The organism is Enterobacter sp. ECC-219, assembly GCF_043966805.1.
In the GTDB taxonomy this organism is placed as follows: domain Bacteria; phylum Pseudomonadota; class Gammaproteobacteria; order Enterobacterales; family Enterobacteriaceae; genus Enterobacter; species Enterobacter cloacae_N.
Genome location: NZ_CP143680.1, coordinates 3,944,472 through 4,175,157, shown reverse-complemented (window position 1 = coordinate 4,175,157; position 230,686 = coordinate 3,944,472). Strand labels below are relative to the sequence as shown.

Genomic DNA, 230,686 nt, shown 5'->3' with positions numbered 1-230,686 from the left:
CAATGCGGCAGCTTTCGTCTCTAATGGTGCGTCGCGAGCCGGGCCTGCTCGCGCCCCTGCCTGAGCTGCTGCCCTGGTCGGAGACCCGGCTGCTGATTGTTGCCTTTAACCGCTATATCGACAGGTTGCGCGGCGTGCTTTCGCGGCAGGAACGCTTTAACGCGGATGCGTCGCACCAGCTCAAAACCCCGCTGGCGGTGCTTAAAACGCAGGTCTCCGTCGCCCTCACTCGCCAGGATCCCGCTCTGTGGCAGGAGAGCCTGCGGGCAATGAATGCCACCCTGGACGACACTATCGTGCTCACCGAGCGGCTGTTGCAGCTTTCAGCGGTGAAGGGCAAAGAGCAGGGGGATCGTCAGTTTACGCCCGTGGATCTGGTTCAGGTGGTGCAGAACTGCTGCTTCTCCCGGCTGGCGCAGGCGCGGAGCAAGGCGATCGATTTAGGGTATGACGGTGTACAGCAGCCGGTGATGATCGAAGGCGATGACGTTCTGCTGGGTGAGCTGTGCGCCAACCTGCTGGAGAACGCGATTAAATATACGCCTGCAGGCGGGACCGTGACCGTTTTCCTGCGCGTGGACGGCGGTGCCGTTGAGCTGAGCGTTGAGGACAGCGGACCCGGCATCGAAGAGGATCAGATCTACCAGGCGATGCTGCCGTTCCACCGGCTGGACAACGTCGGGGACGCCTCCGGTTCCGGGATTGGACTGGCGCTGGCGGGGGACATCGCCCGGCTTCACCGCAGTCATTTGCAGCTGACCCGCAGCGGAACGCTGGGCGGCCTGTGCGTCAAAATGCGCTTTCTGCTGCTTACGTAAAAAAGCCGCAGGTTTCAAATCGTTACAATCTTCCTGTCCGCCGCACGCAGAGTGCTTGATCCCCGGGAGACTCAGGTTAAAATCTCGCGGTTTTGGGACTTCTCTATAATAATTATGCGGGATCGCGACAATGAAAAAAGTGGCATTACTGGGCCTCGGCCTGATGGTTGTATCTGCGGCGGCTAACGCCATTAGTGTTAATGGTTCGGCGGGTCAGGACTATACCCACCTCGGTTTTGGCATGGGTACTGAAACCTCCGGTCTGGCGATGACCGGCGGCTGGACCCACAACGACGACGACGGCGATGCGGCCAGCCTCGGCCTCGGTCTGAACATTCCTCTTGGCCCATTCCTGGCCACCGTGGGGGGTAAAGGTATCTATACCAACCCGAACGACAGTGATGAAGGGTATGCGGCGGCTGTGGGCGGCGGCATGCAGTGGAAAATTGGCGACAGCTTTGGCCTGTTTGGTGAGTACTACTACTCTCCGGACTCTCTCTCCAGCGGCATCGACAGCTATGAAGAAGCCAACGCCGGCGCGCGCTGGACCATCATGCGTCCGATTACCCTCGAAGCGGGTTATCGTTATCTGAACCTGGCCGGTAAAGACGGTAACCGCGATAACGCGCTGGCTGATGGCCCGTATGTGGGCGTGAGCGCAGGCTTCTAATCGTTCCGGCGCGGCGTTCCGTCGCGCCAGTTTCTCTCATCTCCCTCCCACGTTTGCGCTATAGTGTTTTGACCAAATAAGCGGGAGAACACAATGATTAACGTGGAGATGTTATCCACCGGCGACGAAGTGCTGCATGGACAGATTATCGATACCAATGCTGCCTGGCTTGCCGATCTTTTCTTTGAGCAAGGATTACCGTTAACGCGCCGCAATACCGTGGGCGACAATCTTGAGTCGCTGGTCGCTATTCTGCGCGAGCGCAGCGAACAGTGCGACGTGCTGATCGTGAACGGCGGGCTTGGCCCCACCGGTGACGATCTCAGCGCGCTGGCCGCCGCGACCGCAAAAGGCGAAGGGCTGGTGCTGCACGAGGCGTGGCTTTCGCAGATGGAGCACTTCTTTTCCGAACGTGGCCGCGTCATGGCCCCCAGCAACCGCAAACAGGCTGAAATTCCCGCCAGCGCCGAGCTGGTTGATAACCCGGTCGGTACCGCATGCGGGTTCGCCATGCAGCTGAACCGCTGCCTGATGTTCTTCACGCCGGGCGTACCTTCCGAATTTAAGGTGATGGTCGAACAGCAGATCCTGCCGCGCCTTCGCGCTCGTTTTACCCTGCCAGAACCTCCGCTGTGCCTGCGCCTGACGACCTTTGGCCGCTCGGAAAGCGATCTGGCCCAGAGCCTCGATCTCCTCCCGCTGCCGCCGGGCGTGTCCATGGGCTATCGCTCCTCTATGCCGATCATTGAACTCAAATTAACAGGACCTGCTGCGCAGAAAGAGGCGATGCTGGCCCTGTGGCCCGAGGTGCAGCGCGTGGCGGGCGAAAGCCTGATTTTTGAAGGGACGGAAGGGTTACCCGTTCAGATTGCAAAACATCTCCAGACTCGCCAGCTCAGCGTGACCCTAAGCGAGCAGTTCACCGGTGGCCTGCTGGCGCTGCAGCTGTCGCGCGTCAACGCGCCGCTGCTCGCCAGCGAAGTGGTGCCGTTCCAGCAGGAGACCCTGGCGCAAACCGCCCGCTGGGCTTCCGAGAGAAGGGTGAAGCATTTTGCCGGTCTGGCGCTGTTTGTCGGCGGGCTGGATGAGGAATACCTCAACTTCGCGCTGGCGACGCCGGAAGGCACCTGGGCGCTGCGGGTGAAAATGAGCATCACCCGCCACAGCCTGGCGGTGCGTCAGGAGGTGTGCGCCATGATGGCGCTGAACATGCTGCGCCGCTGGCTCAACGGCAAAGAGGTTGCCAGCGAGCACGGCTGGATTAACGTTGTCGAGTCTTTGTTCGTTGAGTAACGCCTGTGCCGGGGCCTTTCGCCCCGGCTACGTTCAGCCCAGCGCTTTCGCCAGCAGGCTAATCGGATGTTCGCAGCGCTTGCTGGTGGACATCTCAATTTGCCATTTACAGGTTTCGCAGTCCGTCACCACGATATCCGCGCCGCTCTCTTCAATCTGGCGGAACAGCGGGGCGCCAATCGCCTGCGAGGTTTCGTAGTTTTCACGCTTAAAGCCGTAGGTTCCCGCGATGCCGCAGCAGCGCGAATCCAGCACCGTCAGCTCCAGGCCCGGAATAAGCCGCAGCAGCTCAAGCGTATAGAGCGACCAGCCCATTTTCTCCATATGACACGGCGTGTGATAGACCACTTTCAGTGGCAATGTCCCCAGCGGCAACGTCTGCCCGCCGTCCAGCTTGCGCCACAGGAAGCGCGTCGCCAGCTCGATGTGCTCGCGCAGTCCGGCGTTATCCACGTCCAGCAGGTGCGGATACTCATCGCGCAGGGTGAAGGTACAGGTGGACGAGGTCGCCAACACCGGCATGCCTTTGTCGACGATGGCTTCACGCAGGGAGGTGACATTGCTTTTGGCCTGCTTGCGCGCTTTATCGGTGAACCCGTTGGCAATCAGCGGGACGCCGCAGCACTTCTCCTTGCTGAGGAGCTGTACGCCGGTTCCCATGGCGTTAAGCACCTTCAGCAGGTCTTTACCCAGCTGCGGGTGGTTGTAATTCACATAGCAGCCGTGGAAAAAAGCCACCTGGTCGGCGTACTGCGCCTGTTCCGCCGCAACGGATTTGTACCAGCGGCGGAAGGTGCCGTGAGAATATTTCGGCAGGCTGCGGTGATGGTCAATCCTGAGCGTGGCATCCAGCAGCTGGCGCACCGGTTTGAGCGAGGTCGCGGCATTCACCAGCGGGGCAAAAGGCGTTGAGACGCTGCCCATCAGATCGGTATGGCTCAGAATGGCATCGCGAAGCGACGGCTTTTGCGTGCTGTAGCGCGCCCGGGCGCGCTGGATGATATCGCCGATTTTCACGTCCGACGGGCAGGCCACTTCGCAGCGTTTACAGTTGATGCAGTATTTCAGTGCCTCGTCGTACAGCTTGCCGTCCTTCAGGCGCAGGCGTTCACCGTCCGGCCCGGCCTGCTTTGGTCCAGGGTAGCGCGGATTCACGCCGCTGACCGGGCAGACGGTGGTACACACCGTGCATTTAATGCAGCTTTCAAAACGGGTGTCGTTCATTGTTCAGCCTCCACGCGCTGGCGAATCTGCCCGGCCACATACAGCGCCGTGACGGCGCAGACCCCGCCACCGCATCCCTGAGCGATGGGATCGTACCCGCCCAGCAGCGAGCCGATGGCAAAGAGATTGCTGACGGGCTTACCGGAAAGCTGCGGGTGCAGCCGGTTATCGACAATCACGCCAAACTGCTGCCAGGGCTGTGGCGTGAAGAAATCACTCTGATACCAGTCCGCGCGGGAGGCGATCTGCCGAACATCCAGCCCCATGATGGCTTCCCGGATGCCCTCCCGGCTGCTCAGCAGCCCGTTGCTGAAGAAGCTGCCGCTCGCCAGCACCGTATAGCGGGCACGAAGGGGGATATCATCGTGGTTGCGCGTCCAGATTTCGCTCACCGCACCGTCGGTCAGGGTGATTTTTTTCACCTCGTCACCCGCCATCCACACGCCGCCCTGCGCCACAAACTGGCGCTGAAGCTGGGTGTGCAGGCGAATGCCGGGTACGGAAGGGGGCAGCGTGGGCAGTAGGCCGAGCGTGCAGGGCAGACGGTCCGACAGCCAGCGCCACAGGCGGTTGTCGTTTAAACCAAAGCAGGCGGGCATTAACAGAGCATCGCAGGTTTCGCCGAGTGGTCTGAGCGCGTCATACAGCAGCGGCCATTTGTCCTCGTTATCCAGAAAACGGGCGATATTCACCGCGCGAAACTCGCTCGGGTTGTCGCGCAGGACATCAAGCTCGGGCAGCTCTATTTCTGCCGTGTCGGCGTTAACGCCCTGGCGACAGAGCGATGCCGCCGCGAGATGGGGCTGAAAATCCAGAAAGCCGCTAATACCCACCACCCGCACTCGTCCCGCGCTGACGGGGGCAACGGGAACCTCCTCCGGGCTGAGCCACGCGGAGCGCAGGGTGCCGAGCGGCGTAACGCGCAGATGGTTTTGCCTGGCGCTCCCCTTCAGACGCGCGCCGCTGTCCGCCAGCAGCGCTTCGGCTTCCAGCGCCAGGCGGTCAATATGCTGCGCGCCAATCAGGTGATAGGGGTGCTCCGGCGGCAGCTTATCGCGGTACGCTTCGTCCAGCAGATCCAGCGAGCCCGACGAGAAGTGCAGGGCGCTCTGGCCGCGGGTGATAATGGCGCAGCGCAGCCCCTGCTTCGTGAGTTTGATGCCGCAAAGCAAGCCTGCCAGCCCGCCGCCGACAATCACGGTATCAAATTTCATCGTGTTGCTCCTTCTCCAGGCCGCAAAGCCCCTGATAGACCCAGCGGGTAAATTCGCTTTCGCGCAGGGCATCCCCCCAGGCGACGGGCTGAATGCCTTTCCAGCGCTCGTTCAAAAACGCGCTGAGCTGATCGAGCGACTGGGTGGCGGTGGTGGTATGAAAACGCTGCAGCAGCCCGGCCGCACGGCAGGCGCACAGCTCGCCCTGGCAGGTGCCCATTCCGACGCGGGTGCGGCGGCGGAGATCGAGCAGGCTGTTGACCGTCAGGTTCTCTACCGCGTACTGCACTTCGCCTGCGGTAACGGCTTCGCACTCGCACACCAGGCTGCGGCTCAATCTTCCTTCACCGAGCCACTGTGGCGTTCTGTCGCCGTGGCGGTAGATGGCCGAACCGCGCAGCGGCGCCGGCAGGGAGATGATTTTTTGCAGCGTTTTTTCGGTAGACTGGCGCGATCCCGGTAGAGGCTGTTCTGCCGTGACGCACGGCTCGGTATTGCCGAGCTTGCGGCAGACGGCATCGGTCGCCCACTCCGCCATCAGACGGTAGGTCATGAGCTTGCCGCCGGTGATGGTGATAAACCCGTCCATGCCGTCGCGCTCGGCGTGATCGAGCAGCACGATGCCCCGGCTGACGTTCCGTCCGCTTGGATCGTTGTCGCTGGCGACAAGGGGACGCACGCCCGCGTAGGCGCGGAGAATACGCGTCTGCGCCATCACCGGGGCCAGTTTTTCTCCTTCGCGCAGCAGGATGTCGACCTCTTCGGCGGTCACGCGGTTGTAGTCAATCTCGCTGTAGTCCACGTGGGTGGAGGTCGTGCCGATTAACGAAATGGTGTCGCCCGGCACGAGGATATCGGCGTCAGACGGCTTGCGGCAGCGGTTGATCACGTGGTTATTGATGCGGTGGTCGAGGATCAGCAGCGAGCCTTTCGCCGGGAACATGCGCACCGACAGGTCGGCATACTCCGCAATGCGCTGGCCCCAGATCCCCGCCGCGTTGACCACCACGGCGGCATACAGCTCGCTGTGCTCGTTGTACTGCGTATCAAACACCCGCACGCCGCAGATGCGATGCCCCTCGCGAATAAGCCCGGTCACTTTATGTCCGGTCAGAATGTGCGCGCCATGCTCGCGGGCATCCAGCATGTTGGCGGCGGTCAGGCGGAACGGATCGACGGTGCCGTCAGGCACTTTCACCGCGCCGATAAGCGTCGGGTTCACCGATGGCTCCAGCCGCCGCGCCAGCGCCGGGTCGACGGCCTCGGCCTGAATGCCCGCTGCAGTGCAGGCGGTTATAAAGGTTGACTGAAAGGCGAGGTCATCTTCGGGAAGCGTAATAAAGAGGCCGTCGGTCGGCTCAATGCAGTGGCGGGCGATGCGCTTGAGGATCTGGTTTTCAGCGATACATTCGCGCGCGGATTCACCGTCGGTAACCGCATACCGCGCGCCGCTGTGGAGCAGGCCGTGGTTTCGTCCGGTTGCGCCCGTGGCAATATCGTGGCGCTCCAGTAGCGTGACGCTTAAGCCGCGAAGGGCGCAATCGCGTGCGATGCCGGCGCCGGTTGCGCCACCGCCAATGATAATCACATCGCTGTAGCGTGGATCGTGAATTGTCATTGCCTTTCCTCTATGTTCGTTTTTTAGCATTTAGCCACATAGATCGTGTGGTTTGTTTGATTTCGAACATAAACGCGCGAAATTCGAAACTGAAACGTGATTTCATGCGCTTTTTTGCGCATTCTGTCATATTTCTGTAACAATCTGTGCGTTGATTCACAGTAACAAACCGCATGTTTTTTTAACATCCCCGCCTCTGTAACCGGGCACGAGATGCCTGGTCATTTTTTGAAAGGCCACGGAGGCTGTTATGCTCAGTATCTTCAAACCTGCGCCACACCGGGCGCGTCTGCCAGAGGCAGAAATTGATCCGCTATACCGTCGTCTGCGTTGGCAAATTTTCCTGGGGATCTTCTTCGGGTACGCGGCGTACTACCTTGTACGTAAAAACTTTGCGCTCGCCATGCCGTATCTGGTGGAGCAGGGCTTTTCACGCGGCGATCTGGGATTCGCGCTGTCGGGGATCTCTATCGCCTACGGTTTTTCTAAATTCATCATGGGTTCCGTGTCGGATCGCTCGAATCCGCGCGTGTTCCTGCCCGCCGGTCTGATCCTGGCGGCAGCGGTCATGCTGTTCATGGGCTTTGTGCCGTGGGCGACGTCCAGCATTGCCATTATGTTTGTCCTGCTGTTCATCTGCGGCTGGTTCCAGGGGATGGGGTGGCCGCCGTGCGGGCGTACCATGGTCCACTGGTGGTCGCAGAAGGAGCGTGGCGGCATTGTATCGGTGTGGAACTGCGCGCATAACGTCGGGGGCGGGCTTCCACCTCTGCTGTTCCTGCTGGGGATGGCCTGGTTTAACGACTGGCACGCCGCGCTTTATATGCCTGCCTTTGGCGCCATTCTGGTGGCGATTATTGCCTTCGCCCTGATGCGCGATACGCCGCAGTCCTGCGGGCTGCCGCCGATTGAAGAGTACAAAAACGACTATCCGGACGATTACAGCGAGAAGCACGAAGAAGAGCTGACCGCAAAACAGATCTTCATGAAGTACGTGCTGCCTAACAAGCTGCTGTGGTACATCGCGGTAGCGAACGTGTTTGTTTACCTGCTGCGCTACGGCATTCTGGACTGGTCTCCGACCTACCTGAAAGAGGTGAAGCACTTCGCGCTGGATAAATCCTCCTGGGCCTACTTCCTGTATGAATATGCCGGGATCCCGGGCACGCTGATTTGCGGCTGGATGTCGGACAAAGTGTTTAAAGGCAACCGCGGCGCGACGGGCGTGTTCTTTATGACCCTCGTGACCATCGCCACCGTGGTGTACTGGCTTAACCCACCGGGTAATCCGGGCGTGGATATGGCCTGTATGATCGTTATCGGCTTCCTGATCTACGGTCCGGTGATGCTGATCGGCCTGCACGCGCTGGAGCTGGCGCCGAAAAAAGCGGCGGGCACGGCGGCAGGTTTTACCGGTCTGTTTGGTTACCTGGGCGGCTCGGTCGCGGCGAGCGCCATTGTGGGCTATACCGTTGACTTCTTCGGCTGGGACGGCGGCTTTATGGTGATGATCGGCGGTAGCGTGCTGGCGGTTCTGCTGCTGGTTATTGTGATGATCGGCGAGAAACGTCACCACGCGGAAGTGCTGGCGCGTCGTCAATAAGGAGCATTGCGATGAAATTAACTCAACTAGCAACCGGTCTGCTGCTGGCAGGCCTGATGACAGGCTCCGCGCTGGCGGCGGATAAAATCGTTATTGCTCACCGCGGTGCCAGCGGCTATCTGCCGGAGCATACGCTGCCGGCGAAAGCGATGGCCTATGCCCAGGGCGCGGATTACCTGGAGCAGGATCTGGTGATGACCAAGGACGACCAACTGGTCGTCCTGCATGACCACTATCTTGACCGCGTGACGGACGTGGCGGAGCGTTTCCCGGACCGCGCCCGCAAGGATGGCCGTTTCTACGCCATCGATTTCACCCTGGCGGAGATCCGCTCCCTGAAGTTTACCGAAGGCTTCGAGATTGAAAACGGCAAGAAGGTGCAGGTCTATCCGGGGCGTTTCCCGATGGGCAAATCCGACTTCCGAATCCATACCTTCCAGGAAGAGATTGAGTTTGTTCAGGGGCTGAACCACTCCACCGGTAAAAATATCGGCATCTACCCGGAAATCAAAGCGCCGTGGTTCCATCATCAGGAAGGAAAAGACATTGCCGCGAAGACGCTGGAGGTGCTGAAACAGTACGGCTACACCAGCAAGAAGGACAAAGTTTACCTGCAATGTTTTGACGCCGCCGAGCTGAAGCGCATCAAAACCGAGCTGGAGCCGAAGATGGGGATGGATCTCAATCTGGTACAGCTGATTGCCTATACCGACTGGAACGAAACTCAGGAGAAGCAGCCGGACGGGAAGTGGGTGAACTACAGCTACGACTGGATGTTCAAGCCGGGCGCAATGAAGCAGATTGCCCAGTACGCCGATGGCATCGGGCCGGATTACCACATGCTGGTGGCGGAAGGCTCAACGCCGGGCCACGTGAAGCTGACGGCGATGGTGAAAGAGGCGCACGCCAGCAAGATGCAGGTGCATCCGTACACGGTGCGTGCAGACCAACTGCCGCCGTACGCCACGGATGTGAATCAGCTCTATGAGGTGTTGTATAAGCAGGCGGACGTGGACGGACTGTTTACGGATTTCCCGGATAAAGCGGTTGAATTCATTCACCGGAAGTAGGTTTTGTAGGTCGGGTAAGGTGAAAGCCGCCACCCGACAATCAGGCTCTGCGGCCTGATGCTCTCACCCTAACCCTCTCCCACAGGGCTGAGGGATCCCCACAAAATAATGTTTGCATGGACGACCCCCTCTCCCTTGAGGGAGAGGGCTGGGGTGAGGGGGAACATACGGCTCCGGTGGTCATTCCGTTCACTTTATGTTCCTTGCTACTCTGTAAGGACATGACCGGTGAACGTGCCAGGGCGGCTCAATCGCCACCGCCCTGGCGACCCGGGCTCCCGGCGGTAAATCGCCGCTTCGCGGTACCCTCAGCTTATTCCTTCAGGCTATCGGGTCGGGCATGAGCCTGCATCCCTGCAGGCCACGCCCTCTCGGCGCATCCGTGCGCCTCGCCCCGGCCTTACGGAAACGCTTCGGCGATTTACAGCCGGACCAGGGCGTCGCTGAAAGCCTTTAGTCGTTCTGAAACAACGTTATTGCTTCTGCTTATAAATTACTGGGGATTTCTCAGCCCACAGGGAGAGGGGATAAGGACAACATCACATCTCGATCTCAATATCGCCTTTTGCCCGGCAGCAGCAGGGCAAAATTTCTCCTTCACTGATAAAGGCCAGCGGCTCGGTCAGCCAGTCTACCTGGCCTGCGACCAGACGGCAGCGGCAGGAACCGCAATAGCCTTCACGACACTGGTACTCTACCTCCACCTGATGCGCTTCAAGCGCCACCAGCAGGGAAGGATGCTCTTCCTGGCACAGCACTTCGGTGCCAGAAAGGCTCAGCGTTACGCGGCTCATCAGAGCTGGAAATCACTCAGGTCGTCGGTGTTGACTTCAGAATCAATCTGACCGACCAGATAAGAGCTCACTTCCACTTCCTGCGGCGCGACTTGCACGTTATCGGACACCAGCCAGGTGTTGATCCACGGGATAGGGTTAGAGCGCGTCTGGAACGGCAGATCCAGCCCAACCGCCTGCATGCGGATGTTGGTGATGTACTCAACGTACTGGCACAGGATGTCTTTGTTCAGGCCAATCATGGAGCCGTCGCGGAACAGGTAGTCTGCCCACTCTTTCTCCTGCTGGGCCGCCAGCACGAACAGGTCATAGCACTCCTGCTTGCACTCTTCGGCGATTTCCGCCATCTCCGGGTCGTCCGTACCGCTGCGCAGCAGGTTCAGCATGTGCTGGGTGCCGGTCAGGTGCAGGGCTTCATCACGGGCAATGAGACGGATGATTTTGGCGTTGCCTTCCATCAGCTTGCGCTCGGCAAAGGCGAAGGAGCAGGCGAAGCTCACGTAGAAGCGGATCGCTTCCAGCGCGTTGACGCTCATCAGGCACAGGTACAGCTGCTTTTTCAGCGCGCGCAGGTTCACGGTAATGGTTTTACCGTTCACGCTGTGGGTGCCTTCACCCAGCAGATGCCAGTAGCTGGTCATCTCGATCAGTTCGTCGTAGTAGTGGGCAATGCCTTCCGCGCGCTTCTGGATCTGCTCGTTGGTGACGATATCGTCAAACACCACCGCCGGATCGTTCACGATGTTGCGGATGATGTGGGTGTAAGAGCGGGAGTGGATCGTCTCGGAAAACGCCCAGGTTTCCACCCAGGTTTCCAGCTCGGGAATGGAGATCAGCGGCAGCAACGCCACGTTCGGGCTACGACCCTGAATGGAGTCCAGCAGTGTCTGGTACTTCAGGTTGCTGATGAAGATATGCTTTTCGTGATCCGGCAGCGACTGGTAATCAATACGGTCGCGGGAAACGTCCACTTCTTCCGGGCGCCAGAAGAAGGAGAGTTGCTTTTCAATCAGCTTTTCGAAGATGTCATATTTTTGCTGATCGTAGCGTGCCACGTTGACCGGCTGGCCGAAGAACATCGGCTCTTTGAGCTGGTCGTTTTTCGTCTGTGAAAAGGTGGTATATGCCATGAGTGTGTCCTGTCTTACGAAATAAAGGCGGGGATATCCCCGCCCTTCATTAGATCTTACATGCGCCGCTTTCGCAGCCATCGTCCTGAATTGACGGTACCAGGTCATCCTGGGCGTCTTCTGCACCGTCACGGGTGTTGTGATAGTACAGGGTTTTCACGCCGAATTTATAGGCGGTCAACAGGTCTTTCAACAGCTGCTGCATCGGCACCTTACCGGACGGGAAGCGCGTCGGGTCGTAGTTGGTGTTGGCAGAGATCGACTGGTCGATAAACTTCTGCATGATACCCACCAGCTGCAGGTAGCCGTCGTTGTTTGGCATCTCCCACAGCAGCTCGTAGTTGTTGCCCAGCGTTTCGTAATCCGGCACCACCTGACGCAGCACGCCGTCTTTCGACGCTTTAATGCTGACGTGGCCGCGCGGCGGCTCAATACCGTTGGTGGCGTTGGAGATCTGCGAAGAGGTCTCGGACGGCATCAGGGCAGAGAGCGTGGAGTTACGCAGGCCGTGCGTTTTGATGGATTCGCGCAGGCCTTCCCAGTCGAGGTGCAGCGGCTCGCTGACAATCGCATCCAGGTCTTTCTTGTAGGTGTCGATCGGCAGAATGCCTTTTGCGTAGGTGGTTTCGTTGAACCACGGGCACGCGCCTTGCTCTTTCGCCAGCTCGTTAGAGGCTTTCATCAGGTAGTACTGAATCGCTTCGAACGTCTGGTGCGTCAGGTTGTTGGCGCTGCCGTCGGAGTAACGCTTGCCGTTTTTCGCCAGCCAGTAGGCGAAGTTGATCACGCCGATACCCAGGGTACGACGACCCATCGCACCGCGTTTAGCGGCCGGGATTGGGTAATCCTGGTAGTCCAGCAGGGCATCCAGCGCGCGAACCGCCAGCACGGCCAGCTCTTCCAGCTCGTCCAGGCTCTTAATCGCACCCAGGTTGAACGCGGACAGCGTACACAGGGCGATTTCGCCATTTTCGTCGTTCACGTCTTCCAGCGGTTTGGTCGGCAGGGCGATCTCCAGGCACAGGTTAGACTGGCGCACTGGCGCTACCACCGGATCAAACGGGCTGTGGGTATTGCAGTGGTCGACGTTCTGGATGTAGATACGGCCGGTAGAGGCACGTTCCTGCATCATCAGGGAGAACAGGTCTACCGCCTTCAGGCGCTGTTTGCGGATGCTGTCGTCTTTTTCATATTTGGTGTACAGACGCTCGAACTCGTCCTGATCGGCGAAGAACGCGTCGTACAGGCCCGGGACGTCGGATGGGCTGAACAGGGTGATGTCTTCGCCTTTCAGCAGGCGGGTGTACATCAGCTTGTTGATCTGCACGCCATAGTCCATGTGGCGCACGCGGTTGCCTTCCACGCCGCGGTTGTTTTTCAGTACCAGCAGGCTTTCCACTTCCAGGTGCCACATTGGGTAGAACAGGGTTGCTGCTCCGCCGCGCACGCCGCCCTGAGAGCAGGATTTTACTGCCGTCTGGAAGTGCTTGTAGAACGGGATACAGCCGGTGTGGAACGCTTCACCGCCGCGAATCGGGCTGCCCAGCGCGCGGATGCGACCGGCGTTGATGCCGATACCGGCACGCTGGGAGACGTATTTCACGATGGCGCTGGAGGTGGCGTTGATGGAATCCAGGCTGTCACCACACTCGATCAGCACGCAGGAGCTGAACTGACGGGTAGGGGTGCGCACGCCAGACATGATTGGCGTTGGCAGAGAAATCTTGAACGTGGATACCGCATCGTAGAAACGCTTCACGTAGTCCAGACGGGTCTCACGCGGGTAGTTTGAGAACAGGCAGGCGGCTACCAGAATATAGAGGAACTGGGCGCTTTCGTAGATCTCGCCGGTCACACGGTTCTGAACCAGGTATTTGCCTTCGAGCTGCTTCACCGCCGCGTAGGAGAAGTTCATGTCGCGCCAGTGATCGATAAACCCGTTCATCTGCTCGAACTCTTCTTCCGTATAGTCTTCCAGCAGATGCGTGTCGTATTTGCCCAGCTCGACCATTTTCACCACGTGATCGTAAAGCTTCGGCGGCTCGAACTGGCCGTAAGCTTTTTTACGCAGGTGGAAAATCGCCAGACGTGCAGCGAGGTACTGATAATCCGGCGCTTCGCGGGAGATGAGGTCTGCCGCTGCTTTAATGATCGTTTCGTGGATATCAGACGTTTTAATGCCGTCGTAGAACTGAATGTGGGAACGCAGTTCAACCTGGGATATAGATACGTTGTTCAGTCCTTCTGCTGCCCAGTCGAGAACTCGATGGATTTTGTCCAGATTGATACGCTCGGTAGTACCGTCGCGCTTTGTCACCAGCAGACTCTGATTCATGTGGGTTTTACCTGTCCGTGAAATAAAAAATATCCCCCGCTTATCCACAGATCCGTCTTGTGACTAACTCTGTGGATAAATACTACATATAGGGGGTTTGCGATAAGAAAAACGCTATATGGTGAGTATTCTAGTATCGAATCTTTTCAGCACAAGGGTTGATTTTGACGTTAAATTGAGGTTGTGAAAGGGTAAAAAAGCGTAAGTCCTCGTACCGTAAGGCCTGGAAGACATGTCAATAATTAAGAAAAAAAATTCAAAATTTGATCGAGTGCTGATTTCTTCAACGGGAGGTCAGAATTGCGCAACATGATGTCGCGCAATCTTTATAAGAATAACGAATGACGTTAGTCGTTTTTGGCGGTTGTGTGCAACATATAGTTAACATCCACGCCCGGTGCGAGCTTGAATTTATCGGTCAGCGGATTGTAGTGCAGGCCGGTGATGTGCTGCTCTTTGAGCCACGTCTGGTCAACCCAGCTTAACAACTCGGCCGGCTTGATGAATTTCTTCACGTCGTGCGTGCCTTTCGGCACCATGCGCAGCACATACTCCGCGCCGACAACGGCCATCAGCCAGGCTTTGCCGTTGCGGTTGATGGTCGAGAAAAAGACCTGGCCGCCCGGTTTCACCAGTTTTGCACAGGCGTTTACCACGGACTGCGGATCCGGAACGTGCTCCAGCATCTCCATGCAGGTCACCACATCGTACTGGTGGGCATGTTTTGCCGCGTGCGCTTCCACAGTTTCCTGCACATATTCCACCTGTATACCGGACTCCAGCGCATGAAGACGGGCAACCTGCAGCGGCTCAAAGCCCATGTCCAGGCCGGTGACGGTGGCCCCTTCGCGCGCCATGCTCTCCGCCAGGATGCCGCCGCCGCAGCCGACGTCGAGCACTTTCTTACCGAACAGACCGCCGGAACGCTCCGCGATATAGCCCAGACGCAGCGGGTTAATGCGATGCAGCGGTTTGAACTCACCTTCGAGATCCCACCAGCGGGACGCCACCGCTTCAAATTTGGCAATCTCTTCGTGGTCAACGTTTTGTGCCACCGGGGATTTTTCGGCATTCATGGGCGCTTTTACTCCTTATTTAGCAAGACAAGGGAGTATATCAGGCAATCCCTGTGAATAAAGCGTATAGGTTTACCTGTATCACCGCGGCTGTGTTATAATTTGCGACCTTTGAATCCGGGATACAGTAGAGGGATAGCGGTTAGATGAGCGACCTTGCGAGAGAAATTACACCGGTTAACATCGAGGAAGAGCTGAAGAGCTCCTATCTGGACTATGCGATGTCGGTCATTGTTGGCCGTGCGCTGCCGGACGTCCGCGATGGCCTGAAGCCGGTACACCGTCGCGTACTATACGCCATGAACGTATTGGGCAATGACTGGAATAAAGCCTACAAAAAATCTGCCCGTGTCGTTGGTGACGTAATCGGTAAATACCATCCTCATGGTGATTCCGCGGTGTACGACACTATCGTCCGTATGGCGCAGCCATTCTCGCTGCGTTACATGCTGGTAGATGGTCAGGGTAACTTTGGTTCTATCGACGGCGACTCCGCCGCGGCAATGCGTTATACGGAAATCCGTCTGGCGAAGATTGCCCATGAGCTGATGGCCGACCTGGAAAAAGAGACGGTTGATTTTGTTGATAACTACGACGGCACGGAAAAAATTCCTGACGTTATGCCAACGAAGATCCCTAACCTGCTGGTGAACGGCTCGTCCGGTATCGCCGTCGGTATGGCAACCAACATTCCGCCACACAACATCACGGAAGTGATCAACGGCTGCCTGGCCTATATCGACGATGAAGACATCAGCATTGAAGGGCTGATGGAACACATCCCGGGCCCGGACTTCCCGACGGCGGCGATCATTAACGGTCGTCGCGGCATTGAAGAAGCGTACCGCACCGGCCGCGGCAAGATTTACATCCGTGCCCGCGCTGAAGTGGAAGCGGACGCGAAAACCGGCCGTGAAACCATCATTGTTCACGAGATCCCGTATCAGGTGAACAAAGCACGTCTGATTGAAAAAATCGCCGAGCTGGTAAAAGAGAAACGCGTTGAAGGCATCAGCGCGCTGCGTGACGAGTCTGACAAAGACGGTATGCGCATCGTGATTGAAATCAAGCGCGACGCGGTGGGTGAGGTTGTGCTGAATAACCTCTACTCCCAGACTCAGCTTCAGGTCTCCTTCGGTATTAACATGGTTGCGCTGCACCATGGTCAGCCGAAGATCATGAACCTGAAAGAGATCCTGAGCGCGTTCGTGCGTCACCGCCGCGAAGTGGTGACCCGTCGTACCATCTTCGAGCTGCGCAAAGCGCGCGACCGTGCACACATCCTTGAAGCGCTGGCGGTTGCGCTGGCCAACATCGACCCGATCATCGAACTGATCCGTCGTGCGCCAACCCCGGCTGAAGCGAAAGCGTCGCTGGTTGCGCGTCCGTGGGATTTGGGTAACGTGGCGGCGATGCTGGAACGTGCGGGCGATGACGCCGCGCGTCCTGAGTGGCTGGAGCCTGAATTCGGCGTGCGTGACGGTCAGTACTACCTGACTGAACAGCAGGCCCAGGCGATTCTGGATCTGCGCCTGCAGAAGCTGACCGGCCTTGAGCACGAAAAACTGCTCGACGAGTACAAAGAGCTGCTGGAGCAAATTGCTGAGCTGCTGCACATCCTGGGTAGCGCCGAGCGCCTGATGGAAGTGATCCGCGAAGAGCTGGAGCTGGTCCGCGATCAGTTCGGCGACGAGCGCCGCACCGAAATCACCGCTAACAGCTCTGATATCAACATTGAAGATCTGATCAACCGCGAAGACGTGGTGGTCACCCTGTCTCACCAGGGCTATGTGAAGTATCAGCCGCTGACCGACTACGAAGCACAGCGTCGTGGCGGTAAGGGCAAATCTGCTGCACGCATTAAAGAAGAAGACTTTATTGACCGCCTGCTGGTGGCCAACACCCACGACACGATCCTCTGCTTCTCCAGCCGCGGCCGTCTGTACTGGATGAAGGTCTATCAGCTGCCGGAAGCGAGCCGTGGCGCACGTGGTCGTCCAATCGTCAACCTGCTGCCGCTGGAAGCGAACGAACGTATCACCGCTATTCTGCCGGTACGCGAGTACGAAGAGGGCGTGAACGTCTTTATGGCGACCGCCAGCGGTACCGTGAAGAAAACCGCGCTGACCGAATTCAGCCGTCCACGTTCTGCCGGTATTATTGCGGTGAACCTGAACGAAGGCGACGAGCTGATCGGTGTGGATCTGACCTCCGGTTCTGATGAAGTGATGCTGTTCTCTGCGGCCGGTAAAGTGGTGCGCTTCAAAGAGAATGCCGTGCGCGCAATGGGTCGTACGGCGACTGGCGTGCGCGGTATTAAACTGGCGGGTGAAGATTCCGTTGTTTCCCTGATCGTTCCACGTGGCGAAGGCGCAATCCTGACCGTCACCCAGAACGGCTACGGTAAGCGTACGGCGGAAAGCGAATATCCGACCAAGTCACGCGGCACGCAGGGCGTTATTTCCATCAAGGTCACCGAACGCAACGGGTCCGTTGTAGGCGCGGTGCAGGTGGACGATGCCGACCAGATCATGATGATCACCGATGCCGGTACGCTGGTGCGTACCCGCGTGTCCGAGATCAGCGTGGTGGGCCGTAACACCCAGGGCGTTATCCTCATCCGTACGGCGGAAGATGAAAACGTAGTGGGTCTGCAGCGCGTTGCTGAGCCGGTGGACGACGAAGAGCTCGACTCTATTGACGGCAGCGTCGCGGAAGGTGATGACGAAATCGCACCGGAAGCGGAGACCGACGATGACGCAGCGGATGACGCTGACGAGTAACGTCTCATGACGCATAAAGGGCCGGATTCCGGCCCTTTTCTTTTGCAGTTGCAGATACGTGAACGTTGCGACAAGCCGCGTTTACCGCTACCTTAACCACATTCTTTTGACCCCGACGGCGGAGCCTCGCCCCTTTGAAATACCTCGTCTCCTTTCGTACCACGCTGAAAGTTTCTCGCTATCTGTTCCGGGCGCTGGCGCTCCTGCTTTGGCTGCTGGTGGTCTTGCTGTCGGTGTTTTACATCGTCAATGCGCTGCATCAGAAAGAAGCAGAGATTCGCCAGGAGTTTAATTTAAGCTCCGATCAAGCCCAGCGCTACATTCAGCGAACATCGGACGTGATGAAGGAGCTGAAGTATATTGCTGAAAATCGACTGACGGCGGAAAACGGTATCCTTGCCCTTCGCGGGCGCAATGACAAAACCGAAGTGCCGGACTTCCAGCCGCTGTTCCCGGACTCCGATTGCTCCACCATGAGCAATACCTGGCGCGGGTCGCTGGAATCCCTCGCCTGGTTTATGCGCTACTGGCGCGATAACTTCTCTGCCGCCTACGATCTCAACCGCGTATTCCTGATTGGCAGCGAAAATCTCTGCATGGCTGACTTTGGCCTGCGCGATGTGCCCGTCGAGCGCGATGATGCGCTGAAAAGCCTGCACGAGCGTATTGTCAAATATCGCAATGCCCCGCAGGACGAGCGCGGGAACAACATCTTCTGGATTAGCCAGGGGCCGCGTATGGGCGTGGGCTATTTCTACGCGCTGACGCCGGTTTATCTGGGCAATCGCCTGCAGGCGCTGCTGGGGATTGAGCAGACCATTCGCATGGAAAACTTCTTCACGCCGGGCAGCCTGCCGATGGGCGTGACTATTCTGGATGAAAATGGGCATCAGCTGATCTCACTCGCCGGGCCGGATAAAAGTTTGAACGTCGATCCGCACTGGATGCAGGGACGCTCATGGTTTGGCTACACCTCCGGCTTCCGCGAGCTGGTGCTGAAAAAAAGCCTGCCGCCATCTTCGCTGAGCATTGTCTACTCGCTGCCGGTGGATATGGTGCTCGAGCGGATACGTATTCTTATTATGAATGCGATTCTGCTGAACCTGCTGGTGGGGGGCGCGCTGTTCACGCTGGCGCGCATGTATGAGCGTAGAATCTTTATTCCCGCCGAAAGTGACGCACAGCGTCTGGAGGAGCACGAGCAGTTCAACCGCAAAATTGTCGCTTCGGCGCCGGTGGGGATCTGTATTCTGCGTACCCAGGACGGGACCAACATTCTGAGTAACGAGCTGGCGCACAACTACCTGAATATGCTGACGCACGAGGACCGGCAAAGGCTGACGCAGATCATCTGCGGGCAGCAGGTGAACTTTGTCGATGTGCTCACCAGCACCCACACCAACCTGCAGATAAGCTTTGTCCATTCCCGCTATCGCAATGAAAACGTAGCGATTTGCGTGCTGGTGGATGTCTCCGCGCGCGTGAAGATGGAAGAGTCGCTGCAGGAGATGGCGCAGGCCGCGGAGCAGGCCAGCCAGTCGAAATCCATGTTCCTGGCTACCGTAAGCCACGAGCTGCGTACGCCGCTGTACGGGATTATCGGTAACCTCGATCTGCTGCAGACGAAAGAGTTGCCGAAAGGCGTCGACCGGCTGGTAACGGCGATGAACAACTCCTCCAGCCTGCTGCTGAAGATCATCAGCGATATTCTCGACTTCTCTAAAATTGAGTCTGAGCAGCTGAAAATCGAGCCGCGCGAGTTTTCGCCGCGTGAGGTCATGAACCACATCAGCGCCAACTATCTGCCGCTGGTGGTGCGTAAACAGCTGGGGCTCTACTGCTTTATCGAACCGGATGTGCCGCTGACGCTGCACGGCGATCCGATGCGTCTGCAGCAGGTCATCTCTAACCTGCTCAGCAACGCCATCAAATTCACCGATATCGGCTGCATAGTGCTACACGTTTGCAGGGCAGGGGATTACCTGAGCATCCGCGTGCGCGACACGGGGGTGGGTATTCCGGCCAAGGAGGTGGTACGTCTGTTCGACCCGTTCTTCCAGGTCGGCACCGGCGTGCAGCGTAACTTCCAGGGCACCGGTCTGGGGCTGGCGATTTGCGAGAAGCTCGTCAGCATGATGGACGGTGACATTTCTGTGGATACTGAGCCCGGCATGGGCAGCCAGTTCACCATCCGCATTCCGCTCTATTCGGCGCAGTATCCGGCAAAAGCCGCAGTTGACGGGCTGAGCGACAAGCGCTGCTGGCTGGCGGTCAATAATGCCTCGCTGAATGACTATCTGACGGCGCTGCTCACCCATAGCGGCGTGAGGGTCTGCCGCTATGAAGGCCAGATGCCGGACGTGGACGATGTGCTCATCACCGACGAGATGCCTGAACAGCCGTGGCAGGGGAGAGGAACGGTGCTCTTCTGCCGCCGCCACATTGGCATACCGGTTGAACGGGCGCCGGGGGAATGGGTTCACAGCGTCGCAACGCCGCATGAGCTGTTGAGCCTGCTGGCCCGTATCTACAAAGTCGAGCTGGAAGAGAACGACGGTGCAGGCGCGCTGCCGTCACCGGAAGGTCTGGCGTCAGTGAATGACGATATGATGATTCTTGTGGTGGATGACCATCCGATTAACCGTCGTCTGCTGGCTGACCAGCTTGGATCGCTGGGCTACCAGTGTAAAACCGCCAATGACGGCGTGGATGCGCTGAATGTGCTGAGTAAAAATCATATTGATATCGTGCTGAGCGACGTCAACATGCCTAACATGGACGGCTACCGGCTGACGCAGCGCATCCGACAGCTTGGCCTGACGCTGCCGGTGGTGGGCGTAACGGCGAACGCGCTGGCGGAAGAGAAGCAGCGCTGTCTGGAGTCCGGCATGGACAGCTGCCTGTCGAAACCGGTCACGCTGGACGTGCTGAAGCAGACGTTGTCGATTTACGCGGATCGCGTGAGAAAAACCAGAATATAAAAAAGGCCCGCAAGGGCCTTTTACGTTTTTCACCCTCTCCCTGTGGGAGAGGGCATCAGGCCGCACACCCGTCAGGGATCAATCCTTATCCGATGCGCTCAGCGTAACGGAGGAGAGATAGTTCAGCAGGGCAATATCGTTGTCCACGCCCAGCTTCATCATTGCGGATTTCTTCTGGCTACTGATGGTTTTAATGCTGCGGTTCAGCTTCTTGGCAATCTCGGTCACCAGAAAACCTTCAGCGAACAGGCGCAGAACCTCACTCTCTTTCGGCGACAGGCGTTTGTCACCGTAGCCACCCGCGCTGATTTTTTCCAGCAGACGAGAGACGCTCTCAGGCGTGAACTTCTTGCCTTTCTGCAGCGCAGCGAGCGCTTTTGGCAGATCGGTTGGGGCGCCTTGTTTCAGCACAATCCCTTCGATGTCCAGATCCAGCACGGCGCTCAGGATCGCCGGGTTGTTGTTCATGGTCAGAACAATGATCGAGATGTCCGGGAAGTGACGTTTAATATATTTGATGAGCGTGATCCCATCTCCGTATTTGTCCCCAGGCATGGAGAGATCGGTAATGAGCACGTGTGCATCAAGCTTTGGGAGGTTATTGATCAGTGCTGTAGAGTCTTCAAATTCACCGACTACATTCACCCACTCGATCTGTTCAAGTGATTTGCGAATACCGAACAGTACAATCGGATGGTCATCGGCAATAATTACGTTCATATTGTTCATGTATAAGGCTACCTTGCTACAGCAAGCTTTTGACGTAGGCGTCAATGTCGCTGATGTATTTTTCAATGCCAGAGGCATCTTTCTCACGAATTAGATGTTCCAGCGTTTCACATAACTGCTTGCCGGGAACCAGATTAAGCATGGCAAACACCCCTTTAAGCCGGTGTGCTGTCTGTGCCAGCGCTGCAAAATCATTCGCAGCGGACTCAGTATACAACCGCTTCACATCATCTGGTACTGTATCAACAAAGAGGGAATAGTATCCGCTGGCGTGAAGCTCGGCATTTTCATTGCCGCCTAACGGGGATTCCGTTATCTCTTCCTGCGCCAGCTGCTCTTCTATTAGTTGTAGTACAGCTTCCTGCATCGCATTGCTTATATTAAAGTTGACGCGCAGCTGGCCAGGGCCGATTTTCCGCACGCCTGACTCATCATCGCTTAAAAGCAAGCCCGAGGCAGTAAGATTAGACGGATTATCAGTTAAAAACAGATCAAATTCTTGACTTGCCAGCCTTTCATCCGGCGTGATGCAGGCCGCGCCCCAGTTTTCGAGCTGACGAACCACAATATTGCGGATCTCGTTTGAGGTCACATCCACCATCACCACGACATCATCCAGCAGGCGTTCTTCATCTTCTTCCTGCGGATTGGCGGCCATTTTCACGTGCAGAGAGTAACGCGTACCCAGTGATTCACGGGCCTTGATATTCAGATGGCCGCCGAGCTTACGCGCCAGTTGATCGCACAGCCAGAAGGTCAGGGCGTTAGCCTTGCCGTAATGATCGCTTTGCGTGTCATTCAGGAACGGGAAGTGCAGATTATCAATTTCACTCGCCGTGACGCCTTCCCCGGTGTCCAGGATACGGAACGTCAGGCGATCTTCCGCCGACTCGTCGGTGCTCACTTCAAGGGTTATCTTGCCGATCTGCGTGGTGGTCACGGCGTACTGAATAATCATCAGCAGAATACGACGCAGCGCCTCGCGGTCGCCGTGACGTTCGTCATTGGCGGGTAAATGGTTGTTGATCAGTAGCTGCAGCCCTTTGCGCTTAATGACGGGCAGGACTTCCGGAACCACTTCATCGATCAAATCCTGAATGGAGAAGAGAGAAGGAGTACCTTTCCAGAAATCATTCTCCAGCATGTTCGCCAGCTGGATCTCATCCACCATACGGACCAGCGAGTCGGCCTGGCAGGCGAGCTGGTGGCTTTCAGACGTGTTTAACGCCGCCGCCTGGGTCGCCAGCGTTTTTAACGGCTGCTTGAAGGCATCGCCAATGTTCTGCATAAATGCTGCGCGCCCCTGCTGGTTCTTCTCATACAGCCTTTGCGCCTGCTTGAGCTTTTTATTCACCAGCACTTCGCGATCCTGGTCGCGGATGATGAAGATTTGCGTGCGCGGGGCTACCTGGCTGCGGAACTGACGGATCTCGTACAGTTCATTGTTAATGGTGGCCTGAATGACTCCCTGGTGCTGATCCGCCATGGTGGTGATGTTCTGCAGGTTAAGGTGCGGCAGCAGATGGTCGGCAATTTTATTGCTCATTACCGTGCGATTCGCTTCCTGATCGTGAACTAACACCCCAAGCGGCAGCACGGAAACAATCTCTTCATTGAGCGCGCGCAACACGCGCAGCTCATTGGTATTGCCCGCGGAGACCGCAGACGCGTCGCTCTGGCGCCCAGGCTGGAAGCGGAAGGTACTGTAGCCGAACAGCGCCAGCGCCAGCAGGCCGATATTCAGCAGCAGAGGTAGCAGAATATTTTGCAGGGTGTCGAGCAGCAGCGTGCCAAACGGTACCTGCCACACCAGACGCATGCCTGTTGAGTTCAGCGACGAGGCAATTTCAATTTTCGAGCCGTTAAAGGAGATTGTGACGCTCTCTGCGGCCTCTTTATCAGACGCCGCGCGCATGTTCTGGGTGCTGCTGTCGGGCTCCAGACGGAAGCTGTCGAGCGGCATATCCGGCGGGATCAAATCATTAATGGGTAAATCAAAGGCCACGACTGTCGCCAGATGTCCCGGCTGGTTAAAGGTGGTACGCAGGGTAAAATAGTGACCATTCTGCCATGCCAGCCGGCGCAGCGATGAGAAGCTCTCACGTTCATCAAGGGCGTTGGCCTGCTGCAGCATTTCTGCCCGGCGGGAGTCGACAATGCTGCCGACCGTCGTCTCTTTAAATCCGGAAGAGAGATCTTTCAACGGCAGCGTCGAGATCAGGATCATGCTGTTATCCTGACCGTTCAGATAGTACATCGACCACGGTACCGTTTCGGCGCCCCAGAGGGTATCCAGGTAGGTCGAAATACGCTGCGTCATCTCAAGGGTCGCGCTGTCGTGAGAGCCAAAGATAAGCGCTTCAGTCTTACGCTGCGGTTTTTCGAGGTAGTAGACGTCCTGCTTCAGCCGCGTTTCCTGAAGTCCATCCCCGGACGAACTGGCAGGCGCCGCGGCAATGTTGTCGTAAATCTGCCAGGTGGCGTAGCGCCAGGTATCAATGCGCTTGTGAACGGCATGAGTAATATCAACCACCTGATAGCTCTTATCCTTCAGCCAGGCGTTAACCGCGCTCTGCACCATCACGCCCATTGTGACTAACAGCACAACGATCAAAAGAAGAAAGAAACGGGTGATGCTCCCGGGAAGGAGGGAGAATTTGCTCGGGGCGGTAGTTTCAGTCTGACTCATTGATATCTTTAACCCGTGATGGTCGTGCTCTGTGGCGATAGGGCAGTATAAAGGGTAATAACTGAATTTCCAGCGCCACTGTCCTGGAACAGGCGACTTTTTCGATGGCCCGTACGGGAGATGAAGTGTGTGTTAAATGTGTACAAGCCGATGATGCGTGTACAAATAAAAAATGCTTTCGCGCATTAAATAGCACGAATTAACAAGAAATTAAGTTTTGTTCAAATTTTCGCATTCTGCGCGGAGGTGGGCGAGAATTTAGTTAATAGTCGTTACAATTTCGCGGCGGTAGCACAAAAAAAGAAAAGTTACGTAAAGAAGGGTAAAAAAAAACCGAATGCGAAGCATCCGGTTGAATTAGGGATAAACAGACATTCAAAGCTGAATGACGGTAATAAATAAAGTTAATGATGATAGCGAGAGTTATTTTAGAGATTGGAGTCGATCTTGTTTTGTCATTCAGTGCGGTAACGTTTTTTATTTTAACTTATTGATTTGGTTGGGTTGATTTTTCTTTTTGATTATAAGTGCTAAATTTCTAAGCTTTTTGTGCTTTGTAAAAGTTCCTTTTCATTTACATCTTGAAACATGTTGATAGATAAATGAAACATCTTCAAAGTTTTCGTATCATATTCGCATTGGATTATTCTGTAATTTTGCGGAGAATGAAATTGCCGACTGGTTAATGAGGGTTAACCAGTAAGCAGTGGCAATTATAAGGCATATAACAGAGGGTTAATAAAATGAAAGTTAAAGTACTGTCCCTCCTGGTACCAGCACTGCTGGTAGCAGGCGCAGCAAATGCGGCCGAAATTTATAACAAAGATGGCAACAAATTAGATCTGTACGGCAAAGTTGATGGTCTGCACTATTTCTCTGACGACAAGAGTGCTGACGGCGACCAGACCTACATGCGTCTTGGCTTCAAAGGTGAAACTCAGGTTAACGATCAGCTGACCGGTTACGGCCAGTGGGAATACCAGATCCAGGGTAACACGACGGAAAGTGACAACCAGTCCTGGACGCGTGTGGCGTTTGCCGGTCTGAAATTCGCTGAAGCGGGTTCTTTCGATTACGGTCGTAACTACGGCGTGATCTACGACGTAACTTCCTGGACTGACGTTCTGCCAGAATTTGGCGGCGATACCTACGGCTCAGACAACTTCCTGCAGTCTCGTGCTAACGGCGTGGCGACCTATCGTAACCAGGACTTCTTCGGTCTGGTTGACGGCCTGAACTTTGCGCTGCAGTACCAGGGTAAAAACGGCAGCGTAAGCGGTGAAAACGTCGGTGGACGCAGCCTGCTGAAACAGAACGGCGACGGCTACGGTGCTTCCGTAACCTATAACCTGGGCGAAGGCTTCAGCGTGGGTGGTGCGATGTCCTCCTCCAAACGTACCGCTGACCAGAACGCACCGGGCGTTTACGGTAACGGCGATCACGCAGAAGTCTATTCTGGCGGCCTGAAATACGATGCCAACAACATCTACCTGGCAGCGCAGTACTCTCAGACCTACAATGCAACCCGCTTCGGTACCTCTAACGGCGACAGCCCGACTACCGCTTACGGCTTTGCTAACAAAGCGCAGAACTTCGAAGTGGTTGCTCAGTACCAGTTCGACTTCGGCCTGCGTCCCTCCGTGGCTTACCTGCAGTCCAAAGGTAAAGACATCGAAGGTTACGGCGATCAGGATCTGCTGAAATATGTTGATGTAGGTGCGACTTACTACTTCAACAAAAACATGTCCACCTACGTGGATTACAAAATCAACCTGGTTGATGAAAATGAGTTCACCCGTCAGGCCGGCATCGGTACTGATGATATCGTCGCGCTGGGTCTGGTTTACCAGTTCTAATCGCGTCATCGTGTGACTTAAGGGGCCTGATGGCCCCTTTTTTGTGCTTTTTTTGGGCCTCACAATGCAACCGTTTTGGTGTACTCTTGCCGCCCTGGCATGAGGATAATAATGAATGGACATGACTTTTTTACGCGCCAGCTTTCTGGCTATGCTTTTTTTCCTGACCGCGTGTGATGAACCCGCGCCCGTGGCGAAAACCGATGCACCCGCCGCGACGGTGCTTGAAGGCAAAACGATGGGCACCTTCTGGCGCGTCAGCGTGATGGGCCTGGACAAAACGCGCGCTGATGAACTTCGCGGCAAAATCCAGTCTCAGCTGGATGCCGACGATCAGCTGCTCTCAACCTATAAAAATGACTCGGCGCTGATGCGCTTCAATCTCTCCACCAGTACCTCCCTGTGGCCGGTGAGCGAAGCGATGGCCGATATCGTCACTGAATCGATGCGCGTGGGATATAAAACCAACGGCGCGATGGACGTCACCGTCGGTCCCCTGGTGAATCTCTGGGGATTTGGTCCCAACAAACAGCCGGTGACCACGCCGGACAATGCGGCTATTGATGATGCCCGCGCCCGGACAGGGCTACAGCATCTGACGGTCATCAACCAGTACGGTCAGCAGTATCTGCAAAAGGATATTCCCGATCTGTTTGTCGATCTGTCGACGGTAGGGGAAGGCTACGCGGCGGATCACCTTGCCGCGCTGATGATGCAGGAAGGGATTTCGCGCTACCTGGTCTCCGTGGGCGGCGCGTTAGTTAGCCGGGGCATGAACGCCAGCGGTAAACCGTGGCGCGTAGCGATTCAAAAACCGACCGATCGGCAAAACGCCGTACAGGCCATTGTGGATATCAACGGACACGGCATCAGTACTTCAGGGAGCTACCGTAACTATTACGAACTCGACGGGAAGCGTATTTCGCACGTGATTGACCCTCAGACCGGACGTCCCATCACGCATAACCTGGTCTCGGTGACCGTGATTGCACCGACTGCGCTGGAAGCCGATGCCTGGGATACCGGCCTGATGGTTCTCGGCCCGGAAAAAGCTAAAGAGGTGGTTCGTCAGGAAGGGCTTGCAGTTTACATGATCACTAAAGAAGGCGACGGATTCAAAACCTGGAGCTCGCCGCAGTTCAACAGCTTCCTGGTGAGCGACAAAAATTAAAAAGCAAGGTTGCGGGTTTTTTATCACTGGCACTCGGGCACGCTAAAGGTATGCTTGTAAGAGGAGCTGATGATGAAAAGTCCAACCTACATGAACGATGAGGATCGCTGGCAGGCCGTTCTGGCTCGCGATCCGCGCGCTGACGATCGGTTTGTTTTTGCCGTGCAGACGACGGGGATTTTCTGCCGCCCGTCCTGCCGTGCCCGTCACGCGCTGCGTAAAAATGTCTGCTTTTATCCTGATGTCCAGCATGCCATTCAGGCAGGGTTTCGTCCGTGCAAGCGCTGTATGCCGGACAAACGCGATCCGCAGCAGCAGAAGCTGGCGAAAGTGGAGTATGCCTGTCGCCTTCTGGAGCAGGATCCCGCGCTGACGCTTGAAGGTCTGGCGCAGCAGGTCGCCATGAGTCCTTTCCATTTCCACCGGCTGTTTAAATCCATTACCGGGATGACGCCAAAAGCCTGGCAGCAGGCGGCGCGGGGGCAGCGTCTGCGCACGGCGCTTGCGCACGGAAACAAAATTACCGATGCCGTGCTGGCGGCAGGTTTTCCCGACAGCAGCAGCTATTACCGCAAAGCCAACGACGCGCTGGGAATGACGGCGAAACAGTACCGCAAAGGCGAGGTACCGGTGCAGTACGCCATCGACGACTGTTCATTAGGACGCTGTCTGGTCGCTGAAAGCGAGCGGGGGATTTGCGCGATACTGCTGGGCGACAGCGATACCGAATTAGCCCAAGAGCTGGCGACGCTGTTTCCAAACGCTGAGCCTGCTCCACGTGAAGATGCCTTCGCTCAGCGTCTCCGTCAGGTCATTGCCAGTATTGATAACCGCGCGGTGCCGCTGGCCCTGCCGCTGGATATACGCGGAACCGCGTTCCAGCAGCGGGTATGGCAGGCTCTGCGGGACATCCCCAGCGGGGAAACGGCCAGCTATCAGCAGGTGGCGCAGGCGATTGGCCAGCCCAATGCGGTGCGTGCCGTCGCCGGTGCCTGCGCGGCAAACAGGCTGGCGATTGTGATCCCCTGTCATCGCGTGGTTCGTAACGACGGCGCGCTGTCGGGCTATCGCTGGGGGGCGGCGCGAAAAGCGCTATTACTGAAACGTGAGGCAAAACGCCGGGAGGGATAATGCTCGATCTTTTTGCGGATGCTGAACCCTGGCTGGAGCCGCTTGCGCCGGGAGCGACGATCCTGCGCCGCTTCGCACTCTCCCGCGCACAGGCATTGCTTGCCGGCATAGAAGAGGTGACGGCCGTTTCACCGTTTCGCCATATGGTAACGCCGGGCGGCTACACCATGTCGGTGGCCATGGCCAACTGCGGGGAACTGGGGTGGGCGACGAACGCGCGGGGCTATCTCTATGCCCCCAACGATCCCGCCACCGGCCAGCCGTGGCCGCCGATGCCAGCAGTTTTTCAGACTCTCTGCCACGAAGCTGCCGTTGCAGCGGATTATCCTGACTTTCGGCCGGATGCCTGCCTGATTAACCGCTACGCCATCGGCGCGAAGCTCTCCCTGCATCAGGACAAAGATGAACCCGATCTGCGTGCGCCTATCGTCTCGGTATCGCTGGGGCTGCCCGCCGTCTTCCAGTTTGGCGGTCTACGCCGCAACGATCCGCTCAAGCGCATCATGCTGGAACATGGTGACGTGGTGGTATGGGGCAGGGAGTCGCGGCTGTACTATCACGGCATTCAGCCCCTGAAGCCCGGGGTTCATCCCCTTACTGGCGAGTACCGCTATAATCTGACTTTCCGTCAGGCGGGCTTTAGCAAACAAAAATAAGAATTATTCTTGATGTCCGCGCAGGGCAGTTTACACTGCTGGCTGATTTTTATTGTCCGGATTGCCTGCATGCAACTACTTCTTCTTGTCTGGCGTCAGTACCGCTGGCCCTTCATTGCCGTAATGGCGTTAAGCCTTGCCAGCGCCGCGCTGGGTATTGGCCTGATCGCGTTTATAAACGTGCGGCTGATCGAAATGGTTGATACCTCACTCTCGGTACTGCCAGAGTTTCTCGGCCTGCTGCTGCTGTTGATGGCGGTTACGCTTGGTTCTCAGCTGGCGCTGACCGCGCTTGGGCACCATTTCGTTTTCCGCCTGCGCAGCGAGTTCATCAAGCGGATCCTCGACACGCAGGTTGAGCGCGTGGAGCAGCTCGGTAGCGCCTCCCTGCTGGCAGGGCTGACCAGCGACGTGCGCGCCATTACCATCGCGTTTGTCCGCCTGCCGGAGCTGGTGCAGGGGATCATCCTGACCTTTGGCTCTGCCGCCTATCTCGCCTGGCTCTCTACTAAAATGCTGGCGGTGACCGCCCTGTGGATTGCCATCACCATCTGGGGCGGCTTTATGCTGGTGTCGCGCGTCTATAAGCACATGGCGGTCCTGCGCGAAACGGAAGATAAGCTCTATAACGATTATCAGACGGTGCTGGAAGGGCGCAAAGAGCTGACTCTCAACCGCGAGCGCGCCGAGCATATTTTCAATCAACTTTATATTCCGGACGCGCGCGAATACCGGCACCACATCATTCGCGCCGATACCTTCCACCTGAGCGCCGTGAACTGGTCCAACATTATGATGCTGGGTGCCATTGGCCTGGTGTTCTGGATGGCGAACAGCCTGGGCTGGGCGGATACCAACGTGGCGGCGACCTACTCGCTGACGCTGCTGTTTTTACGTACGCCGCTGCTCTCGGCCGTTGGCGCACTGCCTACGTTACTCAGCGCACAGGTGGCGTTTAATAAACTCAAAAAATTCGATCTCGCGCCGTTCAAAGCCGAATTCCCGCGCCCGCAGGCCTTCCCGAACTGGCAGACCCTGGAGTTGCGCGACGTGATGTTCCGCTATCAGGACAACGCCTTCTCCGTGGGGCCAGTCAACCTGACGATTCACCGCGGTGAACTGCTGTTCCTCATCGGCGGCAACGGCAGCGGAAAATCCACGCTGGCGATGTTGCTCACCGGACTTTACCAGCCGCAGTCGGGCGAAATCCTGCTGGACGGTAAGGCGCTGAGCGCGGAGAAGCCCGAGGATTACCGCAAGCTTTTCTCGGCGGTGTTCACCGATGTCTGGCTGTTTGACCAGCTGCTGGGGCCGGAAGGGCAGCAGGCCAATCCTGAGCTGGTGGAAAAATGGCTTGCGCAGCTGCAGATGGCGCACAAGCTGGAGCTTCAGGATGGAAAAATCCTCAACCTCAAGCTCTCCAAGGGGCAGAAGAAGCGCGTGGCGCTGCTGCTGGCGCTGGCGGAAGAGCGTGACATCATCCTGCTGGATGAGTGGGCGGCTGACCAGGATCCGCACTTCCGCCGCGAGTTTTATCAGGTGCTGCTGCCGCTGATGCAGGAGATGGGCAAGACCATTTTCGCCATCAGCCACGACGATCATTACTTCATTCATGCCGACCGTCTGCTGGAGATGCGCGACGGCAAGCTGAGCGAGCTGACCGGTGAAGAGCGCGATGCGGCCTCGCGTGACGCGGTGGCGCGTACGGCCTGATGCCCTCACCCTAACCCTCTCCCACAGGGAGAGGGGATAGATCGTGGCTGTAATGACGCTTTTTTCTCCACCTCGGCCCGTTGTTTATTCTTATTTACATATCCCCGCGCTATGCTTAACCCCAACTCATTTAATGGATTTATGATTGATGTCGGTATTAAAGAAAAACAGCGCCAGGCAGCGTGACCAGGAGCGTGCGCGACTCATCTGGCTTCTCACGACCGATAAAGCGGTCACTTCTACGCTATTAGGCAAACTGACCCTGGCTGAGCAATATGATGTCGGCACCCTGGCCGACGATATTGCTGAGGTAGGTGCGCTGGTTGCTCATTTACCGCCGCCGGATCTGGCGGATACCCTGGAAGCGCTTCCTTCGGAAGAGCGTCACGCCCTCTGGCGCCTGGTGCAGGATCACGAGCGCGGCCAGGTCCTGCTTGAAGCCTCGGAAAACGTCTGGGACGACCTGATCGACGAGATGAGCGACCGGGACATCCTCGACGCCCTGCAAACCCTGGATATCGACGAGCAGATTTACCTTGTACAGCACCTGCCGCGTAACCTGACCGGTCGCCTGCTGGCGTCTCTGCCCGCCGATGAACGCGCGCGCGTGCGCCAGGTGATGCACTACGAGAAAAACAGCGTTGGCGCGATTATGGAGTTTGGCGTTATCACGGTACGTCCGGACGTCACGCTGGGTACCGTGCAGCGCTACCTGCGCCGCCTGGGCAGGATGCCGGATAACACCGATAAACTGTTTGTTACCTCGCGGGACAAAACCCTGCTCGGCGAGCTGGAGCTGAAAACCATCCTGCTCAACAGCACCCAGCGGAAGGTGAGCGAGGTGATGGAAAACGAGCCGATGGTCTTCTCCCCGGAAGACGACGCGGAAAAAGCGGCGCGTACCTTTGAACGTGATGACCTTGTGAGTGCGGCGGTCGTAGACTCCGTCGGCAAGCTGATGGGGCGTCTGACCATTGATGAGATCGTTGATGTGGTCTACGAAGAAACCGACAACGACCTGCGCGCGCTCGGGGGGATCAGCGCCGAAGATGACGTCCATGCCTCCGTCGGCAAGGCGGTAAAAACCCGCTGGGCGTGGCTGGCTATTAACCTGTGTACCGCCTTTATCGCCTCCCGCGTGATTGACGGCTTTGAACACACCATTTCGCAGCTGGTGGCGCTGGCCTCGCTGATGCCGATTGTGGCCGGGATTGGCGGCAACACCGGAAACCAGACCATCACCATGATCGTCCGCGCGCTGGCGCTGGAAAATATTCAGCCCGGTAATTTTGCCTTTCTGATCTTCAGAGAGATGGGCGTGGCGCTGATCAACGGCCTGGTGTGGGGCGGCATTATGGGCGGCATCACATGGTGGCTGTATGACGATATGGCCTTAGGCGGGGTGATGATGCTGGCGATGGTGCTGAATTTACTGGTGGCATCGATGATGGGCGTCATTATCCCGCTGACGATGACCAAACTGGGGCGCGACCCCGCGGTGGGGTCGAGCGTGATGATCACCGCCATCACCGATACTGGCGGTTTCTTTATTTTTCTTGGGCTGGCAACGGTTTTTCTGCTTTAACCCGACGCTTAATCCGGGCGGGGATCAGTGCCATGACGATAATCCCGCCCAGTACGCCAATCGCCAGGTTGCCAGTTGAAACCGTTGCGGCAACGGTCACCAGCATCACCACCGTTTCGGCAATCGGGGCATTTTTTATCGTGGCGGGCTGAAGGCTGTGCCAGCTGAAGGTTTTGACGGCGACGATCGCCATAATCCCCGCCAGCACCGCCATCGGGATTTTCGCCATGACTTCACTGAGTGCCGTCACCAGGATCAGCAGCACGATGCCCGCCGCAAGGGTTGAAATACGGCTTCGCCCTTTCCCCATCTCCACGTTAACGATGGTTTGTCCGATCATCGCGCAGCCCGCAATGCCGCCGTAAAAACCGGCCAGAATATTGCCGACGCCCAGCCCGATGCTCTCGCGGCGTTTGCTCGATGGCGTTACGGTCAGTTCATCCACCAGCTTTGCCGTCAGCAGGGATTCCAGCAGGCCGACGAAGGCAATACTCAAGGCGCACGGCCAGATGATGCTCAGCGTCTGTACGTTAAGCGGTACCAGCAGCTCGGTAAACCCCGGCAAACCACCGCTCATGGAGCCTTCATCGCCCACGGTCGGCAGGACCTGGCCGGTTGAAACGGTGAACAAGGTTAACAGCACGATCGCAATCAGCGGGGAAGGGATGCTTTTGATATAGCGCGGCACCCACAGCACGATCAGCAGCGTCAGCACGAACAGGCCCACAATCAGCGGGCTTCGGCTCCAGAAATGCGGCACCTGAGCGAAGAAGATAAGAATCCCCAGGGCGTTAACAAACCCCGTCATGACCGACTGGGGAATAAAGCGCATGAGTCTTGCCATGCCCAGCACGCCGAACAGAATTTGTATCACGCCAGCCATCAGCACTGCGGGAAGAATGTACTGTACGCCGTGCTGATGCACCATTGGGCCAATGACCAGCGCTACGGAACCGGCGGCTGCCGTGACCATCGCCGGACGACCTCCCAACACGGAGAGAACAAGGCACAGCACTACGGAGGCGATCAGGCTGACTTTTGGGTCAACGCCTGCGACTACGGAAAAAGAGATCACTTCCGGGATCAGGGCCAGGGCGGTAATAACGCCCGCCAGCGTTTCACGCGTCAGCTGCTTAGGGGAACGCAGTACGTTGGCTACGCGGTCTTCGGGGGATACAGCAGAATGGGGTAAGGACATAACAGTTCGCTGGTTAGGGCAGGCTTCCGTGCGCGCGATCACAAAGTGCAGCATAGTAGCCATAAATTCCCCCTATTGCCAGCTGCGCCCCGCAATCCCCTACAAACAATCCATCATTAAATTTCACAATTACAATAATTTCGTAACCTTTAAACAATATTTAAAAGTTGTTACCGTGCCCACGCAGCTTTTTTCACCTGCACTTTCCACGCATCAAGCACTTTTACACTAAGGCATAAATTATGAAAAAAATGACTGCCATGCTCTTTTCTCTGGCCGTTGGGCTCAGCGCCGTCTCGATGGCAGCGAAAGCAGACGCACCAAAAGAGCAGGAAACGGACGTCCTTTTAATTGGTGGCGGTATCATGAGCGCCACGCTGGGAACCTATCTGCAGGAACTGCAGCCGGACTGGTCCATGACCATGGTCGAGCGTCTCGATGGCGTGGCGCAGGAGAGTTCGAACGGTTGGAATAACGCCGGTACCGGGCATTCGGCACTCATGGAACTGAACTATACGCCGCAGAAAAAGGACGGTTCCATTAGTATCGAGAAGGCGGTAGAGATCAACGAAGCATTCCAGATCTCGCGTCAGTTCTGGTCTCACCAGGTCAACAGCGGCGTGATGCACGACCCGCACTCCTTCATCAACACCGTACCGCACATGAGCTTTGTGTGGGGCGAGCAGAACGTGAATTTCCTGCGCGCACGTTACGCTGCGCTGCAGCAGAGCACCCTGTTCCGCGGGATGAAATACTCCGAAGACCACGCGCAGATCAAAGAATGGGCCCCGCTGGTGATGGAAGGTCGCGATCCAAACCAAAAAGTGGCGGCGACCCGTACCGAAATCGGGACCGACGTGAACTACGGTGAAATTACCCGTCAGCTGGTGGCATCCCTGAAGAAAAAAGAGAACTTCAACCTGCAGCTCAGCACCGAAGTGCGCGGCTTTAAGCGCAATGCGGACAACAGCTGGAGCGTGACGGTTGCCGATCTGAAAAACAATGAAGCCGAGCACGTCATTAAGGCCAAATTTGTCTTCATCGGTGCGGGCGGCGCAGCGCTGAAGCTGCTGCAGGAGTCCGGTATTCCTGAAGCTGACGACTATGCGGGCTTCCCGGTCGGCGGCCAGTTCCTGGTATCCGAGAACCCGGAAGTGGTGAATCGTCATCTGGCAAAAGTGTACGGTCAGGCTTCCGTAGGGGCGCCACCGATGTCCGTACCGCACATTGACACCCGTATGCTGGACGGTAAACGCGTGGTGCTGTTCGGACCGTTCGCGACCTTCTCCACCAAGTTCCTGAAAAACGGCTCCCTGTGGGATCTGCTGAGCGCAACCACCACCTCTAACGTCAAGCCGATGATGGACGTGGGTCTGGATAACTTCGACCTGGTAAAATATCTGATCAGCCAGGTGATGCTCTCTGACGACGAACGCTTCGAGGCGCTGAAAGAGTACTATCCGCAGGCGAAGAAAGAAGACTGGCGTCTGTGGCAGGCGGGTCAGCGTGTTCAGATCATCAAGCGCGATCCGAAAGAGGGCGGCGTACTGCGTCTGGGTACCGAAGTGGTGAGCGATAAGGATGGCACGATTGCCGCGTTGCTGGGCGCGTCACCGGGTGCGTCTACCGCTGCGCCAATCATGCTGCACCTGATGGAAAAAGTGTTTAAAGACAAAGTTGCCAGCCCGGAATGGCAGGCGAAGCTGAAAACCATTATTCCATCGTACGGCACGAAGCTGAACGGTAACGTGGATGCGACGGAGCAGGAGCTGGAATATACCAGCCGCGTATTGCAGTTGCAGTACGTGAAGCCGCAGGCTGCGGATGCTGCGCCAAAAGCGGAGCTGAAGCCTCAGGCGGAAAACAAACCGGTTGCGGATATCGCGCTGTAAGGTAAAAGCAAAACGGTAACATTCGTTACCGTTTTTTGTGTTTTCTCCCTCTCCCGGTGGGAGAGGGGTCGGGTAAGGCGAAGCCGCCACCCGACTTATATTCAACGTACTACGGCTTGACCGACAGTCTCATCTGCCTTCCAGACGCGATATTTCACTTCCACGTTTTCAGGCGTATACACCACGATCGGCAACTTGCTGTTGTAGCGCAGCAGGCTGTTGTCGCCCAGATAGGCCGTCACAAATTTCTTCTCTTTCTTGCCGTCAGGGCAGGCCATCATGGTGGAAACCGGAGAGGTGACTTTATCAAAGACGTAATAGTCGTAACCCCAGCCTTCCAGGGTTTTGCTTTCCAGCTGACCGCCAAGACGGTGCTGATTGCAGTCTACTTCCAGCGTCTTGCCAATTAACAGTTCCACTTTGTAATTCGCTTCGTCCTGCTGAACCGGCAGCTGAATCACCTGACGCTTCATGCCTTTTTCCGCTTGCGGATAGGGGGCAACTTTTTCCAGCGGCTGCGCTTTTTGGGCGTCGCTGGCGAAAGCGCTGGTGCTGACGCACGCGGCGGCGAGAAGCGCGATGGCAAATTTAGGTGCGTTTTTCATTGTCATTCCTTTATGTCAAAACGGTCCTGCACAGACTAACATAATGCGTATGAATGATTAGTGTGATTTACTTACATTTTCATTATATGCAGCGTAATAAACCTGGTGTTATCCATTTTGGCAGGTGTTTGTACTGGTGTGGAGTGTGGCGGGCGTTCGTGTTATTTTAGACCCTCTATTATGTTATTCATCTGTGAAAGGGAAGAGAGATGGTTTGTGCAAAACTGAAAACACCTGAAGGCCGCAAGTTCCTCCTGGCGCTGCTGGTCGTGTTTATGATTGCTGCCGCGTGCGTCGGGCGGGCCACCATTGTTGGCGTCATCGAACAGTACAACATTCCTCTCTCCGCCTGGACTACCAGCATGTATGTGCTGCAGTCGGCGATGATCTTCGTTTACAGCCTTGTCTTCACCGTTCTGCTGGCCATCCCGCTGGGCATTTTCTTCCTGGGCGGACGTGATAAGCACTAAGCATTTATCTGCTATAAGAAGCCAGCCTGCGGGCTGGCTTTTTTTATGCCTGATAATTTTTATTCTCTTTTCCAGGATATTCTGTTCCGCATAAGCTTGTTCGCCATAAAGCAGGAGAGGCTCAATGTTATCCCGGTTTGCAACGCTCAGCCGGATCCCGAAAGGCGTCTGGGTTGTGGGTGGGGTCAGTATGTTGATGGATATCTCCTCTGAGATCATTCACAGCCTGCTCCCGTTGTTTATGGTCACAACGCTGGGTGCCAGCGTGCTTTTTATTGGTTTGATTGAAGGCCTGGCTGAAGCCACCGCGCTGTTTATCAAAGTTTTTTCCGGGGCAATCAGTGACTACCTGGGCAAGCGTAAAGGGCTGGCGGTACTGGGATACGGTCTTGGCGCGGTGAGTAAGCCATTGTTCGCTATAGCCTCTTCCTCCGGCATGATTCTTGGGGCACGCTTGATTGACCGGGTAGGGAAGGGGATCCGGGGGGCGCCGCGTGATGCGCTGGTCGCTGACGTTACGCCGCCGGAACTCCGTGGTGCGGCCTTTGGTCTGCGTCAGTCGATGGACACTATCGGCGCATTTCTCGGGCCGCTGCTGGCCGTCGGCTTAATGCTGCTGTGGAATGATGATTTTCGCACTATTTTTTGGGTGGCGGTGATCCCCGGCGTCCTCGCCGTTGCACTGCTTTTTTTCGGTCTGCATGAGCCGAAAACCCCTGTCGAACATAAGCGAACAAATCCCATCAAAAAAGAGAACCTCAGACGCCTCGGGAAAGGCTGCTGGTGGGTTATTGGCCTGGGTGCCATCTTCACGCTCGCGCGTTTCAGTGAAGCATTTCTCGTGCTTCGCGCACAGCAGTCGGGGGTGCCGCTGGCGCTGATTCCGCTGGTGATGGTGGCCATGAATCTGCTTTATTTTCTCTCGGCATATCCGTTTGGCAAGTTGTCCGACACGATGAGCCACACCCGGCTGCTGCAGTGGGGGCTGGTGGTTCTGATTGGGGCAGACATTGTGCTGGCGCTTAGCACCCACTGGACGGGTATTGTGTTAGGCGTCGCGCTGTGGGGTGTTCATATGGGGATGACGCAGGGGCTGCTGGCGGCAATGGTTGCGAAAACGGCTCCTGCGGATCTGCGCGGTACGGCGTTCGGTATATTTAGCCTGGTCAGCGGCGCGGGATTGTTAATCGCCAGCCTGGGAGCCGGGGCAATCTGGGAAACCTTTGGAGCACCGTATACGTTTTGCGCCGGAGCGGTGATTTGTCTGGCGACTCTGATCTATCTGGGTAAAACACCGGACGAGGCGAAATAAAAAACCAGCCATAAGTGGCTGGTTTTCAATGTGATTTTGGTCGGCACGAGAGGATTTGAACCTCCGACCCCCGACACCCCATGACACCCGCGTAAAATGCTTCTAAGCCGCGCCACCACTGGATTCTAGGCTTTTTGACTGTGCAAACAAACAGTGATTTTTATGCATTATCTGCACTATATACATCAATGAGTTAGGGGGTGGTTTCGCCATTAGCTAGCCTGCCTTGATCTCACCATGTGGGACCATAACCCAGTCGATATGATTGCTGGTATAAATCTTCGTTGACTTGGCGTCACTATGAGCCATCCTTCCCTGAGGATCGATACCCTGACTATCAAACAAATGCGCGGCCAGTGCCCTTATCTCGTGAAAAGTTGGGCGCTCATCCATTGGAAGATGGTCACATAATCCAAGCTTGTCACGTAGTGCAGAGAACGAACGGCTAAGATAATCAGGTGCTACCTGAGTAGGGTGTGAAACCTCCTTACTACGTTTGTTATTTCGTTCAGGTATTCGATGTACGACATATGGGCTGGCAACACTATCCCGGCTATCGTCAATAATCCTCTTCAATTCCCCTCCAATTGGGATCGCTACGTGTGATGCCTCTTTCTTTTGAACCTTCTGACGATGGATGTACAACGTACCGTATATTCCGTGTTCAGGTTCGTCTAACCATACACATCCACAAACCCCGTTTTTCGGTTCTCTTATCGAATATTTTATTCGTGAAACTTCTAGGCGGGCATGTGTTGTTTGCAGCGCCAAATCCATAGCTGTTTTTAACCATGGTTCAGCAGCGTTTCTCATTGCAATGAAGATATCCAAAGGAAGACGTTTACGTTTTTTCTCTTCAACACGACGCATTTTTTTACGCGCTGCCGGGTTATCCATCATTAATGATTCATCAACTGCATAAGAGAAAAGTTTTTTGAGAAAGCTTACCTTTCTGTTTTGAACGTTAGCGGATGCATCAGCATGGTACCTATTAATAAATTGGTTCACGTGTTCAAGATCAATGTCACAAGCCGGGATATTGGTAAAAAATTCCTTTACCCTGAACACGTCATTATTCCAATCATCCAGGGTGCTTGGTGATGGTTTTTCATCGGCAACGGCGCGGGCCATAATTCGGTCAACATGGTCACTGAATGGTTGAGCTTCTCCATTAATTCCGCCCGAGTCTCTAATCAAGCTTTCTACTGACGGCACCTTTTCAGGTCGCATTCTGAGGTTATATTCTTTGGCAATGGCGATTGCCATTACGCGATCAGTTCCTATGCTTTTACGTTTTCCGGTTATAAGCGTAAAACGATATTGCCCGGTAGCTTTATCAAAAAGCAGGAAGTCAGGGAGATTGCGGTTCTCCCTTTTGCGTGGTCTTGCGGCCATGTTAATCCTCTTGAATTAACTGACGAACTCTTTCACTGACAATTGAGTCAACTCCCCATTTTTCTGAGGAACTAACCAGGATCGTACCATCTACGATACGGCCCTGAAGCTTACCGTTTTCAATCCAGCGTCGGATAGTTCTGTTATCTGGAACAGAGCCTGGTTCAAACTCTCGCTTACCCCACAGACTCGCCTTCATCAACTTGGCCATGGCTATTCTCCACTTAGCCGGCTGCACCCGGCTATCTCTTATAGAAAATGCAAGATGAGCAACCACCACGAAGCCCATCATTGCAGGTACGACATCTTTTTGTTTCGGTATAATAGAGCTGGTGGGCCATCTCCTTTGGAATGAGAACCGGCATCGGCACTCGAATGACCAGCGCGCGCAGCCTGTCGATTTCCCCGGCCAGCTCCAGCAGGCGGACGCGGCAATCCTCAGCCTCCTCGCGCCACCAGTTCACATCTGCTTTAAGGCGGCGCAGGCGCCGCTGTTTGAGTTTGCTCACCATGGCAGCCCCCCATAAATCACTGCCACACACAGAATGAACAACATCAAGACGTAGAATGGGTTAGGCATGGTTAAACACCCCTTTTACCGCACCCCAGGCAATCTCAAGCAGGGATGCCCAGGCCATGTAAAGGTGAACCCCTGCGGCCACACCAAAGCCAATTATCATTGCGTATTTCAGCGCTTCTGATTTACTCATGGCTTCACCTCCTGCAGCGGTGCTGCTGGATACGAACTGCCTTCCTGACCTGGCTCGTTGCTTCCAGTGCATGCATTTCGGTGGTCATTGGCATGAGGGCAGCGTTTGTTTCCGCACTCAGGACAGACAACGAAGCGCATGTCAGCCATGGTTACAGGTCGGCAGGTTAGGCATGAGCAATCCGGAATCACCGGAGAGTTGCTGCAGTGCGGAGTATGAGTGATTACCTGGCTCAGGGTTTTGCTAATCTGCTCCCTTAACTGCTGACATCCTTGATACTTAACCGCCGTATCGCGCAGGCTATTAACAAGTTCGCGGTAAACATGTGGTGACAACTTGCAAGCCGTCGTTACAGGTTCGGCACCCTGAAGCATGGCGGCGCGGCAGGCGTTCCACCCGCCACGGAACGTGTCATCAAAGTCGTCGTCTTCCATAAATCGACGCTTGTACTCTTCGCGGCTAAGCTCATCAGGCACAGATGCCGGGGCTGGCGAGGCGGTGTAAACTGGAAACGCAGGTGTACCATCGCAGGACTTGTCACCCGGCTTAGCTTCAACAACGTATTCCTCACAGTCATCAGGAGCGCGGAACCCTTGATGCCAGGTGAGATAGCACACAGCCTCCTCTTCGAGCGATGCCAGCGCGATACGTAGCGCCGCCAGCATGTTGCTGTCGTCTTCGTCCAGGCCGAACGGGATTTCATCGCGCATACTTTCGTGCTGGCTAATGGCCTGCTGCAGCCATTGTTTGGTAATAGTGCTCATTACGCCTCTCCTTTACCGGTTTCGGCGGGGCTAAGTTTGGTATTCACGTCGCCTTCAAAAATCGGCAGCACATCTACAGTGGTGGCCCAATTCTTAGCGAGTGCTGGGTCTGCGGTTTCATCGGTATAGTCGGCCATCCTCCAGCCTATTAAGCGCTTTTGACTAGGAAGCTCAGCAATCCGCTTCTCTGCGGCTTCCCTCTCGACGCGCAACCGACCAACCGTAACCATCAAGCCTTCATTTTCTGCATCGCGGTCTTTGGCGTATTTCTCTGCGGCTTCCAGCTCATCCAGCAGGGCCAGCACGTTTTCTGGAGTTGAGCAGCGCAGATAGTGGAACCATTCATCCTGGGTATGGTTGTCCGCGCGCGCCCTCTCAGCCGCTTTACGTAATGCGAGTGTGTAGATGTTGCTCATTGGGCGGCTCCTTCGATAACGTCTTCCCCACAGTGCATCTGCCCATTGCGATAGCTTGGATGCTGAACGGTGTAGATAAGGTAAGCACTGCCAAATTCGGTCCATTTTCCTTCAATACGCCGCACTTTCCCGATTTGCTTTCTCCCCTGACGATCGGTGTAATTAACAGTCTCACCGACGTTGAATTTTGGCTGCAATGCTGTTGCTTTGCTCATGACTGCACTCCTTTGCGAAGCTGGGCGGCTATGGCTGTATGCTCATCAATAATTTGCGATGCTTCTGCATGGGCCATACCTTCGAGAGAGATAACACCTGTGTCACTTATCCCAGCCAAGCTAATCAGTTCAACAAGGCGCCGCGCTTTCTTAACGCTAATTTCTGGCGCTATAACGCTGCGAGTGACTTTCTTCTTACCTTTGGCAGCAGCAGAAGCTTTATCCTTCTGAAGAACCTCACCGGCCTTTTCGCCGAACTCTTTTACTCGGTCTACGGCCACATCTACGGACACGGTTCCGGATTTAACTTCTTTCTGAACGTCGTGGTTAGCTGTGCTAAGGAGCAGGAGCTTTTCGACAGTAGGAACAGACTTGTTGACCAGTTTTGCGATCTCGCTGGTGGTCTGGTTGAAGGCGTTATGCAACTCTTGAATAACTGCAGCCTGTTCCATATCTGAGAGCGGCAGTTGGTTGTTACTGGTCATGATGCGAGCCAGACGCTGAACATCGCTACCGTTGAACGGCATGATGTGGATGCGGTCAACTGGCTTGCCAGCTTCAGCACAGCGCGCATAGCAGCGACGACGACGGTGCCCTTCGACAACCCACACGCCACCCTCATCACGAGCGATAACCTCCAGCGGTGGAACTGATCCGCCGTTCATCAGGTAGTTGAACAGGTCATCATCAGCCTGGCGGGTGCGCTCATCATCTTCACGCTTGTTGAAACCTTCACGAACGTGGATATCGGAAAGAGCGATAAACATCCCGGTATCGGTGCGCTTAATTACACCGGCCTTGGTCATTTTCTTGAATGAGTTAGCCATTAGAGAGCAACCTCACTATTCAGGGAAATCACCACAGGAGGCAGTTCGCGCAGTTCACGCTGAGCTTCCAGAAGATGCATATTGGTTCGGGTCTTAGTGTGGCGCTCCACAATGCGGTCGCACTCTTTTGCCCAACTCGCTACATCCTGGCGAAGGGTGGCATTCTGTTCGGCCAGTTCCTTACGCTGCGCCATCGCTTCACAGAGCGCGACGCTGGTAACATCAAGGCGTGTAGCCAGTTCGTTAACCATCCAGCCGTAAGCGGCAGGAAGGAGAGGGGCGGCCTTTCGAGCTGCGTCAATAAGCTGCTCTCTGGTCATGCGTGGTTGTAACTCGGTGACGTTCTGTGTGTTCGTCATGGATAGTTTCTCCGTGTTATAAGCGCTCTGCACAGCGCTGATTTTTGGTTGCACGAATCCCTCGCCGGTTGGCGACAAAAAATGAAGGGGTTTCGTTTTAATAAGCACCCAACCTGGGCACTTAATGAAACGGGCGGCTGCCACCGCCAGTTAGCTTCTCCACAATTGGGAGCGCGTTCTCCTGAGCTGATTTAACGACTGAGGCCTCTCAAGGAACCGGCTGAACGCGCTTTCAGTTGTGAAAAGGGGCGGTCGACATTAAGGACATTCACAACTGCCGACCGCCAAGACTACACACAGCATCTGGTACAGCTACTACGGGTTACCACGATCCTAACGTGATGTTGTTGTGGTGGCCGGGAACTCGCCGACATCGTTTCGTTGTTACTCCACTTGTGTCCCGACATATCGGTGCCTGCGTTCACCACAACGTTGAGAGCACTAAATGATGCTTCTAAACAGCTATCGGTTGGGCATCACGTGGCGTTAACCTAGTGTGCTTATTCACAGATAGTGCTCTCATCGTTGCATCCTCGTCTCTTCCGAGGTGTCACACCTGATCGCCACGCTGGTGAAACGTCTCTGGCTGTCGTACACAACTGGCTTGCACATTCCGGCTACCCGCTGGATCTGGAAAAAGTAATGCAAGGAATCCCCGGACCGCTGCGGCACATGTGCCATATGCCGTACTTCAACTGCTGCCTGTCTTTTCACCACATCAGGCTCGGTGGTATTCTTGGAGTTCTCACACAACCAAGAAGGAAATAACTATGATTAACGGATTCGGTCACCTGTACTCCGCAACGGAGCAGAACATTGCAAAAATCAGGGAAGTCAAAACCACCGGTTTTATAGACTCCAACGAGTTAGCGAAGGTAACAAACCGCGCAATTCAGCTCTGCGTTCTCGACTTAACTCTTGCCGCGCACCGCTCAAAACATGAAACTCCAATCAATAAACTCCCTGGGGTTAAAGCTCTTCACCATAAACTTTTGATGAGGTACAACTGGCCACTATCAGAGATTCGTGCAATGAGTCTTTCTGATGTCTTTATCGCCCTGCACGATGAGCTATCACTCGAATCTCTTGAAGGGCAGGCTAAAACCTATTTTTCAAGTCTTCTTGCTGGGGCATACCCTCTTACATTCGATGATTTTATCGATGAAGAGTGGGACCCTAATCTTTCCGATAGACTTCTATTCGACTCAAAAGAGTAGCGTGTTCGATTTCGCTATTCAGATGGATTAACTGCTCTTCAATCGCGGCTTTAGTAGAAAGCAAATCACGAAGCCGCTTCGCCGCAACAAGTTTTTTATCCATCCAGTCGAAGATCTGCTCATCGGACATTCCACGAGCATCGATGAGTGGGCCGACTCCTAAGCTCCCAACCTCCTCAGATGCAATTGGCTGATAAACAAACCCGGTTTTCAAGCAAACCGATTCATTCTGATTTTCACTCATGCTGCCTACCCACAATATTCGTTGCTGATGTAATAACCACACCGGCGCAGGTAACTGTCAGTGCCCGTGGTGTGATTTAAATGTAGGATATCTTACTTCTGTGTGTCAACAGATAAAGTAGGAAAACTTACATCAAAGGTGAAAAAAAACCGACACGAATGTCGGCCTTTAGAAGTGGGGAGGGTTATAGGTCTGTAACTACTTGTTTTACTACACCAACAATTTTGCAGTTCCCATTAACTTCCATAACTCGATAGTTAGGATTCAAAGGGACCAGATATTTTAATGGGCCATCCATGACAAACTTTTTGAGAGTTGCCTCAGCAGAACCGACAATTTGAGCTACAACAATTTTGCCATTCACTTCTTGTGGGCTGCCGTAATCTGGGTCAACAACTACGAATGAACCTTCAGGGATGCTCGGAGCTCCATTAGGGTTTGTCATAGAGTCACCACGAACCCGTAATGCAAAACCTTCATCTGATAGGCTGGCAGTAGTGAATATCCATTCTGAAATATCGTCCTCAGTGATAGGAGCTCCACTTTCTGTCCACTCACCGGCTTGCACCCAAGAGAGGATAGGGATCTTCTTTACACCAAACTTCTCAGTCGGCTTATAAAGAATTTCGTCACAGTCAGGGTCACCGTGACCAGTAATTATCCATTGAGGATTAGTTTTTAAGGCAGCCGCCAGCCCCTGTAGATTAGATCCACCAGGCTCATAATCACCAGACTCCCATCCTGTAACAGTCACTCGGTTTACGCCAACAAGCTTGGCGAGAACGGCCTGGGTGAGCTTCAGCTCTTTGCGTCTTGCGCGGATGCGTTCATTCATTTTCATGTAGGCAATCCTACCATTTTATGATGTAGGAATCCTTGACCTCTTAATGTAAGATATCCTACTATCATGATGTGTGTTTCCCTTACATTTGAGGCAAAAATGAAAAAAGATGATGTGGTTTCTTACTTCGGCAGCGTGGGGAACGTAGCGAAGGCGTTAGGAATTTCCCATGCATCAGTATCTGGGTGGGGTGAGGTAATCCCAAAAGGCAGAGCATTTGAGATTCAGGCTCTGACTTCTGAAAAGCTGAAGGTTGATCCATCCCTTTACGCAAAGCCTAATCAAAACGCTGCTTAATTTTAACTACCAAAGGAAAAACAACATGGTAGAGCCAAGCCTGAAAGAAGTAGTGAAAGCGATGTGCAAAGCGTACCCCGGTGGCCGTGAGGCTATGGCCGGTGCTCTTGGCATGTCAGTAACGCAATTCAACAACAACCTGTACGAGAAGAACGGCTGCCGCTTCTTCGAAGTGAATGAGCTGGAAGCGATGGAGGACATTTCAAACACGTCTCTCCTGGCTGATTACTTCGCGCAACGTCGCGGCGCTCTGCTGGTGGACGTTCCGCAGCTGGAAGACCTCGATCGCGTAGACCTGTTTACCCGCGCTATGAGAACTGCAGCAGCACGCGGACAGGTTGATCAGATTATCCAGAAAGCCCTGGAAGATGGAGTGATTGAGCCGCATGAAGCTGAAGAGATTAACGAGCATCACCGCCGTCACCTGGCTGCGCGTGAAGAAGAAATCCGCGCGATTGTCGCGCTGTTTAGCCGTAAGAAAAGCCAAAAAAAGTGACGCCCGCGAGTGTGCAGCTCCGGGCGTCTTGGCGTGTCGTATTCAGTGGAGAAACTAACGCATGAACAGTTTAAACCGATTGAGACCAGCGAAGCAATTCAGATGCCTTCCACTGGTGGGAAAAGATTCCCCGTTCGGCTATGTGGAGAGATTAAACGACCAGCCTGGTGAGAACAACTACCAGCCTGAGAACGCGATGGTAGAGGCTTTTGCTCAGATGAACGAGAAGGGGCGTGAGGAATGGCTGAAGTTAACCGGCGATTCAAAGACCACTACGGCGTCCCGGTCCGTGTCATCAGATGGGAGCCACAGACTCGACGCGTTATATACCTTCGCGAAGGCTACGATCATGAGTGCTTCAGCCCTCTTGAGCAATTCCAGCGTAAATTTACAGAGTTAAAGGACGACCATGAGCCTGTTGATGCCATCCCGGCCGATAGTGATAAACCCTGACCTTGCATACAGCATTGGCCTTAACGAGGCCATCGCGTTGCAGCAGGTTAATTACTGGCTTAAAGAAACCACCTCCGGACTGGAGCGTGACGGCGTGCGCTGGATTTACAACACCAACGAGCAGTGGCTGGAGCAGTTCCCGTTCTGGTCTGAGTCTACGCTGAAGCGCACATTCACCCGCCTGAAGAACCTCGGCGTGCTCAAAGTTGAGCAACTGAACAAGTCTCAGCGCGACATGACGAACTACTACACGATCAACTACGAAAGCGAACTTTTAGATGAGGTCAAAGTGACCAACTCGAAGAGTTCAAATTGCACTCTTCCATCAGGTCAAAATGAACCGATGGAAGAGGTCAAAGTGAAACGCTCCATCGGGTCAAAACGAACCGCTCTCATCAGGTCAAATTGCACTGATGTTCTTACAGAGAATACAACAGAGAATACTACAGATATTAAAAACCCTATTTGTCAGGTTGCGCCGCAACCAGACGGTGATGTGTTGATCACCGATCAGGCTAAACAGGTTTTAACCCATCTTAACCAGGTGACCAGTTCGCGTTATCAGGTTTCAACAACCTCCCTGCAAAACATTCGTGCCCGAATCGGGGAAGGTTACACCGTTGAAGAGTTATCGCTGGTGGTGGACTACTGCAACGCCAAGTGGTGCGAAGACCTCACGATGTCGGCCTACCTTCGCCCACAGACTCTTTTCCAGCCAACAAAGTTCCCTGGCTATCTGAAGTCAGCGAAAAGCTGGGCCAAAGCTGGGCGTCCTCCTCGCGTCAACGGAGAGTGGGCCCGAGAGGATGGCGTTTTCCGTTCCAGCTTCCAGAACACTGATTACAGCAAAGTCCCCAACGGTTTCAGAGGAGCGAACTCATGAGCTTTCTCAAAACAATCCAGCTGTTCGTAGCCAATAACCCCGGACTGACGAACAAGCAGATCGCCGCAGAACTCCCGGAGTACGCATTGCACAGTGTTCAGCGTGCGGTATGCCGCCTGGTCATGCTTAACCGCGCTGAGCGCAAAGGTGTGCGTCCTAACTTCCGTTACTACGCAAAGGCACCTGTTGGTCCAATTGGGCCTATTGTCCCGCGCTACCCGGTACAAAAAGCCGAAGTGATGCCTGAGCCAAAACAGGAAAGCGCACCAAACCCTGCTGTCATTGCGATGATGGACAAGGCTAAAGAGTTATCTGACAAGGGACTTTATCTGCGTGCTGCGACCGTTCTGATGGAGGCATTCAATCGCTCAAAGAACGAAACCATGCGAGCCAAAATTCTCAAAGAGCGTAAGCGCTGCCTGAGCATGGCGCCGAGGGTTAAAACCACCGGTGATGGCTGGTGTCTGGCTGGCCGAGCGAGGAACGTCTGATGAAATACTCTCTGATTTACGCTGACCCAGCTTGGCTCTATGACAACAAAGCCAGCAACGGTGCAGCAGAAGACCACTACGGCACGATGAAGCTTATCGACATGAAGCGTCTTCCGGTTTGGGACCTTGCTGCAGATGATGCCGTTCTGGCCATGTGGTTCACCGGCACACACACCCGAGAGGCAATCGAACTGGCTGAGGCGTGGGGATTTAAGGTCCGCACTATGAAGGGATTCACCTGGGTTAAGCTCAACCAACTGGCAGAGCAGCACATCAACAAAGCGCTTCAGGCTGGTGGAGTAGAGGACTTTTACGACTTCCTCGACCTGCTTAACGAGCAGACCCGCATGAACGGCGGTAACTACACCCGAGCCAATACCGAAGACATGCTGATCGCCACCAGGGGAAATGGACTTGAGCGTCAGTGCGCGAGCATCAAGCAGGTTATCTACAGTCCACTCGGCGAACACAGCCAGAAACCAGCAGAGGCCCGTTTCCGTCTCGAGAAGCTTTACGGTGACGTTCCTCGCATCGAGCTGTTCAGCCGTTGCGGTGCGCCTGGCTGGGACCATTGGGGAAATCAGGCTGAGCGGCCAGCCGTTCATTTGTTACCGGGTGTTGTCTGCGCCATCGACTGGGCTAAAGGGGAGGTTGCATGAAGAAGCTTTCTGTCGAGGAAAACAATGCTGTACGTGACGTTGCCCGTCAATGCTCTGATGCCATTAAGAAAGCCCTGAAGAAGAAGCCAAAGCCAAGCTGGAATGTCGTTGTACCTCCGATCCTGAAGGAGTACCACGAGAAGGTGAAACCGATGGGAGTAAGTCTGGTGATGTTCAACAGCGTAATCGGACGCCTGAACGGGCGTTATGGAGTTGAGTCATGATCGAATTAACGCCGCGTCAGAGTGAAGTTTATAAAGCTATCAAGGTTCACATTGAAAAGGTTGGCTTCCCACCAACTTTAATAGAGCTTGCTGAACTGATTGGTTGCTCATCGCAGAACGCTGCTGCTGAGCATGTTAAGGCGCTAAAGAAAAAGGGTTACCTCTCTATTGCTCCTGGCGTTGCCAGGGGCATTACCGTCGTCAAAACAGAATTGGATGCTGATCCGGTAGCGATCATTAAAGGCCTGTTATCCGGAGGAGACATGGCCAGAGATAACGCGGTTGAATGGCTGAAAAAACAGGGAGTGATTTTATGAAACTGGTGCTCCCGTTCCCACCGAGCGTAAACACCTACTGGCGAGCCCCTAACAAGGGGCCGTTAAAAGGCCGCCATCTTATCAGTGAGAAAGGCAGGGCATATCAGAGTGCGGCATGCGCAGCGATTATTGAGCAGCTGCGTTGCCTTCCAAAACCATCATCGTCACCAGCTGCGGTGGAGATCCTTCTCTTTCCGCCAGATGCACGCCGCCGCGACATCGACAACTACAACAAGGCTCTTTTTGACGCGCTTACTCACGCTGGCATCTGGGAGGATGACAGTCAGGTGCAGAGAATGCTGGTGGAGTGGGGCCCGAAAGTACCCGGCGGACGAGTAGAGATATCGATCACGAAACATGAACCTCTGGCGGGTGCAGCCGCCTGATAAGTGGAGATGAGCATGCAACAGATGATTAACGTTAAAAATGATCCTGGCTTCCCTGCTATGACCAGCCTTGAAATTGCCGGGCTGTGTGAAAAGCGACATGACCATGTTTGCCGCGATATTAAAGTGATGCTGGAACAGCTCAATATTCAATCTCCCCAAATTTGGGGAGAATACCGGGACGACATGGGAAGGGCATACCCATGCTTCCATCTTCCAAAGGATTTATGCCTGACGCTGGTATCTGGCTATAACGTCGTTCTTCGTAAGCGAATCATTGATCGATGGCTGGAGCTTGAGCAGCAAAATCAGCCAAAGGTACCACAGTCTTTTTCTGAGGCGCTTCGCCTGGCTGCAGAACTGGAAGAGCAAAAGCAGATGCTCACTGACCAGCTGGCTATAGCAGCACCGAAGGCTGAATTTGTTGATCGCTATGTGGTGGCCACTGGTTCAATGACATTCCGCCAGGTTGCCAAGCTTCTCAACGCAAAAGAACCTGAGTTCCGGCTTTTCCTGCTCGACAACCACATCATGTATCGCCTGAACGGTACGCTAACGCCATATCACCAGCACATCGAGGCAGAACGCTTTGAGGTGAAGACTGGGACCACAAATGCATCCAACTATGCCTTCAGCCAGGCAAGGTTCACGGCGAAGGGGGTTAAATGGATTGGTGGCCTTTGGGCTGAACATATCGCTAAGGGGCAAATTGCGTGAGAGCCATACTGACACCTGAAGTTGCGCCAATGTCCGGAGTTGTACTGTTCCGCCCTGGCAACGAGTTGCTGTGGCTGTTTCGTCGTGGCCGAGTGGTGATTGAAAAGCCTTCCGAAGCAATCCAGCACTTGCCTTCTGGTCTGATCCCCGAAGCACACCAGCCACTGACAGATGATGTCAGCATGCAGGCGCTTTTTCAGAACGAGCGGGTAATTCAGCGCGCTGGTGGACTTAGTAGCCTTGATGCCTGGCTGGAGCGTAAATTCGAATGTCAGTGGCCCCATAACGACTGGCATTCGAAGGACTATACGGTGATGCGTCACGCGCCCGGAAGCATTCGCCTTTGCTGGGGCTGTGATAACCAGTTGCGTGAACACACCACTGAAAGACTGGCAGGAATTGCCATGCAGAACCTGGTAAAATGGTTACTCGAAAGGGTGAATATTATGCTGGGCTTTAGCGCAGACCACACCCTGACGCTGCCGGAGTTCTGCTGGTGGATGGTACGTAACGATCTGGCTGACCTTATTCCTGAATCAGTGGCTAACCAGGCACTCAGGATTAAGCCTGAATCGCACAGTTCAGTGATGCGTGAAAGCGACATTGTGCCGTCATTACCGGCTACTGAAATCCTCCAGGAGAAAGTTAAGAAGATAGTCTCGGTGAAGGTCGATCCTGAATCACCGGAATCTTTCATGCTGAGGCCAAAGCGCCGCCGCTGGGAGAACGATAAGTACACCCGCTGGGTTAAGTCGCAGCAGTGCAGTTGCTGCGATAACCCGGCAGACGACCCCCACCACCTGATAGGCCACGGGCAGGGTGGAATGGGTACCAAAGCGCACGACCTGTTTGTGATACCGCTGTGCAGAGCGCATCACGACGAGTTGCACGCTGATCCTGTGGCATTTGAAGCGAAATACGGCGACCAGTTGGTGCTGTTGTTTCGGTTTTTAGATCGTGCGCTGGCAATCGGCGCACTGGCGTAAGTGGAGACGCAACATGATCAATCCTTCTGAAGTTGGCAAATCCGGCGAGATGGTTCGCCTTCGCACTCTCGAAAGCATCTGGGTACAGGGTAAGCTCCGCATGTGGGGCCGCTGGTCTTATATCGGTGGTGGTTCAGGCGGAAACATGTTCAACCAACTGCTGGCATCGGGGAAAATCACCAAGACCGCAATCAACGATGCGCTGCGCCGCATGAAGAAGTCCGGCATCACCAAACATGAACTGGAAGCATACCTGCGTGAAATTCTCGACAGCAAAAACAAAAGCGGCCTGGCGTTCTGCTCCGACGAAGAGGGGCTCAAGGTGGATGGTGTTATTGCTTCGGTCCTGATGAATGATGAATACCGTGGATTGTATGGCGTAATCGTTGACCGTCATAGGCTGCGTAAGAGCAAACTGCAGATGGCCAACGAGCTGAATGCAAAACACCCTGACTGGACCCTTATCACATGCCGTCGCCGAATCGACACATGGGTAAGTTTGGCAGAATCGATCCTGTACGCTCCACTATGTGACGCGTTTGGCACAAATAGCGACAGATTTAAGTTGCAGATTGAGCAAGAAAGTGCTTAAATTGTGTTAAGCTCGGGACGTTAAAGCGAACTGAGCAACAAATAAATGAAACCCGCATCAAGCGGGTTTTTTTTATTACCTTATGATGTAAATACTTGTTGTTGGCGTTGAATTAGGTTTTTCACTTTGCGTTTTGGTCAACATCACCATAACAATTATCGCCACTATAACAAGTGGGAAAATAGCCAGGTTAAGATACTTCGAAGAAGATAGTGTTTTTCTATAACGTTTAGAAGTTTCATTCGCAATATTCTCTTTTGTATTTATAACTTGTGACAGTATTTTCTGAAGTTCGAAAATATATTTCTTTCTTTCGTAATGTGTAAATTTACGATTTTCTCTAGGTGGTAAAGAGCCATCAGAACTACCATACCCGAGCATTTTAGGCAGAAGATCGCCATGAGAATTAAGTGCTGACTCATAGATCTCAAACATTTGTTTATCAAAGAACATCACTCTTACTCGCAATTCTCTTAACTTTTCATAATTTGGTGGCAACTTTTCATTTGCTGTTCTCAAAGAGGCAAAACTGACAGATTTGCTGAATAATAATGTTTGAATTAAGAATTCCGTGTTGTTTTGCAATCTTTCAAGCGCGGCGTGAGTCTCTATTCCCAGCTTTTCAAATACAGAAAGTTTTGTCTCTTTCTCTTTTGAAGATGATGTAGCTGCATATGCCAAAAGGCCCGTTATTAAAGCCACAAGCAATGTTGCAACGGTAGTTAAGCTTGTTGCGTCCATAAAACCTTCGTTCTTCTTGAAAAAGAAAATCATTATATATGACTTTTAAAAGTTTCCCCTCAATTTTGAGAGGACTCACGGCAATAAGAGGGGGCTAAATGTCCGATCCTGTTTCTGGCACTACAGTAGCTGCTGGTGGTCTGATGGGGGCCAGCATGTTCGGCCTGGCAACCGGCATAGATTACGGTGTGGTGTTTGGCGCATTCGCTGGCGCGGTGTTCTACGTCGCTACGGCGGTTAATATCAGCCGCCTTAAACTGGTGGGCTACTTCATCACCTCGTTCATCTTCGGCGTTATCGGCGCGCCACTGCTTGGATCTTACTTCTCCAAATGGACGGGGTATAGCGACAGGCCACTTGATGCGCTGGGCGCGGTAATCGTAGCCGCTATTGCTATTAAGTTGCTGACGTTCGTTAACAGTCAGGATTTGGGCAGCCTGTTTGGAATTCTCTCGCGTTTACGTGGTGGAGGGGCCAGCAATGGTAACAAGTGATCCGAGTGCGATGGCGAATGCCCTTATCTGTGGGGTAATAGTCCTTGCTCTGATGTTCTACCAGCGCGGCGGGGCGAGACATCGCCCTCTGATATCGCTGATGGCTTATTTCACGGTGCTGGTATACGCCAGCGTCCCTTTCCGTTACTTGTTCGGCCTGTACCATGAATCGCACTGGTTCGTGGTGCTGGTGAATGTCCTGATATGCGCCGCCGTTCTCTGGGCTCGGGGAAACGTAGCGCGCCTGGTTGATGCACTGAGGCACTAATGAACCAATCACAATTTCAAAAGGCGGCTGGGTTAAGCGCCGAGTTAGCTGCGCGCTGGTTTCAGCCAGTAAGTGACGCGATGAAGGAGTTCGGCATCACTAAGCCGTTAGACCAGGCGATGTTCATTGCTCAGGTAGGGCATGAATCAGCTGGCTTCACTTTGCTGGTGGAGAGTTTCAACTACCGAATTGCGGCACTGGCGAACTTCATTCGTGCCGGACGCCTCACAGCAGACCAGGCAAACACGCTTGGCCGCCGTCCTGAAGAGCGGACATTACCGATTGAGCGCCAGCGCGCCATTGCTAACCTGGTTTACAGCAAACGCATGGGGAACAACGCTCCCGGCGACGGCTGGTTATACCGAGGGCGTGGGCTTATCCAGATTACTGGCCTCAACAACTACCGTGATTGCGGGAACGGGCTGAAGGTTGATTTGGTTAAGCAGCCTGAGCTTTTAGCCGAAGACGTTTACGCAGCCAGAAGCGCGGCGTGGTTCTTTGCTACTAAGGGATGCCTGAAGTATTCCAGCGACCTTTTGCAGGTGACGAAGATTATCAACGGCGGCACGAACGGACTGGAAGATCGTCGCGCTCGCTTCGGTCAGGCCAAATCAGTACTGGTATGAGGTTGATATGGGTTTAGAAACGATAATAGGTATTGCTGCACTTGTTATGGCTGCTATCGCTGGTGCCTTTGGCATTGGCCATTCACGCGGCACCAGCAAAGCGGAAGCCAAAGCAGACCAGCAGCGTACCGAAGAAAAGGCCGCAGCCACTGAAGCAGTAGCCGAACGCCGGGTTGAGACAACGAAAGAGGCCAGCAATGTACAGCAGACTGTTAACCATATGCCTGGTGACGATGTTGATCGCGAGCTGCGGGACAACTGGACCCGTAAAGGTTGAGGTTGTGGACACTGCTTGCGACTGGGTTAAACCTATCTACGGAACGGATCACGACTGGGATGTGCTGGACCGCCAGACGAAGAAAGACATCCTGGCGCATAACAAAGCGTGGCAGGCGAACTGCCAAAAACAGGAGTGAAGTATGCTGCTGTGTTCACATTCAATCGCGGGTAAGTTTCCATACCCGCCAAAAATAGAGAATCCGATGAGCGAAGCTAAACCACAGGACGGAAGCACCGTTAAGGGCTACCGCGAACTCTCTTACGGAGAAATCGGCAAGATGAACCAGTTCAAGGACATCAGCCGACAGTTCATCAAATTGCTTCGCGAACAAATGTGCGACATACCTCCGGGAGTCGACAGTTGGGAAGCCCAGGAGTGGATAAGACAGGCTGAGTTCGACATGAAGCGCGCATGCATGGCCGCATGTCGAGCAGTTGCCCGTCCAGATGCCGACTGTTAGCCATTACAAAGCTCACCTGCTGGTGGGCTTGACAATGGTTATTTACTCTAATACCAAAGCAGTTATATTCACTGGTATGGGAAATGCATCACATCATTCGCTCACTGACAGTTTCAGATAATATGATAAATTATTTCCTCACTTTCGACGTGGGGAAGCAAAATGAAGCACCTTCTGCACAGCTTTTTATCAAAATCTACTGATGGTTCTACATTCAAATACGAGATTTATTCTAAGTATCAGGAGTTGGGATATCATAAAAAAATCCCTGAAGGGACATGCCAGATCGTCCAGTCAGTTTTTGATGCGGATAGCAACCTGTTTAAGGTGGTTGATATCAACTTGAACATTGATGAATTATTTAAAGCCAATCAACCGAACCCTAATACTTGGTATTCTGATGGACAGGACCGCGTCAGTCTTGACATGGTTATTAGCTATCTTGATGCTTTAAATTAATCGCAAAATGAATGTATATGAGCCTCGCAGTAGCGAGGCTTTTTTATGCGCATCGCACGCGCACATAAAAGAAAGTCTTTCAGCTGTGAGACTGGGCAAACCGTTAACTTTCGGCGGCTTTGCCGTGCGACAGGCTCACGCCTAAAAGGAAAATCAAATGCAGGTCACTATTGATGGTGTCCCGTACGCACCTGCCTGCGAAATTTCATCGCGGATTGGCATTGCAATAACGACACACCAGCGCGCCGACGTTCTGAAAAGAGCTATCGAACAGCACATGAAGCACCTGCCAGCTGGTGCGCTGGTGGTTGTTGTGGATGATGGTTCAAAACCTGCAGCGGTAGTTCCCCACGGCGTGCAACTGCTTCGCCATGAAACATCACTCGGCATTGTTGCTTCGAAGAACGCCAGCCTGTCAGCCCTGATGGATGCCGGGTGCGAGCATCTTTTTCTGTGGGATGATGATGCCTGGCCCATCGCCGATAACTGGCATCTTCCCTACATCGAATCACCCGAGCCACACCTGGCTTATCAGTTTCTAGACCTGGCTGGTTCACGAAAGATTAACGATATGACCATTCTGTACCGGGATGATAAGCACATTGCTTACACCGGGCAGCGCGGAGTGATGCTGTACTACCAACGCAGCGCCATCGAGAAGGTGGGCGGGTTCGATCCGGTGTATGGCCGGGGCATGTATGAGCATCCTGATCTGGCGCTTCGCATTCACAATGCAGGCTTAACGTCGTGGGCGTTCGCTGATGTGGTTGGCTCTGAAAAGTTGATTCATTCAATGGACGAGTACGAAGAAGGCGCGCGCAGCATACCGAGGCCTGAGCGTGAAGCACTCGATAAAAAGAACGCTGTGATTTATGGGCAGCGCCGGGACTCAGGATATACAGGCTATGCCGAATATCGATCTCAGCGCGACGTAGTAATAACAACGTTGCTAACCAGCCAGCCTGACCCTCAGCGCGGTACGAAAATGGCAGCCTCACCTGATAAGTTGAGCAGGTGGGCCTCTTCGCTTCGGAATTGTGGCCGTATCGCGCTGGTGGATGAATTGCTGACGGCCCCGGCAGACGTTGAGCTTTACCGCGTTTCTGACGTGAAGATGAATGTCTATTTCCGACGCTGGCTACACATCTGGCAGCACCTGCGCGATCACCCTGAATACCGGTTCGTATGGTGTACCGATGGTACCGATGTCGAAATGCTTCGCGCGCCATGGGAAGAAATGCAGCCCGGGAATGTTTACGTCGGTTCTGAACCGAAGACCTACGCCGATACCTGGGCAAAGCAAAATCATCCTGAGCGTATCTATCAGGAATTCATTGAAGCGCACCGCAACGATGTGATGCTTAACGCTGGACTGCTGGGAGGTACCCGCGCTGATGTAATGGCGTTTGCTCACGGCATCATCCGTCTTTACTACCGGATCGAGAGCTATCGCTTCTGGAAGAAAGAACAGGCTGGCGCCGCGGTGGGTGACATGCTGGCGTTCGGCATTGTCGCGCAGTTATTCGCTGACAGGCTGGTCACCGGTCCTCTGGTACATACCGTTTTCAAAACTGATGGCATCGGTAAGGAGGCCGCCTGGTGGAAACACAAATGAAGTTTGTTGTGGTCGGCCATCACTCTCGCATGGGTCATGCGCAACGTCTTGCCGCGCTGCTGGATGCTCATCTGCTTATTGATGAGGGTAACCACGGCGCGAACTGGAATCATCGTCGCGCACTTGAGTGGGCAGCGGAACAAACATGCCGCGTAATAATTATTGAAGATGATGCCCAGCCTTCTAAAAGTCTTAATAAACTGGTGATAGGTCACTGGCTAAACCGCTTCCCTGATTGTCTGGTGAGTTTTTATCTCGGTACTGGCCGCCCGCCTCAGTATCAAATGCAGATAGCCGAGCGGCTGATTCTTGCTGATAAAACCAATGCAGACTTCATCACGTTGCCGCGCCTTATACATGGTGTCTGCTACAGCTTGCCACCGCAACATATCAACCGCGTGTTGTCTCAGTGGGATATCAGGAAGCCCGCTGATTATGCCGTGGGGGATGCATACGGCGGTGCTGTGGTCTATCCATGTTATTCGCTGGTGGACCATGCAGACTATGAATCAGTCGAACTTCACCCTGACTCAGCGCCACGAACGGAACGCCGTCGGGCGTGGAGGTTAGCCTGATGCCTGCGTTAATACCGAGAGCATGCCGCAAGCGTGGCTGCTCTGGCACAACTACTGACCGCTCAGGCTATTGTCCCAAGCACCTTAACGAAGGCTGGCAGCAGCATCAGCGAGGACAGAGCAGGCATCAGCGAGGTTATGGCAGTAAGTGGGACAAGCTGCGCCCAATCGTTCTCGACAGAGATAAACACCTCTGTCAGGTATGCCTGCGAAATGGAAGGTATACACCCGCTGAGACAGTGGACCACATCACCGCCAAAGCAAATGGGGGGACCGATGACCTGTCAAACCTCGAAAGCCTCTGCAAGCCCTGCCACAGAGCGAAGACAGCGGTCGAAAGATTCAAATGACATCAATTCTCATTTTAATCAACCGAGGGGGAGGGCGGGTTGAAAGTTCAGGAACGACGCGCCAAAGGACCGCCGCCTAACCTCTTTTCACATCGCCGCAGGTTAGAAAACTTTTTTATGGGGTCCCCCACTCGATGATTAATAGGAGTTTTCGATTATGTCTGGACCACCGAAAACCCCGACCCATCTACGTTTGGTGAGGGGTAACCCATCAAAACGCCCGATTAATGAAAACGAACCAAAGCCAACTCCAGGGGTACCCCCAACGCCGAAGCATTTCGACAAGCAGGGGAAATACTGGTTCAGGCGTATGGCTGAAGAGCTCGATGCGCTTGGCGTCATGTCGCAGCTGGACGCGAGAGCACTTGAGCTTCTGGTAGAGGTTTACACCGAGTACCGGCATCACTGCGATACGCTGGAGAGAGAAGGCTACACCTACGCCGTTTATAGCGACGAAGAGCCAGACGAAGGCAAAGAGCGAGAGATTCGCATGATCAAGGCTCACCCGGCCGCCATTATGAAAGCTGATGCCTGGAAACGTCTGCGCGCCATGCTCGGTGAGTTCGGCATGACGCCAGCCAGCCGCTCTAAAGTGAATGCAAAAGGTCCTGATGCGGTTGATCCGCTGGCCGAGTTTATGAAAGCGAGGGATTAATGGCTAAGGTTGCAGAAGGCATCCGCTACGCCGAGAGGGTGGTGGCGGGGGAAATTATTGCCTGTGAGTATGTGCGCCTTTCCTGTCAGCGTTTTCTTGACGATCTGGCACACGGCGAAGAGCGCGGTATTTTCTTCAGTGAGCCGCGCGCGCAGCACATTCTGAATTTCTATAATTTTGTGCCTCACGTAAAAGGCGCTCTGGCAGGCCAGCCTATCGAGCTGATGGACTGGCATGTTTTCATCCTGATTAATATTTTTGGTTTTGTTATCCCGCTGGTTAACGAAGAGACGGGGGAAACCGTTCTGCGTAACGATGGCAGCGGTCGGCCGGTGATGGTTCGGCGTTTCCGTACAGCAGATGTTGAGGTGGCCCGTAAAAATGCCAAATCAACGCTTTGCTCCGGTGTGGGGCTTTATATGGCTGGCGCTGACGGTGAGGGCGGGGCGGAGGTTTATTCCGCTGCAACCACCCGTGACCAGGCGCGAATTGTTTTTGAAGACGCGAAAAATATGGTCAAGAAGGCGAAAGCCACTCTTGGGCGGATCTTCGAATTCAACAAGCTCGCTATCTACCAGGAGCAAACCGCCTCCAAATTCGAGCCTTTATCATCAGATGCGAACAACCTCGACGGACTGAACATCCACTGCGCCATCGTCGACGAGCTGCATGCTCATAAAACCCGTGACGTCTGGGACGTTCTGGAGACGGCCACCGGCGCGCGCCTGCAATCGCTGCTTTTCGGTATCACCACCGCTGGCTTCAACAAAGAAGGTATCTGCTACGAACTGCGTGATTACGCCATCAAGGTGCTGCGTGGACTGGTAAAAGACGATACGTTTTTTGCAATCATTTACACCTTAGATGAAGGTGACGATCCTTTTGATGAAAAAGTCTGGCAGAAGGCGAATCCGGGGCTGGGTATCTGTAAGCGCTGGGATGACCTGCGCCGTCTGGCTAAAAAGGCGAAAGAGCAGGTTTCGGCCAGGATTAACTTTTTCACCAAACACATGAATATCTGGGTAACCGCTGAGTCTGCCTGGATGGACATGATGAAATGGGAAAAATGCGAGTTTATCGCCCCGCAGCACGAACTTAAAACCTATCCCTCCTGGGTAGGCGTTGACCTTTCAAACAAAATTGATATCTGTGCAGCCGCTAAAGTCTGGCGCGCGCCAGGTGGCCACGTTCATGCGGATTTTAAATTCTGGCTGCCCGAAGGACGCCTTGAGAAATGTTCACGCCAGATGGCAGAGCTCTATCGTAAGTGGGCCGAGATGGACAAGCTGATCCTTACCGACGGGGATGTAATCGACCATGCTCAGATTAAAGAAGAGCTGCAGGTGTGGGTTGCTGGCGAGAGTCTGAAAGAAATTGGCTTCGACCCGTGGAGTGCGACGCAGTTCAGCCTTGCGCTGGCAGAAGAAGGGCTGCCGCTGGTGGAAGTACCGCAGACGGTTCGCAATTTTTCTGAGGCGATGAAAGAGGTCGAAGCACTGGTATATGGTGGCCGCTTCCATCACAGCGATCACCCGGTAATGAACTGGATGATGTCCAACGTAACCGTCAAACCTGACCGGAACGAGAACATTTTCCCGAACAAGTCCACACCAGAGGCCAAGATTGATGGCCCGGCGGCATTGTTCACAGCAATGAGCCGCGTTCTGGTTAACGGTGGCAACGACCAGCAGGATCTCTCCGGATTCTTCAATAATCCCATCATGGTAGGTTTCTGATGAAAAAAAACAAACAGCCAGGCAGGGTGAAAAGCGCTCTGCTTAACTGGCTCGGTGTGCCTATCAGCCTGACTACCGGCACGTTCTGGGAGGAATGGTTTGGTACCAGCAGCAGCGGAAAGGTGGTAACGGCCGAAAAAGCCATCCAGCTATCGGCTGTATGGGCATGCGTAAGGCTGTTAAGCGAGTCTATTTCAACCCTTCCGCTGAAAATATACGTTAGACAGCCTGACGGTTCGCGTAAAGCGGCAACCGACCACCCGGCTTATTCTGTACTGTGTCGTCGTCCTAATTCAGAAATGACTCCATCACGCTTTATGCTGATGGTGGTAGCCAGTATTTGCCTGCGCGGGAACGCCTTCATTGAGAAGAAATTCATCGCAAATCGCCTGGTTTCGCTGGTGCCTTTACTGCCGCAGAACATGGTGGTTAAACGTCTCACTACCGGGGCGCTGGAATACAAATACACTGAAAACGGAAACGAGCGCGTCATTCCGGTCAAAAGCATCATGCACATTCGCGGCTTCGGTCTGGATGGTGTTTGCGGCATGATGCCGATGAAGACTGGCCGGGATGTGATCGGTTCTGCAATGGCGGTAGAAGAGTCTGCGGCAAAAATATTCGAGCAAGGATTACAAAGTTCTGGCTTCCTGACAGCGGAACAAGCATTAAGCGATGAGCAGAGGGAAAGGCTCCGAGAGTACATGGCAAAGTTCACCGGCTCAAAGAATGCCGGAAAAATAATGGTGCTGGAGGGAGGGCTAAAGTACCAGGGCGTTACTATGAATCCCGAAGACGCCCAGATGCTGGAAAGCCGCTCTTTCAGTATTGAGGAAATCTGCCGCTGGTTTCGCGTGCCTCCTTTCATGGTTGGCCACACCACGAAACAAAGCAGCTGGGCATCCAGCCTTGAGGGCATGAACCTGCAGTTCCTGACTCATACTCTTCGACCGCTGCTGGTGAATATTGAGCAAGAAATTGGCCGGTGTTTACTCGACAGCGATGACGAAGTGTTTGCAGAGTTCTCTGTTGAAGGACTGCTGCGCGCTGACAGCGCAGGGCGTGCTGCTTACTATACCAGCGCGCTTCAGAATGGCTGGATGTCCCGTAATGACGTTCGTCGTCTTGAGAACATGCCGCCAATTGAAGGGGGCGACATTTACACCGTTCAGCTCAACCTGACTCAACTGAAAAATCTCGAAAGCAGCAACCCTGCTGTTCAGGCACTGGCCTTGCGAGAGCTGCATAACCACGTATTCCCCGATATTTCCTTTGAACAATCTCCGCTGAAACAGGCCGCTTAGGAGCACTTTCCTGATGAGCAAAAAACAACTTCCGGTAGCACCGGCGGGTCGCCCCTGCGCGCGCGTTACCTGTGAAACATTACCGTCTGCACTGGACCGCTGGGACGGCGGGATCAAAGCGGCGGCCACCGACGATAACAGCATTTCTGTTTTTGATGTGATCGGGCAGGACTACTGGGGCGAAGGGGTAACAGCTAAACGTATTGCCGGTGCGCTTCGGGCTATGAACGGCGCCGACGTCACGGTGAATATCAACTCACCGGGCGGCGACATGTTCGAAGGTCTGGCTATTTATAACCTGCTCCGCGAATACGAAGGCCAAGTAACGGTGAAGGTGCTGGGCATTGCCGCCAGCGCCGCCTCGATAATTGCGATGGCCGGGGATGATATTCAGATTGGCCGCGGTGCCTTCCTGATGATTCACAACTGCTGGGTCTACGCGATGGGAAACCGCCATGATTTTGCAGAACTGGCACAGTCACTGGAACCCTTCGATACCGCTATGGCTGACATCTACGCCGCGCGCTCCGGCCTTGATATGGCCGCTGTGCAGAAGCTGATGGACGCGGAAAGCTATATCGGTGGCAGTGATGCTGTGGCGAAGGGACTGGCAGACAGCTTGCTTTCTGCAGATGCGGTCAGCGACGGCGACGAATCGCCTGCAGCCGCGCTTCGCAAACTTGATGCATTGCTGGCCAAGACCAACACCCCGCGCTCTGAGCGCAGAAAACTCTTTAAAGCCTTATCCGGTGGCATGCCTGGCGCTGTCACCACCAACGACGGTACGCCGGGCGCTGCCGAAGACATCAAACCTGAAACCATCAATTCACTTGAAAACGCCCTGGCGGCGCTAGTCAAATAAGGACCCTTTATGTCTGAAGTAAACGATATTCTGAAAAAAGTCACTGCCAGCATTGAAGAGGCAACCGGCAAGTTCAACGCGAAAGCAGAAGACGCACTCAAAGAGGCGCAGAAGTCAGGCAGGCTGTCAGAAGAAACAAAGGCTGCCGTTGATAAAATGGCTTCTGAGTTCAATGCGCTTCGTGAAGCTGAAAAAACGCTGAAGGCCGCTATGGGCGAACTGGAGCAACATGTTGCCCAGATGCCGCTGGCAAACGCGAAACAGGTTGTCGAATCCGTTGGCCACCAGGTGATTTCCGCTGAAGCCCTCAAAACCTTTGCGTCCAGCGTGGAAGGCGGTAAACGCATCAGCATCCCGGTTAAGGCCGCCCTGACTTCGGTGGATGTGCCTGATGGTGTTGTGGAGCCACAGCGCCTGCCGGGTATTGATACGGCACCGAAACAGCGCCTGTTCATTCGCGATCTGATTGCTCCAGGACGTACATCCTCCTCAGCTATTTTCTGGGTGCAGCAGACAGGCTTTACCAATAACGCGAAAGTGGTTCCTGAAAATACGCAGAAACCATACAGCGAAATTGAGTTCACGCCGAAAATCACTGGCGTCAGCACTATCGCCCACCTGTTCAAAGCCTCAAAGCAGATCCTGGATGACTTCGCACAGTTGCAGTCCACCGTTGATGCAGAAATGCGCTACGGGCTGAAGTATGCAGAAGAGCAGGAAATTCTCTTCGGTGATGGTACCGGCGTTCATCTGCATGGCATCGTTCCTCAGGCATCCGCTTTTAATCCGGCGTTCACTGTCGAACAGCAGAGCGGGATTGATGATCTGCGTCTGGCAATGTTGCAGGCGCAGCTGGCGCGCTTCCCTGCATCCGGTCACGTTCTTCACTTCATTGACTGGGCGCGGATCGAGCTGACAAAAGACAGTCTTGGCCGTTACATCCTGGCTAACCCTGCAGCGCTGACTGGTCCTACTCTGTGGGGTCTGCCGGTTGTTGCAACGGAAGCGGCAGCCTTCCAGGGTAAATTCCTGACCGGTGCATTCAACGCTGGCGCGCAAATCTTCGACCGCGAAGATGCGAACGTGGTGATCTCCACGGAGAACGCCGACGACTTCGAGAAAAACATGATCACCATCCGTTGCGAAGAACGTCTGGCGCTGGCTGTGAAACGCCCTGAGGCGTTCGTGTACGGTTCATTCAGCACCGGCGCGGGGAGCTGATAAATATTGCGGCCTTCGGGCCGCTTTTTTTGGGGCAAACAAATGCTTGATCAGAATGTGGTGAAACAGCATTGCCGCATTGATACCGACTTTTCGGGTGATGATGCTCTGCTGGAGATTTACACAGGTGCGGCGGCGCGTTACGTCCAGACATGGACAAGGCGAACGCTCTATGAAAATCAAAGCTCCCCTGGCTACGCAGACGACCCGGACCCGATTCTACTGAATGATGATGTTAAGGCGGCAATGCTACTGTTGATTGGTCACTGGTATGCAAACCGAGAGGCTGTAAACATCGGAAATATTACATCAGCGGTGCCTTTCGCCGTAGAAGCTCTACTGCAGCCATACCGAATTTACGGGGTATAGGAGGACTTTATGCAGGCCGGAAGACTGAGAGACAGGGTGCTGGTTCAGAACATAACAACATCCAGAGATCCTTCTGGCCAGCCTGTTGAAACATGGCATGACGGCGCAGAAACCTGGGCAGAAGTAAAGGGCATTAGTGGGCGCGAGTTGGTAGCCGCTGGTGCTGAAACCGCAGTCGCTACTATCAGGGTATGGACACGATTTCGCAGCGATATAACTGCTGCGTCCAGACTCAGGGTTATGACTGGCGCGTTCAAGGGGGCCATTTTGAATATCATTGGTCCGCCAATCCCTGACTCTCGCGGTGTTCAGCTCGAAATTCTTTGCAAACAGGGTACCGAAAAATGATTGAGACGAGCCTTGATTTTTCCGGGCTGAATGACATCGCAAAGGATCTGGAAGCGCTTAGCCGCGCTGAAAACAACAAGGTTCTGCGTGATGCCACGCGCGCCGGTGCCGAAGTGCTTAAGGAAGAAGTGATCGCCCGAGCTCCGGTGCGTACCGGGAAACTGAAAAAAAACGTGGTGGTGGTGACCCAAAAAAGCCGACGCCGCGGGGAAATTTCTTCCGGTGTCCACATTCGTGGTGTTAACCCGCGCACCTGGAACAGCGATAACACGATGAAGGCGAATAACCCGAGAAACGCCTTTTACTGGCGATTCGTCGAAATGGGTACCGTTAACATGCCGCCGCACCCGTTCATTCGTCCCGCGTTCGATGTTCGCCAGGAGCAGGCGACGGAGGTCGCGATCAGGCGCATGAACCAGGCCATTGACGAGGCATTAAGCAAATGACGGAAGACGATCTCTATCCTCTGCTGGAGTCGCTGGCCGGAGGGCAGGTTTATCCCTACGTTGCGCCGCTCGGCAGTGACGGAAAGCCTTCAGTCTCTCCGCCATGGGTAATTTTCTCGATTATTACCGACGTGGCCGCAGACGTTCTTTGCGGTCAGGCTGAATCTGCCGTTTCTGTGCAGGTTGATGTCTATTCCAGCACCATCGCTGAAGCGCGCACGATCAGGAATATGGCGCTTGATGCACTGCAGGTGCTGAAGCCGGAAAGCATTGTGAAAACGCCGGGCTATGAGCCTGATCTGCGCTATCACCGGGCAACGCTCGAATTTCAGGTAACCGTTTAACTTTACCCACCATAACAGACCGCTCCGGCGGTCTTTTTTTTAACTGGAGAAACCATGACCAGTAAGTATGAAGTCACAAAGGGGATGACCTTTGCCGTCTCCGACGCACCCGTAACCGCCGAGGATTTTAACGCCTCAGGTTTCCCGGGGGCTGGTGTTACCTGGCTGGAAGCAGCCTGTGCAACAAAGGAGATCACCTTCACCGGCGGACAGAAAGGGGATATCGACGTAACCACGCTGTGCTCAACTGAACAGGAGCAAACCAACGGCCTCGCCGCGCCTGCTGAAATGAGCATTACCCGTAACTGGGTTGGCGATGAAGCAGCGCAGGAGGCACTGCAGACCGCTTACGAAAATGACGAACTGCGCGCGCTGCGCGTGGTATTCCCGTCTGGCAACGGTTTCTACGTGCTGGTGGAGGTACGCCAGAGCTCATGGTCTGCTGCAACCTCTTCCGTTGTTGGCGCAACCTATTCTCTGCGTGTACGCGGCAAACCTAAACGCATCTACGCGTCTGGTTCCTGAGCGGCTTCGGCCGCTTTTTTTATCCCTCCGATCATGTAACAAGAGAAAAATGAAATGCCGCAAAAAACATCACAGAATTCATTACGCAACGTGGCGCTTACAGCATCGAAAGCCTACCGCACCAAAGAAGGTATCACGGTCCCTGAATGGGATGGCGTAAAGGTAACGCTGCGTGAACCCTCTGGCGATGCCTGGGTGAAATTCCGGGAGATCGTTAATCCCCAGCTCGCCGAGGGCGAAGAGGCACCGACGCTGACGGAGGCGGAAAAGTTTCTGCGTAACAAAGAGGCTGATGTGGTTCTGTTTATTGACGTTCTGCTGGATGAAAACGGCGAGCGAGTATTCAGTGATGAGGATCAGGAGCAGGTATCTAAAATTTATGGTCCTGTGCACTCCCGCCTGCTGGCTCAGGCCCTCAACCTCGGAATGAGCCAGGAAGAAGCGGGAAAGCCGTAAAGCAGCCGCTGACCTTTTTCCTGATGTCATTGGCGCTCCGGATGGGGCGCACTCTTCACGAACTGCGCCAGACCATGACCGCCAGCGAGCTCAAAATGTGGATCGAGTTCGACCGCATCAGTCCGATTGGTGACTGGCGCGCCGATGCTCAGGCGGCGCAGATCTCCGTTGCAATGCTGAACTCTCAGGGCGGGAAATTCACCATTCCTGACGTGATGCTGAAATGGGGGGAGCAGGAAGAAGGCGCTGAAGTCTCTGAACTTGAAGAATGGATGTCCAGTCTTTGATGCCCGCGGCTGCGGGCTTTTTTATGGGTGAAATATGGCAACGCTGCGCGAGCTAATCATCAAAATTTCGGCGAACTCTTCTTCTTTCCAGTCAGAGATCGCCAGAGCGTCCCGCATGGGAACCGATTACTACCGCACTATGGAACAGGGCGGGAAAAAAGCTGCAGCGGCCACGCGTGAAACTCAGCGGTCTTTGGCTGACCTGAATTCTCAGCTTGCAACCGTGCGATCTTCTGCTGCCGGGCTTGCCGGTGCTTGGGCTGGTGCATTTGCCACGCATCAGCTGATTCAGTTTGCCGACACGTGGAACCAGTTGAATGGGCGTCTTCGCCTTGCGTCCTCTTCCAGCGAGGATTACGTGCAATCCCAGCGCGTGCTGATGGAGATTAGCCAGCGCACCGGAACATCCCTCGAGGCAAACAGCAACCTGTACAGCAGAATTGCGCAGTCCCTGCGAGATGCCGGTTACGCTTCTGCTGACGTCGCAAAAGTTACGGAAACCGTAGCAACCTCACTGAAGCTGTCTGGCGCCAGTACCGAAGAGGCGAGTTCTGTTATCACCCAGCTTAGTCAGGCACTTGGCTCAGGCGTTTTGCGAGGTGAAGAATTTAACTCCATCATGGAGAACGGTGGCCGCCTGGCGAAACTGCTGGCTGATGGGCTGGGTACCACTGTTGGTGGCCTGCGAAATATGGCCAACAACGGCGAGCTGACGACCAACAAGATTGTCCCGCTGCTGACCAACGTTGAGATTCTCCGTAAAGAATTCGACACCCTTCCTGCATCCATCAGCGGATCTGCACAGAAAGTGCAAAACGCCTTCCTAGCATGGGTTGGCGGGGCGAACGATGCCGTCGGCGCATCATCCACTCTTTCTGGCGTGCTGGATGGTCTGGCGAATAACATCGATGATGTGGCAAATACAGCCGGTATTCTGGTTGGTGTTGGCCTCGCCCGTTATTTTGGCAACATGGTCGGCAGCGTAGCTCAGTCAACCCGGGCAGTGCTCGCTAATACGGCCGCCGAGGTCGCGCTGGCGCAGGCTCAGGTTCGTGGCGCTCAGGTTAGCGTTGCTGCTGGTCGCCAGGCTGTTTACCGCGCACAACAGGCGCGCGCAGCGGCGACGAGCATTGAGGCTCAGATTGTCGCAGAACGTAACCTTGCTGCAACTCAGGCATCGCTGAACACGGCCATTGCTGGCAGGGCTTCTGCCGTTAATAACCTCACAAATACGGCCTCGGTGATGTCCCGGCTGGGTAGTGGGGTGCTGGGCATTCTCGGTGGCTGGCCTGGTGTCATTATCGGTGCCGGCGCTGCGATGTATGGCCTTTATCAGCATACCCAGCAGGTACACCGTGAGGCTGTCGGCTTTGCCAACAACCTTGACGAGATCAACACCAAGCTGCAGCAGATGTCGGTACTTGGCCTGCGTTCGACCGCAGCCGATGCGCGTACATCTTTACAGGCGCAGAAGCAGGACCTGGCCGACCTCGACTCTCAGATCGCGAAGGTGAAAGACAGCCTTAAGGCGGTTGATCAAATCCAGCAGGACTACAACCGCCATCCGACGCTGACCCTGATTAACACTTTCATGGACCAGGCCGACATCACGGCCAAAAATATCGAGCTGACCGATAAGCTGAACCAGCTGGAGTACCAGCGCGAACAGGCAGCCTCAAAAGTCGAGCAAACGCAGAAGCTGGTAAACCAGGCCAGCGATCTGGCCACGCAAAAGGCTATCGAACAGGCTGGTGCCGTATCAATCCTGAAAGGTGCGTATGACCTGCTTAACCGCTCAATGTCAGCGACCGCTGGCGCCAAGCCGCCGCAATATGCCGGGCCCGTCGTCTCACTGGCGAACGCAACGCCTCAACAGCAAACTGCACTGGAGCGCTCGCGCCGCGATAATGAGCTGGCCAGCTTAAGCGGATTAGAGAAACTCCATCAGCAGCACGTCTACGAAGCAGAAGACCTGAAGCTGACGGGGGCGCTTTATACACAGTACATCTACAACAAGGATCAGGCTGCCAGAAAGGATGCAGCAGCTGCAGAGGCAAAAAAAACCTCCACTGCTGCCTCAAATGCGCAGAGTAAAGCCGAGCGCGAAGCGGCCAGCACCGCCGAACAGTATTCCAGGAAAATGGCCGATCTGATCGTGGCTATCGACGTGCAACGCGTTCGGGCCACGGAAGGCGAAAAAGCCTCGGAGCTTTACGCTGCATCGCACCAGGCAGGCACTAAATGGACAGACGAGCAGCGCAGGGCGATCCAGGCATCATCAGCAGAGCTGGCAAAATGGACGCAAAAAGCCGACGAGAACGTGCGCAAGCAGCGCGAACAAGCTGATGCCCTGAAGGATTTAACTGAAGCGGCCCGAAAGTTCAGGGATGAGGCGACGCTGACAACCGAAACCGCAGGCATGAGCGATCGCCAGCGCAGCCGGTTCGACGAGACGCAACAGATCGACCGCGTTTTTGCTAAAACGGACGGCGGTACCGAGGCAATCGCGCAGCGCGCCGCAGCCCTCGATGCTCTGGATAAGAAATACAAGGCTATTGCAGCAGCTGAAGCGGACTGGATGTCCGGAGTATCACGCGGCTATGCAAACTGGTTTGATGAAATCAGTAACGTATCCGGAACGGTTTCTGCTGGAGTGAAAACCACACTCGACAGCGCGTTTGGTAACGTCACCTCAATGCTGGAAGGCAATAAGGTTAGCTGGAAATCGTGGGGTATTTCTGTCCTGCAGATTATCGAAAAAGTGGCTCTGCAGATGGCGGTGGTAAGCGCGATGGGGGGCGGCTCTTCCGAATCTGGTTTGTTTGGCTCGCTGGTGGGCGGGATTGCCGGGTATTTCGGTGGCAGTGCCGGCGGCGCAGCTGCCAGCACCGGTACGGCGGTTTCCAGTTACGGATCGAACTTCCAGTTTAACGCCAAAGGCGGCGTTTATGACTCCCCCTCTCTGAGTGCTTTTAGTAATGGGATCGTCAGAAACCCCACCATGTTCGCTTTTGCAAAAGGCGGGGCCGGAATCATGGGCGAGGCTGGGCCGGAGGCGATCATGCCGCTTACCCGCGCGCCGGATGGTTCTCTCGGCGTTAGGGCGGTCGGAGGTGGCGGCGGTCAGTCTGTATCTTCGGCGCCACAGGTTTATATCACCATCGATGGTAACGGAAACACTCAAACACAGGCGACGACTGGCTACGAACAATTTGCGCGAGAAGTTGGTGCTTTTACAGATAAGCGTTACAGGGAGCTGATAATGAGAGATTTAGCCCCTGGCGGGGCTATCTGGAATATGACGAAAGGGGGGCGTTAATGGCCATTGAAACTTTTGCATGGTGCCCAAGAATTAACGCTGAGGCTGATACGACTTTCCGGACGAGGAAAGCGAAGTTTGGCGATGGATATGAGCAGGTGTCTGGTGATGGATTAAACGCCAGAAGTCAGGAGTGGACGCTTAATTTCACAGGAAATGAATCCTATATCGAGGCCATAAAGACTTTTCTTGACAGGCACGGCGGTACCAAAGCGTTTCAGTGGAAACCGCCACTTGAACCATTAGGGCTTTATCGCTGCGAGGCGTATAAACCTACGGGGCTGGGCGCCGGGAAATTTAACCTTGAAGCAACATTCATACAGGCATTCCAACCATGAGTCTTAACGCAGATTTTCAGAAGCTCGAACCTGGCGATGTGGTCAGGCTTTTCGAAGTGGATGGCACGGCATTTGGTACCGGTGATGTGCTGCGATTTCACAGCTACAGTCTTGCGCACTCTGAAGCCGAAATTATCGCTGCTGGCGGTGATGAAAATAAACTGCCTGCAAAATCTATCTGGTGGCAGGGGGAGGAGTATAAAGCCTGGCCCTGCCAGATTGAGGGGATCGAAGCATCTACGAGTGGAAGTAGCGCGCAGCCAAAATTATCAGTGGCTAACCTTGATAGCTCCATAACGGCACTTTGCCTGGCTTATGACGATATGCTGCAGGCGAAAGTGACCATCCATGACACGCTGGGCAAATATCTTGACGCGATTAACTTTGCCGACGGCAATCCAACAGCTGACCCGAACCAGGAAAAGCTGAAGGTTTTCTACATCGATGCAAAGAGTAGTGAAACCAACGAAGTGGTTGAGTTCACGCTATCCAGCCCGATGGACCTGCAGGGACAAATGATCCCTACGCGGCAGCTTCACTCCCTGTGCACCTGGTGCATACGGAACAAGTATCGCACCGGCGACGGCTGCGATTATGCCGGGACCAACTATTTCGACAAAAACAACAACCCAGTCAGCGATCCGTCGCTTGATGAATGCAACGGCACGCTGACGGCCTGCAAACTTCGGTTCGGTGAAAATAACGAGCTCTCGTTTGGTGGCTTCCCGGGTACGTCTTTGATCAGGAGTTGATATGCGTCAGAAAACCATCGATGCGATTATGGCGCATGCTGCAGCTGAATATCCTCGCGAGTGCTGCGGCGTGGTGGCGCAGAAAAGCCGTGTTGAACGTTATTTCCCGTGCCGCAACCTTGCCACGGAGCCGGAGGACAATTTTGTCCTCTGCCCGGAAGATTACTCAACTGCTGAGGACTGGGGCACGGTGATCGCCATCGCTCACAGTCACCCTGACGCCACAACGCAACCGAGCGAACTGGATAAAGCGCAATGCGATGCAACGCTTTTACCCTGGCATATCGTGAGCTGGCCGGAGGGGGATTTACGCACCATCCAGCCGCGCGGAGAACTGCCGCTGCTGGAGCGCCCGTTTGTTCTTGGGCACTTCGACTGCTGGGGGCTGGTAATGAGCTATTTCCGGCAAACGCATGGTATCGAACTTCACGATTACCGGGTTGATTATCCCTGGTGGGAAAACGACTACCCGGACAACTTCTATCAGGATTGCTGGTACGAGTGCGGATTCCGTGAATTCGACGGGCCGCCGAAACCTGGCGATATGGTGATCATGCAGGTGCAGGCTGATAAGTGGAACCACGCGGGTATACTGCTGGAGGGTAATATGCTGCTTCACCATCTGTACGGTCACCTGAGTCAGCGCGTGCCGTATGGTGGATACTGGCAGGAAAGGACGATGAAGATTCTCCGTTACAAATCTCTGTGCTAACCTTTTGCAAAACGAAAAAAGGGGTTAGGGATATGAGGAAATTTCTTTCGATATTGGCGTGTAGCCTGATTATTGTTGGTTGCACACCTTCTGAAAAGGATTTCATTGACATGGGGGAGTCCTTAGTCAAGGACACCCTCAAAGATCCGGAGAGCGCTAAGTTTGAATCATTTTTCCGCGATTTTGGTGAAAATACTGGATATGTTTGCGGTTATGTGAATGCTAAAAATTCATACGGCGCATATACGGGTAAAAAACCATATTATGTGCGGATTGAGGTCAAAGATGGAAAGGTCAATAATCATGGACCAATCATCATAATTAATGACCAAGACCAAAAGAAATTTGATTCCTATGAGTCAATCTGTCAAAAGGACTGATGTGCGATGAAAAAGATTATCTTCCCTATTTTTATCTTCCTGCTGGTGGGTTGTTCTGTTTCCTCATTGGAAGAACAAAAACCTATTCTGTCAGAGCATTCAACAAAAACTGTTGATGAAGTTAACCGTTGCCTTGCTCCTAAATGGGTGGAGCTACGTTCTTCAAGCTCCAGCATACCCACTGAGTCAGGATACAAAATCACAGCATCGGACGATATATTCGGTGCTCTTTCAGTAGTGAATATCGATAAATCAGCGACAGGTGGAAGCGATATAAAGGTTTATGCCGTCGCGAAAGGATGGAACGACCACTGGGCTACGGCCGCCAGATCATGTCTTTGAAAAAGCAATAATAATCTAAGCCACCTTCGGGTGGCTTTTTTTTATGGAGAATGAAAATGTCAGAGGTTATGACCCGAATTGAGCTCGGCGGTGTTTTGGGTAAAACCTACGGGAAGGTTCACCATCGCCTAATAAGAACAACCGCAGAGGCGATCAACTCTCTTACAAAAACAATAGACGGGCTGGAGAAATTCCTGATCACCAGCAAAGCAAGGGGCCTGACTTACGCCGTCTTTAAAGATAAAAAAAATATCGGGAAGGATGATTTTGGTTTTCCGGTAACCGGTGAAGTTATTCGAATTGTCCCGGTTGTAATAGGAAGTAAAAAAGCCGGGGTATTACAGACAATCCTTGGCGCCGTGCTCGTCGTTGTTGGGGTAGCCATTGGCTATTTCTCAGGTGGCACTCTATCAGCGGTGGGATATGGGGCTGCGAAATTCGGTGCAGCCATGATGCTGGGAGGTGTTGTCCAAATGCTATCTCCTCAACCTGCAGGTCTGGCCAGCAAACAAAGCGCAGATAACCGTGCATCATACGCATTCGGTGGTGTAACAAACACCGCGGCACAAGGCTATCCGGTACCGCTCCTTTATGGTCGCCGGCGGATAGGCGGAGCGATTATTTCTGCCGGAATTTATGTCGAAGATCAGCAGTAGATAACAAACCTTTTTTTAGGCCACTTTCGGGTGGCTTTTTTTATGGGCGCAATATGGCTACAGAAAAAGTGTTAAAGGGCCGCAAGGGCGGCAGCTCAAGTTCACGAACCCCAACCGAACAGCCTGATGATCTGCAATCTGTAGCGAAGGCAAAAATCCTCGTCGCGCTTGGGGAAGGGGAGTTTGCAGGGCAGCTAACCGGCAAAGATATCTATCTGGACGGGACGGCCCTGGAGAATGCTGACGGCTCCCAAAACTTCAGCGGCGTGACGTGGGAGTTTCGGGCGGGAACTCAGGCGCAAAATTACATTCAGGGTATTCCCGGTACCGAAAATGAAATCAGCGTGGGCACCGAAGTATCAAGCGCTACAGCATGGACGCGCACGTTCACCAATACGCAGCTTTCAGCCGTTCGCCTGCGTCTGAAATGGCCCTCGCTTTTCAAACAGGAGGACGACGGCGATCTGGTGGGTTACTCGGTCAATTATGCGATTGACCTGCAGACGGACGGCGGCGCATGGCAGACGGTACTCAATACCAGCGTGACCGGAAAAACGACGTCTGGTTATGAGCGCAGCCATCGTATTGATTTACCGAAGGCTGGCAGCACCTGGACAATCCGCCTGCGTAAGATTACCTCTGACGCCAACAGCGCGAAGATCGGCGACACGATGACGCTGCAGAGCTTCACCGAGGTGATTGACGCCAAACTGCGCTACCCGAACACCGCGCTGCTTTACATCGAATTCGACTCAAGCCAGTTCAACGGCTCTATTCCTCAAATTTCATGCGAACCGCGCGGCCGCGTTATCCGCGTACCAGATACCTACGACCCTGAAACCCGCACTTATAGCGGTACATGGACCGGTGCGTTTAAGTGGGCATGGACGGATAACCCTGCGTGGATTTTTTACGATCTGGTTGTTTCTGACCGGTTTGGCCTCGGCCATCGCTTAACAGCTGCTAACATCGATAAATGGACGCTTTATCAGGTTGCCCAGTATTGCGATCAGATGGTTCCTGACGGCAAAGGTGGTAACGGTACCGAACCGCGTTATACCTGCAACGTGTACATTCAGGACCGGAATGATGCTTACACAGTCCTCCGCGATTTTGCTGCCATCTTCCGTGGCATGACCTACTGGGGCGGGGATCAGATTGTGGCCCTGGCAGACATGCCGCGTGATGTAGATTACAGCTATACGCGCGCTAACGTTATTGAAGGGCGTTTTACCTATTCGAGCAGCACCACGAAAACCCGCTATACCACGGCGCTGGTGTCGTGGTCTGATCCCGGTAATGCCTACGCCGACGCGATGGAGCCGGTATTTGAGCAGGCGCTGGTTGCGCGGTACGGTTTTAACCAACTGGAAATGACCGCCATCGGCTGCACCAGACAGTCAGAGGCTAACCGAAAGGGGCGCTGGGGTATTCTCACCAACAACAAGGATCGTGTTGTTTCATTTGATGTCGGGCTGGACGGAAACATTCCGCAGCCGGGCTACATCATCGCCGTTGCAGACGAGCTGCTTTCCGGAAAGGTTATGGGCGGCCGCATCAGCGCCGTTAACGGTCGCGTTATCAAACTTGACCGCGTGGCAGATGCGGCAGCAGGTGATCGCCTTATTCTCAACCTACCTTCCGGAGCGTCGCAGAGCAGGACCATTCAGGCCGTGAACGGTGAATCAGTCACAGTCACCACGGCATACAGTGAGACGCCACAGGCCGAAGCTGTTTGGGTGGTTGAATCTGACGAGCTTTACGCGCAGCAGTATCGTGTTGTCAGCGTTTCCGATAACGGTGATGGCACTTTCTCGATTACCGGCGCATGGCACGATCCGGATAAGTATGCCCGTATTGATACTGGCGCAATTATCGACCAGAGGCCAATAAGTGTAATACCTCCTGGTAATCAGTCGCCGCCTGCGAACATCGTGATCAGCTCGTTTTCTGTGGTTCAGCAGAATATCAGCGTTGAGACCATGCGAGTGAGCTGGGACCAGGCACAAAACGCTATTGCCTATGAGGGGCAGTGGCGCCGCAACGACGGAAACTGGGTGAACATGCCTCGCAGTTCCACCACGTCATTTGACGTCCCGGGGATTTATGCCGGACGCTACCTGGTGCGCGTCCGCGCAATTAATGCCGCTGAAATTTCCTCAGGATGGGGATATTCAGAAGAGAAGACACTGACCGGCAAGGTAGGTAATCCGCCTAAGCCAGTAGGATTTACGGCCACGGGCATTAACTGGGGGATTCGTCTTAACTGGGGTTTCCCGGCAAATACCGATGATACGCTGAAAACGGAAATTCAGTACACAGCCAACAGTGACTTTTCAGATCCATTATTGCTGTCAGATGTGCCTTATCCATCCGCTGAATATACCCAGCTCGGGCTTAAGGCTGGGCAGGAATTCTGGTACCGCGCGCAGCTGGTCGACAGAACAGGTAACGAATCCGGGTATACCGACTGGGTAAGGGGGATGTCTAATGATAACGCCGATGATTATCTGGGCGATATCGCTGACGATTTTCTAACCTCAGCCGACGGGGAACGCCTCACCGGTGACATCGATACCAACATTGAGGGAATTCTACAGAACGCCCTGGCGAACCACGGAACAGTTGAGCACCAGTGGGCACAATACGGTGAAGTGCGTGCCGATATCCTTGTTGTTAAAACGACCATTGCTGAGGTAGATAAGGCAATGGCCGAAATGTCGACGCAGGTGCAGGCGCAGATCAATGACGTCACGGCTGCACTGGAGGACAAACTTACCGCAGTGGTCGATGCCTCAGGTGCTTCGGCAATCTACACCCTTAAAACAGGCGTTAGGATAAACGGCATCATGTATAACGCCGGGATGTCGATTGCCGTTCTGGCGCAGGCAGGGCAGCCGATTGTTACCCGAGTAGGTTTCAACGCTAACCAGTTCGTACTGATGAGTGGCAGTGGTGATACCCAGTATTCGCCGTTCGCGGTGGTTAATGGCCAGGTCTTCATCAGCTCAGGGTTTATTCAGGATGGCACGATCACCAACGCCAAAATCGGTAACTTTATCCAGTCCAACAATTATGTCGCCGGGCAGTCCGGGTGGAAACTGGATAAAGGAGGTACCTGGGAAAACTACGGCAGTGACGGGGAGGGCGCAAGAAAGACTACGAATGTAACGGACAGCATCAGGGACGCGAACGGCGTTCTCCGCGTACAGATTGGTAAAATTACGGGGGTATTTTGATGACGTGGGGCATTCAGACGTGGGATGCCAATGGCAACCCGAACAATTACGGTATTAAGCCAGTTTCAGTGGTAGGCCGCATCCCACTTTCTGAGGGGCAAAACTCCGGAAGCTGGTCATTTACCATTCCGGACGGAATGAAGGTCGGGTTTGTCGTTTCTCTGGATAAGGGGGCTGTCTCTGTGGGACGACGTATCGTCGCCAGCGGAAATACGATAACTCTTTCCGCGGCAAGCAGCGTAGGGATTGGAAACTATCCAGCATCTGAATGTGAGCTCGTAGTTTATGTGGAGAAAGCCTAGTGGCAGATTATGGCGCGCTGATTGCTCTGGAAAGCGGAAATCCTTTTATTACCCCACAGTCCACACCATTCTGTCTATACAGAAAGGTAGTGGTTAACTCAGTAGCAAGCGGGGCATATCACGGTGCATCTGCAGCAGTAGCTCTGGACGTGTCTTATCCAGCAATGGTTTTTTGCAAAACAAGTGATACAGCTCAGCCTACATTGGTCAGTGCGGCCAGATCAGGAGGAAATATTCTTGTTGGATCAAGCAATGCTTATGGACAGGCACATACATTAACGGCCTACATCTTTGCTATCTACCCGCAGACATTGCCAAAATGGGGATTTGCTATCTGGGATGCTGCCGGGAAGTTGGTTCTGACAAACGAAAGTCGGATATTGAGTGACCTTGTGACTGTTGGGACGCCGGGAGCTACGACAGGTGGAATTAATATTGACGTCACTTTACCTGGGAGTTATGCGGTGGCGCCCGCTATCCTTGGCTCCCAAATCATCCAGAACAATAACACTCAGCCACCCACGATTGTAAATATCACAGCTTACTCAGGATGTCGGTTTAATGGTTCATCAACCAGAATTAATGCCGCGCCATCGACTACGGCTACTGGTTCTGCTGCTGGTGGGACAACGACTGGGATAGCTTTGACGGCTATCAACACTGCCGCCTATGATTGATCGTTTTAAGCGATCAAATCAACATAATTGATCTGTTATATCTATTTTATATTTTAATACCGCTGCGTTAGTTTTACTTATTAAAAACTAGCCAAGGTGTGAAATGACAAAAATAATATTCGCGATGGTATTCTGCCTGTTTCTTTCTGCTTGCTCCGGTTCAGTTCTGCAAAAGCAGAAACCATTTTGCGAGGCAGAAGCGCTTATTGGTGGACAGGTTCAGTCGGTACAGATTTACGGTGTGCGTAAAGTAGCCAGTCAGACACAATATAGAGCAGGCTACCCCTTCAACTGGCGATGGGTGAGCAAAAATAACTTCTCAAGGTCGACCTGTTCAAAATGAACAAAACAAGAACCCGCTTCGGCGGGTTTTTTATTATCTGAACTCAGGAGTTTTTATGTCGGCAGGTACAATTACCCTCACAAACGGGTCCGCTATTGTTGGTGGTAGCGGAACGGCATTTGCAAATGAAATCGCTGCAGGTGACTTCATTGTCTCTACTGTAGGCGGCGTTCCGTATACGCTGCCAGTCAAATCAGTCGAGAGTAATACCCAGTTGACGCTGATCAGCAACTTTACCGGGCCTACACAATCAGGTGCGGCCTGGTCAGCAGTTCCTCGCGTGGCTCTCAACATGGTAACGGCTGCGCTGGTGGCACAAAGCGCTGAAGCGCTGCGTGGACTGAATTACGACAAACAGAACTGGCAGCAGGTTTACAGCGCCGCCGGAAACATCACAGTGAAGCTGCCAGACGGCACGACATTCACCGGCCCGTCATGGAAATATCTGTCTGACAATATGGCGACTAAGAGCGGCGGGGCAGTGCCTGTTAACCAGGGCGGTACAGGTTCGACAAGCGCATCAGGCGCTCGAACAAACCTCGGTTTGGGAGACAGCGCAATCAAGAACACTGGTGAGGGTGATAATAATGTGCTGGTATCTGGGGCGTTTGGCTTGGGTTCTAAAAATTTACCAGTAATCGGCGACATCTGGGACAAAAGCCAGGGCACCCGTTTTTGCAATGTCACTCCCGCGACCTCTGGCGGTCCTGGAATGTATGGTTCTGGCATCCGGTTATCAGACCGTAATATTGGGAGTGGAAGCACTCCGGTAGCACAACAATCATTTGCTGCGCTGATTCTTAGCGGGAAAATTATTCAGTTCATGAGTATGTCGGATGGCAATGATTCTGGCTGGATGCGGATTTACCACACCGGAAATACGACCCGTGCATCTGACGGTACGTTAAAAGCCGCTTCTCCGATTGTACAGTTGTTCGGTGATGGTTCGTGTCAGCTTAACGATGAATCTGAAGGATGCACTGTAACCCGCCAGGCTATCGGTGAGTATCTGATTGAAGGGTGTATGGGGCTGAATGCTGACGCTGCATGGGGTGGGATTGATGGCGGCTTTGAAATACCCTCTGATCGAAATAAGCAGCCTTTAATCTGGCTGGACTATGAGGTTAAGGCTGACGGTTCTATCTTGGTGAAAACCTACCACCGCACACATCCTTCAGCACCTGCTTATGCCAGAAATGAACGTGACGGGATCAATGACGGAGAGCCTATTGATATCCCGTCAGATCAGTTCGTCAGCGTTCGAGTAGAAATGCCTGCTAACAGCATCTGGAATCAAAAACAGCTGGCTGCTAAAAAAGCTCTCGATGACGCTCATGAATTAGAAGCCAACAAAGAGAGTGGCTCTTGATAGGGCTGCCGCCCATCGCATGAAAAACGGGCGGCAACTGGTTGCTCTGTATTCATGCCCGAGTAAAATTTATAGGCCAACCTGGCGAACGGTCGGGGACTCAGAAACCAGCCACATGTCGGACTCTTCAAACATTTCTTCCAGCATGCGGTTCAGCTTTTCCCGATCGCTTTTACTTGCATCGCTATTCAAGCCGTTCGCCTGCATCGGCTTCACCTTCACTTCGGCATCAGGGAAAATCTGATGCACCCGCTTCGTCAGCTCGGCCAGAATGATCTCTCTGGCCCCTTCGAGCCCCGCAACATTACGCTTGTCATATACCAGTTCAACAAACATTGCTATCCCTCTTGCCTAACTTGATCTGTAATCACAAAAATACTACTGTATATGCATACAGTCAATAGTCCAGAGAGGGCGACCTTATGCCTCGTCAACCTGATATACGTGCGGCCTTTTTAGCGGCCATACAACAGAATCCTAAGGGATATCTTTGTTTGAACACTGACAAATTCATTACTGAATTGCGCGTTAGGAATTGGCATTTCAGCCAGGCAGATGCCAATGCATGGATTAAGAGATACCAACCAGACTTTGCTGATAAGACGACGAATGGAAGCGATAACCGTTACTGGATCTTGCGTAATATGGGGAGGGTTTTCTGATGGGCTTTCCTTCACCTGCTATGGATTACCAGGAACAACGGTTAACCATAGATCTGCTATGCGGAATTGACGGGAACTGCAGGGTAATAGAAACATCCTGTGGCTGGGCAGTGATTAACGTTGCTCTGAGACCAGAGCAGGGAGATACGCTACTGGTAAGAATGGATAACAGGAACGAGTTTGCAAAACTATACGGGGCGGCATTAATAACTGAAGATGGTGAAGCGATAGAAGGCGATGCACTGGATGGCGTGGAGGTTTTTGGAGTATTAACGCATAGCCTTAATAGGGTAGGGAACGATGATTGCCCGGCAATTTAAAGCAGGGTTCAACCATCATTTCACCATCGTTTCGCCATCGCAATTTTTCTTAAACAAAAAACCAGCCATAAGAGGCTGGTTTTCAATGTGTTTTTGGTCGGCACGAGAGGATTTGAACCTCCGACCCCCGACACCCCATGACGGTGCGCTACCAGGCTGCGCTACGTGCCGACGCATAAAAAGATACTACTCGATTCCGTTTCGAATGCAAGGGAATCTGTCGCTAACTGGTTTATAATTAATCAGTTAGCGATAAAACGCTTCTCATCCGTCAGAACCTGCAGCAGCAGACTCAGCTGCGGCTTCTGGTCCTTCAGCCGTTCACCCTGCAGATTATAGGTCTGATAGTTCCCGTTGCTGTTCAGCACCAGCGTCAGCTTTGGCGTGGTCACCACCAGCGTGTTACCGTCTGCTGCCGTCACCCAGTTATGACGTCGTACCGCGCTGAAGAGATCCTGCCCTTGAGAATACTCGTTTGCTGGCGTGCTGACGTGCAGCAGGCGCTGCATCAGGGTCGTCATGACATCTTTATGTTCTGTGAGCATATTGATGCGCTGCGCCGGCGTTCCCGGCCAGTGGATCACCAGCGGAACGTGCAGGTTCGGACGTGACCAGCTCATGCTCTTCGTCTCGTCGCCTAACGGTACCCCATGCCCCGCGGTCACGATCACGACGGTGTTATCAAGCTTGCCTGATTCACGTAGCGCGTCAAGCACGCGGCCAATCTGTGCGTCAACATCGCCGGCCGCACGGCCGTAGCGGCGCGCAAAGCCTGCCTGGTTGCTGTCGTTAAGCGTTGTGCCGTTAAAGGCCACCCACGAGAACCAGCGGTTATCTTCCTGCGCGTAGCGCTGCAGCCAGTTTATCCACTGGTTTGCGGTCTGGGCATCAGACTGGCTCTGCGCGGCAGGCAGGGAGAAATCAGAGAGCAGCGCCTGGCGGTACAGTGAACTGTTGAAGCCGTCCGATGAGAACAGCCCTAACTGATAGCCCTGCTGATTAAGCCCGGTGATCAGCGCCGCAGGAATGCGCGCAGACAGCACGCCGTCCATATATCCGGCAGAAATGCCATAGAACAGGCCAAAGATACCCGCATCGGTTGAGTTACCGGAGCTCATATGCTGGGTAAACGACACGTTTTGACTCGCGAAATAGGCCAGCGCAGGCATCTGCTTCTCGTAACGGGAATAGTTCAGGCCATCAACGGTGATCAGCAGGACGTTTTGCCCGCGACCCATATCGCGATAGCGCAGATCGCTCAGCGGATACTGCACGCTAACCGCTTCCGGATTACCCTGTTCGACCAGACGGCGCTGATACTCCTGGGCATCGAGCAGGCCGTGCTTCTCAAGGAAACGACGGGCCGTCATTGGATAAGAGAGCGGCAGGTTAGCGCGCTGCATGGTAATAGGGCGATAGAAGTTCGCATCCGCCCAGATATACATGATGTGCGAACTGATAAATGAGACGAAAAAGAGCGCGGCCACAGGCTTCGCGTAATGGCGGCGTCGGGTCAGGCTGCGGAGCTTTTGCCAGCTCCAGGTGGCAAACAGCATCTCAATCAACAGGATCACCGGGACGCTGATGAACATCAGCTGCCAGTCGCGGGCCGTTTCGTTCTGGTCCGGGTTTATCACCAGTTCCCAGACAATAGGGTTGAGATGCAGGTGGAAGCGGGTGAACACTTCACTGTCGATAAGCAGCAGCGTCATCCCCACCGTCGCAAGGATGGCGGACAAGAACCGCATCAGGCGCTGCGACATGACGATAAACGTCAGAGGAAACAGGATCAGCAGATAGGTGGCGAATACCAAAAAGCTAAAGTGGCCGACAACGCTTATCCAGGAGTAGACACGCCCGGTTAGCGTTGTAGGCCAGTCTGCGACAAACAGATAACGACAGCCAATTACCGTCGCTAGCAGAATGTTGAACAGGGCAAACCAGTGTCCCCAGCTGACCATCTGGGAGACTTTTTCACGGTAGCGCTGACGATTCGTCACCATAAACTGTTGTTCGTTTCCCTTAATGGGCCTGGTCGTTGCTGACGGATGACTGTAATGCCTGGGCGAAAGAGTTGGCGATCGCCTGACGCTGAGCCGGAGCAACGCTGGTGTTGATAAGGTTGGTGACCATATTTCCCAAAACCATCAGGGAGAGATCGGTCGGCGTTTTATGTTTTTCCAGTACGTTGACCAGCTCACTGAGCAGTTGTTCAACGTGTTCATCACTGTAGCGGGAATGTTGTGGCATAAATCAAAATCAGTTTGTTGATGAAAGGGCAACATATTACCGTAGCAACAGCTTTTTTTCCCCTTTTTTATCTGTTGTTGCACACATGTCCTGGTGGTGGTTGAATACCGCCCGGTCTAAAAGGAGAGTTTATCATGAGTCTGGAAATCAACCAGATTGCCTTGCACCAGCTTATCAAGCGTGATGAGCAAACCCTTGAAGTGGTGCTACGCGATTCGTTACTGGAACCCACGGCAACCGTTGTGGAAATGATGGCAGAGCTGCATCGCGTCTACAGCGCCAAAAATAAAGCCTATGGTCTGTTCAGCGAAGAGAGTGAGCTGGCCGATAGCCTGCGCCTGCAGCGTCAGGGCGAAGAGGATTTCCTGGCGTTTAGCCGCGCCGCAACCGGGCGTCTGCGCGACGAGCTGGCGAAATATCCGTTCGCCGACGGCGGCATCGTCCTGTTCTGCCACTATCGTTATCTGGCGGTCGAGTATCTGTTGGTCAGCGTGCTGAATAACTTAAGCAGCATGCGCGTGAACGAGCAACTGGACATCAGCTCAACGCACTATCTGGATATCAACCACGCGGATATTGTGGCGCGTATTGATTTGACCGAGTGGGAAACCAACCCGGAGTCGACCCGCTACCTGACCTTCCTGAAGGGGCGCGTGGGCCGTAAAGTGGCGGATTTCTTTATGGACTTCCTCGGTGCCAGTGAAGGCCTGAACGCCAAAGCGCAGAACAAAGGGCTGCTGCAGGCTGTTGATGACTTCACGGCTGAAGCGCAGCTCGATAAATCTGAACGCCAGACCGTACGTCAGCAGGTTTACAGCTACTGTAACGAGCAGCTGCAGGCGGGGGAAGAGATTGAGCTGGAGTCCCTGTCAAAAGAGCTGGCTGGCGTCAGCGAAGTGAGCTTCCAGGAATTCACCGCTGAGAAAGGCTATGAGCTTGAGGAGAGCTTCCCGGCGGATCGCAGCACGCTGCGCCAGTTAACCAAATTTGCCGGCAGCGGCGGTGGGTTAACCCTCAACTTTGACGCCATGCTGTTAGGTGAACGCATTTTCTGGGATCCGGCCACCGACACCCTGACCATCAAAGGCACGCCGCCGAACCTGCGCGATCAGCTTCAGCGCCGCACCTCTGGCGGTAAATAACAGGCATAAAAAAACCCCGCAGCTGCGGGGTTTTTTTCGACTGGTTTGCGATTACGCGCGAACGAAGTCGATGTGAGTCAGTTTTGGCTTGAACGCGTGACGCTGAACAGCCTGAACTTTCACTTTTTCTTCTTTACCGCCAACAACGATGGTCAGAACTTCGCTGTAGAACTCAGCTTTGTTCTGCATGTTCCATACTTTGTCGTGATCCAGTTCGATAGCAACTGGAGCAGCTTCGCCACCGTAAACGATAGCCGGGAACTTGTTAGCGGTACGCAGGCGGCGGCTCGCACCCTTACCCTGCACGTTACGTACTTCTGCTTCGATAGTGAACATTGATTTCTCTCTGTATTTAAAACCCTACTACAGGCGACCCAGCAGCAGGTGAGTGTTCTGCTCCACGGATGTGAAGCGGGCGGCATTTTATACTCAAATGCCGCTCACATCAATGAAAAGTCCGCTAACCGCGCAATTCATTTGCCCGACGATAGCGGCCTTCATAGTCAAAGACCTTCTCGCGAACCTGCCAGAACTGGCCTTTCTTGCGGGCGACTACGAAGTCGGGGTGGCGCAGCAGCACCTGCTGATGAACGATATCCGCTACGGTTATCCAGCGCAGCGGTACGCCAGGCGTACGGGTATGCGGGCGGATAAACAGCTGCTCAAATGCCGTGCGCTGGGCAGGCGTCTGAACCCTGAACCGTTCGCTGACGTCAGCGCCATCCTCGTCGTAATAGGTGATTTTCAGCCATTCGCCTTTTTCATCCGCGCCGGGCTGCAGCGCCATGCCGGAGCAGCGCAGCACCAGCGCATCTTTCAGCTTCAGCGCCGCTTTCAGCATGTCGTCCGGGTCGACCAGCACCGTGTCGCACTCGCGGCAGCGGCGGGCGGCGATGTCATTTTCGGCGTTGCACTGCGGGCAGTTTTTGAAGCGGAAGCGGAAATCGCACTGCTCGCGATGTCCCTCATCATCTTCAAACCAGCCCTGACAGCGGCGGCCAAAGTGTTCAATCAACGTGCCGTCGGCGGTGGTTTTTCCCCAGAATGTGTTGGCAAAGCCGCAGGCCGGGCAAAACACCTGCACCGGCACGTTGTCGCTTTTGCCTTTCGGCGTGCCCACTTCGGGGGAGTAGAGATCGTGCGGGTTACCCGCGTAATCGAGGATCAGACAGTCGGTTTTGCCCGGCGCCAGTCGCAGGCCGCGGCCGACAATCTGCTGATACAGGCTGACGGATTCGGTTGGGCGCAGAATGGCGATTAGATCGACGTGCGGTGCATCGAAACCGGTAGTCAAGACAGAGACGTTGACCAGATAGCGGAACTGCTGTGCTTTGAAGGCTTCAATCAGCCTGTCGCGCTCCGGACCGGGCGTTTCGCCGGTGATCAGCGCCGCGTCGTTTGCGGGCAGCAATCCGGTAATTTCGCGAGCGTGCTCAACGGTGGCGGCGAAAATCATTACCCCTTTGCGCGTCTGCGCAAATTCTTCGATCTGGCTAATGATATGCGGAGTTATGCGCTTCTGCTTTTTCAGCTCCTGATTGAGGTCAGCTTCGCTGAACAAGCCGTTGCTCTGCGCCTGTAACCGGCTGAAATCATACTGCACCACCGGCATATCCAGCCGCTCGGGCGGCGTCAGGTAGCCGTGCTTAATCATGTAGCGCAGCGGAAGTTCATAGATACAGTCGCTGAACAGCGCTTTCTCGTCGCCGCGCACCATGCCGTGATAATGAAAGCGATAGATCCAGCCTTTGCCCAGGCGAAACGGGGTTGCCGTCAGGCCGAGCAGGCGTAAGTGAGGGTTCACCTCTTTCAGGTGAGTGAGGATTTGCTGATACTGGCTGTCGTCGTCATCGCTGATGCGGTGACACTCGTCGACAATCAGCAGCGAAAACTCGCTGCGGAACAGATCCAGGTTGCGGGCCACGGATTGTACGCTGCCAAAAACCACTTTGCCGTGGCTCTCTTTGCGCTTTAGACCGGCTGCGAAAATATCGGCTTCCAGCCCCAGCGCACAATACTTAGCATGGTTTTGCGAAACCAGCTCTTTGACGTGCGCCAGCACCAGCACGCGACCGCGCGCCAGGCGGGCCAGCTCGGCAATGACCAGGCTCTTGCCTGCACCTGTCGGGAGGACAATGGCCGCCGGTTCCCGGTGTTTACGGAACCAGGCGAGGGTCGCGTCAACGGCTTCCTGCTGATAGGGACGAAGTGTAAAAGTCATGGGGTCTCGGTTTCGTTAATCCGCATATAGTATGCCACGAAACTTTTTCCCTTGAGTGGCGCAACCAGACCATTATACTGAACCGTTCCAGACTGCTTCTTTTTCGGACGCACGGTCCGACTTCCAGCACCATTAAGGCTAAAAAGATTTCATGCGACTTGATAAGTTTATCGCTCAGCAACTTGGCGTAAGCCGCGCTATTGCCGGGCGCGAGATACGCGCCAGCCGCGTTACCGTGGATGGCGACATTGTGAGAGACAGCGCGTTCAAACTGCAACCTGACCATCAGGTGGAGTACGACGGCAATCCGCTGACCCAGCAGCACGGTCCGCGCTATTTCATGCTCAACAAGCCGGAAGGCTACGTCTGCTCAACGGACGATCCGGATCATCCGACGGTGCTCTATTTCCTCGACGAACCGGTGGCGCACAAGCTGCACGCTGCGGGTCGCCTCGATATCGACACCACCGGTCTGGTGCTGATGACCGACGACGGGCAGTGGTCGCATCGCATTACTTCCCCGCGTCACCACTGTGAGAAAACCTATCTGGTCACGCTGGAGTCGCCGGTTGCTGATGACACGGCAGAGCAATTCGCGAAAGGCGTGCAGCTGCATAATGAAAAAGATCTAACTAAACCGGCGGTGCTTGAAGTCATCACCCCGACAGAGGTCCGTCTGACCATCAGCGAAGGGCGTTACCATCAGGTTAAACGTATGTTTGCCGCGGTGGGGAACCACGTTGTGGGCCTGCATCGCGAACGGATTGGTGCGATCGCGCTCGATCCCGACCTTGCGCCAGGCGAATACCGTCCGTTAACGGAAGAAGAGATTGCCAGCGTCGGTCTGCCTTCGCATTAATTTCAGGAGAACTCTGTGACCACCAGGCCACATTCGTCGTTCAAAATTGTCTTCATTCTTGGCCTGCTGGCGATGTTGATGCCGCTGTCTATCGACATGTATCTGCCTGCGCTGCCGGTGATTTCCGCGCAGTTTGGCGTACCTGCAGGCAGCGCTCAGATGACGCTCAGCACCTATATTCTCGGTTTCGCTCTCGGACAGCTTTTATACGGCCCAATGGCCGACAGCCTTGGGCGCAAACCGGTGATTCTGGGCGGGACGCTGGTCTTTGCGGCCGCTGCGGTCGCCTGTGCGCTGGCGCAGAGTATCGATCAGCTGATCGCCATGCGCTTCCTGCACGGGCTGGCCGCTGCCGCTGCGAGCGTGGTGATCAACGCCCTGATGCGCGATATCTACCCGAAGGAAGAGTTCTCCCGCATGATGTCGTTTGTCATGCTGGTGACGACGATTGCGCCGCTGGTGGCCCCGATGGCCGGTGGTGCGGTGCTGGTGTGGTTTAGCTGGCATGCGATTTTCTGGATCCTGGCCCTGGCCGCACTGCTGGCTTCGGCGATGATTTTCTTCTTTATTGATGAAACGCTGCCCGTCGAGCGCCGCCAGAAATTTCATATTCGAACCACGATAGGTAACTTTGCCTCGCTGTTTCGCCACAAGCGGGTGCTGAGCTACATGCTGGCGAGTGGGTTCAGCTTTGCCGGAATGTTCTCCTTCCTGAGCGCCGGGCCGTTTGTCTATATCGAACTGAACCACGTTTCGCCACAGCACTTTGGCTATTATTTTGCGCTCAATATCGTCTTCCTGTTTGTCCTGACCATCATTAACAGCCGCTTTGTCCGGCGGGTGGGTGCGCTGAACATGTTCCGCGCCGGGCTGTGGATTCAGTTTGTGATGGCGGTCTGGCTGGTGGTGAGCGCGTTCCTGGGCGTGGGGTTCTGGGCGCTGGTGATCGGCGTGGCGGCGTTTGTCGGCTGCGTGTCGATGATCTCGTCCAATGCGATGGCGGTGATCCTCGATGAGTTCCCGCACATGGCGGGGACCGCATCGTCACTGGCGGGGACGTTCCGCTTCGGCATCGGCGCTATCGTTGGCGCGTTGCTTTCAATGGCCACCTTTACGACGGCATGGCCGATGCTGTGGGCGATGGCATTTTGCGCAACCAGCTCCGTCCTCTTCTGTCTTTACGCCAGTCGGCCGCGAAAAGCGGCTCGCTAACCACAGAGAAGGCCCGGAAGGGCCTTTTTTGTTGATACACATCAACCAAACCCGCGTTCGTTTATCCCGTGTTTGTTTATTTTATGTAAAATCTATTTATGTAAAAAGTCACATCATTGTATTCAAAAAGGTTGAGTTAGATCGCAGAAACGGGTACATATAGCGCCGACGCGAGCCTCGATACCGATAAAAAAGCGCTGAATAGTGCAGGTTGGCGATGATGTGTTACTATAAATGTAAATAAATTGTGAAGTAAATTTTGCTTCCGGGGAACGAACGTGAATACATTACAACTCTCCATTGTCCATCGCTTGCCCCAGAGCTACCGCTGGTCGGCGGGTTTTGCAGGTTCGAAAGTTGAACCGATTCCGCAAAGCGTCGCGGGCTGTGAGAATTGCCTGGTTGCGCTCAAGCTGCTGAGCCCGAGCGATGAAAATGCGTGGCGGGTGATGGAGCGTCTCAGCCAGGCCCTGACGGATATCGAAGTGGACAGCTCCGTACTGGAGTGCGAAGGGGAGCCGTGCCTGTTTGTGAAAAGCCAGGACGAATTCGCCGCGACCTGCCGTCTGAAAAACTTTGGCGTTGCAATTGCTGAGCCTTTCTCCGGCCAGTATCCGTTTTAAGCGCTAGTCTGCCGCGAGCAGCTGGCGCGTGTAGCTCTGCGTTGGCGCAGTAAATACGCGCTGGCAATCCCCCTGTTCGACCACCTCACCCTGTCGTAGCACAATCACCTGATGGCACAGCGCCCGAACCACCTGCAGATCGTGGCTGATAAAAATGTAGGCCAGCCGGTGCTTTTCCTGTAGCCCTTTCAACAACGCAAGGATCTGCGCCTGTACGGTTCTGTCCAGGGACGAGGTCGGTTCATCCAGAATAATCAGCTCCGGTTTCAGGATCAGCGCGCGGGCAATGGCGATGCGCTGGCGCTGTCCGCCGGAAAATTCCGCAGGGTAGCGGTGGCGGGTCTCGGGATCTAAGCCCACTTCAGCCATGACCCGCATCACCTCCTGTTCCCGCTGCTGCGCGCTCAGCTCAGGCTGATGAACGCGCAGGCCCTCTTCGATAATCTGCAATACGCTGAGGCGTGGGTTAAGCGAGGAGTTGGGATCCTGAAACACCACCTGCATGCGGGGCCGCACGGGCAGCATCTGGCGGCGGTTCCAGCGGTGCAGCGGCATATCGTCAAACAGGATCTCGCCCTCTGAGGCAATTAAGCGCAGCAGCGCCAGACCAGTAGTGCTTTTACCCGAACCGGATTCGCCTACCAGCCCCAGGGATTCACCCGGACGCAGCGAGAAGCGGATATTTTTCAGGACCGGATTCTGGTCGACGATGCGCCGCAGAATGCCTTTGCGGATCGGGAACGAGACGGATAAATCATCAACGCGCAGCAGCGGTGTGCTGTCTGCCGCGAGTGGCACCGGGTCGCCGGAAGGCTCGCTGTCGAGCAGGCGCTGCGTATAGGGGTGCTGCGGGGCGTTCAGCAGCGTGGATGCGATATTCTGTTCAACGCAGCGTCCGTTTTGCATTACCGCAACGCTGTCGGCCAGCTTTTTCACGATGCTCAGGTTGTGCGTGATAAACAGCAGGCTCATGTTCAGCTCGTCACGCAGCTCCCGCAGCAGCGTCAGAATTTGCGCCTGCACCGTTACGTCCAGCGCCGTCGTCGGCTCGTCGGCAATCAGCAGCTCTGGCCGGGTGAGCAGGGCCATGGCGATCATCACCCGCTGGCGTTCGCCGCCGGAGAGCTGGTGCGGAAAATCATTCAGCCGTTTGGCCGCGTTGCGTATGCCTGTCCGTTCCAGACAATCCAGCATTTCGCCCCGCGCGGCCTCTTTGCGCATGCCCCGGTGCAGAGAGAGCACTTCATAGAGCTGTTTTTCCAGGGTATGCAGCGGGTTGAGAGAGACCATCGGCTCCTGGAAGATCATGGCGATTTTATTGCCGCGGATCCCGCGCAGGGTTTGCTCATCCGCGTGCAGCAGCGAAGTGCCGTGAAACAGAATATCCCCTTGCGGGTAGCTCACCGGCGGAGAAGGCAGCAGACGCAGGATGGAGAGCGCCGAAACGCTCTTGCCTGAGCCGGATTCACCCACCAGCGCCAGCGTTTCACCGCGCTGGATCTGCAGCGACAGGTCAGTGACTACGGTCCGCGTCTCGCCCTGCTTTGAGAAGGCAATCGACAGGTTATCAATACTGAGAAGAGGCTGCGTCATCTTATACCGCCTTGTTGGGATCGAAGGCATCGCGTACGGCTTCGCCGATAAAAATCAGCAGCGAAAGCAGCACGGCCACGGAAAGAAAGGCGGTGATGCCCAGCCACGGAGCCTGCAGGTTGTTCTTGCCCTGCAACAGCAGTTCGCCGAGCGACGGCGACCCCAGCGGCAGGCCGAAGCCCAGAAAGTCCAGCGAGGTGAGGGTGGTGATGGAGCTGCACAGAATAAACGGCAGGAAGGTGAGCGTTGCTACAACGGCGTTAGGCAGCATATGGCGGAAGATGATTCCCCGGTCGCTCACTCCAAGCGCCTGCGCGGCGCGGATATAGTCGAAATTACGGGTGCGCAGAAACTCTGCCCGCACCACGCCTACCAGCGCCATCCAGCCAAACAGAACGGTGATGCCCAGCAGCCACCAGAAGCTCGGCTGCACCACGCTGGAAAGCAGGATAATCAGAAACAGCGTTGGCATACCAGACCAGACTTCGATGATACGCTGACCCCACAGGTCAATTTTCCCGCCGTAGTAGCCCTGAACGGCGCCGGCCACCACGCCCATTACGCTGGAGAAGATCGTCAGCATCAGCCCAAAGAGAATAGAAATCCGCGTACCGTAGAGAATGCGCGCCAGCACGTCGCCGCCGTTAGCGTCCGTCCCCAGCCAGTTTTGCGCAGAGGGCGGAGAAGGGAAGGGGGTCGTGGTCGCGAAGTTAATGCTGTTGGCACCAAAGCGCACCGGCGCCCAAAGGGCCCAGCCGTGCTGTTCGATCTGCTGGCGCAGCCACGGATCCTGATACTCCGCCGGCGTCGCAAACGGGCCGCCGAAGTCGCTTTCACTGTAGTTAGCCAGTACCGGCACATACCAGCGGTCGTTAAAGTGCACCAGCAACGGTTTGTCGTTGGCGATCAGCTCCGAACACATGCTCAGGACAAACAGGACGGCAAAAATCCACAGCGACCAGTAGCCGCGGCGGTTATGGCGAAAACGGGCCCAGCGGGCCTGGTTAACGGGGCTTAAACGCGGCATCAGCGGCCCTCAAAATCAATTCGGGGATCGACCAGCGTATAGCTGATATCACTGACGATATTCAGCAGCAGGCCAATCAGGGTGAAAATATAGAGCGTGCCAAACATTACCGGATAATCGCGCGACACGGTGGCTTCGTAGCCCAGCAGGCCGAGACCGTTAAGCGAGAACATCACCTCAATCAGCAGCGAGCCGGTAAAAAACATGCTGATGAACGTGGCCGGAAACCCGGCAATCACCAGCAGCATGGCGTTGCGGAAGACGTGTTTCCACATAATTTGCTTCTCGCTGACCCCTTTGGCGCGGGCGGTCACGACATACTGCTTGCGAATTTCATCGAGAAACGCGTTTTTGGTCAACATGGTCAGGGCGGCAAACCCGCCGATCACCGTTGCCAGAACCGGCAGCGTGATATGCCAGAGATAGTCGGTGATTTTCTGGTACCACGGCAGCGTGCTGAAATCGGCGGAGACCAGCCCCCGCAGCGGGAAGATGTCGAAGTAGCTGCCCCCGGCAAAAAAGACGATCAGCAGGACGGCAAACAAAAACGCCGGAATAGCATAGCCGATGATGATAAAAGTGCTGCTCCAGATATCGAAGCGGCTGCCGTTATGCACCGCTTTACGGATCCCAAGCGGTATAGAGACCAGATAGATAATCAGCGTCCCCCACAGCCCCAGCGTGACCGAAACCGGCAGGCTTTGCTTGATCAACGTTAACACGGACGCACTGCGGAACAGGCTATCGCCAAAATCAAAGCGGATATAATCCCAGAGCATCTTGAAATAGCGCTCGTGAATTGGCTTATCAAAGCCGTAGCGATGGGTGATCTCGGCGATCACCTCAGGATCCAGCCCGCGCCCGCCGCGGTAGTGGCTTTCACTGATATTCCCCACGCCGGTGCGCGCATGGCTCGCGCCCATGCCTTCTCCGCCGCCGCCGGGCATGCCGCCGCTATTGCCAAACTCAATGGCGGCAATAGCCTGATCGACCGGGCCGCCAGGAGCTATTTGCACGATAAAAAAGTTAATGGTGATAATGGCCCACAGCGTGGGAATGACCAGCAGAAGACGGCGTATTAAATAGGCACCCATGATAATTCCTTATCGCCGCTCGGCGGGCAGTCTGGCGGCTTTATTTACGTCATACCACCAGGTGTCAAAGCCCAGCGAATAGACAGGGCGCACGGCAGGCACGGAGAACTTGTCCCAGCGTGCAAGCCGGTCTTCGCCCATATACCACATCGGTAGCATGTAGTAGTTCCAGGTTAAGACCCTGTCGAGGGCGCGACCGAGCGGCAGAAGTTTTTCTTTATCGCCCTGCGCCGCCACAATTTTCGCAATCAGGGCATCAATCGCCGGGCTTTTTACCCCGGGGGCATTGTAGGACGAGTCGATGTAGCTGGAGGCCCAGGAGATTTGCAGGTCCGAGCTGGGCCACGGCTGCGCGGGCCACAGGCGCTGCATCATGTCGTAATCACGGCTGCGCATGCGGTTGGTGATCTGCGCGTTATCAACCTGACGAATATTCATGGTGATCCCCAGCCGCGCAAGGTTGTGTTTAAACGGCAGCACCCACTGATCGTTGCCGCCGGAGGAGAGCAGCAGTTCAAAGCTTAAAGGCTTGCCGGTTTTCGCATCGACGCGCTTCTGATTCTTCAGCTGCCAGCCTGCCTCATCCAGCAGCTTGCTGGCCTTCAGCAGATTGTCGCGGTCGTACCCGTCCCCTTTTGAAGCGGGCGGCTGAAACACCGTGGTAAACACCTCCGGCGGCACGTCCGCTTTCAGCGGCGCCAGCAGGACCAGTTCGTCGGCTTTCGGGTAATCCCGCGCGGCATATTCGGTGTTCTGGAAATAGCTGTTCGCACGGCTGTACGCCCCGTAAAAAAGCGCTTTGTTCATCCATTCAAAATCAAAGGCCAGGGAAATCGCTTCCCGAACGCGGCGGTCTGTAAATACCGGGCGCTGAATATTAAATGCCAGCCAGCGCGTGTCCTGGGCGGATTCGTTTTTATGCTCGTCTTTCACGATGTAGCCTTTCGTGAAGTTTTTGCCGATATAGCGGGTCGCCCAGTTTTTGGCGCTGCTCTCCACGCGTAAATCGAATGCGCCGGCCTTGAAGGCTTCAAACGCCACGTTATCGTCGAGGTAGTAGTCATAGCGAAGGGTGTCGAAATTCCAGCGCCCGCGGTTTACCGGCAGGTTAGCCGCCCAGTAGTCTTTCACGCGGGAATAGACCACGTACTGTCCCATGCGCCAGTCGGTAATGCGGTAAGGGCCGCCAGCCAGCGGTGGCGTGGAGAGCGGGTCGCTTAACTTATGGCTTTTCCAGAACGATTCAGGCATAACCGGCAGCGAGAACAGGCTGAGCATATTCTCTTTGTTCGGTTCGCTCAGCTCAATGCGTACGGTGAGCGGCGCAATGGCGCGCACCGTTGTGCCTTTATACACAATGCGGAACTGGGGAACGCCTTCGGTCATAAATTTATGAAACGTAAAGGCCACGTCGCTGGCCCTGACCGGCGTGCCGTCGTGAAAGCGGGCCCGGGGGTTTAGGGTAATTTCGGCCCAGGCGAAGTTATCCGCGTAGCGCACGTTATCGGCAATCAGCGGGTAGTAGCTGCCGGGCTCATCATCAGACGTCACAAAAAGCGTGTCGTAGAGTGATTCCGTTCGCGCCGCGGCCACCCCGCGCAGGGCGAAGCGGTTAAAGTTGTCGAACGTTCCCGTCGCCGAGAGCGTGACCTTTCCACCCTTAGGGGCGGCAGGATTGACGTAATCGAAGTGCGTAAAATTGACCGCGTATTTGGGCTCGCCAATCACGGCGAACGCGATGTTCTCTTTGATGGTTTGCGCCTGGCTGGACAGGCTCACTACTGCCAACCAAAGCAACATAAAGCGCATAAACATCTCGCGGCGGCTCCCTCTTTTACAGACCGGCTCAGTAAAGCTGAATAATAAGTGACGCCACCGGCAATGTGAAATTATTCACCGTCAGGCGACAGCGTATTTTGCCACGTGCGGAACTGCTCCAGCGGCATCGGGCGGCTAATCCAGTACCCCTGCAGGTAATTAACCCCATGCTCGCGCAGCCAGGCCGCCTGTTCCGGCGTTTCCACCCCTTCCGCAACGGTCGACATATTCAGTCGTCTTGCCAGCGTCAGTACGGCATCCAGCACCGGGGAGGTCACGGTTTCTGTGCCAATGGCGTTGACGAAACCACGGTCGATTTTCAGGTAGTCCATGGTGAAATGTTCAAGATAAATCAACGCGCTGTGGCCGGTGCCGAAATCGTCGATGGCAATTTCAAACCCTTCGTTATGCAGCCATTCGAAGAGGCTGTTAGCTTCCCGATGGTTAAGCATGTCGCGCTCGGTAATTTCCAGTACGATCTGGAAGTAATCAGGCGGTAGCAGGGCTTTGAAGGTGCGCATATCGTCTTTGAAGCTTTCCGCATGCAGATGCCCCGGCGCGATATTAATGCCCACTTTCGCACCCGGCGGCAGCACGGTCTGTAACACTGGCGCATCGTGAATAATCAGGTCAAAAAGATGCAGCGTCAGCGGGACAATCAGCTTCTGCGCTTCGGCAAAATTGATAAAAGCGTCCGGCGGGATCTCACCCATGGTCGGGTGCTTCCAGCGCATCAGGACTTCAAGCCCGGTCATCCTGAGCGATTTGGCATCGACAACGGGCTGATAAACCACATAGAACTGGCCGCGCTTGATGGCGCTCAGAATTTCTTTGCCCGGGTTGAGGCGCGTGGTAAGGATGTAGAAGTTCAGCGACCCTGCCGCAATCCCGCATACCAGCCCGAAGAACAGGGCGTAAAGTATCTCATCGCTCGTCCACTCCTCGGCGTACAGGTTGATGGTCAGAGGAACGTCTTTGAGCGTCGCGGTGCGCGCGGGCGTCTCGTGTAAATCCTGCGCCCTGACGAGGGTGCTCGATCTGGTGGATAACGCATTGTCGCCGATGATAATCGCGATACCCGCAAACTCGTCCTGACGCGCGGTATAAAGCAGGTACGGCGTCAGGTTAAGATTCACTGAGGTGAATACGCCGCCGTCTTTCACGAGCGGGTTACGATACCAGATGGCAATCGCGGGTTTATTGGGCAGCATGGGGGTGCCGGGGAGCAGCGCGACATCAACCTGCTTGTTGATGTGCAGCTCGGGTATCAGCTCCTCCATCGGGGCATTCATTGGCCCTGTGGCTGACGAGCAGAACGCCATTTTGTCTCTGACCAGCAGGAAGGCACGCACGTTGAGGCTGAAGGCTGCGCGCGAGGTTAGCTCCGCGTTAACGTCATGGCAATTATTGAGCGTGAGCGGCTGGAGCACGTCGATCGAGGCTTTTAGCTCGTCAAAATAGCTATCCATGTAGATGCTCACATCCTTAATCAGCGTATCGAATCGAATTTCCCGCTTGTGGTAGCTCCAGAGAAATTGCAACGAACCCAGGAGCAGGGCGGCAATCAGGCCGGTAATGATACTGAGGATCAGTATCTTTCGATGACTGGAAAAGTAGCGGGTGAGCATAAACGTCGTGGTTCCTGAATTGCCGCTGATAGTATTCATTGTAACGGGCAAAAAAAAACACCGCCGAAGCAGTGCTTTTTTTTATTGTATCGCCAGCCAAGGGATAACCAACGATACAATCATCATATTAACTGCGGGTCAGTACGCGTCGCGCTTCGTTGTAGCGCTTCTTCCAGTACGGTTCATTCATGCTGGAAATAGTCACACCGCTGCTGGTGGAGGCATGTACAAACTGGTCGTTACCAATGTAGATACCCACGTGTCGACCTGTCGAACCCGCACGGAACAGAACTAAATCGCCGGTGCGCAGTTTGGAACGTGAAATCGACTTGCCCATCTCCTGCTGTTCATAGGTCGAACGCGGAAGGTCTAACCCAAATTGTTCACGGAACGTACGCTGTACAAAACTGGAACAATCAATGCCTTTTTTGGTGCTGCCGCCAAGACGGTAACGCACGCCTTTCCAGTCAGCATACTGGTCCATAATGCGGGACTTCACGTCCAGATTACGTACCATATTTTCAAATTCATCCTGAGAGGCTTGCAGTGATGAGGCGTCTTCCATTCCCACAACACGCGTCTCAGGATGCATATTCTTTGCGGTGTTCGATGTACTACATGCAGATAACAGTACCGCGACTGCTATCGCCGGGATCCCCCGTAAGATATATCTCAGAAACGGTTGAGATTTGACCATTTTGTTTATTTTCCCTTGAAGTCCTTAACGACAAATATCGTTATAAAAATGCCAAACGTGACGAGACTAATTATCTGTTCACAATGAGACAATTGTTTCTGGCGACATTTGTGGCGCAGCGCACAAAATTATTCACCATGGAAATAATTATCCCTATGGGGCAAAACGAGTTCGAGATTAACCGATTGCCTGGGGTATTGCGAGTAAAAAAAGCCTTTTTTTTATAAGAAATTGTGATACAGAAAGTAAAAATCCGTAAATGCTCAAAATAGCGGCAGATCCATAGCGTAATCGCGCAATTGCTTCATTTTTATCATGAATACGATGACGAGAATATGACAGCGAGGAAGGATCGTGGGAAGCGCTCTATCAGGGATCGCTATGATCCCCGAGCGTTAACGTTAAAAGATGTTGATTATTTGTTTAATACTTGTTGCTTTCTGCGCGGGAGGTGGCGATCGAAAACAGCAATCAGGCGATCGCTCAACGGCGTCATCAAAACCCACGGCAGACCAATCAGCACCGCGGAAAGGGAACCCACAACAATATCAGTTAGCCAGTGAGCGCCGATCATTACGCGCGGAAAGGCAAATATCACCACAATAAGCAGGGCAATAGCGAACGCTTTCTTGCCGAAATAGCGCAGCATGAACCCAGAGAAAATAAGCAGCATCATGCCGTGATCGCCCGGGAAACTGTCTTTCGACGCATCTTTTGTTGGAATATGCAGCAATTCACTCACGCGATAAATATTCGGGAAAGAGAGCGAAGGACTTGCACGTTTTACCGGCATCAGATGTTGCGCCAGCTGATTAACGATCACCGCGGTCAGAAGCATCACCAGTCCGATAATCAGGATACGGCGACGCCCTGAATAATCCTCTTTGAGCCAGAAAGAGAGCATCAGGCAGCCCATGGCCAGCAGGGAAAAGCCGTCAAAGGCGCGGTTGTTGGTGATCGCCACCAGCCACAGGAAGGCGTCGCTCTTCACCAGCCCCTGGTTGAAGAAATGAAACAGGGATGAATCCAGCGGGAACCAGAAACCGTGATTCACCGGGATATACCAGGAGAAGAAAAGCGCCAGACCGGCGACATTAAGCAGTAATATCAGGGGAATTCGAGTCGTCATAACGTTCTGCATAGAGTGAAAACTAGGGCAACGTTAGCCGCCCGAACTTAAACGAAGCTTCAACAGGCTGGACTGCAGGGCATTCCAGTCGGCGTTAACCGCACTAATTAACTCTATTCGGCTGTCAGGCGGCGCGACGTTTTGCGTTTCGATAAAGAAATCGTCGCCCTGGCGGTTGATCCTTACCAGCCCGTCTGGCGTGCGCATAATCCCTTTCACGCGGTCGACCGGCGCAAGCCTGGCCCACTCAAGGATGCCAATGGTATCGAAAACGGTATCGGCATCGAAAATCCATCCGCAGGCCTGATACCCCTGACCGCTGTTCAGATTACGACGCCAGCGCTGATGTTCCGGCAGGCTAAGCGCGGCCAGGCCCTGTTTTGCAGGATGGTGATGCGCATGCTCCGCGCTGGCCGGAAGTTCCGTCAGATTCAGGCGAGGAAGATCCAGCAGGGCGCTGTCAATATTCCCCTGGGTGGTCTGCACCCGCGTTCGATTGCCGCCGAAATGTTGCCACCACGCGTCCAGCGCGGCCTGGCTTTCCGGCGTGGCGCGATCTTCTTTGTTGGCGACGATAACGTCTGCTGAGGCAAGCTGATCGCGGAAATTTTCATTGGCCACCGCTTTTTCATCCAGAAGCTGACGCGGATCGAGCAGGCAAAGCGTGGCGCGCAGATCGATCCACGGCTCGTAAACCGGGGCGGTCAGTAAATCGAGGATCTGCTTCGGGTGGCCCAGACCGGTGGGTTCAATCAGCAGGCGGTCCGGTTTACCCTGACGCAGCAGCGTATTGAGACCCACCTGCATCGGCAGGCCGTTTACGCAGCACATGCATCCGCCGGGGATCTCTTTAATCATCGCGCCGCTGGATGAAAGCAACGCGCCATCAATGCCCACCTCGCCGAATTCATTGACCAACACGGCCCATTTCTCTGCGGGATCTTTATTTGCCAGCAGATGAAGGATTGAGGTGGTTTTACCGCTGCCGAGAAAACCGGTGATGAGGTTGGTTTTGGTCACGTGCGCTCCGCAAGAGAATTGTGATGCTATAACACTATGCTCTTATCCTGGCGAAAAACGGGCGCAATGAGAAGGGGAAGGGCGAACGGAGGCGATATCCGTTCGCATTAAGCGCAATAATCGCTAAAGATTTAACGTTTCTATAACAGCCTGACGTGCGCCACGGCGGGCGATGCGCTGGTAGGCCTGGCTGACAGCCTCTACAAAGACGCTATTCTGCGCGAGATCGTGACCAAATACCTCACTTAGCCCCAGCAGCGCGTGGACGCGATCGGTATCGCTGCTGGCGTCGACAATCGCGCGAATTTTATCGCTGAGGGGATCGCGAACGTCAATCGCGTTGCCGCGTTCGTCGAACCCGCTGACGTAGCGCATCCAGCCGGCGACGCCCAGCGCCAGCAGCGGCCATGCTGTTTTACGCTCAAGGTGGACGCGGATCCCATCCAGCATCCGCTGCGGCAGCTTCTGGCTGCCGTCCATCGCGATTTGCCATGTACGGTGCTGTAGCGCCGGGTTAGCAAAACGCTCAATCAGACTGTCGGCGTAAGCCTTCAGGTCGACATCCTTTATGCGCAGCGTGGGTGCCTGCTCATCCAGCATTAACCGGCGGGCGGCTTCGCGGAAGGTGGTGTCTTCCATACATTCATTAATATGCGCGTACCCGGCAAGATACCCAAGATACGCCAGGAAAGAGTGGCTGCCGTTGAGCATGCGTAATTTCATCTGCTCCCATGGCAGAACGTCCTGCACCATCTGAACGCCTGCGGCTTCCCACTCAGGACGTCCGGCGACGAAATTATCTTCCACTACCCACTGAATGAACGGTTCGCAGCTGATGGCGCACGGATCGTCAACCCCGAGCGCGTCGGCGATTTCCCTGAGCGAGGCCTCCGTCGCGGCGGGAACAATTCTGTCGACCATCGTTCCCGGAAAACTCACGTGGCCTTCGATCCACTCCGCCAGCGCGGGAGAACGCTTTTGCGCCATGCCGAGCACCGCGTTTTTCACTACGTGGCCGTTGTCCGGGATATTGTCACAGGAAAGCACGGTAAACGCAGGCAAGCCGCGCTCGCGGCGGCGATTGAGGGCTTCGACCAGGATCCCCGGTGCGGAATGCGGTTCAGCGGGGTTTTCGAGGTCGTGAAGGATCCGGGCGTTTTGCAGATCCAGCTTACCGGTCGCGGGATCGATGCAGTAGCCTTTCTCCGTAATGGTGAGTGACACAATCGCCACCTGCGGCTCACAGAATTTCTCAATAATAGCGGGAAGAGAGTCCAGCTTTGCGTTCAAACATTCATGTACGGCTCCGACAACAATCGGCTGATTTCCTTCCGCGCCTTTCTCGAGCACGGTAAACAGGTGATCCTGGGCGCGCAGCTGGCTCATCAGCACATCGCCGCTGAACAGGCTAATCTCACAAATCCCCCAGTCGCCGCCTTTTTCATTCAGTACCCGGTTTGTTAACAATGCCTGGTGCGCGCGGTGAAACGCACCGAAGCCAAAATGGACGATGCGGGAGCGCAGTTGCTGACGATCGTAGCGCGGTTGCTGAACCTGGGCGGGAAGGGCGGTGGAGGCAATTGTCTTCATGAGATACACACCTGATTAACCATTAATTAACAATGCCAGTGTAAAGTTATATGACAGCAAATAAAATTGGTGAGCCGTAAATATCCCCGTTCTGTGAGTTTGATCAATCAATGTGTGGCGGTATGTTGACCCTTTACGGTAAACATGTATGGTAGTCGTCATTGCAGTACCCCCTATTGGTATAACAACTTGAGAGGAAGAGGCAATGGAACAAACCTGGCGTTGGTACGGGCCGAACGATCCGGTTTCTCTTGATGATGTGCGTCAGGCTGGCGCAACGGGTGTCGTTACGGCGCTGCATCACATTCCTAACGGCCAGGTCTGGCCGGTTGAGGAAATTCAGCAGCGTCAGGCGCTGCTGGCGGAGAAAGGATTAACCTGGTCTGTGGTAGAGAGCATTCCGGTTCACGAAGATATCAAAACCCATTCCGGTGAATACCAGACCTGGATTGCGAACTATCAGCAGAGCATTCGCAACCTGGCGGCCTGCGGCATTGATACGGTTTGCTATAACTTCATGCCTATTCTGGACTGGACGCGTACCGACCTTGAATATCAGATGCCGGACGGCTCGAAAGCGCTGCGTTTCGACCAGATTGCCTTTGCGGCATTCGAGCTGCATATTCTGAAACGTCCCGGTGCCGACGCGGATTACACCGCTGAAGAGCAGCAGCAGGCGCTCGCGTGGTTTAACGCTGCCAGTGACGCAGATATCGAAAAGCTGACCCGTAATATTATTGCGGGCCTGCCGGGGGCTGAAGAGGGCTACACGCTGGATCAGTTCCGCGCGCGTCTGGCGGAATACGGCGATATTGATAAGCAGCAGCTGCGTGAAAACATGGCGTATTTCCTGCGCGCTATCGTGCCGGTAGCGGAAGAGGCCGGCGTACGTCTGGCGGTGCACCCGGACGATCCGCCGCGTCCTATTCTCGGCCTGCCGCGCATTGTTTCTACCATTGAAGATATGCAGTGGCTGAAAGAGACGGTAAACAGCATCTATAACGGCTTTACCATGTGTACCGGCTCCTACGGGGTGCGCGCGGATAACGACCTGGTGCGGATGATTGAAACCTTCGGGGATCGTATCCACTTCACGCACCTGCGTGCGACCTGCCGTGAGGAGAATCCAAAGACCTTCCACGAGGCGGCGCACCTGGGCGGCGACGTGAATATGGTGGCGGTGGTCGACGCTATCCTGGCGGAAGAGGCACGTCGCAAGCAGGCAGGCGATGTACGTCCTATTCCGTTCCGCCCGGATCACGGGCATCAAATGCTGGACGATCTGCGTAAGAAAACCAACCCGGGCTATTCGGCGATTGGCCGCCTGAAGGGGATGGCGGAAGTGCGCGGGGTTGAGCTGGCGCTGAAGATGACGAAGTATCCGGAGCTTCTGTAAGCTCTGTTGCCCGGTGGCGCTGCGCTTACCGGGCCTACAAAAAACCGGCCTGAGAGCCGGTTTTTGTATTTTTGTAGGTCGGGTAAGGCGAAGCCGCCACCCGACAAATGCCATAATCAGTCAGCACGACCCATATAGCGTTTTTCTTCGATATGGATGCGGATCTTCTCGCCAGCGGAGAGGTATTCCGGTACCTGCACAACCAGGCCGGTGGTCAGGGTCGCTGGTTTGTTGCGGGCACTTGCTGACGCGCCTTTAATGCCCGGTGCGGTTTCAACGATTTCCAGATCGACGGTCTGCGGCAGTTCCAGCGCCAGCAGCACGCCGTCCCAGGTCAGCACCTGCATGTCTGGCATCCCGCCTTCAGGGATAAACAGCAGTTCCTCTTCAATCTGATCTTTGGTGAAGATATACGGGGTGTAATCTTCTTTATCCATGAACACGTACTCGTTACCGTCGACGTAGGAGAAATCAACGTAGCGACGGGTCAGGGTCACGGTATCGACAATATCGTCACCTTTAAAACGTTCTTCCACCTTCAGGCCGGTACGCACATCGGCGAAACGCATTTTGTACAGCGTCGCTGCACCACGGGCGCTCGGTGCCTGAATGTCGATGTCTTTCACAATCAGCAGTTTGCCGTTGTAATTCAGTACCATACCTTTCTTAATTTCGTTCGCTCTTGGCATTGCAGTAATCCTGTCTACGGGAGGTAAAAAATATCGCGCCAAATTACTCGCGCGCGGCCTTTCAGGCAAGCGGAATTCGTGGCTTTTGCTATCAATACGCAAAAGGTGTTACTGTGCGCCCGATGCCCGACTGTACGGGCGTTCGTCACCGAGAGAGCATGTATGGATTGTCGTCCAGATTGCGGCGCGTGCTGTACCGCTCCGTCCATTTCAAGCCCCATCCCAGGAATGCCGGAGGGCAAGCCTGCCAATACCCGCTGCGTTCAGCTCTCTGAATCCAACCTGTGTATGATCTTTGGTTCGCCCTTGCGCCCGAAGGTCTGTTCCGGGCTTCAGCCATCGGCCGAAATGTGCGGCAGCACGCGCGCGCAGGCGATGACCTGGCTGCTTGAACTGGAGGCGCTCACTGCGCCTTAAACGTCTTTGATCCTCACCAGACAGCCAATCGTCAGCGTACACATCAGCAGCGCAATCCAGAATACCGTGTGATAGTTCCAGATCTCGGCAACGATTCCGGCCATTGAGCCCGCGATAATCCAGCCCACGCGGGTGGTATTAGTATAAAGGGTGGTGGCGGCACCTGCCTGGCCCGGCATCAGATCCTGGAAGTAGAGCATGCCAATCCCCGCCAGGATGCCGATATAAATGGCGTTCAGCAGCTGTAAGGCCAGCAGGAGTCCCGGCGTATGCACCGTCAGCATACCAACGTAGAACAGCAGCCCGGCGACGGCCGCGACGCGCATTAAAAAACGCTTTCCGAAACGCTTCGCATAATAGCCTGCAATAAGCATGGTCGGGATCTCAAGGCCCGCGGCGGTGCCCATCATAATGCCGGCCAGCTTCTCCGGCAGGTGCAGCTCATCAATAATAAACAGCGGCATGTTGATGATATAAAGGCTGTTGGTGCCCCACATCAGCGTGCAGATAACAAACAGGAGCAGGGCATCGCGGCGGTTACGACGCGGTGCTTCCAGCACGCCCGTTGCCACTTTGGGCTCTTTGCGCATTGACGGCAGAAAGAACCACACCAGCGCGCCGCACGCCACAAACGCGACCGCTGCGCTCAGGTACATCACCGTAAAGCCAAACCCCATCGCCAGCGCGTAGGCCAGCGGCGGGCCAATCACCCATGCCAGCGACACCTGAGCGCGCAATATCGAGCTGAACATTACCGCTTCCCGCCCGGTATGGTCGGCATGCTCGCGGGCGAGGGCAAATAGCTGCGGGTTGGCGGTTGAGCCAAAGCTGCTCAGAAAAACCCCGATGAACAGCAGAACGAAATAGTTACGGTTCCAGGCAAACAGGACGCAGGCCAACACCCCCAGCAGACAGCAGAAAACGATCAGGCTTTTACGATCGCCCTTGCGGTCGGAACGACCGGCCAGAAACTGGCTGACGAGAATGCCAATGATGGCGCTTCCGGTAAAAAAGAAGCCAACCATCGCCGGACGGGCGTGAACTTCGTTAGTCAGGAATAAGCTCAGCGTCGGGGTTTGCAACGCACCGGCGATGCCCGTGAAGAAGGCAACAATCAGGAACGCCGTTGATGTCAAATCAAAGGGCTTCGGCGCGGTGGCCGCAGGGGTGTTATCCATGTTTTATAATTAGCGAGTAGCAGAGAGGGGCGGAGTTTACGCCGTCAGCTAAAAAATAAACAGTGGGTGAAGTCAATTACGCCACGAAAAATCAAAATGGCATTTCAACTTACGCCCCACCTGGCTGAACTTAGCTGAAACTGGTTTGCTGAACTTCAGCAAAATTCAGCTGAGCGCAGAAGAAATGTGCAGTATCTCTAAATTCTGATATCGGAAAGACGACTTTTCTTGCAAGCCATTGCAGAAAGCGCAAGACTTTTTGAAACGTTTCAGCGCTATCTTGTTTAAAAAAACGGAGCAGGCTAGCGCATTTTTTCTCATGTAAGCTGAAACGATTCACTTTCAGCAGGAGAGGAGAACCATGTTCCAGTTATCTGTTCAGGATATTCACCCGGGCGCTCAGGCCGGGGATAAAGAAGAGGCCATTCGTCAGGTTGCCGCTGCCCTTGTGCAGGCGGGTAACGTCGCGGACGGCTACGTAAACGGTATGCTGGCGCGCGAGCAGCAGACCTCCACCTTCCTCGGCAATGGCATTGCCATTCCGCACGGCACAACCGACACCCGCGACCAGGTGCTGAAAACCGGCGTGAAGGTTTATCAGTTCCCGCAGGGCGTACTCTGGGGCGACGGCCAGGTGGCTTATGTGGCTATCGGTATCGCGGCCAGTAGCGACGAACACTTAGGCCTGCTGCGTCAGCTGACGCATGTCCTGAGCGATGACTCCGTGGCGGAACAGCTGAAGTCTGCAACGACTGCTGAAGAGCTGCGTGCGTTGCTGATGGGCGAAAAACAGAGCGAAGCGCTGAAACTCGATAACGACACGCTGACGCTGGATGTTGTGGCCTCCGACCTGGTCACGCTGCAGGCGCTGAACGCGGGTCGCCTGAAAGAAGCGGGTGCCGCTGATGCCGCCTTTGTGACGCGCGTGATTAACGATAAACCGCTGAATCTTGGCCAGGGTATCTGGCTGAACGACAGCGCTGAGGGCAACCTGCGCAGCGCGATTGCAGTGAGCCGCGCGGCCACCGCGTTCGACGTTGAGGGTGAGACAGCAGCCATGCTGGTGACCGTGGCGATGAACGATGAGCAGCCGGTTTCGGTGCTGAAGCGTCTGGGCGATCTGCTGCTCAACAATAAAGCTGAAAAACTGCTGAACGCCGATGCCGCGACCGTGCTGGCCCTGCTGACCAGTGACGACGCACTCACCGATGATGTGCTGAACGCCGAGTTCGTGGTGCGTAACGAACACGGCCTGCATGCCCGTCCGGGCACAATGCTGGTTAATACCATTAAACAATTTGAAAGCGAGATTACCGTGACCAACCTGGATGGTTCGGGCAAACCGGCCAACGGCCGTAGCCTGATGAAAGTCGTCGCGCTGGGCGTGAAGAAAGGCCATCGTCTGCGCTTCACCGCGCAGGGTGCAGATGCTGAACAGGCGCTGAAAGCGATTGGCGACGCCATCGCGGCGGGTCTGGGGGAGGGCGCATAATGAGCAGACGTGTTGCGACTATTACGCTGAACCCGGCTTATGACCTGGTGGGGTTTTGCCCGGAAATTGAGCGCGGCGAAGTCAACCTCGTGCGTACCACTGGCCTGCATGCTGCGGGCAAAGGGATTAACGTCGCGAAAGTGCTCAAGGATCTCGGTATCGATGTCACCGTGGGCGGATTCCTGGGTAAAGATAACCAGGATGGTTTCCAGCAGCTGTTCAGCGAGCTGGGCATTGCCAACCGTTTCCAGGTTGTGCAGGGCCGTACCCGCATCAACGTTAAGCTGACGGAGAAAGACGGTGAAGTGACCGATCTGAACTTCTCTGGCTTCGAAGTGACGCCAGCTGACTGGGAGCGCTTTGTTAACGACTCCCTGACCTGGCTTGGTCAGTTCGACATGGTGTGCGTCAGCGGAAGCCTGCCGTCCGGCGTCAGCCCGGAAGCGTTTACCGACTGGATGACGCGCCTGCGCAGCCAGTGCCCGTGCATTATCTTCGACAGCAGCCGCGACGCGCTGGTTGCGGGTCTGAAAGCCTCTCCGTGGCTGGTGAAGCCAAATCGCCGCGAACTGGAGATCTGGGCAGGCCGTAAGCTGCCGGAATTAAAAGATGTGATTGAGGCTGCCCATGCGCTGCGCGAGCAGGGTATTGCTCACGTGGTGATCTCGCTGGGTGCAGAAGGGGCGTTGTGGGTTAACGCTTCAGGTGAATGGATTGCCAAACCGCCGTCAATGGAAGTTGTGAGCACCGTTGGCGCAGGGGATTCCATGGTTGGCGGCCTGATTTACGGCCTGCTGATGCGTGAATCCAGTGAACATACGTTACGTCTTGCCACCGCCGTTGCAGCCCTGGCCGTGAGCCAGAGCAATGTCGGTATTACCGATCGTACCCAGTTAGCCGCGATGATGGCGCGCGTTGACTTAAAACCTTTTAACTAACAGCAGGAGAGGAATAATGAAAACGCTGCTGATCATTGACTCCGGTCTCGGACAGGCTCGCGCCTACATGGCGAAGACCCTGCTGGGCGCGGCGGCACAAAAAGCACACCTGGACATCATTGATAACCCAGGCGATGCAGAGCTGGCGATTGTCCTGGGCGATAAAATCCCCGCTGACAGCGCCCTGAACGGCAAAAAAGTGTGGCTGGGCGATATTAATCGCGCGGTGGCACACCCGGAACTGTTCCTGAGCGAAGCGAAAGGTCACGCGACCGTCTACAGCGCGCCGGTCGCGGCGGCTCCGGCTCCGGCTGCGGCCTCGGGGCCGAAACGCGTTGTTGCGGTCACGGCCTGCCCGACGGGTGTGGCGCACACCTTTATGGCGGCTGAAGCCATTGAAACCGAAGCGAAAAAACGCGGCTGGTGGGTGAAGGTTGAAACTCGTGGCTCCGTGGGTGCGGGCAATGCCATTACGCCGGAAGAGGTCGCTGAAGCCGATCTGGTGATTGTGGCGGCAGATATTGAAGTGGATCTGGCGAAGTTTGCCGGCAAGCCGATGTACCGCACCTCTACCGGCCTGGCGCTGAAAAAGACCGCGCAGGAATTTGATAAGGCACTGGCAGAAGCCAAACCGTATCAGGCCACTGGCGCAGCCAAAACCCCGACCGAAGGGAAAAAAGAGTCTGCGGGCGCATACCGTCACCTGCTGACCGGCGTCTCCTACATGCTGCCGATGGTGGTGGCTGGCGGCCTGTGTATTGCGCTCTCCTTCGCCTTCGGTATTGAAGCCTTTAAAGAGCAGGGCACGCTGGCGGCAGCGTTAATGCAGATTGGCGGCGGCTCCGCGTTCGCGCTGATGGTGCCGGTGCTGGCAGGCTTTATCGCCTTCTCTATTGCTGACCGTCCGGGTCTGACCCCGGGTCTTATCGGCGGTATGCTGGCGGTGAGCACCGGTTCCGGCTTTATCGGCGGTATCATCGCCGGTTTCCTCGCCGGTTACGTCGCGAAGCTGATTAGCTCGAAGCTGAAGCTGCCGCAGAGTATGGAAGCGCTGAAGCCAATTCTGATCATTCCGCTGATCTCCAGCCTGGTGGTCGGTCTGGCGATGATTTACCTGATTGGTAAGCCGGTTGCGGGCATCCTTGCGGGTCTGACCCACTGGCTGCAAACCATGGGTACGGCGAACGCGGTTCTGCTGGGCGCGATCCTCGGCGGCATGATGTGTACCGACATGGGTGGTCCGGTGAACAAAGCGGCGTACGCGTTTGGCGTTGGCCTGCTGAGTACCCAGACCTACGCGCCGATGGCGGCGATCATGGCGGCTGGTATGGTGCCACCGCTGGCGCTCGGCCTGGCGACGATTATTGCCCGTCGTAAGTTCGACAAAGCGCAGCAGGAAGGTGGCAAAGCGGCGCTGGTGCTGGGCCTGTGCTTCATTACCGAAGGCGCGATTCCGTTCGCGGCGCGTGACCCGATGCGTGTTCTGCCGTGCTGTATCGTCGGCGGCGCGGTAACGGGTGCCATCTCCATGGCGATTGGCGCGAAGCTGATGGCTCCGCACGGCGGTCTGTTCGTCCTGCTGATCCCTGGCGCCATCACCCCGGTCCTGGGTTATCTGCTGGCGATTATTGCTGGTACGCTGGTGGCGGGTCTGTCTTACGCGGTGCTGAAACGTCCGGAAGCGGAAGTTGTGGCAAAAGCAGCGTAAGCGGTAAGCAATAAAAAAGCCGGGTGCTAACGCAACCCGGCTTTTTTTATGCCGCCTGTTCAGCAGTTTGCTGCGCCTTCAGCCAGGCAATCTCTTCCGCCCAGATATCCGGATTGATGGTTTCCAGCACCATCGGAATACCGTCGAAGCGAGCGTCCTGCATGATAAAGCGAAACGCATCGTGGCCGATATTGCCTTCACCCAGGCTGTGGTGACGGTCAACGCGGCTGCCGAACGCGCTTTTCGCATCGTTCAGGTGCATCCCGCGCAGGTACTTAAAGCCGACTATTCGCTCAAACTCATCAAACGTGTTTTTCGTCGCCTCGGTGGTGCGCAGGTCGTACCCGGCCGCAAACGCGTGGCAGGTATCAATGCACACGCCCACGCGGGATTTATCTTCCACGCCGTCAATAATCGCCGCGAGATGCTCAAACCTGAAGCCGAGGTTGCTGCCCTGACCGGCGGTGTTTTCAATCACTGCCGTCACGCCTTTGGTTTTATCCAGCGTCATGTTGATGGATTCGGCAATGCGCGCCAGACAGGCGTCTTCATCTATTTGCATCAGATGACTACCCGGATGGAAGTTCAGCAGCGTCAGCCCGAGCTGTTCGCAGCGCTGCACTTCATCGAGAAACGCCTCTCGGGATTTTTCCAGCGCTTCCTGAACCGGATGCCCGAGGTTAATCAGATAGCTGTCGTGGGGAAGGATCTGGCCCGGCCCGTAACGGTATTTCTCACAGGCGGCTTTGAAGTCGTCAATCACGTCGGCGGTGAGCGGCGCGGCGCGCCACTGGCGCTGGTTTTTGGTGAACAGGGCGAAAGCGGTCGCCTCGATTTCGGCGGCGCGAATGGCGGCATTCGCAAGGCCACCGGCAGCGCTGACGTGCGCTCCAACATATTTCATAAAAAGACTCCTGTTAACCCGAAACGCTTATGATAGCGGGTTAACAGGAGAAGGACGAGATGGTTTATGCCATCAGGCTGTGTACGGCGAGGTTAATCGCGCCGCCGCCCACAATCAGCCAGATGAAGAGCACCAGCGCCATCAGCAGCGGCTTCGCACCGGCTTTTTTCAGCGCGCTGACGTGGGTGGTCACCCCCAGCGCCGCCATCGCCATCGCCAGCAGCACCGTATCCAGCGTCACCAGCATCTCCACCACCGCTTTCGGCAGCAGGTGGAAGGAATTAAAGATGGCAACCACGATGAACAGGATCGCAAACCACGGAATGGTGATTTTGCTTTTCTCGCTGCCGCCAGCCGGGGCCAGCTGTTTAACCCGTGCGGCCAGGAAAATCAGGAACGGCGCCAGCATCATCACGCGCAGCATTTTGGCAATGACTGCCGCGTTTTCCGCTTCCGGATTGATGGCATGACCTGCCGCCACCACCTGCGCTACTTCGTGCATGGTCGAACCGATATAGATGCCGTAGGTTTCCGGGCTAAACCAGTGCGCCACCAGCGGATACATCGCGGGGTAAAGGAAGATCGCCAGCGTACCGAAGATAACCACCGTCGCGACGGCGACCGTTACTTTACTGGCTTCGGCTTTTACGACCGGCTCCGTCGCCAGCACTGCCGCCGCACCGCAGATGCTGCTGCCTGCGCCGATCAGCCAGCTGGTTTGCTTGTCCAGGCCGAAGATCTTCTGACCGATAAAGCACGCCAGTAAAAAGGTGCTGGTCAGGGTCAGGACGTCAATGGCAATTCCGCTCACGCCCACGTCCGCAATTTGCGAAAAGGTGAGGCGGAAGCCGTAAAGAATGATCCCGAGGCGCAGCAGGTGCTGTTTGGCAAAGATCACGCCGCCGTCGCAGGATTTCCAGATATGCGGGTAAACGGTATTACCCACGACCATGCCCAGCAAAATGGCCAGCGTCAACGCGCTAAAACCTGCGCCTGCGATAGCCGGGATGCTGCCGCCCCATAATGCAACGGCGGTCACTGCGGCGCTGAGCGCGAGACCCGGCACGAAGTGCCACACTGTACGATGATATTGTAAGGTGATTTCTGACATAACCTTCTCCTTTGTCTGGCTAAAGGTTACGGCGCTCTGGCTTAAAAATAAAATTGATTATATACTTATAATTAATCTATATAAGTGGTAAGTAACCATGCACATTACTTTGCGTCAGCTGGAAGTGTTTGCCGAGGTGCTGAAAAGCGGCTCGACGACCCAGGCGTCACAAATGCTGGCGCTCTCGCAGTCTGCGGTCAGCGCGGCGTTGACCGATCTTGAAGGGCAGCTGGGCGTTCAGCTGTTCGACAGGGTAGGGAAGCGTCTGGTGGTCAACGAACATGGCCGCCTGCTTTACCCGCGCGCGCTGGCGCTGCTGGAGCAGGCTATCGAAATCGAACAGCTGTTCCGCGAAGACAACGGCGCGATCCGCGTGTTTGCCAGCAGCACCATCGGAAACTATATCCTGCCGGAAGTGATAGCGCGCTACCGTCGGGATTTCCCGACTCTGCCGCTGGAGATGAGCGTGGGCAACAGCCAGGACGTGATCAACGCGGTGATCGATTTCCGCGTGGATATCGGTCTTATCGAAGGCCCTTGCCATAACGTCGATATCATTGCCGAGCCCTGGCTGGAAGACGAGCTGGTGGTGTTTGCGTCTCCGGCCTCGTCGTTATTGCAGGGCGAGGTGACGCTTGAGCGGCTGGCGCAGGCGCAGTGGATCCTCCGCGAGCAGGGCTCCGGTACGCGTGAGATTGTCGACTACCTGCTGCTGTCGCATCTGCCGCATTTCCAGCTGGGAATGGAGCTGGGGAACTCTGAGGCCATCAAGCACGCGGTGCGTCATGGCCTGGGCATCAGTTGTCTTTCCCGGCGCGTCATTGCCGAACAGCTTGAGACGGGGTCGCTGGTGGAAATTCCCATTCCGCTCCCGAAACTGGTGCGCACGCTATGGTGCATCCACCATCGTCAGAAACACCTTTCCAGCTCGCTGCAGCGTTTTCTGCGCTACTGCGAGATGTAAAAGCGCCCCTCACCCCAAATGGGAGAGGGAAAAATAATGCGTTACTTATAATCCTGGACGCGTCATGAAGCTCTCTTATAACAGGGTATTTCTGCCGGAAGGAACGGAGATCGTCTGCTACAATCGCGCCTCATTTATTAAATGGACAGCATTTTCACATGGTTTCAGAAACTAAAACCACAGAAGCGCCCACGCTACGTCGTGAACTCAAGGCGCGTCACCTGACGATGATCGCCATTGGCGGCTCCATCGGTACAGGTCTTTTCGTTGCCTCTGGCGCAACGATTTCGGCAGCCGGCCCGGGTGGGGCATTATTCTCTTATATCCTGATTGGCCTGATGGTCTATTTCCTGATGACCAGTCTGGGCGAACTGGCAGCGTACATGCCGGTGTCAGGTTCGTTTTCGACCTACGGACAAAAATACGTTGAGGAAGGCTTCGGCTTCGCGCTGGGCTGGAACTACTGGTACAACTGGGCCGTCACTATCGCCGTTGACCTCGTTGCCGCACAGCTGGTGATGACCTGGTGGTTCCCGGACACGCCGGGCTGGATCTGGAGCGCCCTGTTCCTGGCCGTTATCTTCCTGCTGAACTACATCTCCGTGCGCGGTTTCGGCGAAGCGGAATACTGGTTCTCTTTGATCAAAGTGGCAACCGTCATCATCTTTATCGTCGTCGGTGTGGCGATGATCGTGGGGATTTTCAAAGGGGCTGAACCTGCGGGCTGGAGCAACTGGACGATAGGCGATGCGCCGTTTGCCGGGGGCTTCTCGGCGATGATTGGCGTGGCGATGATTGTCGGCTTCTCCTTCCAGGGAACGGAGCTGATTGGTATCGCGGCCGGTGAATCCGAGAACCCGGAGAAGAACATTCCGCGCGCGGTGCGTCAGGTGTTCTGGCGTATTCTGCTGTTCTACGTGTTCGCTATTTTGATTATCAGCCTGATCATTCCGTATACCGATCCAAGCCTGCTGCGTAATGACGTCAAAGACATCAGCGTCAGCCCTTTCACCCTGGTCTTCCAGCACGCAGGCCTGCTTTCTGCGGCGGCGGTAATGAACGCGGTGATCCTGACGGCGGTGCTGTCGGCGGGTAATTCCGGTATGTACGCGTCCACCCGTATGCTTTACACCCTGGCCTGCGACGGTAAAGCGCCGCGTATTTTCTCGAAACTGTCCCGCGGTGGCGTCCCGCGTAACGCGCTGTATGCCACCACGGTCATTGCGGGCCTCTGCTTCCTGACCTCTATGTTCGGCAACCAGACCGTGTACCTGTGGCTGCTTAATACCTCCGGCATGACGGGCTTTATCGCCTGGCTGGGCATTGCCATCAGCCACTACCGTTTCCGCCGCGGCTACGTTATGCAGGGTCACGACCTGAATAACCTCCCGTACCGTTCTGGCTTCTTCCCGCTGGGGCCGATTTTTGCCTTCATTCTGTGTCTGATTATTACCCTGGGACAGAACTATGAAGCTTTCCTTGCGGACACCATTGACTGGGGTGCCGTCACGGCCACCTATATTGGTATTCCGCTGTTCCTGGTCATCTGGTTCGGCTACAAACTGACGAAAGGAACCCGCTTCGTTCGCTACAGTGAAATGGATTTCCCGGAACGATTTAAACAATAACCGCGCTTCCTCTCTTTCAGCCCGCTCACTTGAGCGGGCTTTTTTATCTCCACAGTATGAATGGCAGATATAATTTTTAACAATTTAATTGATAATAATTATCGTTTGCTTTATCGTTATCAAAAAATAAGCGTGCTACCGACCCACCGCAGATGTGGGCGGACAACAAGGCACTGTGAGCGATGATTTTTGATTGAGTTGTATTTACCTCATGGAGATATGGAATGTTTAGGTTGAATCCCGTCGTCAGGGGAGGACTATGCGCGTCCGCAATGTCCCTGGCACTGCCTGTCATCGCAGCGGAATCTGGCGACACAATGGTTGTAACGGCCTCCGCGACCGAGCAAAACCTGAAAGACGCACCGGCAAGTATCAGCGTGATTACCCAGGAAGATTTGCAGCGCAAACCCGTTCAGAACCTGAAAGATGTGTTACGGGATGTGCCGGGCGTACAGCTCACGAGCGAAGGGGACAACCGTAAAGGGGTAAGTATTCGCGGTCTGGACAGCAGCTACACGCTCATCCTGATCGACGGCAAGCGCGTAAACTCACGCAACGCGGTCTTCCGCCATAACGATTTCGACCTTAACTGGGTGCCAGTTGACGCCATCGAACGCATCGAAGTGGTCCGCGGACCGATGTCTTCTCTCTACGGCTCTGATGCTCTCGGCGGCGTGGTGAACATTATCACCAAAAAAATCGGCCAGAAGTGGACGGGCACCCTGAGCGCGGATTCTACCCTTCAGGAACACCGCGATCGTGGCGACACGTATAACGGTCAGTTTTATACCAGCGGTCCGCTGGTGGACGGCCTGCTGGGCCTGAAAGCCTACGGTAGCCTCGCGAAGCGTGAGAAAGACGGGCAGCAGAAATCCTCCACCACGGCGAGCGGTGAAACGCCGCGCATTGAGGGCTTCACCAGCCGTGATGCCAACGTGGAATTCGCCTGGACGCCAACAGAAAACCACGACTTCACTGCGGGCTACGGCTTTGACCGCCAGGATCGCGATTCAGACTCCCTCGACAAAAACCGCCTTGAGCGTCAGAACTACTCTCTCAGCCATAACGGCCGCTGGGGCGTCGGCAACAGCGAGCTGAAAGTTTACGGTGAGAAGGTGGATAACAAAAACCCGGGCAACAGCAATCCCATCACCTCCGAGAGCAACGCGGTAGACGGGAAATACGTGCTGCCGCTGGGCGATATTAATCAGCTGCTGACCTTTGGCGGCGAATGGCGTCACGATAAGCTGAAAGATCCGGTCAACCTGACGGGGGGCTCCAGCAGCAGTACGTCAACAAGCCAGTATGCGCTGTTCCTCGAAGACGAATGGCGTATCTTTGAGCCGCTGGCGCTGACCACCGGCATCCGTATGGATGACCATGATACCTACGGCGATCACTGGAGTCCGCGAGCCTATCTGGTCTATAACGCGACGGATACCGTGACGGTGAAAGGGGGCTGGGCAACCGCGTTTAAAGCGCCGTCGCTGCTGCAGCTGAGCCCGGACTGGGTCACCGGCTCGTGCCGCGGCGCCTGTGAGATTGTCGGTAACCCGGATCTGAAGCCGGAAACCAGCGAGAGCTTCGAGTTCGGTCTGTACTACAGCGGGGAAGAGGGCTGGTTAGAGGGCGTGCAGGCCAGCGTCACCACCTTCCAGAATAACGTGGATGACCGCATCAGCATCAGCCGTACGGCGAATGCAAAACAGGCGCAGAGCTACCCTAACTACGTTGGTCTGAACGCGGACGGCGAACCGATTTTCCGCTATTACAACGTCAACAAGGCGCGCATCCGTGGGGTGGAGACCGAAGTGAAGTTCCCGCTGGCGGAAGACTGGAAAGTGACGCTGAACTACACCTATAACGACGGTCGCGATATCAGCAACGGCGGCAACAAACCACTGTCCGAGCTGCCGTTCCATACGGCTAACGGGACCGTTGACTGGAAGGCGACGCAGGACTGGTCGTTCTATGTTCAGGGCAATTACACCGGCGAGAAGCGCGCGCTGACCAGCAGTGCACCAACGCCGGGTGGATATGTCATCTGGAACACCGGCGCGGCGTGGCAGGCGACGAAAAGCGTGAAGCTGCGCGCGGGCGTGCAGAACCTGCTGGATAAAGACCTGAGCCGTGACGATTACAGCTACACGGAAGATGGCCGTCGCTACTTTGTGGGCGTGGATTATAAGTTCTGATGCGACGAGGGTAAAAGCGAACGTAGGCCGGGTAAGGCGAAGCCGCCACCCGGCAATGACGCGCACTTACCCAAACAAATGCTCCGCATGGAAGCGGAGATGATCCTCGATAAAGGACGCCATAAAGTAATAGCTGTGATCGTATCCCGGCTGAATGCGCAGCGTCAGCGGCCAGTCCTTCTGGCGTGCCGCCTCAGCCAACACCGCAGGCTGTAGCTGTCCGGCGAGGAACTGATCCGCATCGCCCTGATCGATAAGCATCGGGATCGCGCTCGCCGAATCGCTTGCCAGCATCAGCGCGCAGCTGTCCCATTCCTGCCATTTCTCGGCATCCTCACCCAGATAGTGTGTGAAAGCTTTTTGTCCCCACGGCACCTGCGTTGGGTTCACAATCGGCGCGAACGCAGAGACGCTGACGTATTTCCCCGGGTTTTTCAGCGCCATGATGAGCGCCCCGTGTCCGCCCATGGAGTGTCCGCTGATGGCGCAGCGGTCGCTTACCGCAAATTCAGCCTTAATCAGCGCAGGCAGCTCGTCGCGAATGTAGTCGTACATGCGGTAATGGCTCGCCCACGGCTGTTCGGTGGCGTTGAGATAAAATCCGGCGCCTTTACCTAAATCGTACCCGGCATCGTCCGCCACATCATCGCCGCGCGGGCTGGTATCAGCCATCACCAGCGCAATGCCCAGCTCGGCGGCAATACGCTGCGCGCCCGCTTTGGTGGTGAAGTTTTCGTCGTTGCAGGTCAGGCCTGACAGCCAGAACAGAACCGGCGGATTTTCCGTCGGCGGCAGGAAAATGCTGAACGTCATGGTGCAGTTCAGCGTGGTGGAGTCGTGCCGCCAGCGCTGCTGTCGACCTTCAAAACAACGGTGCTCTTCGAGCAGTTCCATGCAGGGCTCCTTAATGAGAATAGCTATTCATTAGAGCCATAATACAGCGTTTTCATTTACCTGTGAGCAACTTTCACTTTCGCGGAACGGCGAGATGCTGCATCATAAATTTACTTTTCTTTAACAATTGGAGCGGTCATGGCGCTGCGTATTGCGCTTAGTGGGTTTGTCGTTCTGGTGGTGGCGATGGGGATAGGGCGCTTTGCCTTTACCCCTCAGGTGCCGCTGATGATTGCCGCCGGGCAACTCACGCTGACCAGCGCGGGCCTGGTGGCGGCGATGAATTATCTGGGCTATCTGGTGGGCGCATGGGATGCCATGCGCGCGCACCGCTTTGTTGAAACGCGACTCTGGCTTGGCATCACCGGCGCGGTTGCGTTGACCCTGCTCTCCGCCGCGGCTGATAACGCCGTCGTGCACGGCCTGCTGCGCTTTGTGATTGGCTGCATGAGCGGCTGGTCAATGGTGCTGATTGCTGCCTGGACCAACGAGCGGCTGGGACAGCTGGGTAAACCCGGGCTTAGTGCGGCTGTTTTTGCCGGGCCCGGAGCTGGTATCGCCCTGAGCGGCCTGCTCGCGGTTTATATTCAGGCGAAATCCCTTTCGGCCGGTGCGGCATGGCAAATCTACGGCGTGCTGGCACTGGTACTGGTTGCGCTGGTGGCGCGCTATCTGCCGCGATCCGGGCAGCTTCATCGACCCGGCACCGCGCCAGAGCCGCTGGTGCTGACGACGGATTTAAGGCGCCTGGTCTGGAGCTACAGCCTGGCGGGATTTGGCTATATCCTCCCGGCGACCTTCCTTTCGCAAATGGCGGCAGTGCGCTTTCCCGGCAGCCTGTTTGCCCAGTTTGTCTGGCCAATTTTTGGTGCCGCCGCCGTGGTGGGGATTGCGCTCAGCATTCTTTTGCGCCACACCTCAACGGCTAACCGCAGGCTGGCCATCGTGCTGTGGTTACAGGGAGCTGGCGTGCTGGCGGCCTGGCTGCTGCCGGGCATTGGCGGCTTGCTGACGGGCGGGCTGCTGGTGGGAGGCGGGTTCCTCTGCGCGGTGCAGCTCTCACTTTTATACGGCCGCGAGCTGGCACCGCACCACACGCGCTATATGGCGGGGCTGCTCACCACCGGGTATGCCATCGGGCAATTGATTGGTCCGGTGACCTCGGCGGTATCGACCTGGCTAACCCACCGGCTGGAGCCTGCGCTGGGGCTGGCGGGCGTTGCGCTGTTTGTCGCCGGTGCCCTGGTCTGGAATCGCCACGCTGAAAGGCAACAGCAATTGCAATAATTATCGTCGTGAATACTGGATTATGTGCGTCGCCTCACGCACAATGAGCGCATACTTTTGCCACAACGAGGGCAAAAGACGCCACACCTGCAGGAGAACAAAATGTCATCACTCAGTAAAGAAGCTGCCCTGGTCCACGAAGCCCTGCTCGCGCGCGGTCTTGAAACGCCACTGCGTCCGCCGGTTCAGGATATGGACAATGAAACCCGTAAGAAACTGATTTCCGGGCATATGACCGAGATCATGCAACTGCTGAATCTCGATCTGAGCGATGACAGCCTGATGGAAACGCCTAAGCGTATCGCGAAAATGTACGTTGACGAAATTTTCTCCGGACTGGATTACGCCAACTTCCCGAAAATTACCGTCATCGAAAACAAGATGAAGGTGGACGAGATGGTCACAGTACGGGATATCACCCTGACCAGCACCTGCGAGCACCATTTCGTGACCATCGACGGCAAAGCGACCGTGGCGTATATCCCGAAAGACACGGTGATTGGCCTGTCGAAGATCAACCGTATTGTGCAGTTCTTCGCGCAGCGCCCGCAGGTTCAGGAGCGTCTGACGCAGCAGATCCTGATCGCGCTGCAAACGCTGCTGGGTACCAATAACGTGGCGGTCTCCATTGACGCGGTTCATTACTGCGTGAAAGCCCGCGGCGTGCGTGATGCGACCAGTGCGACCACCACCACCTCGCTGGGCGGCCTGTTTAAATCGAGCCAGAACACCCGCCAGGAGTTCCTGCGCGCCGTGCGTCACCACAACTAATCAAACAGGGCAGGGACCATGGAGCGAAACGTCACGCTCGATTTTGTCCGCGGCGTCGCCATACTGGGTATCCTGCTGCTGAACATCAGCGCCTTCGGTCTGCCGAAGGCCGCTTACCTCAATCCCGCCTGGTACGGCGACATCACCCGAAGCGATGCCTGGACGTGGGCGCTCCTCGATCTGTTTGCCCAGGTTAAATTCCTCACGCTTTTTGCGCTGCTGTTCGGCGCGGGCCTGCAGCTTCTGCTCAAACGCGGCACGCGCTGGATCCAGTCGCGCTTAACGCTGCTGGTCATCCTCGGGTTTATCCACGGCCTGTTCTTCTGGGATGGTGATATTCTTCTCGCTTATGGGTTAGTCGGGCTGATCTGCTGGCGGCTCATTCGCGATGCGCACAGCGTGAAAAGCCTGTTTAACACCGGCGTGATGCTCTATCTCATGGGGCTCTGCGTTCTGTTTTTGCTGGGGCTGATCTCCGGTGATGCGACAAACCGTTCCTGGATCCCGGATGCCGCTAACCTGCAGTACGAACAGTACTGGAAGCTGAAAGGCGGTACGGAAGCGATAAGCAACCGCGCGGATATGCTGGGGGACAATCTGCTTGCCCTGGGGGCGCAATACGGCTGGCAACTGGCGGGCATGATGCTGATGGGGGCGTCACTGATGCGCACCGGCTGGCTGAAAGGGGAGTTTAGCCTGCGTCACTACCGCCGCACCGGGGCGGGGCTGGTTCTGATCGGCGTGCTGATTAATCTTCCGGCGGTGATTGCGCAGTGGCACCTTCACTGGGATTACCGCTGGTGCGCGTTTCTGCTCCAGGTGCCGCGTGAGCTCAGCGCGCCGTTCCAGACCATCGGCTATGCGGCGCTGATCTATGGTTTCTGGCCGCAGCTCTCTCGTCTGTGGATCATCAGCGCCGTGGCCTGCGTAGGCCGTATGGCGTTAAGCAATTACCTCCTGCAAACGCTGCTCTGCACCACGCTTTTCTATCGCTTTGGCCTGTTTATGAAATTCGACCGCCTCGGGCTGCTGGCGTTTGTTATTCCGGTCTGGGTGGTTAACCTGGCGTTTTCTGTTATCTGGCTGCGTTATTTCCGCCAGGGGCCGCTGGAGTGGGTGTGGCGTCAGTTAACCGCACATGCTTCAGGGGTATCATTGAATAATACATCCAGATAACGATCTGGATCACAATCATTAACAAAACGGATGTAAGCGTTTTCATGAGTGTGACCTTCTTCACGTAGTCCCCTTTCGCTCGCTGCCAAAATAGCCACCTTGCTAAACACAGGGGGTGTCTGTGAGTTGCTGCAATCCTTTGAAGGATGGTGAATATGATCACCATTCGTGACGTCGCCCGTCTGGCGGGCGTTTCTGTGGCTACCGTCTCCCGCGTGCTGAACAACAGCGCGCTGGTCAGCCCTGAAACCCGTGAAACCGTAATGAAAGCCGTGACCCAGCTCGGATACCGACCAAATGCCAATGCCCAGGCGCTTGCAACGCAGGTCAGCGATACCATCGGCGTGGTGGTGATGGATGTCTCGGACGCCTTTTTCGGTGCGCTGGTAAAAGCGGTCGATGTGGTCGCCCAGCAGCATCAGAAATATGTGCTGATTGGCAACAGCTATCACGAGGCGGAAAAGGAGCGTTATGCGATTGAAGTGCTGATCCGCCAGCGCTGCAACGCTCTGATTGTTCACTCAAAAGCCTTAAGCGATGAAGAGCTGGCCGGGTTTATGGAGCAGATCCCGGGTATGGTACTGATCAACCGCATCGTCCCGGGCTATGCCCATCGCTGTGTCGGGCTGGATAACGTCAGCGGCGCCATGATGGCCACCAAAATGCTGATCAATAACGGCCATCAGCGGATCGGCTATCTGGCGTCCAGCCATCAAATTGAAGATGACGCATTGCGGCGTGAGGGGTGGCAAAACGCCCTGAAAGATCAAGGCATTATGTCATCAGAAAGCTGGATCGGCACCGGAACGCCGGACATGCAGGGCGGTGAAGCGGCAATGGTGGAACTGCTGGGCCGAAATCTGCAGCTTTCCGCGGTGTTTGCCTATAACGACAGCATGGCCGCGGGCGCGCTGACTGCGCTGAAGGATAACGGCATTGCGGTGCCACAGCATTTGTCATTGATTGGTTTCGATGATATTCCGATTGCCCGTTACACCGACCCGCAGCTCACCACGGTGCGCTATCCCATTGCTTCTATGGCGAAACTGGCGACCGAGCTGGCGCTACAGGGAGCGGCAGGGCTGCTGGATCCAGGGGCAACGCACTGCTTCATGCCGACGCTGGTGCGTCGTCATTCAGTCGCGGCCAGGCAAATTGTGGTTCCGATCACTAACTGATTACATCAGGTGATGTAACCGTTTTCAATCTGTGAGTAAATTCACAGTATCTTAACAAGGCGCTGACTATGATGTCAGCGTTTTAGGGGCTGAAACGCTATGTAACGGTGATTATTCACTTTCACTATAGCCAATGTGCCGCAAACAACGAATAAAACGCATTTCTGGAGCGTTACCGACCACGGAAGATAGAAATTTTATAAGTGAACGTCGGCTGTCAGTAACGTTTTATTAACACCTGCCTGCCGATCGTTATTCACAAGAACTACCCTGCATAAAAAAAACCGGAGATACCATGAATAAGAAGGTGTTGACCCTGTCTGCTGTAATGGCAAGCATGCTTTTTGGTGCAGCAGCGCACGCTGCGGATACCCGTATTGGTGTGACCATCTATAAATACGACGACAACTTCATGTCTGTTGTGCGTAAAGCGATTGAGAAAGATGCGAAAGCAGCGCCAGACGTACAGCTGCTGATGAATGACTCCCAGAACGACCAGTCCAAACAGAACGATCAGATCGACGTTCTGCTGGCAAAAGGCGTTAAGGCTCTGGCGATCAACCTGGTTGACCCGGCGGCAGCAGGCACGGTTATCGAGAAAGCGCGTGGCCAGAATGTGCCAATCGTCTTCTTCAACAAAGAACCTTCCCGTAAGGCGCTGGACAGCTATGACAAAGCGTATTACGTCGGTACTGACTCCAAAGAGTCCGGCATTATTCAGGGCGATCTGATCGCGAAACACTGGGCGGCGAACCCGAACTGGGACCTGAACAAAGACGGTCAGATTCAGTTCGTGCTGCTGAAAGGTGAGCCTGGCCACCCGGATGCTGAAGCCCGTACCACTTACGTTATCAAAGAGCTGAACGACAAGGGCCTGAAAACCCAGCAGCTGGCGTTAGATACCGCGATGTGGGATACCGCTCAGGCGAAAGATAAGATGGACGCGTGGCTGTCCGGCCCGAACGCGAACAAAATCGAAGTCGTCATTGCCAACAACGATGCGATGGCAATGGGTGCAATTGAAGCGCTCAAAGCCCACAATAAATCTACCATCCCGGTATTTGGCGTGGATGCTCTGCCAGAAGCGCTGGCGCTGGTTAAATCTGGCGCGATGGCCGGTACCGTTCTGAACGATGCCAACAACCAGGCGAAAGCGACCTTCGATCTGGCGAAAAACCTCGCCGATGGTAAAGGCGCGGCGGATGGCACCAGCTGGAAAATTGACAACAAAATCGTTCGCGTGCCTTACGTGGGCGTAGACCAGTCCAACCTGGCTGAGTTTATCGGTAAATAAGCAATCTACATTGTCTTCACTGGGCGCAACCTGTTGCGCCCTTTTATAACGCGATATGCGAGGCCAACAAGGTATAATTATGGTCAGCACAACTACTCAGTCAACCGGTGAATACTTGTTGGAAATGAACGGTATTAACAAGTCATTTCCCGGTGTTAAGGCACTCGATAATGTTAATTTAAAAGTCCGGCCTCACTCTATTCATGCATTAATGGGGGAGAACGGTGCGGGTAAATCAACATTATTAAAATGTCTTTTTGGGATCTATCAAAAAGATTCTGGCAGCATTCTTTTTCAGGGGAAAGAGATCGATTTCCATTCAGCAAAAGAAGCACTGGAAAACGGTATCTCAATGGTTCACCAGGAATTAAACCTGGTACTGCAACGCTCGGTGATGGATAACATGTGGTTGGGTCGTTATCCCACAAAAGGTGTCTTTGTCGATCAGGACAAAATGTATCGCGACACCAAAGCAATTTTTGATGAGCTGGATATTGATATCGATCCGCGCGCCCGCGTGGGGACATTATCCGTCTCTCAAATGCAGATGATCGAAATTGCCAAAGCGTTCTCCTATGACGCGAAAATCGTCATCATGGACGAACCCACCTCGTCTTTAACGGAAAAAGAGGTTAACCACCTTTTTACCATTATTCGTAAGCTGAAAGATCGCGGCTGCGGCATTGTGTACATCTCGCATAAAATGGAAGAGATCTTCCAGCTGTGCGATGAAATTACCATCCTGCGCGATGGCCAGTGGATTGCAACGCAGCCGCTGGAAGGGCTGGACATGGACAAGATCATCGCCATGATGGTCGGCCGCTCTCTGAACCAGCGCTTCCCGGACAAAGAGAACAGGCCGGGCGAAGTGATCCTGGAAGTGCGCAATCTGACCTCGCTGCGTCAGCCGTCCATTCGCGATGTTTCTTTCGACCTGCACAAAGGGGAAATTCTGGGCATTGCTGGCCTGGTGGGGGCAAAGCGTACCGACATTGTGGAAACCCTGTTTGGCATCCGCGAGAAAGCCGAAGGCACCATCACGCTGCACGGGAAGAAAATTAACAACCACAATGCCAACGAAGCCATTAATAACGGTTTTGCGCTGGTGACGGAAGAGCGTCGTTCGACCGGTATTTATGCTTATCTGGATATTAACTTTAACTCGTTAATCTCTAATATCCGTAATTACAAAAACAAAGTCGGGCTGCTGGATAACTCCCGCATGAAGAGCGATACCCAATGGGTAATTGACTCCATGCGCGTGAAAACACCGGGCCACCGTACCCAAATTGGTTCGCTTTCCGGCGGTAACCAGCAGAAAGTCATTATCGGCCGTTGGCTATTAACCCAGCCAGAAATTCTGATGCTGGATGAACCGACCCGCGGTATTGACGTCGGCGCGAAGTTTGAAATTTATCAGCTGATTGCCGAGCTGGCGAAAAAGAATAAAGGGATCATTATTATTTCTTCCGAAATGCCGGAACTGTTAGGGATCACGGACCGTATTCTGGTTATGAGCAATGGTCTCGTTGCCGGTATTGTTGACACCAAAACGACAACGCAAAACGAAATTTTGCGTCTTGCGTCTTTGCACCTTTAAGATCAGGGGCTCCTCATGAGTGCGTTAAATAAAAAAAGTTTTCTCACTTACCTGAAAGAAGGCGGTATTTACGTTGTTCTTTTAGTCCTGCTGGCCATTATTATTTTCCAGGACCCTACGTTCTTAAGCCTGCTGAACCTGAGTAACATTCTGACCCAGTCCTCGGTGCGTATCATCATCGCGCTGGGCGTGGCGGGCCTTATCGTCACCCAGGGGACGGACCTGTCTGCCGGCCGTCAGGTCGGCCTGGCGGCGGTTATTGCGGCAACCCTGCTGCAATCGATGGAAAACGCCAACAAGGTGTTCCCGGAAATGGCGACCATGCCGATTTTCGTGGTGATTCTGATCGTCTGCGCCATCGGGGCGGTGATTGGCCTGATCAACGGTATCATCATCGCTTACCTGAACGTGACACCATTTATCACCACCCTGGGAACGATGATCATCGTTTACGGCATCAACTCCCTCTACTACGACTTTGTGGGGGCGTCACCGATTTCGGGCTTTGACAGCGGCTTCTCGACCTTTACACAAGGGTTTATCGCGCTGGGCAGCTTCCGCCTGTCGTACATCACCTTCTATGCGCTGATTGCGGTGGCGTTCGTCTGGATCCTGTGGAACAAAACGCGTTTTGGTAAAAACATCTTCGCAATCGGCGGTAACCCGGAAGCGGCGAAAGTCTCCGGCGTAAACGTTGCCCTGAACCTGCTGATGATTTACGCGCTGTCCGGTGTGTTCTACGCCTTCGGTGGAATGCTGGAAGCGGGCCGCATCGGCTCCGCAACCAACAACCTTGGCTTCATGTACGAGCTGGATGCAATTGCTGCCTGCGTCGTCGGCGGCGTCTCGTTCAGCGGCGGTGTGGGTACCGTGCTTGGCGTGGTGACCGGTGTGATCATTTTCACCGTCATCAACTATGGCCTGACCTACATCGGCGTGAACCCGTACTGGCAGTACATCATCAAGGGTGCCATCATTATCTTCGCGGTGGCGCTGGATTCACTGAAGTACGCGCGCAAGAAGTAGTTGCTCCTCGCGTTACGCGGCCCGCTCACCGAGCGGGCTTTTTTATGCCCTACGCCAGATGTGACTCTTCGCGGGTCACAATGCTCTCAAACCAGTCGAGCTCTGAAAGCTTACAGGCCACCCACTGTTCGCAAAAGGCGTCACCCAGGCTGTCGGTAAGGTACTGACAGCGGGAAAATGTCTCGATTGCTTCCTGCTGAAACAGCGGCAGGGCGGGTTCATCATGCTGCGGTTCAGGCAAATCGTCCTCGTCGATATTTTCCAGCCCGTACAGCATGCCGGTCAGGATCGTGGCGGCGACCAGATAGGGATTGGCGTCCGCCCCGGCCAGCCGGTACTCAATGCGGCGGTTGCTGTCCTCCGAGCAGGGAATACGCAATGCGGCGGAGCGGGTGTTATAGCCCCAGGAGTTAAAGACGGGTTCCGTCAGGTTTTTACGCAGGCGACGAAACGCGTTGACGCCCGGCGCAAGGATGGCGATAGAGGCGGGCATCAGCGCCAGCTGCCCTGCGATGCACAAACGCATCATGCTGTTAAGCGCGTTCACCGGAGAAGCAAAAACGTTTTCGCCGCGACTGTTATTCAGGCTGAAATGGAAGTGTAAACCGCTGCCGGACAGCTGGCTGAAAGGCTTAGCCATAAAGTTGGCCTGCAGGCCGTGCTTTTCGGCTACGTAACGGGTCATTCGGCGCAGGGCAAGCACGTTATCGCAGACCTCAATGACGCGATGGCTGTGTTTCAGGTTTAATTCGTACTGACCGGATTCGGCTTCCGCCACGATCCCGGACAGCGGGATGCGCTGAAGGTGCGCCAGCTGTTCAAGCTCGTCAAACAGTGCCGCATGGGTTGTTGAGGTATCCATATGAAAACACCCCTGATTTTGCGGATCCCGATCGCGTTGACCCGTCAGATAGAATTCGATTTCCGGAGCAATCACCGGATAGAGCCCGTGCTGGTGGAAGCGGGACAGGACGTTCTGCAGGATGACTCGTGGCTCCAGCGGGCAGGGTTTATCGTCGCTGTCTTGCATCGTCAGCAGGATCTGCGCGTTGTGCTGCGGATCCTGCGGGCAGGGGCGCAGGGAACCGGCGACGGGGAGGCAGAGTCGGTCCGGTTCATCATGAAGCGGGGCGGCGATTTTTCCTTTCTGATCCATAGAGTAGACGGAGAGGGGGAAGTAACAGCCTTTTTCCAGCGCCAGCATGCTCTCTACCGGGAGCCGCTTGCCGCGCATAATGCCGTTGATATCGTTCAGGTAAACGTCAATATGTTTCGTCTGCGGGTAACGTTCGAGATAATCCGCGACTTCGACCGAAACGTTGTGCTGCAGCGCGTCAATTTTTTCATCAAGCCAAAGGCCGGAATTGAGTGCGCCAGGAAGCGATAAACCGGGAAAGTTAAAATAGGGACGGAGACTTTTCAGGAAAAACGCATTCATTATCGAGTTCATAGTCATTCTTCAATGAAGCCGTAGCGGCAGTGAACTCAGCATAAAGGGGGCGGCGTAAAGGGGGGATAAAAAGCGTCAGGCCCGGCGTAAAGAAAGTATAAAGGCGGGCTATTTTTTCTCTTTTTTCTGCATATCAAGCAGTTGCTCCGGGGTGACGGCCGGGTAACCCTGCGCGTCTTCCGGTACTTCATGCATCGCCGGGATCGGCACCAGCGGGCCGAGGAAGCGCGGTTCGCGTTTGAAAATGTAGAGGTCGGCCAGAGCGCCAAAACGCGCGCCGAACTCGCGGACGCGCACGCTCAGCATATCTTTTGGCGACGGCACGGCATAACACTGCGCCTGAATGCCCATATGCAGCGCGATAAACAGCGCTCGCTCGCAGTGGAAGCGCTGAGTGATGATGATGAAGTCGTTGGTGTCGAAGACTTTGCGCGTACGCACGATGGAGTCCAGGGTGCGGAATCCGGCGTAGTCGAGCACGATATCGGCAGGATCGACGCCAGCGGCAATCAAATCCTTCCGCATTGTCACCGGCTCGTTATAGCTTTGCAGGGCGTTATCGCCGCTTAGCAGCAGGTAGTTTACCTTGCCGCTATTGTAGGCGTTCAGCGCGCCCTGAATGCGGTAGCGGTAGTACTGGTTGATCACCCCGGTGCGGTAATACTTGGCGGTGCCGAGCACCACGCCAACCTGACGATAGGGCAGGTCCTGCAGATCGTCAAAGATGTAGGGGGCGGTTTTCCAGCTCATCCAGCGGTCGAGACCCAGCACGATAAACAGCAGTATGCCGACCAGGACAGACAGGCTGTAAAAAACGCGCTTTAACATGGAGATGGCTCGTTCGTGGATGAAATTTAACTCAGGCTACTTTACCCGCCTGGTTAGCGCAAGAAACAGCGACTCAACTGAGGGGTTTTTCAGCAACGTGGCGGACATTTCTGTCCGCCGGAAGGTTTATGCCAGCAGGACGCGGTCGATCGTCGTGCAGCCTAACGCCTTGAGCGTCGCGGCGGTGGCATCCCACTGGATCAGTGGCGCATCGGCTTTTTCGGCCAGAATGGCGCGCTGAATGTCCGGATAATCGTAGCCGTTCAGGCTCAGCAGGTTGAGCGCGCCCTGCAGCGGCGGCAGCGTTGGGTTAAACGCGGCATTTTCCGCATAGCTGCCGGTGAAGATACGGCCGTCGCGGCACTGCAGCGCCACGCCGCTCGGGGACTTGCTGTAAGGCGTGTGGCTTTTGTTCGCCGCGCGAATGGCCGCCTGGTTCAGGTCATCGCCGGACAGGGCGAAACCGTGATCCTGCTCGTCCATCAGCAACGTTTTGATCTCCAGATCTTTCGGGCCAAAGGCGTCAGGCAGGTAATCGCCCAGCGTGTGCGGCGCGCGTCCCGGCAGGTTGATGCGCAGCTGCAGCCCGCTGTTCAGCTCGTTCATAAACTGACGGCAGTGGCCGCAGGGGGTGTAGTTAACGGTAATGGCGCTCAGGGCTTTCTCACCGCGCAGCCAGGCGTGGCTGATGGCGCTCTGCTCGGCGTGAACGGTCTGCTGCATGGTCGCGCCCAGGAACTCCATATTGCCGCCGAAGTACCAGGTACCGCTGATTCCGCGCGCAATGGCCCCGACGTTAAAGTGGGAGAGATCGGCCCGCGCGCAGGCGGCAGCCAGGGGAAGCAGTGCGAAAGCCAGCGCGTCTTCGTCCAGTCCCGTTGCCTGTTTCAGCACCGTGACCTGCTCCGCGGTCAGCAGGGCGGGGAAGTGTGCATCTGCCAGAACGGGAGCAAGGGCTGACTGCAAATTCTCTGCAAGCTGGGCGAAGGCAGCTTGAAAACGTGGGTGCATGGCGTTTGCCTCATAAAGGTTAATGGATCGGTAGTTTACGGAGCCGTTAGGGCTTTATATGTGATCCACTTCTCATTATGTATGCAACTTATGAAATCAAAATGAAATTTGCGCGACGCATCGCAAATTTTAGCCCATCACCGCCAGAATCAGCGGGAAAATGAACGGGGCCAGCAGGGAGGTGATAATCCCGCAGATCACCAGAGCCAGCGAGCTAAACGCCCCTTCCTGATAATCCAGTTCCGCGCAGCGGGCAGTGCCCAGGGCGTGGGAGGCGGTCCCCATCGACAGTCCCCGTGCCGCTTTAGTATGAATACGCATCCCGTTCAGCAGGGTGTGACCAAACACCGCACCGAGAATACCGACGAAAATGACGCACATCGCGCTGATGGCCGGGATCCCGCCCAGGCTGCCACCGACAGCCATCGCGATAGGTGTGGTCACCGATTTTGGCAGAATCGAGGCGGCAATCTGCGGCGAGGCCCCCATCAAAAGCGCTACCGACGTGCCGGTGATCATCGCCACCAGGCTGCCCACAAAACAGATGGTAATGATGGATTTCCAGCGGGCGCGGATCTGGTGGAGCTGCTCATATAAAGGAAAGGCGAGCGCCACAACGGCAGGCTGCAGCAGGTCGTTTAAAATTTTGCTGCCGGCAAAGTAGCGTTCATAAGGAATGCCGGTGAGCAGCAGGAACGGAATAATGACCACCATCGCCACCAGCAGCGGGTTCAGCAACGGCATTTTGAAACGTGCGGCAAGCTTGCGCGCGGCGAAGAACACCGCCAGGGTTAGCGGCAGCGACCACCAGATATTAGCCATCATTTTTTTGTTTTCTCCCCGATCACGTTGCGTTCGCCATGCACCAGATGCGAACTCCAGCTCACCACCAGGAAAACCACCAGCGTACTGACCGCGCATGAGACCACAATCGGGCCGAACTGGGCTTTGAGCAAATCAAAATACTGCATAACCCCGACGCCGATTGGCACGAAAAGCAGCGCCATATAGCGAATGAGGACGAAGCAGCTGGGGTTGACCCATTTTGCGGGCAGGATTTGCAGCGCCAGCAAAACAAAGAGGATTAGCATGCCGATAATGCTGCCGGGAATGGTGATGGGCAGCAGCGACGCGATGAAAATCCCGGCATACAGGCAGGCGTAAATCAGGACGAATGCGCGCAGATATTGCCAGATAATGTTCAATGATTTGCTCATGGTGATAGTCCTTGCTGAAACGCATTCATCATACAATTAAACCTAAAAATGTGCCACGGATCACATCATGAAATTTGAGCATACCAGACATTCCGGAATGGAACGTCGGGCTTTCCACACACAAACAGAGCAGATACTATAGCGCGTCTTTTTTCACAGGTACTGCTATGCGTGTTTTACTGGCTCCAATGGAAGGCGTGCTCGACTCCCTCGTGCGCGAGCTTCTGACCGAGGTGAACGATTACGATCTCTGCGTGACGGAGTTTCTGCGCGTGGTCGATATGCTGTTGCCGGTAAAATCCTTCTACCGCCTGTGCCCCGAGCTGCACAACCAGAGCCGGACCTCTTCCGGCACGCTGGTGCGTATTCAGCTGCTCGGCCAGTATCCTGAGTGGCTGGCGGAAAACGCTGCCCGCGCGGTTGAGCTGGGCTCTTACGGGGTGGATCTCAACTGCGGCTGTCCGTCGAAGCTGGTCAACGGCAGCGGCGGCGGGGCGACCTTGCTGAAAGATCCTGAGCTGATTTACCGCGGCGCGAAGGCGATGCGTGAGGCCGTGCCTTCGCATTTGCCGGTGACGGTTAAGGTGCGTCTGGGGTGGGACAGCGACGCGCGGCAGTTTGAAATCGCCGATGCGGTGCAGCAGGCCGGGGCCACCGAGCTGGTGGTGCATGGCCGCACCAAAGACGATGGCTACAAAGCCGAGCGCATTAACTGGCAGGCGATCGGTGAGATCCGCAAACGCCTCACCATTCCGGTGATCGCCAATGGTGAAATCTGGGATTACGAGAGCGCGCAGGCATGCCTGAACGCTACCGGCTGTGATGCGGTGATGATTGGCCGCGGTGCGCTGAACGTGCCGAACCTCAGCCGTGTAGTGAAATATAACGAGCCGCGGATGCCGTGGGCAGACGTCGTCACGCTGCTGCAAAAATACAGCCGTCTGGAAAAGCAGGGCGACACCGGTTTGTATCACGTCGCGCGAATTAAACAGTGGCTGAGTTATTTACGCAAAGAGTACAGCGAAGCGCTGGGGTTATTTCAGGAGATCCGTACGCTGCAAACGTCGGCTGATATTGCGCGGGTTATACAGACAAAATAATTGGCATTTATATTTAAATATAAATAATTCACACAGTGAATATTTTGCCGATTATGTAAGTGTATGACAATTTGCGGATTGCCACGCGTTACTAAAAAATGGAACGTCATCAAGCGTAAGTTGCGCCTTTATTTTTTTGAGTGCATGGCGTAATGAAACGTTTTCTTATTTTATCTCTGAGTGCTCCCCTTATTTTTATGCTGGCTGCGTGCGCACCGGAACATTCCACGGTGTCGCCAATCAAAATGCAAACGACAGCCGCTTCCGTTAATACCCAACTTCGTCATGCGGACTGGCCGAAAAATGAATGGTGGAAAGCGTATAACGACACGCAGTTAAATTCGCTGATTGCGAAGGCAATAGCGGATGCCCCCGATATGCAGATTGCCCGTCAGCGCATTACGCTTGCCGAAGCTCAGGCGAAGGCCGCTATCGCAGCCGATGGCCCACAGATGGATTTTTCTGCGGATGTTGAACGGCAAAAAATGTCGGCAGAGGGGCTGATGGGGCCGTTTGCCCTGACCGACCCGGCGGCGGGTACAACTGGCCCATGGTATACCAACGGCACCTTTGGCCTGACGGCGGGCTGGGATCTCGATCTGTGGGGTAAAAACCGCGACCGGATCGCAGCGCGTATTGGCAAAGTGAATGCGCAAAAAGCGGAGCTGGAGCAGACCCGCCAGCTGCTGGCCGGCAGCGTGGCGCGGCTCTACTGGGAGTGGCAAACTCAGGCCACCGCAAGGGAGGTTCTCGCGCAGATCAAACATGAACAGGACAACATTATTGGTGCCGACCGCGAGCTGTATCTGCACGGGATCACCTCTTCCGTGGAGGGTGTTGAAACGGATATCAACGCCAATAAAACCGAAGAGCAGTTGGCAGAAGTTAACGGGAAGATGAAAGCCGTCGAGGCGCGTCTGGTCGCGCTGACCAATTCTTCCTCCGTAACGCTTACGCGCCACCCGTTGCCTGCCGCAGAAGCCTCGTTACCGTCGACGCTCGGTTATGAACTGCTGGCTCGCCGTCCGGATCTGCAAGAAGCGCACTGGTATATCGAAGCCTCCATGAGCGAGGTGGATGCCGCCAGAGCGGCTTTCTATCCTGACGTGAACCTGATGGCGTTCTTACAGCAGGATGCCCTCCATCTGAGCGATCTGTTTCGCTCTTCAGCGCAGCAGATGGGGGTGACCGCCGGATTGACGCTGCCGATTTTTGACAGCGGCAGGCTGAACGCCAGGCTGGATATTGCCCAGGCGCAGAATAATCTTTCCGTCGCGAACTACAACAAAGCTGTGGTCGAAGCCGTCAATCAGGTGGCGCGTACGGCCAGTGAAGTTGAAACCCTGACGGCAAAAAATCGTCACCAGCAGCAGGTCGAAAAAGACGCGGCGCGCGTGGTGGCGCTGGCGCAGGCGCGTTTTAGCGCTGGTATCATTGCGGGCTCGCGGGTCAGCGAAGCCAGAATTCCGGCGCTGAAAGAACGTCTCGAAGGCGTCATGCTGAAAGGCCAGTATCTCGACGCCACGCTGCAGCTGACCTCAGCGCTGGGCGGTGGGTATCACCAGGGCTAAAAAAGGCCATTATCTATACTTACCTCTTTGCAGTTTTTCAGGAGGTGAGTATGACCAGAGTAGCGATTGTAACCGCATCGGATTCCGGGATCGGTAAAACCACGGCGCTGATGCTCGCAGAGCGCGGGTTTGATATTGGCGTCACCTGGCACTCCGATGAAAAAGGGGCGCTGGAAACCTGCCGTGAAGTTGAAGCGCGTGGGCAGCGCGCAGAGGCTATCCATCTTGATTTAAGCACGCTCCCGGACGGCGCTAAAGCTATTGAAACGCTGATTGCGCGTTTCGGGCGGCTGGACGTTCTGGTTAACAATGCCGGAGCGATGACCAAAGCGCCATTCCTTGAGATGGCGTTTGACGACTGGCGGAATATTTTTACCGTCGACGTGGATGGCGCGTTTCTCTGCTCACAGATTGCGGCACGGCAAATGGTGAAGCAGGGGGAAGGGGGGCGGATTGTAAACATCACCTCGGTGCACGAGCACACCCCGCTGCCGGAGGCCTGCGCCTATACGGCCGCGAAACATGCGCTCGGCGGCTTAACCAAATCCATGGCGATGGAGCTGGTTAAGCATAAGATTCTGGTGAACGCCGTCGCGCCGGGTGCCATTGCCACGCCGATGAACGATATGGACGACAGCGAAGTGAAGGAAGGGTCAATGCCGGAAATCCCGCTGGCAAGGCCGGGCCATACCAAAGAGATTGCCAGCCTGGTGGCGTGGCTGTGCGACAGCGATGCCAGCTACACAACGGGTCAATCGTTTATCGTCGACGGGGGCTTTATGCTGGCGAACCCGCAGTTTAAGCCGGAGAGGTAGCAGGTTTCCCCTCACCCCGGCCCTCTCCCCAAAGGGGAGAGGGTTAGGGTGAGGGCATCAGGCCGCACCAGGCTACTCCTCATCCCGCACCTTTTCCCGATGCTTCAGCCACAGCCTGACCCCAATCACCGCCACAACCACCAGAATCAACCACGCCCAGTGCTTCAGGTGCTGGTCTAGATTATGCAGCCACGGGCCAATCACCTCGCCGCCTGCATAACCGAGCGTCGTGAAGATCAGCGCCCAGGCTATCGCGCCAAGAATATTCAGCGGCAGGAAAATTTTTGGCGGCAGGCGGCTGGCGCCAATCAGTATCGGCCCGATAACCCTGAAGCCGTACATAAAGCGGGTGCCAATCACGAACAGGTAAGGATGGCGCTGGATCAGGCGCTGCGCGCGGTTGATTTTCTTTTTGTGTTTAGCGAAACGCTTGAGCAGCGTCGGGCCAAAGCGCAGCCCCAGGAAGTAGAGCAGCTGATCGCCAATCATGCCGCCCAGCGCGACCGCGGCGACGACCAGCGGGAACTTCAGTAAGCCCTGATGCGCGGCGACGCCCCCTAGCAGCGTGATGGTTTCACCTTCCGCCACGCTGCCGATGACTAGCGCGGCATATCCATATTGTTCAATGAGTGCGTTAATATCCATTACGTAAGTGTTATCTCCCTCTGCGTACCTCGTTTAATCATATACCCCATGAATCAACAGCGCGGCAATCAACGGAAATTTCCCACTGTACATAAAATAATCTAAAGCCTGCATTATACTTAAGGTATCGCTGACGGGCCGACAACAAGGGGGCGCTATGAACCATGTCTGGGGACTTTTCTCCCATCCCGATCGTGAGATGCATGTCATCAAAAGTGAGAACGAAACGGTCTCGCATCATTACACGCACCATGTGCTGCTCATGGCCGCGGTGCCGGTAATATGCGCGTTTATTGGCACAACACAAATTGGCTGGAACTTCGGTGACGGCACCGTGGTGCAGCTTTCCTGGTTTACCGGGCTCTATCTTGCCATTCTCTTTTATGGCCTGATGCTGGCCGGGGTGGCGGTTATGGGACGCGTGATTCACTGGATGGCGCGTAACTATCCGCAACGCCCATCGCTGGCACACTGTATGATCTTCGCCGGATACGTCGCGACCCCGCTGTTCTTAAGCGGTATTGTTGCGCTCTATCCACTGGTCTGGCTGTGCGCGCTGATCGGTACCATTGCCCTCTTTTATACGGGGTATCTGCTGTATGTGGGCGTTCCTACCTTCCTCAATATCAATAAAGAAGAGGGCCTGAGCTTCTCCGGCTCGACGCTTGCCATCGGGGTGCTGGTGCTGGAGGCGTTACTGGCGCTGACGGTTATTCTTTGGGGGTATGGATACCGTCTCTTCTAAGCTCACTGCATTGCTGGCGTAAATGCCAGCAATGCAGCATCTGTTCACGATTATCCGCTGGCGACAAAGCACGGTGACCGCTATGATGCCGAAGCCAGCCTGTGTTTATCCGTCGACACAGGCGGTGTACGTCATTACGTGCGTGAATAATTATCAGAAGTCTCACCATGCTGAAATTTCGAGTCTCTTTACTTAGCCTGGCGCTGCTGCTGGGCGCGTCAGCTGCTGTGCCAGCCGTCGCCAAAACGCCCGCGGTGACCGCCGCTGCTGCCCAGCCGCAAATTGCGTCCGGCAGCGCGATGATTGTCGATCTCAACACCAATAAGGTGATTTACGCCAGCCACCCGGACCTGGTGCGCCCTATTGCCTCAATAACCAAATTAATGACCGCGATGGTGGTGCTTGATGCACATCTGCCGCTGGACGAAAAGCTGAAAGTGGATATCAGCCACACGCCGGAGATGAAAGGGATCTACTCCCGCGTGCGCCTGAACAGCGAAATCAGCCGTAAAAATATGCTGCTGCTGGCGCTGATGTCATCCGAAAACCGCGCGGCGGCGAGCCTGGCGCACCACTATCCTGGCGGTTACGACGCGTTTATCCGCGCGATGAACGCCAAAGCCAAAGCGCTGGGGATGAGCAATACCCATTTTGTTGAACCGACGGGGCTGTCGATTAACAACGTCTCCACGGCCCGCGATCTGACGAAACTGCTGATTGCCAGCAAACAATATCCGCTGATTGGTCAGCTCAGTACCACCCGTGAAGAGATGGCGACCTTTGCGAACCCGTCCTACACGCTGCCGTTCCGCAATACTAACCATCTGGTGTACCGGGATAACTGGAACATTCAGCTAACGAAAACGGGCTTTACCAACGCGGCAGGACACTGTCTGGTAATGCGCACGGTGTTTAACGGTAAGCCGGTGGCGCTGGTGGTGATGGATGCCTTCGGGAAATATACCCACTTTGCGGATGCGAGCCGCCTGCGTACCTGGATTGAGACCGGGAAAGTGCAGCCCGTTCCGGCTGCGGCATTGACCTATAAAAAGCAGAAAGCGGAGCAGATGGCGACGGCGCAGAACGATTAGGTAAAAGCAAAACGGTAACGCATGTTACCGTTTTTTATGTTTTCTCCCTCTCCCTGTGGGAGAGGGCCGGGGTGAGGGCACCAGACCGAACTGCTTTTATTCCGGCAGCGTCCAGTCCCCATCATTGAGCGGGCGCTGCATTATCACCGTATCCCGCCAGTCGCCTTTCTTATACCCCACGCTGCGCAGTTGACCGACAATCTCGAAGCCGTGCTTTTTATGCAGCCGCAGCGATCCGGCATTATTATTGCCATCTCCCACAACAGCAATCATCTGCCGCCACGGGCCTTGCTCGCAGCGTGCGATTAGCGCGCTCATTAATGCGGTGCCAAAACCGCGTCCGGTCATGCTGGCGTCCACGTAAATCGACTCTTCCAGGGTATAGCGATAGGCGCGTCGCGGTCGATAAGGGGTGGCGTAGCAGTAGCCCACCACGATCCCGCGGTACAGCCCGACAAGCCACGGTAAACCGTTCTCGGCCACGCTTTTCATGCGCTGACGCATTTCGTCGATGGTGGGGGGAACTTCTTCGAACGACGCGCGTCCGTGAAGCACATGCCAGGCGTAAATGGCGGCGATGGCATGCACATCATCGGGAAGGGCGTCGCGTACTTCCAGTTCGGTTTCGGATAAAACATCAACAGCCGACATGACGTGCCCGCTCCTCGTTATCGAATGCCGGAGAAAGGTTTCTCCGGCGACTGAACGCTACTCTATTACGATTACGGCGCGCGAAACAATCTCTCAATTTTGGCTGTAGGGTTTAATCAGACGCTTGCGTTATGTGCTGCTCAGCGTCTGCACTTTCTTGCCAGTATTTCTTCCGCGTTGTTTTCCCTATGCCGGGGTTCATACTGTTTGTAGGGTCATTCTCGCGATAAAACTGCTTAAGTGCGTCAGGGGCTTTATAAAGATGACCAACGTTGTGTTCCGCAGGATATTGTGCGCCGCGCTCGCGCAGCAGGGCGAGCATCTGCTCCTTCAGTTCGTGTGCATCGACCCCTTTTTTGACGATGTAATCCTGATGGAAAACGTAGCACATAAAGTGGCCGTAATAGAGCTTGTGCACCAGCTTGCTGTCAATTTCCGGCGGCAGGTGCTCAAACCATTCGGTGTCGTTTCGTCGCAGGGCGATATCCAGCGCCAGAATATCTTCCACCTCTTCGGAATGTACCGCCTGGTAACGGATGGCGGCACCCGCGGCGGCGAAACGGTGCAGGAAGGCTTTGCTGCCTTCTTCCGGCGTACAGGCGAAGAAATCCCCCTCGGCGGTTTTGAAGAACTCGGTGAGCCAGCTCTGCGCTTCGGCAATCCCGTCCCCGGCCATTTTCAGCAGCAGATGATGTTCGTACTTATCACGCCAGGTTTTCATTCGCTCCGGCAGATGCGCAGGGAAAACGTTCCCCAGCTTCTGCATAAAGCGGTCGGTAAAGTGGGGCTTGAACAGCGACACCTTCTCCAGCATCGCGTCGGTGCGGCCCTTCATGGTGAAGAAGAACGGCATTTTGTCGGTGCCGAGCTTGTCGATCATCAGGAAGGTGTCTTTCCCGTAGCGCTCCGCGATGTCGTAAATGTCCCGGTGCATATACTCGCCCGCCACGGGAAGGTGGGTGAATTCACCGAGAATATGACGGCGGATCTCCGTCAGAACCTCAGGCTGATTGGTGCCGATGTAAAACACCTGCTGCTTTTTCTCCGCCGGGAAGGTATCAAGGCGTACGGCAAAAACGGCCAGCTTGCCCGCGCAGCCGGAGGATTCAAACAGGCGATCCGGGTCGGCGTTATAGCGCGCCGGGGTGTCGGCTTCGATATCGCGCACGCGGGTGACGTAATCGTGATCGTGCGCGTGGCGACCGTCGTGCTGTACGTCTTCGTCCCTCACACGGTCGTCGTCGAGCTTGCTGAGGATCTGTTCCGGCGTTACGCCCAGATCGATGCCCAGGTGGTTCACCAGCGTCAGCTTGCCGTTTTCGTCGATACGGGCAAACAGCGACATTTCGGTGTAGGCCGGGCCGCGCTGTACCAGCGAGCCGCCGGAGTTATTGCAGATCCCGCCCACCACCGAGGCGCCAATGCAGGAGGATCCGATCACCGAGTGCGGTTCGCGTCCCAGCGGCTTAAGCGCTTTTTCGAGGGAGTAGAGCGTGGTGCCGGGGAACGCGAGCACCTGCTCGCCTTTGTCCAGCAGGTGCAGCTTGTCGAGGCGCAGAGTACTGATAATCACGATATCGCGATCGTAATCGTTGCCGTTCGGCGTAGAGCCTTCGGTCAGGCCGGTATTGGCCGCCTGCATTAAAATAATCTTGTCGGCGGCAACGCAGGCGCTCAGCACGCGCCACAGCTCCAGCAGCGTGCCGGGGAAGACCACCGCCAGCGCCTCGCCCTGACCGGAGCGGAAACCCTTACGGTAGCGGGCGGTTTTGGCCGGGTCAGTAAGCAGGTGAGAGGAGCCAACCAGGCGCGACAGTTCGTTAATAAAAGTCTTGTTATCGTCAGTTCGAACAGAAGTCATCTTCCACTCCTTGTGGTGGGGCAAATTTCTCGCTGTAAAGCATAGCGCGATTAACTGTTCAACGGTCGAGTATTCACGAGAAAAATCAGAGAATAACCCTGCAACGTTCAGAGGGTTTGTGGCACACTGCGCTTTTCGCACGGTCTGGCCGGGTGCTTCCCACGGTTATTGATGAGAGAGAATAACAACATGAAATGGCTATGTTCTGTAGGTGTTGCCGTCAGCCTGGCGCTGCAACCTGCGCTGGCAGAGGATTTGTTTGGTAATCACCCGCTCACGCCTGAAGCCCGCGACGCGTTTGTCACGGAGTTGCTTAAGAAGATGACGGTCGATGAAAAAATCGGCCAGTTGCGTCTGATCAGCGTCGGCCCGGATAACCCGAAAGAGGCCATCCGCGAGATGATCAAAGAGAACCAGGTGGGCGCGATTTTTAACACCGTCACCCGTCAGGATATCCGTAAAATGCAGGATCAGGTGATGGAACTCAGCCGCCTGAAAATCCCTCTGTTCTTCGCCTATGACGTGGTGCACGGCCAGCGTACCGTCTTCCCCATCAGCCTCGGCCTGGCCTCCTCCTTTAACCTCGACGCGGTGAAAACCGTCGGGCGCGTGTCTGCCTATGAAGCGGCGGACGACGGCCTGAACATGACCTGGGCGCCGATGGTGGACGTCTCGCGCGATCCGCGCTGGGGCCGCGCCTCGGAAGGCTTCGGTGAAGATACCTTTTTAACGGCCACGATGGGCAAAACCATGGTGGAAGCGATGCAGGGCAAAAGCCCGGCGGACCGCTACTCGGTGATGACCAGCGTCAAACACTTCGCGGCCTACGGCGCCGTCGAGGGCGGTAAAGAGTACAACACCGTCGACATGAGCCCGCAGCGCCTGTTTAACGACTACATGCCGCCGTACAAGGCAGGTCTGGACGCGGGCAGCGGCGCGGTGATGGTGGCGCTGAACTCGCTAAACGGCACGCCAGCGACCTCCGATTCCTGGCTGCTGAAAGACGTCCTGCGCGACCAGTGGGGCTTTAAGGGCATCACCGTTTCCGACCACGGCGCGATTAAAGAGCTGATCAAACACGGTACGGCGTCCGACCCGGAAGACGCGGTGCGCGTGGCGCTCAAGTCCGGCATTAACATGAGCATGAGCGATGAGTACTACAGCAAATACCTGCCGGGGCTGGTGAAGAGCGGCAAGGTAACGATGGCGGAGCTGGACGATGCCGCGCGCCACGTGCTGAACGTGAAATACGACATGGGGCTGTTTAACGATCCGTACAGCCATCTGGGCCCGAAAGATTCTGACCCGGCTGATACCAACGCCGAAAGCCGCCTGCACCGTAAAGAAGCACGTGAAGTGGCGCGCGAAAGTCTGGTGCTGCTGAAGAACCGCCTCGATACGCTGCCGCTGAAAAAATCTGGCACCATTGCTGTGGTCGGCCCGCTGGCTGACAGCAAGCGCGACGTGATGGGCAGCTGGTCTGCTGCGGGCGTGGCCGATCAGTCCGTCACCGTCCTGACCGGCATCAAGAACGCCGTCGGTGAAAACGCCAAAGTGGTGTACGCCAAAGGGGCGAACGTCACCGACGATAAAGACATCGTCACGTTCCTTAACCAGTACGAGGAAGCGGTTAAGGTCGATCCGCGTACGCCGAAGGAGATGATTGACGAAGCGGTCAACACCGCGAAGCAGTCCGATGTGGTTGTCGCGGTCGTGGGGGAAGCGCAGGGTATGGCGCATGAGGCCTCCAGCCGCACCGACATCACCATCCCGCAGAGCCAGCGCGATCTGATCGCCGCCCTTAAGGCCACCGGCAAACCGCTGGTGCTGGTGCTGATGAACGGCCGTCCGCTGGCGCTGGTGAAAGAGGACCAGCAGGCTGACGCCATTCTGGAAACCTGGTTCGCCGGTACCGAAGGCGGTAACGCCATCGCCGACGTGCTGTTTGGTGATTACAACCCGTCTGGCAAGCTGCCTATGTCCTTCCCGCGCTCCGTCGGGCAGATCCCGGTCTACTACAGCCACCTGAACACCGGTCGCCCGTACAACGCCGACAAGCCGAACAAGTACACGTCTCGTTACTTCGACGAAGCTAACGGCCCGCTCTATCCGTTTGGTTACGGCCTGAGCTACACCACCTTTAAGGTCTCTGACGTGAAAATGTCGGCGCCAACCCTGAAGCGTGACGGCAAAGTTACCGCCAGCGTTGAGGTGACCAACACCGGCAAGCGCGAAGGGGCAACGGTGATTCAGATGTACGTGCAGGATGTGACTGCGTCGATGAGCCGTCCTGTGAAGCAGCTGCGCGGTTTCGAAAAGGTTGATCTTAAACCTGGCGAAACCAAAACCATCAGCTTCCCGATTGACGTGGACGCGCTGAAGTTCTGGAACCAGCAGATGAAATATGATGCGGAACCGGGCAAGTTTAACGTCTTTATCGGGGTGGATTCCGCCCGCGTGAATAAAGGCGAGTTCGAGCTGCTGTAACATTTCCTTCCCTTTGCATCCCCCGACTTCCGGGGGATGCGTCTTACCTTATGCTAAAAAGGCATTTTGCCGGGTAAATCCGCCGTTTTAAGCTACGCTTTTCTCTCAAGCCTCTGAAAAAGGCGATAAAAAAATGAGGACAGCGTAATGACGATTAAAACGGGGATGGTAGCTTCTGCGGTGCTACTCGCAGCGCTAAGCCTGCCGCTACAGGCGGCGGAGCCGGTAAAAGTGGGCTCAAAGATCGATACCGAGGGCGCGCTGCTCGGAAATATTATTCTCCAGGTGCTGGAAAGCCACGGCGTGAAAACCGTCAATAAAGTTCAGCTGGGCACCACGCCCGTTGTGCGCGGCGCGATTACCTCCGGCGAGCTGGATATCTACCCTGAATACACCGGCAACGGCGCGTTCTTCTTCAAAGACGAAAACGATCCGGCATGGAAAAATGCCAAAGCTGGGTATGAAAAAGTCAAAAAACTCGACGCAGAGCAGAACAAGCTGGTCTGGTTAACCCCGGCCCCGGCTAACAATACCTGGACTATCGCCGTGCGTAAGGACGTGGCGGAGAAAGGTAAGTTGACTACGCTTGCGGATCTCAGCCGCTATCTGAAAGAGAAGGGCGATTTTAAGCTTGCGGCCTCCGCGGAGTTTATCGAGCGTCCTGACGCGCTACCCGCGTTCGAAAAAGCGTACGACTTCAAGCTCGACCAGGCGCAACTGCTTTCGCTCGCGGGCGGGGATACCGCGGTAACCATCAAAGCGGCGGCGCAGCAAACCTCTGGCGTTAACGCGGCGATGGCCTACGGCACCGACGGCCCGGTAGCGGCGCTCGGCCTGCAAACCCTGACCGATCCTAAAGGCGTACAGCCAATTTACGCCCCGACCCCGGTAGTGCGTGAGGCGGTGCTGAAAGCCTATCCGGAGATTGCCGACTGGCTCAAACCGGTCTTCGAAAAGCTGGATGAAAAAACGCTGCAGCAGCTGAATGCCAGCATTGCCGTCGAGGGACTGGATGCCAAAAAAGTGGCCGCCGACTTCCTGAAACAACAAGGGCTTGTGAAGTAACGGGAAAGGGCTGTGCCAATAAAATGTCATAATCGCGTACTGCTGCTGTTGGCCTGCTTGGCCATCGCGGCGGTCGCGTTACCGTTTGTGAACGTCGCGCCTAACCGCCTGATGTCGGGGGAAGGGCGCTATATCTGGGAAGTGTGGGCGTTCACGCCGTGGTGGCTGGCGGCGGCACTGGGCGCGTGGGTTACACTGTCGCTCTGGCAAGGGCGCACGGCGCAGTGGCTGACGCTGCTCCTCGCTGAAGGGCTGTTTATCGTCCTGTTCTGGGGCGCCGGGCAGGCGGCGACGCATATGGCGTCGGCGGAAAGTCCGCTGGCGAGAACCACGGTGGGTAGCGGCCTCTGGCTGTGGCTGGCGCTGTGTCTGCTGGCCAGTAGCGATGCCATTCGTCGACTCATCTCCAGCGCCGTCTGGCGCTGGGTGCTCAACGCGCAGATATGGTGCATTCCATTGTTCCTGCTGTTCAGCGGGGAACTAAATAATCTCTCGCTGTTAAAAGAGTACGCCAACCGTCAGGAGGTGTTTGATGATGCCCTGGCGCAACATCTGACAATTCTTTTTGGCACGCTGATCCCGGCTCTGCTGCTTGGGATACCGCTCGGCATGTGGTGTTATCGTCATCCTTCACGCCAGGGTGGGGTCTTTGCCGTGCTCAATGTCATCCAGACGATTCCCTCCGTTGCGCTGTTTGGCCTGCTGATTGCGCCCCTGGCCGGGCTGGTGAAGTCGTTTCCTGCGCTGGGCGCGGTGGGCATCGCCGGAACGGGGTTAACGCCCGCGCTGATTGCGCTGGTGCTATACGCGCTGCTTCCGCTGGTGCGCGGCGTGGTCGCGGGATTAAGCCAGGTCGCGCCGGATGTGCTGGAAAGCGCCCATGCGATGGGCATGAGCGCGCGACAGTGTTTCTGGAGGATTCAGCTTCCGCTGGCGCTGCCCCTGCTGCTGCGCAGCCTGCGGGTGGTGGCGGTCCAGACCGTCGGCATGGCGGTGATTGCCGCACTGATTGGTGCGGGCGGCTTTGGCGCGCTGGTATTCCAGGGGCTGCTGAGCAGCGCGCTCGATCTGGTGTTATTGGGCGTGGTTCCCACCATTGCGCTGGCGGTTGTCGTCGACGCGCTGTTTGCCTTATGGCTCGCGCTGCTCAGGAGAAGAGCCAATGATTGAATTTCATGATGTCAGTAAAACCTTTGCCGGTCGCCCGGCGGCGAGCCACCTGAACCTGAACTTTGCCGAGGGCGCGTTTTCCGTGCTGATTGGCACATCGGGTTCGGGAAAATCCACCACGCTGAAGATGATCAACCGGCTGGTTGAGCACGACAGCGGCCTGATCCGCTTTGCCGGAGAAGAGATCCGCAGCCTGCCGGTGCTGGAGCTGCGCCGCCGGATGGGCTATGCCATTCAGTCTATCGGCCTGTTTCCGCACTGGACGGTGGCGCAGAACATCGCCACCGTGCTGCAGCTGGAGAAATGGTCGCGGGCTAAAATCGCTGACCGCGTTGATGAACTCATGTCTCTGCTGGGGCTGGAGCTCGCGCTGCGCGATCGCTATCCGCACCAGCTCTCCGGTGGGCAGCAGCAGCGCGTGGGCGTGGCGCGCGCGCTGGCGGCCAACCCGCAGGTGCTGTTGATGGATGAACCCTTCGGCGCGCTGGATCCGGTTACGCGCGGGGCGCTGCAGGCGGAGATGACCCGCATTCACCGCATTCTCGGTCGAACCATCGTCCTCGTGACGCACGATATTGATGAAGCCCTGCGCCTTGCCGACCATCTGGTGCTGATGGACCACGGCGAGGTGGTGCAGCAGGGCGCGCCGCTTGAGCTATTAACCTGGCCGAAGAACGACTTTGTGCGCGAGTTTTTTGGCCGCAGCGAGCTGGGCGTGAGGCTGCTCTCACTGCGGACGGTTGGTGACTATATGCGTCCCGAGGAGACAGCGGTGAGCGGCGAACCGCTACAGGAGCAGATGAGCCTGCGGGACGCCCTCTCCGCGTTTGTCGCGCGCCGGTGTGAAGTCCTGCCTGTGGCGGATGCCCGGGGCGCGCCGTGCGGAAGCCTGCATTTTCGCGATCTGCTGGCCGGGGAGGTGACGCGTGAAGGCACTGCGTGATCCGCTCCTCTGGCTGGCAGCGCTCTTTGTCGCCTTACTGTTTCTGATGCCCCACAGCGCGGCGCTGTTTAACGCCCTTTTTCCCGGGCTGCCGCGGCCGGTCTATCAGCAGGAGAGCTTTATCAACCTCGCCCTGGCGCATCTCTGGCTGGTGGCGCTCTCAAGCGTCATCGCGGTGGTGCTGGGAGTAGGGGCGGGCATTGCGGTCACGCGACCTGCGGGCCGGGAGTTTCGTCCGCTGGTGGAGACGGTTGCGGCCATTGGGCAGACGTTTCCGCCGGTGGCGGTGCTGGCGATAGCGGTGCCGGTGATGGGTTTTGGTCAGCAGCCCGCGATTATTGCTCTGATTTTATACGGCGTGTTGCCCGTTCTCCAGGGCACGCTGGCGGGCGTTGCGGCGGTCCCTGCGTCTGTATTAAGCGTGGCGGAAGGAATGGGGATGAGCCGCTGGCAGCGGCTTCGCAAGGTAGAACTGCCGCTTGCGGCACCGGTTATTATTGCCGGGATCCGCACGTCGGTGATTATTAACATAGGGACGGCGACCATTGCGTCTACGGTAGGTGCCAATACGCTGGGAACGCCGATCATCATCGGCTTAAGCGGGTTTAATACGGCTTATATTGTGCAGGGGGCGGTGCTGGTCGCGCTGGCAGCCATCGTCGTCGATCGCCTTTTTGAGCGGCTGGCGCTGTACCTCAGCCGACACCGCCACGAACGATAAACGAGTACCCGGCCAGCATCACGCCGCCGATACCGCTTACGGCCATCAGGACAAAAAGGGTAATAATGGCGAGTTTGGTTGCCTTCATCATGTGCTCCTGTTGTTAACGGAACAATTATACGGTGAAGCGCAGCTGTTAATGAACCATTAAATGCCGTTATGGTTCATCCGGGCCCAGGGAATAAACCGGATAACCGTGCTCACGCCATTCCGTCAGCAGCTGTTGCTGCGAGGCGGACGGCACTTCGCCGCACCAGACCAGCAGGGTCTGGCCGTCGAAAAACTCGGGTTTGAGCTGCCCCAGCGAGTGCGCAAGGACATCCACGCGCCAGCCCTTTTGGGTGGCGATCCACGCTTCCAGCCACAGACGGGTGGTATCGTGCACGTTCCAGCCGACCACCAGCGCATCTTTTCCGGCCTTGTTCTTCGCCGAGGCAAGACAGACGGCAATATAGTTAATCAGCACCCCGTCAAGCATGCTGAGCAGCGCCTGCAGGGTAGACTGCTGGCACTGCAGGCGTCGACGGAGCGGAATGAAAAGATGGGTGATAAGCGTTTTCGCCGGATAATCGCGCCCCTGCTCTTTGATCCAGGCGCGCAGGCGCTGCAGGTTACCGGCCTGCAGGAGTCGCAGCAGGGTTTCCTGCTGTTCACGCCAGAGATGTTGTGTGTCCGGGTCGTCGTGGCTCAGCAGGGACTTCACTTTGCCGACCTGCACCCCGTTGTCGATCCAGCTTTTGATTTCGCGGATCCGGTCGATATCGGCATCGTTGAAAAGACGATGACCACCGTCCGTTCTCTGCGGTTTGAGCAATCCATACCGTCGCTGCCACGCCCGTAGGGTAACGGGATTGATATCACAAAGGAGTGCCACTTCACCGATTGTGTAAAGCGCCATATTTGCCCCCTGGCTTACGCGTCCCCAGCTTAACTGTAGACCCACTTTGCCGAACCAGGAAGGGGTGGTTAATTTTTAGGCAAATAATGCGAAGCATGCGCGATATGCAGAAAAAGGTGTGATAACGGACACGATTTTACGCTTTTTTGGGATGCTTCAAAGAAAGTTCATCCGCATCCGTGTATGTTACGCGTTTTTTAGCGTGTGCGGTTTTGAGTATGTACGAGTTTAACCTGGTGCTGCTGTTGCTTCAGCAGATGTGCGTGTTTCTGGTCATTGCCTGGCTGATGAGCAAAACGCGTCTTTTCATCCCGCTGATGCAGGTTACCGTACGCCTGCCCCACAAGCTGCTCTGCTATGTCACCTTCTCTATTTTTTGCATCATGGGGACCTATTTTGGTCTCCATATCGAAGACTCTATTGCCAATACGCGCGCCATCGGCGCGGTGATGGGCGGGCTGCTGGGCGGCCCGGTCGTCGGTGGCCTTGTGGGGCTGACCGGCGGACTGCATCGCTATTCCATGGGTGGGATGACAGCGCTCAGCTGCATGATCTCCACGATCGTCGAGGGGCTGCTCGGTGGCCTGGTGCACAGCTATATGATTAAGCGCGGTCGCCCGGATAAAGTCTTTAGCCCGCTTACCGCCGGGGCCATTACCTTTGTGGCCGAAATGGCGCAGATGGCGATCATTCTGCTGATTGCGCGTCCGTTCGAGGATGCGCTGCACCTGGTCAGCAGTATTGCCGCCCCGATGATGGTGACCAACACCGTCGGCGCGGCGCTGTTTATGCGTATTCTGCTCGACAAGCGCGCTATGTTCGAAAAATACACCTCGGCCTTTTCCGCCACGGCGCTGAAGGTTGCCGCCTCGACCGAAGGGATCCTGCGTCAGGGGTTTAACGAAGAGAACAGCATGAAGGTCGCGCAGGTGCTCTACAAGGAGCTTGATATCGGCGCCGTTGCCATTACCGATCGCGAAAAGCTGCTGGCGTTTACCGGCACCGGGGACGATCATCATCTTCCTGGCAAACCGATCTCTTCGACCTACACGCTGCGCGCTATTGAAACGGGTGAGGTGGTGTATGCCGACGGTAACGAAGTGCCTTACCGCTGCTCGCTGCACCCGCAGTGCAAGCTGGGCTCCACGCTGGTCATTCCGCTGCGCGGGGAAAATCAGCGGGTGATGGGCACCATCAAGCTGTATGAGGCGAAAAACCGTCTGTTCAGCTCCATCAACCGCACGCTGGGGGAGGGGATAGCCCAGCTTCTTTCCGCGCAAATCCTCGCCGGGCAGTATGAGCGGCAGAAAGCCCTGCTGACGCAGTCTGAAATTAAGCTGCTACATGCCCAGGTCAATCCGCATTTCCTGTTCAATGCCCTCAACACGCTCAAAGCTGTGATCCGCCGCGACAGCGATCAGGCCGCTCAGCTGGTGCAGTTTCTGTCGACCTTTTTCCGCAAGAACCTGAAGCGGCCCTCTGAGATCGTGACCCTCGCCGACGAGATTGAGCACGTGAATGCCTATCTGCAGATTGAGCAGGCGCGGTTTCAATCCCGTCTGCAGGTGTCGCTCTCCGTTCCGGATGAGCTTGCGCATCAGCATCTTCCGGCCTTTACCCTGCAGCCTATTGTGGAGAATGCCATCAAGCACGGTACCTCGCAGCTTCTGGGGACAGGGGAGGTCACCATCGCCGCCAGCCGTTTTAACCATCATCTGGTGCTGGATATTGAAGATAACGCCGGGCTTTACCAGCCTTCCGCCTCCGGCGGTTTAGGGATGAGCCTGGTGGATAAACGTCTGCGCGCCCACTTTGGCGATGACTGTGGCATTACCGTTGCCTGTGAGCCCGACCGATTTACCCGTATTACCGTTCGACTGCCGCTGGAGGAAAACGCATGTTAAGAGTGCTGATTGTGGATGACGAGCCGCTGGCACGGGAAAACCTGCGCGTTCTGCTGCAGGAGCAGCCAGATATTGAGATTGTGGGAGAGTGCGCCAACGCCATTGAGGCCATCGGCGCGGTGCACAAACTGCGCCCTGACGTGCTGTTCCTGGACATTCAGATGCCGCGCATCAGCGGGCTGGAGATGGTCGGCATGCTCGACCCGGAGCATCGTCCCTACATCGTGTTTCTGACGGCGTTCGACGAGTATGCCGTTAAGGCTTTTGAGGAACACGCGTTTGATTATTTACTCAAGCCGATTGAAGAGAAGCGCCTGGAAAAAACGCTCAGCCGTTTACGCCAGGAGCGAACCGTTCAGGACGTTACGCTGTTGCCGGAGAACCAGCAGCCGCTGAAATTTATCCCCTGCACCGGGCACAGCCGGATTTATCTTCTGCAGATGGATGATGTGGCGTTTGTCAGTAGCCGCCTGAGCGGGGTATTTGTCACCAGCGCGGAAGGGAACGAAGGGTTCACCGAACTGACCCTGCGCACGCTGGAGAGCCGCACGCCGCTGCTCCGCTGCCATCGCCAGTATCTGGTGAACATGGCGCACCTGAAGGAGATCCGCCTGGAAGATAACGGCCAGGCCGAGCTGGTGCTGCGTGCCGGGCAGACCGTCCCCGTCAGCCGTCGCTACCTGAAGAGTTTGAAAGAGGCGATTGGCCTGTAAAACTGGTACACTGCGCGCCATTGCATCATCGACATTCGAAGGCTCTATGCTAAGTAACGACATTCTTCGTAGCCTGCGCTACACCCTGAAAGCAAACAATAACGACATGGTGCGCATTCTTGCGCTGTCCGATATGGAATCCACGTCTGCAGGTTTCGATACCTGGATGACCAAAGAAGACGAAGAGGGCTTCGTTCGCTGCCCGGACATCATTCTGTCGGGTTTCCTGAACGGCCTCATTTACGATAAGCGTGGCAAAGATCCGGCCGCGCCGGAGCTGGCGCTGGAGCGTCGCGTGAACAACAACACGGTGCTGAAAAAGCTGCGTATCGCGTTCACGCTGAAAACGGACGATATTGTGGCGATCATGACGGAGCAAAAATACCGCGTATCCGTGCCGGAAGTGACCGCCATGATGCGCGCGCCGGATCATAAAAACTACCGCGAGTGCGGCGACCAGTTTCTGCGCAATTTCCTGCGCGGGCTGACCCACCGGGTACATCACCCTAAGGCGTAAATGCGGCATGGGTGCGGCATGATGCCCTCACCCCGGCCCTCTCCCACAGGGAGAGGGAGAACAAAAAAGCCGGAGAGAATCTCCGGCTTTTTTGTTATTTCACCTGCTGGCCCGGCTTCGCGCCTTCGTCAGGGCTTAACAGGAAGATATCTTTCCCGCCAGGGCCTGCGGCCATCACCATCCCCTCAGAGATGCCGAAGCGCATTTTGCGCGGCGCCAGGTTCGCCACCATCACGGTCTGACGACCGATCAGCACCTGCGGGTCCGGGTAGGCTGAACGGATGCCGGAGAAGACGTTACGCTTCTCGCCGCCCAGATCCAGCGTCAGGCGCAGCAGCTTGTCAGAACCTTCCACGAACTCCGCGTTTTCAATCAGCGCCACGCGCAGGTCGACTTTCGCGAAATCGTCGAAGGTGATGGTTTCCTGAATCGGATCGTCAGCCAGCGGGCCGGTTACCGGTGCCGCCGCCGCTTTCACTTCTTCTTTAGAGGCTTCGACCAGGGCTTCAACCTGCTTCATTTCGATGCGGTTATAGAGCGCTTTAAAGGTATTCACCTTGTGGCCGAGCAGCGGCTGCTGGATAGCGTCCCAGGTCAGTTCAGTATTCAGGAAGGCCTCGGTGCGGGCTGCCAGCTGCGGCAGAACCGGCTTCAGCCAGGTCATCAGCACGCGGAACATGTTCAGACCCATGGTGCAGATTGCCTGAAGGTCGGCGTCACGGCCTTCCTGTTTCGCGACAACCCACGGGGCCTGCTCGTCCACATAGCGGTTGGCAACATCGGCCAGCGCCATGATTTCACGAATCGCTTTACCGAACTCACGGCTTTCCCAGGCTTCGCCAACCGCAGCGGCGGCATCGGTGAAGGTTTTATACAGCTCAGGATCGGCCAGTTCGGCAGAAAGCACACCGTCAAAGCGTTTGGCGATAAACCCTGCGTTACGGGACGCCAGGTTCACTACCTTGTTCACGATATCCGCGTTCACGCGCTGCACGAAATCTTCCAGGTTCAGGTCGATATCATCGATACGGGAAGAGAGCTTCGCGGTGTAGTAGTAGCGCAGGCTGTCCGCGTCGAAATGGTTCAGCCAGGTGCTGGCCTTAATGAACGTCCCGCGAGACTTGGACATCTTTGCGCCGTTCACCGTTACGTAGCCGTGTACGAACAGGTTGGTTGGCTTACGGAAGTTACTGCCTTCCAGCATTGCCGGCCAGAACAGGCTATGGAAGTAGACGATGTCTTTACCGATGAAGTGGTACAGTTCGGCGTCGGAATCCTTCTTCCAGTATTCGTCGAAGCTGACGGTGTCGCCCCGCTTGTCGCACAGATTCTTGAACGAGCCCATGTAGCCGATTGGCGCATCCAGCCAGACGTAGAAGTATTTGCCCGGCGCGTTCGGGATTTCGAAGCCGAAGTACGGCGCATCGCGGGAAATATCCCACTGCTGCAGGCCGGATTCGAACCACTCCTGCATCTTGTTCGCCACCTGCTCCTGCAGCGCGCCGCTGCGGGTCCACGCCTGCAGCATTTCGCTGAAGGACGGCAGGTCGAAGAAGAAGTGCTCGGAATCACGCATCACAGGCGTGGCGCCGGAAACCACGGATTTCGGCTCGATAAGCTCGGTCGGGCTGTAGGTCGCGCCGCAGACTTCGCAGTTATCGCCGTACTGGTCCGGGGATTTACATTTCGGACAGGTGCCTTTGACGAAACGGTCCGGCAGGAACATGCCTTTTTCCGGATCGTACAGCTGAGAGATAGTGCGGTTTTTGATAAAACCGTTCTCTTTCAGACGGGTGTAGATCAGCTCCGACAGCTCGCGGTTTTCGTCGCTGTGCGTGGAGTGATAGTTGTCATAGCTGATGTCAAAGCCAGCAAAATCGGTCTGATGCTCCTGACTCATTTCGGCAATCATCTGCTCCGGGGAAATCCCCAGCTGCTGCGCTTTCAGCATGATCGGTGTGCCGTGGGCGTCGTCCGCGCAGATGAAGTTAACCTCGTGGCCGCGCATTCGCTGGTAACGGACCCAGACATCAGCCTGGATATGCTCCAGCATGTGGCCGAGGTGGATTGAGCCGTTGGCGTACGGCAGGGCGCACGTTACCAGAATTTTTTTCGCGACTTGAGTCATAGTAGGCATTACTTCTTTTAACTGTGAAAAGGGTTTTCGATATTACCAAAAGGGGCATTATTAAGTAAGCACAAACCGCGGCCTTTCAGGTAAACTTGTTTGCCTAAGGTCTTATTCACAAGAACAAAGGAGTCGGGATGAGTTCTCAATCCCAGGCCAAATCACCGGAAGCCTTACGAGCAATGGTCGCCGGGACGCTGGCTAACTTTCAGCATCCAACCCTGAAACATAACCTCACTGCGCTGAAAGCGTTACACCACGTCGCATGGCTGGACGATACATTGCACGTTGAGCTGCAGATGCCGTTCGTCTGGACCAGCGCTTTTGACGCGCTGAAAGAGCAGACCAGCGCTGAGCTGCTGCGCATTACCGGTGCAAAAGCGATTGACTGGAAGCTGAGCCACAGCATCGCCACGCTGAAGCGTGTGAAAAATCAGCCGGGCGTCAACGGGGTGAAAAACATCATCGCCGTGAGTTCAGGTAAGGGTGGGGTGGGTAAATCATCTACCGCCGTAAACCTCGCGCTCGCGCTGGCGGCGGAAGGGGCAAAGGTCGGTATTCTGGATGCCGATATCTACGGTCCTTCTATTCCAAACATGCTGGGTGCGGAAAATCAGCGTCCAACCTCACCTGACGGCACGCATATGGCACCGATCGTGGCGCACGGTCTGGCGACTAACTCCATCGGTTACCTGGTGACCGACGACAACGCTATGGTCTGGCGCGGCCCAATGGCCAGCAAAGCGCTGCTGCAGATGCTGCAGGAAACGATGTGGCCGGATCTGGATTATCTGGTGCTGGACATGCCGCCAGGCACCGGTGACATACAGCTGACGCTGGCGCAGAACATTCCGGTAACGGGCGCCGTCGTGGTCACCACGCCGCAGGATATCGCACTGATCGACGCCAAAAAAGGCATCGTGATGTTTGAGAAAGTGGAAGTGCCGGTGCTCGGCATCGTCGAGAACATGAGCATGCACATCTGCAGTAACTGCGGACACCACGAACCTATCTTCGGTACGGGTGGGGCGGAAAAACTGGCGGCACAGTATCACACCCAGCTGCTGGGGCAGATGCCGCTGCATATTTCCTTGCGTGAAGATCTGGACAGCGGGAAACCGACGGTTGTCAGCCGTCCGGACAGCGAATTCGCGGAGATGTATCGCCAGCTGGCGGGGCGCATTGCGGCGCAGCTCTACTGGCAGGGTGAAGTGATCCCGGGTGAAATCGCCTTCCGCGCGGTGTAACGCCTCTGCGCCTTAGTGCCGGGTGGCGGCTTCGCCTTACCCGGCCAATTACGATCGTGTAGGTCAGGTAAGCGTAGCGCCACCTGACGTTAACTCAGGCGACAGTGCATCAAATAATATTCTCCTTCCGGAGAATTCCCCGTCGCCTCGATGTGCCAGCCGTGGCGCTGGTAAAATGCAACCGCCCGCGCATTCTTCACCAGACACTTAAGCGAACCCGTACTGGTAAACGTCTTCTGTACGTGCTCAAGCAACACATGTCCGACGCCCAGGCTCTGATACTGCGGATCGACAAACAGGTTGTGCAGGAAATTATCGTTCGTCCAGACGGAGGCAAAACCCAGGCGATGCCCGTTCTGAACAGCAACCCAAATCACTTCGTCACGGGTTGCCGCGTCAAAGTCCTCAAGCTGCCAGTCTGCACTGTCCAGCCATGGCCAGGCTTCACGCCGGGCGTGGAGGTAGAGCGTGCGCAGGAAAGGTCGGTCACTTTCCTGCCAGGGACGAATCAAAATTGCGTTAGCGGTGATAGAAAATATCTCCATTGTAGGCTTTGTAGATCTTGCCATCAGCATCGCCGATCAGCACATAGTTCTCACCCATATAGGTCCAATGGGTTCCGGCATCCGGCGCCGGCAGGTTACGCAACTGGTACTGTTTAATGGTGTACTCCGGCGTTTGATACTGCGCCGGTGCCGTATCGCCGATTTTGAACTTCGTGAAATCCGCGATGAACTCTTGTTCTTCATAGGCCTTGATGCCAGATGGCGCAGCGGCGGTTTGCGGGGCAGAGAATGCGGATCCCGCCAGAGACAGTAGTACACCCAGAAGCAGCAATTTACGCTTAGCCATTTTTTCTCCAGTGATATCGTTACAGATACTTTTTGTCTGCGGGTACACAGCACAAGGCAGACAGTCCATTTTAAGTATCAAAGCATGATGTGTTTGATAAAAAATGTAACAAAAGTGGAGGGTTTTGTGTAGTCGATTACGGTGATGGCCATCATTTTGGTGAATGTTGATCGCGAGGCATATTTATTTTTTTTATTGTTTTATTAATCTTTTCTGAAAATAACTTTTTGTGTCCAAATTGCGCTGTTAAGCGAATGCTTTCGCGAGTGATAACATTTAATATCGCGCCGCATAAAGTGTTATTGGTCTCCGTTTTCTTGCGCAATTGTGCGCTGTCTTTAACTTTTTAAAGAGCAGCGAGTTTGTGCTTTTTAGTGTTGTGGGCTGATAATAAATAATTATATTTCAAGGTGTTGCTTGCATTTTTTTACGAGTTAAATACCCGGCACAACGATAAATCAACATTTTAAATAAATGAAAAATACAACTGCTTTTTTACTATCCTTTCTGACGCTCAGCCAGCTAACAGGATGTGTATTTTCACCAGGCCAGAACTTAAGTCTTTCCGGGAAAAAAATCACGCCCGGTGAAGAAATTAACGATCCGCTGGAAAAACGCGTGGAGATTTTTCCTTTAAGCCCTGGGTTAATTGAAAAACTGCGTCCACCCATTTCTAAATCTCAGGCAAATCCTAATCTGGATGAACAACTCAAAAACTGGGAATACCGCATTGGATCAGGGGACATTCTGACGGTCACCGTCTGGGATCACCCTGAACTCACGACGCCCGCAGGGCAATACCGTAGCGCGAGCGACGCGGGTAACTGGGTTAACGCTGATGGCACGCTCTTCTATCCTTACGTCGGCAGGCTGAAAGTGGCGGGCAAAACGGTTTCGCAGGTACGTGAGGAGATCACCGCGCGGCTGGATAAGTTCATTGAGAGCCCGCAGGTAGACGTCAGCGTCGCCGCCTTCCGTTCTCAAAAAGCCTATATCACCGGAGAGGTTGAGAAATCGGGCCAGCAGCCAATAACCAATATTCCGTTGACGGTAATGGATGCGGTGAACGCCGCGGGCGGTCTCTCTGCGGATGCCGACTGGCGTAACGTCGTGCTTACGCATGATGGCCAGGATTCGCGGCTTTCACTTTATGCCCTGATGCAACATGGCGATTTGACCCAGAATAAGCTGCTTTATCCGGGCGATATCCTGTTTGTTCCCCGGAACGACGCGCTGAAAGTGTTTGTGATGGGCGAGGTGGTTAAGCAGAGCACGCTTAAGATGGATCGTAGCGGCATGACGCTGGCCGAAGCCCTGGGGAGTGCCGGCGGGCTGAACCAGAATATGGCCGATGCAACCGGTATTTTTGTTATTCGCCCGGTTTCACGAAAAGGCGAGAAAGACAAAATCGCTAACATCTATCAACTCAATGCGGAAGATGCCTCAGCCATGGTGCTGAGTACTGAATTCCAGCTGGAACCGTACGACATTGTCTATGTCACGACGGCACCGCTTTCACGCTGGAATCGTGTGATCACCCAGCTGGTACCCACCATCAGTGGCGTACATGACCTGACCGAAACCGTCCGTTACATCAGGTCGTGGCCGCAATAATGTTCAATTCAATTCTCGTGGTTTGTACCGGCAATATTTGCCGTTCACCGATTGGTGAGCGGCTGTTACGCCAGCAGCTACCCGACACGCAGGTATCCTCGGCAGGTATTTTCGGACTCTCAGGACGCCCGGCGGATGCGGCTGCAAAGGCAGTCGCCTTACGACATGGGGTTTCGCTGGAAGGTCACGTGGCGCGTAAGGTCACGCGTTATCTGTTACAAAAATCCGATTTGATTCTGGTGATGGAGCCAGAGCATCTCCGTTTTATTGCCTCTGTGGCACCGGAGAATCGGGGGAAATCGCTGTTGTTTGGTCAGTGGCTGGAAACAAAGGACATTCCCGACCCGTATCGCAAAAGCCGGGAAGCCTTCGAATATGTTTTCGAGCAGTTAGGAAAAGCCAGCCAGGAATGGGCTCGTCGTTTGCGTCAACAAGGAATGAAGCAGTAATGTCGTCTCATAAATCAGACAAATATGGTGCGGCAACACCGCATGATAATGAAATTGATCTCATTCAGCTGTTGGCTGAGATGTTTGATCATCGGGTAGTGATAGCGTGCGTCACGCTCCTGTTCACCGTATGCGCCGGGATCTATGCCTATAGTATCACACCGATCTACCAGGCCGATGCCCTTGTACAGATAGAAGCGAAGCAGGACAACTCGTTGCTCAAAAGCTTAAGCCAGTTTGGTACCGATCTTTCACCTGATGTTGCACCCGAACTCTTGCTGCTCAAATCGCGGATGATTCTGGGAGAGACCGTTGAAAAGCTGGGGCTAACGTACAGCGTTAAACGGCGCGTGCTGCCCGTCATTGGGCCGCTACTGGAACGAGGGCATAAAGCCGGTGAATTGACAATTGGCGCGCTTACCATTCCTCCTCTGGAAGATAAGCCGCAGGAACTTTTACTGACCGTTAAGGAGCAGGGCCGGTATCACCTCGAAGGAAAAACGCTGGAGGCTGATGGCGTTGTCGGGAAAACGCTGGTTAAAGACGGAGTAACGCTTCTTGTCACCTCCCTCAGTGCGGCACCAGGGACCCAGTTTTCCCTCAAAACCGTCACAAAGCTTGAGGCAATTAACGCCCTTCAGCGTCGGCTCATTGTTTCGGAGTCGGCGAAGCAGAGCGGAATGATTGCCTTAACGCTGACGGGAGAGGAGCCTGACAAGATCGCCGCGGTGCTTAACACCATTGCTGAAAATTATCTCAGCCAGAATATTGCGCGCCAGGAAGCTAAAGATACCCGTAGCCTGACATTTTTACAGGATCAACTGCCTAAAATCAGCCGCGAACTGGATGAAGCCGAAGCACGGCTGAACGCCTACAGAGAGCAACGCGATTCTGTCGATTTATCCCTTGAGGCGAAGACGGTTCTTGATCAGGTTGTTAACGTGGAAAATCAGCTTAACGAGCTGACGTTCCGCGAAGCAGAAGTTTCTCAGCTTTTCAAAAAGGATCATCCTACCTACCGCGCCTTACGGGAAAAAAAACAGACCCTGGAGCAGGAACGTACGCGCCTGAATAACCGCGTCTCAGCCATGCCTTCTACGCAGCAGGAAATTTTACGTTTAAGCCGTGACGTTGAGTCCGGGCGCACCATCTACCTGCAGCTGTTGACGCGCCAGCAGGAGCTGAATATCTCACGCTCCAGTGCCATTGGAAACGTGCGGATCATTGACCCTGCAGTAACGCAGCCGGCCCCAGTCAAACCGCGCAAAGTGATTATCATTATGCTCGGTATGCTGGTGGGATTGATGCTCTCAGCAGGAACGGTGTTGGTTCGCTCTGCGTTTAAACGGGGCATCACCTCGTCTGAACAGCTGGAAGCGCAGGGAATGCCTCTTCTGGCTACGCTCCCGCGTTCGGTCTGGCTATGGAAAAAAACGCATTTGCGCAGGAGAACGCTGTTTGCTTCCCACTGGAAGCACAGGACGTCAAACATACCCTTCCTGCCCGTTGACCGACCGGCTGATATGTTTGTCGAGGCGGTGCGCGGGTTACGCACCAGTCTGCATTTTACCATGATGGATGCCGCAAATCGGGTCGTTGTGATTTCAGGTCCGTCTCAGGACTGCGGAAAGACCCTGGTGAGTACCTCACTGGCATCGATTGCGGCTCAGGCCGGACAGCGCGTACTGTTCATTGATGCGGATATGCGCAAAGGATATGTCCACAATATTTTCAAACTGAACAACCACCATGGATTGTCCAGCGTGCTGGGGGGAAGCGTAGAGTGGCAGGATGCAATTCAACGCTTCGAGAAAGGAGGCTTTGACGTGTTGACCTGTGGACCACAACCTTCGCATCCTGTGGAGCTGCTTATGAATGAGCGTTTCCAGACGGTAATGTCGCGAATAGACAAAGAGTACGACATCGTGATTGTCGACACGCCACCGGTGCTGGCCGTGACGGATGCGCTACTCGTCGCCAGAGCCGCTGCAACCACGTTGCTGGTTGCCCGCTTCGGTAAAACCAGCATCAAAGAGATCGAGAACTGCCTGAAGCGTCTGCAGCAAATGGGTGTGCAGGTTGAAGGTGCGATTCTCAATGATATTGTGAAATCCGCGGCGTTCTATTACCACTCGGGGTATAGCCATTACGACTACGGCGGCTACACCCCGGAATAAAAGCGACGCGACACTTCTTTACAGCATGACGCCGAATAGCCCGTTAATATGACCTCCGTTAAATCGAGAGGTCATAATGGATAACCGTAAATTGAGTCGCCTGCGCCGCTGGGCGCGGGAGGGGATCATACTCATTCTGCTTACGCTGGCGGTCATGTGGGGTGTGGATCAATACCGAAAGCCGTCATTACCCGCCAGCTTTAGCGCAACGCCAATGCAGAGCATCGACGGTAACATTTACGATATCGCGGCGCTCAGCCAGGAGCGCCCGCTGCTGATTTACGTCTGGGCAACCTGGTGCAGCATCTGTCGCTATACAACTCCTGCGGTCGATAAGCTGGCAAAAGAGGGCGGTAACGTCGTGAGCGTTGCCATGCGCTCCGGTGATAATGCAAAGCTTGCCCGCTGGGCTGAAAAGAAAAACCTGAGTATGCCGGTGATTAACGATGCAAGCGGCGCCTTGTCTCAGCAGTGGCAGGTGAGCGTAACGCCAACGCTGGTGATTGTGTCAAAGGGTAACGTTGTCAGCGCCACAACGGGCTGGACGAGCTACTGGGGATTGAAAATCAGAATGTGGTGGGCAGGCGTATAAAGATAACCCCTCTCCCGACGGAAGAGGGGTTTTGTATTACCTAGCCAGAACTTCCTGCGCGGTGCGCTCAACCAGCGACAGCAGGATTTTGATATCCTCCAGCGTCACGGTTGGGTTCAGCAGGGTCAGCTTCAGGCAGGTGATGCCGTTATGTTCGGTCACACCAACGTTTGCACGGCCGGATTCCAGCAGCGCATCACCAATTTTCTGGTTCAGCAGGGCGATGCCCGCGTCGTCCGTCTGCACCTGTCCGCGGAAGCGGAACAGCACACTTGCCAGCTGCGGCTGCATAACCAGTTCCAGAGCAGGCTGCTCCTTCACGTAGGCCGCAACCTGCTGTGCCAGCGTCACGCCGTGATCGATGATTGCCGCGTATTGCTCCTGACCCAGCGCCTCCAGACTCATCCACAGCTTCAGCGCATCGAAACGACGAGTGGTCTGCAGGGATTTGGACACCAGGTTAGGCACGCCCGCTTCTTCGTCGAACTCGGAGTTCAGGTATGCCGCCTGATAGCGCATCAGCTCATAGTGACGCGCTTCTTTCAGCAGGAACGCGCCGCAGCTGATGGTCTGGAAGAACTGCTTGTGGAAGTCCAGCGTTACGGAATCCACCAGCTCGATGCCGTCCAGATAGTGACGATACTGCTCAGACATCAGCAGCGCGCCGCCCCAGGCCGCATCAACGTGTACCCAGATGTTTTGCTTCGCCGCCAGTTCAGCGATCGCGCGCAGTGGGTCGATCGCACCGGCATCGGTGGTACCCGCCGTTGCGACAATCGCCAGAATCTGTTCGCCGTTCGCGTTGCACTGCTCGATTTTCGCCGCCAGATCGGTCAGATCCATGCGGGAGAATTCATCCGTTTTCACCTGCACCACGGACTGGTAGCCCAGACCCATCAGCGCCATGTTTTTCTGTACGGAGAAGTGCGCGTTTTCGGAGCACAGTACGCGGATCTTGCGCAGATCGCCCACCAGGCCGTCCTGCTGTACGGAGTGCCCCTGACGTGCGAAGAACGCGTCGCGGGCCAGCATCAGGCCCATCAGGTTGCTCTGGGTACCGCCGCTGGTGAAGACACCCGCGTCGCCAGCCTGATAACCCACGCGGGTACGCAGCCATTCGATCAGTTTGATCTCAATAATGGTTGCGGACGGGCTTTGATCCCAGGAGTCCATACTCTGGTTAGTGGCGTTGATCAGCACTTCCGCCGCCTGGCTTACCACCAGGCTTGGGCAGTGCAGGTGCGCCACACACTGCGGGTGATGGACGGACAAGCTGTCTTTCAGGAAGAACTCAACGGCGCGTTCAATCGCCGCTTCGTTGCCCAGCCCTTTCGGGTTGAAATCCAGCTTAATACGGTCGCGCAGCTCCGCGACCGTTTTGCCCTGGTACATCTCAGGCTGTTTCAGCCACTGCATCACAGCCTGAGTGCTTTGTTCAATCGCCTGCTGGTAAGCTTCAATGCTCTGCGCAGAGGAGAACAAAATTGGGTTTGAATCAGACATCGTAATCAACTACTCCGGTTACGCCGGGCGAACGCCCGCAGCAAGCAGTGCCTGCTCGAATTTATCCAGGAAGATTTTCAGCTCTTCGTCGCTGATCAGCAAAGAAGGCAGCAGACGCAGAACGATACCGTTACGGCCGCCACGCTCAAGAATCAGACCGGCTTCGAAGCACTTCTTCTGGATTAGCGCAGACAGCTCGCCGTCGCCAGGGAAGCAGCCCATGTGGTCAGCGGCTTCGTGTGGCTTAACGATCTCGATACCGATCATCATGCCCAGACCGCGCACGTGACCGATGACCGGATAACGTTTCGCCATCTCTTTCAGCTGGCCTTTCAGCCATTCGCCCTGTGCAGCCACTTTGCCTGCGATGTTCTGGTCTTTCAGGATTTTCAGCGTCGTCAGACCGGTTGCCATCGCCAACTGGTTGCCACGGAAGGTACCGGTGTGGTGACCTGGCGCCCATGCGTCGAACTGCTTTTTGATACCGAGCACGGCCAGCGGCAGACCGCCACCCACTGCTTTAGACATCACGATGATGTCTGGCTCGATGCCCGCGTGTTCGAAGGCGAAGAATTTACCGGTACGGGCAAAGCCTGCCTGAACTTCATCGAGGATCAGCAGAATGCCGTGTTCCTGAGTCACTTTACGGATGCGCTGCAGCCACTCAGCCGGAGCCGGGTTCACGCCGCCTTCACCCTGAACGGCTTCCAGAATCACCGCAGCAGGTTTACGCACGCCGCTTTCGACGTCGTTAATCAGGTTGTCGAAGTAGTAAGTCAGCGCTTTCACGCCCGCTTCACCACCGATACCCAGCGGGCAACGGTACTCGTGCGGGTAAGGCATGAACTGCACTTCTGGCATCATACCGTCAACCGCTTCTTTCGGTGACAGGTTGCCGGTCACGGACAGTGCGCCGTGGGTCATACCGTGGTAACCACCAGAGAAGCTGATGATACCGCTACGACCGGTTACTTTTTTCGCCAGCTTCAGCGCCGCTTCAACGGCGTCGGCACCGGATGGACCGGTGAACTGCAGGCAGTACTCTTTGCCCTGACCTGGCAGCAGAGAGAGCAGGTATTCAGAAAACGCGTCTTTCAGAGGCGTAGTCAGATCCAGAGTGTGTAACGGCAAGCCGCTGGTAATGACATTTTGGATGCTTTTCAGCACATCAGGATGGTTATGGCCAAGCGCAAGGGTCCCTGCGCCTGCTAAACAGTCAAGGTATTCTTTATTATCTGCATCGGTGATCCACACGCCTTCTGCTTTAGTGATGGCTAAAGGCAGTTTGCGCGGATAACTCCTGACGTTAGATTCAAACTCGGCCTGACGGGCCAGATAGGTTTCGTTGCTTTTGTGGGCATCTACGGTGTCAATACGGACTTTATCCGTCATCATATCACTCCTACAACCGCCGCTTCGCTATGAGCAACGATTGAATAAAAAGTTAAAAAACAGATGGGGGCCTGAAAAAAACGCCGCCAATATAGAGCCTTTTGCCACGGGGCTCAATGGTTAATTTGTTTACTGTTTTGTGACAGAAGGCACAGGCGAGGAAATATCCCCTTTTTCAAAAGGAGGATTGCACTTTATAACCAATAAAAACATTGTGTTACGTTGTATTTGTCTGGAGTGTAAAGGCATGGAAAAGAGTGTGACAAATCGTGCCATCGGCGGAGATAAAAAAGAGGATAGCCGCCTTTTTACCCCCTTATTTCTGCGTCGTCAGCGAAAAGCGGCGATCACACGGCATGCATAATGGAATCACGCTTTAAAAAAGGACTTTCAACGCGCGTCGTTTCCCGATGTTGTTCACCGTTAATAATGTGCAGAGCGCTCAGGCGACCAATTTCGTAGTGGGGCAACTGAACCGTTGAAAGAGGGGGCAAAAATAGCTCGCCAATGCCCACCATATTGTCATAGCCGAGAACCGCGACATCTTCAGGGATGCGAAGCCCTTGCGCCAGCAGCGTCTGGTATACCATAAACGCGATACGATCGTTACCGCAGATAACGGAGTCAAACCGGGGGATGCCATTCTGGATGCGCGCCAGCAATGCGGACGGAATATCACGATAATGCTCATCCCCGAGCGCCATATACTCATGTTCCAGACTGTCCGGGTCGATCCCGGCTTCACGGCAGGCGCGTTCCAGCCCCTGGCGGCGTCGGGTTGTGGCCAGATGACCCGCGGGTAAATGCAGGCAAAGAGGCCGTCTGTAGCCCTCCGCCAGTAACTTCCTGACGGCAGAGTACTGCCCCTGTTCATCATCCGGGATATAGCTGGCGACCTTTTCATCGACGCTTTCGCAGTTGGCCAGCACGCAGGGAAGGGTAAGCAGCTTGGCGGGAAGCGGAACCTGACGTAACCCCATCGTGGTGTAGATAATCCCGTCAGGCCGGTGGGAGAGGAGAAGGTCGACGATGGTATCCGGGTTGTCATCGGTAAACATATTCATCACGAAGCTGTTCCAGCCGTGCATTCGGGCCGTCTCTTCAATGGACAGCGTTATCTCCACCGAGAAAGGTGTCGTCACCGTATCAAGCGCCAGCACGCCGATGGTTTTAGGCGATGCATGCGCACCGCGTATTTTCTTGGCGGACAGATCGGGAACGTAGCTGGTCTGCTCGATAGCCAACTGAACGCGCGCCAGCGTTTCCGGTTTAAGGCGTTCCGGGCTGTTAAGCGCGCGGGAAACCGTCATCAGCGATACGTTAGCCAGCTTTGCGACATCCTTCAGGGAAGCCATTTTCTTACTCCGTTAATGCTCTGTGTTAGAGGGTATACAACTAAGTCGCTGATGTAAAAGGAAGGCTGATGCCCGGCTCAGGTCATGCTTACCTCAGTGATGAATATTTGATCGCGATCTCATTCCCTTAATGTTAACGTTAACTTTCGTGATTAACATCTTAAATCTTAACTAAACAGCATGAGAAAGAACCAATGTTAACGTTACCATCCAGGCATTCCTCCAACATGAGAATGCCATGATGAAAACGCATCACTCTCACAGCTACCCTTTACTAAGCGCATTACTGTTTTTCTTTTTTGTCACATGGTCATCTTCCGGCTCGTTGCTCTCGATCTGGCTTCATCAGGAAGTGGGCTTAAAAGCGGGGGACACCGGCGTTATCTATGCTGTGCTTTCCGTCTCCGCGCTGTGTGCGCAAATTTGTTATGGATTTATTCAGGACAAGCTCGGTTTGCGAAAAAATCTGCTCTGGTTTCTGACCTGCCTGCTCATTCTTTCCGGCCCGGCCTTTTTGCTGTTTGGTTACCTGCTGCAGATTAACGTGTTACTCGGCAGCATTTTCGGCGGGATTTTCATCGGCCTGACGTTTAACGGCGGGATAGGTGTGCTGGAATCCTATACTGAACGCGTGGCCCGCCAGAGCCAGTTTGAGTTCGGCAAGGCGAGAATGTGGGGATCGCTTGGCTGGGCGGTGGCAACCTTTTTTGCGGGGCTCCTGTTTAACATCAATCCGAAGCTGAATTTCGCTGTCGCGAGCTGCGCCGGGCTGGTGTTTTTTGTTTTGCTGGCACGTCTCAGGGTCTCTTCTGCACCGCACGCCATGCAGGAAGCGGTGTCCGGTGGCAAGGTGACGCTGGAAGATGCATTGCGCCTGCTGACGCAGCCTCGTTTCTGGGCGCTGGTATTTTTCGTTATCGGCACCTGTATTTATGGCGTTTATGACCAGCAGTTCCCGGTCTATTTCTCCTCCCAGTTCCCGACGTTGCAGGAAGGGAATGCCATGTACGGCTATCTCAACTCCTTCCAGGTTTTCCTTGAGGCGGCGGGCATGTTTTGCGCCCCGTGGCTGGTGAACCGCCTCGGCGCGAAAAACGGCCTGATTTTCGCGGGAATGGTGATGGCAATGCGTATGGTGGGATCGGGTCTGGTTGAGGGGCCGGTGCTCATCTCCATTACCAAGCTGCTGCATGCGGTTGAACTGCCCGTATTGCTGGTTTCGGTATTTAAATACAACAGCCTGCATTTTGATAAGCGGCTCTCCTCCACCCTCTATCTGGTGGGCTTTGCCTGCACAAGCTCGGTGATTGCTTCTGTCCTGTCGCCGCTGGCAGGTTACAGCTATGAGAAATACGGCTTTGCCCAATCCTATATCATTATGGGCCTGTTGGTTTTCAGCACCACGCTGATCTCTATTTTTCTGTTGCGCTCAGGTAAGTCCTCCTCTGACCCGCTCATGCCGCAACCCTCTACTATCTGACTAAAAGAGTAAACAAATGACGTATTCCATCGCCAAAGCTGAACAGGAATTGCAGGCCAGACAAGGCAGTCTTAACCTGCGCTGGTATCCGCGTTACCACCTCGCCGCGCGTGCCGGCTGGATGAACGATCCGAATGGTCTGGTGTGGTTTGACGGCTGGTATCACGCCTTTTACCAGCATCATCCGTACTCAACCCAGTGGGGGCCGATGCACTGGGGCCATGCGCGCAGCAAGGATTTAGTTCACTGGGAACACCTTCCGGTGGCACTGGCACCGGAAGGGCCAGAAGACAAAGACGGCTGTTTTTCCGGGTCGGCGGTGGTGGATGGCGATACGCTGGCGCTGATTTACACCGGACATAAATTCCACGGCGATCCTGATGATGAGGCTAATCTCTACCAGGTGCAGTGCCTGGCCACCAGCCGTGATGGCGTCCATTTTGCCCGGAAGGGAACGATCGTTGATACGCCGCCTGGCCTGCATCACTTCCGCGATCCGAAAGTGTGGCGCGAAGGGGAGTACTGGTACATGGTGGTTGGCGCACGGGAGGGTGATACGGGCCAGGTGCGCGTATACCGTTCTGCCGACCTGCGCGAGTGGCTGGATATGGGAGTGATTGCGGTAGCCGAAAAAGAGATGGGGTATATGTGGGAATGCCCGGACTTTTTCACCCTCAATGGTAAACGGGTGCTGATGTTTTCACCTCAGGGGCTGGCGGCAGACGGATTCAAAAATCGTAATCTCTTCCAGAGCGGCTACCTGCTTGGCGAGTGGCAGCCCGGTCAACCTTTCGTGCGTGAAGGAGAATTTGAGGAGATGGACCACGGGCATGATTTCTATGCACCACAAAGTTTCCTGACGCCCGACGGTCGTCGTATTGTTATCGCCTGGCTGGACATGTGGGAATCGCCCCTGCCGGAACAGCAGGATGGTTGGGCGGGCATGCTCTCTTTACCGCGTGAAATGACGCTCAGTGCAGATAATCGTCTGCAAATGCGGCCGGCCAGAGAAGTGGAAAGCCTGCGCGGGGCATGGTTCCCCTGGCCGGTAAGTTCGCTTAATAATCAGCAGATCGCTCAGGTGGAAAGGTGCGACGCGATGGAGGTCATTCTGCAGTGGGATTGCGCCAACAGCAGCGCGGAGCAGTACGGCCTTCGCCTTGGCGACGGATTACGCGTCTACGTCGATGCGCAGGTGCAGCGTCTGGTGCTTGAACGCCATTATCCGGAGTATGGCTTGTGCGGTACCCGAAGCGTCGCGCTTAACCTGAACGAAGCGCTCAACCTGCGCCTGTTCTTTGACTGCTCGTCGGTAGAGGTGTTTGTTAACGAGGGGGAGGCGTGCCTGAGCAGCCGCATTTACCCTTGCGAAGGGGCGCGCGAGTTGGCGTTGTTTGCCTGGACGGGGACGGCATCGCTCATTGAGGCCGGGGCGTGGCAACTAGAGTAAATGGGTTACGTCAGAAAAATCCAGTAATGTCAGCAAATAATAAAGGCGACTGATGTCGCCTTTAGTTTTATTTAATCTTTCTGGCGTAGCCCTGGAACTGTCCATCTTTACTCACCGCTAATTTGCCCTTAGCAGGATAGTAAATAAAGGTGTATAACCCTTGCGAATAGACCTTTGCCTGAGGCTCGTTTTCATCCAGCGCGCCCAATACGCCGTCAACATCCAATATCTCTCCTTTAATGGTGATCTTCATCCCTTCCCATTTAAAGGCGTGAGTCGCTTTAGCTGCCTGAGCATGTTGTTTCGCGTCTTTCTTAGCCCAGAGACCCGTACCCGCAGCGGCATCACGCGCGTTCGCCCATGCTGCATTTTGTGCGGATTCATTGTAGGCATTCTGGCGGTTTTGCTCAGCCAGGTAGCAGGTATCTTTGCTGATCCCCTGGCGCTCGCAATCGGCCATGCGCTGAGCAGATGAAGTACACGCAGAAAGCAGGATGGCAGCACCAGCTATTAATACCGCCAGGAGTGACTTTTTCATTTCAAAAATACCTTAATACGATAGAAGGATGTTTAATAACCGCAAATATAATAAGCCTGATACATAATACCTAACCATGCGCCAACGATAATAAGCATCAGGTACAATATTACAGAGATAGCAATGTATTTTGTCATGCTGCTTATTTATTAAAAACCGATCCCTACGCCGACTGAAGCACCCATGTTATTTGCGGTATCATCAGAGAAGCTCACTTTACCAATCATATGTTCGTTAAAGTTAACAGACGCCCCAACCGCTAAAGCGCTTTCACCGTTGTACGTCGCACCGCCAGCCGAGAACATCACGCGCTGATTCGTTTGCACCTGTGGTAAACCGGCCATCGCCATCGCGCCGCTGATACCTGCGTTTGCTTCCTTCTTATTATTATCGACTTCCTCACGCAGCGATTTAAATTGCTGGTTAGTGTTATTATTCAGTGCCTGTAATGTCTGTTTGGTCGCCAGCAGCTCCTGAGCCTCGGCCGTAACCGCCTGGCTATTAGTAGCGACTTTAGCCTGTGTTGCCGTGTCTACCTGCGTGCGTGTCACGGTGGTCATCACGCCATTTTTTCCATCTTTGCCGTCCTGACCGTCTTTACCATTCGCTCCGTCACGTCCGTTAATTCCGGCAACGCCCTGTGCACCTGTCGCGCCGGTATCGCCTTTATCACCCTTAGCGCCGTCCTGACCGTCTTTACCATTCGCTCCGTCACGTCCGTTAATCCCGGCAACGCCTTGTGCGCCTGTCGCGCCGGTATCGCCTTTATCACCCTTAGCGCCGTCTTTTCCATCAACGCCGTTAGTTGGTTTTGGTGCATTCTCAAGAGCTAACAGGCGGCCATCTTGCAAGGTGTTAATAGTTTCAATATTAGTAATTGCAGCTCCGTTAGTCAGCACGCCCTGTAACGCCGCATCACCTTTTTTATTAGCGGTGTCAGCAAGAGCGCCTGCTAATTTAGCTTCCTGATCGACACCAGAAACAGAAGTCTGAAGAGAGGAAATATCATTGGCGTTAGTGTTGATATTATTTTTACTTACGTTGATCTCGTCTTGCATGCGATCGCGATCGCCTTGTAAGTTATAGATTTGCCCGTCTTGCGTTACATTTTCAGCTTTCATGTTATCCAGATTATAAGCGGTATTATTAGTTCCGTGAATCTGGATAAAAGTACCTGAATTGAATACGTTATCGTTAAGGTTAACGTTTACATCAGCTGCTTGAGTTACATTCATAGAGCCAGTAAAAATAACACCAAATACAAAAGCAGCAACGGCATTTTTAACAACTTTCATTTGAAAAGCACTCATCATTTAAAAAGTCAAAATGGGTAAGGCTAGCTATCCTGGCGTGTTGATGTAACGTCTGGTTACGCCTGATTAGAAATAACGGGATTACGTAGAATTTTGAATAAATCACTTAATTCGTAACGTGCAGTAACTATCAATTAATGCGAGCTTTTGGATATTGATCTAAATCATAAATGGCATGAATAGCTAAAGTGGATTTGTAAGGGGTGATGCAAAATATCTCAATGTTTACATTAACTTATAAGGCGTTCAGTCAAATGCGCGTTTCACGTTAAGCCCTTGATTGAGAGGCTAAATGTTTAGCAGGGTTAAACGGTTTGAAACTCACTTTTTATTTCGTTCGAAATAAGAATTAATGATTAATGAAACATAAAATAGACTGACTGAAAGCGAAAAAATTTTATCCTGGTAAAGCTCTTTCTTAACCGCTAAAAAAGAGGGGTGTTTTTTGAATGTAATGAAAATGTTATAGAGAATAGTGTTGATTCAAAGGAGTGGAATGATAGCCCTGTAATTATCGCGTATGCTGTCGCTCCGCTTGTCCTCTTACCACTAACGGCACTTATTGGCTTCAATTGTCTAAACTCTGTGAGTTGCACATTTTCAGTACACTGGATAATCTGAAATACAGTGCTTACACCGAATCTTAACTATCAGAGAGCAGAAGCAATGCATATCACAGTTACATCACAGAACGTGGACACGCATAAGAAAAATATCCGGCGTGATGATCTCAAGGGGCTAACTTGCTTTATGCAAATGGCAAATAGTGTACGCGTTACTGCATCCCAAGATCATCAAGCCATAGTACAAGGCGTTTTAGGGAAGCCCGATAGTGATAATCACCATCAGTTACCATCTTATTGGACATGGAATGATGTGGATGCTGTGAAACTTGTTGAGGTGCTTTACGCAGTCGCTAACGCATAGGCCATCCCGCCTTGAACAAGAGCCGAGCGTAACAATTCTTTGAATGCAACACAGCAAATAACGAGAAGGTGGCTGTATGTTTGATGGCCTTACAGAGTCTTGGTTTATTAGCAAAGTTGAAACCGTTATTCAAACAGAAATCAATAACCTACCTGTCTTGATTACTGCCCGAAGTGATGGTGTGGCCCACGCTGTTGTTATGCATCAATACCGAACAGATTCATTTCCATTTTCTAAGACTGACGGGAAGCGACTAAATCCGAATGTTGTAGCGGTACAGGCGATTTTGACGTTTGTTAACACATACAGAAGACAGGGGCAGATTATCGTTAACGGTGAGGATTGTTTAGGTTTATTGAAAATACTTTGCCTTAACTTCTTGCAAAGATTGGAGGCTACTGAAATTGGGATGCGTGAGCTAACCTTCATTGAGATGTTTTCGAGGCCATTGTTTCGCAAGGTCTTTCCTGAACTTTGCACTGAATAAGAAAGGGGCGTTGTGCCCCTTCGTATTACCCTATCAAAGCCTTTAACAATATCATAAGCAAATATAGTTGGCTTTTTTTAAGAGCTGGCAATACAAGAGAAAATGTGATGAAAATATTAGCTTTACTTATTTGTTTTATAAGTTCTTTGGCATTTGCTGATGAGACAGGAGGTACTCAAAAAACGAAGATTGTGATCCCACCTGACTTCTTGAAGGAATTCATCACCATAACAAGTGTGAAAATTTCAACTCTTGATGGTTATGTTCCTGAGTTGGGATTGAATAAGAAACTTCCGGCACAGCGTATTGATACGCTGAATTACACGGTGAGAGTGGATTCCACTGATGAAAAATTCATCAGTGATGTAGCTAAAGACGAGCACGGCATAAAAGGGATACTGATTTGTAATAACCCATCAATAAGACCACTGATTATGAGTAAGAATGCTGTTGTTCTTGTATCCGTTGAGAACAAGGAAGGGGAGCCTATGTTTGTTACGCTCTATGACAGTAAAAGCTGCAAGTAAAAATAGTACGCTTGCGCAAGAACTGGTGATCAGCTTTCTCCATTTTCAATCATTACTCTTTTTCGAATGTAATGGTGTAGCGGCATTGCTGCGATGGTCTCACCAGGCTTTCATGTCGAGATTAGCTTAGGATGTACATCCTAAGCCAAATATAGAATATCTCTCTGTGAAATTTCATTGAATATTAAGGTTCATACTCTGGATCGTTAAGAATAGAATTTAAATAATCTTTAAAACGAACCTGAATCATCTTACGAGCATCGGTCAGATTAACCCCGGCAGGATCAAATGTTTCTAACACCTCTTCAAGAATATTTATACACTGCTCATAAGTCCATTCACTCTTGGCTTGATTCATATAAAGTATGTAAAATATCTTTTGCTCAATTTTTTGGATGCTTTCATCAGAGAACGAATATGCTTTCTTTATTTCGAAATAACGTTCGATTATTTCAGGAGCATGTGACAAGTCAAAATTTTTCTCATCAAAAATATCATCGTAGTATTTTCCAAAAATATGTTGCTTTTGGTTTGACGACTTTTCAGGGAATCCTTGAATAGCAAATAAGATCTGACCAAACTGCTCCATACTAATTTTGTAACGATAGTTCTTTTTGTCATCCATCCCCGTATCACCATTCTTTCGAGAATAGATGATGTCATGTTCATCCAATAACTGCTCAAGCTGTATTTGTAGCGTGCTAAGAGATTTTAAATCGACGTTAGATATTGAATTTTGACTATTTGTGTATTCTGCGATTTTATTGGCAGTATCACCACTTGCAGCATTAAATATCCTTACGAGGATTTCACTTTTTGAAAGATAATCAGTGATATGTGACTTTTCAGTAGCATTAAAATCATGGAGAGTTCGAAGGGTTTGACCACCGTTTAACACCTGAATACCTGTAAGGCTTATTCTTACTTTCCTATTTCCATTCACTGGGTGGGCTTTTATATCGTCAGCAATAACAGTTAATCCATTGTTATACATGAAAAATTTTCCTGGGTCTTCGCGTAAGGTTTTAGCGATTGCAGCATTATAGCGAGAGCGTTGCACCAACCCTCTAACGTTATCAAAAAGAACTCCAAAATCTATTTTCTGCTCAGCCAATTCGTCGATATTTTCACAGTTATGATCAAGACGCAAGTCGGCGTTGCGGCATGTCATTCTTATAACATCCGCAGCGTTCAGTCTAACAACATAGGATTTTGATGTTGATATAGAACTTTCTGAATAAGACATCAAAGCATCATTATCGATTATCAATTCTGCATTGATAGGAGCTGGTCGTATGGACATCATACTGGTTATGTGCGGAAGACACACCGACACAACTTCCATGTCATAAAAATTTTTCAACTGCTGTATTGCACTTTCATCATGTTCAATCGGAAACGCTTCATTACTAATCATATATAATGAAAGTTTCCATACATCATTACCATTGAGTAATTCATTTATGGTGTGAACATAATTTTTCAATTTTCCTTCCAAACCATCTAAACTATCATTCATAATACAGTTTACAAGTTTAGTAGAAACAAACGCCTCGTTAAAACTTTGTTTTTGCTCAGCTTTGAAATTTTCACGGAATTTGAAATTGAATAGTTTTATCTCCTTATTCTCCTCATCCATGAAAATAGCATCAATACCATGGTCATCGTAACGACTGCCGATTAAGTAAGAATTGAATTCTGTATCCGTAATGTAATCGCTAATTTTATCAATATCTTTTTCATTACAAAGCGATTCAAGCATGAAAAGATAAAAGCCGAATCTTTGTTGCAATTTAACTTCATGGATAGACTGATTAAATTCATTCGTTTTACTGAACAGATCAAAATATTTTTGGCATTTGATATTAAGAAGTTTGAAATCGTTAATACTGACATGAGACATTTGCAAATTCCTTAGGCGAGTATGCTGTACCTATTATGCCTCATGAAGATGTCTTATGCTTGTGATCCATGCTCTATAACGAGCATTCTGAACAATTAGTTTCCTCTATTAGTGATTGTTAACTAACGCGATGAGCCACTTTAAAAGAGGAAAAGAGGGATATGGCCTCCATTGGCAGCCACTTGACGATCTGCTCTAACCGCCCCATTGCTTAAACCATCGAGCAACCTCATTTGATGCCACATGTCCTGGGATTTTATCTCGCCCAAATATCACAACATTATCACTGCGCAGTTAAGGATTTGCGTGGCCATTAATGAGAATGATTCTTGATATGTAAGTTTTAACTATTCAGTCTCACTTGGGTATACCCGCTTGTGATTGACGTGAAGGCCCTCCCGACGCAACAGCTGCCAGATGCGGCGGTAGCCAAAACGCCTGCGCTCTAGTGCCAGCTCAGTGATGCGCCCTGATAAATGCGCATCAGCTGCCGGACGCTGAGCCTCATAGCGGCAGGTCGAAAGGGACAAACCTGTAAGCCTGCAGGCACGACGTTGCGACAGACCGGTCGCATCACACATAAACTCAACGACTTCCCGCTTCTGGCCTGTCGTCAGTACTTTCGCCCCAGAGCCACCTGAAGTGCCTCCTTATCCAGCATGGCTTCGGCAAGTAGCTTCCTGAGGCGGGCGTTCTCCTCTTCAAGAGATTTGAGCCGCTTCACCTCAGGAACTTCCATGCCACCAAACTTTTTGCGCCAGGTGTAGAAAGTGGCGTCGGAAAGGGCGTGCTTACGGCAGAGCTCACGGGCAGAAACTCCGGCTTCCGCTTCGCGAAGAATACTGATGATCTGTTCGTCGGAAAAACGCTTCTTCATGAGGATGTCCTCATGTGGCTTATGAAGACATTACTAACATCGGGGTATATTAATCAACGGGGAGCAGGTCAAACAGTGACAATCTTAAGAAAGTGCTATACGTGGCTCTCGACGGCGGTGGCGTAATGCATACCGAGTGTGATTCTTCATACAGCTTCTTTGCGTACACTTTTAATCAGATACTGAAGGCCGCAACGTGGGCAAAAAGTTTCACTGTGCTTGGCGCTGGTGTAAATCGCAGCGGGTTTGTCTGGATGGCAGAGAACGTCGCTCAGAAGGCGGTTCAGGAAGCGGGTGAACACCTTCAGCCTGATCCCGAGAGACGTAAGCATAAAAAAGTGCCTATCAAGATCGTGGTTGTTCTCTCGGAAGATATCAATAGAGCGGGGCAGTCAGAACTCGCAAATGTCTTTAATAATCATCTGAACGAGATTCGGCAGACTGTTGGCAAGGAATTTATCTTCGCCACTAACAGGGATAAAACCATCTGCGACTTCCAGACCATCGGACTCACTGAGCTTGGTGATCGCATGGGAGGGGAAGCAGTCTCGATGTCGAGCTACTGAATGAACAACTACCAAGGTGTTCATTGTGCCGTGTTCCTCGGATGTGCAAATTTGGGCGATAAAGACCGTAAGCGATGGGCAGACTATTGCGAACGTATCGGTTGGGATTTTGAAACGGTGATGGAGAAGAAGCGCCAGGCAATGTATTTTGAACGGTGCTACCAATTTCTTAGCCGAACATCCATTCGCAACACTGATACCGATCACCCTCTGGTGTTTGTCGTTCCCGACATGGCGGCAGCGGAATACCTCAAAACCTATTACTTCCCTGGCTCAACCATCGTATGCCTTGGAATCAAGAAAGCTGGAAAGCAGCAGGAAACGCGTTTGAAGATGCTGGAACATAAGGCTCAAGGGCTAACACCGAAGGAAACGGCTGAAGCGATGGGTGTGTCTCTGAGAACAGTTCGAAGCTACTGGAACCAAGAGGTTTGCTTATGATCACCGCACTTTATTGGTATCTGCTATTCCTGTTTATCTGGGATGTAATCCGCACCTTTGAACGACGTAGAAAAACAGAACGCAAAACTGAATCTCGGAATCCATGAGGTTTGGGTTATATCACAAAGGAGCTTAACGGCCCCTTTTTTCGTTTCTTTGGTGGGGTACAAACTGAGGTACAAGCTGGGGTACAGCGTGAAGAAGCGATAACCGGAAGGGCGGGCTTGCAACAGCAAGTAACTTCCCCTAATCTGGCAAAAAGTAAGTCAATTCTTACCAAATGACTCGGGGTGCCCTTCTTTGTGAAGGCTGAGAAATACCCGTATTACCTGATCTGGATAATGCCAGCGTAGGGAAGTCAGATGCCTTCCCGGTCATCGCTTCTTCACGCAAGGCAGGAGCGAACCCATGCAGCCTGACCTGCTCGATTTACACGTTTTACACCACTTCCGCACCCGTTGTCCGCTTACCCATTGTATGACCAACGATGTCGTACAGACCTTTACGGCCAACGTTTTGCTGGCACTTGGCGCATCCCCTGCAATGGTGGTTGAGGCCGAAGAGGCTGAACAGTTCGCCGCCGTCGCTGACGCGCTGCTGGTTAACGTCGGGACGCTGACTGCGCCGCGCGCGCAGGCGATGCGTCGGGCAATAGAAAGCGCCGTAGCGGCAGGCAAGCCCTGGACGCTGGATCCGGTTGCCGTGGGCGCCCTGACGTTCCGCACCCGTTTTTGCCATCAAATCCTTGCCCTGCAACCGGCCGCCATTCGCGGCAACGCTTCAGAAATCCTGGCTCTGGCGGGAATGAGCGCGGGCGGGCGCGGCGTCGATACAACCGACACCGCGGCCAGCGCGCTACCTGCCGCTCAGGCGCTGGCCCGGCAAACCAATGCCATCGTAGTGGTCACCGGTGAGGTGGATTACATCACTGATGGGCAACGCACCCGCACGGTTACGGGAGGTGATCCGCTGATGACCCGCGTGGTGGGAACCGGATGCGCGCTTTCTGCCGTCGTAGCGGCCAGCTGTTCGCTGCCGGGGGACAGGCTGGATAACGTTGCCGCCGCTTGCGGATGGATGAAGCGAGCCGGAACGGCAGCCGTTACGCGCTCGCGCGGGCCAGGCAGTTTTGCCGCCGCGTTCCTGGATGAACTCTACACGCTGGAGGAGCAGGCATGAAGCGGATTAACGCCCTGACCATAGCCGGCACCGATCCCAGCGGCGGCGCGGGCATCCAGGCCGATCTGAAAACCTTCTCGGCCCTTGGCGCGTACGGCTGCTCAGTGATTACCGCGCTGGTGGCACAAAACACGCGCGGCGTGCAGTCGGTCTACCGCATCGAGCCGGATTTTGTTGCCGCGCAGCTGGATTCGGTGTTCAGCGATGTGCGTATTGATACCACCAAGATCGGCATGCTGGCCGAAACGGACATTGTGGAAGCGGTGGCCGAACGGCTTAAGCGCTATCAGGTGCAAAATGTGGTGCTGGATACCGTCATGCTGGCAAAAAGCGGCGATCCGCTGCTCTCCGCCTCCGCCGTCGAGACGCTGCGCAATAAGCTGCTGCCGCAGGTGGCGCTCATCACGCCCAATCTGCCGGAAGCCGCCGCGCTGCTGGGCGCGCCGCACGCGCAAACTGAACGGGAAATGAAAGAGCAGGGCAATGCGCTGCTGGCGATGGGCTGCGGGGCGGTGCTGATGAAGGGCGGGCATCTGGATGATGCTGAAAGCCCGGACTGGCTTTTTACCCGTGACGGCGAAATGCGGTTTACCGCCCCGCGCGTGCAGACCAAAAACACCCACGGCACAGGGTGCACCCTCTCAGCCGCGCTGGCGGCGCTGCGCCCGCGGCATGACGGCTGGGCCGATACGGTACGCGAAGCGAAATCCTGGCTCTCGGCGGCGCTGGCAAAAGCCGATACTCTGGAAGTCGGTCACGGTATTGGGCCGGTTCATCATTTTCATGCGTGGTGGTAACCCAGTATACTGGCAGGAAACACCACGCCTGAGAATACAGAGATGGAACAAGCGCATACCCGGTTAATCGCTCAACTGACTGAACGGATCGCCGCGCCTGACAACACGCCGCTGTACCTGAAATTTGCCGAAACGGTAAAAAACGCGGTGCGCAGCGGGGTGCTGGAGCACGGGAACATTTTGCCCGGCGAGCGCGATCTGAGCCAGTTAACCGGCGTGTCGCGGATCACCGTGCGCAAAGCGATGCAGGCGCTGGAAGCCGAGGGGGTTGTGACGCGTGCCCGGGGTTACGGCACGCAAATTAACAACATCTTCGAATACTCGCTCAAGGCAGCGCGCGGTTTCTCTCAGCAGGTAGTGCTGCGCGGTAAAACGCCAAACACGCTGTGGGTCAATAAACGCGTGGTGAAATGCCCGGAAGAGGTGGCGGGCCACCTGTCGCTGGAGCCGAACAGCGACGTCTTTTTGCTGAAGCGTATTCGCTATGTGGATGACGATGCGGTGTCGATTGAAGAGTCCTGGGTACCGGTCGGGCTCATTCCCGATCCGGATGCGATAGGGATTTCGCTGTACGACTACTTCCGCAGTCAGAATATCTTCCCGCAGCGCACCCGTTCTCGGGTCAGCGCCCGCATGCCGGACAGCGAGTTTCAGGCGCACATTAAGATGGACGAAAAAATACCGGTGCTGGTGATCAAGCAGGTTGCGCTTGACCAGCAGCACCGGCCGATTGAGTACAGCATCAGCTACTGTCGCAGCGATCTATACGTCTTTGTGTGCGAGGAGTAATTCCTCACGCGTGGGCGCGCAATCCCCGCCGCGGTGGCTAACCACCCAGGACGCCACGGCATTTCCCAGCAAAACGGCGTCTGCCAGTGACCATCCCGCCGCCAGCCCGGCAAGCGTGCCGCCCGCGTGGCTGTCGCCTGCACCAATGGTGTCCACCACCGTGGCGGGAAACGCCGGAACAACGCCCGAGACGGCACCGTCATACCATGTAGCACCGTCTTTATCGTGGCGCACAATCAGCGCGGCGCCGAAGCGCTGCTGCCACACCTCACCCAGGTGTTCAGCCTCCACACCCAGCCTTTCAGCAGCGAGCTCCGCTTCCTGACGATTAAGCGACACGATCGGTTTACAGGCCATAATCCGCGTCATCAGCGCGTCGGGAATATCCGCGATGCGCGGGCCGAAATCGATAAGCGCCGTCACGTCCTGCAACCCTTCCAGCCAGCCCGTCAGCAGCTCGCCGCACGGCGAGGCCAGTTGGTAGCCGGAGAGATAAACCAGACTGTTTTGCGGAACGTATAGCTCGTCAAGCCAGCGCTGCTGCCACTGGTTCTCGACGCCGCTAAAGGACATAAAGGTGCGCTCGCCGTCAGGCTCCACCAGCGCCAGACACCAGCCGTTGTCGCCGGTTTCAGCCTCCACGGCGCTGCGCAGATCCTGCTTCGCCATCGCGTTGCGGATAATATCCGCCCACACGCCGTGGCCGACGGGAAGGGCGTTTTGCGCCACAATGCCGAGCCGTTTCAGGGCGATGGCGATATTCAGCGCGCAGCCGCCAATATTTACCCCCTGCTGTTTAAGCTCGATATCACACCCGCGCCAGGGCAGGGCGTAGGCGTCGGCGATGACGTCAATTACCGCCGCGCCCAGCACCGTCACCGGGCGGGTGGCGTGCAGGGTGTCGAGACGTTGGGCAAATGAATTCATACGCCCTCCCTTTGCTCCCTGAAGTGCAGCAGCTTCTCGCTGTAGTGGCCAAAATCGAGCTGGTTAACGGCGTCGAGCTCGGCCTTCAGCGCCGGGTCAATCGCCTGAACGCCGTGGAGCGCGCCGCAGATGGCTGTCGCCATCGCGCCGATGGTGTCGGTATCTCCGCCCAAATTGGCGCATAAAATCGCGCAGCGGTTCGGGTCGGTTCCCGCCAGTTCCACCATCGCAATGGCCGCCGGAACGGACTCGATGGTGCTGGTTCCTGCGCCAGTGAGCTGATAAATCTGCTCGCTGGCGGAGTCGATCCCGTTGGCTTCCCGTACGGTCTTAAGCGCCAGCTCAATGCGCGCCGCCAGCGACGCGCTGAAGGTGGTGGTTTTTACCTCCTGCGCATAGCGGGCGATCCCCGGCAGCGCATCGACGATGTTCTGCCAGCGCTCTCCGTCGATGGCGCGGGAAACCGCCCAGGCAATCACCACCGCACCGGCGATGGCAAGATCCGATTTATGTGTCGGGCTGGAGGCCAGCGCCACCTGCCCCACAAAGTGTTCCAGCCGCGTCGCCGGGAGAAGGCAGCCCAGCGGGGAGGCGCGCATCGCCGCCCCGTTAGTCACGCCGTTGTTGTCCAGCTCGCTGACCGGCTTACCGTCCCGGATCGCGTTAAGCGCGATTTTCGAGGTCGGGCCAAGCACGTTCTTATTAAACGCGTCGAAGTCGAGCGCCCAGTTCAGGATATGCTTGCCGATAACGTCCGCGTTAATCTCGCCGTCGCACTCGATGATCGCATCCGCCAGGCACAGCGCCATCGAGGTATCGTCGGTGAACTCTGCCTGCCTGAAATAGCAGGCCGCGTTATTCTCTGCCGGGCCGGGTAAAAAGCGGTCGATCCAGCCGAAGTGCGCTTTGACGCGCTTTCTCGGCCACAGCTCCGACGGCATGCCCATCGCATCCCCTAACGCCTGCCCGTAAAGGGCCCCGAGAATACGGTCTTGTTTCATTTAACTTCCCCTTGTGTCAGCGCGGTATCGCCATCAACCACCTCAATTGCGGTGATCTCTTTATCCGATTCGCGGAAAAACAGCATAAACAGCACGGCAATCACGGCAATCATGATTGCACCAAATGTCCACATTCCGGCCCAGTTGAAGGTCAGCCCATTCACCGGCTCTTTGTAGGCGAACATTTTTTCCATCATTACGCCGCCCAGGCGGTATCCCAGCAGGCTACCAAAGCCCTGGCAGCACAGCGTAATCAGGCCCTGCGCGGCGGTTCGCATATGCGCCGGCGCCTTTTTGTCCACGTAGATATACGCGGTGACGTAATAGAAGTCGTAGCTCACGCCGTGCAGCAGAATACCGAGGAACAGCAGGGCGTAGGTGAAGTACTGCTCCGCACCGCCGTAGACGAAGAACCCGTAGCGGATGGCGGCGGTAATCAGGCCCAGCAGTAAGACCTTCTTAATACCAAAGCGTTTGGTAAAGAACGGCAGGGCAAGCATAAAGAAGATTTCGGAGAACTGGCCGAGCGTCATCCAACCGGTGGCGTTTTTCATGCCCACTTCGGTGAGATAGCCGTTGGCGAAGATGTAGTAGAAAGCCAGCGGCATGGCGAACAGGAACGAGCAGAAGAAGAACACCAGGAAGTTTTTGTCGCGCAGCAGGATCAGCGCATCCAGCCCCAGCATGACTTTGAAATCCAGCTTGCCGGTACTTTTCGGCGGTGTGTTCGGCAGGAACAGGGCAAAGACGCCGAGCAGGGCGGAGCTGGCTGCCGTCATCAGCAGCGGGATATTGGTGTCGGAAATATCGTTGTAGCCCAGCATCTGCGGCAGAAACCCGCACGCCAGCCCCGAGGCGATCCAGCCGATGGTGCCCATCACGCGGATGCGCGGGAAGTCGGCCTCAACGTCATCCACGTTCGCGAAGGCGATACTGTTGGTCAGCGCGATGGTCGGCATATAGGTCAGGGAGTAAACCAGCAGCAGCGGGAAGAAGGTATTGAACTGAGTTTGCTGCGCGGCGAAGTACATCAGGATCGCGCCGGCAAACATCAGCACCGACAGCACCTTCTGCGCGGCGAAGAAGCGGTCCGTCAGCGAGCCGACCAGGATCGGGGAGAGGATCGCGGCAATCGCGGTACAGGCGTAAGACCAGCCGATTTCCCCGGCGGTAAACCCGCTTTTGCTCAGCCACAGCCACAATGGCACAAACCACGCGCCCCAGATAAACCATTCAACAAACATCATGAATGACAGTTGGACTTTCGTTTTCATTTTTTAATCCTGCATGTCAGAGAGGGTACGCCTTTAACATACCACTCAATAATACCTTTTAAATACCTTTGTGGCGATTGTTTGATCAATGTAACAGTTTTGTTGTACACGAATCGAGCCAGCAGATTGTGCTGAAAAAAAATGCAAATGGTGGAAAATCTGTTAAGTCGGTACCAGGCTTAGTCTGCCCATAAAAAATGGGACTGGATAAACACACACCGACACGACGTCGGACTTACGGGAGTATCACATGACTGATATTGCGCAGTTGCTTGGCAAAGACGCCGACAGCCTTTTACAGCATCGTTGTATGACCATTCCAGCCGACCAGCTTTACCTGCCTGGTCACGACTACGTTGATCGCGTGATGGTTGATAACAACCGTCCGCCTGCGGTTCTGAGAAACATGCAGACGCTCTATAACACCGGGCGGCTCGGCGGCACCGGGTATCTCTCTATTCTGCCGGTGGACCAGGGCGTCGAGCATTCGGCGGGGGCCTCCTTTGCGGCGAACCCGCTCTACTTCGATCCAAAGAACATTGTTGAGCTGGCGATTGAAGCGGGCTGTAACTGCGTGGCGTCCACCTACGGCGTTCTGGCTTCGGTGTCGCGTCGCTATGCCCACCGCATTCCGTTCCTCGTGAAGTTGAACCATAACGAAACCCTCAGCTACCCCACCGAATATGATCAGACCCTCTACGCCAGCGTCGAGCAGGCGTTCAACATGGGGGCGGTGGCCGTTGGGGCGACGATTTACTTCGGCTCTGAACAGTCCCGCCGCCAGATTGAAGAGATCTCCGCAGCGTTTGAGCGCGCGCACGAGCTGGGCATGGTCACCGTGCTGTGGGCCTATCTGCGTAACTCGGCGTTTAAAAAAGACGGGGTGGATTACCATGTGTCGGCCGACCTGACCGGGCAGGCGAACCACCTGGCGGCGACCATCGGCGCAGATATCGTGAAGCAGAAAATGGCTGAGAACAACGGCGGCTATAAGGCTGTGAACTTTGGCTACACCGACGATCGCGTTTACAGCAAGCTGACCAGCGATAACCCGATCGACCTGGTCCGCTACCAGCTGGCGAACTGCTACATGGGCCGTGCGGGGCTGATCAACTCCGGCGGTGCGGCGGGCGGTGATACCGACCTGTCAGACGCGGTGCGTACGGCGGTGATCAACAAACGCGCGGGCGGCATGGGGCTGATCCTTGGCCGTAAGGCGTTTAAGAAATCGATGGCCGACGGCGTGAAGCTGATCAATGCGGTTCAGGACGTCTATCTGGATAGCAAAGTCACGATTGCCTGACGCTTCCATCTCCCTCTCCCTGTGGGCTGAGTGATCCACACAAATTAATGCGAGCAGTGAACAATCCCCTCGCCCCTTTGGGGAGAGGGTTAGGGTGAGGGGGAACATACGGCTCCGGTGGTCATTCCGTTCACCTTATGTTCCTTGCTACTCTGTAAGGACATGGCCGGTGAACGTGCCAGGGCGGCTCAGTCGCCACCGCCCTGGCGACCCGGGCTCCCGGCGGTAAATCGCCGCTTCGCGGTGCCCTCAGCTTATTCCTTCAGGCTATCGGGTCGGGCATGAGCCTGCATCCCTGCAGGCCACGCCCTCTCGGCGTATCCGTGCGCCTCGCCCCGGCCTTACGGAAACGCTTCGGCGATTTACAGCCGGACCAGGGCGTCGCTGAAAGCTTTAACTCATTCTGAAACAACCTTATTGCTTTTGCTTATAAATTACTGGGGATCCCTCAGCCCTGTGGGAGAGGGTTGGGGTGAGGGCATGATCGCGCACCGTGTAAACATCAGCGCAAAAGCACACAGTCCGGCGGCAGCCGACACTGCAGCGCGCCGGGCAGCACCTCAATGCGGAACTGCGTCCCGCTCAGCGGCTCTCCGTCGAGGTTAAAGGTCATCCCGTGCGGAGCATTCACCTCAAACCACGCCGATTTCCCGGCGATGATATTCGGGCTCTCTTCCGGCTGCGTCAGCGTGGTAAACAGCGCGGGCAGCAGGCCGTCGCCGGTGAAAATACGCAGCTGTAGTTGACCGTCATTGATTAGCGCCTCCGGACAGAGCTGCTGCCCGCCGCCTGCCTGGCGGCCATTGCCAATCCCAATCACCAGCGCGTCACCCTGCCACTGAAAATCCTCGCCGAGAATTTCGCAGCGGTCCGGCTTAAGGGTGTCCATGCGCATCAGGCCGTGGATCAGGTATGATACGCCGCCCAGCGCCGCCTTCAGTTTTTCCGGCGTTTCGCTGGTGATGCGCGTGCCGAACCCGCCGGTCGCCATATTGATAAAGCAGGTTTTATCATTCACCTGGGCGATATCCACGGCGGTGGCTTTGCCGAGGATCGCCAGCTGGAGCGCCTTTTCTAAATCCTCCGGGATCCCGGCGCTGGTGGCAAAATCATTGGCAGTACCAAGGGGTAAAATGCCCATCACCGGGCGGTCTGCCGGGGGCAGGCCAATAAGCGCAGAGGCGATCTCATTGATGGTGCCGTCGCCGCCGCCGGAAATAATGGTGCTGACGCCTAACGCTAAGCCTTCGTCGATGTAGCGTGCCGCGTCGCCTTTTTCCCACGTCACTCTGACGTGGATACGCGCGCCTTCGTCACGCAGGCCAATAATCGCCTGACGCAACAGATCGTTGCCCGCACTTTTGCCATTGAGAATCAATAAACTGTCTGGATAGGTTGCCATCCGCGCTGCTCCCTTTTTTAGCGTTAGTAAGAGTGTATAGCAGAGAGGAAAAAAGCGGGTAAGAACAGGATGAAAGGAACAAAACAGGCACGAAAGCGCGTTACACTTCAGCGATGAGATTATTGTAATCACAGGAAAGTGATGATGAATAAAATTTTGGTAAGCGCTTGCCTGATGGGCTTGAGGGTCCGTTATAACGGAAGTGAAAAAGCGCGAATGAATGAGCAACTCGCTCGCTGGCACCAGGAACAACGTCTGGTTATCCACTGCCCTGAACTTGCGGCCGGGCTGCCTGTACCTCGTCCTCCGGCAGAGATTATGTCCGCTGATGGCAAAGACGTGATGCACGGACAAGCCAGAATTATTGAAAATACAGGGCAGGATGTGACTGAACATTATCAGCTTGCAGCCTGGCTCGCGCTACGCGCTGCTCAGGCGTCGGGGTGTAGCGCTGCATTGTTAACCGATGGCAGCCCAACGTGCGGCAGTGAGTTTATTTATGACGGTTCTTTTCGCGGTATACAGAAAGCCGGGAGGGGGGGTGCTGCATCGTTGCTTGCAGAGCATGGGATCGCCGTGTTCTCAGAGAGGCAAATCGACGAACTTATTGCCTGGGTTGAGGAAAGAGAAGGCAAAAAATAAGCCCGCGTAAGGGAGATTACGCAGGCTAAGGAGGTGGTTCCTGGTACAGCTAGCATTTATGGGTTATGTTTTTCAGCGGGGGGATAATACCCGTATTGAACGAAGCGGTATGTGATCCGATTCTAAGAATTATCCCAGCGCGAAAAAATTTCCCTGATTGACTATTTGCCGTGTGGGTTTCGGGTGCTTTCACCGTTGAAGTTACGCATCAGCAGCGCGAACTTCAGCTCCACCTCTTCAGGCACCGGCAGCCAGACGGTATGACCGTCGCCCGGCGCCACGTCAATCGCTTCGCCTTTACCGTTTTCCAGATGCTCCAGCGTGAAGTTCATGTTGCCCTGCGGGGTCATCAGCTCCAGGCTGTCGCCTTTGGTGAACTTGTTTTTCACCGCGACGGCCGCCAGCGCGCCTTTGCGCTCGCCGGTGAAGTCGCCGACAAACTGCTGGCGCTCGGAAACCGAGTAACCGTGCTCGTAGTTCTGGTAGTCGTCATGGGTATGACGGCGCAGGAAGCCTTCGGTATAGCCGCGGTGTGCCAGGCCTTCCAGGGTTTCCAGCAGGCTGGTATCGAACGGTTTACCGGCTGCCGCATCGTCGATGGCTTTGCGGTACACCTGCGCGGTACGCGCGCAGTAGTAATAGGATTTGGTACGGCCTTCGATCTTCAGAGAGTGCACGCCCATCTGGGTCAGACGCTCAACGTGGGCAATGGCGCGCAGATCTTTCGAGTTCATGATGTAGGTGCCGTGCTCGTCTTCAAAGGCGGTCATGTACTCGCCCGGACGTTTGGCTTCTTCAATCATAAACACGCTGTCGGTTGGCGCGCCGATGCCCAGCGTCGGCTCGACGTTGGTCACCGGAATAGGCTCGTGCTTGTGGACGATGTTTCCGATGTCGTCCTCTTTGCCTTCCTGGACGTTATATTCCCAGCGGCAGGCGTTGGTGCAGGTGCCCTGGTTCGGGTCGCGCTTGTTGATATAGCCGGAGAGCAGGCAGCGGCCGGAGTAGGCCATGCACAGCGCGCCGTGAACGAAGATCTCGATTTCCATATCCGGCACTTGGGTGCGGATCTCTTCAATCTCTTCCAGCGAAAGTTCGCGGGACAGAATGACGCGGGTCAGCCCCATCTGCTTCCAGAATTTGACCGTCGCCCAGTTGACGGCATTAGCCTGTACGGAGAGGTGAATATCCATCTCCGGGAAGTTCTCCCGAACCAGCATGATTAAACCCGGGTCCGACATGATCAGCGCGTCCGGCCCCATGTCCACCACCGGCTTCAGGTCACGGATGAACGTTTTCAGCTTGGCGTTATGCGGCGCGATGTTCACGACCACGTAGAATTTTTTGCCCAGAGCGTGCGCTTCGTTGATGCCGAGCTGCAGGTTCTCGTGGTTGAATTCGTTGTTACGCACGCGCAGCGAGTAGCGCGGCTGGCCCGCGTAAACGGCGTCGGCACCATAGGCGAAAGCGTAACGCATATTTTGCAGCGTTCCCGCCGGGGAAAGGAGTTCCGGTTTAAACATGTTTGTTCTCGTTCTGATGACAGGTCAGATCCGCGTGCACCAGGTGCAGCGGTAGGGGGAGATCCCCCACTTTAAGGGCGGGCATTGTAGCGCTGCGGGGGAGGGAGGTAAAGCTTTGCCCCTCACCCTAACCCTCTCCCCAAAGGGGCGAGGGGACTCAAACACCCTCTCCCCTTTGGGGAGAGGGCAGGGTGAGGGGGTGTTTATTTACGCAATCCTGCACGCATCCGCTTCCCAGCGATACCCCACGCCATACACCGCGCGGATAAACGACTGCTCGGCGTCCAGCGCCTCCAGCTTGCGGCGCAGGTTTTTGATGTGGCTGTCGATGGTGCGGTCGGTGACGACGCGGTAATCGTCATACAGGTGGTTCAGCAGCTGTTCGCGGGAGAACACTTTTCCCGGCTCGTGGGAGAGGGTTTTCAGCAGGCGAAACTCCGCAGGCGTCAGGTCCAGCAGCTTGCTTCGCCAGCTCGCCTGGAAACGGCTTTCGTCGACAATCAGCGGGCTTTCGGCGTCCAGCACCTGAAGCTCGCGCTGCGGCCTGCAGCGGCGCAGAATGGTTTTAACGCGGGCGACCACTTCACGCGGGCTGTAGGGTTTGCAGATGTAATCGTCTGCGCCAATTTCGAGCCCCAGCAGGCGGTCAATCTCTTCGATTTTGGCGGTGACCATGACGATGGGCACCTCGGAGAAGCGGCGAATTTCCCGGCACAGGGTCAGGCCATCGGTACCGGGGAGCATCAGATCCAACAGGATCAGGTCCGGCGGCGTCTGGCGCACGTACGGCAGCACCTGGTCGCCGTGGCTTATCAGTGACGGGGCGTAGCTGGCCGCGCGTAAATAGTCGATCAGTAGCTGCCCCAGCTTGGGCTCGTCTTCGACAATCAAAATGCGCGGCGTGTTTTCGTCAATCGGTAACTCGGTCATGCTTCCCTCGATAAATCCCGTTCCAGAGGTAACTCTACTGTAATGCTAACCCCGCCAAAAGGCGAATGGGCGGCGCGAATGGTGCCATTATGCGCCTCGACGATGTTAACGCAAATCGCCAGCCCCAGGCCGGAACCGCCGCTGGCGCGGTTGCGTGAGCCTTCGGTGCGGTAAAAACGCTCGAACAGTTTTTCCAGTTGCGCGTCCTGCACGCCGGGGGCGGAATCCGCGAAGGTAAGGGCAAAGCGTCCATTTTCCTGCCTGCCGGAGATATGCAGCCCGCCGCCGCTGTCGGTGTAGCGCAGGCTATTTTCCAGCAGGTTATTGAACAGTTGCATCAGTCGGTCTTTGTCGCCGAACACCACCGCGCTGTCCGGCAGGGAGAGGTCGATTTTCAGGTTGCGGCTGGCAAACCGTTCCCGGAAGGCGCCGCTGGCAACTTCGAGCACGTTAATCACATCGACGGGGGCCTTCTGGTAGGCCAGCGCCCCTTCGTCGGACATGGAGAGCTGGTGGAGATCGTCCACCAGCTTGGTGAGCGTGCCCACCTCCGCCTGCAAAGAGGCCACCGATTCTGGCGTAAACTGGCGTACGCCGTCCTGAATGGCCTCCAGCTCGCCGCGCAGCACCGCCAGCGGGGTGCGCAGCTCGTGGGAAATATCGGCCATAAAGTCGCGGCGCATCTGCTGGTTCTTCTCCAGCGTGCTGGCGAGCTGGTTAAAGTCCTGCGCCAGCTTGCCCAGTTCGTCCTGGCTGCGGGTATCGACGCGGGTGGTGAAATCCCCGGCGGCCAGCTTGTGCGTGCCCTCCACCAGCCGTTTCACCGGGGCGAGCAGACCGCGCGCCAGCGGGAAGGTGGCGAGCGCGGCGAGCAGGGTGGAGAGGGCGACAATCAGCCAGCTGGTCCGGCGCTGCTGGCGGTCAAAGTTAATGTCGGTGTTGCGCGTCAGGCGCTCCACCGGGGAGGCGATAACCCAGCCGACGGTGGCGTTATTGACTTTGATCGCCCGGCGAGTGCCGTCCGGCGGGATGGGCGAACGCGGGCCAACCAGCGTGCGCATGTCCTGGTCAATCACCCAGAACTGGGTGCGCCAGCCGTGCGGCGGCATGCCTGGCCCCGGGCGATCGTCGCCGGTATCGTGCTCCAGCGAACGCAGGATCTGGAAAATAAAGCGGTCGTTATTGCGCAGAAAGCGCCAGTTACCGTGCTGGGCGTACTGTTCGCTCAGCGCATCGCTTAAGCCCTGTAAACGCTGCTCGTTACCATGCTTGATGTAATCAATAAAGCCGCGCTCGAAGCTGACCCGCACCGCCCAGTGCATGGTGATCAGCAGGACGATACAGGTAGCAAAAATTGCCAGAAAGAGCTTGCCGGTAATGCCCGGACGCCAGAATTTCATGATCCACTCCTTTTGCCGCGCCTAATCACGACGTTCTTGCTGGTATCATCCGGCACTCTGGCGAAGATGAACGCAGGCAGGGCGATGATGACCGCCATGCTGAGATAGGTATACAAAAAGACCTGATGCGCCACCTGCGTGTCGACGCTGAGGTGGTGCTGGCCGTACATGCCGAGCAGTAAGCCCGCGATGGTCACCCCGACGCTCATGGAGAGCTGCATAATCATCGACAGCAGGCTGTTGCCGCTGCTCGCCAGTTCGTCCGGCAGGTCCTTCAGCGTCAGGGTATTCATTGACGAGAAGCGCATGGAGTTGACGATCCCCTGACAGAACAGCACCAGCGGCAGAACGTAATACCAGCCCATCAGCGCCGTGGCCATAAACAGCAGGCTCACCAGCGCCAGCCCCAGCGTGGCGGTCACCAGCACGTGGCGGTAGCCAAAGCGGTTCACCACCTGCACCACGATGCGCTTCATCCCCATGCTGCCGAGCACCATCGGGATCATCATCAGGCCCGCGTGGAACGGCGAAAAGCCCATACCAATTTGCAGAAACACGGGCGTCATAAACGGCAGCATGCCGCTGCCGATACGTCCGGCGAAGCTGCCGAACAGACCAAGGCGGTAGGTAGGGTTTTTAAACAAGTTCAGGCTGAACAGCGCCTTATCGTTACCTCTGGCGTGCCACAGATACCACAGTATGGCGGTAACGCCGAGCGCGATCAGCAGCCCGAGCGTCAGGGGCGAAATACCCAATCCTTTTTGTCCGTCGAGCGCCAGAGTAAGCGTTGCCATGCCCGCCGCCAGCAGGATAAAGCCAAAGAAGTCGAAGCGGCGGGTCTGCATTTTGTAGTTCGGCATCAGCGCCAGGGTGGCGATGGCGCCGACGATGCCCACCGGCAGGTTGATTAAGAAGATCCAGTGCCAGGAGGCGTACTCCACCAGAATGCCGCCGAGCGCCGGGCCCAGCAGCGGCCCCACCTGACCGGGGAGGGTCACAAAGGTCATCGCCGCCATGTACTGCTCGCGCGGCACAATCTTCATCACCGTTAAGCGCCCTACGGGCACCATCATCGCGCCGCCGACGCCCTGCAGCACCCGCGCCATCACCAGCTGGTCGAGGGTGTTGGCCTGAGCGCAAAACAGCGAGCCGGCGGTAAACAGCACTATGGCGGTAAAGAAGATATTCCGCACTCCCACTTTATCGGCCAGCCAGCCGCTGGCAGGCAGCATCACGGCGACCGTCAGCACGTAGGAGACAATCACCATATGCATATGCAGCGGGCTCTCCCCCAGGCTTTTCGCCATAGAGGGGAGGGCGGTGTTGACGATGGTCGTATCCAGCGACTGCATAAAGAAGCCGAAGGCGACTATCCATAACTGCCAGCGAACGTTAGCGGGGAGATCGGTCATTTACTCGGTCACCGTGGTTCTGTTTTTACGCGAGAAGCGCAGCCGCAGGCGGTCGAAGAACAGATAGACCACCGGCGTGGTGTACAGCGTCAGCAGCTGGCTCATCACCAGGCCGCCGACAATGGTGATCCCCAGCGGCTGGCGCAGCTCGGAGCCGTCTCCGCCCGAGATAACCAGCGGCAGCGCGCCAAACAGCGCCGCCAGGGTGGTCATCATGATCGGACGAAAACGCAGCAGGCAGGCCTGGAAGATCGCCTCTTCCGGCGACAGGCTGCCGTTGCGCTGGGCGTCCAGCGCGAAGTCCACCATCATGATGGCGTTTTTCTTCACGATGCCGATCAACAGCATGATCCCGATGAGCGCGATGAGACTGAACGGCGCGCCGAACAGCTCCAGCGCCAGCAGCGCCCCCACGCCCGCTGACGGCAGCGTCGAGAGGATGGTCAGCGGGTGAACGTAGCTTTCGTACAGCACGCCCAGCACAATATAGACCGTGGCGATGGCCGCCAGAATCAAAATCACCTGCGAGTTCATCGTCTCCTGGAACACCTGCGCGGTCCCGGCAAAGCTGCCGCGCACGGTGGACGGCACGCCAAGCTGCGTCATTGCGCGGTTGATTGCGTCACTGGCCTCAGAAAGCGACGAACCGGCGGGGAGATTAAAGGAGATGGTCGACGCCGCTGACAGCCCCTGGTGGTTCACAGACAGCGGCGCGTTGGCCGGCCGCCAACTGGCAAAGTAGGAGAGCGGTATCGCCTTGCCGTCGCTGTTAATCACAAACATTTTGTCCAGGGCGCTGATGTCCTGGGTGTAGCGCGGGTCAACTTCCATCACCACCTTGTACTGGTTCATCGGCTGGTAGATGGTAGAGATCTCGCGCTGGCCGAAGGCGTTGTTCAGCAGGCTGTTGGCGGCTTCAACGTTAATGCCCAGCCGCGACATGGTTTCGCGGTCGTAGGTGAGCGCCATCTCCGCGCCGTTGTCCTGCTGATCGGAGTTCACGTCTGCCAGTTGGGGCAGGGCGGCCAGCGCCTTGCGGATCTTCGGCTCCCACTCGCGCAGGGCGGCTAAATCGTCCGAGAGCAACGTGTACTGATAGCTGGCGTTAGCCTGGCGCCCACCGACGCGGATATCCTGAACGGCCATCAAAAACAGGTTTGCCCCCGGCTCTTTGGCGAGTTTAACCCTAAGACGGTCAATCACCTGCTGGGCGGTTTCGCTGCGCTCGCCGCGGGGTTTCAGGGTAATAAACATCATCCCGCTGTTGACGCGCGAGCCGCCGGTAAAGCCGGTGACGTTATCCACCGCCGGATCTTCACGAATGATCTTCATAAAGTCCTGCAGCTTGCCGCGCATCGCCTGGAATGAAATGCTCTGGTCCGCCTGAATGCCGCCCATCAGCACGCCAGTGTCCTGCTCCGGGAAGAAGGTTTTCGGAATGGTGATATACATCCAGACGTTAAGCCCAATGGTGGCGATCAGTACCAGGCCGACCAGCCGCGTATGGTTCAGCACCCACTTCAGCGATTTGCCGTAGCCTTCCTGCATCGTCATCAGAAAACGACCAAAGCCTTTGCGGCGCGGCTGCGAATGGGGCTTGCTGCGCTTGAGCATCCAGCCGCACATCATCGGCGTGAGCGTCAGGGAAATCACCAGTGAAATCCCGATGGCGACGGAAAGGGTGACGGCAAATTCCCTCAGCAGCCGGCCCGGCAGCCCGCCCATCAGCAGCAGCGGCAGGAACACCGCCACCAGCGACAGGCTCATGGAGAGCACCGTAAAGCCCACCTCGCGCGTGCCCTGCAGCGCAGCCTGCAGCGGCTTCACGCCCGCTTCCAGGTGGCGGGAAATGTTTTCCAGCACCACGATGGCGTCATCCACCACGAAGCCCGTGGCAATCGTCAGCGCCATCAGCGACAGGTTGTTAAGGCTAAACCCGCACAGGTACATGGCGGCAAAGGTGCCGATCAGCGAAACCGGCACCGCCACCGCCGGGATCAGCGTCGCGCGGCCGGAGCGCAGGAACAGGAAGACCACCAGGATCACCAGCGCGACGGAGATAATCAGCGTTTGCTCCACCTCCTCAAGCGAGGCGCGAATGGTCGGGGAGCGATCCTGGGCAATCTGCAGATCGATTGCCGCCGGGATCGTCTCCTGCAGTTCCGGCAGACGGGCGCGGATGCTGTTCACCGTCTCGATAATGTTCGCTTCCGGCAGCTTGCGGATCATCAGCAGGATCGCCGGTTTCGCGTTGGTCATCCCGGCGTTGCGCACATCCTGCACCGAGTCGGTGACGCTGGCGACGTCGCTCAGGCGCACCGCCGCGCCGTTGTTGTAGTGAATAATCAGCGGCTGGTACTCGGCTGCGGTTTTCAGCTCGTCGTTGGTCTGGAGCTGCCAGCGGTGGCTGCCGTCCTCAATTGCCCCCTGAGGCCTGCGCACGTTGGCGTTGCTGATGGCGGAACGCACATCGTCCAGCGACACGCCCTGGTTGAACAGCGCCTGCGGGTTTAAGCCCACGCGCACGGCTGGCAAAGAACTGCCGCCGACGCTTACGTCACCGACGCCATTAATTTGTGAGATTGTCTGCGCCAGCTGGGTAGACGCAAAGTCGTAAAGCTGACCCTGCGAGTACGTATCCGAGGTCAGCGTCAGGATCATGATTGGCGCATCGGACGGGTTGGCCTTGCGGTAGGTCGGACGGCTCGGCATCCCGCTCGGCAGCAGGCTTTGTGCGGCGTTGATGGCCGCCTGCACGTCGCGCGCCGCACCGTTAATATCCCGGTCGAAGCTGAACTCCAGAATGATGCGTGTGCTGCCGAGCGAGCTGCTGGAGGTCATCTCGTTGACCCCTGCAATCCGCCCGAGCGAACGCTCCAGCGGGGTGGCGACCGATGACGCCATGGTTTCCGGTGACGCACCCGGCAGCGAGGCGCTGACCATGATCACCGGGAAATCCACCTGCGGCAGCGGGGCAACAGGCAGCAGGCGGAAGCCCAGCACGCCGCAGAGAGTAATGGCGAGCGAGATTAAAATCGTCGCCACCGGGCGATAAATGAAGAGGGCGAAAAGCTTCACTTACGCCTCCTCTTCACGCTTCGGGAAGCGGCTTTTGGTCCACAGCGCCAGGCGGTCAAACAGCAGGTAGATCACCGGCGTGGTAAAGAGCGTTAGCACCTGGCTCACCAGCAGACCGCCGACCATGCCGATACCCAGCGGGCGGCGCAGCTCCGCACCGACGCCGGTGCTGAGCATCAGCGGCAACGCGCCCAGCAGGGCCGCCAGTGTGGTCATCAGGATCGGACGAAAACGCAGCAGGCAGGCCTGGAAGATGGCGTCGCGCGGCGACATGCCCTGCTCGCGCTCGGCGGCCAGGGCGAAGTCGATCATCATGATGGCGTTTTTCTTCACGATGCCGATCAGCAGGATGATGCCGATGATGGCAATGACGTCCAGCTCGCTGCCCGCCAGCATTAAGGCCAGCAGCGCCCCCACGCCCGCCGTCGGCAGGGTGGAGAGGATGGTGATCGGGTGGATAAAGCTTTCATACAGCACGCCAAGCACGATGTACATCGCCACCACCGCAGCGACAATCAGCCAGACGGTGTTCCCCAGCGCCGCCTGGAACGCCAGCGTGCTGCCCTGGAACTGGGTCTGAATATCGGACGGGAAGCTGAGCGCTTTTTCAGCAGCCTGGATGGCCTCCACCGCCTCGCCGAGAGAATAACTGTCCGACACGTTGAAGGAAATGGTGGTGGACGGGAACTGATCCAGATGATTAATCGACAGCGGGGTATAGCGCTCCTCCACCGTGGCGATGGCGCTAAGGGGCACAATGCCGCCGTCTTTGCTGGTCAGGCGCACCGAGTCCAGCGCGGCCAGGCCGGGCGTGTTCTCCGTGTTGTGCTCCAGCACCACGCGGTACTGATTCGCCTGGGTGTAGATGGTGGAGATCAGGCGCTGACCGAAGGCGTTGTACAGGGCATTGTCCACATCAGACATGGTGATGCCCAGACGGCTGGCGGTGTCGCGGTTGACGTTCACGTACGCCGCCAGCCCCTTGTCCTGCCAGTCGCTGCTGACGTCGGCGAGCTGCGGCAGGGTGTTCAGTTTTTCCACCAGCTGCGGCACCCATGTGCTGAGGGCGTCAAGCGTGGTGGCCTGCAGCGTGAACTGATACTGCGTGCGGCTGACCTGGGTATCAATGGTCAAATCCTGAACAGGCTGCAGATACAGCTCAACGCCCGGGACGCGGGCCACGGCGTTTTGCAGCCGTTCAATGACGGCGTTCACGCGGTCGTCGCGCTCATCCAGCGGCTTGAGGTTGATCTGCAGACGCGCGCTGTTGAGCGACGGGTTGGTGCCGTCCACGCCGACGTAGGCCGTCAGGCTCTCTACCGCCGGATCCTTCATGATGATTTCAGACACCTGCTGCTGGCGCTGCGCCATGTTCGCGAAGGAGACCGACTGCGGCGCCTGAAGCGTGCCCTGAATAATGCCGTTGTCCTGGATCGGGAAGAAACCTTTCGGAATGAAAATCCACAGCATCACGCTGAGCGCCAGGGTTCCCAGCGCTACGCCGAGCGTCGCCCACGGATGGTTGAGGACTTTCGCCAGCACGCGACCGTAGGCGGCAATAATCCGCTCGAACATCCGCTCGGAGGCGCGCGAGAAGCGGTTTTGCTTGCGCAGGGATTCATGACTCAGCATGCGGGCGCACATCATCGGCGTCAGGGTCAGCGACACCACGGCAGAGATCAAAATGGCGACCGCCAGCGTCACGGCAAACTCGCGGAACAGCCGCCCGACGATATCGCCCATAAACAGCAGCGGGATCAGCACCGCAATCAGCGAGAAGGTCAGCGAGATAATGGTAAAGCCGATTTCCCCTGCGCCTTTCAGCGCGGCGGCCAGCGGCTTTTCGCCTTTCTCGATATAGCGCGAGATGTTCTCGATAACGACGATAGCATCGTCCACTACGAACCCGGTGGCAATCGTCAGCGCCATCAGCGTCAGGTTGTTAATCGAAAAGTCGAGGAACACCATCACCGCAAAGGTCCCGACCAGCGAGAGCGGCACGGCGACGGCGGGAATAATGGTTGCCGGGACGTTGCGCAGGAACAGGTAGATGATCATGACGACCAGCGCAATCGCCAGCATCAGCTCGAACTGGGTGTCGGTGACTGAGGCGCGAATGTTGGTGGTGCGGTCGGACAGGACCTTCACGCTGACCGATTTCGGCAGGCTTTCAATCAGCTGCGGCAGCATGCTGCGAATGCTGTCGGCGGTTTCGATGATGTTGGCGCCCGGCTGGCGCTGCACGTTCATCACGATCGCCTGCTGCTTGTTCGCCCACGCGCCGAGCCAGCTGTTTTCTGCCCCTTGTTCCACGGTGGCGATGTCGCCCAGGCGGATCGGCGCGCCGTTCTGGTAGGCCACAATCAGCTGACGGTATTCGTCGGCGGACTGCATCTGGTCGTTCGCCGAGAGGGTGACTGCACGGGTCGGGCCGTCCAGCGAGCCTTTTGCCGAGTTGACGTTGGCGCTGCTGATGGCGCTGCGGATGGTTTCGCTGGTCAGCCCCAGCGCGGCAATCGCCTGCGCGTTAAGCTTCACGCGCACGGCGGGGCGCTGACCGCCCGCCAGCGTGACGAGGCCGACGCCGGAGACCTGCGAAATCTTCTGCGCCACGCGCGTTTCGACCATGTCTTCGACCTGGGTCATCGGCATGGCGGAGGAGGTAACGGCAAGCGTCATGATCGGCGGATCCGCCGGGTTGACCTTGCTGTAGACCGGCGGGTTAGGCAGGTCGGACGGCAGCAGGTTGGTGGCGGCGTTAATCGCGGCCTGCACCTCCTGTTCGGCGACGTCCAGCGACAGCGTCAGCTGGAACTGCAGCGTCACGACGGATGCCCCGCCGGAACTCTGGGAGGACATCTGTTTTAACCCGGACATCTGACCAAACTGGCGCTCCAGCGGGGCGGTAATGGCGGACGTCACGACGTCCGGGCTGGCGCCAGGATACAGCGTCACCACCTGGATGGTGGGATAATCCACTTCCGGCAGCGCCGACACGGGCAGGAAGCGGTAGCCAATGATCCCGGCCAGCAGGATCGCCACCATTAACAGCGTGGTGGCGACAGGGCGGAGGATGAACAGGCGTGATGGCCCACCTGTAGAGCTCGGGGGCATAACCTGCATCAGGAGGTCGCTCCCTGTTTCGCAGGTTCAACCACCTCTACTTTCGCGCCTTCGGTCAGGCGGTCGATGCCGTCGGTGACCACGCGGTCGCCGGCGGAGAGCCCGGCGCTGATGACCACCGTCTGGCTGTCCTGAATCCCGGTTTTCACCAGATGCTTGCTGACTTTGTTGTCGCTGTTCAGCACCCAGACGAAGCTACCTTCGTTACCCATCTGCAGAGCTGCGGTAGGGATCACCACCGCGTTCTCTTCGGTCGCGACCAGCATTCGCGCGTTGACGAACTGGTTCGGGAAGAGGGCGTCGTCCTGGTTGTTAAAGCGCGCCTTCAGCTTGATGGTGCCGGTGGTGGTGTCGATCTGGTTATCCAGGCTAAGCAGGGAACCCTCGCTCAGCTTCTGCTTGTTGGTGCGGTCCCAGGCTTCCACTATCAGGCCTTTACCGGCTTTTTGCGCCTGAATGACGGTCGCGATATCGCTTTCCGGCAGGGTAAAGACTAAATCAATCGGGTGGGTTTGGGTGATCACCACGATGCCCGTGGTGTCGCCGCTGGAGATCTGGTTGCCGATATCGACCTGCTTCAGGCCCACGCGACCGTCAATCGGCGCGGTGATGCGGCTCCAGTCCAGCTGCAGCTGCGCGCTGGCGACGGCAGCCTCGTCGGCTTTGATGGTGCCCTGCGTTTCGCTGACCAGCGACTGCTGGGTGTCCAGCTCCTGACGCGATACCAGATTGGTTTTCACCAGCTGCTGGTAGCGCGCTAAATCGCGCCGGGCGTTGGCGAGAGTTGCTTTGTCTTTCGCGAGCTGTCCCTGCGCCTGGGCGAGGGCGACCTTAAACTGGCTGGGGTCGATTTCCGCCAGAAGATCGTCGGCTTTGACCTGCTGACCTTCCTGGAAGTGGATCGCGATGAGCTGACCGTCCACGCGGCTGCGCACCGTAGCGGTATTCGCGGCGGTAATGGTTCCGAGCCCCGTCAGATAACGCGGAACGGCTTTGCTCACCGCCGTCGCCGCCTGAACTGGCGCCAGCGCACCGCCACGCATGCCGTGACGGCCGCCGCCAGCCGGGCGCTGCGCCTGACTGCTGGCACCGGCGGGGGATGCGGAATTTGCGGATTGGCTGTGCCAGTACCAGGCGGCGGCAAGGGCCACCACAATGATGCCTGCGGCGATTGCCCAGCGGGATTTGTTACTGCCTTTCATCGTTATACGTTCTCATCCTGAAACACTTCGGGGAATGATACTAGTTTAGTCAGCTAACACAGCGGAAAAATGGAGGAAATATGGAAGACTGTCAGGAATGGTCTGAATGGAGGTAAACGCACAACGGCAACATTCGTTGCTGTTTTTGGTGTTTTCTCCCTCTCCCTGTAGGCTGAGGGATCCCCACAAAATAATGTTTGCATGGACGACCCCCTCTCCCTTGAGGGAGAGGGCCGGTGTGAGGGCACCAGACCGCACAGCAACCGCACTAGCTAAACATCACCTGCGCCCAGCGCGCCAGCCCTGCGGTAACGGAGCCAAAGTCATCCCCACCGGCAATCGGAATGCCCGGCAACTGTTCCGCCAGCGCTTTCTTGATCAGCGGCGAACGGGCGCTGCCCCCGGTCAGGTAAATGACGTCCGGCTTCTCTTTGCCGTTCTCCAGCGCCAGCTGCACCTGCTCCAGAATGCGCTGCAGCGGCTGGGCAAGCGCCGTTTCCAGCCCCTCCTGCGAAATCGAGGTGGCCAGCTCCTCGCTGATAAACGGCAAGGACACCGCATGTTCAGCACGATCCGAAAGGGCGATTTTGCTCTCTTCCGCAGTACGCACCACGCGGTAGCTCAGGCGCTGACGCCACACTTTATAGAGCAGGGCGACTTTTTCGGCATCCTGCGCGTCGCGCACCAGATCGTTGAGGAAGCGACCGTTCGCGGTACTGTAAAAATCACTCTGCGCCGGGACGTCGTTGATGGCAATCGCGTTCCACCACGGCAGTATTGGCAGGGCAATCCCTTTTTCCGTTTGACCGCCCATGCCGAGCAGCGGCATCAGGCTCTTGAATGCCAGGGCGATATCCAGATCGTTACCGCCTACGCGGCAGCCGCTGTGCCCGAGCAGGCTGTTTTCACGATCGCGACGGGTATGCCACTGCGGCCCCATCAGCAGCAGCGAGCAGTCGGTGGTTCCCCCGCCGATGTCCACTACCAGCACGCGCTTCTCTTCAGCCAGCGTGGCTTCAAAGTCCAGCCCCGCGGCAACCGGTTCATATTGGAACACCACGTCGCGGAAGCCTGCCCGGTGCGCCGCGCGTTCAAGGATCCCTTGCGCCTGCTGGTTGGCATCGTCGCCGCCCAGCCCCTGGAAGTTGATCGGTCGGCCAATCACCGCCTGGGTAATCGCATCGGAGACCTGCGTCTGCGCCTGATTGCGAATATGCAGCATCATCGCGCACACCAGGTCTTCAAACATCGCCACCTGCTGCGGCTTCAGGCCGTTGGTGCCGAGGAAGGACTTCGGTGACTTAACAAAGTAGACCTCTTCCGGGTCTTCAACATAGTGACCGAGCGAGGAGAGGCCGAACTGCACGCTGGAGGGCGTAACGTCGATGTCCTCCTCGCGGTTAAAGCTGACCGCACGGCGCAGCAGCGCCTGGGTTTCCGCTGCGGTAGCAGGAACCTGATGGTGGCGGAACAGCCATTCGCTTACCGCCTCACGCGTCGGCGCGCAGAGCATTGACGGCAGCAGCGTGCTCTCTTTTTCCATTTTCAGGAGCTGCGGCTGTCCGTCTTGCATGATCGCAACCGAGCAGTTTGCCGTACCGTAGTCAAATCCAATAAACACGATTAATCCCCATGCCGGTGAGAAGGGGCGAGACTTTAGCGGAATGCCTGTCCGCCGACAACAGGAATATGAAAGCAAGGCAAAACAGGGGCTTTCCGTTTATGCTGATAACAATAAAAAAGGAGTAGCGATGTATACCCTGACCTGGCAACCCCCTTACGACTGGCAGTGGATGTTTGGCTTTCTCGGCGCGCGTGCGGTGACGGGCATTGAAACCGTCACGCACGACTACTATGAGCGTAGTTTTGCCTGCGACGGCCATCAGGGGATATTTCGCGTGACGCCGGAGATCGCCACCCATACGCTGACCGTGACGCTCACCCCGGGGTTAGTTCCGGTTGCGCAGACGTGTCTTGAACGCATCGCACGCCTGTTCGACCTTGCCTGCAACCCGCAGCAGGTCGCGGATACGCTGGGGGATCTCGGCGCTGCCCGGCCTGGCTTGCGTTTGCCGGGGGCGATGGATGCGTATGAGCAGGGCGTCCGGGCGATCCTCGGGCAACTGGTGAGCGTAGCGATGGCGGCGAAACTGGCTTCCCGCGTGGTCGCCCTGTGCGGGGAGCCGGTGAAGGATGCACCGGGTTATGTCTGCTTTCCCTCCCCAGAAGCGCTGGCCTCAGCCGATCCTTTAGCGCTCAAAGCGCTCGGGATGCCGGTAAAACGCGCGGAGTCGCTGATTCATCTGGCGCAGTCGGTCGTCGACGGGGCGTTTCCGCTGACGCCGCCTGAGGACGTTGAGGCAGGCATGAAGGCGCTACAGCAGCGGCCGGGCATCGGGCGCTGGACGGCAAATTACCTGGCCCTGCGTGGCTGGCAGGCAAAAGATGTGTTTCTTCCGGATGATTATCTGATTAAGCAACGCTTCGCCGGGATGACGTCCGCGCAGATTCGGCGTTACGCCGAGCGCTGGCAGCCGTGGCGCTCCTACGCGCTGCTCCACATCTGGTATACCGACGGCTGGAAGCCGTCAGTTGATGGCGAAATAGCTGGTGTTGAGCAGTAGATCCAGCGGCTGCGGCTCGGCGATGGTGTCGCCATAGATAAAATCAATGCCGATGCCGGAAAGCGTATCCATCATGATGGGCTGGTTACAGGGGCCCGCGATGGTTTTCATCCCCAGACGCTGGGCGTGGCCCTGAACGATGGTCACCATCATCTCATCCATCAGATTGCCATACACGTTGCTCACCACCTCGGCGTCCAGCATCAGATAATCGGCCATGTTCGGGCTCAGGTGGGAGAAGACGTTCATGTCGCGCCCTATCTGGCTGAAGATCACCCGGCAGCCCGCCTGGCGAAGCTTTTGTAACCCTCGCTGCAGATTCTCATCCGGGTTACACACCGCGTCGGCTGCGATGACCAGATGCAGCAGACGGCCCGGCATAGGGCTGTTTTCGAGCAGGTCGAGAAGTTCATCGACAAGTGTCACGCTGGCTAAACCGGCCGCAGAAAGCGGCAGAGCTACCCCCATCCCTTTACGGGCAACCTGTGCAGCAGAGGTGCGGAAAAACTCACCAAAGATTCGTCTGTCGAGGGCGTGCAGCAGCTCAGGCTCCGCGAGGCCAGAACGGAAGGCGTGCTCCTCCTGGACTTCACCCTGGCTGGTCCACAAGCGTAGCGAAATCAGCCAGAAATTACAGCTTTCCGGTATGCGCGGGGAGGCGACGCTGCGGGCGATCATCATCAGGTGATTGTCTTTAATCATGTGCCACTGTTCGTCCAGCGACATCATGCTGCGCGCGCTCAGATCTCGCTCCTGCTGCGGTTCGTATACCGTCACGATGCCGCGACCGCTGTTCTTCGAGGCATAACAGGCAATATCCGCCTGCGACATCACCTCTGACGCCAGGTGGTTATGTTCATCAATCAGCGTAATACCCGCGCTGGCCCCAATCCGGTGCAGGCGGCCTTCCCACATAAAGTGATAGTCATTGATGGTATGGATCAGGCGACCGGTGATATAGCGCGCGCTCTCAATATTGCAGTCCGGCAGCAGCAGCCCAAACTCGTCGCCGCCCAGGCGCGCCAGCACGTCGCTGGAGCGAAGCAGGGTTAGCATCATGGAGGAGAGTTCCCGCAGCAGGGCATCCCCCGCCGCATGGCCTGCGGTATCATTGACGGCTTTGAAGCGGTCCAGATCGATGAAGACCAGCGCATGACGCTGACGCGTCTCACGAACGGTTTGCAGAAGTCGTTTGAGATGGTTTTCGAAGCTGACCCGGTTTGCCAGGTGGGTGAGGGCATCGTGCGACGCGCTGTAGCTCAGCTGACGCAGCATTTTGCGCGACTCGGTCACGTCCTGAATAACGATAACCGAGCCAATACTGTGCCCATCAAGGGTGCTGAGTGGCGTAATGCTGTAGTGGATATCAAACGATCCGCCTGTGCGGCAGTTCAGCACCACGTCCTGGTCGATATCGGAGCGTGAAATATCGCCGCTGTGAATGTTCTCCATCAACTGTCCCCGTTCTCCGAAGGTGATGTGTAACACCTTCAGGATCGGCTGGCCGATGGCCTCGGTCTGCAGCCAGCCGCTCATCTTCTCGGCGACAGGGTTCATAAAGGTGACGTTCATGTCGATATCGGTGCAGAGCACCGCTTCGCCGATGGAGTCGAGCGTGATGTGCAGACGTTCTTTTTCCTGGAACAGCGCTTCGTTAAGCTCCTTCACCTCGGTCATGTCCATGTTGATGCCGAGTAAACGTTCCACTTCACCCTCTTTATTCAGCACCCGATTTGCCAGGGAGCGAATATGGCGTACGCCTTCCTTCACGCGGATACGGAATTCAAGTTTAAACGGCAGACGAGAGACCAGAGAATCCCGCAGCACCTGCTCCGCATGGGCGCGATCCTCTGGCAACATTCTGTCGTGCCAGAGCTGCCAGGTGGGCTTGATGTGCGGCGGAATTTCATACAGCTCAAACATCCGCTTATCCCAGCTGATGATGTCAGGCTGCAGATCCCACTCCCAGATGCCGATACCGCCCGCTTCGTTGGCCAGCGTAATGCGCTCCATCAGACGCTTGTTGACCCACTCGGTCTGCTTCAGGTCGTTAATGTCTTCAATCTGGGCAATAAAATAGAGCGGTGAGCCGTCGGCATGGCGCACGACGGAGACGGCCAGAAGCGCCCAGACGACTTCCCCGTTGCGCGTGTAATAGCGCTTTTCGAGGGTGTAGGTATTGATCTCGCCGTTGACCAGCTGCTCCAGCTGTTCCAGGTCGGTATGCAAATCTTCCGGCCAGGTCAGCTGCTGGAAGGTGAGCGACTGTAGCTCGGTCTGGCTGTAACCGAGGAAGTTGCACAGCGCCTTGTTAGCCTGAAGCCACTGGCCCTCTATGCTGACTAACGCCATACCGATGGCGGAATACTCCATCGCATTGCGAAAGCGCTCTTCGCTTTCGGTGATGTGTTTGCGCTCGGCACGGAAGGCATACATCACCATGGTCATCACGTTAGCGGGAAGGAGCAGCATCAGGAACGGCAGCCACGGCGCGTTCATCATCGGCCCGGCATGTTGGGTGGTCAGCGCCGAAGGGTTATGGGCAATCATCAGTGAAACGACCATCACGGTAACCAGAAACACCATGAACGCTTCCATCCGCGGCAAGCGCACGGCGCTCCACATAAGCAGTACGATCACGCAGGTAAAGGGCCACGGCAGCCAGGTGATAGCTGCCCAACTGAGGGCCAGCGTCACGGCCATGGTAACCAGCGTTTCGAGCAGTAATCGCGGGTCACGGTGACGGAGCAGGTAATGGGATTTAAACAGCAGTCCAAGAGGCACCAGCGCCAGCGCGCCGATGGATTCGGACAACACCCAGACGATGAAATTACGCAGCGGCTCAGGGCCGGGAACCAGAAACGTCACCAGAATACCGCCTACCAGCGGCGGCACCAGCGCGCTGCCAATGGCCAGGCGGATCCAGTCGTTTAAATTTTGCAGCGGGTTATACCACGGAAGCAGCTTGCGCAGTAATACGGCGCCGATGACGGCCTCAATAACGTTTATTGCGGTGTAGGTGAGGTTTATCGATGCCCAGGAGAACAACATCCACGAGGCCAGAATATTGCCAAACGAACAGGCCAGGGCGATCCCGGGCCACATTTTTCCTGCATGGCGGTAAAACGCCACCATCATAATGGCGGTGGGAAACCAGAGCGGCGCCAGCAGGGTACCGAAGCGGGTAAGCTCCAGCGAAAATAAGGTAAAGATAAAGGTGACCAGGCCCAGACAGACAAGTCGCAATAAAGGATGTGGGGTGGTAACCAAAACCCGCTGGTATTGTTTATTCATTACCGCTTTATCCAGAGACGCCATGCCGTCAGGAGAGAAGTGCGCACGAGTGAATTTGATAATTTGGTTTATGCTAGTACAAACAATTTACAATTCATATGGCGGCTGCTCATAATTTGACATCATAGAGTTATTAAATAGTTACTCGCTAAAAAATTCCTGTTAAACGCTGAAAAAACGGTCATTAAAATTTCTTTCAGGGAGCAATGCGCCACTTTTCAGCCTGTCTCGCAGAACCTGCGCATTCGACTGGTATCACGCCCGCGAAATCCCTATAATTGCCGCGTTTGACGCTCCGGCGTCGTCCTTCCTTAACATCCAGGTTATTCAGGTCGCTAAATTTATGACTGATAAGTCTCATCAGTGCGTCATTATAGGCATCGCCGGCGCATCGGCTTCAGGTAAAAGTCTAATTGCCAGTACGCTTTATCGCGAACTGCGTGAACAAGTAGGTGATGAGCACATCGGCGTCATTCCCGAAGACAGCTATTACAAAGATCAATCCCATCTGTCGATGGAAGAGCGCGTAAAAACCAACTACGACCACCCGAATGCGATGGATCACAGTTTACTGTTCCAGCATTTAGAAGCCCTCAAGAGCGGCCAGGCTATTGAACTGCCCGTTTACAGTTACGTAGAACACACCCGCACCCAGGAAACGATCCGCATCGAGCCAAAGAAGGTCATTATCCTTGAAGGCATCTTGCTCCTGACCGACGCCCGCCTGCGCGAATCCATGAACTTCTCCATCTTCGTCGATACCCCGCTGGACATCTGCCTGATGCGCCGCATCAAGCGTGACGTTAACGAGCGCGGCCGTTCGATGGACTCCGTCATGGCGCAATACCAGAAAACGGTCCGTCCGATGTTCCTGCAGTTTATTGAACCATCCAAACAATACGCCGATATCATCGTCCCTCGCGGGGGCAAAAACCGCATTGCGATTGATATCTTAAAAGCGAAAATCAGTCAGTTTTTTGAATAAGCCGCGCGAATTGTGTACCGTTCAGAGATAACCTGGTTTTACCCTGAGTGTTTAAGGCCTCAGGGTACGATGCATGAAAGGAGAAAGTGCCATGCGTCTTTGCGATCGCGATATTGAAGCCTGGCTGGATGAAGGCCGTTTGTCTATTACCCCGCGTCCCCCGGTGGAGCGTATCAATGGGGTGACCGTTGATGTACGGTTGGGGAATAAATTCCGCACATTTAGTGGCCACACTGCGCCGTTCATCGACCTCAGCGGGCCGAAGGATGAAGTCAGCGCCGCGCTCGATCGCGTTATGAGTGATGAAATCGTCATTGACGAAGGCGAAGCTTTTTATCTGCATCCAGGCGAACTGGCGCTGGCGGTGACGTATGAATCCGTGACCCTGCCTGCGGATCTCGTCGGCTGGCTTGATGGCCGTTCTTCTCTGGCCCGCCTGGGGCTGATGGTTCACGTCACCGCGCACCGTATCGACCCTGGCTGGTCCGGCCGTATCGTGCTGGAGTTCTTCAACGCCGGCAAACTGCCGCTGGCGCTGCGCCCCGGAATGATGATTGGTGCGTTAAGCTTTGAACCGCTGACAGGCCCGGCAGACAGGCCTTACAACCGCCGCCAGGACGCAAAATACCGCGACCAGCAGGGTGCGGTTGCCAGCCGTATTGATAAAGACTGATCGTTAGTCCACTGAGGATGCCATGAGAAGAGTTCTGACAACGCTGATGATTTTGCTGGTGGTGCTGGTTGCTGGCCTTTCGGCGTTGGTTCTGCTGGTTAACCCGAATGATTTCCGCGCTTATATGGTGCGGCAGGTCGAGGCACGCAGTGGTTACCAACTGAAGCTTGACGGGCCGCTGCGCTGGCACGTCTGGCCACAGCTCAGCATTCTCTCTGGCCGCATGTCGTTAACCGCGCCTGGCGCCGCACAGCCGCTGGTCTCTGCGGACAACATGCGTCTTGACGTGGCGCTGATCCCGCTTATTTCCCATCAGTTGCAGGTTAACCAGGTGATGCTGAAGGGCGCGGTCATTCAGCTTACCCCGCAAACCGAAGCCGTGCGCGACGCAAATGCGCCGGTCGCGCCGCGCGAGAATACCTTACCGGATGAACCGTCCGATACGGGCTGGTCGTTTGATATAGGCAAACTGAAAGTTGCCGATAGCGTGCTGGTGTTCCAGCATGAGGATCAGGAGCAGGTCACCGTTCGCAACATCAACCTGCAGATGGAGCAGGATGAACACCATCTTGCGTCGCTGGAATTTAGCGGACGGGTGAATCGCGACCAGCGGGATCTGACCCTCTCGTTGAATGCAAATGTGAATGCGTCGGACTACCCGCATCAGCTCACGGCTGACATCCAGCAGCTTAACTGGCAGCTGACGGGGGCGGATCTCCCTACCCAGGGGATCACCGGACAGGGGACGCTGCAGGCCGTATGGCGCGAAGAACAAAAACAGCTGGCGCTGGATAACCTCAATCTGCAGGCCAACGACAGCAGCCTGAAGGGGCAGGCGAGCGTCACGCTTGACGAAAAGCCGAAGTGGGTGCTGAACCTGCAGTTTGACAAGCTCAACCTGGAGAACATCCTGCCACCGCTGCCGGCAAGCGCAACGGACAGCAATGCGACCCAGACGGGGCAAAGCCAGTCACCGGTGTCGCGTCCGGTTATCTCGTCTAACCTTGAACAGCCTGACTATAACGTTTTGCGCGGCTTCACCGCCGATATTGCGCTGAAAGCCAACAGCGTGCGCTGGCGCGGCATTGATTTTACCGATGTGAGCGGCAAGATGTTCAACCACAACGGGTTGCTGGCGATCTCCGAACTGAGCGGCAAAATGGGGGCAGGGCATCTTTCGCTGCCAGGAACGCTGGACGTGCGTAAGGACGTTGCCAGCGCTGAATTCCAGCCGCGTCTCGACAACGTTGAGATTGGCAGCATCCTCAAAGCCTTTAACTATCCGATCTCCCTGACGGGGCAGTTAACGCTGGCGGGGGATTTCTCAGGCACCAAAATTGATGCCAACGCCTTCCGCCGGGAGTGGCAGGGTGAAGCGCACGTTGACCTGAAAGATTCCCGTATGGAGGGGCTCAACTTCCAGCAGCTTGTCCAGCAGGCGGTGGAGCGCAGCAGCGATGTTAAAGCGCAGGAAAACTACGACAGCGCAACGCGCCTCGACAGCTTCACCACGGATCTGACGCTGGATAACGGGATACTGACCCTTGCCGGGATGCAGGGAACCTCGTCCATGTTGTCGTTAACCGGAGAAGGCTCGCTGGATCTGGTCAAAGAGACGGCGGACACGCGCTTTAACGTCCGGGTACTTTCCGGCTGGCAGGGCGAAAGCAAGCTGATTGATTTCCTTAAAGAGACACCGGTTCCGCTTAGCGTATACGGCAAATGGCAGGCGCTGAACTACAGCCTTCAGGTGGATCAGATCCTGCGTAAGCATCTGCAGGATGAAGCGAAACGTCGGCTTAACAGCTGGGCGGATCGTAACAAAGATTCCCAGAATGGCAAGGATGTGAAGAAGCTGCTGGATAAGCTTTGAGGTTCGTGGTGCCGGGTGGCGGCTACGCCTTACCCGGCTGCCAGTGCGGCCTGATGCGCTCACCCCAGCCCTCTCCCACGGGAGAGGGAGCAAACCCTAAAACGGCAACCTGGTTGCCGTTTTGTTTTATCTATACCTCAAAATCCAGCTCTTCCTCATCCCGCAGTGGAATAAGCTGCACTTTCTGCACACGATGGTTTTCAATCTGCAGGGTTTTAAGCAGATAGTCGCCCACCTGAACCTCTTCCCCTGTCTGCGGGATGCGCTGTAAATACTCCATCAGCAGGCCGGCAATGGTGTGGTATTCCCGTTTTTCGTCCAGCGGCAGCGGCACGTACTGCACCAGGTCTTCCAGCGGCATGTGGCCGTTGGCCGTCCACGAGCCGTCCGCGTTTTTCTGGATGTCGTGGCGGGCATCAATCTCATCCACCTCGTTTGGCAGATTACCGGCGATGGTTTCCATCACGTCGCTGAGCGTGACCAGCCCTTCCACCGAACCAAACTCATCCACCACGAAGGCAAAGTGCGTGCGCGCGTTACGAAATTGCTCAAGGGCAGAGAGCAGCGGTAGCCCTTCCGGGAAGACCAGCGGCTGGCGCACCAGCGCGCGCAGGTTGAGCGGCTCGCCGCGAAGCTGCTGCTGGAGCAGGTCAATAACGTGCACCACGCCCAGCAGCTCCTCTTCCTCTTCACCGCCGGTCACTACCACGCGGGTATGCTGATTCTTATCCAGCAGGGCGCGGACCCGATCTTCCGGTGCCGTGAGGTCAATATGCTCAATGTCATGCCGGGAAGTCATGATGCTGCTCACCGTGCGCTGATTGAGGTTGAGCACCCGCTCGATCATCAGCCGCTCCTGTGGGTTAAAGATCTGCCCGTCGCTGTGATCGGCAAGCAGGGCGGAGGATTCGGCGTCCAGCTCGGCATCCTCTTTCCTGCCGCTCAGCAGGCGCATGACGGTTTCGGCCGTGCGCTGGCGCAGGGTCTGATTCGCGGAGAGAAACCGGCGGCGGTTAAATATCGCCAGCTGGTTGAGCGCTTCAATCATGACGGAGAAGCCAATGGCGGCGTACAGGTAACCTTTCGGAATATGGAACCCGAAGCCGTCGGCGACCAGGCTGAAGCCGATCATCAACAGGAAGCTGAGACAAAGGATCACGATGGTCGGGTGGCTGTTCACAAAGCGGGTCAGCGCTTTGCTCGCCATCACCATCAGCGTGATGGCGATAATCACCGCAGCCATCATGACGGCCAGATGGTCCACCATCCCGACGGCGGTAATCACCGAATCCAGAGAGAAGACGGCATCGAGCACCACAATTTGCGCCACCACCGGCCAGAATCTTGCCCCACGTCGCTGGGTCGGGTTCTCGCTGTCTTTGCCTTCGAGCCGCTCGTTAAGCTCCACCGTGGCTTTGAACAGCAGGAACAGCCCGCCGAAGAGCATGATCAGGTCGCGGGCGCTAAAGCTCAGACCGCGAACGGAGAACAGAGGCTGAGTGAGCGTGACCATCCAGGAGATAGAGGCCAGCAGCAGTAAACGCATCACCATCGCCAGCAGCAGACCCGTCACGCGCGCGCGGTCGCGCTGGGAAGGGGGCAGTTTTTCAGCGAGGATGGCGATAAAGACCAGATTATCAATCCCGAGCACTAATTCGATGACGACCAGCGTCACCAGCCCGGCCCAGATTGATGGATCGGCAATCCATTCCATAGTAATAGCAATACCTTCTGTTATATGACGAATGTCACACTTCGATCATGGATAAAGCTGGGGGAAAATGCAATGTCGGGCTGAGATTTCTCTTAATACGAAGCGTAAAAAAGAGAGCAATCTCAGGTGGGTGTAAATAAGCGAAATACGCATATTTTATTATTATGAAAACATTTTAGGATATATCGCAGGTAATGATATTTGCTCTCTTTTTGTCAATATAAAGAAAATCCTAAAAGGTCAAAACTTTGCTCTTAATATTAATCTTAAAAACAGATATTAGGACAGTTGTCTCCTTGCCTGCTATTAGGTTAGCTGCAACAATTCTCCCAGCATCAAATGTTAAATCTTGTTGTTGCTATTATTGTTTTGGTCTTCGGAATGGTCATTCATTATCCGCTGTGTATTTCAAGCGGCTGAAATATTGCCAGAAGACCTTGCTCAAGAGGGTGTCTATCCATAACACATTGTTTAGTCAGTGGATTGGTAACTGAAAGCCAAGGGCGGTAGCGTGCCTGAAAGCGTGTGAATCAGCCTCGATTATTCTGTCAATAGCCAATGGATGAATAAGCTTTTTTTAGGACTGATGCCAGTTATATTTCTATTTGATTAACTGCATGCTGAAACCCAATACGTCTCAAGCTTATTTAAATTGCACAGGATAATTACTCTGCCAAAGTGATAAATAATCAATGATGAAATCCAAAATGAAATTGATGCCATTATTGGTGTCTGTGACCTTGATGAGTGGTTGCACGGTCTTTCCCGGCAGCAATATGTCAACAATGGGTAAGGATGTGATCAAGCAACAGGATGCCGATTTTGATCTCGACAAAATGGTGAATGTTTATCCACTTACGCCACGTCTGGTCGAACAATTACGTCCACGTCCGAATGTTGCCCAGCCGAATATGTCTCTGGACCAGGAAATTGCCTCCTATCAGTATCGCGTGGGGCCGGGCGACGTGATCAACGTGACCGTCTGGGATCACCCTGAACTGACCACGCCAGCGGGCCAGTACCGCAGCTCAAGCGACACCGGGAACTGGGTACAGTCAGATGGCACCATGTTCTATCCGTACATTGGTAAAGTGCATGTCGCCGGGAAAACGCTCGCCGAAATCCGTAGTGATATTACCGGCCGCTTAGCGCAGTACATTGCCGACCCGCAGGTGGACGTTAATATCGCCGCATTCCGCTCGCAAAAAGCCTATATCTCCGGTCAGGTGAACAAATCCGGCCAGCAGGCCATCACCAACGTTCCGCTCACCGTTCTGGACGCCATTAACGCCGCGGGCGGCCTAACCGACGGCGCCGACTGGCGCAACGTGGTGCTGACCCACAACGGCAAAGAGCAGCGCATTTCGCTGCAGGCGCTGATGCAAAACGGCGACCTGACCCAGAACCGCCTGCTCTATCCGGGCGATATTCTCTACGTACCGCGCAACGACGATCTGAAAGTCTTCGTGATGGGTGAAGTGAAGAAACAGAGCACCCTCAAAATGGACTTCAGCGGCATGACCCTGACCGAAGCCCTGGGTAATGCAGAAGGTATAGATCTGACCACGTCCAATGCGACCGGTATCTTCGTCATCCGTCCGCTGAAAGGTGAAGGCAGTGCGAAGGGCAAAATTGCCAACATCTACCAGCTGGATATGTCCGATGCGACGTCTCTGGTGATGGCGACGGAGTTCCGTCTCCAGCCTTACGATGTGGTGTACGTCACCACCGCGCCGGTTGCCCGCTGGAACCGTCTGATCAACCAGTTGCTGCCAACCATCAGTGGCGTTCGCTACATGACGGATACGGCGCGCGACATTCATACCTGGTAATCCGCGATGTTTAACAAAATTCTGGTGGTATGCGTGGGGAACATTTGCCGTTCCCCCACGGCTGAACGGCTGTTGAAACAGTACCAGCCTGAGTTAACGGTCGATTCCGCAGGGCTGGGCGCGCTGGTGGGCAAAGGTGCCGACGAGCGCGCAACGAGCGTGGCCCGCGATCATAACCTCTCTCTTGACGGGCATATCGCCCGCCAGGTCACCGGCCGCATGTGCCGGGAGTATGACCTGATTCTGGCAATGGAAAAACGCCATATTCATGCGCTATGCGATATCGCTCCGGAGATGCGCGGCAAGGTGATGCTGTTTGGTCACTGGGACAATGAACGCGAAATTCCCGATCCGTATCGCAAAAGCCATGAGGCCTTCGAGGCGGTTTACACCTTACTTGACCAGTCTGCCCAACAGTGGGCGCAGGCACTGAAAGCTCAGCAGGGATAACAATGACAGAAAAAACAAAACCTTCTGCCGCCCCGACTTCGGGCAGTGATGAAATTGATATTGGTCGCCTGGTCGGCACGGTTATCGAGGCAAAGTGGTGGGTGCTTGGCATTACCGCCGTCTTTGCCGCGGCGGCCGTTATCTATACGCTCTTTGCGACGCCTATCTACAGCGCCGACGCGCTGGTACAGATTGAACAGAACACCGGCAACTCGCTGGTGCAGGATATCGGCTCCGCGCTGGCGAACAAGCCGCCGGCGTCCGACGCTGAAATTCAGCTGATCCAGTCGCGTCTGGTACTGGGCAAAACGGTTCACGACCTCGGCCTTGACATCTCCGTCACCAAAAATACGTTCCCGATCTTTGGTGCCGGCTGGGATCGTCTGATGGGGCGCAGCAATGACACCGTGAAGGTGACTGACTTTGTGCTGCCGAAAGGGGCAGGGGATCAAACCTTTACCCTGACGGTGCTTGGCCCGAAACAGTATCAGCTGACCAGCGATGCGGGCTTTAGCGCGCGCGGCGAAGTGGGGCAGATGCTGACCAAAGATGGCGTTAGCATGATGGTCACCGCCATCAACGCTCAGGAGGGGGGGGAATTTACCGTCACCAAATTCTCCACGCTGGGCATGATCAACAATCTGCAAAATAACCTGACCGTCACTGAAAACGGTAAGGACACCGGCGTGCTGAGCATGACCTTTACCGGTGAAGATAAGGATCAAATCCGCGACATCCTGAACAGCATTACCCGTAACTACCTTGAGCAGAACGTCGAGCGTAAGTCGGCGGAAGCGGCGAAAAGCCTGGCTTTCCTCTCTAAACAGCTCCCGGAAGTGCGTGCCCGTCTGGACGATGCCGAGAACAAGCTGAACGCCTTCCGTCAGGATAAAGACTCCGTCGACCTGCCGCTGGAGGCCAAATCGGTTCTCGACTCCATGGTGAATATTGATGCGCAGCTCAACGAGCTGACCTTCAAAGAGGCGGAGATTTCCAAGCTTTACACTAAACGCCACCCGGCCTACCGCACACTGCTGGAAAAACGCCGTACCCTTGAAGAGGAGAAGGCGAAGCTGAACGACCGCGTGACTGCGATGCCGAAAACGCAGCAGGAGATCGTGCGCCTGACTCGCGACGTGGAGTCCGGACAGCAGGTTTACATGCAACTGCTGAACAAACAGCAGGAGCTGAAAATCACCGAGGCCAGCACCGTGGGTGATGTGCGCATCGTTGACCCGGCCATTACCCAGCCTGGCGTGCTGAAGCCGAAGAAAGCGCTGATTATTCTCGGCAGCATCATTCTTGGCCTGATGCTCTCTATCGTCGGCGTGCTGCTGCGCTCGCTGTTCAACCGCGGCATCGAAAGCCCGCAGGTGCTGGAAGAGAACGGGATCAATGTTTACGCCAGCATCCCGCTCTCCGAGTGGCAAAAATCCCGTGACAGCGTCAAGACCATCAAGGGCGTTAAGCGTTACAAACAGAGCCAGCTGCTGGCCGTGGGTAACCCAACCGACCTGGCGATTGAAGCGATACGCAGCCTGCGTACCAGCCTGCACTTCGCCATGATGCAGGCTAAAAACAACGTACTGATGTTAACCGGTGTCAGCCCGTCTATCGGTAAGACCTTTGTGTGCGCCAACCTGGCGGCCGTGGTCAGCCAGACCAACAAGCGCGTGCTGCTGATCGACTGCGATATGCGTAAGGGCTACACCCACGAGCTGCTGGGCACCAACAACGTGAACGGTCTGTCGGAAATCCTGCTGGGTCAGGGGGAGATTAGCCAGAGCGCCAAGCCGACCTCGATTCCGAGATTCGACCTGATCCCACGTGGTCAGGTGCCGCCTAACCCGTCTGAACTGCTGATGAGCGAACGCTTCACCCAGCTGATTGAGTGGGCGAGCAAACACTATGACCTGGTGCTGATCGATACGCCGCCGATTCTGGCCGTGACCGATGCGGCCGTGGTGGGGCGCCATGCGGGCACCACGCTGATGGTGGCACGCTATGCGGTGAATACCCTGAAAGAAGTGGAAACCAGCCTGAGCCGCTTCGAGCAGAACGGGATTGAGGTGAAAGGGGTGATCCTGAACTCCATCTTCCGCCGCGCGACCGGGTACCAGGATTACGGCTATTACGAGTACGAATACAAGTCTGACAGTAAATAACAAAACACACCCCACACCCCTCACCCTAACCCTCTCCCCTGAGGGGAGAGGGGACCGTTCGGTGCGGGAGTTTGGGTACGAACATAATGACGACCATTGACTGCCTTTCACCCTCTCCCCTCTGGGGAGAGGGCCGGGATGAGGGGAAAAATATGACCACACAACGCCCTTTGATTTCTATCTATATGCCGACATGGAACCGTCAGCAGCTGGCGATCCGCGCAATCAAGTCGGTCTTACGTCAGGATTACGATAACTGGGAACTGATCGTCGTGGATGACTGTTCTTCCTCGTATGAACAGCTGCAAAAATTTGTTACCGATCTCAACGACCCGCGCGTGATGTACACGCACAACGCCATCAACTCCGGGGCCTGTGCGGTGCGTAATCAGGCAATTATGCAGGCCAAAGGGCAGTATCTGACCGGCATCGACGACGATGACGAATGGACGCCGAACCGCCTGTCCGTCTTCCTGTCGCATAAAGAGCAGCTGGTTACGCACGCGTTTCTGTATGCCAACGACTACGTGTGTCAGGGCGAGGTGTATTCGCAGCCTGCCAGCCTGCCGCTGTATCCGAAATCACCGTACTCTCGCCGCCTGTTCTACAAGCGCAACATTATCGGCAATCAGGTCTTTACCTGGGCGTGGCGCTTTAAAGAGTGCCTGTTCGATACCGAACTGAAGGCCGCGCAGGATTACGATATCTTCCTGCGCATGGTGGTGGAATACGGCGAGCCGTGGAAAGTGGAAGAGGCCACACAGATCCTGCACATCAACCACGGGGAGATGCAGATCACCTCCTCGCCGAAGAAGTTCTCCGGCTATTTCCATTTTTACCGCAAGCACAAGGACAAGTTTGACCGTGCCAGCCGTAAATATCAGCTCTTTACCCTGTATCAGATCCGCAACAAGCGCATGAACTGGCGCACGCTGCTGACGCTGCTCTCCGTGCGTAACGGCAAGCGTCTGGCCGACGGGCTTCGGGGGAAATAATGTTTCTGGAAGATTGCCGCGCAAACAGCTGGAGCCTGCGCCCGTGCTGCATGGTTCTGGCGTACCGCATCGCGCACTTTTGCTCGGTGTGGCGCAAGAAAAATGTACTGAACAACATCTGGGCGGCCCCCGTGCTGGTGCTGTACCGCATCATCACCGAATGCTTTTTTGGGTATGAGATTCAGGCTGCGGCCACCATTGGCCGCCGCTTTACCATCCATCACGGCTATGCGGTGGTGATCAACAAGTTCGTGGTCGCCGGAGATGATTTCACCATTCGTCATGGGGTCACCATTGGCAACCGTGGGCCTGACAGCCTGGCCTGCCCGGTCATCGGCAACAACGTCGAGCTGGGCGCGAACGTGGTGGTTATTGGCGACATTACGATAGGTAACAACGTGACGATCGGGGCGGGCAGCGTGGTGCTGGACAGCATCCCCGATAACGCGCTGGTGGTGGGAGAGAAAGCCCGCGTGAAGGTGATTAAATGAACATTCTGCAATTTAACGTGCGCCTCGCAGAAGGCGGGGCGGCAGGCGTGGCGCTGGATCTGCACCAGCGCGCGCTGCAAAAAGGACTCCAGTCTCGTTTTATTTACGGCTACGGCAAAGGCGGCAAAAAAAGCGTCAGCCACGATAACTATCCGCAGGTGCACAAGCACACGCCGCGTCTGACCTCTGTTGCCAACATTGCGCTGTTTCGCCTGTTTAACCGCGATCTGTTTGGCAACCTCAACAGTCTTTATCGCACCGTGACCCGCACATCGGGCCCGGTTGTGCTGCATTTCCACGTGCTGCACAGCTACTGGCTGAATCTGGAAGAGGTGGTGGCGTTTTGTCAGAAGGTGCAGGCCCACAAGCCCGACACTCGCTTCGTCTGGACGCTGCACGATCACTGGAGCGTGACCGGACGCTGCGCGTTTACCGACGGCTGCGAAGGCTGGAAAGATAACTGCCAGAAATGCCCGACATTAAGCAATTACCCGCCGGTGAAGGTGGATCGCGCGCATCAGCTGGTAGACGGAAAGCGCCAGCTGTTCCGCGACATGCTCTCGCTCGGCTGCACGTTTATCTCCCCGAGCCAGCACGTAGCCGATGCCTTCAACAGCCTGTATGGGGCAGGGCGCTGTCAGATTATCAATAACGGCATCGACGTGGCGACGGAAGCCATCCTGGCCGAGCTGACCCCGGTGGCGGACACCGCGGGTAAACCGAAAATCGCCATCGTTGCGCACGATCTGCGTTACGACGGTAAAACCAACCAGCAGCTGGTGCGCGACATGATGGCGCTGGGTGACAAGATAGAACTTCACACCTTCGGCAAGTTTTCCCCGTTCGAAGGGGCCAACGTGGTGAACCACGGGTTTGAGACCGACAAGCGCAAGCTGATGAGCGCCCTCAACGGTATGGACGCGCTGGTGTTCAGCTCCCGTGTGGATAACTACCCGCTGATCCTCTGCGAAGCGCTCTCCATCGGCGTGCCGGTGATTGCCACCCACAGCGATGCGGCGCGTGAAGTGCTGGAAAAATCCGGCGGGAAAACCTTCGCGGAGCAGGAAGTCCTGCCGCTGGTGCAGCTGCCGAAGGCGCAGATCGCCGAGGCCGTTTTTGGCACTGACCTGGAATCGTTCCGCAACCGCAGCCGCAAGGCCTACAGCGGACAACAGATGCTGGAGGAGTATGTCTCGTTCTATCAGAATCTGTAGTTATCTGCTGCTGCCGCTGATCTACCTGCTGGTCAACGTCAAAATTGCCCAGCTCGGCGAAAGCTTCCCGATAACCATCGTGACCTTCCTGCCCGTTCTGCTTCTTCTGTATGTCGATAAAATCAACCTGAAGAAGCTGATGATTGCCCTGGGGCTGGGCACGGGCCTGACGCTGTTTAACTACATCTTTGGCCAGTCGCTGGATGCCAGTAAATACGTCACGTCGACCATGCTGTTTGTTTATATCGTCATTATTATTGGTATGGTCTGGAGTATTCGCTTCAAAACTATTTCACCGCACAATTATAGGAAAATCCTCAGGTTCTTTTATATTGTCGTTGCGTTAATTGTTATGCTTGCCGCCCTGGAAATGGCGCAAATTATTTTGACCGGTGGCAGCAGCTTGATGGAGATAATTTCGAAATATCTCATTTACAGTAACAGCTATGTGCTGAACTTCATTAAGTTTGGCGGGAAGCGTACGACGGCGCTCTATTTTGAACCAGCGTTTTTCGCTCTGGCGTTAATCTCAATTTGGCTCAGCATCAAACAGTTTGGTATCAAAACGCCTAAGACCGATGCTATGATTCTTGCAGGAATCGTTCTGTCTGGATCGTTCTCAGGGGTAATGACGTTTATCCTGTTTTACCTGCTGGAGTGGGCGTTCCAGTACCTGAACAAAGATGCGATTAAGAAAAAACTGCCGCTGGCGATTATCTCCCTGACGGTATTTATGGTCGGCGTGATATTTGCCTTCCCGTACATCTCAGAACGTCTGGGAGATTTGGGAACGGAAGGGTCATCGTCCTATTATCGCATCATTGGTCCGCTGGTGATGGTGGGTTATTCCTTAACCCATATTGATGGTGTAGTAAGATTCGGCTCACTTTATGAATATGTTGCATCATTCGGAATCTTTAACGGTGCGGACGTCGGTAAAACCATAGACAATGGTCTGTATCTGTTAATTATTTATTTTTCATGGTTCGCCGTACTGTTGACGCTGTGGTATCTGTTTAAAGTTTTCAAAATGATGATCAACGCGTTTGGTGATAACCAGAACTTTCGCGTGCAGCTTTATCTTTTTACGCCGGTGTCGCTGTTTTTTACCGGGTCAATATTTAGCCCGGAATATGCTTTCTTGATTGTCTGTCCGTTTATTCTGCGCAAGGCGCTTAATATTACGAACGTATGACGAAATGAGGTGATTTATGTTTCTTAGCGTCATTACTGTCGCTTTTCGTAATTACGAAGGGGTGGTAAAAACCTGGCGCTCGCTGCGCAACCTGGCGCGCGATCCGAGCCTCACCTTTGAGTGGATTGTGGTCGACGGCGGCTCGAACGATGGCACGGCGGAGTTTCTGGAAAAACTCAACGGTGAGTTCAACTTACGCTACATCAGCGAGAAAGATAAAGGCATCTACGATGCGATGAATAAAGGCATTAATATGGCCCAGGGCCGTTATGCCATCTTCCTCAATTCCGGCGATATTTTCCACGACGATGTAGCGCTGTTTGCCCGTCAACTGGCGCGCCAGAAAGAGGACGCCATGTATATTGGCGATGCGCTGCTCGATTTTGGCGACGGACATAAAGTGTGCCGTAGTGCGAAGCCAGGCTGGTATATCTACCACAGTTTGCCCGCCAGCCATCAGGCCATTTTCTTCCCGGTAAAAGGTCTGAAAAAACAGCCTTACGATTTGCAGTACAAGGTGTCATCCGATTATGCGCTGGCCGCCAGCCTGTATAAATCAGGTTACCCGTTCCGTCGAATTAAAGGGCTGGTGTCTGAATTCTCTATGGGCGGCGTGTCAACGTCAAATAATCTGGAATTATGCCAGGACGCAAAAAACGTGCAGCGTCAAATATTACGCGTGCCGGGATTCTGGGCGGAGTTGTCTTATTTATTACGCCTGCGTACCACGGGCAAAACGAAAACCTTATATAACAAAGCCTGAATATAAGGAAACGCAATGCAGGATTTAAAAGGTTTCTCCGTACCGAAAGGTTTTCGGGGCGGGAACGGTATTAAGGTACAGCTGTGGTGGGCGGTTCAGGCAACCTTATTTGCCTGGTCGCCGCAAATACTGTACCGCTGGCGAGCCTTTTTATTGCGCCTGTTTGGCGCAAAAATAGGAAAAAACGTAGTCATCCGACCTTCTGTGAAAATTACCTATCCGTGGAAATTAACGCTTGGGGATTACGCATGGGTTGGGGATGACGCGGTGCTATATACCCTGGGCGAGATTACGATTGGCGCAAATTCGGTGGTTTCACAGAAATGTTATTTGTGCACCGGCAGCCACGACTTTATGAGCCCGCATTTTGATATTACCGCTTCGCCTATTGCGATCGGCGAAAAATGCTGGCTGGCAACGGATGTTTTTGTTGCACCGGGTGTTTCTGTTGGCGATGGCACGGTAGTGGGTGCCCGCAGCAGCGTTTTTAAATCGCTACCGGCAAATAAAGTTTGCCGTGGCAACCCCGCAGTGGTGATACGCGAACGCGTTGAAACGAAGAGCCTTGTTAAGTAGGCGTAATCGTTGCAGGCAGTTTGAACGCGGACTGCGCGGAGAAACCGGAACGTACTTAGGTACGTGAGGATTTCGAGCACAGCCCGCGTTCAAAATGACAAAAAAGATAGCCTACTTAACGGCTCTGATTAAATTCATAAGTAGAGGAATATAAACATGTCTAAAGTCGCTCTCATCACCGGCGTTACCGGGCAGGATGGTTCTTACCTGGCAGAACTGCTGCTGGAAAAAGGGTATGAAGTGCACGGTATTAAACGTCGTGCGTCTTCATTCAACACCGAGCGTGTCGATCACATCTATCAGGATCCGCACGCGGCGAACCCGAAATTCCACCTGCACTACGGCGACCTGACCGATACCTCCAACCTGACCCGTATCCTGCAGGAAGTGCAGCCGGATGAAGTGTACAACCTGGGCGCGATGAGCCACGTAGCGGTTTCCTTCGAATCTCCGGAATACACCGCTGACGTTGACGCCATGGGTACTCTGCGTCTGCTGGAAGCTATCCGCTTCCTCGGTCTTGAGAAGAAAACCCGCTTCTACCAGGCATCCACCTCCGAGCTGTACGGCCTGGTGCAGGAAATCCCACAGAAAGAGACCACGCCGTTCTACCCGCGCTCTCCGTATGCGGTAGCAAAACTGTACGCCTACTGGATCACCGTGAACTACCGTGAATCCTACGGTATGTACGCCTGTAACGGCATCCTGTTCAACCACGAATCTCCGCGCCGCGGCGAAACCTTCGTGACCCGCAAAATCACCCGCGCTATCGCCAACATCGCGCAGGGTCTGGAGTCTTGCCTGCACCTCGGCAACATGGACTCCCTGCGTGACTGGGGCCATGCGAAAGACTACGTGAAAATGCAGTGGATGATGCTGCAGCAGGAACAGCCAGAAGACTTCGTTATCGCAACCGGCGTGCAGTACTCCGTGCGTCAGTTCGTTGAAATGGCCGCAGCACAGCTGGGCATCAAGCTGCGCTTCGAAGGCACCGGCGTGGAAGAGAAGGGTATCGTTGTTTCCGTGACCGGCCACGACGCGCCGGGCGTGAAGCCAGGCGACGTAATTGTGCAGGTTGACCCGCGCTACTTCCGTCCTGCTGAAGTAGAAACCCTGCTGGGTGACCCAACCAAAGCGCACGAGAAGCTGGGCTGGAAACCAGAGACCACTCTGCAGGAGATGGTTTCCGAGATGGTGGCCAAAGATCTTGAAGCAGCGAAAAAACACTCCCTGCTCAAGTCTCATGGCTACGAGGTTGCCATCGCGCTGGAGTCCTGAGAATGACAAAACAACGTATTTTTGTCGCCGGTCATCGCGGAATGGTGGGTTCCGCGATTGTTCGCCAGCTGGAACAGCGCGGTGACGTAGAGGTGATTGTCCGCACGCGTGACGAGCTGAACCTGCTCGACAGCCGTGCGGTACAGGACTTCTTTGCGAACGAACGCATTGATCAGGTGTATCTGGCGGCGGCGAAGGTGGGCGGCATTGTCGCTAACAACACCTACCCGGCGGATTTCATCTACGAGAACATGATGATCGAGAGCAACATCATTCACGCGGCGCACCTGCACAACGTGAATAAGCTGCTGTTCCTCGGGTCGTCCTGTATTTACCCGAAAATGGCGAAGCAGCCGATCGCCGAGAGCGAGCTGCTGCAGGGCACGCTTGAAGCAACCAACGAGCCGTACGCGATTGCCAAAATTGCCGGGATCAAGCTGTGCGAGTCCTACAACCGTCAGTACAACCGCGACTATCGCTCGGTGATGCCGACCAACCTGTACGGGCCGCACGACAACTTCCACCCGAGCAACTCGCACGTGATCCCGGCGCTGCTGCGCCGCTTCCACGAGGCGACCGCCGAGAACGCGCCGGACGTAGTGGTGTGGGGCAGCGGTACGCCGATGCGTGAATTCCTGCACGTGGACGACATGGCTGCGGCCAGTATTCACGTGATGGAACTGGATCGCGAGGTGTGGCAGGAGAACACCGAGCCGATGCTGTCGCACATCAACGTGGGTACCGGCGTGGACTGCACTATTCGCGAGCTGGCGCAAACCATCGCGCAGGTGGTGGGCTACAAGGGCCGCGTGGTGTTTGACGCGACTAAACCGGACGGCACGCCGCGCAAGCTGCTGGACGTGACCCGTCTGCATCAGCTGGGCTGGTATCACGAGGTGTCACTGGAGCAGGGGCTGGCCAGCACCTACCAGTGGTTCCTCGAAAACCAGCACCGCTTCCGGGGGTAACGATGTTTTTAAGTCAGGAAGATTTTGCCACGGTGGTGCGTTCCACTCCGCTCATCTCGATTGATTTGATCGTGGAGAACGAACGCGGCGAGTTCTTGCTGGGAAAACGAACCAACCGTCCTGCACAGGGCTTCTGGTTCGTGCCCGGCGGGCGCGTGCAGAAGGATGAGACGCTCAGCGATGCGTTTGAGCGTCTCACTCTGGCGGAGCTGGGCCTGCAGCTGCCGATGGCAGCGGGCCAGTTTTACGGGGTCTGGCAGCACTTCTATGACGATAACTTTTCAGGCACCGGGTTTTCCACGCACTACATCGTGCTGGGGTTCCGCCTGAAGGTGAGTGAGGCAGACCTGCGTCTGCCTGATTCTCAGCATGACGACTACCGCTGGCAGACGCCAGAGGCGTTGCTGGCCAGCGACAATGTGCATGACAACAGTCGTGCCTATTTCCTGGCCGATCGTCAGTCCGGGGTGCCGGGCTTATGAAAATTTTAGTGTACGGAATCAACTACTCGCCGGAGCTAACCGGCATCGGGAAATACACCGGCGAGATGGTCGAGTGGATGGCGAGCCAGGGACATGACGTGCGGGTCATTACCGCGCCGCCGTACTACCCGGAGTGGAAAGTCGGGGAGCGCTACTCAAGCTGGCGCTATCGCCGTGAAGAGGGCGCAGCGACCGTCTGGCGCTGCCCGCTCTACGTGCCGAAGCAGCCTTCGACGCTGAAACGGTTACTTCATCTGGGCAGCTTTGCCCTGAGCAGCTTCTTCCCGCTGATGGCGCAGCGTCGCTGGAAGCCGGATCGTATCATCGGCGTGGTGCCGACGCTGTTCTGCACGCCGGGCATGCGCCTGCTGGGTAAACTCTCCGGCGCGCGCACCCTGCTGCACATTCAGGATTATGAAGTTGACGCCATGCTGGGCCTGGGGATGGCAGGCAAAGGCAAGGGCGGCAAGGTGGCGAAGCTCGCCAGCGCCTTTGAGCGCAGCGGCTTGCATAACGTGGATTACGTCTCGACCATCTCGCGCTCGATGATGAACAAGGCGCAGGAGAAGGGCGTTCCGGCCCAGAAGGTGATCTTCTTCCCGAACTGGTCCGAAGTGGCGCGTTTTCGCGATGTGACAGAGCAAGACGCTCAGGCGCTGCGCGCCCGGCTCGGTTTGCCTGAAGATCAAAAAATCATTCTTTACTCAGGCAACATCGGCGAAAAGCAGGGGCTGGAGAGCGTGATTGAAGCGGCCCAACTGCTGAGTGAACAGCCGTGGACGTTTGTGATTGTCGGGCAGGGCGGTGGAAAGGCGCGGCTGGAAAAAATGGCCGGGGAACGCGGCCTGACCAACGTGAAATTTTTCCCGCTTCAGTCTTACGAGGCATTACCTGCGCTGCTGAAGATGGGCGACTGCCATCTGGTTGTGCAAAAACGCGGCGCCGCGGACGCGGTGCTGCCGTCCAAGCTGACCAACATTCTGGCAGTGGGCGGCAATGCGGTGATTACGGCAGAGACCGAAACAGAATTAGGCCAGCTGTGTGACAGCTATCCGGGAATTGCCGTGTGCGTGGAGCCGGAATCGGTTCCGGCGCTGGTTACCGGCATTGAGCAGGCACTCGCCATGCCAAAAGTGAACACGGTGGCACGTGAATATGCCGAACGCACGCTCGAGAAAGAGAACGTGCTGAGCCAATTTATTGCAGATATACGGGGATAAATCATGAGTCAAACCACTTTGTATCCGGTTGTGATGGCTGGTGGCTCTGGTAGCCGGTTGTGGCCGCTGTCCCGCGTGCTCTATCCAAAGCAGTTCCTCTGTCTGAAAGGGGATCTCACCATGCTGCAGACCACGGTAAACCGTCTGCACGGCGTGGAGTGTGAAAGCCCGGTGGTGATTTGTAACGAACAGCACCGCTTTATTGTTGCCGAGCAGCTGCGACAGCTGAATAAGCTCACGGAAAACATCATCCTGGAGCCTGCCGGTCGCAATACCGCGCCCGCGATCGCCCTGGCGGCGCTGGCGGCAAAACGCAGCAGTCCTGACTGCGACCCGCTGATGCTGGTCCTGGCGGCAGACCACGTTATCCAGCAGGAAGAGGCGTTCCGCGACGCGGTGCGTGCGGCGATTCCTTACGCCGAGAGCGGCAAGCTGGTGACCTTTGGCATCGTGCCGGACCTGCCGGAAACCGGCTACGGCTACATCCGTCGCGGCAACGTAACGCCGGGTGAAGGCGACAGCGTGGCCTTTGACGTGGCGCAGTTTGTTGAAAAACCGAATCTCGAAACCGCGCAGGCGTATGTCGCCAGCGGTGAGTATTACTGGAACAGCGGGATGTTCCTGTTCCGTGCCGGACGCTACCTGGAAGAGCTGCGTAAATACCGCCCGGATATTCTGAGCGCCTGCGAGAAAGCGATGGCGGTGGTGGATCCGGATCTCGACTTCATCCGCGTGGATGAAGAGGCTTTCCTCGCCTGCCCGGAAGAGTCCATTGACTACGCGGTGATGGAACGTACGGCTGACGCCGTGGTTGTACCGATGGATGCGGGCTGGAGCGACGTAGGCTCCTGGTCCTCCCTGTGGGAGATCAGCGCCCATACCCCGGAGGGTAACGTCCATCACGGCGATGTGATTAGCCACAAAACCGAAAACAGCTACGTTTACGCCGAGTCCGGCCTGGTGACCACGGTCGGAGTGAAGGATCTGGTGGTTGTCCAGACCAAAGACGCCGTGCTGATTGCCGACCGTAACGCCGTGCAGGACGTTAAAAAAGTGGTGGAGAAGATTAAGGCCGATGGCCGTCACGAGCACCACATTCACCGTGAAGTGTACCGTCCGTGGGGTAAGTATGACTCCATCGACGCGGGTGACCGCTATCAGGTGAAGCGCATCACCGTGAAGCCGGGCGAGGGGCTGTCGGTGCAGATGCACCATCACCGCGCCGAGCACTGGGTCGTGGTGGCGGGTACGGCCAAAGTGACCATCGACGGCGAAGTGAAGCTGCTGGGTGAGAACGAGTCCATTTATATTCCGCTGGGCGCCACGCACTGTCTGGAAAACCCGGGGAAAATTCCTCTCGACTTAATTGAGGTGCGCTCCGGCTCGTATCTGGAAGAGGACGATATCGTGCGCTTCCAGGATCGTTACGGGCGCGTGTAGCACTCCGCATCATGCCCGGCGGCGCTGCGCCCGCCGGGCCTACGAATGACAAAAATAAATTTGGCCATTAAGTGGTCAGGGCCAACTGTTGCCTGAAAAAGAGGTCATCATGGAAAAATTAACCTGTTTTAAAGCCTACGATATTCGCGGCAAGCTGGGCGAAGAGCTGAATGAAGACATCGCGTGGCGCATTGGCCGCGCGTACGGCGAATATTTAAAACCAAAGACCATCGTGCTGGGCGGCGACGTGCGTCTGACCAGTGAATCCCTGAAGCTGGCGCTGGCGAAAGGGCTGCAGGACGCGGGCGTGGACGTGCTGGATATCGGCCTGTCCGGAACCGAAGAGATTTACTTTGCCACCTTCCACCTGGGCGTGGACGGCGGTATCGAAGTGACGGCCAGCCACAACCCGATGGACTACAACGGCATGAAGCTGGTGCGCAAGGGCGCCCGTCCGATCAGCGGCGACACCGGTCTGCGCGACGTGCAGCGTCTGGCGGAAGCCAACGATTTCCCGCCGGTGAACGAGGCGAAGCGCGGCAGCTATAAAAAAATCAACCTGCAGAAAGAGTACATCGACCACCTGCTGGGCTACATCAACGTGGCGAACCTCAAGCCGCTGAAGCTGGTGATCAACTCCGGTAACGGCGCGGCCGGCCCGGTGGTGGATGCGCTGGAAGCGCGCTTTAAGGCGCTGAACGTGCCGGTGACCTTCGTCAAGGTACACAACACGCCGGACGGCAATTTCCCGAACGGTATTCCTAACCCGCTGCTGCCGGAGTGCCGCGACGACACCCGCAACGCGGTGATTGAGCACGGCGCGGATATGGGCATCGCTTTTGACGGCGATTTCGACCGCTGCTTCCTGTTCGACGAGAAAGGGCAGTTCATCGAGGGCTACTACATTGTCGGCCTGCTGGCGGAAGCGTTCCTCGAGAAAAACCCGGGCGCGAAAATCATCCATGACCCGCGCCTTTCCTGGAACACCGTCGACGTGGTGTCCGCGGCGGGCGGCACGCCGGTGATGTCTAAAACCGGTCACGCCTTTATCAAAGAGCGCATGCGCGAAGAAGACGCCATCTACGGCGGCGAGATGAGCGCCCACCACTACTTCCGCGATTTTGCCTACTGCGACAGCGGGATGATCCCGTGGCTGCTGGTCACCGAGCTGCTGTGCCTGAAGGGGAAAACCCTGGGCGAGCTGGTGCGCGACCGCATGGCGGCGTTCCCGGCGAGCGGAGAGATCAACAGCAAGCTGGCGCAGCCGGCCGAGGCCATTGCCCGCGTGGAGCAGCACTTTGCCCTTCACGCGCTGGAAATTGACCGTACCGACGGCATCAGCATGGCGTTTCCACAGTGGCGCTTCAACCTGCGCTCGTCCAACACCGAGCCGGTGGTGCGCCTGAACGTGGAGTCCCGAGCTGACACGGCGCTGATGGAAGCCCGAACGAAGGACATTCTGGCGCTGTTGAATCAGTAATACGAAACCTTACCCCTCACCCTAACCCTCTCCCCAAAGGGGAGAGGGAACTTGAACACCCTCTCCCCTTTGGGGAGAGGGCCGGGGTGAGGGGTGGGGTGTTGGTTGAATAAAGGAACAACGATGACGAATCTAAAAAAACGCGAACGAGCGAGAACGAATGCATCGTTAATCTCTATGGTGCAGCGTTTTTCTGATATCACCATCATGGTCGGTGGATTGTGGGCGGTGTGTCGGATCAGCGGACTGCCGTTCTTATATATGCATCTGCTGATGGCCCTGATTGCCCTGGTCGTGTTTCAGATGATCGGCGGGATGACCGATTTCTACCGCTCGTGGCGCGGCGTGAAAATGACTACCGAACTGATGCTGTTGCTGCAGAACTGGACCCTGAGCCTGATCTTCAGTGCGGGTCTGGTGGCGTTCAGCCATGATTTTGACAACCGCTTCGTGACCTATCTCTGCTGGTACCTGTTAACCAGCGTCGGCATGGTCGTGTGCCGTTCCCTGATCCGCTTTGGCGCGGGCTGGCTGCGTAACCGTGGCTATAACCGTCGTTTTGTCGCCGTGGCGGGAGATTTACCGGTCGGGCGGGTGCTGCTCGACAGCTTTCGCAAAGAGCCGTGGTTAGGGTTCGAAGTGGTGGGGATTTACCACGACGCGAAGCCGGGCGGCGTGCTTGCGGACTGGGCGGGGAATTACGCGCAGCTTATTGAAGACGCGAAGGCCGGCAAAATTCATAACGTCTACATCGCCATGCAGATGAAGGACGAATCCCGCATCAAGCAGCTGATGCGCGAGCTGGCGGACACCACCTGCTCGGTGATCCTGATCCCGGACGTCTTTACCTTCAACATCCTGCACTCCCGTATTGAAGAGGTGAACGGCGTGCCGGTGGTACCGCTGTACGACACGCCGCTGTCGGGCATTAATCGCGTGCTCAAGCGCGTGGAAGATATCGTGCTCTCTTCGCTGATTTTACTGCTTATTTCCCCTGTTCTGTGCTGCATTGCCCTGGCGGTGAAGCTGAGCTCTCCCGGCCCGGTTATCTTCCGTCAGACCCGCTACGGCATGGACGGTAAGCCGATTATGGTGTGGAAATTCCGCTCCATGAAGGTGATGGAGAACGACAAGGTAGTGACCCAGGCGACGCAGAACGATCCGCGCGTCACCCGCGTTGGGAACTTCCTGCGCCGCACCTCTCTGGACGAGCTGCCGCAGTTCATCAACGTCTTTACCGGCGGCATGTCGATTGTTGGCCCGCGTCCGCACGCGGTGGCGCATAACGAGCAGTACCGCTCGCTGATTGAAGGCTACATGCTGCGCCATAAGGTGAAGCCGGGCATCACCGGCTGGGCACAAATCAACGGCTGGCGCGGCGAGACCGACACGCTGGAAAAAATGGAAAAACGCATCGAGTTCGATCTGGAGTACATCCGCGAGTGGAGCCTCTGGTTCGATATCAAGATTGTTTTTCTGACCATCTTCAAAGGCTTCGTGAACAAAGCGGCGTACTAAGATGAGCTTACGTGAAAAAACCATCAGCGGCGCCAAGTGGTCAGCGATGGCGACCATCGTCATCATTGGCCTCGGCCTGGTGCAGATGACGGTGCTGGCACGCATTATTGATAATCACCAGTTCGGCCTGCTGACCGTCTCGCTGGTGATCATCGCGCTGGCCGATACGCTGTCTGACTTTGGTATCGCCAACTCCATTATTCAGCGTAAAGAGATCAGCCATCTCGAGCTGACCACTCTCTACTGGCTGAACGTCGGGCTGGGCATTTTCGTATTTGTGCTGGTCTTCCTGCTGAGCGACACCATCGCCAGCGTGCTGCACAACCCGGATCTCGCTCCGCTGATGCGCACGCTGTCGTTTGCCTTTGTGGTGATCCCTCACGGGCAGCAGTTCCGCGCGCTGATGCAGAAAGAGCTGGAGTTCAACAAGATTGGCATGATCGAGACCAGCGCAGTGCTGGCGGGCTTTACCTTTACCGTGGTGAGCGCCCATTTCTGGCCGCTGGCGATGACCGCCATCCTCGGTTATCTGGTTAACTCTGCCGTGCGTACGCTGCTGTTCGGCTACTTTGGCCGCAAGATTTACCGTCCGGGACTGCACTTCTCTCTCGCGTCCGTCTCGTCCAACCTGCGCTTTGGTGCGTGGCTGACGGCGGACAGCATTATTAACTACGTGAACACCAACCTCTCGACGCTGGTGCTGGCGCGTATCCTGGGCGCGAGCGTGGCGGGGGGCTACAACCTGGCCTATAACGTCGCGGTTGTTCCTCCTATGAAGCTCAACCCGATTATCACCCGCGTGCTGTTCCCGGCGTTCGCCAAGATTCAGGACGACACCGAGAAGCTGCGCGTTAATTTCTACAAGCTGCTTTCCGTGGTGGGGATTATCAACTTCCCGGTGCTGCTGGGGCTGATGGTGGTTTCCAGCAACTTCGTGCCGCTGGTGTTTGGCGAGAAGTGGAACGGCATCATCCCGATCCTGCAGCTGCTGTGCGTGGTGGGGCTGCTGCGCTCCGTGGGGAATCCGATCGGCTCGCTTCTGATGGCGAAGGCGCGCGTGGATATCAGCTTTAAGTTCAACGTGTTCAAAACCTTTCTGTTTATACCGGCGATTATCGTTGGCGGGCATATGGCGGGCGCCATCGGCGTCACGCTGGGCTTCCTGCTGGTGCAGGTAGTCAACACCGTTCTGAGCTACTTCATCATGATCAAGCCGGTGCTGGGCTCCAGCTACCGTCAGTACATCCTGAGCCTGTGGCTGCCGTTCTATCTCTCATTGCCGACCCTGGCGGTGAGCTACGGCCTGGGCATCATCCTCAGCGGTCATCTGCCGCTGGCTGCGCTGCTGGCGGTACAGGTTGCCGCGGGCGCGCTGGCATTCGTCGTGATGATTGTGCTGTCGCGCAACGCGCTGGTGGTGGAGATGAAGCGCCAGTTTTGCCGTAACGAAAAAATGAAAACGCTGCTTCGCGCAGGCTAGTTATTTAAGAGGCCATTATGAAATTATTAATTCTTGGCAACCATACCTGCGGCAACCGTGGCGACAGCGCCATCCTGCGCGGTTTACTGGATGCAATTAACACCCTTAAGCCTGAGACTGAAGTGGACGTGATGAGCCGTTATCCGGTCAGCTCATCCTGGTTACTGAACCGCCCGGTGATGGGCGACCCGCTCTATAGCCAGATGAAACAGCATAACAACGCCGCGGGCGTGATGGGGCGCGTGAAGAAAGTGCTGCGCCGTCGCTACCAGCATCAGGTGCTGCTTTCCCGCGTGACCGATACCGGCAAGCTGCGCAACATCGCTATCGCGCAGGGCTTTACGGATTTCGTGCGTCTGCTGTCCGGCTATGATGCCATTATCCAGGTCGGCGGTTCGTTCTTCGTCGATCTCTACGGCGTCCCGCAGTTTGAGCATGCGCTGTGCACGTTCATGGCGAAAAAGCCGCTGTTTATGATCGGCCACAGCGTGGGGCCATTCCAGGATCCGCAGTTTAATCAGCTGGCAAATTATGTGTTTGGCCACTGCGATGCGCTGATCTTGCGCGAGTCGGTCAGCCTCGACATGATGAAGCGCAGCGAAATCGACACCTCAAAAGTTGAGCATGGCGTGGACACCGCCTGGCTTGTGGATCACCAGGACGATGGCTTCCAGCCGAGTTACGCGGTGCAGCACTGGCTCGACGTAGCCGCGAAACAGAAAACCGTCGCGATCACCCTGCGCGAGCTGGCCCCGTTTGATAAACGCCTCGGCACGACCCAGGCGGCGTACGAGAAAGCCTTTGCCGACGTGGTGAACCGCGTGCTGGACAGCGGTTACCAGGTGCTGGCGCTCTCAACCTGTACCGGGATCGACAGCTACAACAAAGACGACCGCATGGTAGCGCTGAACCTGCGCAACCTGGTGAACGACCCGTCCCGCTACCACGTGGTGATGGACGAGCTGAATGACCTGGAGATGGGCAAGCTGCTCGCAGCCTGCGACCTGACCGTCGGCACCCGTCTGCACTCGGCGATTATCTCCATGAACTTCGGTACCCCAGCCATCGCGATTAACTATGAGCACAAGTCTGCCGGGATTATGCAGCAGCTTGGCATGCCGGAGATGGCCGTGGATATTCGCCATCTGCTGGACGGATCCCTCGGTGCGATGGTGGGCGACACCCTCGGCCAGTTGCCTGCGATCAACGAGCGTCTGGCAGTAGCGGTGAAAGCCGAGCGAGAGAAGGGCATTGGCATGGTGAAATCGGTACTTGACCGCGTGCGGGAGGGGAAATGAAGGTTGGTTTCTTCTTACTGAAATTTCCGCTGTCGTCTGAGACCTTTGTACTGAACCAAATCACCGCGTTTATCGATATGGGATATGACGTGGAGATCGTCGCCCTGCAGAAGGGCGACACCAAAAATACCCATGCGGCGTATACCCAGTATGGGCTGGAGGCGAAGACCCGCTGGCTGCAGGACGAACCGGCCGGGAAGCTGAGTAAGCTGCGCTACCGGGCCAGCCAGACGTTGCGCGGGATCCATCGCGCGTCGACGTGGCGGGCGCTGAACGTTTCCCGCTATGGATCGGAATCTCGCAATCTGATCCTGTCGGCCATCTGCGGGCAAACGGCACAGCCGTATCGTGCCGACGTGTTTATCGCCCACTTTGGCCCTGCGGGCGTTACTGCCGCGAAACTGCGTGAGTTGGGCGTGATTGACGGCAAAATTGCGACCATTTTCCACGGTATCGACATTTCCAGCCGCGAGGTGCTGAACCACTACACGCCGGAGTATCAGCAGCTTTTCCGCCGCGGTGACATGATGCTTCCCATCAGCGACCTGTGGGCAGGACGGCTGAAAAGCATGGGCTGCCCGGGAGAGAAGATTGCCGTGTCGCGTATGGGGGTGGATTTAACGCGCTTTACCCGCCGTCCGGTGAAGGTGCCGGGAACACCGCTGCAGATCATCTCCGTGGCCCGTCTGACCGAGAAGAAAGGTTTGCACGTGGCGATTGAGGCCTGCCGCCAGCTGAAAGCGCGCGGGGTAGCGTTCCACTATCGCATTCTCGGCATCGGGCCGTGGGAGCGCCGTCTGCGCACGCTTATCGAACAGTATCAACTGGACGATGTCGTGGAGATGCCGGGCTTCAAGCCGAGCCACGAGGTCAAGGCCATGCTCGACGAGGCCGACGTGTTCCTGCTGCCTTCAGTCACGGGTGCGGATGGCGATATGGAAGGCATTCCGGTGGCGCTGATGGAGGCGATGGCCGTGGGTATTCCGGTGGTATCCACCCTGCACAGCGGGATCCCGGAGCTGATCAAATCTGACCATTCCGGCTGGCTGGTGCCGGAGAATAACGCGATGGCCCTCGCGGATCGATTAGCTGCCTTCAGCGACATCGACCAGCAGGCGCTGGAGCCCGTGCTCCACAATGCCCGACAAAAAGTTGAAACCGATTTTAACCAGCAGGTGATTAACCGCCAGTTAGCGAGCCTGCTGCAAACGCTGTAACGCCGAGGTTGTATGCTGAAAAAGATTACCCGACGCACTTTTGTCTCTTCTCTTTCCGTTCTGGCGGCCACGCCGCTGCTGTCGTCCCGCATCGCGCGGGCGGCAAGCGGAAAGACGGTCTCCATTAATCAGTACAATAACAACGACTGGATCGCCGCTTTTAAGCAGGCGTTTAAGGACGGTGATACCGTCGTGGTCCCGGCCGGACTCACCTGTGAAAACATTAATACGGGCATTTTCATTCCCGACGGTAAAACGCTGCTGATCCGCGGAGCGTTAACCGGCAACGGACGCGGCCGCTTTGTGCTGCAGGAAGGCTGCAAAGTGATTGGTGAAGGTGGCGGGCGCACGGAGAACATTACGCTCGACGTTCGCGGATCGGACTGTGCGATCAAAGGGCTGGCGATGAGCGGGTTTGGTCCGGTGACGCAGATCTACATTGGCGGCAAGAAACCCAGAGTGATGCGCAATCTGCTGATTGATAACATCAGTGTGAGCCAGGCCAACTACGCCATCCTGCGCCAGGGCTTTCACAATCAGGTTGACGGCGCCCGTATCACCAACAGCAAATTCAGCCATCTTCAGGGCGATGCGATCGAGTGGAATGTGGCCATCAATGACCGCAATATCCTGATCTCCGATCATGTGATCGATAACATCAACTGCACTAACGGCAAGATCAACTGGGGCATCGGCATCGGCCTTGCCGGCAGTACCTACGATAACGACTACCCGGAAAAGCAAACCGTTAAGAACTTCGTGGTGGCAAATATCACCGGCAGCAACTGTCGCCAGCTGGTGCACGTTGAGAACGGCAAACACTTTGTTATCCGCAATATTAAGGCAAAAAATATTACCCCCGATTTCAGTAAAAAGGCGGGTATAGACAATGCGACGGTCGCCATTTATGGCTGTGATAATTTCATTATTGATAATGTCGACATGGTCAATAGTGCCGGAATGTTAATCGGGTATGGGGTAATTAAAGGTGATTATTTGTCCATACCCCAGAACTTCAAGCTCAACAATATTCACCTCGATAATCGTCAGCTTGCGTATAAGTTGCGCGGAATACAAATTTCATCCGGTAACGCGACCTCCTTTGTAGCGATCACCAACGTTGAGATGAAGCGGGCGACGCTTGAGCTGCATAATAAACCGCAGCATCTTTTTTTACGTAATATCAATGTGATGCAGGATGCTGCCATTGGCCCTGCGCTGAAGATCAACTTCGACCTGCGTAAAGATGTGCGGGGTAAATTTATGGCCAAAGATGAGACCTTGCTGTCGCTGGCTAACATCGAAGCGGTGAATGAGAAGGGGCAGAGTTCGGTGGATATTGACCGGGTGGATCAGCAGGTAGTGAATGTGGAGAGGCTGAATTTTGCGCTTCCGCACAGATAATCGGCAATTTCCTTTTTTGAGACTATTCCTGGCAAAGAAGTGTGATCTATTCAGATTACAACTACAGAAATTTGTGGGGCTAAGGCGTAACATTGCCTGAGGATTACGGCAAATCATGCTGGCGAAAACAGGTTTAAGAGCTATAATTCGTCAACCATTTTAAGGTGGAAGAAATAATGATTAATTTGAAAGCAGTCATTCCGGTAGCAGGCCTGGGCATGCATATGCTGCCCGCCACTAAAGCCATTCCTAAAGAGATGCTGCCGATCGTCGACAAACCGATGATTCAATACATCGTCGACGAGATTGTTGCTGCAGGGATCAAAGAAATCGTCCTGGTTACGCATTCTTCTAAGAATGCCGTAGAAAACCACTTCGACACCTCTTACGAACTCGAAGCGTTGCTTGAGCAGCGCGTTAAGCGCCAACTGCTGGCGGAAGTGCAGTCAATCTGCCCGCCAGGCGTAACCATTATGAACGTGCGTCAGGCACAGCCGCTGGGTTTGGGTCACTCTATTCTGTGTGCACGTCCGGTAGTGGGTGATAACCCATTCATCGTTGTTCTTCCGGACATCATCATCGATACCGCTTCAGCCGATCCGCTGCGTTACAACCTTGCGGCAATGGTGGCACGTTTCAATGAAACCGGCCGTAGTCAGGTGCTGGCGAAACGCATGAAGGGCGATCTCTCCGAATACTCCGTGATCCAGACGAAAGAAGCGCTGGAGACGGAAGGGCAGGTGAGCCGCATCGTTGAGTTCATCGAAAAACCGGATCAGCCGCAGACGCTGGATTCTGACCTGATGGCGGTTGGCCGTTATGTTCTGAACGCCGATATCTGGGCCGAGCTGGAAAAAACCGAGCCAGGCGCCTGGGACCGTATCCAGCTGACCGATGCAATAGCGGAGCTGGCGAAAAAACAGTCCGTTGACGCGATGCTGATGACCGGTGACAGCTACGACTGCGGCAAGAAGCTGGGGTATATGCAGGCGTTTGTAAACTATGGGCTGCGTAACCTGAAGGAAGGGGCGAAGTTCAGAAACCGGATTGAGAAGCTGTTGGCTAACGACTGATATTCCTTCTACGACCAGAACAAACGGCAGTTATCATTTTGGTGTTGAGACATAACCAAAATGATAACTGCCGTTTTTTGTTATTAACTTTAATGATTACATAGGGTTATCTGATTCAAATCTCAGCAGCTTTGTAGCGATTTGTGCTTGTTTCTAAGGTCGTTTAGGACGACAATTAACGCCAGTTTTGTCTGTAACCAGACAAGTAAAATCATTCAATCAAACATCGCTCAGTGCACTGGTAGCTGTTAAGCCAGGGGCGGTAGCGTGTCTGGCATTTACAATTGAATTTTTAACAAACAGTTGTGAACGATACAGTTTCTCGCAAATCTGCATTGCGTGCGGGCGTAAATATCAGATTTAGCCGATAGGGGATGTCAATGAAAGTAATGGTGACGGGCGGAACCGGGTTTCTTGGGACTGCTTTAGTCCGGGCGTTGAAGTCATCAGGACACGAGGTGATACTAACAACGCGCAAGCAGGAAAACCCTGAACAGGGAATTTACAACCTTGGTGATATCTCAGTCAATACCAACTGGTTAGATCTCCTGCCAGGATGCGACACTGTCATTCATACCGCGGGAAGGGCACATATCCTTAATGATGATGCTCAGGACGCTTTAGCGGAATTTCGGCGTGTCAATCACGATGCGACGATGAAATTAGCGAGAGATGCTGCGACCAGCGGGGTTAAACATTTTATTTTTGTAAGCTCAATCGGCGTTAACGGTAATGCCACCTCAGGGATCCCATTTACTGAGGCCTCGGAGCCACAACCCACCTCTGATTACGCCATTTCCAAGCGAGAAGCCGAGCAGAGTCTGCTTAATCAATTTGCAGAAAGCGATATGGCGATCACCATTGTTCGCCCGGCATTGATTTGTGGTGAAAATGCACCGGGTAATATACAGCGCCTTTTAAAACTGGTTTCTAAAAACCTACCGTTGCCATTTAAAAATGTCAGGAACAAGCGAGCGCTGGTGTCTCTGGATAATGTCGTCAGTTTTATCAGCGAATGCGTGGTGAATGAGAAATCTAAAAATCAACTCTATTTACTCGCCGATGCAGAACGTCCTTCAACCGAAGATATGATTAATGCCTTTGCCTCAGGAATGGGCATTAAAGCGAAACTGGTCTCATTTCCAACGGGTATCTTCAGGTTATTGCTTTCTTCAGTTGGTAAACGAGGTATTTACGATCAGCTGTTTGGCGATCTGGAAGTCGATGCCTCTAAATCCCGGGAACATTTAAACTGGACGCCCCCGATAACCCTTTTTGAAACGATGAAAAAAACGGCGAAATATTATATCGAAGGTAATAAATAATGATGAGTTTTGGGATTGTGATATTCGCTTTTTTAGTATCATGCGTGCTGACCTGGGGGCTACGTGGTTATGCCATTAAGCATAACGTTATTGACCGTCCAAACCAGCGAAGTTCGCATTCGGTACCAACCCCACGAGGGGGCGGGGTGGCTATCGTTCTGACGCTCCTGGCGGCGTTAGTCTGGTTTTATTTCAGCCGCGCGCTGACGCTGGATAGCTTCCTGGGTTTATTTATTCCAGGATTGATTGTTGCCATCATCGGTTTCCTTGACGATCACGGCCATATCGCGGCACGCTGGCGTCTGTTGATGCATTTCCTGGCGGCAGCAATCGGCATCTACTTCTTAGGTTCTTTCCCTGTCATTACGCTGTTTGGTTATGACGTTTCCTTATCCTGGGTTGGTATGATTCTGGGCTGCGTTTATCTGGTCTGGATGCTTAACTTATATAATTTTATGGATGGGATTAATGGTTTAGCTAGCTCGGAGGCCATCACGTTTGCTGCATGTAGTGCGGTATTGATGGTTATCAACCCGTATACAGACGCGCCAGGAAGTATTTATCCGCTCACGCTTGCCCTTATTGGTGCCGGAGTCGGATTTCTTGTCTGGAACTTCCCGTTCGCGAAAATCTTCATGGGCGATGCCGGAAGTGGTTTTCTTGGGATAACAATCGGACTGATGATCCTGCATATTGCGAAAGTTGACTCGCACTTCTTTATTGCAGAATTATGCTTGCTGGGCATATTTATCGTCGATGCCACAACAACGCTATTGAGGAGGCTCGTAGCAGGTAAAAAGGTCTATGAAGCACATGCCAGCCATGGCTACCAAATCCTTGCAAGAAAATATGGCAGCCACGTTCCGGTGACATCATTGGCGATTGCCGTCAACCTTCTGTGGCTCTTCCCCATCGCCTTTTTTATTGCCTCAGGCAAAATTGATGGTGTTGTGGGGCTGCTCATCGCCTGGTTCCCGCTTCTCGTTGTTGCACTGAAATGTGGTGCAGGCGTTAAAGACAAAGAGAGCAACGTCAATGCATGACTTATTGATTTTGGGCGCGGGTGGTCATGGCCGTACGCTGTACGAGACAGCGAGACTGCTGGGATATAAGGATATCGTTTTCCTCGACGATAATATTTCTGCCTGCCAGGAAATTAATCAGCTGATTATTGGAAAAATTTCCGAACTACAGTTACATATTGGTAAGGTCAGTCATGTCGCTATTGGCATCGGAAACAATAAAGTCAGAGAGCAGTTCTATCAGCAACTGCTCGGCTTAGGTATTCATCCTGTAACGCTTATACATCCCTTTGCATTTGTCAGTACATCCGCGACCATTGCTGATGGTTCTGTTGTGTTAGCAGGAGCTGTAGTTGGCGCCAACGCAAAATTAGGTTTGGCGACAATTGTGAATAGCCACTCGACAATAGATCACGATTCCATTCTTGATGATTTTGCTCACTTAGGTGTTGGTGTCCATCTTGCTGGCGGCGCTATTATTGGGAAGTCAGCGTTTCTCCAGGCGGGGACTGTGGCTGGTTATAATACAAAAGTAGGGGATTACTCAGTATGTCCTGCTGGTACTATTTTATAGACTGAATGCAAGCTTTAATGAGGCGACCAGTTTTAAGTATGCTAAATTATTTAATATCTTTACCAAGACCAATAAAACGCATTATTACTCTTTCAATAGATATTGTGCTGCTCTTATGTGCATTTTGGTTTGCGTTTTGGGTGCGCATTGATTCAATGACTCCAATATTTAGCA

The 230,686-nt window shown here is 55.3% G+C and carries 217 protein-coding genes, 1 tRNA gene, 1 pseudogene and 1 riboswitch (2 of these 220 only partly in view); of the genes and pseudogenes, 142 read left to right on the top strand and 77 right to left on the bottom strand.

From position 1 onward, the window contains the following. From V1603_RS19885 to V1603_RS19875, 3 genes are all read left to right on the top strand, one after another. Positions 1–818, top strand: partial view of a sensor histidine kinase gene (locus V1603_RS19885; protein WP_395313156.1) — the 3' portion only. The gene continues 592 nt to the left of window position 1, outside the view; only the last 818 of its 1,410 coding nucleotides appear in the window; its start codon lies off the left edge, out of view; it ends in the stop codon at positions 816–818. A 130-nt stretch (positions 819–948) separates the two neighbouring features. After that, complete coding sequence (locus tag V1603_RS19880) at positions 949–1,488, top strand: YfaZ family outer membrane protein (RefSeq protein ID WP_395313155.1); 540 nt, start codon at positions 949–951, stop codon at positions 1,486–1,488. A gap of 93 nt (positions 1,489–1,581) precedes the next feature. Beyond that, complete coding sequence (locus V1603_RS19875; RefSeq protein WP_395313154.1) at positions 1,582–2,781, top strand: nicotinamide mononucleotide deamidase-related protein YfaY; 1,200 nt, start codon at positions 1,582–1,584, stop codon at positions 2,779–2,781. Positions 2,782–2,814: 33 nt separating this feature from the next. Here the strand turns inward: V1603_RS19875 and glpC are convergent, their stop codons facing one another. From glpC to glpA, 3 genes are read right to left on the bottom strand one after another with little or no spacing between them, the layout of a single operon-like run. After that, complete coding sequence (gene glpC / locus V1603_RS19870) at positions 2,815–4,005, bottom strand: anaerobic glycerol-3-phosphate dehydrogenase subunit GlpC (RefSeq protein WP_192983167.1); 1,191 nt, start codon at positions 4,003–4,005, stop codon at positions 2,815–2,817. Then, positions 4,002–5,219: a glycerol-3-phosphate dehydrogenase subunit GlpB gene (gene glpB / locus V1603_RS19865; RefSeq protein ID WP_395313153.1), complete on the bottom strand. Its 1,218-nt coding sequence runs from the start codon at positions 5,217–5,219 to the stop codon at positions 4,002–4,004. Before glpB ends, glpC begins: the two co-directional genes overlap by 4 nt. Then, a complete protein-coding gene (glpA, locus tag V1603_RS19860) occupies positions 5,209–6,837 on the bottom strand; it encodes an anaerobic glycerol-3-phosphate dehydrogenase subunit A (RefSeq protein WP_395313152.1) in 1,629 nt (542 codons plus the stop codon). Before glpA ends, glpB begins: the two co-directional genes overlap by 11 nt. Positions 6,838–7,087: 250 nt before the next feature. Here glpA and glpT point away from each other — a divergent pair, with 250 nt between their 5' ends. Both glpT and glpQ read left to right on the top strand, forming a co-directional pair. Then, positions 7,088–8,440, top strand: a complete 1,353-nt coding sequence (gene glpT, locus V1603_RS19855) for a glycerol-3-phosphate transporter (RefSeq protein ID WP_116338610.1) — start codon at positions 7,088–7,090, stop codon at positions 8,438–8,440. Between the two features lie 11 nt (positions 8,441–8,451). Continuing rightward, positions 8,452–9,510, top strand: coding sequence for a glycerophosphodiester phosphodiesterase (gene glpQ, locus V1603_RS19850; protein WP_395313151.1), 1,059 nt, complete (start codon positions 8,452–8,454; stop codon positions 9,508–9,510). Positions 9,511–10,049: 539 nt separating this feature from the next. On the opposite strand, the gene yfaE is transcribed toward glpQ, so the two are convergent. The 4 genes from yfaE to ubiG form a co-directional block, all read right to left on the bottom strand. Continuing rightward, entirely contained in the window at positions 10,050–10,304 is a 255-nt protein-coding gene (gene yfaE / locus V1603_RS19845) for a class I ribonucleotide reductase maintenance protein YfaE (protein WP_003859419.1), read from the bottom strand. Then, positions 10,304–11,434 carry a class Ia ribonucleoside-diphosphate reductase subunit beta gene (gene nrdB, locus V1603_RS19840; RefSeq protein ID WP_045327964.1) on the bottom strand — a complete coding sequence of 377 codons (1,131 nt, stop codon included), beginning with the start codon at positions 11,432–11,434 and terminating at the stop codon, positions 10,304–10,306. The genes yfaE and nrdB overlap by 1 nt, the downstream gene beginning before the upstream one ends. 49 nt (positions 11,435–11,483) lie before the next feature. Continuing rightward, positions 11,484–13,769 (bottom strand): class 1a ribonucleoside-diphosphate reductase subunit alpha, encoded by a 2,286-nt coding sequence (nrdA, locus tag V1603_RS19835; RefSeq protein ID WP_116338614.1) that lies wholly within the window; start codon positions 13,767–13,769, stop codon positions 11,484–11,486. A 347-nt stretch (positions 13,770–14,116) separates the two neighbouring features. Then, positions 14,117–14,845 carry a bifunctional 2-polyprenyl-6-hydroxyphenol methylase/3-demethylubiquinol 3-O-methyltransferase UbiG gene (gene ubiG / locus V1603_RS19830; protein WP_116338616.1) on the bottom strand — a complete coding sequence of 243 codons (729 nt, stop codon included), beginning with the start codon at positions 14,843–14,845 and terminating at the stop codon, positions 14,117–14,119. Positions 14,846–14,991: 146 nt separating this feature from the next. Here ubiG and gyrA point away from each other — a divergent pair, with 146 nt between their 5' ends. Together gyrA and rcsC are read left to right on the top strand one after the other, a co-directional pair. Beyond that, positions 14,992–17,628 (top strand): DNA topoisomerase (ATP-hydrolyzing) subunit A, encoded by a 2,637-nt coding sequence (gene gyrA / locus V1603_RS19825; protein ID WP_116338618.1) that lies wholly within the window; start codon positions 14,992–14,994, stop codon positions 17,626–17,628. A gap of 134 nt (positions 17,629–17,762) precedes the next feature. Further along, complete coding sequence (rcsC, locus tag V1603_RS19820) at positions 17,763–20,609, top strand: two-component system sensor histidine kinase RcsC (RefSeq protein WP_395313150.1); 2,847 nt, start codon at positions 17,763–17,765, stop codon at positions 20,607–20,609. Positions 20,610–20,687: 78 nt separating this feature from the next. On the opposite strand, the gene rcsB is transcribed toward rcsC, so the two are convergent. Together rcsB and rcsD are read right to left on the bottom strand one after the other, a co-directional pair. Continuing rightward, positions 20,688–21,338 carry a response regulator transcription factor RcsB gene (rcsB, locus tag V1603_RS19815; RefSeq protein WP_006176468.1) on the bottom strand — a complete coding sequence of 217 codons (651 nt, stop codon included), beginning with the start codon at positions 21,336–21,338 and terminating at the stop codon, positions 20,688–20,690. A 16-nt stretch (positions 21,339–21,354) separates the two neighbouring features. Further along, the gene (rcsD, locus tag V1603_RS19810) at positions 21,355–24,027 is read right to left on the bottom strand and encodes a phosphotransferase RcsD (RefSeq protein WP_116338622.1); all 2,673 of its coding nucleotides are present in this window, start codon (positions 24,025–24,027) and stop codon (positions 21,355–21,357) included. A 743-nt stretch (positions 24,028–24,770) separates the two neighbouring features. Between rcsD and V1603_RS19805 the strand changes: the two genes are divergently transcribed. The 6 genes from V1603_RS19805 (at position 24,771) to mgtE (ending at position 32,139) form a co-directional block, all read left to right on the top strand. Beyond that, positions 24,771–25,883: a porin OmpC gene (locus tag V1603_RS19805; protein WP_080328581.1), complete on the top strand. Its 1,113-nt coding sequence runs from the start codon at positions 24,771–24,773 to the stop codon at positions 25,881–25,883. Between the two features lie 115 nt (positions 25,884–25,998). Beyond that, positions 25,999–27,054 (top strand): FAD:protein FMN transferase ApbE, encoded by a 1,056-nt coding sequence (gene apbE, locus V1603_RS19800; protein WP_116338626.1) that lies wholly within the window; start codon positions 25,999–26,001, stop codon positions 27,052–27,054. Positions 27,055–27,126: 72 nt separating this feature from the next. Beyond that, positions 27,127–28,185 carry a bifunctional DNA-binding transcriptional regulator/O6-methylguanine-DNA methyltransferase Ada gene (gene ada / locus V1603_RS19795; RefSeq protein ID WP_395314004.1) on the top strand — a complete coding sequence of 353 codons (1,059 nt, stop codon included), beginning with the start codon at positions 27,127–27,129 and terminating at the stop codon, positions 28,183–28,185. Beyond that, positions 28,185–28,841, top strand: a complete 657-nt coding sequence (gene alkB / locus V1603_RS19790) for a DNA oxidative demethylase AlkB (RefSeq protein ID WP_302218999.1) — start codon at positions 28,185–28,187, stop codon at positions 28,839–28,841. The genes ada and alkB overlap by 1 nt, the downstream gene beginning before the upstream one ends. A gap of 69 nt (positions 28,842–28,910) precedes the next feature. Next, positions 28,911–30,554, top strand: a complete 1,644-nt coding sequence (locus tag V1603_RS19785; protein ID WP_395313149.1) for a multidrug ABC transporter permease/ATP-binding protein — start codon at positions 28,911–28,913, stop codon at positions 30,552–30,554. 148 nt (positions 30,555–30,702) lie between these two features. After that, on the top strand, positions 30,703–32,139 hold the full coding sequence (gene mgtE / locus V1603_RS19780; RefSeq protein ID WP_116338632.1) for a magnesium transporter: 1,437 nt from the start codon (positions 30,703–30,705) through the stop codon (positions 32,137–32,139). Here the strand turns inward: mgtE and V1603_RS19775 are convergent. Then, a complete protein-coding gene (locus V1603_RS19775; protein ID WP_192983204.1) occupies positions 32,102–33,391 on the bottom strand; it encodes a SulP family inorganic anion transporter in 1,290 nt (429 codons plus the stop codon). The genes mgtE and V1603_RS19775 overlap by 38 nt on opposite strands. A gap of 188 nt (positions 33,392–33,579) precedes the next feature. On the opposite strand from V1603_RS19775, the gene mqo reads away from it, so the two are divergent. Then, positions 33,580–35,229, top strand: a complete 1,650-nt coding sequence (gene mqo / locus V1603_RS19770; RefSeq protein WP_395313148.1) for a malate dehydrogenase (quinone) — start codon at positions 33,580–33,582, stop codon at positions 35,227–35,229. Between the two features lie 101 nt (positions 35,230–35,330). Here mqo and eco read toward each other — a convergent pair whose 3' ends face one another. Continuing rightward, entirely contained in the window at positions 35,331–35,834 is a 504-nt protein-coding gene (gene eco / locus V1603_RS19765; protein WP_116338638.1) for a serine protease inhibitor ecotin, read from the bottom strand. 209 nt (positions 35,835–36,043) lie between these two features. On the opposite strand from eco, the gene V1603_RS19760 reads away from it, so the two are divergent. Both V1603_RS19760 and V1603_RS19755 read left to right on the top strand, forming a co-directional pair. Continuing rightward, the gene (locus tag V1603_RS19760) at positions 36,044–36,304 is read left to right on the top strand and encodes a DUF2534 family protein (protein WP_262808709.1); all 261 of its coding nucleotides are present in this window, start codon (positions 36,044–36,046) and stop codon (positions 36,302–36,304) included. A gap of 124 nt (positions 36,305–36,428) precedes the next feature. Continuing rightward, entirely contained in the window at positions 36,429–37,616 is a 1,188-nt protein-coding gene (locus tag V1603_RS19755; RefSeq protein ID WP_233002570.1) for an MFS transporter, read from the top strand. A 216-nt stretch (positions 37,617–37,832) separates the two neighbouring features. Here V1603_RS19755 and V1603_RS19750 read toward each other — a convergent pair whose 3' ends face one another. From V1603_RS19750 to V1603_RS19710, 9 genes are read right to left on the bottom strand one after another with little or no spacing between them, the layout of a single operon-like run. Further along, positions 37,833–39,011 carry a phage integrase Arm DNA-binding domain-containing protein gene (locus tag V1603_RS19750; protein ID WP_395313147.1) on the bottom strand — a complete coding sequence of 393 codons (1,179 nt, stop codon included), beginning with the start codon at positions 39,009–39,011 and terminating at the stop codon, positions 37,833–37,835. Between the two features lies 1 nt (position 39,012). Further along, positions 39,013–39,222 (bottom strand): hypothetical protein, encoded by a 210-nt coding sequence (locus V1603_RS19745; RefSeq protein ID WP_032659100.1) that lies wholly within the window; start codon positions 39,220–39,222, stop codon positions 39,013–39,015. 31 nt (positions 39,223–39,253) lie between these two features. Next, positions 39,254–39,523 carry a hypothetical protein gene (locus V1603_RS19740; protein ID WP_395313146.1) on the bottom strand — a complete coding sequence of 90 codons (270 nt, stop codon included), beginning with the start codon at positions 39,521–39,523 and terminating at the stop codon, positions 39,254–39,256. 60 nt (positions 39,524–39,583) lie between these two features. Beyond that, entirely contained in the window at positions 39,584–39,721 is a 138-nt protein-coding gene (locus V1603_RS19735; protein WP_395313145.1) for a hypothetical protein, read from the bottom strand. Continuing rightward, positions 39,718–40,485 carry a hypothetical protein gene (locus V1603_RS19730; protein WP_395313144.1) on the bottom strand — a complete coding sequence of 256 codons (768 nt, stop codon included), beginning with the start codon at positions 40,483–40,485 and terminating at the stop codon, positions 39,718–39,720. The genes V1603_RS19735 and V1603_RS19730 overlap by 4 nt, the downstream gene beginning before the upstream one ends. Beyond that, positions 40,485–40,901 (bottom strand): ead/Ea22-like family protein, encoded by a 417-nt coding sequence (locus V1603_RS19725; protein WP_395313143.1) that lies wholly within the window; start codon positions 40,899–40,901, stop codon positions 40,485–40,487. The genes V1603_RS19730 and V1603_RS19725 overlap by 1 nt, the downstream gene beginning before the upstream one ends. Next, the gene (locus V1603_RS19720; RefSeq protein WP_395313142.1) at positions 40,898–41,116 is read right to left on the bottom strand and encodes a hypothetical protein; all 219 of its coding nucleotides are present in this window, start codon (positions 41,114–41,116) and stop codon (positions 40,898–40,900) included. Before V1603_RS19720 ends, V1603_RS19725 begins: the two co-directional genes overlap by 4 nt. Next, entirely contained in the window at positions 41,113–41,943 is an 831-nt protein-coding gene (locus V1603_RS19715; RefSeq protein ID WP_395313141.1) for a chromosome partitioning protein ParB, read from the bottom strand. Before V1603_RS19715 ends, V1603_RS19720 begins: the two co-directional genes overlap by 4 nt. Further along, on the bottom strand, positions 41,943–42,302 hold the full coding sequence (locus tag V1603_RS19710) for a hypothetical protein (RefSeq protein ID WP_395313140.1): 360 nt from the start codon (positions 42,300–42,302) through the stop codon (positions 41,943–41,945). Before V1603_RS19710 ends, V1603_RS19715 begins: the two co-directional genes overlap by 1 nt. Positions 42,303–43,072: 770 nt before the next feature. Here V1603_RS19710 and V1603_RS19705 point away from each other — a divergent pair. Continuing rightward, complete coding sequence (locus V1603_RS19705; protein ID WP_395313139.1) at positions 43,073–43,519, top strand: hypothetical protein; 447 nt, start codon at positions 43,073–43,075, stop codon at positions 43,517–43,519. Here V1603_RS19705 and V1603_RS19700 read toward each other — a convergent pair. Together V1603_RS19700 and V1603_RS19695 are read right to left on the bottom strand one after the other, a co-directional pair. Continuing rightward, entirely contained in the window at positions 43,479–43,763 is a 285-nt protein-coding gene (locus V1603_RS19700; RefSeq protein WP_395313138.1) for a hypothetical protein, read from the bottom strand. The genes V1603_RS19705 and V1603_RS19700 overlap by 41 nt on opposite strands. A gap of 184 nt (positions 43,764–43,947) precedes the next feature. Further along, positions 43,948–44,604 carry a LexA family transcriptional regulator gene (locus V1603_RS19695; RefSeq protein WP_193144438.1) on the bottom strand — a complete coding sequence of 219 codons (657 nt, stop codon included), beginning with the start codon at positions 44,602–44,604 and terminating at the stop codon, positions 43,948–43,950. Between the two features lie 99 nt (positions 44,605–44,703). Between V1603_RS19695 and V1603_RS19690 the strand changes: the two genes are divergently transcribed. From V1603_RS19690 to V1603_RS19635, 12 genes are all read left to right on the top strand, one after another. Beyond that, complete coding sequence (locus V1603_RS19690; RefSeq protein WP_161656286.1) at positions 44,704–44,901, top strand: Cro/CI family transcriptional regulator; 198 nt, start codon at positions 44,704–44,706, stop codon at positions 44,899–44,901. A 25-nt stretch (positions 44,902–44,926) separates the two neighbouring features. Continuing rightward, entirely contained in the window at positions 44,927–45,397 is a 471-nt protein-coding gene (locus tag V1603_RS19685; protein ID WP_023337115.1) for a YmfL family putative regulatory protein, read from the top strand. 240 nt (positions 45,398–45,637) lie between these two features. Further along, complete coding sequence (locus V1603_RS19680) at positions 45,638–45,850, top strand: DUF4222 domain-containing protein (RefSeq protein ID WP_071993458.1); 213 nt, start codon at positions 45,638–45,640, stop codon at positions 45,848–45,850. Next, a complete protein-coding gene (locus V1603_RS19675; protein WP_395313137.1) occupies positions 45,807–46,733 on the top strand; it encodes a conserved phage C-terminal domain-containing protein in 927 nt (308 codons plus the stop codon). Before V1603_RS19680 ends, V1603_RS19675 begins: the two co-directional genes overlap by 44 nt. Next, positions 46,730–47,224 carry a hypothetical protein gene (locus V1603_RS19670; RefSeq protein WP_395313136.1) on the top strand — a complete coding sequence of 165 codons (495 nt, stop codon included), beginning with the start codon at positions 46,730–46,732 and terminating at the stop codon, positions 47,222–47,224. Before V1603_RS19675 ends, V1603_RS19670 begins: the two co-directional genes overlap by 4 nt. Further along, positions 47,224–47,883, top strand: a complete 660-nt coding sequence (locus V1603_RS19665; protein WP_248189580.1) for an MT-A70 family methyltransferase — start codon at positions 47,224–47,226, stop codon at positions 47,881–47,883. Before V1603_RS19670 ends, V1603_RS19665 begins: the two co-directional genes overlap by 1 nt. After that, a complete protein-coding gene (locus V1603_RS19660) occupies positions 47,880–48,107 on the top strand; it encodes a hypothetical protein (RefSeq protein ID WP_058672037.1) in 228 nt (75 codons plus the stop codon). Before V1603_RS19665 ends, V1603_RS19660 begins: the two co-directional genes overlap by 4 nt. Further along, the gene (locus V1603_RS19655; RefSeq protein WP_395313135.1) at positions 48,104–48,424 is read left to right on the top strand and encodes a LexA family transcriptional regulator; all 321 of its coding nucleotides are present in this window, start codon (positions 48,104–48,106) and stop codon (positions 48,422–48,424) included. Before V1603_RS19660 ends, V1603_RS19655 begins: the two co-directional genes overlap by 4 nt. Then, a complete protein-coding gene (locus V1603_RS19650; protein WP_125372238.1) occupies positions 48,421–48,810 on the top strand; it encodes a RusA family crossover junction endodeoxyribonuclease in 390 nt (129 codons plus the stop codon). Before V1603_RS19655 ends, V1603_RS19650 begins: the two co-directional genes overlap by 4 nt. 15 nt (positions 48,811–48,825) lie before the next feature. Then, entirely contained in the window at positions 48,826–49,527 is a 702-nt protein-coding gene (locus tag V1603_RS19645) for a phage antirepressor KilAC domain-containing protein (protein WP_395313134.1), read from the top strand. Beyond that, positions 49,524–50,513 (top strand): DUF968 domain-containing protein, encoded by a 990-nt coding sequence (locus V1603_RS19640; RefSeq protein WP_395313133.1) that lies wholly within the window; start codon positions 49,524–49,526, stop codon positions 50,511–50,513. The genes V1603_RS19645 and V1603_RS19640 overlap by 4 nt, the downstream gene beginning before the upstream one ends. 13 nt (positions 50,514–50,526) lie before the next feature. After that, the gene (locus V1603_RS19635; RefSeq protein ID WP_395313132.1) at positions 50,527–51,105 is read left to right on the top strand and encodes a DUF1133 family protein; all 579 of its coding nucleotides are present in this window, start codon (positions 50,527–50,529) and stop codon (positions 51,103–51,105) included. Between the two features lie 75 nt (positions 51,106–51,180). Here V1603_RS19635 and V1603_RS19630 read toward each other — a convergent pair whose 3' ends face one another. After that, entirely contained in the window at positions 51,181–51,846 is a 666-nt protein-coding gene (locus V1603_RS19630; protein ID WP_395313131.1) for a hypothetical protein, read from the bottom strand. 98 nt (positions 51,847–51,944) lie between these two features. On the opposite strand from V1603_RS19630, the gene V1603_RS19625 reads away from it, so the two are divergent. The 34 genes from V1603_RS19625 (at position 51,945) to V1603_RS19460 (ending at position 77,955) form a co-directional block, all read left to right on the top strand. Further along, positions 51,945–52,340 (top strand): phage holin family protein, encoded by a 396-nt coding sequence (locus V1603_RS19625; protein ID WP_022648767.1) that lies wholly within the window; start codon positions 51,945–51,947, stop codon positions 52,338–52,340. Then, on the top strand, positions 52,327–52,608 hold the full coding sequence (locus V1603_RS19620) for a phage holin family protein (RefSeq protein WP_194400461.1): 282 nt from the start codon (positions 52,327–52,329) through the stop codon (positions 52,606–52,608). Before V1603_RS19625 ends, V1603_RS19620 begins: the two co-directional genes overlap by 14 nt. Beyond that, on the top strand, positions 52,608–53,234 hold the full coding sequence (locus V1603_RS19615) for a glycoside hydrolase family 19 protein (RefSeq protein WP_395313130.1): 627 nt from the start codon (positions 52,608–52,610) through the stop codon (positions 53,232–53,234). Before V1603_RS19620 ends, V1603_RS19615 begins: the two co-directional genes overlap by 1 nt. Before the next feature lie 7 nt (positions 53,235–53,241). Beyond that, entirely contained in the window at positions 53,242–53,511 is a 270-nt protein-coding gene (locus tag V1603_RS19610) for a hypothetical protein (protein WP_395313129.1), read from the top strand. Between the two features lie 4 nt (positions 53,512–53,515). Further along, positions 53,516–53,650: a hypothetical protein gene (locus tag V1603_RS19605; RefSeq protein ID WP_255298879.1), complete on the top strand. Its 135-nt coding sequence runs from the start codon at positions 53,516–53,518 to the stop codon at positions 53,648–53,650. Positions 53,651–53,716: 66 nt separating this feature from the next. Next, complete coding sequence (locus tag V1603_RS19600) at positions 53,717–53,974, top strand: hypothetical protein (RefSeq protein ID WP_199886868.1); 258 nt, start codon at positions 53,717–53,719, stop codon at positions 53,972–53,974. 162 nt (positions 53,975–54,136) lie between these two features. After that, entirely contained in the window at positions 54,137–54,433 is a 297-nt protein-coding gene (locus V1603_RS19595; protein ID WP_395313128.1) for a hypothetical protein, read from the top strand. A gap of 157 nt (positions 54,434–54,590) precedes the next feature. Beyond that, positions 54,591–56,048 carry a glycosyltransferase family 2 protein gene (locus tag V1603_RS19590; protein ID WP_395313127.1) on the top strand — a complete coding sequence of 486 codons (1,458 nt, stop codon included), beginning with the start codon at positions 54,591–54,593 and terminating at the stop codon, positions 56,046–56,048. Beyond that, entirely contained in the window at positions 56,030–56,623 is a 594-nt protein-coding gene (locus V1603_RS19585) for a hypothetical protein (RefSeq protein WP_395314003.1), read from the top strand. Before V1603_RS19590 ends, V1603_RS19585 begins: the two co-directional genes overlap by 19 nt. Next, on the top strand, positions 56,623–56,973 hold the full coding sequence (locus V1603_RS19580; protein ID WP_395313126.1) for an HNH endonuclease: 351 nt from the start codon (positions 56,623–56,625) through the stop codon (positions 56,971–56,973). Before V1603_RS19585 ends, V1603_RS19580 begins: the two co-directional genes overlap by 1 nt. A gap of 157 nt (positions 56,974–57,130) precedes the next feature. Then, positions 57,131–57,628 carry a phage terminase small subunit P27 family gene (locus tag V1603_RS19575; RefSeq protein ID WP_080327451.1) on the top strand — a complete coding sequence of 166 codons (498 nt, stop codon included), beginning with the start codon at positions 57,131–57,133 and terminating at the stop codon, positions 57,626–57,628. Further along, positions 57,628–59,364 carry a terminase large subunit gene (locus V1603_RS19570; RefSeq protein WP_395313125.1) on the top strand — a complete coding sequence of 579 codons (1,737 nt, stop codon included), beginning with the start codon at positions 57,628–57,630 and terminating at the stop codon, positions 59,362–59,364. The genes V1603_RS19575 and V1603_RS19570 overlap by 1 nt, the downstream gene beginning before the upstream one ends. After that, positions 59,364–60,668 (top strand): phage portal protein, encoded by a 1,305-nt coding sequence (locus tag V1603_RS19565; RefSeq protein ID WP_395313124.1) that lies wholly within the window; start codon positions 59,364–59,366, stop codon positions 60,666–60,668. The genes V1603_RS19570 and V1603_RS19565 overlap by 1 nt, the downstream gene beginning before the upstream one ends. Before the next feature lie 13 nt (positions 60,669–60,681). After that, positions 60,682–61,530, top strand: a complete 849-nt coding sequence (locus V1603_RS19560; protein ID WP_395313123.1) for a head maturation protease, ClpP-related — start codon at positions 60,682–60,684, stop codon at positions 61,528–61,530. A 9-nt stretch (positions 61,531–61,539) separates the two neighbouring features. Then, positions 61,540–62,751 carry a phage major capsid protein gene (locus tag V1603_RS19555; protein ID WP_045326826.1) on the top strand — a complete coding sequence of 404 codons (1,212 nt, stop codon included), beginning with the start codon at positions 61,540–61,542 and terminating at the stop codon, positions 62,749–62,751. 42 nt (positions 62,752–62,793) lie between these two features. Next, complete coding sequence (locus V1603_RS19550) at positions 62,794–63,120, top strand: head-tail connector protein (protein WP_063922524.1); 327 nt, start codon at positions 62,794–62,796, stop codon at positions 63,118–63,120. 9 nt (positions 63,121–63,129) lie between these two features. Beyond that, on the top strand, positions 63,130–63,468 hold the full coding sequence (locus tag V1603_RS19545) for a phage head closure protein (RefSeq protein ID WP_061715481.1): 339 nt from the start codon (positions 63,130–63,132) through the stop codon (positions 63,466–63,468). Continuing rightward, positions 63,465–63,914: an HK97-gp10 family putative phage morphogenesis protein gene (locus V1603_RS19540; RefSeq protein WP_395313122.1), complete on the top strand. Its 450-nt coding sequence runs from the start codon at positions 63,465–63,467 to the stop codon at positions 63,912–63,914. The genes V1603_RS19545 and V1603_RS19540 overlap by 4 nt, the downstream gene beginning before the upstream one ends. After that, positions 63,911–64,258, top strand: a complete 348-nt coding sequence (locus tag V1603_RS19535) for a DUF3168 domain-containing protein (protein ID WP_046887301.1) — start codon at positions 63,911–63,913, stop codon at positions 64,256–64,258. The genes V1603_RS19540 and V1603_RS19535 overlap by 4 nt, the downstream gene beginning before the upstream one ends. A 54-nt stretch (positions 64,259–64,312) precedes the next feature. Next, positions 64,313–64,783 (top strand): phage tail tube protein, encoded by a 471-nt coding sequence (locus tag V1603_RS19530; protein ID WP_000202242.1) that lies wholly within the window; start codon positions 64,313–64,315, stop codon positions 64,781–64,783. Between the two features lie 54 nt (positions 64,784–64,837). After that, a complete protein-coding gene (locus V1603_RS19525) occupies positions 64,838–65,239 on the top strand; it encodes a phage tail assembly chaperone (protein ID WP_047747468.1) in 402 nt (133 codons plus the stop codon). A 23-nt stretch (positions 65,240–65,262) separates the two neighbouring features. Next, entirely contained in the window at positions 65,263–65,526 is a 264-nt protein-coding gene (locus V1603_RS19520) for a DUF4035 domain-containing protein (protein WP_047742152.1), read from the top strand. A gap of 34 nt (positions 65,527–65,560) precedes the next feature. Then, positions 65,561–68,845 carry a phage tail tape measure protein gene (locus tag V1603_RS19515; RefSeq protein WP_395313121.1) on the top strand — a complete coding sequence of 1,095 codons (3,285 nt, stop codon included), beginning with the start codon at positions 65,561–65,563 and terminating at the stop codon, positions 68,843–68,845. Continuing rightward, positions 68,845–69,183: a phage tail protein gene (locus V1603_RS19510; protein ID WP_395313120.1), complete on the top strand. Its 339-nt coding sequence runs from the start codon at positions 68,845–68,847 to the stop codon at positions 69,181–69,183. The genes V1603_RS19515 and V1603_RS19510 overlap by 1 nt, the downstream gene beginning before the upstream one ends. Then, positions 69,180–69,935, top strand: coding sequence for a phage minor tail protein L (locus tag V1603_RS19505; protein WP_395313119.1), 756 nt, complete (start codon positions 69,180–69,182; stop codon positions 69,933–69,935). The genes V1603_RS19510 and V1603_RS19505 overlap by 4 nt, the downstream gene beginning before the upstream one ends. 1 nt (position 69,936) lies before the next feature. Then, positions 69,937–70,647, top strand: coding sequence for a C40 family peptidase (locus V1603_RS19500; RefSeq protein WP_395313118.1), 711 nt, complete (start codon positions 69,937–69,939; stop codon positions 70,645–70,647). A 32-nt stretch (positions 70,648–70,679) separates the two neighbouring features. Continuing rightward, positions 70,680–71,027, top strand: coding sequence for a hypothetical protein (locus V1603_RS19495; protein WP_080327441.1), 348 nt, complete (start codon positions 70,680–70,682; stop codon positions 71,025–71,027). A 6-nt stretch (positions 71,028–71,033) separates the two neighbouring features. Continuing rightward, positions 71,034–71,369, top strand: coding sequence for a hypothetical protein (locus tag V1603_RS19490; protein ID WP_072197107.1), 336 nt, complete (start codon positions 71,034–71,036; stop codon positions 71,367–71,369). Positions 71,370–71,425: 56 nt separating this feature from the next. Next, positions 71,426–72,025, top strand: a complete 600-nt coding sequence (locus tag V1603_RS19485; RefSeq protein WP_060570045.1) for a tail assembly protein — start codon at positions 71,426–71,428, stop codon at positions 72,023–72,025. Between the two features lie 53 nt (positions 72,026–72,078). Continuing rightward, complete coding sequence (locus V1603_RS19480) at positions 72,079–75,264, top strand: host specificity protein J (RefSeq protein WP_395313117.1); 3,186 nt, start codon at positions 72,079–72,081, stop codon at positions 75,262–75,264. After that, entirely contained in the window at positions 75,264–75,566 is a 303-nt protein-coding gene (locus V1603_RS19475; RefSeq protein ID WP_232935881.1) for a hypothetical protein, read from the top strand. Before V1603_RS19480 ends, V1603_RS19475 begins: the two co-directional genes overlap by 1 nt. Beyond that, positions 75,566–76,243 (top strand): hypothetical protein, encoded by a 678-nt coding sequence (locus V1603_RS19470; RefSeq protein ID WP_336222967.1) that lies wholly within the window; start codon positions 75,566–75,568, stop codon positions 76,241–76,243. The genes V1603_RS19475 and V1603_RS19470 overlap by 1 nt, the downstream gene beginning before the upstream one ends. A 103-nt stretch (positions 76,244–76,346) precedes the next feature. Beyond that, a complete protein-coding gene (locus tag V1603_RS19465; protein WP_395313116.1) occupies positions 76,347–76,586 on the top strand; it encodes a cor protein in 240 nt (79 codons plus the stop codon). Positions 76,587–76,641: 55 nt separating this feature from the next. Continuing rightward, entirely contained in the window at positions 76,642–77,955 is a 1,314-nt protein-coding gene (locus tag V1603_RS19460) for a phage tail protein (protein ID WP_395313115.1), read from the top strand. Positions 77,956–78,024: 69 nt separating this feature from the next. On the opposite strand, the gene V1603_RS19455 is transcribed toward V1603_RS19460, so the two are convergent. Further along, positions 78,025–78,291, bottom strand: coding sequence for a DinI family protein (locus V1603_RS19455; protein WP_049121664.1), 267 nt, complete (start codon positions 78,289–78,291; stop codon positions 78,025–78,027). A gap of 86 nt (positions 78,292–78,377) precedes the next feature. On the opposite strand from V1603_RS19455, the gene V1603_RS19450 reads away from it, so the two are divergent. Then, on the top strand, positions 78,378–78,617 hold the full coding sequence (locus V1603_RS19450) for a hypothetical protein (RefSeq protein ID WP_395313114.1): 240 nt from the start codon (positions 78,378–78,380) through the stop codon (positions 78,615–78,617). Further along, positions 78,617–78,937, top strand: coding sequence for a hypothetical protein (locus V1603_RS19445; protein ID WP_395313113.1), 321 nt, complete (start codon positions 78,617–78,619; stop codon positions 78,935–78,937). Before V1603_RS19450 ends, V1603_RS19445 begins: the two co-directional genes overlap by 1 nt. A 94-nt stretch (positions 78,938–79,031) precedes the next feature. Here the strand turns inward: V1603_RS19445 and V1603_RS19440 are convergent. The 3 genes from V1603_RS19440 to V1603_RS19430 all read right to left on the bottom strand — a co-directional run bounded on the left by V1603_RS19440 (position 79,032) and on the right by V1603_RS19430 (position 81,187). Next, positions 79,032–79,108 (bottom strand) — tRNA-Pro (locus tag V1603_RS19440). Positions 79,109–79,179: 71 nt separating this feature from the next. Beyond that, positions 79,180–80,940, bottom strand: a complete 1,761-nt coding sequence (yejM, locus tag V1603_RS19435; RefSeq protein ID WP_395313112.1) for an LPS biosynthesis-modulating metalloenzyme YejM — start codon at positions 80,938–80,940, stop codon at positions 79,180–79,182. Positions 80,941–80,959: 19 nt separating this feature from the next. Continuing rightward, on the bottom strand, positions 80,960–81,187 hold the full coding sequence (locus V1603_RS19430; RefSeq protein WP_163330254.1) for a YejL family protein: 228 nt from the start codon (positions 81,185–81,187) through the stop codon (positions 80,960–80,962). A gap of 134 nt (positions 81,188–81,321) precedes the next feature. Between V1603_RS19430 and yejK the strand changes: the two genes are divergently transcribed. Further along, a complete protein-coding gene (gene yejK / locus V1603_RS19425; RefSeq protein WP_116338645.1) occupies positions 81,322–82,329 on the top strand; it encodes a nucleoid-associated protein YejK in 1,008 nt (335 codons plus the stop codon). Positions 82,330–82,380: 51 nt separating this feature from the next. On the opposite strand, the gene rplY is transcribed toward yejK, so the two are convergent. Beyond that, complete coding sequence (gene rplY / locus V1603_RS19420; RefSeq protein ID WP_061097582.1) at positions 82,381–82,665, bottom strand: 50S ribosomal protein L25; 285 nt, start codon at positions 82,663–82,665, stop codon at positions 82,381–82,383. A 124-nt stretch (positions 82,666–82,789) separates the two neighbouring features. Further along, positions 82,790–84,550, bottom strand: a complete 1,761-nt coding sequence (locus V1603_RS19415; RefSeq protein ID WP_233002571.1) for a DEAD/DEAH box helicase — start codon at positions 84,548–84,550, stop codon at positions 82,790–82,792. 151 nt (positions 84,551–84,701) lie between these two features. Here V1603_RS19415 and rsuA point away from each other — a divergent pair, with 151 nt between their 5' ends. The 3 genes from rsuA to V1603_RS19400 all read left to right on the top strand — a co-directional run bounded on the left by rsuA (position 84,702) and on the right by V1603_RS19400 (position 87,244). After that, a complete protein-coding gene (gene rsuA, locus V1603_RS19410; RefSeq protein WP_233002572.1) occupies positions 84,702–85,409 on the top strand; it encodes a 16S rRNA pseudouridine(516) synthase RsuA in 708 nt (235 codons plus the stop codon). Between the two features lie 15 nt (positions 85,410–85,424). Then, the gene (locus V1603_RS19405) at positions 85,425–86,621 is read left to right on the top strand and encodes a Bcr/CflA family multidrug efflux MFS transporter (RefSeq protein WP_166711837.1); all 1,197 of its coding nucleotides are present in this window, start codon (positions 85,425–85,427) and stop codon (positions 86,619–86,621) included. A 278-nt stretch (positions 86,622–86,899) separates the two neighbouring features. Next, a complete protein-coding gene (locus tag V1603_RS19400; protein ID WP_028013883.1) occupies positions 86,900–87,244 on the top strand; it encodes a YejG family protein in 345 nt (114 codons plus the stop codon). A gap of 3 nt (positions 87,245–87,247) precedes the next feature. Here V1603_RS19400 and yejF read toward each other — a convergent pair whose 3' ends face one another. The 9 genes from yejF to V1603_RS19355 form a co-directional block, all read right to left on the bottom strand. After that, positions 87,248–88,837, bottom strand: coding sequence for a microcin C ABC transporter ATP-binding protein YejF (gene yejF / locus V1603_RS19395; RefSeq protein WP_395313111.1), 1,590 nt, complete (start codon positions 88,835–88,837; stop codon positions 87,248–87,250). Position 88,838: 1 nt separating this feature from the next. After that, positions 88,839–89,864 (bottom strand): ABC transporter permease, encoded by a 1,026-nt coding sequence (locus V1603_RS19390; protein WP_116338655.1) that lies wholly within the window; start codon positions 89,862–89,864, stop codon positions 88,839–88,841. Beyond that, positions 89,864–90,958, bottom strand: coding sequence for a microcin C ABC transporter permease YejB (locus tag V1603_RS19385; RefSeq protein WP_116338657.1), 1,095 nt, complete (start codon positions 90,956–90,958; stop codon positions 89,864–89,866). Before V1603_RS19385 ends, V1603_RS19390 begins: the two co-directional genes overlap by 1 nt. A gap of 9 nt (positions 90,959–90,967) precedes the next feature. Then, on the bottom strand, positions 90,968–92,773 hold the full coding sequence (locus V1603_RS19380; protein WP_116338659.1) for an extracellular solute-binding protein: 1,806 nt from the start codon (positions 92,771–92,773) through the stop codon (positions 90,968–90,970). A gap of 74 nt (positions 92,774–92,847) precedes the next feature. After that, the gene (locus V1603_RS19375) at positions 92,848–94,404 is read right to left on the bottom strand and encodes a cyclic di-GMP phosphodiesterase (RefSeq protein ID WP_163330249.1); all 1,557 of its coding nucleotides are present in this window, start codon (positions 94,402–94,404) and stop codon (positions 92,848–92,850) included. 127 nt (positions 94,405–94,531) lie between these two features. Further along, the gene (gene mepS / locus V1603_RS19370) at positions 94,532–95,101 is read right to left on the bottom strand and encodes a bifunctional murein DD-endopeptidase/murein LD-carboxypeptidase (protein WP_116338663.1); all 570 of its coding nucleotides are present in this window, start codon (positions 95,099–95,101) and stop codon (positions 94,532–94,534) included. Between the two features lie 415 nt (positions 95,102–95,516). Then, complete coding sequence (locus V1603_RS19365) at positions 95,517–96,230, bottom strand: phosphatase PAP2 family protein (RefSeq protein WP_163330248.1); 714 nt, start codon at positions 96,228–96,230, stop codon at positions 95,517–95,519. A 33-nt stretch (positions 96,231–96,263) separates the two neighbouring features. Next, the gene (locus V1603_RS19360; protein WP_163330247.1) at positions 96,264–97,250 is read right to left on the bottom strand and encodes a GTP-binding protein; all 987 of its coding nucleotides are present in this window, start codon (positions 97,248–97,250) and stop codon (positions 96,264–96,266) included. Positions 97,251–97,373: 123 nt separating this feature from the next. Then, positions 97,374–98,840 (bottom strand): mannitol dehydrogenase family protein, encoded by a 1,467-nt coding sequence (locus V1603_RS19355; RefSeq protein WP_395313110.1) that lies wholly within the window; start codon positions 98,838–98,840, stop codon positions 97,374–97,376. Positions 98,841–99,045: 205 nt separating this feature from the next. On the opposite strand from V1603_RS19355, the gene uxuA reads away from it, so the two are divergent. Continuing rightward, the gene (uxuA, locus tag V1603_RS19350) at positions 99,046–100,236 is read left to right on the top strand and encodes a mannonate dehydratase (protein ID WP_163330245.1); all 1,191 of its coding nucleotides are present in this window, start codon (positions 99,046–99,048) and stop codon (positions 100,234–100,236) included. 116 nt (positions 100,237–100,352) lie between these two features. Here the strand turns inward: uxuA and yeiP are convergent, their stop codons facing one another. After that, positions 100,353–100,925, bottom strand: a complete 573-nt coding sequence (gene yeiP / locus V1603_RS19345) for an elongation factor P-like protein YeiP (RefSeq protein ID WP_014884579.1) — start codon at positions 100,923–100,925, stop codon at positions 100,353–100,355. Positions 100,926–101,087: 162 nt separating this feature from the next. Here yeiP and V1603_RS19340 point away from each other — a divergent pair, with 162 nt between their 5' ends. Further along, positions 101,088–101,342, top strand: coding sequence for a YkgJ family cysteine cluster protein (locus tag V1603_RS19340; RefSeq protein ID WP_163330244.1), 255 nt, complete (start codon positions 101,088–101,090; stop codon positions 101,340–101,342). On the opposite strand, the gene setB is transcribed toward V1603_RS19340, so the two are convergent. Next, positions 101,339–102,520, bottom strand: a complete 1,182-nt coding sequence (setB, locus tag V1603_RS19335) for a sugar efflux transporter SetB (protein ID WP_320720905.1) — start codon at positions 102,518–102,520, stop codon at positions 101,339–101,341. The two genes, V1603_RS19340 and setB, sit on opposite strands and share 4 nt — an antisense overlap. Positions 102,521–102,881: 361 nt before the next feature. Here setB and fruB point away from each other — a divergent pair, with 361 nt between their 5' ends. The 3 genes from fruB to fruA are packed head-to-tail and all read left to right on the top strand — an operon-like array spanning position 102,882 to position 106,658. After that, on the top strand, positions 102,882–104,012 hold the full coding sequence (fruB, locus tag V1603_RS19330) for a fused PTS fructose transporter subunit IIA/HPr protein (RefSeq protein ID WP_116338675.1): 1,131 nt from the start codon (positions 102,882–102,884) through the stop codon (positions 104,010–104,012). Further along, positions 104,012–104,950: a 1-phosphofructokinase gene (gene fruK, locus V1603_RS19325; RefSeq protein WP_116338677.1), complete on the top strand. Its 939-nt coding sequence runs from the start codon at positions 104,012–104,014 to the stop codon at positions 104,948–104,950. Before fruB ends, fruK begins: the two co-directional genes overlap by 1 nt. A gap of 16 nt (positions 104,951–104,966) precedes the next feature. After that, on the top strand, positions 104,967–106,658 hold the full coding sequence (fruA, locus tag V1603_RS19320; protein WP_233002579.1) for a PTS fructose transporter subunit IIBC: 1,692 nt from the start codon (positions 104,967–104,969) through the stop codon (positions 106,656–106,658). A gap of 46 nt (positions 106,659–106,704) precedes the next feature. On the opposite strand, the gene nfo is transcribed toward fruA, so the two are convergent. Continuing rightward, entirely contained in the window at positions 106,705–107,562 is an 858-nt protein-coding gene (gene nfo, locus V1603_RS19315; RefSeq protein ID WP_233002580.1) for a deoxyribonuclease IV, read from the bottom strand. Positions 107,563–107,626: 64 nt separating this feature from the next. Beyond that, a complete protein-coding gene (locus V1603_RS19310; protein ID WP_395313109.1) occupies positions 107,627–108,673 on the bottom strand; it encodes a YeiH family protein in 1,047 nt (348 codons plus the stop codon). Between the two features lie 97 nt (positions 108,674–108,770). Between V1603_RS19310 and yieE the strand changes: the two genes are divergently transcribed. The 3 genes from yieE (at position 108,771) to cirA (ending at position 113,460) form a co-directional block, all read left to right on the top strand. Beyond that, on the top strand, positions 108,771–109,637 hold the full coding sequence (yieE, locus tag V1603_RS19305) for a DNA-binding transcriptional regulator YeiE (protein ID WP_116338684.1): 867 nt from the start codon (positions 108,771–108,773) through the stop codon (positions 109,635–109,637). Positions 109,638–109,795: 158 nt separating this feature from the next. Beyond that, positions 109,796–111,265 carry an amino acid permease gene (locus V1603_RS19300; protein ID WP_061097614.1) on the top strand — a complete coding sequence of 490 codons (1,470 nt, stop codon included), beginning with the start codon at positions 109,796–109,798 and terminating at the stop codon, positions 111,263–111,265. Between the two features lie 224 nt (positions 111,266–111,489). Beyond that, positions 111,490–113,460 carry a catecholate siderophore receptor CirA gene (gene cirA, locus V1603_RS19295; RefSeq protein ID WP_166711807.1) on the top strand — a complete coding sequence of 657 codons (1,971 nt, stop codon included), beginning with the start codon at positions 111,490–111,492 and terminating at the stop codon, positions 113,458–113,460. Positions 113,461–113,526: 66 nt separating this feature from the next. Here cirA and fghA read toward each other — a convergent pair whose 3' ends face one another. Continuing rightward, entirely contained in the window at positions 113,527–114,354 is an 828-nt protein-coding gene (fghA, locus tag V1603_RS19290; RefSeq protein WP_116338688.1) for an S-formylglutathione hydrolase, read from the bottom strand. A gap of 138 nt (positions 114,355–114,492) precedes the next feature. On the opposite strand from fghA, the gene V1603_RS19285 reads away from it, so the two are divergent. The 7 genes from V1603_RS19285 (at position 114,493) to mglC (ending at position 122,686) form a co-directional block, all read left to right on the top strand. Then, complete coding sequence (locus tag V1603_RS19285) at positions 114,493–115,641, top strand: YbfB/YjiJ family MFS transporter (RefSeq protein WP_116338690.1); 1,149 nt, start codon at positions 114,493–114,495, stop codon at positions 115,639–115,641. 102 nt (positions 115,642–115,743) lie between these two features. Continuing rightward, positions 115,744–116,412 (top strand): GTP cyclohydrolase I FolE, encoded by a 669-nt coding sequence (folE, locus tag V1603_RS19280; RefSeq protein WP_116338692.1) that lies wholly within the window; start codon positions 115,744–115,746, stop codon positions 116,410–116,412. A gap of 18 nt (positions 116,413–116,430) precedes the next feature. Further along, entirely contained in the window at positions 116,431–117,588 is a 1,158-nt protein-coding gene (gene yeiB, locus V1603_RS19275) for a DUF418 domain-containing protein YeiB (protein WP_395313108.1), read from the top strand. Between the two features lie 155 nt (positions 117,589–117,743). Beyond that, entirely contained in the window at positions 117,744–118,766 is a 1,023-nt protein-coding gene (galS, locus tag V1603_RS19270) for an HTH-type transcriptional regulator GalS (protein WP_163330239.1), read from the top strand. 295 nt (positions 118,767–119,061) lie between these two features. After that, positions 119,062–120,060 (top strand): galactose/glucose ABC transporter substrate-binding protein MglB, encoded by a 999-nt coding sequence (mglB, locus tag V1603_RS19265; RefSeq protein ID WP_395313107.1) that lies wholly within the window; start codon positions 119,062–119,064, stop codon positions 120,058–120,060. A gap of 79 nt (positions 120,061–120,139) precedes the next feature. Then, the gene (gene mglA, locus V1603_RS19260; RefSeq protein WP_163330238.1) at positions 120,140–121,660 is read left to right on the top strand and encodes a galactose/methyl galactoside ABC transporter ATP-binding protein MglA; all 1,521 of its coding nucleotides are present in this window, start codon (positions 120,140–120,142) and stop codon (positions 121,658–121,660) included. A gap of 15 nt (positions 121,661–121,675) precedes the next feature. Further along, positions 121,676–122,686 (top strand): galactose/methyl galactoside ABC transporter permease MglC, encoded by a 1,011-nt coding sequence (gene mglC, locus V1603_RS19255; protein ID WP_013097952.1) that lies wholly within the window; start codon positions 121,676–121,678, stop codon positions 122,684–122,686. A 49-nt stretch (positions 122,687–122,735) separates the two neighbouring features. On the opposite strand, the gene V1603_RS19250 is transcribed toward mglC, so the two are convergent. From V1603_RS19250 to V1603_RS19230, 5 genes are all read right to left on the bottom strand, one after another. Further along, positions 122,736–124,124, bottom strand: coding sequence for a glutamine synthetase family protein (locus V1603_RS19250; protein ID WP_166712714.1), 1,389 nt, complete (start codon positions 124,122–124,124; stop codon positions 122,736–122,738). Between the two features lie 120 nt (positions 124,125–124,244). Then, the gene (gene sanA, locus V1603_RS19245) at positions 124,245–124,964 is read right to left on the bottom strand and encodes an outer membrane permeability protein SanA (protein ID WP_028013857.1); all 720 of its coding nucleotides are present in this window, start codon (positions 124,962–124,964) and stop codon (positions 124,245–124,247) included. Between the two features lie 126 nt (positions 124,965–125,090). Continuing rightward, positions 125,091–125,975 carry a cytidine deaminase gene (gene cdd, locus V1603_RS19240; RefSeq protein WP_116338702.1) on the bottom strand — a complete coding sequence of 295 codons (885 nt, stop codon included), beginning with the start codon at positions 125,973–125,975 and terminating at the stop codon, positions 125,091–125,093. 129 nt (positions 125,976–126,104) lie between these two features. Then, on the bottom strand, positions 126,105–126,800 hold the full coding sequence (locus tag V1603_RS19235; RefSeq protein WP_029740398.1) for a CidB/LrgB family autolysis modulator: 696 nt from the start codon (positions 126,798–126,800) through the stop codon (positions 126,105–126,107). Further along, the gene (locus V1603_RS19230; protein ID WP_248194152.1) at positions 126,797–127,192 is read right to left on the bottom strand and encodes a CidA/LrgA family protein; all 396 of its coding nucleotides are present in this window, start codon (positions 127,190–127,192) and stop codon (positions 126,797–126,799) included. The genes V1603_RS19235 and V1603_RS19230 overlap by 4 nt, the downstream gene beginning before the upstream one ends. A 167-nt stretch (positions 127,193–127,359) precedes the next feature. On the opposite strand from V1603_RS19230, the gene dusC reads away from it, so the two are divergent. The 3 genes from dusC (at position 127,360) to V1603_RS19215 (ending at position 130,678) form a co-directional block, all read left to right on the top strand. After that, positions 127,360–128,292, top strand: coding sequence for a tRNA dihydrouridine(16) synthase DusC (gene dusC, locus V1603_RS19225; protein ID WP_192983116.1), 933 nt, complete (start codon positions 127,360–127,362; stop codon positions 128,290–128,292). A 152-nt stretch (positions 128,293–128,444) separates the two neighbouring features. Beyond that, the gene (gene mdtQ / locus V1603_RS19220; protein ID WP_233002584.1) at positions 128,445–129,863 is read left to right on the top strand and encodes a multidrug resistance outer membrane protein MdtQ; all 1,419 of its coding nucleotides are present in this window, start codon (positions 128,445–128,447) and stop codon (positions 129,861–129,863) included. A 50-nt stretch (positions 129,864–129,913) separates the two neighbouring features. Beyond that, a complete protein-coding gene (locus tag V1603_RS19215; protein ID WP_395313106.1) occupies positions 129,914–130,678 on the top strand; it encodes an SDR family oxidoreductase in 765 nt (254 codons plus the stop codon). Between the two features lie 72 nt (positions 130,679–130,750). On the opposite strand, the gene V1603_RS19210 is transcribed toward V1603_RS19215, so the two are convergent. Next, the gene (locus tag V1603_RS19210) at positions 130,751–131,323 is read right to left on the bottom strand and encodes a DedA family protein (protein WP_116338714.1); all 573 of its coding nucleotides are present in this window, start codon (positions 131,321–131,323) and stop codon (positions 130,751–130,753) included. Between the two features lie 157 nt (positions 131,324–131,480). Between V1603_RS19210 and V1603_RS19205 the strand changes: the two genes are divergently transcribed. Continuing rightward, on the top strand, positions 131,481–132,068 hold the full coding sequence (locus V1603_RS19205) for a Yip1 family protein (RefSeq protein ID WP_116338716.1): 588 nt from the start codon (positions 131,481–131,483) through the stop codon (positions 132,066–132,068). Positions 132,069–132,235: 167 nt separating this feature from the next. After that, the gene (pbpG, locus tag V1603_RS19200; protein WP_116338718.1) at positions 132,236–133,159 is read left to right on the top strand and encodes a D-alanyl-D-alanine endopeptidase; all 924 of its coding nucleotides are present in this window, start codon (positions 132,236–132,238) and stop codon (positions 133,157–133,159) included. A gap of 96 nt (positions 133,160–133,255) precedes the next feature. Here the strand turns inward: pbpG and V1603_RS19195 are convergent, their stop codons facing one another. Both V1603_RS19195 and dld read right to left on the bottom strand, forming a co-directional pair. After that, positions 133,256–133,810, bottom strand: coding sequence for a GNAT family N-acetyltransferase (locus V1603_RS19195; protein ID WP_233002586.1), 555 nt, complete (start codon positions 133,808–133,810; stop codon positions 133,256–133,258). Between the two features lie 112 nt (positions 133,811–133,922). Then, positions 133,923–135,671: a D-lactate dehydrogenase gene (gene dld / locus V1603_RS19190; protein WP_166711787.1), complete on the bottom strand. Its 1,749-nt coding sequence runs from the start codon at positions 135,669–135,671 to the stop codon at positions 133,923–133,925. Between the two features lie 189 nt (positions 135,672–135,860). Here dld and bglX point away from each other — a divergent pair, with 189 nt between their 5' ends. From bglX to V1603_RS19165, 5 genes are all read left to right on the top strand, one after another. After that, positions 135,861–138,158: a beta-glucosidase BglX gene (gene bglX / locus V1603_RS19185; protein ID WP_233002587.1), complete on the top strand. Its 2,298-nt coding sequence runs from the start codon at positions 135,861–135,863 to the stop codon at positions 138,156–138,158. Positions 138,159–138,305: 147 nt separating this feature from the next. After that, positions 138,306–139,223, top strand: a complete 918-nt coding sequence (locus V1603_RS19180) for an ABC transporter substrate-binding protein (protein ID WP_116338726.1) — start codon at positions 138,306–138,308, stop codon at positions 139,221–139,223. A gap of 12 nt (positions 139,224–139,235) precedes the next feature. Next, entirely contained in the window at positions 139,236–140,393 is a 1,158-nt protein-coding gene (locus V1603_RS19175; protein ID WP_395313105.1) for an ABC transporter permease, read from the top strand. Next, a complete protein-coding gene (locus V1603_RS19170; protein WP_163330230.1) occupies positions 140,386–141,336 on the top strand; it encodes an ABC transporter ATP-binding protein in 951 nt (316 codons plus the stop codon). The genes V1603_RS19175 and V1603_RS19170 overlap by 8 nt, the downstream gene beginning before the upstream one ends. Continuing rightward, positions 141,320–142,057 (top strand): ABC transporter permease, encoded by a 738-nt coding sequence (locus tag V1603_RS19165; RefSeq protein WP_163330229.1) that lies wholly within the window; start codon positions 141,320–141,322, stop codon positions 142,055–142,057. Before V1603_RS19170 ends, V1603_RS19165 begins: the two co-directional genes overlap by 17 nt. Here the strand turns inward: V1603_RS19165 and V1603_RS19160 are convergent. Further along, positions 142,032–142,145, bottom strand: coding sequence for a protein YohO (locus tag V1603_RS19160; RefSeq protein WP_008500895.1), 114 nt, complete (start codon positions 142,143–142,145; stop codon positions 142,032–142,034). The genes V1603_RS19165 and V1603_RS19160 overlap by 26 nt on opposite strands. 69 nt (positions 142,146–142,214) lie before the next feature. Then, positions 142,215–142,955, bottom strand: coding sequence for an HTH-type transcriptional regulator MlrA (gene mlrA / locus V1603_RS19155; protein WP_116338734.1), 741 nt, complete (start codon positions 142,953–142,955; stop codon positions 142,215–142,217). 218 nt (positions 142,956–143,173) lie between these two features. Here mlrA and V1603_RS19150 point away from each other — a divergent pair, with 218 nt between their 5' ends. From V1603_RS19150 to V1603_RS19140, 3 genes are read left to right on the top strand one after another with little or no spacing between them, the layout of a single operon-like run. Further along, on the top strand, positions 143,174–144,859 hold the full coding sequence (locus tag V1603_RS19150; RefSeq protein ID WP_163330228.1) for a sensor histidine kinase: 1,686 nt from the start codon (positions 143,174–143,176) through the stop codon (positions 144,857–144,859). Further along, positions 144,853–145,572 (top strand): two-component system response regulator BtsR, encoded by a 720-nt coding sequence (gene btsR, locus V1603_RS19145; RefSeq protein ID WP_116338738.1) that lies wholly within the window; start codon positions 144,853–144,855, stop codon positions 145,570–145,572. The genes V1603_RS19150 and btsR overlap by 7 nt, the downstream gene beginning before the upstream one ends. Positions 145,573–145,618: 46 nt before the next feature. Next, on the top strand, positions 145,619–146,089 hold the full coding sequence (locus V1603_RS19140; RefSeq protein WP_163330227.1) for a DUF1456 family protein: 471 nt from the start codon (positions 145,619–145,621) through the stop codon (positions 146,087–146,089). A 94-nt stretch (positions 146,090–146,183) separates the two neighbouring features. Here the strand turns inward: V1603_RS19140 and metG are convergent, their stop codons facing one another. Next, positions 146,184–148,217, bottom strand: coding sequence for a methionine--tRNA ligase (gene metG, locus V1603_RS19135; RefSeq protein WP_116338739.1), 2,034 nt, complete (start codon positions 148,215–148,217; stop codon positions 146,184–146,186). Between the two features lie 137 nt (positions 148,218–148,354). Here metG and apbC point away from each other — a divergent pair, with 137 nt between their 5' ends. Further along, positions 148,355–149,464: an iron-sulfur cluster carrier protein ApbC gene (gene apbC / locus V1603_RS19130; protein WP_395313104.1), complete on the top strand. Its 1,110-nt coding sequence runs from the start codon at positions 148,355–148,357 to the stop codon at positions 149,462–149,464. A gap of 89 nt (positions 149,465–149,553) precedes the next feature. On the opposite strand, the gene V1603_RS19125 is transcribed toward apbC, so the two are convergent. Continuing rightward, a complete protein-coding gene (locus V1603_RS19125) occupies positions 149,554–150,009 on the bottom strand; it encodes a GNAT family N-acetyltransferase (RefSeq protein WP_395313103.1) in 456 nt (151 codons plus the stop codon). Then, a complete protein-coding gene (locus V1603_RS19120; protein ID WP_008500887.1) occupies positions 149,984–150,316 on the bottom strand; it encodes an RcnB family protein in 333 nt (110 codons plus the stop codon). The genes V1603_RS19125 and V1603_RS19120 overlap by 26 nt, the downstream gene beginning before the upstream one ends. 474 nt (positions 150,317–150,790) lie before the next feature. Here V1603_RS19120 and V1603_RS19115 point away from each other — a divergent pair, with 474 nt between their 5' ends. From V1603_RS19115 to V1603_RS19100, 4 genes are all read left to right on the top strand, one after another. Further along, a complete protein-coding gene (locus tag V1603_RS19115) occupies positions 150,791–151,930 on the top strand; it encodes a polysaccharide export protein (protein ID WP_233002590.1) in 1,140 nt (379 codons plus the stop codon). Further along, on the top strand, positions 151,930–152,379 hold the full coding sequence (locus V1603_RS19110) for a protein tyrosine phosphatase (RefSeq protein WP_269837419.1): 450 nt from the start codon (positions 151,930–151,932) through the stop codon (positions 152,377–152,379). Before V1603_RS19115 ends, V1603_RS19110 begins: the two co-directional genes overlap by 1 nt. Further along, positions 152,379–154,556, top strand: coding sequence for a polysaccharide biosynthesis tyrosine autokinase (locus V1603_RS19105; RefSeq protein ID WP_233002592.1), 2,178 nt, complete (start codon positions 152,379–152,381; stop codon positions 154,554–154,556). The genes V1603_RS19110 and V1603_RS19105 overlap by 1 nt, the downstream gene beginning before the upstream one ends. Positions 154,557–154,632: 76 nt before the next feature. Next, positions 154,633–155,148, top strand: coding sequence for a protein disulfide oxidoreductase (locus V1603_RS19100; protein ID WP_233002593.1), 516 nt, complete (start codon positions 154,633–154,635; stop codon positions 155,146–155,148). Between the two features lie 36 nt (positions 155,149–155,184). On the opposite strand, the gene V1603_RS19095 is transcribed toward V1603_RS19100, so the two are convergent. From V1603_RS19095 to V1603_RS19085, 3 genes are all read right to left on the bottom strand, one after another. Beyond that, on the bottom strand, positions 155,185–156,651 hold the full coding sequence (locus V1603_RS19095) for a pyridoxal phosphate-dependent decarboxylase family protein (RefSeq protein WP_395313102.1): 1,467 nt from the start codon (positions 156,649–156,651) through the stop codon (positions 155,185–155,187). An 18-nt stretch (positions 156,652–156,669) separates the two neighbouring features. Then, entirely contained in the window at positions 156,670–158,046 is a 1,377-nt protein-coding gene (locus V1603_RS19090; protein ID WP_014884533.1) for a diaminobutyrate--2-oxoglutarate transaminase, read from the bottom strand. 344 nt (positions 158,047–158,390) lie between these two features. Continuing rightward, on the bottom strand, positions 158,391–159,398 hold the full coding sequence (locus V1603_RS19085) for a LacI family DNA-binding transcriptional regulator (protein WP_116338745.1): 1,008 nt from the start codon (positions 159,396–159,398) through the stop codon (positions 158,391–158,393). A gap of 238 nt (positions 159,399–159,636) precedes the next feature. Between V1603_RS19085 and V1603_RS19080 the strand changes: the two genes are divergently transcribed. Further along, the gene (locus V1603_RS19080; protein ID WP_395313101.1) at positions 159,637–160,878 is read left to right on the top strand and encodes an MFS transporter; all 1,242 of its coding nucleotides are present in this window, start codon (positions 159,637–159,639) and stop codon (positions 160,876–160,878) included. 16 nt (positions 160,879–160,894) lie between these two features. Continuing rightward, entirely contained in the window at positions 160,895–162,328 is a 1,434-nt protein-coding gene (locus V1603_RS19075; protein WP_395313100.1) for a glycoside hydrolase family 32 protein, read from the top strand. Between the two features lie 67 nt (positions 162,329–162,395). On the opposite strand, the gene V1603_RS19070 is transcribed toward V1603_RS19075, so the two are convergent. Both V1603_RS19070 and V1603_RS19065 read right to left on the bottom strand, forming a co-directional pair. Continuing rightward, positions 162,396–162,866, bottom strand: a complete 471-nt coding sequence (locus V1603_RS19070) for a hypothetical protein (protein ID WP_166711769.1) — start codon at positions 162,864–162,866, stop codon at positions 162,396–162,398. A gap of 149 nt (positions 162,867–163,015) precedes the next feature. Next, positions 163,016–164,161: a YadA C-terminal domain-containing protein gene (locus V1603_RS19065; protein ID WP_279591309.1), complete on the bottom strand. Its 1,146-nt coding sequence runs from the start codon at positions 164,159–164,161 to the stop codon at positions 163,016–163,018. 1,021 nt (positions 164,162–165,182) lie between these two features. Here V1603_RS19065 and V1603_RS19060 point away from each other — a divergent pair. Both V1603_RS19060 and V1603_RS19055 read left to right on the top strand, forming a co-directional pair. Further along, a complete protein-coding gene (locus V1603_RS19060) occupies positions 165,183–165,593 on the top strand; it encodes a hypothetical protein (protein WP_320720928.1) in 411 nt (136 codons plus the stop codon). Positions 165,594–165,700: 107 nt separating this feature from the next. Further along, entirely contained in the window at positions 165,701–166,120 is a 420-nt protein-coding gene (locus V1603_RS19055) for a hypothetical protein (RefSeq protein WP_395313099.1), read from the top strand. 184 nt (positions 166,121–166,304) lie between these two features. On the opposite strand, the gene V1603_RS19050 is transcribed toward V1603_RS19055, so the two are convergent. Together V1603_RS19050 and V1603_RS19045 are read right to left on the bottom strand one after the other, a co-directional pair. Next, a complete protein-coding gene (locus V1603_RS19050; protein ID WP_395313098.1) occupies positions 166,305–168,023 on the bottom strand; it encodes an AIPR family protein in 1,719 nt (572 codons plus the stop codon). A gap of 365 nt (positions 168,024–168,388) precedes the next feature. Beyond that, positions 168,389–168,900, bottom strand: a pseudogene (locus V1603_RS19045) (transposase); the annotation flags it as partial. A gap of 101 nt (positions 168,901–169,001) precedes the next feature. Here V1603_RS19045 and V1603_RS19040 point away from each other — a divergent pair. The 5 genes from V1603_RS19040 to V1603_RS19020 all read left to right on the top strand — a co-directional run bounded on the left by V1603_RS19040 (position 169,002) and on the right by V1603_RS19020 (position 172,672). After that, positions 169,002–169,466, top strand: coding sequence for a hypothetical protein (locus V1603_RS19040; protein WP_395313097.1), 465 nt, complete (start codon positions 169,002–169,004; stop codon positions 169,464–169,466). After that, on the top strand, positions 169,467–169,907 hold the full coding sequence (locus V1603_RS19035) for a helix-turn-helix domain-containing protein (protein ID WP_320720932.1): 441 nt from the start codon (positions 169,467–169,469) through the stop codon (positions 169,905–169,907). It begins immediately after the preceding gene. A 276-nt stretch (positions 169,908–170,183) separates the two neighbouring features. After that, positions 170,184–170,280, top strand: a riboswitch (TPP riboswitch). Positions 170,281–170,315: 35 nt separating this feature from the next. Continuing rightward, positions 170,316–171,086, top strand: coding sequence for a hydroxyethylthiazole kinase (gene thiM, locus V1603_RS19030; protein WP_395313096.1), 771 nt, complete (start codon positions 170,316–170,318; stop codon positions 171,084–171,086). After that, on the top strand, positions 171,083–171,883 hold the full coding sequence (gene thiD / locus V1603_RS19025; RefSeq protein WP_395313095.1) for a bifunctional hydroxymethylpyrimidine kinase/phosphomethylpyrimidine kinase: 801 nt from the start codon (positions 171,083–171,085) through the stop codon (positions 171,881–171,883). Before thiM ends, thiD begins: the two co-directional genes overlap by 4 nt. A 42-nt stretch (positions 171,884–171,925) precedes the next feature. Continuing rightward, on the top strand, positions 171,926–172,672 hold the full coding sequence (locus tag V1603_RS19020) for a GntR family transcriptional regulator (protein ID WP_116338753.1): 747 nt from the start codon (positions 171,926–171,928) through the stop codon (positions 172,670–172,672). On the opposite strand, the gene V1603_RS19015 is transcribed toward V1603_RS19020, so the two are convergent. Genes V1603_RS19015 through V1603_RS19005 form a run of 3 tightly spaced genes read right to left on the bottom strand, consistent with a single transcriptional unit; the run spans position 172,646 to position 175,874 of the window. Next, positions 172,646–173,599 carry a PfkB family carbohydrate kinase gene (locus tag V1603_RS19015; protein ID WP_166711765.1) on the bottom strand — a complete coding sequence of 318 codons (954 nt, stop codon included), beginning with the start codon at positions 173,597–173,599 and terminating at the stop codon, positions 172,646–172,648. The genes V1603_RS19020 and V1603_RS19015 overlap by 27 nt on opposite strands. Further along, on the bottom strand, positions 173,596–174,600 hold the full coding sequence (locus V1603_RS19010) for an ADP-ribosylglycohydrolase family protein (protein WP_320720935.1): 1,005 nt from the start codon (positions 174,598–174,600) through the stop codon (positions 173,596–173,598). The genes V1603_RS19015 and V1603_RS19010 overlap by 4 nt, the downstream gene beginning before the upstream one ends. Continuing rightward, on the bottom strand, positions 174,597–175,874 hold the full coding sequence (locus V1603_RS19005; protein ID WP_395313094.1) for a nucleoside permease: 1,278 nt from the start codon (positions 175,872–175,874) through the stop codon (positions 174,597–174,599). The genes V1603_RS19010 and V1603_RS19005 overlap by 4 nt, the downstream gene beginning before the upstream one ends. A 250-nt stretch (positions 175,875–176,124) precedes the next feature. Here V1603_RS19005 and fbaB point away from each other — a divergent pair, with 250 nt between their 5' ends. Then, positions 176,125–177,177 (top strand): class I fructose-bisphosphate aldolase, encoded by a 1,053-nt coding sequence (gene fbaB, locus V1603_RS19000; RefSeq protein WP_008500869.1) that lies wholly within the window; start codon positions 176,125–176,127, stop codon positions 177,175–177,177. 502 nt (positions 177,178–177,679) lie between these two features. Here fbaB and yegS read toward each other — a convergent pair. Next, positions 177,680–178,579 carry a lipid kinase YegS gene (gene yegS, locus V1603_RS18995; RefSeq protein ID WP_395313093.1) on the bottom strand — a complete coding sequence of 300 codons (900 nt, stop codon included), beginning with the start codon at positions 178,577–178,579 and terminating at the stop codon, positions 177,680–177,682. Between the two features lie 141 nt (positions 178,580–178,720). Here yegS and V1603_RS18990 point away from each other — a divergent pair, with 141 nt between their 5' ends. Then, a complete protein-coding gene (locus V1603_RS18990) occupies positions 178,721–179,221 on the top strand; it encodes a DUF523 domain-containing protein (RefSeq protein WP_395313092.1) in 501 nt (166 codons plus the stop codon). Between the two features lie 161 nt (positions 179,222–179,382). Here the strand turns inward: V1603_RS18990 and yegQ are convergent, their stop codons facing one another. The 8 genes from yegQ to yegD all read right to left on the bottom strand — a co-directional run bounded on the left by yegQ (position 179,383) and on the right by yegD (position 193,510). Continuing rightward, positions 179,383–180,744 carry a tRNA 5-hydroxyuridine modification protein YegQ gene (yegQ, locus tag V1603_RS18985; RefSeq protein WP_032652696.1) on the bottom strand — a complete coding sequence of 454 codons (1,362 nt, stop codon included), beginning with the start codon at positions 180,742–180,744 and terminating at the stop codon, positions 179,383–179,385. Between the two features lie 207 nt (positions 180,745–180,951). Then, on the bottom strand, positions 180,952–181,674 hold the full coding sequence (gene baeR / locus V1603_RS18980; RefSeq protein ID WP_163330208.1) for a two-component system response regulator BaeR: 723 nt from the start codon (positions 181,672–181,674) through the stop codon (positions 180,952–180,954). Further along, the gene (gene baeS / locus V1603_RS18975) at positions 181,671–183,074 is read right to left on the bottom strand and encodes a two-component system sensor histidine kinase BaeS (protein ID WP_116338768.1); all 1,404 of its coding nucleotides are present in this window, start codon (positions 183,072–183,074) and stop codon (positions 181,671–181,673) included. Before baeS ends, baeR begins: the two co-directional genes overlap by 4 nt. Continuing rightward, entirely contained in the window at positions 183,071–184,486 is a 1,416-nt protein-coding gene (locus V1603_RS18970; RefSeq protein WP_395313091.1) for an MFS transporter, read from the bottom strand. The genes baeS and V1603_RS18970 overlap by 4 nt, the downstream gene beginning before the upstream one ends. Further along, on the bottom strand, positions 184,487–187,564 hold the full coding sequence (gene mdtC, locus V1603_RS18965; protein ID WP_395313090.1) for a multidrug efflux RND transporter permease subunit MdtC: 3,078 nt from the start codon (positions 187,562–187,564) through the stop codon (positions 184,487–184,489). Next, positions 187,565–190,687, bottom strand: coding sequence for an MdtB/MuxB family multidrug efflux RND transporter permease subunit (locus V1603_RS18960; protein WP_192984946.1), 3,123 nt, complete (start codon positions 190,685–190,687; stop codon positions 187,565–187,567). Then, a complete protein-coding gene (locus V1603_RS18955; protein ID WP_395313089.1) occupies positions 190,687–191,889 on the bottom strand; it encodes an MdtA/MuxA family multidrug efflux RND transporter periplasmic adaptor subunit in 1,203 nt (400 codons plus the stop codon). Before V1603_RS18955 ends, V1603_RS18960 begins: the two co-directional genes overlap by 1 nt. Before the next feature lie 268 nt (positions 191,890–192,157). After that, a complete protein-coding gene (gene yegD, locus V1603_RS18950; RefSeq protein ID WP_395313088.1) occupies positions 192,158–193,510 on the bottom strand; it encodes a molecular chaperone in 1,353 nt (450 codons plus the stop codon). 130 nt (positions 193,511–193,640) lie between these two features. Here yegD and alkA point away from each other — a divergent pair, with 130 nt between their 5' ends. Continuing rightward, positions 193,641–194,513, top strand: coding sequence for a DNA-3-methyladenine glycosylase 2 (gene alkA / locus V1603_RS18945; RefSeq protein WP_395313087.1), 873 nt, complete (start codon positions 193,641–193,643; stop codon positions 194,511–194,513). Here the strand turns inward: alkA and V1603_RS18940 are convergent. After that, positions 194,478–197,807 (bottom strand): diguanylate cyclase, encoded by a 3,330-nt coding sequence (locus tag V1603_RS18940; protein WP_395313086.1) that lies wholly within the window; start codon positions 197,805–197,807, stop codon positions 194,478–194,480. The two genes, alkA and V1603_RS18940, sit on opposite strands and share 36 nt — an antisense overlap. A 343-nt stretch (positions 197,808–198,150) precedes the next feature. Between V1603_RS18940 and udk the strand changes: the two genes are divergently transcribed. The 3 genes from udk to asmA all read left to right on the top strand — a co-directional run bounded on the left by udk (position 198,151) and on the right by asmA (position 201,338). After that, positions 198,151–198,792 (top strand): uridine kinase, encoded by a 642-nt coding sequence (gene udk / locus V1603_RS18935; RefSeq protein WP_008500855.1) that lies wholly within the window; start codon positions 198,151–198,153, stop codon positions 198,790–198,792. 91 nt (positions 198,793–198,883) lie between these two features. Continuing rightward, complete coding sequence (gene dcd, locus V1603_RS18930) at positions 198,884–199,465, top strand: dCTP deaminase (RefSeq protein WP_020883257.1); 582 nt, start codon at positions 198,884–198,886, stop codon at positions 199,463–199,465. Positions 199,466–199,487: 22 nt separating this feature from the next. Continuing rightward, on the top strand, positions 199,488–201,338 hold the full coding sequence (gene asmA / locus V1603_RS18925) for an outer membrane assembly protein AsmA (RefSeq protein WP_395313085.1): 1,851 nt from the start codon (positions 199,488–199,490) through the stop codon (positions 201,336–201,338). A 130-nt stretch (positions 201,339–201,468) separates the two neighbouring features. Here the strand turns inward: asmA and V1603_RS18920 are convergent, their stop codons facing one another. Further along, the gene (locus tag V1603_RS18920; protein ID WP_116338784.1) at positions 201,469–203,052 is read right to left on the bottom strand and encodes a TerC family protein; all 1,584 of its coding nucleotides are present in this window, start codon (positions 203,050–203,052) and stop codon (positions 201,469–201,471) included. Positions 203,053–203,744: 692 nt separating this feature from the next. Here V1603_RS18920 and V1603_RS18915 point away from each other — a divergent pair. From V1603_RS18915 to V1603_RS18795, 25 genes are all read left to right on the top strand, one after another. Then, positions 203,745–204,884, top strand: coding sequence for a polysaccharide export protein (locus tag V1603_RS18915; protein WP_014170829.1), 1,140 nt, complete (start codon positions 203,745–203,747; stop codon positions 204,882–204,884). Between the two features lie 6 nt (positions 204,885–204,890). Continuing rightward, positions 204,891–205,334 (top strand): low molecular weight protein-tyrosine-phosphatase Wzb, encoded by a 444-nt coding sequence (gene wzb / locus V1603_RS18910; RefSeq protein WP_116338786.1) that lies wholly within the window; start codon positions 204,891–204,893, stop codon positions 205,332–205,334. Between the two features lie 2 nt (positions 205,335–205,336). Further along, positions 205,337–207,499, top strand: a complete 2,163-nt coding sequence (wzc, locus tag V1603_RS18905) for a tyrosine-protein kinase Wzc (protein WP_163330201.1) — start codon at positions 205,337–205,339, stop codon at positions 207,497–207,499. Between the two features lie 152 nt (positions 207,500–207,651). Next, positions 207,652–208,494: a colanic acid biosynthesis glycosyltransferase WcaA gene (gene wcaA, locus V1603_RS18900; protein ID WP_116338790.1), complete on the top strand. Its 843-nt coding sequence runs from the start codon at positions 207,652–207,654 to the stop codon at positions 208,492–208,494. Then, on the top strand, positions 208,494–208,985 hold the full coding sequence (gene wcaB, locus V1603_RS18895; protein WP_116338792.1) for a colanic acid biosynthesis acetyltransferase WcaB: 492 nt from the start codon (positions 208,494–208,496) through the stop codon (positions 208,983–208,985). The genes wcaA and wcaB overlap by 1 nt, the downstream gene beginning before the upstream one ends. Beyond that, the gene (gene wcaC, locus V1603_RS18890) at positions 208,982–210,199 is read left to right on the top strand and encodes a colanic acid biosynthesis glycosyltransferase WcaC (protein ID WP_233002608.1); all 1,218 of its coding nucleotides are present in this window, start codon (positions 208,982–208,984) and stop codon (positions 210,197–210,199) included. The genes wcaB and wcaC overlap by 4 nt, the downstream gene beginning before the upstream one ends. Beyond that, positions 210,174–211,394 (top strand): colanic acid polymerase WcaD, encoded by a 1,221-nt coding sequence (gene wcaD, locus V1603_RS18885; RefSeq protein WP_192984958.1) that lies wholly within the window; start codon positions 210,174–210,176, stop codon positions 211,392–211,394. The genes wcaC and wcaD overlap by 26 nt, the downstream gene beginning before the upstream one ends. 16 nt (positions 211,395–211,410) lie before the next feature. Then, positions 211,411–212,157: a colanic acid biosynthesis glycosyltransferase WcaE gene (gene wcaE, locus V1603_RS18880; protein WP_116338796.1), complete on the top strand. Its 747-nt coding sequence runs from the start codon at positions 211,411–211,413 to the stop codon at positions 212,155–212,157. A 15-nt stretch (positions 212,158–212,172) separates the two neighbouring features. Further along, a complete protein-coding gene (gene wcaF, locus V1603_RS18875; RefSeq protein WP_192984960.1) occupies positions 212,173–212,733 on the top strand; it encodes a colanic acid biosynthesis acetyltransferase WcaF in 561 nt (186 codons plus the stop codon). Positions 212,734–212,889: 156 nt separating this feature from the next. Beyond that, positions 212,890–214,011, top strand: a complete 1,122-nt coding sequence (gmd, locus tag V1603_RS18870) for a GDP-mannose 4,6-dehydratase (RefSeq protein WP_003863514.1) — start codon at positions 212,890–212,892, stop codon at positions 214,009–214,011. A 2-nt stretch (positions 214,012–214,013) separates the two neighbouring features. Further along, a complete protein-coding gene (locus tag V1603_RS18865; protein WP_024908102.1) occupies positions 214,014–214,979 on the top strand; it encodes a GDP-L-fucose synthase in 966 nt (321 codons plus the stop codon). 2 nt (positions 214,980–214,981) lie between these two features. Then, positions 214,982–215,461, top strand: coding sequence for a GDP-mannose mannosyl hydrolase (locus V1603_RS18860; RefSeq protein ID WP_163330198.1), 480 nt, complete (start codon positions 214,982–214,984; stop codon positions 215,459–215,461). Then, positions 215,458–216,681, top strand: coding sequence for a colanic acid biosynthesis fucosyltransferase WcaI (wcaI, locus tag V1603_RS18855; RefSeq protein WP_116338802.1), 1,224 nt, complete (start codon positions 215,458–215,460; stop codon positions 216,679–216,681). Before V1603_RS18860 ends, wcaI begins: the two co-directional genes overlap by 4 nt. Before the next feature lie 3 nt (positions 216,682–216,684). Further along, positions 216,685–218,121 (top strand): mannose-1-phosphate guanyltransferase, encoded by a 1,437-nt coding sequence (gene cpsB / locus V1603_RS18850; protein WP_021241455.1) that lies wholly within the window; start codon positions 216,685–216,687, stop codon positions 218,119–218,121. 109 nt (positions 218,122–218,230) lie between these two features. Then, entirely contained in the window at positions 218,231–219,601 is a 1,371-nt protein-coding gene (gene cpsG, locus V1603_RS18845) for a colanic acid biosynthesis phosphomannomutase CpsG (RefSeq protein WP_166711719.1), read from the top strand. A gap of 123 nt (positions 219,602–219,724) precedes the next feature. Further along, positions 219,725–221,119: an undecaprenyl-phosphate glucose phosphotransferase gene (gene wcaJ, locus V1603_RS18840; protein ID WP_395313084.1), complete on the top strand. Its 1,395-nt coding sequence runs from the start codon at positions 219,725–219,727 to the stop codon at positions 221,117–221,119. Between the two features lies 1 nt (position 221,120). Beyond that, positions 221,121–222,599 carry a colanic acid undecaprenyl disphosphate flippase WzxC gene (gene wzxC / locus V1603_RS18835; RefSeq protein ID WP_023336265.1) on the top strand — a complete coding sequence of 493 codons (1,479 nt, stop codon included), beginning with the start codon at positions 221,121–221,123 and terminating at the stop codon, positions 222,597–222,599. Between the two features lie 17 nt (positions 222,600–222,616). Next, entirely contained in the window at positions 222,617–223,897 is a 1,281-nt protein-coding gene (gene wcaK, locus V1603_RS18830) for a colanic acid biosynthesis pyruvyl transferase WcaK (protein ID WP_116338808.1), read from the top strand. After that, positions 223,894–225,114, top strand: coding sequence for a colanic acid biosynthesis glycosyltransferase WcaL (gene wcaL, locus V1603_RS18825; RefSeq protein ID WP_116338810.1), 1,221 nt, complete (start codon positions 223,894–223,896; stop codon positions 225,112–225,114). The genes wcaK and wcaL overlap by 4 nt, the downstream gene beginning before the upstream one ends. Positions 225,115–225,126: 12 nt before the next feature. After that, positions 225,127–226,518: a colanic acid biosynthesis protein WcaM gene (gene wcaM, locus V1603_RS18820; RefSeq protein ID WP_395313083.1), complete on the top strand. Its 1,392-nt coding sequence runs from the start codon at positions 225,127–225,129 to the stop codon at positions 226,516–226,518. Positions 226,519–226,694: 176 nt separating this feature from the next. Continuing rightward, positions 226,695–227,591, top strand: a complete 897-nt coding sequence (galF, locus tag V1603_RS18815) for a GalU regulator GalF (RefSeq protein WP_233002611.1) — start codon at positions 226,695–226,697, stop codon at positions 227,589–227,591. A gap of 380 nt (positions 227,592–227,971) precedes the next feature. Next, the gene (locus V1603_RS18810; RefSeq protein WP_395313082.1) at positions 227,972–228,916 is read left to right on the top strand and encodes an NAD-dependent epimerase/dehydratase family protein; all 945 of its coding nucleotides are present in this window, start codon (positions 227,972–227,974) and stop codon (positions 228,914–228,916) included. Continuing rightward, positions 228,916–229,959, top strand: a complete 1,044-nt coding sequence (locus V1603_RS18805; protein ID WP_395313081.1) for a glycosyltransferase family 4 protein — start codon at positions 228,916–228,918, stop codon at positions 229,957–229,959. The genes V1603_RS18810 and V1603_RS18805 overlap by 1 nt, the downstream gene beginning before the upstream one ends. Continuing rightward, the gene (locus tag V1603_RS18800) at positions 229,952–230,512 is read left to right on the top strand and encodes a sugar O-acyltransferase (RefSeq protein WP_395313080.1); all 561 of its coding nucleotides are present in this window, start codon (positions 229,952–229,954) and stop codon (positions 230,510–230,512) included. The genes V1603_RS18805 and V1603_RS18800 overlap by 8 nt, the downstream gene beginning before the upstream one ends. Before the next feature lie 155 nt (positions 230,513–230,667). After that, positions 230,668–230,686, top strand: partial view of a polysaccharide biosynthesis protein gene (locus V1603_RS18795; protein WP_395313079.1) — the 5' portion only. It continues 1,751 nt past the right edge of the window; only the first 19 of its 1,770 coding nucleotides appear in the window; its start codon is at positions 230,668–230,670; its stop codon lies beyond the right edge, outside the window.

Bases quoted from the DNA above. Each gene is read 5' to 3' on its own strand.
- fbaB (WP_008500869.1), top strand. From the start codon at position 176,125: ATGACTGATATTGCGCAGTTGCTTGGCAAAGACGCCGACAGCCTTTTA.
- V1603_RS18810 (WP_395313082.1), top strand. From the start codon at position 227,972: ATGAAAGTAATGGTGACGGGCGGAACCGGGTTTCTTGGGACTGCTTTA.
- wcaM (WP_395313083.1), top strand. From the start codon at position 225,127: ATGCTGAAAAAGATTACCCGACGCACTTTTGTCTCTTCTCTTTCCGTT.
- metG (WP_116338739.1), bottom strand. From the start codon at position 148,217: ATGACTCAAGTCGCGAAAAAAATTCTGGTAACGTGCGCCCTGCCGTAC.
- eco (WP_116338638.1), bottom strand. From the start codon at position 35,834: ATGAAAAACGCACCTAAATTTGCCATCGCGCTTCTCGCCGCCGCGTGC.
- V1603_RS19455 (WP_049121664.1), bottom strand. From the start codon at position 78,291: ATGTTTGTTGAACTGGTATATGACAAGCGTAATGTTGCGGGGCTCGAA.
- wzc (WP_163330201.1), top strand. From the start codon at position 205,337: ATGACAGAAAAAACAAAACCTTCTGCCGCCCCGACTTCGGGCAGTGAT.
- V1603_RS19655 (WP_395313135.1), top strand. From the start codon at position 48,104: ATGATCGAATTAACGCCGCGTCAGAGTGAAGTTTATAAAGCTATCAAG.
- V1603_RS19390 (WP_116338655.1), bottom strand. From the start codon at position 89,864: ATGCCGCGTTTAAGCCCCGTTAACCAGGCCCGCTGGGCCCGTTTTCGC.
- mglA (WP_163330238.1), top strand. From the start codon at position 120,140: ATGGTCAGCACAACTACTCAGTCAACCGGTGAATACTTGTTGGAAATG.
- V1603_RS18955 (WP_395313089.1), bottom strand. From the start codon at position 191,889: ATGAAAGGCAGTAACAAATCCCGCTGGGCAATCGCCGCAGGCATCATT.
- V1603_RS19035 (WP_320720932.1), top strand. From the start codon at position 169,467: ATGAACAACTACCAAGGTGTTCATTGTGCCGTGTTCCTCGGATGTGCA.
- V1603_RS19495 (WP_080327441.1), top strand. From the start codon at position 70,680: ATGAGGAAATTTCTTTCGATATTGGCGTGTAGCCTGATTATTGTTGGT.
- V1603_RS19710 (WP_395313140.1), bottom strand. From the start codon at position 42,302: ATGACGAACACACAGAACGTCACCGAGTTACAACCACGCATGACCAGA.
- cirA (WP_166711807.1), top strand. From the start codon at position 111,490: ATGTTTAGGTTGAATCCCGTCGTCAGGGGAGGACTATGCGCGTCCGCA.
- V1603_RS18800 (WP_395313080.1), top strand. From the start codon at position 229,952: ATGCATGACTTATTGATTTTGGGCGCGGGTGGTCATGGCCGTACGCTG.
- V1603_RS19725 (WP_395313143.1), bottom strand. From the start codon at position 40,901: ATGAGCAACATCTACACACTCGCATTACGTAAAGCGGCTGAGAGGGCG.
- V1603_RS19740 (WP_395313146.1), bottom strand. From the start codon at position 39,523: ATGGTGAGCAAACTCAAACAGCGGCGCCTGCGCCGCCTTAAAGCAGAT.
- galS (WP_163330239.1), top strand. From the start codon at position 117,744: ATGATCACCATTCGTGACGTCGCCCGTCTGGCGGGCGTTTCTGTGGCT.
- V1603_RS19195 (WP_233002586.1), bottom strand. From the start codon at position 133,810: ATGTCGGCTGTTGATGTTTTATCCGAAACCGAACTGGAAGTACGCGAC.
- yieE (WP_116338684.1), top strand. From the start codon at position 108,771: ATGCACATTACTTTGCGTCAGCTGGAAGTGTTTGCCGAGGTGCTGAAA.
- V1603_RS19110 (WP_269837419.1), top strand. From the start codon at position 151,930: ATGTTCAATTCAATTCTCGTGGTTTGTACCGGCAATATTTGCCGTTCA.
- V1603_RS19590 (WP_395313127.1), top strand. From the start codon at position 54,591: ATGCAGGTCACTATTGATGGTGTCCCGTACGCACCTGCCTGCGAAATT.
- V1603_RS19480 (WP_395313117.1), top strand. From the start codon at position 72,079: ATGGCTACAGAAAAAGTGTTAAAGGGCCGCAAGGGCGGCAGCTCAAGT.
- V1603_RS19675 (WP_395313137.1), top strand. From the start codon at position 45,807: ATGAGCCTGTTGATGCCATCCCGGCCGATAGTGATAAACCCTGACCTT.
- wcaK (WP_116338808.1), top strand. From the start codon at position 222,617: ATGAAATTATTAATTCTTGGCAACCATACCTGCGGCAACCGTGGCGAC.
- baeR (WP_163330208.1), bottom strand. From the start codon at position 181,674: ATGACCGAGTTACCGATTGACGAAAACACGCCGCGCATTTTGATTGTC.
- yeiP (WP_014884579.1), bottom strand. From the start codon at position 100,925: ATGCCAAGAGCGAACGAAATTAAGAAAGGTATGGTACTGAATTACAAC.
- gmd (WP_003863514.1), top strand. From the start codon at position 212,890: ATGTCTAAAGTCGCTCTCATCACCGGCGTTACCGGGCAGGATGGTTCT.
- V1603_RS19355 (WP_395313110.1), bottom strand. From the start codon at position 98,840: ATGAAGACAATTGCCTCCACCGCCCTTCCCGCCCAGGTTCAGCAACCG.
- V1603_RS19450 (WP_395313114.1), top strand. From the start codon at position 78,378: ATGCCTCGTCAACCTGATATACGTGCGGCCTTTTTAGCGGCCATACAA.
- wcaI (WP_116338802.1), top strand. From the start codon at position 215,458: ATGAAAATTTTAGTGTACGGAATCAACTACTCGCCGGAGCTAACCGGC.
- V1603_RS18970 (WP_395313091.1), bottom strand. From the start codon at position 184,486: ATGACCGATCTCCCCGCTAACGTTCGCTGGCAGTTATGGATAGTCGCC.
- uxuA (WP_163330245.1), top strand. From the start codon at position 99,046: ATGGAACAAACCTGGCGTTGGTACGGGCCGAACGATCCGGTTTCTCTT.
- mqo (WP_395313148.1), top strand. From the start codon at position 33,580: ATGAAAAAAATGACTGCCATGCTCTTTTCTCTGGCCGTTGGGCTCAGC.
- mglC (WP_013097952.1), top strand. From the start codon at position 121,676: ATGAGTGCGTTAAATAAAAAAAGTTTTCTCACTTACCTGAAAGAAGGC.
- wcaB (WP_116338792.1), top strand. From the start codon at position 208,494: ATGTTTCTGGAAGATTGCCGCGCAAACAGCTGGAGCCTGCGCCCGTGC.
- glpT (WP_116338610.1), top strand. From the start codon at position 7,088: ATGCTCAGTATCTTCAAACCTGCGCCACACCGGGCGCGTCTGCCAGAG.
- yejF (WP_395313111.1), bottom strand. From the start codon at position 88,837: ATGACGCAGCCTCTTCTCAGTATTGATAACCTGTCGATTGCCTTCTCA.
- nfo (WP_233002580.1), bottom strand. From the start codon at position 107,562: ATGAAATATGTTGGAGCGCACGTCAGCGCTGCCGGTGGCCTTGCGAAT.
- V1603_RS19140 (WP_163330227.1), top strand. From the start codon at position 145,619: ATGCTAAGTAACGACATTCTTCGTAGCCTGCGCTACACCCTGAAAGCA.
- V1603_RS19880 (WP_395313155.1), top strand. From the start codon at position 949: ATGAAAAAAGTGGCATTACTGGGCCTCGGCCTGATGGTTGTATCTGCG.
- V1603_RS19490 (WP_072197107.1), top strand. From the start codon at position 71,034: ATGAAAAAGATTATCTTCCCTATTTTTATCTTCCTGCTGGTGGGTTGT.
- V1603_RS19630 (WP_395313131.1), bottom strand. From the start codon at position 51,846: ATGGACGCAACAAGCTTAACTACCGTTGCAACATTGCTTGTGGCTTTA.
- V1603_RS18915 (WP_014170829.1), top strand. From the start codon at position 203,745: ATGATGAAATCCAAAATGAAATTGATGCCATTATTGGTGTCTGTGACC.
- V1603_RS19055 (WP_395313099.1), top strand. From the start codon at position 165,701: ATGAAAATATTAGCTTTACTTATTTGTTTTATAAGTTCTTTGGCATTT.
- V1603_RS19375 (WP_163330249.1), bottom strand. From the start codon at position 94,404: ATGCTCACCCGCTACTTTTCCAGTCATCGAAAGATACTGATCCTCAGT.
- V1603_RS19005 (WP_395313094.1), bottom strand. From the start codon at position 175,874: ATGAAAACGAAAGTCCAACTGTCATTCATGATGTTTGTTGAATGGTTT.
- V1603_RS19595 (WP_395313128.1), top strand. From the start codon at position 54,137: ATGAAGCACCTTCTGCACAGCTTTTTATCAAAATCTACTGATGGTTCT.
- ubiG (WP_116338616.1), bottom strand. From the start codon at position 14,845: ATGAATGCCGAAAAATCCCCGGTGGCACAAAACGTTGACCACGAAGAG.
- V1603_RS19300 (WP_061097614.1), top strand. From the start codon at position 109,796: ATGGTTTCAGAAACTAAAACCACAGAAGCGCCCACGCTACGTCGTGAA.
- V1603_RS19465 (WP_395313116.1), top strand. From the start codon at position 76,347: ATGACAAAAATAATATTCGCGATGGTATTCTGCCTGTTTCTTTCTGCT.
- V1603_RS19580 (WP_395313126.1), top strand. From the start codon at position 56,623: ATGCCTGCGTTAATACCGAGAGCATGCCGCAAGCGTGGCTGCTCTGGC.
- V1603_RS19610 (WP_395313129.1), top strand. From the start codon at position 53,242: ATGGGTTTAGAAACGATAATAGGTATTGCTGCACTTGTTATGGCTGCT.
- fruA (WP_233002579.1), top strand. From the start codon at position 104,967: ATGAAAACGCTGCTGATCATTGACTCCGGTCTCGGACAGGCTCGCGCC.
- udk (WP_008500855.1), top strand. From the start codon at position 198,151: ATGACTGATAAGTCTCATCAGTGCGTCATTATAGGCATCGCCGGCGCA.
- V1603_RS19460 (WP_395313115.1), top strand. From the start codon at position 76,642: ATGTCGGCAGGTACAATTACCCTCACAAACGGGTCCGCTATTGTTGGT.
- V1603_RS19690 (WP_161656286.1), top strand. From the start codon at position 44,704: ATGAAAAAAGATGATGTGGTTTCTTACTTCGGCAGCGTGGGGAACGTA.
- V1603_RS19215 (WP_395313106.1), top strand. From the start codon at position 129,914: ATGACCAGAGTAGCGATTGTAACCGCATCGGATTCCGGGATCGGTAAA.
- V1603_RS19310 (WP_395313109.1), bottom strand. From the start codon at position 108,673: ATGTCAGAAATCACCTTACAATATCATCGTACAGTGTGGCACTTCGTG.
- V1603_RS19050 (WP_395313098.1), bottom strand. From the start codon at position 168,023: ATGTCTCATGTCAGTATTAACGATTTCAAACTTCTTAATATCAAATGC.
- V1603_RS19695 (WP_193144438.1), bottom strand. From the start codon at position 44,604: ATGAAAATGAATGAACGCATCCGCGCAAGACGCAAAGAGCTGAAGCTC.
- V1603_RS19565 (WP_395313124.1), top strand. From the start codon at position 59,364: ATGAAAAAAAACAAACAGCCAGGCAGGGTGAAAAGCGCTCTGCTTAAC.
- V1603_RS19670 (WP_395313136.1), top strand. From the start codon at position 46,730: ATGAGCTTTCTCAAAACAATCCAGCTGTTCGTAGCCAATAACCCCGGA.
- V1603_RS19705 (WP_395313139.1), top strand. From the start codon at position 43,073: ATGATTAACGGATTCGGTCACCTGTACTCCGCAACGGAGCAGAACATT.
- dld (WP_166711787.1), bottom strand. From the start codon at position 135,671: ATGACTTCTGTTCGAACTGACGATAACAAGACTTTTATTAACGAACTG.
- yeiB (WP_395313108.1), top strand. From the start codon at position 116,431: ATGGAGCGAAACGTCACGCTCGATTTTGTCCGCGGCGTCGCCATACTG.
- V1603_RS19235 (WP_029740398.1), bottom strand. From the start codon at position 126,800: ATGATGGCTAATATCTGGTGGTCGCTGCCGCTAACCCTGGCGGTGTTC.
- V1603_RS19515 (WP_395313121.1), top strand. From the start codon at position 65,561: ATGGCAACGCTGCGCGAGCTAATCATCAAAATTTCGGCGAACTCTTCT.
- mlrA (WP_116338734.1), bottom strand. From the start codon at position 142,955: ATGGCGCTTTACACAATCGGTGAAGTGGCACTCCTTTGTGATATCAAT.
- glpQ (WP_395313151.1), top strand. From the start codon at position 8,452: ATGAAATTAACTCAACTAGCAACCGGTCTGCTGCTGGCAGGCCTGATG.
- wcaJ (WP_395313084.1), top strand. From the start codon at position 219,725: ATGACGAATCTAAAAAAACGCGAACGAGCGAGAACGAATGCATCGTTA.
- V1603_RS19735 (WP_395313145.1), bottom strand. From the start codon at position 39,721: ATGAGTAAATCAGAAGCGCTGAAATACGCAATGATAATTGGCTTTGGT.
- V1603_RS19385 (WP_116338657.1), bottom strand. From the start codon at position 90,958: ATGGGTGCCTATTTAATACGCCGTCTTCTGCTGGTCATTCCCACGCTG.
- V1603_RS19650 (WP_125372238.1), top strand. From the start codon at position 48,421: ATGAAACTGGTGCTCCCGTTCCCACCGAGCGTAAACACCTACTGGCGA.
- mdtQ (WP_233002584.1), top strand. From the start codon at position 128,445: ATGAAACGTTTTCTTATTTTATCTCTGAGTGCTCCCCTTATTTTTATG.
- V1603_RS18940 (WP_395313086.1), bottom strand. From the start codon at position 197,807: ATGAATAAACAATACCAGCGGGTTTTGGTTACCACCCCACATCCTTTA.
- V1603_RS19205 (WP_116338716.1), top strand. From the start codon at position 131,481: ATGAACCATGTCTGGGGACTTTTCTCCCATCCCGATCGTGAGATGCAT.
- V1603_RS19530 (WP_000202242.1), top strand. From the start codon at position 64,313: ATGACCAGTAAGTATGAAGTCACAAAGGGGATGACCTTTGCCGTCTCC.
- V1603_RS19210 (WP_116338714.1), bottom strand. From the start codon at position 131,323: ATGGATATTAACGCACTCATTGAACAATATGGATATGCCGCGCTAGTC.
- V1603_RS19065 (WP_279591309.1), bottom strand. From the start codon at position 164,161: ATGAAAGTTGTTAAAAATGCCGTTGCTGCTTTTGTATTTGGTGTTATT.
- V1603_RS19600 (WP_199886868.1), top strand. From the start codon at position 53,717: ATGAGCGAAGCTAAACCACAGGACGGAAGCACCGTTAAGGGCTACCGC.
- V1603_RS19380 (WP_116338659.1), bottom strand. From the start codon at position 92,773: ATGTTTATGCGCTTTATGTTGCTTTGGTTGGCAGTAGTGAGCCTGTCC.
- V1603_RS19415 (WP_233002571.1), bottom strand. From the start codon at position 84,550: ATGACTTTTACACTTCGTCCCTATCAGCAGGAAGCCGTTGACGCGACC.
- V1603_RS19620 (WP_194400461.1), top strand. From the start codon at position 52,327: ATGGTAACAAGTGATCCGAGTGCGATGGCGAATGCCCTTATCTGTGGG.
- V1603_RS19125 (WP_395313103.1), bottom strand. From the start codon at position 150,009: ATGGAGATATTTTCTATCACCGCTAACGCAATTTTGATTCGTCCCTGG.
- yegS (WP_395313093.1), bottom strand. From the start codon at position 178,579: ATGGCAACCTATCCAGACAGTTTATTGATTCTCAATGGCAAAAGTGCG.
- wzxC (WP_023336265.1), top strand. From the start codon at position 221,121: ATGAGCTTACGTGAAAAAACCATCAGCGGCGCCAAGTGGTCAGCGATG.
- V1603_RS19105 (WP_233002592.1), top strand. From the start codon at position 152,379: ATGTCGTCTCATAAATCAGACAAATATGGTGCGGCAACACCGCATGAT.
- V1603_RS19715 (WP_395313141.1), bottom strand. From the start codon at position 41,943: ATGGCTAACTCATTCAAGAAAATGACCAAGGCCGGTGTAATTAAGCGC.
- V1603_RS18920 (WP_116338784.1), bottom strand. From the start codon at position 203,052: ATGGAATGGATTGCCGATCCATCAATCTGGGCCGGGCTGGTGACGCTG.
- apbC (WP_395313104.1), top strand. From the start codon at position 148,355: ATGAGTTCTCAATCCCAGGCCAAATCACCGGAAGCCTTACGAGCAATG.
- V1603_RS19680 (WP_071993458.1), top strand. From the start codon at position 45,638: ATGGCTGAAGTTAACCGGCGATTCAAAGACCACTACGGCGTCCCGGTC.
- V1603_RS19070 (WP_166711769.1), bottom strand. From the start codon at position 162,866: ATGAAAAAGTCACTCCTGGCGGTATTAATAGCTGGTGCTGCCATCCTG.
- V1603_RS19485 (WP_060570045.1), top strand. From the start codon at position 71,426: ATGTCAGAGGTTATGACCCGAATTGAGCTCGGCGGTGTTTTGGGTAAA.
- gyrA (WP_116338618.1), top strand. From the start codon at position 14,992: ATGAGCGACCTTGCGAGAGAAATTACACCGGTTAACATCGAGGAAGAG.
- V1603_RS19230 (WP_248194152.1), bottom strand. From the start codon at position 127,192: ATGAGCAAATCATTGAACATTATCTGGCAATATCTGCGCGCATTCGTC.
- V1603_RS19115 (WP_233002590.1), top strand. From the start codon at position 150,791: ATGAAAAATACAACTGCTTTTTTACTATCCTTTCTGACGCTCAGCCAG.
- V1603_RS19100 (WP_233002593.1), top strand. From the start codon at position 154,633: ATGGATAACCGTAAATTGAGTCGCCTGCGCCGCTGGGCGCGGGAGGGG.
- pbpG (WP_116338718.1), top strand. From the start codon at position 132,236: ATGCTGAAATTTCGAGTCTCTTTACTTAGCCTGGCGCTGCTGCTGGGC.
- wcaA (WP_116338790.1), top strand. From the start codon at position 207,652: ATGACCACACAACGCCCTTTGATTTCTATCTATATGCCGACATGGAAC.
- V1603_RS19520 (WP_047742152.1), top strand. From the start codon at position 65,263: ATGTCATTGGCGCTCCGGATGGGGCGCACTCTTCACGAACTGCGCCAG.
- dcd (WP_020883257.1), top strand. From the start codon at position 198,884: ATGCGTCTTTGCGATCGCGATATTGAAGCCTGGCTGGATGAAGGCCGT.
- V1603_RS19625 (WP_022648767.1), top strand. From the start codon at position 51,945: ATGTCCGATCCTGTTTCTGGCACTACAGTAGCTGCTGGTGGTCTGATG.
- bglX (WP_233002587.1), top strand. From the start codon at position 135,861: ATGAAATGGCTATGTTCTGTAGGTGTTGCCGTCAGCCTGGCGCTGCAA.
- rplY (WP_061097582.1), bottom strand. From the start codon at position 82,665: ATGTTCACTATCGAAGCAGAAGTACGTAACGTGCAGGGTAAGGGTGCG.
- V1603_RS19020 (WP_116338753.1), top strand. From the start codon at position 171,926: ATGGAACAAGCGCATACCCGGTTAATCGCTCAACTGACTGAACGGATC.
- V1603_RS19785 (WP_395313149.1), top strand. From the start codon at position 28,911: ATGCAACTACTTCTTCTTGTCTGGCGTCAGTACCGCTGGCCCTTCATT.
- yejM (WP_395313112.1), bottom strand. From the start codon at position 80,940: ATGGTGACGAATCGTCAGCGCTACCGTGAAAAAGTCTCCCAGATGGTC.
- V1603_RS19525 (WP_047747468.1), top strand. From the start codon at position 64,838: ATGCCGCAAAAAACATCACAGAATTCATTACGCAACGTGGCGCTTACA.
- wcaF (WP_192984960.1), top strand. From the start codon at position 212,173: ATGCAGGATTTAAAAGGTTTCTCCGTACCGAAAGGTTTTCGGGGCGGG.
- yfaE (WP_003859419.1), bottom strand. From the start codon at position 10,304: ATGAGCCGCGTAACGCTGAGCCTTTCTGGCACCGAAGTGCTGTGCCAG.
- cpsG (WP_166711719.1), top strand. From the start codon at position 218,231: ATGGAAAAATTAACCTGTTTTAAAGCCTACGATATTCGCGGCAAGCTG.
- glpC (WP_192983167.1), bottom strand. From the start codon at position 4,005: ATGAACGACACCCGTTTTGAAAGCTGCATTAAATGCACGGTGTGTACC.
- V1603_RS19875 (WP_395313154.1), top strand. From the start codon at position 1,582: ATGATTAACGTGGAGATGTTATCCACCGGCGACGAAGTGCTGCATGGA.
- V1603_RS19545 (WP_061715481.1), top strand. From the start codon at position 63,130: ATGCAGGCCGGAAGACTGAGAGACAGGGTGCTGGTTCAGAACATAACA.
- V1603_RS19080 (WP_395313101.1), top strand. From the start codon at position 159,637: ATGATGAAAACGCATCACTCTCACAGCTACCCTTTACTAAGCGCATTA.
- V1603_RS19645 (WP_395313134.1), top strand. From the start codon at position 48,826: ATGCAACAGATGATTAACGTTAAAAATGATCCTGGCTTCCCTGCTATG.
- V1603_RS19660 (WP_058672037.1), top strand. From the start codon at position 47,880: ATGAAGAAGCTTTCTGTCGAGGAAAACAATGCTGTACGTGACGTTGCC.
- V1603_RS18805 (WP_395313081.1), top strand. From the start codon at position 228,916: ATGATGAGTTTTGGGATTGTGATATTCGCTTTTTTAGTATCATGCGTG.
- folE (WP_116338692.1), top strand. From the start codon at position 115,744: ATGTCATCACTCAGTAAAGAAGCTGCCCTGGTCCACGAAGCCCTGCTC.
- V1603_RS19510 (WP_395313120.1), top strand. From the start codon at position 68,845: ATGGCCATTGAAACTTTTGCATGGTGCCCAAGAATTAACGCTGAGGCT.
- V1603_RS19285 (WP_116338690.1), top strand. From the start codon at position 114,493: ATGGCGCTGCGTATTGCGCTTAGTGGGTTTGTCGTTCTGGTGGTGGCG.
- V1603_RS19095 (WP_395313102.1), bottom strand. From the start codon at position 156,651: ATGTCTGATTCAAACCCAATTTTGTTCTCCTCTGCGCAGAGCATTGAA.
- glpB (WP_395313153.1), bottom strand. From the start codon at position 5,219: ATGAAATTTGATACCGTGATTGTCGGCGGCGGGCTGGCAGGCTTGCTT.
- V1603_RS19180 (WP_116338726.1), top strand. From the start codon at position 138,306: ATGACGATTAAAACGGGGATGGTAGCTTCTGCGGTGCTACTCGCAGCG.
- V1603_RS19535 (WP_046887301.1), top strand. From the start codon at position 63,911: ATGACGGAAGACGATCTCTATCCTCTGCTGGAGTCGCTGGCCGGAGGG.
- V1603_RS19475 (WP_232935881.1), top strand. From the start codon at position 75,264: ATGACGTGGGGCATTCAGACGTGGGATGCCAATGGCAACCCGAACAAT.
- fruK (WP_116338677.1), top strand. From the start codon at position 104,012: ATGAGCAGACGTGTTGCGACTATTACGCTGAACCCGGCTTATGACCTG.
- nrdA (WP_116338614.1), bottom strand. From the start codon at position 13,769: ATGAATCAGAGTCTGCTGGTGACAAAGCGCGACGGTACTACCGAGCGT.
- V1603_RS19730 (WP_395313144.1), bottom strand. From the start codon at position 40,485: ATGAGCACTATTACCAAACAATGGCTGCAGCAGGCCATTAGCCAGCAC.
- V1603_RS19170 (WP_163330230.1), top strand. From the start codon at position 140,386: ATGATTGAATTTCATGATGTCAGTAAAACCTTTGCCGGTCGCCCGGCG.
- btsR (WP_116338738.1), top strand. From the start codon at position 144,853: ATGTTAAGAGTGCTGATTGTGGATGACGAGCCGCTGGCACGGGAAAAC.
- V1603_RS19615 (WP_395313130.1), top strand. From the start codon at position 52,608: ATGAACCAATCACAATTTCAAAAGGCGGCTGGGTTAAGCGCCGAGTTA.
- V1603_RS18860 (WP_163330198.1), top strand. From the start codon at position 214,982: ATGTTTTTAAGTCAGGAAGATTTTGCCACGGTGGTGCGTTCCACTCCG.
- V1603_RS19635 (WP_395313132.1), top strand. From the start codon at position 50,527: ATGATCAATCCTTCTGAAGTTGGCAAATCCGGCGAGATGGTTCGCCTT.
- wcaL (WP_116338810.1), top strand. From the start codon at position 223,894: ATGAAGGTTGGTTTCTTCTTACTGAAATTTCCGCTGTCGTCTGAGACC.
- V1603_RS19250 (WP_166712714.1), bottom strand. From the start codon at position 124,124: ATGAATGCGTTTTTCCTGAAAAGTCTCCGTCCCTATTTTAACTTTCCC.
- alkB (WP_302218999.1), top strand. From the start codon at position 28,185: ATGCTCGATCTTTTTGCGGATGCTGAACCCTGGCTGGAGCCGCTTGCG.
- V1603_RS19550 (WP_063922524.1), top strand. From the start codon at position 62,794: ATGCTTGATCAGAATGTGGTGAAACAGCATTGCCGCATTGATACCGAC.
- V1603_RS19505 (WP_395313119.1), top strand. From the start codon at position 69,180: ATGAGTCTTAACGCAGATTTTCAGAAGCTCGAACCTGGCGATGTGGTC.
- setB (WP_320720905.1), bottom strand. From the start codon at position 102,520: ATGGATAACACCCCTGCGGCCACCGCGCCGAAGCCCTTTGATTTGACA.
- yegQ (WP_032652696.1), bottom strand. From the start codon at position 180,744: ATGTTTAAACCGGAACTCCTTTCCCCGGCGGGAACGCTGCAAAATATG.
- alkA (WP_395313087.1), top strand. From the start codon at position 193,641: ATGTATACCCTGACCTGGCAACCCCCTTACGACTGGCAGTGGATGTTT.
- V1603_RS19160 (WP_008500895.1), bottom strand. From the start codon at position 142,145: ATGAAGGCAACCAAACTCGCCATTATTACCCTTTTTGTCCTGATGGCC.
- V1603_RS19540 (WP_395313122.1), top strand. From the start codon at position 63,465: ATGATTGAGACGAGCCTTGATTTTTCCGGGCTGAATGACATCGCAAAG.
- mglB (WP_395313107.1), top strand. From the start codon at position 119,062: ATGAATAAGAAGGTGTTGACCCTGTCTGCTGTAATGGCAAGCATGCTT.
- V1603_RS19745 (WP_032659100.1), bottom strand. From the start codon at position 39,222: ATGGCCAAGTTGATGAAGGCGAGTCTGTGGGGTAAGCGAGAGTTTGAA.
- cpsB (WP_021241455.1), top strand. From the start codon at position 216,685: ATGAGTCAAACCACTTTGTATCCGGTTGTGATGGCTGGTGGCTCTGGT.
- V1603_RS19575 (WP_080327451.1), top strand. From the start codon at position 57,131: ATGTCTGGACCACCGAAAACCCCGACCCATCTACGTTTGGTGAGGGGT.
- apbE (WP_116338626.1), top strand. From the start codon at position 25,999: ATGGACATGACTTTTTTACGCGCCAGCTTTCTGGCTATGCTTTTTTTC.
- sanA (WP_028013857.1), bottom strand. From the start codon at position 124,964: ATGTTAAAGCGCGTTTTTTACAGCCTGTCTGTCCTGGTCGGCATACTG.
- rcsD (WP_116338622.1), bottom strand. From the start codon at position 24,027: ATGAGTCAGACTGAAACTACCGCCCCGAGCAAATTCTCCCTCCTTCCC.
- V1603_RS19805 (WP_080328581.1), top strand. From the start codon at position 24,771: ATGAAAGTTAAAGTACTGTCCCTCCTGGTACCAGCACTGCTGGTAGCA.
- V1603_RS18990 (WP_395313092.1), top strand. From the start codon at position 178,721: ATGATGAATAAAATTTTGGTAAGCGCTTGCCTGATGGGCTTGAGGGTC.
- V1603_RS19075 (WP_395313100.1), top strand. From the start codon at position 160,895: ATGACGTATTCCATCGCCAAAGCTGAACAGGAATTGCAGGCCAGACAA.
- V1603_RS19700 (WP_395313138.1), bottom strand. From the start codon at position 43,763: ATGAGTGAAAATCAGAATGAATCGGTTTGCTTGAAAACCGGGTTTGTT.
- rcsB (WP_006176468.1), bottom strand. From the start codon at position 21,338: ATGAACAATATGAACGTAATTATTGCCGATGACCATCCGATTGTACTG.
- asmA (WP_395313085.1), top strand. From the start codon at position 199,488: ATGAGAAGAGTTCTGACAACGCTGATGATTTTGCTGGTGGTGCTGGTT.
- V1603_RS18865 (WP_024908102.1), top strand. From the start codon at position 214,014: ATGACAAAACAACGTATTTTTGTCGCCGGTCATCGCGGAATGGTGGGT.
- V1603_RS19150 (WP_163330228.1), top strand. From the start codon at position 143,174: ATGTACGAGTTTAACCTGGTGCTGCTGTTGCTTCAGCAGATGTGCGTG.
- V1603_RS19685 (WP_023337115.1), top strand. From the start codon at position 44,927: ATGGTAGAGCCAAGCCTGAAAGAAGTAGTGAAAGCGATGTGCAAAGCG.
- yejK (WP_116338645.1), top strand. From the start codon at position 81,322: ATGAGTCTGGAAATCAACCAGATTGCCTTGCACCAGCTTATCAAGCGT.
- V1603_RS19750 (WP_395313147.1), bottom strand. From the start codon at position 39,011: ATGGCCGCAAGACCACGCAAAAGGGAGAACCGCAATCTCCCTGACTTC.
- ada (WP_395314004.1), top strand. From the start codon at position 27,127: ATGAAAAGTCCAACCTACATGAACGATGAGGATCGCTGGCAGGCCGTT.
- nrdB (WP_045327964.1), bottom strand. From the start codon at position 11,434: ATGGCATATACCACCTTTTCACAGACGAAAAACGACCAGCTCAAAGAG.
- V1603_RS19015 (WP_166711765.1), bottom strand. From the start codon at position 173,599: ATGAATTCATTTGCCCAACGTCTCGACACCCTGCACGCCACCCGCCCG.
- galF (WP_233002611.1), top strand. From the start codon at position 226,695: ATGATTAATTTGAAAGCAGTCATTCCGGTAGCAGGCCTGGGCATGCAT.
- wzb (WP_116338786.1), top strand. From the start codon at position 204,891: ATGTTTAACAAAATTCTGGTGGTATGCGTGGGGAACATTTGCCGTTCC.
- V1603_RS19340 (WP_163330244.1), top strand. From the start codon at position 101,088: ATGGATTGTCGTCCAGATTGCGGCGCGTGCTGTACCGCTCCGTCCATT.
- cdd (WP_116338702.1), bottom strand. From the start codon at position 125,975: ATGCACCCACGTTTTCAAGCTGCCTTCGCCCAGCTTGCAGAGAATTTG.
- V1603_RS19560 (WP_395313123.1), top strand. From the start codon at position 60,682: ATGAGCAAAAAACAACTTCCGGTAGCACCGGCGGGTCGCCCCTGCGCG.
- wcaD (WP_192984958.1), top strand. From the start codon at position 210,174: ATGTCTCGTTCTATCAGAATCTGTAGTTATCTGCTGCTGCCGCTGATC.
- V1603_RS19760 (WP_262808709.1), top strand. From the start codon at position 36,044: ATGGTTTGTGCAAAACTGAAAACACCTGAAGGCCGCAAGTTCCTCCTG.
- thiD (WP_395313095.1), top strand. From the start codon at position 171,083: ATGAAGCGGATTAACGCCCTGACCATAGCCGGCACCGATCCCAGCGGC.
- wcaE (WP_116338796.1), top strand. From the start codon at position 211,411: ATGTTTCTTAGCGTCATTACTGTCGCTTTTCGTAATTACGAAGGGGTG.
- wcaC (WP_233002608.1), top strand. From the start codon at position 208,982: ATGAACATTCTGCAATTTAACGTGCGCCTCGCAGAAGGCGGGGCGGCA.
- V1603_RS19500 (WP_395313118.1), top strand. From the start codon at position 69,937: ATGCGTCAGAAAACCATCGATGCGATTATGGCGCATGCTGCAGCTGAA.
- glpA (WP_395313152.1), bottom strand. From the start codon at position 6,837: ATGACAATTCACGATCCACGCTACAGCGATGTGATTATCATTGGCGGT.
- mepS (WP_116338663.1), bottom strand. From the start codon at position 95,101: ATGGTCAAATCTCAACCGTTTCTGAGATATATCTTACGGGGGATCCCG.
- V1603_RS19085 (WP_116338745.1), bottom strand. From the start codon at position 159,398: ATGGCTTCCCTGAAGGATGTCGCAAAGCTGGCTAACGTATCGCTGATG.
- V1603_RS19755 (WP_233002570.1), top strand. From the start codon at position 36,429: ATGTTATCCCGGTTTGCAACGCTCAGCCGGATCCCGAAAGGCGTCTGG.
- V1603_RS19120 (WP_008500887.1), bottom strand. From the start codon at position 150,316: ATGGCTAAGCGTAAATTGCTGCTTCTGGGTGTACTACTGTCTCTGGCG.
- dusC (WP_192983116.1), top strand. From the start codon at position 127,360: ATGCGTGTTTTACTGGCTCCAATGGAAGGCGTGCTCGACTCCCTCGTG.
- V1603_RS19090 (WP_014884533.1), bottom strand. From the start codon at position 158,046: ATGATGACGGATAAAGTCCGTATTGACACCGTAGATGCCCACAAAAGC.
- V1603_RS19775 (WP_192983204.1), bottom strand. From the start codon at position 33,391: ATGCTGCACTTTGTGATCGCGCGCACGGAAGCCTGCCCTAACCAGCGA.
- V1603_RS19060 (WP_320720928.1), top strand. From the start codon at position 165,183: ATGTTTGATGGCCTTACAGAGTCTTGGTTTATTAGCAAAGTTGAAACC.
- baeS (WP_116338768.1), bottom strand. From the start codon at position 183,074: ATGAAATTCTGGCGTCCGGGCATTACCGGCAAGCTCTTTCTGGCAATT.
- V1603_RS19430 (WP_163330254.1), bottom strand. From the start codon at position 81,187: ATGCCACAACATTCCCGCTACAGTGATGAACACGTTGAACAACTGCTC.
- mgtE (WP_116338632.1), top strand. From the start codon at position 30,703: ATGTCGGTATTAAAGAAAAACAGCGCCAGGCAGCGTGACCAGGAGCGT.
- fghA (WP_116338688.1), bottom strand. From the start codon at position 114,354: ATGGAACTGCTCGAAGAGCACCGTTGTTTTGAAGGTCGACAGCAGCGC.
- V1603_RS19555 (WP_045326826.1), top strand. From the start codon at position 61,540: ATGTCTGAAGTAAACGATATTCTGAAAAAAGTCACTGCCAGCATTGAA.
- V1603_RS19010 (WP_320720935.1), bottom strand. From the start codon at position 174,600: ATGAAACAAGACCGTATTCTCGGGGCCCTTTACGGGCAGGCGTTAGGG.
- V1603_RS19720 (WP_395313142.1), bottom strand. From the start codon at position 41,116: ATGAGCAAAGCAACAGCATTGCAGCCAAAATTCAACGTCGGTGAGACT.
- V1603_RS19665 (WP_248189580.1), top strand. From the start codon at position 47,224: ATGAAATACTCTCTGATTTACGCTGACCCAGCTTGGCTCTATGACAAC.
- V1603_RS18960 (WP_192984946.1), bottom strand. From the start codon at position 190,687: ATGCAGGTTATGCCCCCGAGCTCTACAGGTGGGCCATCACGCCTGTTC.
- thiM (WP_395313096.1), top strand. From the start codon at position 170,316: ATGCAGCCTGACCTGCTCGATTTACACGTTTTACACCACTTCCGCACC.
- V1603_RS19570 (WP_395313125.1), top strand. From the start codon at position 57,628: ATGGCTAAGGTTGCAGAAGGCATCCGCTACGCCGAGAGGGTGGTGGCG.
- V1603_RS19365 (WP_163330248.1), bottom strand. From the start codon at position 96,230: ATGACGACTCGAATTCCCCTGATATTACTGCTTAATGTCGCCGGTCTG.
- V1603_RS19445 (WP_395313113.1), top strand. From the start codon at position 78,617: ATGGGCTTTCCTTCACCTGCTATGGATTACCAGGAACAACGGTTAACC.
- fruB (WP_116338675.1), top strand. From the start codon at position 102,882: ATGTTCCAGTTATCTGTTCAGGATATTCACCCGGGCGCTCAGGCCGGG.
- rsuA (WP_233002572.1), top strand. From the start codon at position 84,702: ATGCGACTTGATAAGTTTATCGCTCAGCAACTTGGCGTAAGCCGCGCT.